Source organism: Actinocorallia populi (assembly GCF_002995495.1).
Lineage (GTDB): Bacteria > Actinomycetota > Actinomycetes > Streptosporangiales > Streptosporangiaceae > Actinocorallia > Actinocorallia populi.
Map to the genome: position 1 here is coordinate 340,977 of NZ_PVZV01000003.1, position 229,954 is coordinate 570,930.

The window sequence follows — 229,954 nt, forward strand, 5'->3', positions numbered from 1 at the left end:
CCCGCGCACGGGAGCCGGCGACCGCCGACGACCGCCCCGACCTCGTCCTCGTCGTGGCCGACGACCTGGGGTACGGCGCGCTCGGCCCCTACGGCCAGGAGAAGATCAAGACGCCCGTCCTGGACCGCATGGCCCGCCAGGGGCTGCGCTTCACCCAGGCGTACGCCGCCGCGCCGGTCTGCGCCCCCTCCCGCTGCTCCCTGTACACCGGCCTGCACGCCGGGCACGCCCGGGTCCGCCAGAACCCCCGCCCGGGACTGCCCAACGGGCTGCGCGAGCAGGACACCACCTTCGCCGAGGCGCTGCGCGCCGCCGGCTACCGCACCGGTCTGTTCGGCAAGTGGGGGCTCGGGCCCGAACGGGCCGGGCAGCCCAGCCATCCCAACGCCCGGGGGTTCGGGGAGTTCTTCGGCTACATCGGCCACCGCCACGCCCACGACTACTACCCCGGCCACCTCTGGCACGACGGGAAACGGGTGCGCCTGAAGGACGGCCGGCACGGCGGCTACGCCCCCGACCTGCTGCGCGACCGCGCCGTCTCCTTCATCAAGGAGTCCGGGGAAAGGCCGTTCCTGCTCGTCTACACGCCCAACCTTCCGCACTCCCCCAGCGATGTGCCGAGCCTCGGGCGGTACAGGAGCAGGTCCTGGCCGCGCGCCGACCGGGGGCACGCCGCGCAGATCACCCGGCTGGACTCCCACCTGGGCGACCTGCTGGACGCGCTGCCCCGCAAACGCAAGACGATCGTGCTGGTGACCGGCGACAACGGACCGCACGAGGAGGGCGGCGTCGACCCCGACCGGTTCGACGCCAACGGCAGGCTGCGCGGTTACAAGCGCAATCTCTACGAAGGCGGTATCCGGGTGCCTCTGATCGCCTGGGGACCCGGTCTGGTGAAGCGGGGACGCAGTTCGCGGGTCACCCAGCACACCGACCTGTTCCCCACCCTCGCGGAGTTCGCCGGGGCGCCCGTCCCGCCGTACCTGGACGGCACCTCGCTGCGCGGAACGCTCACCGGCGAACGAGGCCAGGGCCCCGCCCGGCACCTGTACTGGTACCGGAGCGAGACCCACTCCACCCCGAAGGCGAACGCGGCCGAGAACGGCAGCGTCACCCGGATGGCCGAGGCGGTGCGGCAGGACGGCTGGAAACTGGTGCGCTTCGCCCCCGGCCCAGACCGTCCCCGTTCGGACTCCGGCTGGCGGACCGAGTTGTACGACCTGGACAAGGACCCCGGGGAGCGCCGGAACCTGGCCTCCCGCCATCCGGAGGTCGTCATCCGGCTCTCCCGGCTGGCCTCCGCCTCCTGGGCGGGCTGATCCGGTCGTCCGCGCCCATCCTGGGTAGGGCCCGAGCATGGGGGTTTCTCAGGACGCCGGGCCGTTCGTACCCGGGAAAGCGGATCTGTCGGAGCTGCGGGAGGCCGCGGCCGGCTGCCGGGGATGCCCGCTCTACGAGCGGGCCACCCGGACGGTGTTCGGGGAGGGGCCCGCGGCTGCCCGGCTCATGCTGGTCGGGGAGCAGCCCGGCGACCAGGAGGACCGGCAGGGGAGACCGTTCGTCGGCCCCGCCGGGCGGCTGCTGGGCCGGGCGCTGGCGGAGGCGGGGATCGAGCGGGACGCCGTCTACCTCACCAACGCCGTCAAGCACTTCAAGTTCACCTGCAAGGAGGGCTCGAAGCGGCGGTTCCACCAGAGCCCGGGGGCTACCGAGATCAACGCGTGCCGGCCGTGGCTGGTGGCCGAACTCGAGACGGTCTCCCCCGAGGTGGTCGTCGCGCTGGGGGCCGTGGCGGGCAGGGCGCTGCTGGGCCCGTCGTTCCGCGTGACCAGGCAGCGCGGCGTGCCGCTGGACTGCCCGCCCTTCGAGGCCATCGGCGCCCCGGCGAACGCGCAGGGACCGCCGGCCGGACGGATCGTCGCCACGATCCACCCGTCGGCGGTCCTGCGCGCTCCCGACCGGGACTCCGTCTACGCCGGGTTCGTCGGCGACCTGGCGGTCGCGGCCCGGCTGCTGGGCTGAGCCCTCAGACCCTCGTCTGCGGCTCGTACCCCTCGTCCTCGCCGCCCGGCCCGTCCGCGGGCGCGATGGGCGGGTCGGTGGGGCCGGGCGTGTGCTCCTCGGCGAGGTCGGGGACCTCGTCCTCGAGCGGGGCCCCTTCCTCGGCCCTGCGGTCGGCGAAGCTCCTCTTCTCCTGTTTCATGGCCCTCCTTCGGGTCAGCCCGGGTGGATCTCGCCGCCGGCCGGGACCAGGGTCTGGCCCGTGTAGTACGAGGAGGTGCGGTCCGCGGCGAAGAACACGTACGACGGGGCGATCTCGTCGGGCTGTCCCGCCCGCCCCATCGGCGCCTGCTTACCGAAGTCCGCGACCTTCTCGGCCTCGAAGGTCGCCGGGATGAGCGGCGTCCACACCGGTCCCGGCGCCACGCAGTTCACCCGGATCCCCCGGTCCATCAGCGACGTGGCCAGCGACTGGGCGAGGTTCATCGCCCCGGCCTTGGTGGCCGCGTAGTCGATGAGGCTCGGGTTGCCGCGCAGCCCGTTGATCGAGCCGGTGATGACGATCGACGAGCCCTCCGAGAGGAACTCCAGCGCCTCCTGCACGCACCAGAACAGGCTGAGCAGGTTGACCTCGACGGTGCGGCGCAGCTGCGCCGAGTCGATCTTCTGGACGTCGTCGGCCGGGGTCTGGGTGCCGTGGTGCAGGACCAGGACGTCCAGCCCGCCCAGTGCGTCGGCCGCGTCCCGGACGACCTGTCGGCAGTGCCGCTCGTCCGCCATGTCGCCGCCGAAGGTGTGGCAGGCCCGGCCTTCGGCCTCCACCAGCCGTGCGGTGTGCCGGGCGTCGGCGTCCTCCTCCAGGTAGGACAGCGCCACGTCCGCGCCCTCCTTGGCGAAGGCCGCGCACACCGCCCGTCCGATGCCGGAGTCGCCTCCGGTCACCAGGGCGCGGGCGCCTTCCAGCAGTCCGCTGCCGCGGTAGCCGCGCATCTCGTCCCGCGGCTCGGGCTCCATCTTCTCGGTCAGACCGGGGTATTCCTGGCTCTGTGCCGGTCTCTCGCTCAACGGCGTCTCCCTCCTCGGCTCAGGTGCGGCGCTCTTCGTGGCCGATGCCCAGGTCCCGGACGATGTCCGGAAGCCCGTCGTAGGACTTGCCGGGCAGGCGGGACAGCCGGGACACCACCACGTCCGTCGCCCCGGACTGCGCGGCGTGGTCGGCCAGTTCGTCGGGCCCCGCCGGGTACTGCACCCCGGCCAGGACCGAGGCGACGGCGCTGCGCTCCTCCACGTCCTGCGGGGTCATCCCCGGAGGCGCGCCCCTGCGGTCGAGGCGGGTGGACGTCGGGTCGAGTCCGGTGTCGGTGTCCACGGGTTCGGGATCGTTCCACGGCTGGGGATGGGTGGGACCGCCGCTGCGCGTCAGCCCTTCGCTCTCCCTGCTCATCTCGTCGTCGAGTTTCGGACCGTGCTTGTCGCTCTTATCGCTCATAAGACCACCTTTCACATCTTTGTGTTCGTGCGGCTCATGTCCCGGCGCGGGCCCGGCCCGCCGGAGCGGGCGTCAGCGGCGCGGATGGTCCCGCGTGGCGTCCTGCTCCTCCGCCTCCCGCACTCCCTCTTCGTCGGGAGGCAGGGAGTACTGCTGCTCGGCGCTCTCACCGGGGACCCCGGTGCCGCTGCGCGGAACGGCGCCCTCGTTCTGGGTGACGGGCGGAACGGTGCGCCCCCGGGCGTCCGAGCCGCGGTTGACCGGTGCGAACTCCCTGTCGTGCGTCTCCTCGGGTTCATGACCGAGATCGTCATATTTGGTCATGTTTTATCCACTACCCCTCGGAGGCGATATGCACCCCCTATCCATAAGAAAATAGAAAAATCTACTCAAATCACACTGAAACGGAGACGGAACGGCCCGAAAGTGCGCGGCAGCGGGCGGTCGGCCCGCAACCGCACCCCGGCCCGCTGCCGGAAGTCGTGCTCCCGCAGCAGCGCCGCCAGGAACCGGCTCGCCGTCAGCAGCACCAGCTGCCGGCCGGGGCACTCACCGGGCCCGGCGCTGAACGGGACGATCGACCAGTCCTCCCGCGCCCTGCCGTCCAGCCAGATGTCCGGCACGAAGGAGTCGGCGAACGGCAGGAGCTCGTCGTCCCGCTGCAGGAACGGGGTGAAGATGAGCATTCCCGTCCCCGCGGGCATCGTCCTGCCCGCCCAGACCGTGTCCTCGGTGCTCTCCCTCAGGATCGCCATGGTGGTCGGCCACAGCCGCAACGACTCCTGCACGCAGGCACGAAGAAACGGCAGCTCCGCCGTCTCGCCCTCGGCCTCGCGGCGGGCCCTGCGCATCTGCTCGGGGTGGGCCGCCAGCAGCGCCAGCGTGCGGAACGCGGCCATGCCCGCGGGCTCGTAGGCGAACAGCCACTGCGGCACCTGCTGCGCCGGTTCGGTGCGCGCCGTCTTGGGCGCCGTGGCGACCAGGCCCGCCAGGCTGTCCGGCTCCGCCCGCCGCAGGTGGGCGTCCAGGCGGCGCTGGAAACGGGCGCGCAGGACGCGGCGGCGGGGATGGGCGAACGCCCAGTCGGCGTTCATGCGCAGCTTGGTCAGCAGGTCGCTGACGCGGTGGTCGTCACGGGCGGCGTCTCCCAGCACGATCCGCCGGATGACCCGCCACCAGGCGACGCGGAACCTCCCCCAGTCCAGTTCGCCCGAGTCCGCGACGGACCGGAGCAGCACCGCCGCCTCCTCCTCGATCTTTCGGGAGAACGCGTCGGCCAGGCAGTGCAGGGGGTGGGCGGTGTCCAGCACGTCCTCGTTGAAGGCCCTCCGGTCCGCCCGGTCCGCTCCCCGTGAGATGAGAACGCCGTGCGGCTGGAAGTGCGCGAGGGAGGCGTGCTTCTCCCAGGTGTCGAGCGAGAAGGGCTCGGGCGACTGCGTCAGCGCCCGCCGCGTGTCCTCGGGCGTCAGCAGCAGCGCGAACGACCTTCCGGGAATCCGCAGATGCAGCGGCCCCTTGCCGTAACGGTGGCGCAGCCGCTTCAGCAGGCGCCCCGCCCTGAGGTCCGCCTGCATCTCCTCGGCCAGCGCAACGATCCTGGGACGGCGCGCGATGACACCGCGCGCGATCGCCGGTGCCATCACCACCGCGCCGACGCGCAGCGTGTCGGCGATCGACGCCCTGTTCAGCGGCACAGTGCCGGAGGCGTTCCGGCGGACGTGGTCCTTCGTCCCCTCTTTCACCGGGACGGCCATGGGAACTCCTTTCGAAGAGGCATGCGGGGCGGTGTCACGGGTCACGGGGTGCGGCCGACGCCCGAGAGGAACTCACGAACGCGCAGCGGACCGCTGGACGCCTTCGACAGGGCGGGCGTGTCCTCGTCCGCACCCGTCCTGAGCCCCGCGAGGAACTCCGACAGCGCGTAGATGGAGGTGTGCTCGGGCACCCAGCGCAGCTCGTCCCGGGCCCGGCCGGTGTCCATCAGCGGCAGCCGCATCACCAGGTCGAACAGGTGCGGGGAGGCCGGAACCAGATGCAGGCCCCACGCGGCCGCCAGGACCGCCCGGACCGCCCGTGCCGGCACCTTCACCTTGCGGGCCCCGAACAGCGCGGCCAGCTCGTCGCCGCCGACGACCGGCGAGGCGGCGAGGTTGAAGGCGCCGCGTACGGGACGCGTGACGGCCTGGTGGAAGGCCTTTCCCACGTCGGACGAGTGCAGCATCTGCAGCTTCAGATCGGGGATGTCCGGGACGACCGGCACGGTCTCGGGCCGGACGAGCCTGCCGGGGACCAGCGGACCCGCGAAGATCCTGCGCTGCTCCGTCGCGGCGCGGCGCTCGAAGACGAACCCGGGACGCATCCTCACCACGCGGCATTGCGGGTACTTCGCCTCGAAGTTGTCCAGGAGCCGCTCGACATAGGCTTTCTCCCGGCTGTAGGCGGCCTCCGGCCAGCCGTGGGTGGGCCAGTCCTCCCCCACGAAGCGGTCCTTGGGACCGGGCGAGTAGGCGCCTACCGAGGAGGAGTAGACGAGTGCGGGCACACCGGCCTCCGCGACGGCGTGAAGCACCCGGGCGGTGCCGAGGACGTTCGTGCGCCAGGTCGTGTAGGGGTCGTGGGTCGGCTGGAAGATCCAGGCCAGGTGCACCACGGCGTCGGCGCCGCGCAGCAGCGGCACCAGGTCGCTCCTGGCGATGTCGGCGGTCATCCACTGGGTGCGGCCGATCTCCAGGCGCGGCCTGCGGCGGGCGACGCCGATGAGCTGCGTGATCTCCGGGTCCGTGGAGAGCGACCGCAGCGTGTTCGTTCCCAGGTTCCCCGTTCCCCCGATGACCACTACCCGCATCGTCCCCGCCCTTCCGGCCCCCGCCGGGTCGTTTCGCGTTCCCACCCCGTGACCGGTGCATCAAAAGCACAAATGCACCGTGTTCATCTCCTCTCTCCCCGGGAAGGCATGAAAGAAACGGGAGGAACAACCGGGATCGGGGGATTCGACCCGTGAGTCATATGAGTTCGGCAACACACACGAAAGGTGCGGGCACCCGCGAGACAACGTCCCGGCGGTCCCTGTGGGCCGGGGTCCTGTTCGGGGTGGGGGTGGCCGCGTTCGTCGACGAGGCCGTCTTCCACCAGCTGCTGCACTGGCACCACTTCTACGACAGGTCGACCTCGAGCATAGGTCTGGTCTCCGACGGGCTGTTCCACGCCTTCAGCTGGTTCGCCACGGTCCTCGGGCTCGTGATGGCGGCGGACGCCGTGCGACGGGGGGAGTTGGACAAGCGCGTCATGGGCGGGGGCGTGCTGCTGGGCGCGGGAGCCTTCCAGCTCTACGACGGCATCGTCAACCACAAGCTGCTGCAGCTGCACCAGATCCGCTACAACGTCGACATCGCGCCCTATGACTGGGCCTGGAACATCGTCGCGGTGCTCCTTCTCGCCGCGGGATGCTGGCTGCTCCTTGCAGCGCCGCGGCGGCGAGGCGGGGCCGACTGATGGGAGACGGTCACCATCTTCCCTCCCCGCTCTGGGCGCTGCAGTGGGCCGCCGCGCTCGCCATGGTGGGCGTCGTGGTCGCCTACCTCGCCGCGGCGAGCCGGCTGAGGCACCGGGGGGACGCCTGGCCGTGGCCGCGCGACCTGTCCTTCGCGGTGGGAGGCGCGGCCGTCGCGACGGTCTCCGTGGCTCCGCTGCCCGGCGGGGAGTTCACCGCGCACATGCTCCAGCACCTGGTCATCGGAATGGCCGGGCCGCTGCTGCTCATCCTGGCCCGGCCCGTCACCCTGCTGCTGCGGATGCTGCCGCCCGGCCGCACGCGGCGGACGCTGCTGGCCGTGGTGCAGTCGAGGGTCGCGGCGGTGCTGGTGTTCCCCCCGGTCGCCGCGCTCATCGACGTCGGCGGGTTGTGGGTGATGTACCGGACGCCGCTGCTGGCGGCCGTGCACGACCAGCCCTGGGCGCACGCGCTGCTGCATCTGCGGGTGTTCGCGGCGGGGATGCTGTTCACCACCGCCCTGTGCCGGCTCGACCCGATGCGCCACCGCTACTCCCTGACGCTGCGGGCGGGGACCCTGGTCGTCGCGAGCGCCGCCCACGCCGTCCTGGCCAAGTCCCTGTGGGCGGCGCCGCCGCCCGGACTCGCCTTCGCCGCGGACGACCTGCACGCGGGGGCACGGCTGATGTACTACGGCGGCGACCTGGTCGAGGTGGGCCTGGCGCTGGTCATCGTGCTGGGCTGGTACGCCGACACCGGGCGCGCCCTCCAGCGCAGGCGGCGGCGTCTGGGAGCGGTTCCGAGCGGAGTGTGATCTGTGGCAAATCACCTAATTGTCGAGAATTGTCGCGGTTAATGGCGAACCCCTCGGGCAAGGAGGTCATAACGGGGCAAACCATAACAAGGGGGAATGATGAAGGCAGTGACCTGGCATGGCCGTCGCGACGTCCGCGTGGACCAGGTGCCGGACCCGATCATCAAGGAACCCAACGACGCGATCATCAAGGTCACGTCCACCGCCGTCTGCGGCTCGGACCTGCACCTGTACGAGGTGCTGGGGCCGTTCCTGCAGGAGGGCGACATCCTCGGACACGAGCCCATGGGCATCGTCGAGGAGGTCGGGCCCGAGGTCACGCACATCAGGCCGGGGGACAGGGTGGTGATCCCCTTCAACATCTCCTGCGGCCGGTGCCACATGTGCGACCGCCGGTACTACGCCCAGTGCGAGACCACCCAGGTCCGCGAGTACGACAGCGGGGGCGCGCTCTTCGGCTACACCAAGCTGTACGGGGAGGTCGCGGGCGGCCAGGCCGAGTACCTGCGGGTGCCGCAGGCGCACTTCGGGCCGATCCCGGTGCCGCACGGCACCCCCGACGAGCGGTTCCTCTTCCTGTCGGACGTGCTGCCCACCTCCTGGCAGGCCGTCGAGTACGCCGAGGTCCCGGACGGCGGCAGCGTCACCGTCCTCGGGCTCGGCCCCATCGGCCAGATGTCCGCGCGCATCGCCCGCCACCGCGGCTACCGCGTCATCGGCGTGGACCTCGTCCCCGAACGGCTGGAGATGGCCCGCCGGCACGGCGTGGAGACCATCGACCTCCGGCACACCGACGTCGTCTCCGCCGTCCGCGACCTCACCGGAGGCCGGGGCACCGACTCGGTGATCGACGCCGTGGGCATGGAGGCGCACGGCTCCCCCGTCGCCAAGGCGGCGCAGGCCTTCACCGCCTTCCTGCCGGACAAGGTCTCCGCACCGCTCATGACCCACGCGGGGGTGGACCGGCTGGCCGCCCTGCACCTGGCGATCGAGGTGGTGGCGCGGTGCGGCGTCATCTCGCTGTCCGGCGTCTACGGCGGCATGTCCGACCCGATGCCGATGCTGCGGCTCTTCGACAAGGGCGTCACCCTGCGCATGGGCCAGGCGCACGTCCGCCGCTGGCTGGAGCCGCTGATGCCCCTGGTCACCGACGAGTCCGACCCGCTGGGCGTGCTGGACCTGGCCACCCACCGCGTCCCGCTGGACCGCGCCCCCCAGGCCTACGAGGCCTTCCAGAAGAAGCGCGACGGCGCCATCAAGGTGGTCCTCGACCCGGCTCTGTGACGCTCGGGTGTTTGAAAGGCTCACCCTCGTGCCGATACCGAGGGTGAGCAGGAACACCGGACACGTGACGAGTCGGCGAGACATCCATGGAATCCACCACCGCTTTTTCGCGCCCGACCCGGCTGCCCTGGCGGGCCGATCTCCTCACCGCGCTCCTCGGCCTCGCCCTCGAGGCCGTCGCGGCCTTCTTCGTCGTCATCGCCTCGGGCCTGGCCAGCGGCGCCGATTCCCACCGGTCCGGCGGCGGAACCGGGCGCGCCGACCAGATCCTCGTCCTCGGGCTCGGCGCCCTGGCCTGCCTCGCCCTTCTGGTGGCCCTCCTCCTCCGTGCCAAGGCGCCCATCACCACCGCCCTCCACCTCCTGCTGTCCGCCGCGCTCCTGCTGGCCGTCCTGACCGCGCCGCCCGTGTCGCGGCCGCCCGCCCGCACACCGGTCCCCTCCTCCACCGGGAGCCGGTGACCGCGTCCCCGGTGAGCTGCACCTGTTTGAAATGAAAACTGTTTTCACTAAGATGGCCGGTCGTCGGCGTGAAGGGGGTCGGGGTGGCGACGGGGGTACGGCGGGACGCGGAGGTGCCGCCCGCTCAGTGGGGGGCGCGGCGGGCCGAACCGGGGGCCGACGCGGTCTGGTGGTTCATCTCGATCGTCTCGCTGCTGGCGATCGGCCGGATCTGGGTGGCTCCCTGGGTGACCTGGGCGGGGGTGCAGGCCTGGTCGACGATCTTCATCGCGATCTGCGTGCAGGCCCTGCCGTTCCTGGTCTTCGGGGTGGTGCTGTCGGCCGCGATCACCGCGTTCGTGCCGGCGGAGGTGTGGAGCAGGGTGCTGCCGCGGCGGGGGGTCGCGGCCGTGCCCGTCGCGGGGATGGCCGGAGCCGTCCTGCCGGGGTGCGAGTGCGCCTCGGTGCCGGTGGCCGGGAGCCTGATGGCCCGGGGCGTGGTGCCCGCGGCGGCGCTGACGTTCCTGCTGGCCGCGCCTGCGATCAACCCGATCGTCATGGTGGCCACGGCCGTGGCCTTCCCCGGGCAGCCGGAGATGGTGGCGGCCCGGTTCGGCGCCTCGCTGGTGGTGGCGGTCCTCGCCGGCTGGGTGTGGTTGCGCTTCGGCAAGGGCGAGTGGTTGCGGATCCCCGCCCGGCCCGAGCACTCCGGCGGGCGCTGGGAGGCGTTCCGGGTGGCGGTGCGGCACGACTTCATGCACGCCGGGGGCTTCCTGGTGGTGGGCGGGATGGCCGCGGCCGTCATCAACGTCGTGATCCCCGCCTCCTGGGTGAACGGGCTGGCCGGGGTGCCCTGGGCGGCGGTGCTGACCCTGGCGGTGCTGGCCGTGCTGATGTCGATCTGCTCGGAGGCCGACGCCTTCGTGGCGGCGAGCCTCACCGCGTTCTCCCCCACCGCGAAGCTGACGTTCCTGGTCGTGGGGCCGATGGTGGACCTCAAGCTCATCGCGCTGCAGACCGGCGTGTTCGGGAAGCGGTTCGCGATCCGCTTCATCCCGTTGACCTTCGTCCTGGCGGTCGGGGTCAGCGCCCTCGTGGGAGGTTTGTTCCTGTGAGCAGAGCCATGCAGAACCTGCTGATGGTGCTCGTCGGCGGCGCCGTCCTGTGGATCACCCTGGTCACCGGGGAGGTCGTCAACTTCGTCAAGGAGGGGCTGCGCTGGCCGCTGGTCGCCGCCGCCGCCGTCCTGGTCGTCCTCGGGCTGGCCGGGATGCGCCGCGACTGGCGGGACCGGCCGGACGAGCACGCGGACTCCGGGCACGACGGGCACGGGCACGGCGCGGGCGGGCCGCGCGTGGCCTGGCTGCTGTGCCTGCCCGTCCTGGCCATCTTCGCCATCGCCCCGCCGGAGCTGGGGGTGTTCACCGCCGCGCGCACCGGCGAGTCCCGCGCGGCCGCGCCCCCGAAGATCCAGGTCGCGGAGGACGACTACGCGCTGCCGCCCTCCCCCGACCCGTACCCGATGTCGGTCGGCGAGTTCATGGGCCGCTCCTTCGAGGCGCAGATCGGCGGGCAGGTCACCCTGGCCGACCGCAGGCTCGAGCTGAAGGGCTTCGCCACCCCCGGCGAGCGGGGCGCCTGGTACCTCACCCGCCTCCAGATGAGCTGCTGCGCCGCCGACGCCATGCCGCTGAAGGTCAAGATCCTGGACGCGCCCGCCCCCGAGAAGGGCTCCTGGGTGAAGGTCGTCGGGCTCTGGCACCCGGCGGGCGAGGCGGGCGGCCGGGGCGTCTACGAGTTCACCGCCCAGAGCGTCACCCGGACCGAAAAGCCGGACAACCCGTACGAGTAACCATCGACCATTCCTTGTCCAAAAAGATCAGGCGATCTCGTCGAGTCGGTACGGTGGTGACGTTCGCTCGACAAGGAGACGGAAGATGTTCCTCCAGATCATCCAGGCACCGGCCGGAGACGCCGGCGTCCTGCGTGCGGCGAGCTACCGGTGGGCGGACAGGCTCGGCTCCACCTCCGTCGGCTGGCTGGGCTGCACCGGCGGGGTGACGGAGGAGGGCGTCTTCTTCACCGCCGAGCGCTTCGAGTCCGAGCAGAAGATGTGGGTGGAGTCCGGCCGCCCCGGCCGCCGCCGCTGGTTCTCCGACCTGCGCGAGGGCATGACCGGCGAACCGGTCTTCACCAACTGCCGCGAGGTCGAGGTCTTCGCGCCCGACCCCGCCGCCGTCGACCGGGCGGGCTACGTCCAGATCGTCCAGGGCAGGGTGCGCAACGCCGCGCTCATGCGCACCCTGACGCGCAGCATGGAGAAGGAGATGTCCCTGCACCGCCGGGACCTGCTCGGCTCCACCCTGGCCTTCCACCCCGACGACGGCTACACCCACCTGCTCTACTTCACCTCCGCGGACGACGTCTTCGAGGCCGAGCTGCGCGAGACCCCGCCCCGCGTCAAGGCGATGATGGACGCCGTCTACGAGCTCAACACCGCCCTGCCCGTCCACCACGTCCTGGCGTCGCCCTGGACGCACTCCCGCCGCGAGACCGACCGTTAGGTCTGATCACCGGCGGCCGCGACGGGCATGCTGTGTCCCATGACAAAGTGGACCGTCAATGACATCCCTCAGCAGAACGACCGGACCTATGTGGTCACCGGCGCCAACAGCGGTCTCGGTCTGGAGACCGCCCGCGCCCTGGCCGCGAAGGGCGCCCATGTGATCATGGCGTGCCGCGACCTGGACCGGGGCCGCGCCGCGCAGGCCCGGATCCAGGGGGGCCGCACGGAGGTGCGGCGGCTGGACCTGGCCGACCTGGAGTCCGTCCGCGAGTTCGCCGCCGCCGTCGAGAGCGTCGACGTCCTGGTCAACAACGCCGGGATCATGATGCCGCCCCTGCGCCGCACCGCGCAGGGCTTCGAGCTGCAGTTCGGCACCAACCACCTGGGGCACTTCGCCCTCACCGGCCTGCTGCTGGACCGGCTCTCGGCGGGGGACGCGCCCCGCGTCGTGACGGTCACCTCCAGCCTGCACCGCACCGGCTCCATCCGCTTCGACGACCTGAACGCCGAGAAGTCCTACTCCCCCATCGGGCACTACGCCCAGTCCAAGTTCGCCAACGTCCTGTTCGGCCTGGAGCTGGACCGCAGGCTGCGCAAGGCGGGCAGCCCGGTCCTCAGCCTCCTGGCCCACCCCGGCTACGCGGCCACCAACCTGCAGTCCTCGGGCCCCGTCAAGCTCATAGCGCTGCTCGGCAAGCCCGCCAACCTGCTCCTGGCCCAGCCCGCCGCGCACGGGGCGGTCCCCCAGCTCTACGCCGCCGCCGGCTCCGGCGCCGAGTCGGGGAGGTTCTACGGGCCCTCGGGGTTCCAGGAGATGCGGGGCCGCCACCCGAAGGAGGTCCGGCCCGTGCGGGCCGCCACCGACCCGGACGTCGCGGGCAGGCTGTGGGCGGTCTCCGAGGAGCTCACCGGCGTCCGCTTCCCCTGAGTCACGCCTGGGACAGCCAGGTGCCGCACAGCCACCAGGCGTCCACCGCGCCGAAGGTGGTGGCCGGGTCCACCCCGGTGACGTCCGTGAACCGCTGGACGCGGTTGCGCACGGTGTTGGGGTGGACGAACAGCCTTTCCGCCGCCGCCCCGACGTCCCGGTCGGCCTCGAGCCAGGCCGAGACGGCCAGGGCGACGGGCACGGCGTTGGCGCCCAGGGCGTGCCAGGCCGGACGGTGCCGGTCCGCCAGCACGGCGGCGAGATCGGGCCGGCCGGCCAGCGCCACCAGCGCGGGCACCTCCGCCACGTGCACCACGCCGGTGCGGCCCGACGACTCGGCGGCGGCCAGCGCGTCCAGCGCCAGCCTCCACGCCGCGGGAAGCTCCTCCGGCTCGGCGGGACCGGCCAGCCCCGCCGTCGTGCCCGCCCGTCCCGCACGGGGCGCGGGCGGCCTGGCGAGCACCGCGGCGAGCAGCCCGTCGATTCCGGCGCACAGCGCCGGGGGCTGCTCGCGCAACGCCCGTTCCAGCGCCGCGGCGGCGTTCGGGTCGTCGGCGCGGGCGGCCAGCGCCCACAGCCCGCCCGCGGTCGGCAGACCGGCCTCGGCCGCGGCCAGCGCGGCGGCCGAGCCGCCCTCCAGGAGGCGGCGCAGGATCGCCGCGTCCCGCTCCCCGGCCCCGGGGTCCCGCCCGGCCCGCGCGGCGCGGTGCGCGGTGATCAGCCGCGAGCGCACGGCCTCGGCCCAGTCGTCGTACAGCTCGCGGGCGTCCAGCAGGAGGTCGGGGGCGACCCCGGCGGCCGGAGCCGTCTCGCGGGCCCGCGCCCAGATCGCGCGTTCGGCCACGTGGATCGCCCTCAGCACCGCCTCGATCGGCACGCCCTGGCGGGCGCGGGTGACGGCCAGGTCCTCCACGAAGGTCAGCTCCGCCTCGCTGGGGCCGCGCCGGTCGGCCAGCGCGCGGGTCGCGGCGAAGAGCAGGGCGCGGGTGTGGCCGGTCATGTCGGCCGTCGGCAGCGCGGCGACCTCCCGCACCATCGTGCGCACGCCGGCGACCACGGACGGCAGCAGGTCCTCCTCGCCGACGACCCGTTCGACGAGACCCGCGACGGACGTCCACTCTTCGGGGGAACGCATTCCGCCATGATGCCCCCGCGTTGTGGGCCACCACAACCAGCACGGCAAATCAGGTTACATATCCCATATTCCGCGCCGTTATCAGGCCATATATTGGATTGAATTACAAACATTAGTAGATCTACCTGATAAGTAGGCTTCGGCACGCCCCCGTCCGAGGAGAAGCGCCATGACCCCTCCCCGCCGCGTCGCCGTCATCGGCGCCGGAGCGGCAGGCCTCGCCGCCGCCAAGGCCCTGCTGGACGCGGGCGTCGAGGTCGCCGTCCACGAGAGGAGCGGCCGGCCCGGCGGGCTGTGGGCGCGGGACGACCCCGGCGGCCCCTCCCCCGCCTATGCCTCCCTGCACCTCAACACCAGCAAGGGGCGCACCGAGTTCGCCGACTTCCCGATGCCCCGGGACTGGCCCGACTACCCGTCGGCGGACCGCGTCGCCGGATACCTCGCCGACTACGCCGAGAAGTTCGCGCTCACCCCCTTCCTGCGCCTCCGCAGCACCGTCACCTCCGTCGAACGCGAGGAGGGAGGCGGCTGGACGGTCACGGCCGACCCGGGCGGCGCCGAGCGGTACGACGCCGTCGTCGTGGCCAACGGGCACAACTGGGACCCCCGCCTGCCGGAACCCGCCTACCCGGGCGCGTTCGCCGGAGAGCAGCTGCACGCCCACGCGTACCGCGACGCCGAAGCCTTCCGGGACAGGCGGGTCCTGGTCGTCGGCATGGGCAACTCCGCGATGGACATCGCCGTGGACGCCTCGTACGTCGCGCGCGGGCCCGTCCTGCTGTCGGCCCGCCAAGGCGTCCACATCGTGCCCAAGTACCTTTTCGGCCGCCCGTCGGACGCCACCGGCGGAGCCCTGTCCGTCCTGCCCTGGCGGCTGCGCCAGCGCCTCGCCCAGGCCATGCTCCGGCTCGCCGTGGGCGCCCCGCAGGACTACGGGCTGCCCGCGCCCCGGGGCGGGCTCTTCCAGAACCACCCGACGATCAGCGACACCATCCTGCACCGGCTCACCCACGGCGAGGTCGTCGTGCGGCCCGGCGTCGAACGCCTCGACGGCGACCGCGTCGTCTTCACCGACGGCTCCTCCGACCCCGTCGACGTGATCGTCTGGGCCACCGGCTACCGGGTGAGCATCCCCTTCCTGTCCGCGCGCTGGCTGGGCGCGGACCCGGAGGCGCTGCCGCTGTACAAGCGGGTCTTCCACCTGGAGGACCCGAGCCTGGTGTTCGTCGGCCTGATGCAGTCCACCGGCGCGGCGCTGCCCGTCGTGGAGGCGCAGGCGAAGCTCGCCGCCGCCTACCTCTCGGGCTCCTACGCGCTGCCCGAGCCCCCGGAGCAGCGCCGCGCGGTGGCCCGCGCCCTGCGCTACGCCACGGGCAGGTGGGGCCGGGACCGGCGCCCTCACATGCGCATCGACTTCGACGCCTACGTCGCTGACGTGCCCAAGGAGATCAGAGCCGGGCGGGACAGGTTCCTGCGCGGTCAGGGCCGCCCGTTCACCCCGACCCGCCGCAAGGAGACCTCCCCGTGATCCTCCCCCGCTCCCTCCTCGACGGCGGCCGCCGCGACGCGCGCGGCCTGCGGGTCATCGTCACCGGCGCCTCCGGCACGTTCGGACGGGCGATCTGCGCCCGGCTGAGCGGGCTCGGCGCCCACGTCGTAGGCCTGGACGCCGCCCCCCGCGAGGACGACCCCGTCGAGGTCCTCGCCTGCGACCTCACCGACGACGAGCGGGTGCCCGAAGCGGTGGCCGAGGCCGTCGGCCGGCTCGGCGGACTCGACCTGCTCGTCAACAACGCCGGCATCGGGGGGCCCGCCCCGGCCGAGATCCCGCCCGGAGCCGAGGTGCGCCGCCAGCTCGACGTCAACCTGCTCGGCGTCTGGCGGGTCACGGCCGCTTGCGTGGAGGCGCTCGTGGCGTCGCGCGGACGGGTCGTCATGCTGTCCTCGCGGATGGCCGTCATGCAGTTGCCCCTGGCCGCGGCGTACGGGGCCTCCAAGCGTGCCCTCGTGGCGTACGCGGACGCGCTGCGCATGGAGATCGGCACGCACGTCGGCGTCACGTGCGTCTACCCCTCGATGGTGCGCAGCCCGATCCACGACTCCACCGCCGCGGCGGGCCTCTCGCTGGAGGGCATGAGCCGCTACGAGCCGCTGGAGGGCGTCGTGGACGCGGTGCTGCGGGCGGCCCTCAGCCGCCGGGTCCACCGCGACCTCCCGACCACGGCCCGCGGGGCCGTGGAGTTCTTCCTCGCCCGCCACCTGCCCGCGGTGACCGACCGGATCATCTCCCGGACCCTCGCCGCACGCGCCCGCTCCGGGGCGTTCGAGGGCGCCGGGCCGGCCGCGGGGGTCGTCCGGCGCCTGGGGACCGGGGCGTGAGCGCCGGGCCGCGCACCGGGGCACGGCCCCGGAGCGGCGACCTCGTCACGTACGCCACCGGCTCCCTGGGCATGGGCGTGTGGGTCACCGTGCCCGGCCTGCTGCTGCTGTACTTCCTCACCCACACGCTCGGCGTCTCCCCCTTCCTCGCCGGCCTGACGCTGCTGCTGCCGAAGATCATCGACGCCGTCGTGCACCCGCTGTTCGGCACGTTGTCGGACCGGTGGGCGCGGCGGTCCGGGCACCGGCGCGGCATGCTCCGCTGGGGCCTGCTGCTGGCGGTGGCGATGGCGGCGATGTTCACCGTCCCGCCGGGGTTGTCCGGCCCGGCGGCCGCGTTGTGGGTCGGCGCCTGGTACATCGCCGGGAACGTGCTCTTCGCGTGCTTCCAGGTGCCCTACCTGACCACCCCGTCCGATCTGCGGATCGGTTACCACGAGCGCACCCGGGTCTTCATGTTCCGGATGCTCTTCCTCACCCTGGGCCTGCTCGCGGCGGGCGTGGCGGCCCCCGCCATGGTCGCGGCGGGCGGGCGCGGCGACTACACGCGGATGGCGCTGGTGCTGGGGGCAGGCATGGCGGTCACGGGGCTCGTCGCGCTGGGCGGGGTGCGCGGGCTCACCGCCCGGTGCGGGTTCCGCGAACCCGACGCGCACGGCCGCTCCTTCCTCGAGGACGTCAAGGTCGCCTGGCGGGACCGCGACTTCCGGATGCTGGTGCTGTCGTACCTGTTCACCAGCACCACCACGCACCTCTTCCTGGCCGCAGTGCCCTTCTACACCGAGTACGTCTTCGCGGACGACGGCCTCACCGCGGTGTTCATGGGCGCGTTCCTCGGCCCCGCCCTGATCGCCGGACCCGTCTGGCAGCGGATCTCCCGCCGCATCGGCAAACAGCGCGGCATCCTGATCTCCCAGTGCGCCTTCATCGCCGGCTCGGCGGCACTGTCGGCGGGCGAGCGGCTCGGGGTGGCCGCGACCGTCGCGGTCATCGTCGTCCTGGGCTCGGCGTTCGCCGGGCTGCAGCTCTTCGCCTTCTCGATGGTGCCCGACGCGGTGGCCGCCGCCGAGGCGCGGGGCTCCTCCCGCGCGGGCGCCTACACCGGGGTGTGGACGGCGACCGACGCCACGGGCACGGCCATCGGCCCCTACGTCTACTCGGCCGTCCTGGCGGTCGGCGGTTTCGTCTCCACCACCGAGGGGCGGCACGTGGCGCAGCCGGACTCCGCGCTCACGGCGCTGATCGTCGGCTTCACCCTGGTCCCCGCCGCCATCATGGTCGCCGCCGTCGCCTTCCAGCGCCGCTACTCTTTGGACGGTCCGGCTCCCGGATGACGGGGTCCGCCCTCCGGAACGGACCGCGCCGGCCGCCACCCTGCCGGGGGTGGAGGGCCGGCGCCATGGACACGTCGCTGGAGGGAACGCCGTGGAGGCACCGGGGCTGAGCGTGGGCGCGGTCGCGCGGCGGCTGGGGGTGTCCCCGTCGACCCTGCGGACCTGGGACCGGCGGTACGGGATCGGGCCGAGCCGGCGCAGCCAGGGGTCGCACCGGCGGTACGACCCGGCCGACGTGGCGCGGCTCGAGGTGATGAACCGGCTGATCCTGCAGGGGGCGCCGCCCGGGGAGGCCGCGCGGGTGGCGCTCGGCGGGACCGGCGTGCGGGAGCGCGCCCCGCGGGCGCACGGGGCCGGGGGCAACCGGCTGGCGCTGAGCGCGGTCCCGGACCGGACGCGCGGGCTGGCACGGGCCGCGATGGCGCTGAACGGCCCGGCCGTCACGGAGACGGTGCGCGAGGCCCTCGCCCGGGACGGGGCGGTGCGCGCCTGGGAGGAGCTGATCGCCCCGGTGCTGCGCGGGGTCGGCGAGCGGTACGCCGCGACGGGCGAGGCGGTGGAGATCGAGCACTTCCTCTCGGGGGCGGCGCTGGCCGCGCTGGCGGAGGCGGCCTCGCCCGTGCCGGAGACCGGGGTCCGGCCGGTACTGCTGGCCTGCGCGCCGGAGGAGCAGCACAGCCTGCCCGTCTACGCGCTGGGCGCGGCCCTGGCCGAGCGGGGGATACCCGGCCTCATGCTGGGTGCCCGCGTCCCGGAGCGGGCCCTGGGCGACGCGATGAAGAGGATCGGCCCCGGAGCGGTGTTCGTGTGGTCGCAGATGGACCGCACGGGGGACGCCGGGGTGCTGGAGCGCCTTCCCGGCGGGCGGTCCGCGTCGCGCGTGCTGGCCGGAGGGCCGGGCTGGCCCCGCCCGCTCCCCGAGGGGGTGCGGTTCGTGGCGTCCCTGCCGGAGGCGGTGGCGGCCGTGGCCGAGGTTCTGGGACTGCCCGGCTGATCCCCGTCGAGCTCGTGAGGTTTGCCCGGTCTTTGCGCCTCTGCCTTGCGTTTCCCGCGCGCGAGCAACTATGAATAGATTTTGAAGAGGTTTCTGGAGGGAGGAACCATGACGCCGTCTCCGCAGACCCGTCCCCGGCTCGGCGCCTCCGCCTGCCTGCTCGGCGAGCCCGTCCGCTACAACGGCGGGCACAGCCGCTGCAGGTTCCTCACTCTCGGCCCTCTGGCCGGGATGGTCGAGTGGGTGGCCGTCTGCCCCGAGATGGAGCTCGGGCTCGGCGCGCCGCGCCGCCCCGTCCGTCTCCTGAGCGACGGGCGGCTGGTCGACCGCGACGGCGACACCGACCACTCGGCCGCCCTCGCCGAGACGGCCCGCCGCGTCCTGCCCTCCTTCGAGGACCTCGACGGCTTCGTCCTGAAGTCGCGCTCCCCCTCGTGCGGGCTGTTCGGCGTCCCCCGCTACAGCGCGGGGCTGCCCGGGGAGCGCACCGACGGGCAGCCCGTCGACCGCCGCGGCCGGGGCGCCTTCGCCGAGGCGCTCACCGCCGCCCACCCCCACCTCCCGGTGGAGGAGGAGGGGCGCCTGAACGACCCCGTGCTGCGCGAGCACTTCGTGGAACGGGTGTTCGCGCACGCCAGGCTGCGGGAACTGCTGTCCGGGCCGTGGCGCCCCCGCGACCTGGTGGACTTCCACAGCCGCCACAAGCTGCAGGTCCTGGCGCACGACCCGCGCCTCTACCGGGAGCTCGGCCGCGTCGTGGCCCGCGCCGGCACCGCGGACCGCCGGGCCCTCGCCGAGGAGTACCGGCGGCTGTTCACCGAGGCGCTGGCCGTCCGGCCGACGCGGGGCCGCCAGGTCAACGCGCTGCAGCACGTCCTGGGCCCGTTCGGGCACCGGCTGAGCCCGGAGCGCAGGCACGGCCTGGCCGGCGCCATCGAGGACTTCCAGGCCGGACGCGCCCCGATGAGCGTGCCGGTCGCGCTGCTGCTGCACGACGCCCGCGCCGAGAACGTGCACTACCTCGCGGACCAGACGCTCCTGGAGCCCTTCCCCGCCGCGCTGCCCCTGCGTCACCACCTGTGAACGCCGGCCGCGTCCATGCGCGGACGCGCCGGGCCGCGAAGCGGGCGCCCCGCGGGAGGAGAGACGGCGGCGGCAGCGGGCATAGGCGAAACATGGGGAATGATCCGATCGATCAGTTCACGTCCGGTTTCGATGGGCCGGTCCTGCTGGTGACCACGTCGGCGGACGGGGAACGGGCCGGCTGCCTGGTGGGGTTCGCGACCCAGTGCAGCATCGACCCGGTGCGGTTCCTGGTGTGCCTGTCCCGAACCAATCGGACGTTCCGGGTGGCGGCGAAGGCGGAGCTGCTGGGCGTGCACGTCCTGGAGCGGGACGACCCCGGACAGCTCGCCCTGGCGCGGCTGTTCGGCGAGAACACCGGCGACGAGATGGACAAGTTCGCGCGGTGCGCGTGGGAGGAGGACACCGGCGGGGTGCCGCTGCTGCTGGACGCGCCGCGCCGGATGGTGGGACGCGTCCTGGACCGGATGGAACTGGGCGACCACACCGGCTACCTGGTGGAGCCACTCCACGTCCAGGCGAAGGGGCGGAACGCGCCCCTGGGGCTGACGCGGGTGCTGCACCTGGAGGCCGGGCACCCGGCCTGACGGGCCGCCCCGCCCGAAGGCGGAGGCGGCCCGCACCTCACGGCTTGACCTCCAGCGCGACCACGCAGGTGTCGTCGTCGGTGTCGGACGCCCCGTGGCGCAGCAGGTTGTCCAGGTGGGGCTCGAGCTCGGCGTCACCGGCGGCGGCGATCGCCAGGAGGTGGCTCAGCGCCTCCTCGACGCTGCTGTCACGGCGTTCGATGAGACCGTCGGTGTACAGCAGGATGCGGTCCCCCTGCATCAGCTCCACCGAGCCCTCCTCGAACTCCAGGTCCTCCAGGACGCCCAGCACCACGCCGTCGATCGGCGGGAGCGGCGCGGCCTTCCCGTCCCGCAGCAGGATCGGCTGGGGATGGCCCGCCCGCGCCCAGCGCAGCACCCCGTCCTTCGGGTCGAAGACCCCGCAGACCGCGGTGGCGGTGACGTTGTCGGTCAGGTGGACGGTGACGTTGTTCAGCCAGTACAACATCTGCGCCGGGCCCGCGCCGGTCGCCGACAGGCCGCGCAGCGCGTTGCGCAGCACCACCATGTCGGTGGCCGACTGGATGCCGTGCCCCGCCACGTCGCCGACGGAGATCAGGACCTTGCCCGTCGGCAGCGACAGCACGTCGTACCAGTCGCCGCCGACCAGCAGCTCGTTGCCCGCGGGCCGGTAGCGCACGCCGACCCGCAACCGCGGGGTGTCCAGCGGGCCCTGGCGCGGCGGCATGATCGCGTGCTGGAGGCGGAGCGTGAGCTTGGCCTGCTCGGCCGCCTGCTGCTGGGTGTGGTTGAGCTCGTCGCGCGTGGCCTCCAGCGCGATCTCCGTCCAGTGCTGGGAGGAGATGTCCTGGTAGGCGCCGCGGATCACGATCGGCCTGACCCCGCCGTCCAGGACGGGTTCGGCCGCGATCCGCATGTGCCGGTAGGAGCCGTCCTGACGCTGGAGCCGGAACGCCGCGGTCGCCGCGTGCCCCTGGTCCAGCAGCACGCGCAGGAACGTGCTGACCGCGGCGGCGTCGTCCGGGTGGACGCGGGCGGGCAGCTCGGCCAGCGCCAGCGGCCCCGACTCCACCGGCAGGCCGTGCAGCTCGAACAGGTGGTCGTTCCAGATGATCTCGCCGGTGAGGAGGTTCTCCTCGAAGCCGCCGATCCGGCCCAGCCGCTGGGCGTGCTGGAGCAGCTCGGCCAGCCGGGTGGACTCGTCGTGCAGCCGCCACATCACCAGCAGGTCCTCGCCTTGGCGCAGGATGCTGTAGGTGGCCGGTCCCGACACCGTCAGGTCGTCCACGCGCGTGATCACCGGGGCGCTGACCTGGCGCAGCGCATCACCCGTGGCGTGCACGTAGACGACCTGGTCGAACAGCCCGCCCTCTCTGGCCGACATCGGATACGACTCCAGGAAACGGGTGCCCATGACCGCCGAGCGCGGCCGCCCGGCCAGATCGGCGAACTTGTCGTTCGCGTGGTGGATGACGAAGTCGACGATCCGGTCGTCCTCCAGCACGGGCCGCAGCACTATGGCCGAGTCCAGCACCGCGTCCGCGATGTCGGCGAGCGGGGAGACCCCCTGCTGCTCGCCGGCGGGCAGGTGGTCGAGGGTGTAGGCGCACAGCTCCGCCAGGGACTCCAGCTGCCGGTGCACCGCCGGAGGCTGCTCCTCCAGCGGTCCGGGCCAGCAGACCTCCAGGACGCCCAGCAGCCTGCCGCCCGTGCCCGCCGGCACCGCGACCCGCGCGCCCGGCGCGAGCTCGGTACGGCCGATCGAGGGCGGATACTGCTGCCCGGCCGCCAACCACACCGGCTGCCGCTCGACGAGCGCCTGGCGGGCCAGGGTCGTGACGGCCGGCGGGACGTGCCGCCAGCGCCGCGCCTCCGGCGGCGTGAACCCGGCGGCCCCGGCCAGCCGCAGCGAGCCGTCCGCGTCCGCGGCCCACACCGCCACGGCCTCGGCCTCCAGCGGCGCCAGAGCGTACTCCAGCAGCGAGGCCGCCATCGCCTGGGTGTCGTCGGCGGCCAGCGCCGCGCTCTCGGCCGCCCGCATCCGGTCCCCGGCCTCGGCCTGGTCTTCGGGGTCCTCCTTCGTCCCGGCCAGGAAGGAGCGGGCGACGGCGGCGAGCTCGCTCTTGGCCGCCTGCGCCACGATGTCCGCGGCGATCTCCAGCTGCGGGACCTCCGCGCGTTCGGCCAGGACGTCCAGCTGCTGGTGCGCCGCGGCGAGACCGGAGCCCAGCCGTTCGGCGAGCACTCCCGCCGCCAGTTCGATGATGGCCCTGCCGCCGGTGGAGTGCTGCGCCTCCCGCACCTCCCGGCGCAGTCGCTCGACGGTCGTGGCCAGCCTGCCGAGCCCCTCGTCGAGGGTCCGGCGCCCGGGCGGGCGGGCGGGCGACGTATTCGTGGTCATGCCGCTCACCGGTCCAGCAGGCGTTGGATGGAGGCGATGAGCAGCTCGGCGTCCACCGGCTTGGTCACGTAGTCGCTGGCCCCGGCCGCGAGGCTCTTCTCGCGGTCGCCCTGCATCGCCTTGGCGGTGACCGTGATGATCGGCAGGTCGGCGTACCGGGGCATCTCCCGGATCGCGGTGGTCGCCGTGTAGCCGTCCATCTCCGGCATCATCACGTCCATCAGGACGAGTTCGATCTCGTCGTGCGCCTGGAGGGTCTCGATGCCCGCGCGGCCGTTGTCGGCGTGCAGGACCCGCATGCCGTGCAGCTCCAGCATCCCGGTCAGCGCGAAGACGTTGCGGGTGTCGTCGTCGACGACCAGGACCGTCCGCCCCGCCAGGCCCCCCTCGCCCGCCGGCGGCTCGGGCTGCTCGCCCTCGCTCTCGGCGGGCAGCAGCGGCAGGACGTCGCCGGGAGCGGCCGCGGTGAGGTGCAGCGCGATGCGCTCGCGCAGCTCGTCCAGGCTCGGCAGCACCTCGATCGGGCGGTTGCGGGACCGTTCGTGCAGCGTCCGCCGGACCTCCGGGTCCAGTCCCCGGTTGTTGTGCACCAGCACCGGGACCCCGGACAGCGCGCTGTCGCCGTCGAAGGCCTCGAGCAGGCGCAGCGCCTCCCCTCCCGGCATGTCGAGGCCGAGCACCACGCAGTGGCAGGGCTCGGCCGCCAGCAGCGACGCCGCCTGGGTGGAGTTGACCGCGGTGAGCACCCGGACCCCGCCGAAGTCGCGCCCCGCCAGCTCGGCGACCGCGCTCTCCGCGACGAGGGTCAGCAGGCCGCGCGGCTGCTCCTCGATCACCAGCAGCCGGCGGACCGGCTGCTCGGGCTCCTCCGCCTCCGCCTCGACCGCCGCCGGGGCGGTGGCGGCGGAGAGCCTCGGCGCGGCGGGCCACGCCGCCTTCTCCTCGTCGGCGGCCGAGAGCTCGAGGCCGGTGGCCGCCACCGGCAGGTACAGCGTGAAGGTGCTGCCCTTGCCGGGCACGCTCTGCGCGGTGATCGCGCCGCGCAGCAGGTAGGCGATCTCCCTGCTGATGGACAGGCCGAGGCCGGTGCCGCCGTACTTGCGGCTGGTCGTGCCGTCCGCCTGCTGGAACGCGCCGAAGACCGTCTCCAGCTGGTGCTCGGGGATGCCGATGCCGGTGTCGGTGACCCGGAAGGCCACGGCGGCGCCGTCCCGCGCCATGTCCGGCGGCAGCTCCTTCTCCGAGGCCGGTTCGATCCGCAGCTCGACGCTGCCGCTCTCGGTGAACTTCACCGCGTTCGACAGCAGGTTGCCCAGGACCTGCCGCAGGCGGGCGTCGTCGGTGACGATCTCCTCCGGCACGCCCGGGGCGCTGGTGACCCCGAAGTCGAGGTTCTTCTGCACCACCAGCGGGCGGAACGTCGCCTCCACGTAGTCGGCGACCCGGCTCAGCGAGACCTGCTCGATGTTGACGTCCATCTTGCCGGCCTCGACCTTCGACAGGTCCAGGATGTCGTTGATCAGCTGGAGCAGGTCCGAGCCGGCCGAGTGGATGACGCCCGCGTACTCCACCTGCTTGGGGGTGAGGTTGCGGGTGGGGTTCTGGGCCAGCAGCTGGGCGAGGATGAGCAGGCTGTTGAGCGGGGTGCGCAGCTCGTGGCTCATGTTCGCCAGGAACTCGGACTTGTACTTGGAGGCCAGCGCCAGCTGCTGGGCGCGCGCCTCCAGCTCCTGGCGGGCCTGCTCGATCTCCAGGTTCTTGGTCTCGATGTCGCGGTTCTGGCTGGCCAGCAGCGCCGCCTTCTCCTCCAGCTCCGCGTTGGCCAGCAGCAGCTCCTCCTGGCGGACCTGCAGCTCCTGGGAGCGTGCCTGCAGCTCGGCGGTGAGCCGCTGGGACTCGTCCAGCAGCTCGTCGGTGCGGACGTTGGCCAGGATGCTGTTGACGTTGACGCCGATCGTGCCCATCAGCTGGTCGAGGAAGGCCCGCTGCACGTCGGTGAACCGGTGCAGCGCCGCCACCTCGATGACGCCGAGCACCTGGTCCTCCACGAGGATCGGCAGCACGATGAGGCTGGCCGGGACGGCGCCGCCCGCGGCCGAGGAGACGAGGTACCCGGCGGGCACGTCGTCCACGGCGATGGTGCGCCTGCTCCGCGCGGCCTGCCCCACCAGGGACTGGCCGAGCCCGACCCGCTCGGGCGCGCCGTGGTCGCCGGGCAGCCCGTAGGAGGCGATGAGCCGCAGGCCCGGCCCGTCCTCGGACTCCTCGGCGAGGTAGAAGGCGCCGTACTGGGCGGAGACGAGCGGCACCAGCTCGTCCATGATCAGGTCGGCGACGGCGGACAGGTCGCGGCGGCCCTGCATCAGGTCGGTGATCGACGCCAGGCTGGACTTCAGCCAGTCCTGCTCCTGGTTGGCGCGGGTGCTCTCGCGCAGCGAGAGCACCATCGAGTTGATGTTGTCCTTCAGCTCGGCGACCTCGCCGGACGCCTCCACGGTGATGGAGCGGGTGAGGTCGCCCTGGGTCACGGCGCTGGTGACCTCGGCGATCGCGCGGACCTGGCGGGTGAGGTTGCCGGCCAGCTCGTTGACGTTCTCCGTCAGCCGCTTCCAGGTGCCCGAGACTCCCTCGACCTCGGCCTGGCCGCCCAGGCGGCCCTCGCTGCCCACCTCGCGCGCCACGCGGGTCACCTCCGCGGCGAACGAGGACAGCTGGTCGACCATCGTGTTGATGGTCGTCTTCAGCTCCAGGATCTCGCCCCGCGCGTCGACGTCGATCTTGCGGGTCAGGTCGCCCTGGGCGACGGCGGTGGTGACCTGGGCGATGTTGCGGACCTGGTTGGTCAGGTTCGTCGCCATCGAGTTGACGTTGTCGGTGAGGTCCTTCCACGTGCCGGCGACGTTCGGCACCCGCGCCTGGCCGCCGAGGTCGCCCTCGGTGCCCACCTCGCGCGCCACGCGGGTCACCTCCGCGGCGAAGACCGAGAGGGTGTCGACCATGGTGTTGATGGCGCCGGCGAGCGCGGCGATCTCGCCCTCGGCCTCGACGGTGATCTTCTGGGAGAGGTCGCCCTTGGCCACGCCCGTCGCGACCTGGGCGATGGAGCGCACCTGCGTGGTCAGGTTCGAGGCCATCACGTTGACGTTGTCGGTGAGGTCCTTCCACGTGCCGGACACGCCGCGGACCCGCGCCTGGCCGCCGAGTTTGCCCTCGGTGCCCACCTCGCGGGCCACCCGGGTGACCTCGTCGGCGAACGCGCCGAGCTGGTCGACCATCGTGTTGATGGTCTCCTTCAGCTCCAGGATCTCGCCCCGGGCGTCCACCGTGATCTTCTGCGTCAGGTCGCCGCGCGCGACCGCGGTCGTCACCTGGGCGATGTTGCGGACCTGGTCGGTGAGGTTGCCCGCCATGAAGTTCACGGAGTCGGTCAGGTCGCGCCAGGTGCCGCCCACGCCCGGTACCTGCGCCTGGCCGCCCAGGCGGCCCTCGCTGCCCACCTCGCGCGCCACCCGGGTGACCTCGTCGGCGAACGAGGACAGCTGGTCGACCATCGTGTTGACGGTGTTCTTCAGCTCCAGGATCTCGCCCCGGGCGTCCACCGTGATCTTCTGCGTCAGGTCGCCCTCGGCGACGGCGGTCGTGACCTGGGCGATGGAGCGCACCTGGGTGGTCAGGTTGCCCGCCATGGCGTTGACGGAGTCGGTGAGGTCGGCCCACGTGCCGGACACGCCCGGGACCTCGGCCTGACCGCCGAGCCTCCCCTCGGTGCCGACCTCGCGGGAGACGCGCGTCACCTCGGAGGTGAACAGCGACAACTGGTCGACCATGCCGTTGAAGACGAGCGCGATCTCCCCCAGCAGCCCGTCCCCGTCACTCGGCAGCCGGGTCCCGAAGTCCCCGTCCCGCACCGCCGTCAGCCCCGCGAGCAACTGCCGCAGCTCCGGTTCCGCGACGCCTTCCACGCTGGTAGTACTCATGAGACACCTGCCGTCATCGCCGAATCCCGTCTCCGCCCGGTCCGAGCACGCCCTCGGCGGCATCGTCTTGAGCGCATCCAGCTTAGAACCCGTCGCCCCTCTGATCGACCAAACGTTCCAAAGCCTCACAAACCACACCAGCACTCTCCCGTCCCACCGCATGCGAAAAGAGGCCGGATCCTTGATCGGATCCGGCCTCTGGGCTGGTGGGCGATACTGGGTTCGAACCAGTGACCTCTTCGGTGTGAACGAAGCGCTCTCCCACTGAGCTAATCGCCCGCCCGTTCGCTTCGCGGTTCCCCGCGCTGCGACCTCGAATAGATTAGCGCGAAACGGGGGTGGTTCGCACATCGATTGCCCCCGCGCGGGTCAGCGCGTGTTGATGCGGGTCCAGTCGACGTTCCAGGGCAGCTCGGTGCCCACGACGTAGAGGTAGGCGATGACGGCCGCGGCGCAGACCAGACCGGCCAGGACGGCCAGGATGATGTTGCGGCGGCGGGTGCGCGGGTCGAGCGCCTTCTCCTTGGCGCGCTCGGCGGCGGCCTTGGCCTTGCCGAGGGCGCGCTGGGCCCAGACGAACTCGGTGGCCAGGATCGCCAGGCCGACGACGATGGCGAGCATGCCCGGGCCGGGCATCACCATCATGACCACGCCGGCCAGCAGGACCACCGCCCCGACGGTGAAGACGCCGATCCGCCAGGTCGTGTAGAGCAGGGGATTCTGGCGCATGACCTCGCGGAAGCGGTGGTAGCGACCGCCCTCCCGAAGTTCTTTTTCCTGGTTCATCGACACGGTTTTACTCTAAGGGACGAGGTGGGGCACAAAGGGCCGCGCCACGGGAGCGGCGAGGTCAAACCCTACCCGGCTCCCGAAGATCGTGATTCCTTTTCATCCGCGTTTGCCCTGGTCATCGGCGTGTCGTTCACCGCTGATCGCGAGTTCACGCAAACGGGTGCTGGGAATGTTCTGACGACTTCCAGCAGTTACGCGTCATAGATCGGGGGGACATCGGTTGAAGAGCCGAAGTCCTCGAAGTCTTCATCGAGATCGCTCGCCACGGGCCCGACGCTGAAGGAATGGCGATGAACAGCAGCACCACCATCTCCGCCGAGCTTGGCCTTCGTCTCGTCGTGCCCGACCGCTCGACGGTGCCGCTGATGGCCACGCTCGAATACGCGGCCGACGATCCGTACGCCATCAGGATGGCCTTCCACGTCGGCAACGAGGACCCCGTGGAGTGGATCTTCGCCCGAGAGCTGCTGACGGTCGGCATCGAACGCCGGGCCGGGTTCGGCGACGTCAGGGTCTGGCCCGCGGGCAGGGAGAACGACAGGACGCTGCAGCTGGCGCTGTCCTCGCCGTTCGGGGACGCGCTGTTCGACGTCCCGCTGATCCCGATGGCCGACTTCCTGCACAAGACGTACGACATCGTGGCGGCCGGGCGGGAGTCGGAGTTCGTGGACATGGACGCCGAGCTCGAGCACCTGCTCTGGTCGTCCTGAGGGGCGCCGCGGGTCAGGCCTCCCCGGTGAGCCTGGAGATCGCCCGCATCTTGTTCATCGCGTCCAGCGCCGCCACCTTGTAGGACTCCGCCAGCGTCGGGTAGTTGAAGACGGCGTTGACCAGGTAGTCGATCGTCCCGCCGCATCCCATGACGGTCTGCCCGATGTGCACCAGCTCGGTGGCGCCCGTCCCGAACACGTGCACGCCCAGGAGCCTGCGGTCCTGCGGGGAGACCAGCAGCTTGAGCATGCCGTACGAGTCGCCGATGATCTGGCCGCGGGCCAGTTCCCGGTAGCGGGAGACGCCCACCTCGAACGGCACCCGCCCGCGCGTCAGATCGTCCTCGGTGCGGCCCACGAAGCTGATCTCCGGAACGGTGTAGATCCCGATCGGCTGGAGCTCGTGCAGGCTCGCCACCGGCTCGCCGCAGGCGTGCTGGGCGGCGACCCTCCCCTGCTCCATGGAGGTCGCCGCCAGCGCCGGGAAGCCGATCACGTCACCGACCGCGTAGATGTGCGGGACCCCCGTCCGGTAGTCCTCGTCCACCGCGATCCGGCCCCGGGCGTCCGCGGTCAGCCCGGCGGCCTCCAGGTGCAGCTCGGCCGTCCTGCCCTGCCGCCCCGCCGAGTACATGACGCAGTCGGCGGGGATGCGCTTGCCGCTCTCCAGGACCGTCAGCGCGCCGCCCGCGCGCCGCTCCACCGCCGCGACGCTCTCGCCGAACCGGAACGTCACCGCGAGGTCGCGCAGGTGGTACTTGAGGGCCTCGACGATCTCCAGATCGCAGAACTCCAGCATGCGCTCGCGCCGCTCGACCACGGTGACCCTGGTGCCCAGGGCCGCGAACATCGAGGCGTACTCGATGCCGATGACGCCCGCGCCGACCACCACCATGGTGTCGGGGACGCGGTCCAGGTGCAGGATCGCGTCGGAGTCGATGACCGTGCGCTCGTCGAACTCCACGCTGCCCGGCCGGGCCGGGGTCGTGCCGGTGGCGATCACGATCTTCGCGGCGGTCACCTTCCGCTCCTCCTCGCCCCCGTCGAGGATCCCGACCGTGTGCTCGTCCAGGAAGCGGCCGGTGCCCTGCAGCAGGGTCACCCGGTTGCGGGTGAGCTGGCTGCGGATCACCTGGATCTCGCGGCCGACCACGTGCCGGGTGCGCAGGCCCAGGTCGGCGACGGTGATCTCGTCCTTGACGCGGTAGCTCTGGCCGTACAGCTCGCGCTGGTTGAGGCCGGTGAGATAGAGGACCGCCTCGCGCAGGGTCTTGGAGGGGATGGTCCCGGTATTGATGCAGACGCCGCCGAGCATGTGCGGTTTTTCGATGACCGCCGTTTTCCTGCCGAGTTTGGCCGCGGCTATGGCGGCCTTCTGGCCGCCCGGCCCCGAACCGATGACGAGGAGATCGAAGTCGTACACGTTCCCCAGTCTGAACCCGGAGCCATCGCAAAATAAGGCCTTTGACGTAACAAGACCCGCACTTCGTCTTAAGGATCGACCTTTTCCGCGGCACGAAGGGCGAAGGTCTCCCGCGCCTTGCGGGTGACGGGACCGACCGGCAGCTCTCTGCCGTCGATCAGGCCGATCGGCTGGATGTCGCGCGTCGTGGACGTGAGGAAGGCCTCCTCGGCGCCGGTGAGCGCCGCCAGGGGGACGTCAACCTCCTCGGCGCCGATCCACTCCAGGACCAGCGCCCGGGTGACACCGGCCAGGCAGCCGCTCGCCAGCGTCGGGGTGACCAGCCGGCCGTCCAGGACGAGGAAGATGTTCGAGCCCGTGCCCTCGCACAGGTTCCCGGCGAGGTTGCCGAAGACCGCCTCGCCCGACCCGCGCTCCTTTGCGTAGGCCAGAGCCAGCACGTTGTCGGCGTAGGACGTCGTCTTGAGGCCGGTGAGCGGGCCGCGCTCGTTGCGCGGCCAGGGCACCACGGCGACCGCGGCGGTCGCCGGGAAAGGCTTCTGCTCCCCCGCGATGATGATCATCGTGGGGCCGTCGGGGCCCCGGTCGGAGCCGAGCGGGCCCGGACCGCCGGTGTAGCTGATCCGCAGCCGGCCCAGCTCCCACGGCTCGGCGGCGGCCAGCACCTCGGCGACGCCCGCGCGCACGAAGTCCTCGTCCGGCTCGGGCAGCCCCAGGCCGCGCGCCGAGAACGCCAGGCGCCGCAGGTGGCGGGTCAGCGCGAAGGGCTCGCCCCGCACCAGCTTGACCGTCTCGAACACGCCGTCGCCCACGGTGAGGCCGTGGTCGAAGACGCTGACGGTGTCCCTGCCGAGCTCACCGTTGATCCAGACCTGCACCCGCCACCTCCAGGAGATTCTTCGCCTTCAGTTCCGTCTCCCGCCATTCTCTCGCGGGATCGGAACCCCAGGTGATGCCCGCCCCCGTGCCGAACCGCAGCAGGCCGTCCTCGATCCAGAAGGTGCGGATCCCGACGGCCAGCGCCGCCGTGCCGCGGTCGGCGTCCACCCAGCCGACCGCCCCGCAGTACGGGCCGCGCGGCACCGGCTCCAGGCGTTCGATCAGCTCCAGCGCCGACGACTTGGGCGCGCCCGTCACCGACCCCGGCGGGAACGTCGCGGCGATCAGCTCCGGCCAGCCGGCGGACGTGCGGGCCCGCACCGTCGAGACCAGGTGCACCAGGCCCGGATGGGACTCCACGGCGCACAGCTCGGGCACCTCGACCGTGCCGGCCCGCGCCACCCGGCCCAGGTCGTTGCGGACGAGATCGACGATCATGACGTTCTCCGCCTCGTCCTTGGGCAGCAGGTCGGCCTCGGTGCGCCCCGTGCCCTTGATCGGCCGGGACGTCACCAGCTCGCCGTCCCTGGCCAGGTACAGCTCCGGGCTCGCGCAGGCCACCTGCAGGTCCGGCAGCCGCAGCGTCATCGCGTGCGGCGCCGGATTGCCCGCGGCCAGCCGCCGCCCCAGCCCCGCGATCTCACCGCGGACCGGCGCCGACAGCACCCGGCACAGGTTGGCCTGGTAGACCGAGCCCTCGGCGATCGCGGCCCGGATCTCCGCCACGCCGCGCTCGTAGGAGTCCCGGTCCAGTGAACTCGTCCACTCCCCCGGCGCCGCCCACCGCCCGTCGGGATGCGGCGCCGGACGCACGCGCTCGAACCTGGCGCAGGTCGCCTTCCCCTCGTAGGTGACCACCACCGCCCACCAGCCGCGCGTCCCGAGCACCGATAGATCATCGGAGACCTCGGCCAGCCCGGTCGCCAGCAGCCCGTCCACATGGGCGAACGCTTCCATACCGCCCAGTCTCCCGCCCCTCCCGTCCCCCGCGCATCCCGCCCCTCCCGCTATTCGGTTTGGCACCGGGCCCGGAGTTTGGCTATGGTTTTCCTCGTCGCCAACGGGGGCCAGCCCCCGGAAAGCACACGCGGAAGTGGCTCAGTGGTAGAGCATCACCTTGCCAAGGTGAGGGTCGCGGGTTCGAATCCCGTCTTCCGCTCGGAGCGGTCGCGAGACCGAACCACGGTGGAGTGGCCGAGAGGCGAGGCAACGGCCTGCAAAGCCGTGTACACGGGTTCAAATCCCGTCTCCACCTCGCAGCATCCCGGACGATTAGCTCAGCGGGAGAGCGCTTCCCTGACACGGAAGAGGTCACTGGTTCAATCCCAGTATCGTCCACGAGCCGGCCCCGCCTGGTCATCGAACTCCGTTCGATCTCCCGCGGGGCCGCTGTGTTTTTCGGGGGGACGACCCCCCGGGCCCCCCGACGTGGGGGCTCCGCCCCCACGCCCCCTGCCGTCAGGTGCGCTGCCTCCTCGGTATCGAAACGGGTGCGAACTTCCCGGACGGAGCGTTCTGCGAAGTTCCCGGACGGTGATCGTGTCCCGTACGGCGTTCATACGGTTTCGTGCACACGGTTCACCGCTCGTGAGCTGATCGTGTGTCACCCGCTTTCCGTGGACCGCTCACCGGCGGCGGCGCTGTCGCGCGTTTCACACCTTCTGCAAGGCGCTTCCGCCGGTGGGCTTCTCGCGCGTTCCCTCCTCTACGCGCCGGACCTGCACTGGTCGCCATGTGCCGCCCACCACCCGGAGACCGGTGGTGTCCGGCCATCGCCCGGCGAGTGGTCATGCGCCGTCCGCCCTCCGGGGCCGGTCGTGCGCCGCCCATCGCCCGGGGATCGGTGGTGCGCTGGTCTTGCGCCGCCCACCATCCGGAGACCGGTGGTGCACTGATCACCGCTCGGGAAGTGGTCGTGCGTCGCGCGCCGTCCGGGGCCCGTGGTGCGCGGCGCGCCTTCCCGCAGGCCGGTCGTGCTCTGGTCACCGTCCGCGAGCCGATCGTGCGCTGACCGCCGTGCATGGACCGGCTGTTTGACGGTCATGCGTCGCCCATCGTCCGTGGCCGGGTCACACGCTGGTCACCGGTCGGCGGGTGGTCGTGGGGGGTTCGTTCTTTTTCTTTCGGTGGTGGGGGTGGGCGGGTCTTCTCAGTGAGATGGGGCGAAGGCGAGCGGCCCCTGGGAGCGGGGTGATCCGCTTCCAGGGGCCGTTGGGTGGGAGTGGGACGGGAGGGTGGTCCGTCCGTCCGCCGGGTCAGGACACGGGCTGGAGGTCCTCGCTGGGCTCGGAGTCCTCGTCGCCTGTGGCCTTCTGGTCGGCCTGGGCCGCCTTGCGGGCCTGGCGGGCCTCGCGGCGGGTCTCGACCATGGTGTAGAGGACCGGGATGAGGACGAGGGTGAGGGCGGTGGAGCTGATCAGGCCGCCGATGACCACCACGGCCAGGGGCTGGGAGATGAAACCGCCGGAGGCGGTCAGGCCCAGGGCCATGGGGATCAGGGCGAAGATGGTGGCCAGCGCCGTCATCAGGATGGGGCGCAGGCGGCGGCGGCCGCCCTCGATGACGGCGTCCTGGACGCTCATGCCCTGCTCGCGGTACTGGTTGACCAGGTCGACCAGGACGATCGCGTTGGTGACCACGATGCCCACGAGCATCAGCATGCCGATCATCGCGGCGACGCCCATCGGGACCCCGGTGATCAGCAGCAGGATGATCGCGCCGGTGGCGGCGAACGGCACCGACACCAGCAGGACCAGCGTCTGGCGGATGCTGCCGAAGGCCGCGACCAGCAGCAGGAAGACGATCAGGATGGCGGCCGCGATGGCCAGCCCCAGCTGGGCGAAGGCCTCCTCCTGGTCGGCGGTGACGCCGCCCAGGGTGTAGGTGACGCCGTCCGCGGGCTTCAGGGAGTCCAGCTTCTTCTGGATCGCCTGCGACGCCTTGGCCAGGTCGTCGCCGACCGGGACCGCGGTGACGGTGCTGGTGCTCTCGCCGTCCTGGCGGGTGCGCTCGACCGGGCCGTCCACCTGGGCGACGGTCGCGACCTGGGAGAGCCGGACCGCGCCGCCGGGCACGCCCGGGACGCGCAGCGCCTTCAGCTCCTCGACCGAGGCCGGAGCCCCCGCGGAGGCCCGGACGACGACGTCGGTCTCGCCGCGCTCGAGGTTGACGGTCGTGACGGTGCTCCCCTGCACGGCCTGCGCCACCACCTGGGCCAGGACGGTGTCGCTCAGCCCCATCCGGGCCGCGGAGTCCTTGGCGCGGACGCTGAGCATCGGGACGCTCTCGGCCAGGTCGCTGCTGACGTCCTTGACCTCCGGCACCGTGGACAGGGCGTCCTGCAGCTGCTTGACGGCGGCGGCGCGCGAGACGTCGTCGGGGGCGTCCACCCGCACCTCGACCAGACCGCTGGCCCCCATGCCGGTGTTGGCGGCGACCTTGATCTCACCGGCGCCCGTGAGCGCCTTCAGGTCGTCCTCCAGCGCGGCCTGGACCCGCTCGGAGTCGGCGTCCTCGGCGAGCGCCACGTTGTACGTCGCCTCGCTCGAGCCGCCGCTCATCAGCGCGCCCATGATGCCGCCCGGGGAGCCGACGACCACCTGGTAGGACTCCACGCCCTCGGTGCGCTCCAGGACCAGCTCGACCTTGCGGGACGCCGCGTCGGTGGTGTTCAGCGCGGTGCCCGCCGGCATGGTCTGGGTGACGCTCAGCGCCTGGGTGCCCGAGTCGCCGAGGAAGTCGGTCTTCAGGCCGGCCGCGAGCACGCCGGTGAGGACGAGGACGAGCACGGCCCCGGCCAGCACGGTCTTGCGGAACCGGACGGCCCAGCCGATCAGCGGCACGTACACCAGCTGCAGCAGGCCGGTGCGCTCGGCCTCCTCGGCGCGGCGGCGGAACACCTCGGGGTCGGCGCCGACGTCCGGGGTCTTCAGGAACCAGTACGCCAGCACCGGGATGATCGTCAGGGAGACGACCAGGGAGGCGATCATCGCCACGGTGACGGCGATGGAGAACGAGCCGAACAGCTCGCCGACCATGCCGCCCACCAGCGCGATCGGCAGGAACACCGCGACGGTCGTCAGCGTGGAGGAGGTGACCGCGCCGGCGACCTCGCGGACCGCGCCGATGATCGCCTGGCGCTTCTCCTCGCCGTAGCCCAGGTGGCGCTTGATGTTCTCCAGCACCACGATCGAGTCGTCGACGACCCGGCCGACGGCGATGGTGAGGCCGCCCAGGGTGAGCATGTTGAGCGAGTAGCCGTTGAACTTCAGCACGATCAGCGCGACCACCAGCGACAGCGGGATCGAGATCGCGGTCACCAGGGTGGAGCGGGCCGACCGGAGGAAGAGCACGATCACCAGGACCGCCATGACCAGGCCGAGCAGCCCCTCCTCCAGCAGGCCGAGGACGGCGTCGCTGACTGCGGGCCCGGTGTCGGAGACGATGGTGATCTCGGCTCCGGCGCCGAGCGACTTCTCCAGGCCGGGCAGGAGGTCGCGCACGTCCCCGGAGACCGACGAGGAGCTGCCGTCGCGCTCGAGCATGAGGGAGAGGCCGAGGCTCTCCTTGCCGTTGGTGCGGGTCAACGAGGTGGACTCGGCGTCGGCGAGGGCGACCGCCGCGACCGAGCCGAGCTTCACCGGGGTCTTGGAACCGGTCAGCCACAGGTCCTTGATCTGCTGGACCGACGTGATCGGCCCGCCGATCTGGACGCTCAGGCTCTGCTCCCCCGAGGTGATGGAACCGCCCGGAACGGTCCGGCCCGCGGTGCCCAGCGCGGTGCCGATCGCGGAGGCGTCCAGACCGCTCGCGGCGAGCTTGGCCGGGTTCGGCACGATCTGCACGATCTGCTCGCGCTCGCCGGAGACGGTGACCTCGTTGACGCCGTCCACGGACCGCAGCTCCGGCGCCACCTTCGCCTCGACCGCGGCGGCGAGCCCGTCGAGCCCGCCCTGCCCGCTGGAGGTGACGGCGAGCGTCATGGTCGGCAGGTCGTCGGTGGAGAACGTCATCACCTCGGGCGTGACGCCGGCGGGCAGCCTGCCCGAGACCCGGTTGACGGCCTGGCGGACCTCCGTGAGGAGCGTGTCCGTCCCGGTGCCGAACTCGAACGTCAGCGCCACGGTCGCCATGCCCTGCCGCGACGTCGCCGTCATCGACTCCAGGCCGTCGATGTTCTTGACCGCGCTCTCGATCGGCTCGACGACCTGTTCCTCCACCACCTCGGGCGAGGCGCCCGGGTAGGGGGCCATCACGAGGGTCGCGGGGACGGAGATGTTCGGCAGCAGCTGCTGTTGCAGCGTGGGGATCGCGTACGCGCCGAGCGCGAGCAATCCGAGGGTGATCAGCATCACCAGCTTGCGGTGCGCGAGACTGATCTTGGACAGCCAGGACACGGTGGGACTCGTTTCACGCAGGGGACGGACGGGGTTTCACGGTAAGGCAAGGTCAAGGGCCGATCGGCCGCCCTGTGGACGGCCTCCGGTCACTGCGGCGGGCCGGTGATCCCGGTGATCCGCTCGAGCTCGGCATGGGTGAGGGCGGGTTCGGCCAGGGGGGTGAGGCCGGGGCGGGAACGCAGGCCGTCCAGGACGAGGGCCAGGCCGCGCCGCCACACCTCGGGCCGGACCCGCTGGGCCAGGAGGCCGATGGAGCCGATCATCTCCTGGACGAGGGGGATGTCGGTGGAGCTGAAGTCGGCGCGCAGCACCCCGGCGTCCTGGGCGCGGCGGACGAGCGCCTCGGCCAGGGGGACGAGCCGGTCGCGGATCCGGACGAGCCGGCCGCAGGCATAGGCGTCGGAGAGCATCACCTCGCGCAGCCCGTGGTCGCGGGCCATGTTCTCGGTGCAGTGGACCAGGAAGCCGGTGAAGGCCTCCCAGGGGTCGGTCTCCTCCAGCGCCTGCTCCGCCCTGGCCACCAGGTGGTCGATCTCCTCGGTGAACAGCGCCTCGACGAGGTCCTCCTTGCCGGGGAAACGCCGGTAGACGGTGCCGACGCCCACCCCGGCGCGCCGGGCGACGTCGTCGAGGGTCACGTCCAGGCCGTGTTCGGCGAACAGCTCCCGGGCGGCTTCCAGGACACGCCGGCGGTTGCGTTCGGCATCCTTCCGCAGGGGGCGGACCTCTCCGTCGGGGGCGCGGGAGGCCACGGGCGTTTCCATGCCGCCCATCCTACAGAAACGGAGGAACTATCTCCGCTTCTGCGGTGCCCGGCGGACCGGAAGAGGGTTACCCCCCCATTCTCGCCGCCTCGCCTCCCCGCAAGACCGCCGGTGCCGGCCCGCTCATGCGGACTCCGACCCCGACGCCTTCCCGGGCTCGGCATCACGTCCTCGCAGACGTGAAGGAACCCGCTCCGGCATCCCGGCCTTCACCTCCAGACCGGGGAAACACCTGCCGCAAGACGGATGCCCCGGGCCTTCGCCTTCCCCGGAAATGCCGATATGTAGGATGCACATCTAGTGCACCATGCACATGAAGGGCCTGCGCCACGCAACGCGCGCACGCGCTTCCTCCCCCCGTTGGAGCACCTTTGTCCTCGCCCTCCCCCCGTACCGCGCGCAGCGGCCCGATCGTCGCCGTCCTGGCCGGCGCCGGCATCACGGTCTCCCTGATGCAGACCCTGATCGTCCCGCTGATCGGCGAACTGCCCGTCCTCCTGGACACCAACGCCACCGACGCCTCCTGGACGCTCACCTCGACCCTGCTGGCCGGCGCGGTCGCCACCCCCGTCTTCGGACGGCTCGGCGACCTCTACGGCAAACGGCGGCTCATGCTGGCGTGCACCGCGCTGCTCACCCTCGGCTCCCTCATCTGCGCGCTGAGCAGCACGCTCATCCCGGTCGTGGCCGGCCGCACCCTCCAGGGTTTCGGCCTGCCCCTCGTCTCGCTGGGCATCAGCGTGATGCGCGACGTCCTGCCGCCCGAGCGGCTCGGCTCGGCGATGGCGCTGATGAGCTCCTCGCTGGGCGTCGGCGGCGCGATGGGGCTCCCCCTGGCCGCGGCCATCGCCCAGAAGACCGACTGGCACGCCCTGTTCTGGTTGTCGTCGGCGGGGGGCGTGGTGATCGGCGTGCTGCTGCTGGCGGTCGTGCCCGAGTCCTCCGTCCGCGCCCGCAGCAGGTTCGACCTGCCCGGCACGGTCGGGCTCACCATCGGCCTGGTGTGCCTGCTGCTCGCCGTCACCAAGGGCCAGGACTGGGGCTGGAGCAGCGGCACCGTCCTCGGGCTGCTCGTCGCCGCCCTGATCGTGTTCCTGGTGTGGGGGCGCTGGGAGCTGCGGACGCCCGCGCCGCTGGTCGACCTGCGGGTCAGCGCCGGACGCCAGATCCTGGTCACCAACCTGGCCTCCGTCCTGATCGGGTTCTCCATGTACGCGATGTCGCTGGTCGTCATCCAGGTGCTGCAACTGCCCGAGAGCACCGGCTACGGCATGGGGCAGTCGATGATCCAGGCCGGCCTGTGGATGGCTCCCGGCGGTCTGGTGATGATGGCGGTGTCACCGTTCGCGGCCAGGCTCGTCGCCGCCCGCGGCGCGAAGACCGCGCTGACGCTCGGCGCGCTGGTCATCTCCCTCGGCTACACCCTGGCCGCGTTCCTGATGGAGGCGCCCTGGCAGATGTTGCTCTTCACGATGCTGATCAGCGCGGGTATCGGCCTGTCCTACGCCTCCATGCCCGCCCTGATCATGAGCGCGGTGCCGCTGACGGAGACCGCCGCGGCCAACGGCCTGAACTCGCTGGCCCGCTCGATCGGCACCTCGGCCTCCGCCGCGGTGGTCGGCGTCGTCCTCGCGCACATGACGGTGCCCTTCGGCCCCGTCCCCATCCCCTCCGAAGCCGGCTTCCGCACCGGCCTCGCGATCGGCGCCGGCTCCGCACTGCTGGCGGCCCTGGTCGCCCTGGCCCTCCCCCGACACCGCCCTCCGCTCCCCACCCCGGCCGAACCCCCCGTGAAAGCCGCCGCATGACCGCCCTTCCCCGAACCCCCGCCTCCCCGGGACATCACCCCACAACTCACCGCGCCACAGAACAACACGCCGCAGCCCACCACCCCGCAAACCACCGCGCCGCAGAACAACAGGCCGCAGGATGCCAAGCCACAACCCACCACCCCACAGGACAACGCGCCGCAGAACACCGACCCGAGCAGCCGGCAGGGCACCGGTTCACCGGACGTCGGTCCGACCGGCCGGTAGAGCGCCGGGCCGCAGAACACCGATCCAACCGGACCGCAGCTCATCGGATCGCAAGGCACCGGACCGCAAGACCCCGACCCGGCCGGGCCGTGAAGCACCGGACCGCAGCGCATCGGGCCGAGGGGCTCCCGGGCCTCCGGGCCACAGAACGCCGATCCGCAGAACGCCGGTCCACAGGACGCCGGACCGAGGGGCACCGGGGCCTCCGGGCCGCAGGACGCCGATCCGCGGGATGCCGGGCCGACCGGAACGCGGGCTGTCGGGCCGCGGCCCGGCGGGTTGCGGGGATCGGGTTGTGAGGGGTCGGGGCTCGGGAGGAAGCGCATGTCCTTCGAGAGAGGCAAGAGGAGGAACGTGGTGAGGGCTGAGGAGGAGATCGGCCGGATCGAGCGGGAGCTGATGGCGCTCGGGCGGCATGTCTCCGTGGGGGGTATCGGTGACTGCACGCGGCCGCCGGGCGACGGGCGGCTGGAGCGCAGCGCCTACCTTCTGCTGAGCCGGATCGAGGTGGCCGGGCCGCTGTCCATCGGGGAGCTCTCCGACGCGTTCGGGCTCGACGCCTCCACCGTCAACCGGCAGACGGCGGCGATGTCGCGGTCCGGTCTCGTCGAGCGCATCGCCGACCCGGCGGGCGGCCTCGCCCGCAAGTTCCGCGCCACGCCGGAGGGCCTGGCGCGGCTGCACCGCCACCGGGCCTGGCTCACCCGGGGGCTCGAACGGATCCTCACCGGCTGGAACGACGACGACGTGCGCGTGCTCGCCGACTCCCTCGCACGGCTCAACGAGGGCATCGAACTGGCGCAGCGCCGGGCCCGGCCGGCGGGCGAGCCGCCCGCCGACCTCGCCGCCGAAGGGTGAAACCTGCCGTAACTAGGCCTTTGAACCGGCCAGAGCCGGTGTTAGCGTCACCCGCATGTTGCGAATGCGGACCCCCTCCCTGCGCGGACGCCGAGTGCTCATCACCGGCGCGGCCCGCGGTATCGGCGCTGCCCTCGCCCGCCGCCTGCACCAGCGCGGAGCCCGCGTCCTGCTCACCGGCCTGGAACCGGAGCTGCTGGCCAAGGTCGCGGCCGAGTGCGGCGACGCCCCCTGGCTGCCCGCCGACGTCGCCGACCGCGCGGGGCTGGCCTCCGCCGTCGACGACCTCGTCGAGACCGCCGGAGGCCTGGACGTCGTCGTCGCCAACGCCGGCATCGCCTGCCAGTGGCCCGTCCTCACCGGCGACCCGGCCGTGCTGGAGAAGACGTTCCAGGTCAACGTCCTCGGCACCTACAACACCCTGCGCGCCGCCGGACCGCACATCTCCCACCCGCGGGGCTACGCCCTGGCCGTCGCCTCCCTCGCCGCGGCCGTCCGCGCCCCGCTGCTGGGCGCCTACAGCTCCTCCAAGGCGGCCGTCGAGGCCCTGGGCGACACGCTGCGCGTCGAACTCCGCCCCACCGGCGCCAAGGTGGGCGTCGCCTACTTCGCCGAACTCGACACCGACATGACCCACCGCGGCTTCGACACCCGGGCCGTCTCCGCCATGCGCACCGCGGGCTCCACCTTCACCGGCGTCACCCCTCTCAAGGCCGGGATCGACGCCCTGGAGACCGGCATCGCCTGGCGTTCCCGCCGCGTCTACGCCCCCCTCTGGGTCGGGCCCCTCCTTCCCGCCCGCGCCGTCGCCCAACGCGTCTTCGAACTCCTCATCGCCCCCTCCGTCCCCGAGGCCGTCCGTCTCGCCGCCGAAGAGCACCCTCCTTTCACCACTCCGCAGCCCTGACTCCTCCACCGGACCGCACGAAAGGCACCGCCGCCCCGGCCCACCGGGGCCGAACGGGAAGCCGTGACACGGAAGCAGATGGAACCGCACGCGAACCGACGGTTCGTACCGGTTTCCTCAGGCCGAACTCCACGATGACCCCGGATACGGGCCGGACGTGGGGCGGCGGTGCCGGGCCTGCAATAACATGAACGGCGGAATCGGGTCTCTGCGGAGGGAACGGAATGTCGGGGAACGTGCGGCCGATCACGCTTATCGGGGAACCGGTCCTGCACCGGCCGCTCAAGGAGGTCACCGAGTTCGACCAGGCGCTGCGCGACCTGGCCGACGACATGTTCGCCAGCATGTACGAGGCGAACGGGGTGGGCCTGGCCGCCAACCAGATCGGCGTCGACCTGCGGATCTTCGTCTACGACTGCCAGGACGACGAGGGCCGGCAGCACAAGGGCGTGGTGGTCAACCCGACCATCGAGTTCCCCGACCGCGACCGCGTCCTGGACCACGACTCCGAGGGCTGCCTGTCCGTCCCCGGCCCCTACGCCGACGTCGCCCGGGTCGCCCATGTGCACTGCCACGGCTTCGACCTCGACGGCAACCCCGTCAGCCTGCACGGCACCGGTCAGCTCGCCCGCTGCTTCCAGCACGAGACCGACCACCTGAACGGCAAGCTCTACGTCGACCGCCTCCCCGCCAAGGCCCGCAAGCAGGTCCTCAAGGAGTACGAGGCCCGCCGCGCCCAGTCCGCCCAGCCTTCCTGACCCCCCGGCAGAACCCTCCCCGCCCGGATGAGACCGGGATCGGAAGCGAGCCGATCCATACAGATCAGTGAGCGACCCGCCCTCACCGAAAACATCTGGACCCGCCTCGAAAGCGGCCGATCCATCACAGACCGGTGAGCGAACCGCCCCCGCCAGAGGCATTCGGACTCGCCCCAAGAGCAGCCGGTCCATCACAGACCAGTGAGCGAACCGCCCCCACCGGAAGCATTCGGGCTCACCTCGAGCACAGCCGGTCCGTCACAGACCGGTGAGCGACCTGTCCTCGCCCGGGGGTGTCCAGCGGCCGGTCCATCGCAGGCGGTGAGGGGTCGGCGGGTGGTGGGGGCGGCTGCGGGTCAACCCGGGGAGAGGGAGTCGCGGAGCATTCCGGTGAGCCCGTCCAGCTGGGTGACGGTCTGCCCGAAGAGGGCGCGGGCCTCCTCGAGCTGCTCCAGGGCCGAACCGAGTTCGGTGCGGTCGTCGGCCATGAGGATCTCGGCGAAGAGGACCGAGGTGCTGGCCAGCAGGCCGGTGGCCGCGCCCCGGGCGGCGACGCCGGGGAGGCCGGTCAGCTCGCGGACGGTGCGCATGAGGCGTTTGAGCGCCACGGTCGAGCGCTGGCCCTCGGGCAGGACGGAGCGGTACCCCTCGTCGAAGCGGGACCAGTCCCGGCAGCGTCCCCCCGATCCGGCGGCCAGCTCCACCGCCGCCACCAGGCGGCCCGCCAGGTGGGCCGGGTCCTCCGGCGGTCCGGAGGGGGCGGGGTCCTCCGTCTCCTCGGGACGCAGGAGAGCCAGCGCCTGCCGGGCCGCTCCGGGGTCGAACGCGAAACCGTGATCCGTCATCGGTGCCTCTTCTCCAGGTTCTCTGCGTGCGCCGGGGCCCGGCGCGGTCTCCTGGATCCCATGGTGCAGCCGTTCCCGCCCCGCCAACGAACCGAATCAAATTCTGTGGATGACGGGAACACCGGCGCCCGGGAAGGCGGCCGGCAAGAGCCGGTTCGGCCGCCGCCCTCCCGTTCGCCGGCAGTGGCCGGATGCACCCGGTCGCACGCGGTCGTGGTCCCATCCGACCCACATCAAGATCACGGACAGGCACCTCCGCCGAGCGGCAGCCGCGCTACGGTTACGAGAGCATGCACATGGTGGAACCTGCGGAAAACGCGCAGGGCGGCTGATCGGACATGCCGAGAGTGACCTGATCCACATGCCGGACATGCCGGGAGTGGCCTGACCCCCATGAGCGAGCGGAGACGCGAAGCGTCTTCAAGACGGTAGCGGTGATGTCTGTTCTGGTAGGGGAGGAACAATGGATCCGGTTGGAGGATTGGCGGCCGGTGCAGGGCTGATCGCACTGGGCGTGATGATCCACCATGTGAAGAGCCAGGTCACCAGCGGAAACGTTCAGCGCAACTCCGTGATGGGAATCCGGACCAAGGCCACGATGTCTTCGGACAGCGCATGGGAGGCAGGTCATGCCGCGGCGACTCCGCTACTGACGGCGACCTACCTGACCGCTTACATCACGAGCGCCATCACATTCGCCCTCGGCCTGGCGTTGACGCTGGGCGACGTCGAGAATCCAGCTGCCCTCATCATCCCGCTGTGCGGAATCGGCGTGGTTCTCGCGCTCCTTTCGGTGGCGACGGTCAAGGCGAATTCGGCCGCCCGCGCGGCCGGGCGCGCTGATACGTAGTTCGGCCCCGCACAGGATCCACCTCCTGCTGTCCGATCAAGATGCGGTCTCCGAAGCCGCCTGCGGGATGATTGTTCTTCTGGGACGACCCGCTCTCGCGGCGGCGGAACATGGAGGAGAAAACAGTGCTGGAGATCGGTACGGAGATGCTCGCCTTCTGGCGGGAGCGGCACCTGTGCACCCTGACCACGATCCGGCCCGACGGCACCCCGCACGTGGTGCCGGTCGGGGTGACGCTCGACCCCGGGTCCGGGATCGCCCGCGTCATCTGCGACGGCGCCTCGCGCAAGGCCCGCAACGCCGCGCGCGAGGGGGCGCTCGCCGCGGTGTGCCAGGTCGACCGCTCCCGCTGGGCCACGCTGGAGGGGACCGCGCGGGTCCTGCGCGACGCGGATTCCGTCGCCGAGGCCGTCCGCCGCTACGCCGAGCGCTACCACCCGCCCCGCGAGAACCCGAACCGCGTGGTGATCGAGATCAAGATCACCCGCATCCTCGGCAACACCCGCGTCCTCTCCCCGTCCACCGACTGACCGCCACCACCCGAAGCCGAACCACCCACCGCCCGAGAGCCGAACGGCCACCGCCCGGTTGACCCACCGACTGCAAGCCGAACGGCCCACGTCCAAGGGATGCCACCGCCCAGAAGCGAACAGCCGCCGTCAGGTGAATGCCACCGCCCAAAAGCCGATTGGCCTCCTCCTAGGAGCCGGAAGGCCCACCGCCGGGGGTGCCGATGCCCGGAAACCGCACGGTGCCACCGCCCGGAAGTCAAAACACTCGCCGCCCGGGGCACCGTCGTGATCAGCCGGGGCCTCCGGGTGATCGGCACTGCTTCGAAGCGCGACGTGAGAACGGTCTCGGGGTCCAAGGGCCCTGTCCACCTCTGGAAGGCCGGGGCCGTCTCGAGGAGTGCCGTGGGGCGGCTCTGCGGTGCGCGGGTGTTCCGTGGTCTTTCGGGTGGAGGTGGCGGGTGGGGCAAAGGGGGTCGTGGCTCACGCATGGAGTGGGGGGAATCCGGTTAGGGTTCTCGGTGTGACCACCGGTTCAGGACTCCGAGGAGACCGCGCGTGAAGATCCGATTCGGCGTGGTGGCCGCCGCCGCGGTCACCTGGGCCTTCCGCGATGTCCCGCTCGCTTTGGGGGCGCTGGATCCGGGGGCCCGGGTGCGCCGGTCGCCGCACTACCGGGACGGTTCCTTCCACAATCTCTCCGACGGCGGGACGCTTCAGCCGGACACCCGGCAGGCCGCCCGGGAGATGTTGCGCCGGGAGCGGCGCAGGCCGCTGCTGCCCGTCCCGGTGGTGACCCCGCGTTTCGGGCCGCCCGGCGACCTGGAGGTCTGCTGGCTGGGCCACGGCACCTCACTGGTGGACATCGAGGGCAAAAGGGTGCTGTTCGACCCGGTCTTCTCCGAGCGCTGCTCCCCCAGCCGGCTGCTGGGCCCGCAGCGGGTGCACGAGGTGCCGGTGCCGGTGGAGGGCCTGCCGCGGATCGACGTGATCGCGATCTCGCACGACCACTACGACCATCTGGACCTGCCCTCGGTGCGGGCGCTGCTGCGCACCCAGACCGCCCCGTTCGTGGTGCCGCTGGGCGTCGGCGCCCATCTGGAGCGCTGGGGCGTGCCGGCCGCGCGGATCGTCGAGCTCGACTGGGACGAGTCCGCGGTCGTGGCGGGGCTGAAGGTCACCGCCACCCCCGCCCACCACTTCTCCGGCCGCGCCTTCGCCCGCAACCCGACGTTGTGGTGCTCCTTCGTGGTCGCGGGCGGCCGGCGCCGCCTCTACTACAGCGGCGACTCCGGCTATTTCTCCGGGTACGCCCAGATCGGCGCCGCGCACGGCCCGTTCGACGTCACCCTCATGCAGGTGGGCGCCTACAGCCCCGCCTGGCCCGACATCCACATGACCCCGGAGGAGGGCCTGGCCGCCCACCGCGACCTGCGGGGCGAACTGTTCGTCCCGGTGCACTGGGGGACGTTCGTGCTGGCCCCCCACGCCTGGAACGACCCGCCGAACCGGGTCCGCGCCGAGGCCAAGGCGCTCGACCTGCGCGTCGCCATCCCCCGCCCCGGCGAGCGGATCACCGTCGACGGCCCGCCCGACCCCGACGGCTGGTGGGAGCCCCTCGGCTGAGGTCCGGGCAGACCCGGCCGCGCACCAGACGCGAGGTCAGCCGACCCCGCATGATCACCCGAGCCGTCCCCGCCCGCGCGCCATGGGGAAGCGGCCAGGCCACTTCGGTGCGAGGCCAGCCCGACCCGCGTCAGACGCGGGACGATCCGGCCCGTATCAGACGCGAGGTCGACCCGACCCACGCCGGACGCGGGGTCAGCCCGGTCCGCCCGAGGCGGTCTCGCGGGGCGGCGCCCCATTGCGCGGGGGGCGGACCAGGAGGCAGGCGGCGGCGCCCAGGAGGACCGACACGACGGCGAAGGCCTGGGTCGGGCGGACGGCGTCGATGAGGGCCGTTCCGAAGACCTCCTCGGCCAGCAGTCCCACCTGGGGCGGAACGCCCTCGGCGGCGGTCGCGTCCTGCGCGCCCGGTGCCAGACCGCCTTCCGCGGCGCGGGCGAGCCGCGCGACGAAGTCCTCGCGCAGCGGTCCGGGGAGTTCTCCGGAACGTTCCACCGCCCCGGCGCGCAGTTCGGAGGCCATCCGGTTCTGCAGGATCGCCCCCGCCACGGTGCCGCCCAGCACCGAGCCGATCTGGCGGACGGTGTTGTTCACCCCGGAGGCCGACCCCGCAAGGGCGGGCGGGATCTCGCGCATCGCCTCGGTGGCCATCGGGGCGAACACGCAGCCGGTCCCCAGGCCCGCGACGGTCATCGGGGCCAGGAAGACCGTCCAGTGGGCGTCCAGGCTCAGCACCAGCGACAACCAGGTCAGGCCCAGCGCGTACAGCAGCATCCCGAACATCAGGATGCGCTTGCCCCCGATCCGGTCGGAGAGCCGTCCCGCGGCCGGCGCCACCACCATCCCCATCACCGAGCAGGGCGCCAGCAGCAGGCCCGTCTTCAGCGCCGGGTAGCCCAGCACGGCCTGCAGGTAGAGCGAGATCGGCAGGAACATCCCGACCATGCCGATGGACACCGTCAGGCCGACCAGGCTGAGGACGGTGAAGTTCCGCCGCAGGAACAACGCGAACGGCACGAGGGGCTCGGCGCCCTGGCGCCGCGCCTGCTGGAGGGCGAACAGGCACAGGATCGCGGCCGAGGCGGCGAACGATCCCAGGATCACGCCGTTCCAGCCGTACCGCTCGCCCTCGGTGAGGGCGAAGGCCAGGAAGAACAGCCCGAGGGTGGCCAGGAGGACGCCGGGCAGGTCCAGCCGGTGCTCCCGCGAGTACCGCACGTCCGGGATGACCGCTGGGGCCAGCACCAGGACCAGGATCCCGATCGGCACGTTGACGAAGAAGATCCACCGCCAGTCCAGCAGGCTGACCAGCACCCCGCCGACGGTCGGCCCCGCGATGGTGGCCAGCCCGGCGACACCGCCCCAGATCCCCATCGCCGCGCCCCGCCGGTCCGCCGGGAAGGTCGCGATGATCAGGGCCATGGTCTGCGGCACGAGCAGCGCGGCGCCCAGCCCCTGCAGCAGCCGGGCGGCGATCAGCTGCCAGGGTTCCTGCGCCAGGCCGCACAGCAGCGAGGCGCCGGTGAAGACCGCCACGCCCAGCATGAACATCCGCCGCTGGCCGCGCAGGTCGCCCAGCCGGCCCGCGGTGATCAGCAGGACCGCCAGGACGAGGGTGTAGCCGTTGACGACCCACAACACCTCGTCGAGGGAGGCGCCCAGCCTGTCGATCATGTTGGGGAGGGCGATGTTGACGATCGTCAGGTCCAGCAGGGTCATGAAGAAGCCCAGGGACAACGTCAGCAGGATCGCCCACGGGTCGCCGCGCCAGCGGCGCGGGGACGGGGTCACGGCCGGCGACGGCGCGGCGTCCACACCGTCAGTGGTCTCTGATGCGCAGCCCCAGGGCTCCGACGAGCTCCATGGCCTGGCGGGGGTCGATGACGGCGCCGTTGAGGCGGGTGCTGCGGGGGTCCATGGCCGACAGGTCGCTGCCGCGCAGGTCGCAGTTGTCGAAGACGGCGCGGTCCATGCGGGCGCCGGACAGGTCGCAGTCGCGCACGGCGCCGTCGACGAAGCGGGCACCGCCCAGTTCGGCCTCGCGCAGGCGGACGCCGCGCAGGGAGCAGCCGCTGAGGTCGGCCTTGGCCAGGTCCACCGACGACCAGTCGCCGCCTTCGGCCCGCAGCAGCCCGTAGCGGCACGCCTCGAACCTGCTGCCGGTGAACCGGCACCGTTCGAACGTGGCGTCGAAGAAGTCGCAGTTGACGAAGGTGCAGCCCGCGAACTCCGCGTCCCCGTGCGCCGAGGCGTTGAACCGCACGTCACGGAAGGTGCAGCCGATGAAGGAGGCGCCCTTGTTGGCCACCTCGGTCATGTCGTCCGCCACGAAGACCCGGCCCGTGAAGGCCTCCCCGGCGCCGATCTCCCTGCCGTTCCAGTCCATGGCTTCAGAGTACGTTCCGGATGCCGGGCGCCCCGGGGCCAGGCCTACGATCGAGGTATGGAAGCCGGGGACTGGGACCGCAAGTACGCCGGGAAAGAGCTGCTCTGGTCGGTCGAGCCGAACCGTTTCGTGGCCGAGGGGCTGGCGGGGCTGCCGCCGGGCCGGGCGCTGGACCTGGCCTGCGGCGAGGGCCGCAACGCGCTCTGGCTGGCGTCGCGCGGCTGGCGGGTCAGGGCGGTCGACTTCTCGTCCGTGGCGGTCTCCCGGGCGCGGGAGCTCGACCGGGAGGGCGCCGTCGAGTGGGAGGTCGCCGATCTGACCCGCTACCCCTTCCCCGTGGCCGAGGAGGACCTGGTGCTCGTCTCCTACCTGCACCTGCCGCCCGAGCCGATGCGCCCTCTGCTGGCGGACGCGGCCCGTGCCCTCGCCCCCGGCGGGACGCTGTTCTTCGTCGGGCACGACCTGGAGAACCTCGAGCACGGCACCGGCGGCCCCCAGGATCCCGACGTCCTGCACACCCCCGAGGCCGTCGCCGGAGCCCTGGAGGGACTCGAGATCGTCCGGGCCGAGAGGGTCACCCGCCAGGTGGGCGAGCGCGCCGCGATCGACACCCTCGTGGTGGCCAGGGCGCCCGGAGCCTGACGCCTACAGCGTGCGCAGCCGTTCCCGGTCGGCGTCGGTGAGCGGCCGGTAGCGCCCGCCGGAGTCGCGGAAGTAGGCGGTCCCCGTGTCGGGGATCCCCTCCTCGCGCAGCGTCCCGGTGAGCAGGCGCGCGTACGCGCTGGTCTCGATCTCCTCGACGACGCGGATGAGGTCGGGTCCTTCGTCGGGGAAGGCCGTGGTGAAGTCCTCCGAGGAGACCGGCGCGCGCAGCGTCACCGCGGCGGCCAGCAGCTCGAACCGGCCTGCGGGGATGCCGTAGGCCACGGCCAGGTCGACGCCGGGCACGTCGCCGATGCGGTCGCGGACGGATGCCGTCGGCACCGTGCCCCGCGGTGTGCGGACGAGTTCCGAGGTCCGTCCGGCCATCCAGTAGTCGCCGTCCTCGTCGCGCTGGAAGAGGTCGCCCGTCGCCACCCAGGAGTCGCCCGGCTCGAAGACGCCGCGCAGCGGGTCGGGGGTGCCGCCGCCGCGGGCCAGCAGCAGGCCCGTCTCCCCGGGTTCGCAGCGGACGGCGAACCCGTCCTTGCCCGGCACGATCAGCCCGCGGTCGAGGTCGTACCGCACGATGCGCACGCGGGCGCTGCCCGGCAGCGGACGGCCGGGCGAGCCCCGCTTCTTGCCGGTCAGGTTCACCAGCACCGCCCCGCCGGAGCTGGAGGCGTAGAACTCCAGGACGCGGGCGGGCGCGAACCGCGTCTCCAGCCGCCGCCACAGCCCGCGCGGCATGCCGGAGCCGATGAACAGCCGGACCGAGTGGTGGCGCTCCCCCGGGTGCGGCGGCGCCTCGACCAGCCCGTGCAGCAGCGTCCAGGTGTAGGAGACGACGGTGACGCCGTACCTGCGCGCCTCCTCCCAGAACGTCGCCGGTTCGTAGGAGGTGGCCAGCGCCAGCCGGGCGCCGCCCGCGATCGCCCCGCCGAGGCTCATCAGCAGCGTGGACGGGTGCGAGAGCGGGGCGAGGCTGTAGACGGTGTCGGCCGGGGAAAGCGCGGCCGAGGAGGCGGTGCCGAAGGCCGACAGCGCCCAGCGCCGGTTGGTGATCCGGCTGACCCGGATGCCGTCTCCGGAGCCGGTGAACAGGATGAACGCCAGGTCGCCGGCGTGCCCGGGGTTGGGCTCGTACCAGCCGGGCAGCTCGACCCCGCGCGGGTCGACGCGCTCCAGGTCGGCCTGGCCGGCCTCCCGCTCGCCGCCGCCCAGCAGGTGCACCTCGACGCCCTCGACGAGCCTGGCGTGCTCGGGGTCGGCCACGACGCGGGTGACCTGGCCCAGCGCCAGCTCCTGCGCCAGGTCGCCGTCCGGGCGCAGCAGCACCGCGACCGCGCCGAGCCGGTTCAGCGCCGCGACCAGCGCCAGCGCGCTGGGCCTGGTGCCCATGAGCACCCCGATGTGCTCGCCCTGGCGGACCCCGATGGAGACGAGGCCGCGCACGACGCCGTCGATGCGGCGTTTGGCGGCGGCGTGGGTGTGCGCCCTGTCCTCGAACAGGAAGAAGATGTCGCCGGGCGCGCGGCGGGCGTTCTCGTCCAGCAGCAGCCCCAGCGACACGCGGGTGTCGCCGGCGATGCGCTCCAGGCGGGCCAGGCGGGGCAGCAGCTCGGCGGCGGCCTCCCCGAACTCCACGACGCCCCGGACCGCGGCGGCGGTGGTGCCGGCGGCCGAGCGCAGCGCGCCCGCCCCGACCTGGACGGCGAGCTCCATGCCGTAGGCGATCCGGCCCTTGCCGGACTCGTCCTCCCGCACCGGGCCGACCTCCGGCGGCACCATGCCCTGCCCGGCCCGCCAGTGCACCCAGCCCGCGACGACCGGCCAGGTGGACGCCGCCGCGTGCGCGCCGGCGACCAGGCCGAAGTGGCCGGTGCGCTGGCACACCTCGTACACCTCGGCGCGCGGCGCGGCCCGGACGATGCCCCGCACCATGGGCGGCGGGGCGATCTCGTCGACCTCGCCGACGAAGGCGAGCACCGGGCAGTCGATGTCGGCGAGGGTCACCAGCCGGTCGCCGATGACGAAGCCGCCGCGCAGCATGCGGTTGTGCGCGACGAACTGGCGCAGGAAGTCGGCGAGGGCGGGTCCCGGCCAGGCCGCCCAGCCCTCGCTCTGCATGAAGCGCCGCTGCCGCTCGCGCGGGGCCAGCACCTCGCGGTCGTGCAGCTGCAGCAGGAACTCCAGCCGGTTGCGGACGGACTTGGTGGGGCTGAGCACCTGGAACGCCGAGCGGGTCACCCAGCCGGGGATGGACAGGCCGGGAAGGCCGGGCAGGTCGCCGAGCAGGTCGACGAACGGCCGCCGGGGCACCCAGCCGGGCACGCCGAAGGGGTTGGCCGCGTCCAGGTCGGCCGGGCTGCCGAAGGTGACGAGCGACTCGACGCCCTCGCTGCGCCGGTAGGCGGCCGTCTGGTAGGCGAACATGCCGCCCTGGGAGTAGCCGCCCAGGTGCACGTCCCGGCCGGTGATCTCCTTGATGCGGTCGATGGCGTCGCTGACGGCCAGCACGTGGTCGGCGATCGAGCGGCGCAGGCCGCCCGGCTCCCGCTCGGGCCGGCCGAAGTCGACGACCCAGGCGTCGAGCCCGAGGTCGTGCAGGACGGCCACCGCGCTGGCCGCGGGGGAGATGTCGTAGATCTCGGCGGTGAGCATCAGGGGCGGCACCAGCAGCACCGCGGGCCGTTCGCCGAGGGTGTCGGGGAAGTAGCGGCGCAGCCGGTAGACGGGCTGTTCGGCCACCACCTGGTAGGGCGACGCCTCCTCGTCCGTGCGCAGCCCGCCGAAGCGGGCCACCTCCAGCACGTTCTGCGCGGTCGCGCTCGCTCCGCGCGCCAGCCGGTCTCCCAGGCGGACGAGGTTCTTGGGCAACGGTGCCGTCAGACGCTCCCTCACACCGGCCATCGTCGTCGTTCCCCGGGCCGTGGTCAACGGGCGACGTGCCGGTGAAGGTCCGGTGACGAACCCCACACACCGCTCCCGACCGTTGTTGATTCCCTGTCGAATAACGCCCCCTAGGCTCGGTGGCATGGCCTCCCCCACCGCCTGGACCCCGCCCCACCCCGCCCTGCTGGCGGCACTGGACGTCGCGCTGGCCCCCGTGCGGGCGCTGAACGCCCCCGTCTTCCACGGCATCGAGAACGTGCCGTCGCAGGGGCCCGCCCTGCTGGTGGGCAACCACACCGTGATGCCGCTGCTGGACGTCCCGGTGATGATGGCCGAGATCCGGGCGAGGCGCGGGGTGTGGATCCGGTCGGTGGCCGACCACGTCCACTGGCGGGTGCCGCTCTGGCGGGACGTCCTGCGCGTCGGCGGCTGCGTCGACGGCACCCGCGAGAACTGCCGGCGGATGCTGGCCGACGGCCAGACCGTGCTGGTCTTCCCCGGCGGCGCCTACGAGGTGACCCGGTTCCACGGCCAGAAGTACCAGCTGGCCTGGCGGGAGCGGCTCGGCTTCGTGCGGATGGCGATCGAGGCGGGCTGCCCGATCATCCCGTTCGGCGCGGTCGGGGCGGAGGACCAGTTCCCCCTCCTGGTCGGCGCCGAGCACCTCCTGCAGGCGCCGATGCGCGCCCTCAGCCGCCGCGTCCTGCGCCGCCGCGACGAGCTGGTCGTGCCCGTCATCGGCCTGGACCCGCGCCCCGAGCGCCTCTACTTCTCCTTCGGTGAGCCGATCGAGACGGCGCAGTGGGCCGGGTGCGAGGACGACGTCGTCGCGCTCACCGAGGCGCGCGACCTGGTCCGCAAGACGGTCGCGGGCCTGGTGGACGATTTGCTGGCCGAGCAGTCGGCCGATCCGGGCCGCCGCCCCTGGGGAAGGCTTTCGTGCAGGCGGTGATGCACCGCACAATCGGGTGAGCGTTCCAACCCCCAGCCCGCAGGAGGCCTCCCATGGACCCCGTCCCCCTGGTCATCGAACGGCACCCCCATGTCAGCTGGCGGGCCAGGGCGCTCGCCGCGGGGGTGCGGGCCGTCCTGACGCCCGCGATCCGGCGGGTGCCCCAGGGGCCGATCGACTTCCACCGCGCCGCCTCCCTGGACCGGATGGCCCGGCGCGCCCGCCCGCCCAGGGGCAGCCGTGTCGAGCGCGTCCGGCTCGACGGCTTCCACGCCGAGTGGGTGCACGGGCCGGGGGTCGGCCGCGACCGCTCCCGGATCATCCTCTATTTCCACGGCGGCGGCTGGATCTCCTGCGGCCTCAACACCCACCGGCGCATGATCGCCCACCTGTCGGCCGCCGCGGGGATCCCCGCGCTGTCCGTCGCCTACCGGATGCTGCCCGAGGTCACCTTCGCCGAGGAGGCGCTGGACTGCCTGGCCGCCTACAGGTGGCTGCTGGAGCAGGGCGTGGAGCCGCAGGACGTCGTGATGTCCGGCGACTCCGCCGGCGGCTACCTCACGTTCGCCACCGCGCTGCTGGCCCGCAAGGACGGGCTGCCGCAGCCGGCCGGGCTGATCGCCCTGTCCCCCATGCTCGACATGGACCTGACCGCGAAGTCCGCGCACCCGAACGCCGAGCTCGACCGGGTCAGCCTCATGCCGCTGCTGGACGCCTTCATCGCCGAGATCCTCGGCGACCTCGACCCGCTGGACCCCGAGGTCTCCCCCATCCAGGCCGACCTGCGCGGGCTCCCGCCGTCCTACCTGTGCTGCAGCTCCAGCGAGGTGCTGGCCTGCGACTCCGAGACGATGGCCGAGCGGCTCGCCGCCGCGGGGGTCCCCACGCGGCTGCAGACCTGGGCCGGGCAGCTGCACGTCTTCCAGATGTTCGGTTCCGCGCTGCCGGAGTCCAAAGCCGCCATCGACACCTACGGGGAGTGGGTCCGCGACGCCCTGGGCAGGGCCCGCAAGAAGGAGGAGGCCGCCTGATGGACATCTTCGCCGACCTCGCCGCCGAGGGCGAGGAGCTGGACGCGCTCGTCGCCGGCCTGCCGCCGGAGCGGTGGGCGCTGCCCACCCCCGCCGAGGGCTGGACCATCGCCCACCAGATCGCCCACCTGATGTGGACGGACAGGCAGGCCGCGCTGGCGGCCGCCGACCCCGGGGCCTTCGTGGAGTCGCTGCGGCACTCCGCGCCCGACCTGGTGGAGCGGGGCGCCGACCCCTCGGCGTACCCGCCGGGCGGGCTGCTGGCGGCCTGGCGCAGGAGCCGGGCCGAGGTCGCCGAGGCGCTGCGCGCCGTCCCGCCCGGCCGCAGGGTGCCCTGGTTCGGGCCGCCGATGGCCGCGCCCAGCATGGCCACCGCCCGGCTCATGGAGACCTGGGCGCACGGCCAGGACGTCGCCGACGCCCTGGGGGTGGTGCGCCGGCCCACCCACCGGCTGCGGCACGTGGCGCACATCGCCGTGCGGGCCAGGGACTACGCCTTCTCCGTGAACGGGCTGCCCGCCCCGAAGGAGCCGTTCCACGTCGTCCTGGACTCCCCCTCCGGTGACCAGTGGCGCTGGGGGCCCGCCACCGCCTCCCAGACGGTCGCCGGCCCCGCGCTGGACTTCTGCCTGCTGGCGGTGCGCCGCCGCCACCGGGACGACGTGTCCATGACCGCGCGGGGGGCGGACGCCTCCCGCTGGCTCGGCCTCGTCCAGGCCTTCGCCGGCCCGCCCGGCCCCGGGAGGCCGCCCGCCCAGGGGGCTCCCGCGTCGCCGAGTACGCACTGAGTCCCGAATTCCTGTAGGGTTAACAACGTCGCCACGGGGAAGCCCGGAGGCCGACAAGCGGAAGTGGCTCAGTGGTAGAGCATCACCTTGCCAAGGTGAGGGTCGCGGGTTCGAATCCCGTCTTCCGCTCGGAGAGGCCATCGCCTCGCGGTGGAGTGGCCGAGAGGCGAGGCAACGGCCTGCAAAGCCGTGTACACGGGTTCAAATCCCGTCTCCACCTCCACGGACGATTAGCTCAGCGGGAGAGCGCTTCCCTGACACGGAAGAGGTCACTGGTTCAATCCCAGTATCGTCCACTGCCCGGTCCGACCGGTCGGCGAGCATCGCTCGTCGGCCGTTCGGCCGAGGACACCGCGGGGAGTCCCTCCCCGCAAGCGGAAGTGGCTCAGTGGTAGAGCATCACCTTGCCAAGGTGAGGGTCGCGGGTTCGAATCCCGTCTTCCGCTCCAGGTGACACCCCATCCGCCCGGGAGATTTTGCCCCGGGCGGATTCTTTTCGTCCCCGCTCCGGGGAACGGAACCGGCATGCCAGTCGCCTCCCCGCCCCACCGGTACGCCCCGGGTTACATCCTGCTGATGGGCTCCGCAGCCGCGGTGGTCGTCCTGGCGGGGCTGCGGGCGGTCTCCTCGGTCGCGGGCCCGTTCTTCCTCGCGCTCGTCCTCACCATCGCGGTCAGCCCGCTGCGCACCCGGCTGACGCGCCGGGGCCTGCCCTATCTGGTGGCCGCGCTGCTCCCCCTGGCCGTGGTGCTGGCGGGACTCCTGGCGATGGCGGTGGCGCTCGCCCTGTCCGGAGCGCGGCTGGCGGCGCTGATCCCCGGTTACACCGAGGAGCTCACCCGCAACGCCAACGAGGCCATCACGCTGCTGACCCGGTTCGGGGTCACCCCGAACGAGGCGCAGAAGTTCGTGTCGGGCCTCGACCTCAACCGGCTGCTGCCCCTCATCCAGTCGTTCATGAACGGGCTGGTGGGCGCCCTGTCGTCGGTGGTCCTGGTGATCATCCTGCTCTACGGGATGAGCCTGGACGCGGTGGGTTTCAGCCGGACGCTGGAACGCCTGTCCGCCGACCGGCCCGAGCTGGTGGGGGCGCTGCGCGAGTACGCCCACGGCACCTACCGCTACCTGCTGGTCACCACGGTGTTCGGGGTGATCGTCGCGGTCCTGGACGTCGGCGTGCTGATGTGGCTGGGGGTGCCCGCTCCGCTGGTGTGGGGCCTGCTGTCGTTCATCACCAACTACATCCCCAACGTCGGCTTCGTCATCGGGCTGGTGCCCCCGGCGCTGCTGGCGTGGCTGGAGTCCGGCTGGGGCAGCGCGCTGTGGGTGATCGCGCTCTACTCGGTGATCAATTTCGTGCTGCAGTCGCTGGTCCAGCCGAAGTACGCCGGCGACACCGTGGGCCTCTCCCTCACCGCGACCCTGGTCTCCCTGGTGGTGTGGAGCCTGGTCATCGGCCCGCTCGGGGCGATCCTGGCGGTCCCGCTCAGCGCGCTGGCCCTGGCGCTCTTCGTCGACCCCGACCCGGGCAAGCACTGGCTCCGGCCCCTGCTGTCGGGGCACTGAGGCGGCGCCGCGGCACGGTTGCCGGACACCGGCCCGGGTAGGAGACGATCACCGGCCGCAGGGGGGCGGCCGCGGGGACGTTCGGGGGATGACATGGGCAGTCTCATCGCGATCGCCTACCCGGAGGCGGCGACCGCGCTGAAGGTGCGCGACCGGCTCATCGGCATGCGCCGTGAGCACCTGCTCCAGGTGGCCGACGCCGCGGTGGTGGAGAAGCGGCGCGACGGGACGGTGCGGCTCCACCAGGTGCACGGCGCCGACATCGGCGCCTCCTGGGGCCTGCTGTGGGGCAGCCTGGTCGGGCTGCTGTTCTTCGTCCCGCTGATGGGAGCCGTGCTCGAGGCGGGGGCGAGTCCGGCCGCGGGCGCGCTGAACGAGCACGGCATCGACGAGCGGTTCGTCAAGGAACTGGGGGCCTCGCTGCGGCCCGGGGGCGCGCTGCTGTTCCTGCTGCTGGTCCAGCAGACCCCGGAGCGGGTGCTGCCGGAGATCTCCGAGTACGGCGGCGAGGTCGTCCGCACCTCGCTGAGCCCGCTGCAGGAGACGCACCTGCGCGAGGCGTTCCAGGCCGCCCGCAGCGCCTGAGGCCCGCGGGCCCGGGTCCTCACCCGCTCTGCGGCCGGGCGTTGACGATGAGCGAGATCGCCGTCGTGACGATGACCAGATCGAAGATCATCTGGATGGTCGCCACGGCCCGCACGCCCGGCCCGAGCGGGACGATGTCGCCGTACCCGACGGTGCACAGCGTGGTCACCGTGAAGTACAGGGCGTCCAGCCGGGTCTCCAGCCCGGCGAAGTCCTCGGCGTTGCCGTAGTAGATCAGGGCGAAGAACACCACCACCAGGTTCACCGCGCCCAGCAGCGGGGAGAGCCTTTCGAGCGGCAGCCGGTCGGGGCGCAGGCTCCGGCGCACCTGGGCGGCCAGCAGCAAAGTGACCAGGAGCAGGGATGCCAGCAGGAGCACGGCCCGCAGCAGCGGGGGCCCCTGCGACAGCTCGTGCCGGTTCATCGGCACCAGGAAGTAGAAGGACCCGAACGCCGCGGTCCCCAGCAGCATCTCGGCCCAGCACCGCAGGCGCCGCGCCGCCGACGTGCTCAACTCCCGGAGTCGGGACCGGCCAGGGCGTCCACCGCCACGGCCGCCGCCAGGACCAGCGGGACGTCGAACCCGTCGGAGACGTCCACGGTGTAGGTGTCGCGCAGGCGCAGCCACCTGCGGGAGACCCGGGCGACGCGGGCGCCGTCGGAGTCGCGGTCGATCTCGTACTCCTTGTCGAGGAAGTCCCCGGTGACGGTCCATTCCCCGCCGTCCTCCAGGTCGACGCGGAACCGGTCGCGGACGAGCTTGACCTTGCGGTGGATCCGGGCGACGGCGGCGCCGTCCCGTTCGACGACCATGGTCTCGCGCAGCGCGATGATCTTCTTCCTGATCACGAGCAGCACCTCGCCGGTGCCGTCCTTCAGCTCGTAGGTACGGCGCACGCGCAGCGTCCTGCCGTCGAGCAGGAACGCCCTCCTGCCCTGCTCGTCCTCGATCCAGGAGTCGTCCCCGATCGAGAAGACCCTGTCCTGTACGCGGTACCGCATGGCCGGGCTCCGTTCCTCGCTGTCCGGAGCCCTACCCGTCCCGCCCGCCGGAGGCGGCCAAACGATGCCGAACTGTCGGCGACCATCCGGCAAAAGCCGGTGCTCAGCCCGCCCGGACGGCGTCCAGGGCCAGGGCGAGCAGCACCACGTCGCGCGGCTCGTCCAGTTTGCGGGAGGTGACCTGCTCCAGCCGGCGCAGGCGGTTGAGGACGGTGTTGCGGTGGCAGTACAGCCGGCGTGCCGCCTCGGTGGTGGAACCCACCTCCAGCCAGCAGGCGAGCGTGTCCAGCAGCGCGGACGCCTCGTGCGCGGGCAGCGCCAGCACGCCCGACATGATCTGGCGGCGCAGCAGTTCGGCCAGGTCGGGCGCGGCCAGCACGAAGGAGCGCACCAGGTGGTCGTCCAGGGCGATGACGCCGCGGTCCTCGGGGCGGCGGCCGGCCAGCGCGGTCTCGGCCAGCCGGCGGGCGAAGCCGAGCGAGGCCAGGCCGCGCACCCGCGGGCTGAGCCCGATCGGCCCCTCCAGCTCTGCCTCCAGCGCGCGGGAGAGCCGGCCGGTGTCCGCGCCGCGCAGGACGACCACCGCGAGGTCGCCGTCGGCGCCGGGCGACCAGACCACGCGCGAGCCGTCCAGGACCTCCGGGTGGCGGAACATCCCGCCGCGCGCGGGACGGGCGTAGCGGGTGACCGCGACGGCGTAGCCGCCGTCCTCCTCCAGGCCCAGGGCGTCGCGGACGGCGTCGACCAGCACCGGGTCGGGTTCGTCCGCCTCCAGGAGGCGGCCCAGCAGCAGCCGGGCCCGCTCGTCCTGGAAGCGGCGCTGCTCGGCCTGGGCCTGCCGGTAGGCCTCGGCGGCGGCGTCGGCCTGCCGCTCGATGCCCGCCCAGACGTGCATGCTGCTGCGCATGAGGAGGTCGAGCCGGCCGGGCGAGTCCTCGCGCACGGTCTGCACCAGTTCGTCCCACACCAGCTGGACCGACAGGTGGTAGGCCTTCACCAGCTCGTCCAGCGGGACGCCCTGCGCGGCGCGGCGGCGGCCGGTGCGCGCGGCCTGGGCCAGCTCGCGCCGCTCCGGGCCCGGTTCGGGGATGGTGGCCAGCCCGTAGGTCAGCCCGAGCCGTACCGACTCCAGCTGCTCGGCCTCGGGCACCAGCCTGGCACTGGAGGGGCAGGCCGTGCGGATCCGGGCCAGGAGCCGGTCGGCGAGCGTGGGGATGTCCGAGGCCAGCTGCCTGGCGGCCGAACCCACGACCTCCCGATGGGTGTCGTCCCGCTCGATGAGACCGAGTGCGCCCAACGTGTCCTCCCTGAAACGGTCATCCAGCTTGCCCAGATGGGAGACCGTCGCGCAAGGCCTCCCCAAGAGTAATCGAGATGTCACGTTAAGTATCATCGGAGGGGATCCGCAGAGGAGGGCCGGACGCTGAAGTCGATTCGGGGGCGCTACACCCTGCTGGTCACCGTGCTGGCCGGGCTGCTCCTGCTGTTCGCGGCCACGTTCGCCGACCAGTTCATCCGCTATTCCCTGCAGCGGGACCACTACGGGGAACTCCAGCGGACCTCCCTGAACTGGGCGGCCCGCTACCGGACGGGGACGGTTCCCTCCCGCATCCCCACCGAGGAGGGCGACGCGAGCATCATCCAGGTGGTGAGCGCCTCGGGCGAGGTGGTGGGAACGAGTGAGGCGACCGCCGGTCGCCCGCTGAGCGACAGGCGCCCCTCACCCGAGAACCGCATCGCCAACTTCATCCGGTGCAGCGGGAACGACGACTGCCTGATGATCTCGGCCGTCCGGGCCGACGCCAGCCCGGACTCCGCGGTCGTCTACACCGCGACCACGGCCCCGCCCCTCCTGACCGGCCACACCCTGGAGTTCACCCTCCTGCTGCTCTGCCTCCCCCTGCTGGTGCTCACCTCCTGGATCGCCTGGCTGCTGACGGGCAGGACGCTGCGCCCGGTCGAGGAGATCAGGTCCCGCATCGCCGAGATCACCGCTTCCGACCTGGGCCTGCGGGTGCCCGTCCCCTCCTCCTCCAAGGAGCTCGCCGCGCTGGCCAACACCTCCAACGACACGCTCTCCCGGCTGGAGAAGTCGGTGAACGAGCAGCGGCGGTTCGCCTCCGACGTCGCCCACGAGCTGCGCAACCCGATCGCGGGGCTCAGCCTCCGGCTCGAGGAGGCCTTGATGGACCGCGAGGAGGCCGACCCCTGGGAGGTGATCGAGTCCTCCCTGGCCTCCACCGAACGGCTTTCGGCGATCGTCGACGACCTGTTGACCATCGCGCGGCTGCAGGCCAGCACCCCGAAGATGGAGCCGATCAACCTGGGCGACTTCGTGACCGCACGGGCCTTGGTCCACCCGCAGATCAGGGTGGAGGCCGCGCCCGGACTGCTGGTGGAGGGCAACCGGATCCGGCTGACCCGCCTGCTGGCCAACCTGTTGAACAACGCCGTCCGCCATGCCGAGACCAAGGTCGAGGTCAAGGTGGAGCGGGAGGGGGACTCCGCGCTGCTGTCCGTCACCGACGACGGCGCCGGGGTGCCCGAGGCCGACCGGGAGAAGATCTTCGAACGGTTCGTCCGGCTGGAGGAGAGCAAGGAGCGCGACCCCGGCGGGACGGGACTGGGCCTCTCCATCTCCCGGGAGATCGCCGAGGAGCACGACGGCAGCCTCGTCCTGGCCGACAGCCCCCGGGGCGCCTGCTTCGAACTGCGCCTGCCGCTGATCGGTTCCGCCGAGGAGGGGCCTGAGGGTGGCGCACATCACCCTCCACACGAGTGACGGATCCCTTCCGCCGGACGCTTGATGACCCGTGGAACCGGAGGACCTCGATCTCGGCGCACTCGTCCTGCGCGCCCAGAGAGGTGATGTCGACGCCTTCGACCGGATCTATCTGGACGTGCAGCCGCGGCTGCTGCGCTACCTGAGGACCCTGGTCGGGGACGAGGCCGAGGACGTGGCGTCCGAGGCCTGGCTGCAGATCGCTCGTGATCTTGGGAAGTTCTCCGGAGATTCCGCGGGATTTCGTGGTTGGACCGCGCGTATCGCCCGCAACCGTGCGATGGATCTGCTGCGCCGCAGGCAGCGGCGGCCGGTCGAGCCGGTGCCGCTGGACCGGCTGGTGGAGTTCGCCGGATACGCCGACGGAGCCGAGCAGCTCGTCCTGGACGAGCTGTCGACCGACGCGGCCGTGCGGCTCATCGCCTCGCTGCCCCGCGACCAGGCCGAGGCGGTGGTGCTGCGCGTGCTCTTCGAGCTCGACGCGGCGGGCGCCGGACGGGTGCTGGGCAAGCGGGCCGGGGCCGTCCGGACCGCCGCGTACCGGGGGCTGCGCAACCTGGCGAAGAGACTGGAGCTGATTTCCGGGGAGCCCGTGACGCGGCGGGTCACGGCGGCGCTGGAGGACACGGCATGAGCAGGGAAGAGACGAAGGCGCTGGACCGGATGCTGGCCGCCCTCACCGCTCCGGCGCACCCGGGCGAACTGGAAGGCAGGGACCGGGCGCTGGCCGCGTTCCGGGAGGCGGCGGCCGGCCCGTCCCCTGTGGCCCCCGAGAGCCTCGCGAGGAAGGGCCTTCGGGCCGGGAGGCTCCCCCTCCGGCTCGGCGTCGCGGCGCTCTGCGCGACCCTGCTGGGCGGCGGCGTGGCCGTGGCCACCGGTGCCGGGCTCCCCCTGCCCGGCCGCCAGGACGCGCCCAGGCCCGCGCCCGCCGAGAAGGGCCCCGGACTCACGCCCAAGAAGGCGCCTTCCGCGGCGCCCGCGACCGGTGGCCCTGCGGCGCGTCCCGCCCCTTCCGGTCCTCCCGCCTCCTCCTTCGCCGCGCTGTGCCGGTGGATCCTGCGGGAGGACGAGGGCCGGCACCGGCGTCCGGATCCGGCCGGCGGCCGAGGCGAGGCCTATGCCGCGCTGGTCAGGGCGGCGGGCGGACCGGACGAGGTGTACGGCTACTGCCTCGCCATGGCGGCCCGGGATCCCGGGCCTCCCGGCAGGCCGGACGGCGGCCGCGACCGCGGCGACAGGCGCGACGGGGGCCACCGGGACGACCGGAGCGACCGGGACGACCACGACCACCGGGACGACCGGGACCACCGGGACGGCGGTCCGGACCGTCCCGGACGGCCGGGACGGCGTTAGACGGTCCCCAGCCCGGCCGCCTCCGGGATGACGTGCGCGCCGTAGGCGGCCAGGGTCTGCTCCCTGCCGTCGTGCTGGAGGTAGACGGCGAACTGGTCGACGCCCGCCTCGCTCAGCTCCTTCAGCCGGGTGAGGTGGTCCTCCACCGGGCCCAGGAGGCAGAACCGGTCGACGATCTCGTCGGGCACGTAGCCGGTGTGGGCGTTCCCGGCCCGGCCGTGCTCGGCGTAGTCGTAGCCCCTGCGGCCCTCGACGTAGTCGGTGAGCGCCCGGGGGACGGCCGAGCCGTCGACGCCGTAGCGGGCCACGAGGTCGGCGGCGTGGTTGCCGACCATGCCGCCGAACCAGCGGGTCTGCTCGCGCTGGTGCGCCAGGTCGTCGCCCACGTAGGCGGGGGCCGCGGCGCAGAAGGTGAGGGCGTCGGGGTCGCGCCCGGCCCGCTCCGCGGCGGCCTTGACCACGCCGATCGTCCAGGCGGCGATGTCGGGGTCGGCGAGCTGCAGGATGAAGCCGTCGCCGACCTCGCCCGCCAGGGCCAGGACGCGCGGCCCGTAGGCGGCGACCCAGACCGGCAGCGAGCCGTCCTTCACCCACGGGAAGTGCACCTTCCTTCCCCGGACGTCGGCGACGCGGCCCTCGGCCAGGTCGCGGATGGCCAGGACCGAGGCGCGCAGCTCGGCGACGGTCGCGGGCGCGAGGCCGAGGGTGCGCAGCGCCGAGTCGCCCCGTCCGATGCCGCAGACGGTGCGGTTGCCGAACATCTCGTTGAGCGTGGCGAAGTGCGAGGCGGTCACCGACCAGTCCCGGGTACCGGGGTTGGTGACCATCGTCCCGACCTTGATGCGCTCGGTCCCGGCCAGGATCCGGCTGTAGACCACGAAGGGCTCCTGCCACAGGAGGTGGGAGTCGAAGCTCCACACGTGGCTGAACCCCGCCCGCTCGGCCCTGACCGCCAGGTCCACGACGGACGAGGCGGGCGGGTCGAGCTGGAAGACGGCTCCGATGTCCATCCGCTTCCCTTCAGATCAGGTACCGGGACAGGCCGCGGGGCAGGTAGCGCCCGTGCCCCTTGCGGCCGTGGAAAGCGCCGTCCCGCACCAGCACGGAGCCCCGGCTGACGACCGTGTCGACCCGGCCGGCGATCTCGAAGCCCTCCCACGCGGAGTGGTCGAGGTTCATGTGGTGGGTCCCGGCGCTGATGCGGGTGCGTCCCGCGGGGTCGTAGACGACGATGTCGGCGTCCGAGCCGGGGGCTATGACGCCCTTGCGCGGGTAGAGGCCGAACATGCGGGCGGGTGTGGCGGCGATGGTCTCCACCCAGCGTTCGAGCGAGATCCTGCCGTCCACGACGCCCTGGTAGAGCAGGTCGACGCGGTGCTCGACGCCGCCGATCCCGTTGGGGATCTTCGAGAAGTCGCCCCGGCCGAGCTCCTTCTGGTCTTTGAAGCAGAACGGGCAGTGGTCGGTGGACACGACCGCCAGGTCGTTGGTGCGCAGGCCCTTCCACAGGTCGCGGGCGTGCGGCTCGTGCCGCGAGCGCAGCGGTGTGGAGCACACCCACTTGGCGCCCTCGAAGCCCGGCGCCCCCAGCTGGTCCTCCAGCGTCAGGTAGAGGTACTGCGGGCAGGTCTCGGCGAAGACGTTGCGGCCGGCGTCGCGGGCCTCGGCGACCTTCTCCAGCGCGCCGCTCGCCGACAGGTGCACGATGTACAGCGGGACATCCCGGGCGACCTCGGCCAGGTGGACGGCCCGGCCGGTGGCCTCGGCCTCCAGCGCCGCCGGGCGGGTGAGGCCGTGGTGGACCGGGGTGGTCTCGCCGCGCGCCAGCGCCTGGGCGACCAGGACGTCGATCGCGATGCCGTTCTCCGCGTGCATCATGATCACGGCGCCGTTCTCGCGGGCCTGCTGCATCGCCCGCAGGATCTGGCCGTCGTCGCTGTAGAAGACGCCCGGGTAGGCCATGAACAGCTTGAAGCTGGTGATCCCCTCGTCGGCGACGAGGGAGTCCATCGCCTTCAGGGACGCCTCGTCCACGCCGCCGATGATCTGGTGGAAGGCGTAGTCGACGTGGCACTGCCCCTCGGCCTTGGCGTGCCAGGCCGCCAGCCCGTCCTGGACGGACTCGCCGGCGCGCTGCACGGCGAAGTCGATGATGGTGGTGGTGCCTCCCCACGCGGCGGCCGCCGTGCCGGTGGCGAAGGTGTCGCTGGCGGACGTGCCGCCGAACGGCAGCTCCATGTGGGTGTGGGCGTCCACCCCGCCGGGGATCACGTACCTGCCGGTGGCGTCGATGGTCCTCGCGACGTCCGGCGCGGTGCCAGGGAGCGTCAGTGCCGCGATCTTCTCGCCGTCGACCAGCACGTCGGCGGCGAAGGCCCCGCCGGGGCCCACGACCGTGCCGCCCTTGATGAGCATCGCCGTCATGCGTCCGCCTCCTTCGCCGTCACGGGGCGGTCAGGTCGCCGTAGGCGTCGGGGCGGCGGTCGCGGTAGAAGGCCCAGCGGTCGCGGACCTCGGCCAGCAGCCCCAGGTCGAGGTCGCGGACGACCAGTTCGGGTTCGTTCGCGTCACCGGGCTCGCCGACGAACGCTCCCCGGGGGTCGGCGAAGTAGGAGGTGCCGTAGAAGTCGTCGTCGCCCAGTTCCTCGACGCCGACGCGGTTGACGGTGCCGACGAAGTACTCGTTGGCCACGGCGGCGGCGGGCTGCTCCAGCTTCCACAGGTAGGAGCTGAGGCCGCGGCTGGTCGCCGACGGGTTGAAGACGAGCTGCGCGCCGTTCAGGCCCAGGGCCCGCCAGCCTTCGGGGAAGTGGCGGTCGTAGCAGATGTAGACGCCGACCCTCCCTACGGCCGTGTCGAACACCGGGTAGCCGAGATTGCCGGGGCGGAAGTAGAACTTCTCGTAGAAGCCCTTCACCTGCGGGATGTGCGTCTTGCGGTACTTGCCGAGATAGGAGCCGTCGGCGTCCACCACCGCGGCGGTGTTGTAGAGCATCCCGGGCTGCTCCTGCTCGTACATGGGCAGGACCATCACCAGGCCGAGCTCCGCGGCGAGCGCCTGGAAGCGTTCGGTCGTCGGGCCCGGTACCGGTTCGGCGTACTCGTGGTACCGCGGGTCCTGGACCTGGCAGAAGTACGGGCCGTAGAACAGCTCCTGGAAGCAGACGGCCTTCGCGCCCTCCTCGGCCGCCTGGCGCGCGTACTCCTCGTGCGCCTTGATCATCGACTCCTTGTCGCCCGTCCAGTTCGTCTGGACCAGGGCGGCGCGGATGACCTCGGACATGCCCTCCCCCTCTCCTCACCGGGATGGCGGCATACCCGCGGTCAGGTGTGGGGGATCACATGATCGTCCAAGGACAGCGCAATCACCGGCCGGCGGCCGCGTCCTGCCCGACGCGGCCGGCCCGCGCCAGCAGGGAGTCGCACGCGGCCAGGAGCCGGGCGCGCAGCGGGGCGGCGTCCTCGGTGAAGCCGCGCTGGTGCGCGGCGTACTCGGCACGGCCCTCGGGCGTCTCGACGCGGATCGGCTCGTAGCCCAGCGCGCTCAGGTCGTACGGGCTGGCCCGCATGTCGACGGCGCGGATCCGCCGGGCCAGCGCGAAGCAGTCGGCGACCAGCTCGCCGGGGACGAGCGGGGAGAGCTTGCAGGCCCACTTGTAGAGGTCCATGTTGGCGTGCAGGCAGCCGGGCTGCTCCAGCTCGCCGCGGTTCTCCCGGGAGGGGCTCAGCACGTTGAGCGGGCGGGCGGGCTCGGTGAAGAAGCGGAAGGCGTCGAAGTGGCTGCACCGCACCCCGCGCTGCTCCAGCAGCGCCGCGACGTCCTCGGGGGGCAGCCGCAGCGGCCAGGACGCGTGGCGGACCTCCGCCGGGTCGAGCCGGTAGACCATGGCCCACTCGTGGAGGCCGAAGCAGCCCAGGTGCGCGGGGCGGGCGGAGATCGCCGCGAGCAGGTCGCGGATCCAGCGCACGGCGGCCAGGCGGCGGGGCAGCAGCTCCGCCGCGTCGAGCACCGCGCCCTCGGGCGTGTCGGCGTACCCGGGCCCGAGCTCCCCGGCGCGGGCTCCGGCCAGCACGACGCCCGCGCCGGGGTGCCAGGTCAGCAGCCGGCTCGGACGGTGCCCGTAGTAGGTGAACAGGAAGTCCTCGACGGGATGGGCGCGCCCCTCGCGCCGCAGCGCGAGATAGCCGCCGATCAGCGCCTCCAGGCGCGCCCGGTGCGCGGCGGCCCTTGACCGCCATTCCTGCTCGTCGAGAACGTCCACCACCCCTGCATGGTAGGAACCGCGGGCCGCCGGGGCGAACCGGCGGAGGTCAGCCCCCCTGCCTGAAGGAGGCGAGCATGGCGTGCGCCACATGGGAGTTCATCTTGATGAGGACGGCGGGCTGGCCGCCGGAGTCCACATAGGGCGAGACGCTGCAGGTGTTGTGCACCCCCCTGCTGTGCAGCCACTCCTGCATGGAGCGCTGCAGCTCGCTGGCGAGCATCACGGCCTGCTGGTCGCTTTCGCTGAGGTATCCCATCCCTGGCCTTCCGAAGGGGGAGAAGAGCAGTCGCCGAAACGGGCGGAAGCGCGCCGCGATCAAGCCTGACTCCAACGGTTTCCTGTGATTATCTTCCGAGCTGTCCGGCCTTCGTGCAAGCGCAACTGATAAAACAGATACAAGTACAGATGCACGTGCAGTCACTGCGGGTGACGACCCGCCGAGAACGCGAAGGGGGACCTCCCTGCTTTTCAACGGCATGCCCGCCCCGGACATCGACGCCGCCAACTGGCGCAAGAGCCGGCACAGCAATCCCCAGGGCAGCTGCGTCGAGGTGGCCGCCCTGCCCGGCCCCCGGATAGCGCTGCGTAATTCCCGCCACCCCTCCGGTCCCGCCCTGATCTTCACCGTCGCGGAGCTGTCGGCGTTCGTCCGCGGCGCCAAGGACGGCGAGTTCGACGACCTGATCGTCATGAATTAACGAAAGATGCGAGACTGGCGCGGACCGCCTGCACTCTCCCCCGGGAGGGACCATGTCGCCCGCACCGCCGTCCCCCGCCCGTCCGGGACCCGCCGGCCCGCCGCCTCCCGGAACCGCCCGCACCGGGCCGACCGCACTGCGCATGATGGTCGGCACCCGGCTGCGGCGGCTGCGGGAGGGCAGCGGCGTCAGCCGGGAGGCCGCCGCCGACGCGATCCGCGCCACCCATTCCAAGATCAGCAGGCTGGAGCTGGGCCGCAGCGGCTTCAAGCGGCGGGACCTGGTCGACCTGCTCGACCTCTACGGCGTCGCCGATCCCGCCGAGCGCCAGTCCCTGCTGGAGCTGGCCCGGCAGGCGGGCGAGCCGGGCTGGTGGCACCGGTACCAGGACGTCATGCCCGGCTGGCTGGAGCCCTACATCGGGCTGGAGCAGGCGGCGTCCGTCATCCGCAGCTACGAGGTCCAGTTCGTGCACGGGCTCCTGCAGACCGAGGGCTACGCCCGCGCGGTGGTCTCCATCGGCGCGGACCTGCCCGCCGACGAGATCGAACGCCGGGTGGGGCTGCGCCTGGAGCGCCAGCGGCTGCTGGCCGCCCCGGACCGGCCCCGGCTGCGCGCGGTGCTGGACGAGGCGGCGCTGCGCCGCCCGCTCGGCGGGCGCGCGGTCATGCGGGGCCAGCTGGAGCACCTGCTGGAACTGACCGCGGAACCCGGGATCGCCCTGCACGTGGTGCCGTTCCACGTGGGGGCGCACCCCGCCGCCGGCGGGCCCTTCACGATCCTCAGCCTCCCCCAGCCCGGCCTGCCCGACGTGGTGTACCTCGAGCAGCTCAACAGCGCCCTGTACCTGGACAAGCCGGAAGAGGTCCGGGGGTACCTGACCACGATGGAGCGGCTGTGCCTGGTCGCCGAGGGCCCCGAGCGCACCCGGGAGACGCTGCACGGGCTGCTGCGCGAGCTGTGAGCCCGCGGGAGCGGGACGGCCGGGACATCGCTCCCTGTCGGCCGGGACAGCGCTCCTCCTAAGTTCGGCAGGTCGTCCGAACGGGGAGAGAGAAGTGAACACTCGGCACCTGCAGACCCTCGCCTGGCTCATCATGGGCTCGACCGGCAGCGCGGCCGGCGTGCTCGGCATGGAAGGCGGCCGGCTGCGCTTCGAGGCACACGGGCGGGGCGCGCTCACCATGGGGCAGCTGCGCACCCTGGAGCAGCGCACCGGCCGTCCGGGACTGGCCGACATGCTCACCGAGGGCCACACCCTGGTCCTCTTCGACGTCCCCCTGTCACAGGTGGGGCGGGTCCGCTTCCCCTGGTACTACTTCGGCGGCGGCATGAAGCTGGAGGTCTCCGGCGTCCCGTACCGGTTCTCCTTCCTGCAGCCGCAGAACACCCAGGCCGCTCCGGCGCACGTGGCGGGAATCGGCGCGGGAAGGGCCGGAGGGCGTGCCTGGAAGTCCGCGCTGACCTCGGGCTGAACCGTTTTACCGGGAAGTGCGGCCGTCGGTGCGGGCTCGGAGTTAGGATCGGCACGGTGCCCCCCAGGGAGGTCGCATGACCCACACCGCCGAGCGGAGTTCCGGCAATCTGCCCGCCGAGATCTCCAGCTTCGTCGGCCGCCCCGGGGAACTGGACCGCCTCACCGCCCTGCTCCACCGCTCCCGGCTGGTCACCGTCACCGGGATCGGCGGCGTCGGCAAGACCAGGACCGCGCTGCGCGCCGCCGAACTGGCCGGCTCCCGCTTCCCCGACGGGGTGTGGCTGGTCGACCTGTCCGGCCTGCAGGACCCCGACCTGCTGCCGCACACCGTCGCCCACGCCCTGGGCGTGCGCGACCAGGGCCCGCGCCGCCAGCTGGAGGTGCTCGCCGACTTCCTGGCGGAGCGCTCGCTGCTGCTCGTCCTGGACACCTGCGAGCACCTGACCGACGCCTGCGCGGCACTGGCCGAGACGCTGCTGTCCGCCGCGCCGGACCTGCACGTCCTGACCACCGGCCGGCGCCCGCTCGGCGCGGCCGGCGAGCAGATCGTGGTGGTCGAGCCGCTGCCCGTCCCGCCCGAGGCCGAGACCGCCCACGACGGCGTCATGCTCCGGCGGGACGCCGACGCCCTGCTGGACCACGCCTCCGTCGCCCTGTTCGTCGACCGGGCCAGGGCGATCGACCCGGCGTTCTCCTTCACCGGCACCACCCCCGCCGCCGTCGCCCGGCTGTGCCGGCGGCTCGACGGCATCCCGCTCGCCATCGAGCTGGCCGCGGTCTGGTTGCGCACCCTCACCGCCGAGGAGCTCGCCGACCGGCTCGCCCGCCGCTTCTCCCTGCTGACCGGCGGCGAGCGCGGCATGGCCCGGCACGAGACCCTGCACGCGGCGATCGGCTGGAGCCATGAGCTGCTCAGCCCGCCCGAACGCCTGTTGTGGGCGCGCCTGTCCGTCTTCCCGCGCTGCTTCGACACCGCCTCCGCCGTCCGGGTGTGCGCCGACGAGCGGCTGCCCGCCTCCTGGATCCCCCGGCTCCTCAAGAACCTGGTGGAGGCCTCGATCCTGCTGCGCGAGGAGTACGGCGGCCCGTTCGGCGACGGCGCCCGCTACCGGCTGCCGTCGCCGGTCCGCGGGTACGGCGCCGGCTGGCTCGCCGAGCTCGGCGAGCGCGAACACGTGCAGCGGCTGCACCGCGACCACTTCCTGGAGCTGGCCCGGCGCTACGACGCCGAGTGGCACGGACCCCTGGAGATCATGTGGTGCGAGCGGATGCAGCGCGAGCTGCCCAGCATCCGCGCCGCGCTGGAGTTCTGCCTGGAACGCCCCGCCGAGCACACCGCCGGGCTGGAGATCTTCGGCGGCCTCTTCCTGTTCTGGCTGCCGTGCGGGCACATCAGGGAGGGGCGCCTGTACGCCGAGCGGCTGCTGGCCCTCGACCCGGCCCCCGGGCCCGGCCTCACCAGGGTGCTGTGGGTCGTGGCCCGGCTCGCCACCGCGCAGGGGGACATCGAGGCGGGCATGCGCTACCACGACCGGTGCCTGCGGCACGCCCGGCGGCAGGGCGACCCCTCGGCCATGGCCATGGCCGACTACGTCGCCGCCACCACCGCCATGATCCGCGGCGAGTTCGCCGCCTCGGTGCGGCTGCTGGAGAGCGCCGCGGCGCAGTACGAGCGCAACGGCGAGCAGGGCGACCTGACCATGACCTACTTCCTGCACGCCCTGGTGCTGGTGCTGCGCGGGGACACCGGCGCGGCGGTCGCGATGTCCGACCGGTGCCGCTCGTCGGCCCTGCGGCACCTGGACGGCTGGGGGTTGTCGTTCGCCGACTACGTCCGGGCGCTGGCCGAGGTGCGCCGCGGCGACACCGCCGCCGCCGTGGAGTACGGGCGCGCCGCGCTGCGGTTCAAGGCCAAGCTGAGCGACACCGTCGGCTGCGCCATGGTGGTGGACGTGCTGTCGCTGGCCGCGGCGCTCGGCGGCGACGCCGAACGGGGGGCGCGGCTGCTGGGCCTCGGCCAGAAGATCTGGCGCACCTTCGGAACGCCCTCGATCGGTTCGGCCGACCTGCGGCGCATCCGCGACCTGTGCGAGGAACTGGCCCGCGGGCGGCTCGGGGCGCACGCCTACGAGCAGGAGTTCGCCGCGGGCCGGGCACTGAATCCGGAAAGGGGTTTCGCCTACGCGATGGGTGAGGACTTCTGATGACACGATCTGGACTCGACGACCTGATGCGCAGGCGGACGACGGGGGCGCGCAGCTCCGACCCCACCCGGTGGCTGGCCGAGCTGGCCGCCCCCGCGATGGTCGACTTCGCCCTGATGTACGTCACCGACCAGGTGCTCACCGGCGTCCCGCGCGACGGCGAGGAGGCGCTGCGGCTGCGGCGCACCGCCTGCGTCGGCGGCGACCCGGCCCTGGTCTCCCTCTTCCCCGAGAAGGAGCCCGTCGTCTGGGCCCGCGGCGCCCCCACCCTGCGCGCGCTGGTCCGGGGCGAGGCGGTGCGCCTGGAGGCTGCCGGCGACGGGGACGCCGCGCGGCTCGCCGCGGACCTGGGCGAGCCGCGGCTGGCCCAGGTCCTGTGCTCCCGCATGGTGCTCCTGCTGCCGCTGCTGGACGGCGAGCTGCTGGTGGGCGCGATCCTGCTCCTGTCGGCCGCGCCGCTGCCGGAGCACCGGCTCGAGGAGCTGGCCGAGACGGCCCGCTGGACCGGCCAGGCCCTGGGCGCCGGACGCGAGCTGCGCGACAGGCTGGCGGTCGTCGCCGAGCTGGAGCGCGCGGCCCTGCCGCCGGAGGAGGTGCACCGGCCCGGGCTCGAGGTGGCGGCGCGGCTGAAGGAGCCGCTCGACGGCCACTGGTGCGACGTGCTGACCCTGCCCGCCGGGCGCACCGGCCTGGTCATCGGGGACGCGGGCGGCCCCGGGCCGCGGGCCGCCGCCCGGCTGGTCCGGCTGCGCGCCCAGCTCCAGGCGCTGGTCCTGGCCGAGCCGGTGCCCGGCCGGGTGCTCGACCTGCTGGACGCGGCGGTGCGCCAGGAGGGGATCACTCCCGAGAACCCCGCCGTCGGCTGCCTGTACGCGGTGTACGACCCGGCGTCCGGCGAGATGCAGCTCTCCTCGGCCGGCCGGATCACCTCGGTCCTGGTCCGTCCGGACGGCCACGCCGAGCTGCTCGATCCCGCGCCCGCCCCGCCCCTGGGCACCGGGCACCCCGCCTACCCGACCCGCTTCCTCAGCCCCGGTCCCGGTTCCCTGATGCTGCTGGGCACCCGGGGCCTGACCCTGGTCGGCCACGACCTCATGGGGGTCGGCCTGCCGCCCGTCGTGCCGCCCAAGCTCACCGAGACCGGGGGGTTCGCCGGGGTCGGCGGGCTGTCGGGCCTGTGCGAGCGGCTGCTGAGGGACGCCGGGCGGGGCGCGGTGGCGCTGCTGGCCGTCCGGCTGCCCGCGCCCGCCCGCGAGGCCGCGCGCGAGGCGGCGCCCCGGGCCCCGGGCCGGCGGCCGGGACGCGACGGCGAGTTCGTCGGGCGCACCACGGAGCTGCACGAGGTGCGGCGCCTGCTGGAGGACGCCCGCCTGGTGACGATCACCGGCGGTCCCGGTATCGGCAAGTCCCGGCTGGCCGCCGAGAGCGCGGCCTCGCTCGTCCACGACTTCCCCGACGGTGTCGTCGGCGTCGACCTGACCGCGGTGCGCTCGGCCTCCGAAGTGCCCCGCGCGGTGGAGGGCGCGCTGCGCGAGACCGTCGGCTTCTCGCTGGTGGAGCTCACCGACCGGCGGCTGCTGCTGGTGCTCGACGGCTGCGACGGGCTGCTGGAGCACTGCGCCCTGTTCGTGCGCTCCCTGCTGCGCGCGGCGCCGCGCCTGAGGGTGCTGGGCACCGGCAGGCAGCCGTTCGGCCTCACCGGCGAGCACGTCCTGCCGCTGTCCCCGCTGGGCCTGGACTCCGCGGCCCGGTTGTTCACCTCCCTGGCGGGCCCGCGTCCCGCCGGAGAGGACCCGGTGGACGTGCGGCGGTTGTGCGCGCGGCTCGACGCGGTCCCTCTCATGGTGGAGCTCGCCGCCTGCAGCGCGCCCCCGGGGACCGACGCCGCGGCGCTGGCCGAGCGGTTCGACGCCCTGGGGGACTTCGCCGGGTTCGGCGACCAGGCGGCGGCGGACGCCGCCCGCGCCGCCGTCGAGCGCAGCCACGAGTCCTGCACCGAGCGGGAGCGGCTGCTGTGGGCGCGCCTGTCGGTGTTCCGAGGCCGGTTCGACCTGTACGCGGTGGAACAGGTGTGCGTCGACGAGCGGCTCCCCGTCGAGGAGACGCTGCGGGCGTTGTCGGCGCTGGTCGGCAAGTCCGTCGTCTCCAGCGAGCTGGGGCGGCGCGGGCGCGGTTACCGGCTGCTGCACGGGGTGCGCGGCTACGGCGAGGAGCGGCTGGCCGAGCTGCCGGAGCGCGCGTCCCTGCTGGCACGGCGTGACGCCTGGCTCGCGGGCGGTGAGGGGCGCGACCTGTAGGCTCGGCCGTATGGATCTGCTGAATCCCCAGGTCGGCGAGTACGTGCTGGCCCACTGCACCCCCGCCGACGACGTGCTGCGCGAGCTGGCGGTGGAGACCGCCGCGGCGGTGCCGGCCAGGGCGGGCATGCAGGTCTCCCACGACCAGGGGACGCTGCTGACCCTGCTGGTGCGGCTCAGCGGGGCGCGGCGCGCCGTCGAGGTGGGTGTCTTCACGGGGTACTCCTCGATCTGCATCGCGCGCGGCCTGCCCGCGGACGGCGAGCTGCTCGCCCTGGACGTCAGCGAGGAGTGGACGGCGGTGGCGCGCCGCTACTGGGAGCGCGCGGGCGTCGCCGACCGCATCGCCCTGCGGCTGGGCCCGGCCGCCGAGACCCTGCGGGCCCTGCCGGAGGAGCCGCTGTTCGACTTCGGGTTCATCGACGCCGACAAGGGCGGCTACCCGGTCTACTACGAGGAGCTGCTGGCGCGGTTGCGGCCGGGCGGCCTGCTGGTGCTGGACAACGTGCTGCGCGGCGGCCGGGTGCTCGACCCCGCGGCGCGGAGCCCGGAGGACGTGGTCATCAAGGAGCTCAACGACCGGATCGCCGCCGACCCGCGGGTCACCTCGGTGATGCTCCCGGTGCGCGACGGCATCACCCTCGCGCGCCGGAACTGACGGCGTTCAGGCCGCCCGCACCTCCTTCACCACGACCGGGACCCCGTCGCGGGGCCGCATCGCGGTGATGCTCCGGGGAGTCACGGGCGCGCCGGTGTGCTCGAGCCCGGTCCGCGCCAGCAGCCTGGCCAGGGACACCTTGATGCCGGTGACGGCCATGGCCGAGCCGATGCAGCGGTGCTGCCCCCCGCCGAACGGCAGGTACGTGGCGGGCGTGGCCGGGCGGTGCAGGGGCGATGCGGGGTCCCAGCGGTCGGGGCGGAACGCCTCGGCCTCGGGCCAGACCGATTCCATCCGGTGCGTGACGTAGGGGCTGTAGAGGAGCATGCTCCCGGCGGGCACCCGGTGGCCCTCGAACACGAAGTCCTCGGCGACCTTGCGGGCGCTCATCACGGCCGGCGGGAAGAGCCTGAGCACCTCGTCGACCACGCGGCCGAGGTAGGTGAAGGACTGCAGGGCCTCCGCCGTCAGCGGTACGTCGCCCACCTCCTCCCGTGCCCGCTCCCACACGCCCTCGGTGGTGAGCATGAGGTGGACGGCCCAGCCGAGCGCGGCGCTGGTGGTCTCGTACCCGGCGGCCATGAGGCTGATCGCCTGGTCCTGCAGTTCGACGTCGGTGAGCCCGCCGCCGTCGGCGTCGCGGGAGTCCAGGAGCAGGCCCAGCACGTCCTGGCGGGGGGTGGGGTCCATGCGGCGGTCGGCGATCTCCCGCATGAGCCGCTCGAGCACGCTCGCGCGGGCCTGGATGACCCTGCGCCAGAACGGGTTGGGCACCGAGCGCAGCGCGACGAGCTGGCTGTAGGGGCGGTCGATGCCGTCCAGGAGGGTCTGCAGCTCGCCGCCGAGGAGTTCCTCGTCGGCGGCGAGCCGGTCGCCGAACAGCAGCTGGACGGTGGTGCGGCGGGTGACCTCGCGCAGGGCGGCGTAGGCGTCGACGGTCTCCCCCGGACGCCAGGTGTCGAGGAGGGCGTCGGCGTTCTCCGCCATCCGCGCGATGTAGCCGTCGACCCTGCGGCGGTGGAAGGCCGGCTGCACCAGCCGCCTGCGGTGCTTGTGCGCCTCGCCGTCGGAGGCGATGAGCGCGGTCTCCCCGTTGACGGGGACGAGCACGTCGAAGGCCTCGCGGACGGTGAACAGGCCCGAGTTCGCGAAGAGGAAGGCGTTCGCCTCGGGGCCGAACATCAGTACGTATTTCACCGGTCCCCAACCGAAACCGGCAATATTCCCATACTCGGACTGAACCCTACACAGACCCTCATAAGGGTCGCGCGCCAGCATCAGCCCGAGCCGCGCCAATGCCGGAAAGGATGAAAGTCCGGGAAGTTCACCTACACGAAGAACGTCTGATTCGTCGCCCACCGCGCCACTATCGCATGGTTAATTGAATTCTAGAGTACTTTCCTGATCACGACCATGTCTCGAGCGTTCCGCCAGCCCGGCCCGCCTCTCCTCCAGCAGCCACGGCCCCAGCAGCGCGTCCGGATCGATCCCCGCCGCGCGCAGCCGGCCGACCGCTGCGGGGACGCCCATCGGGCGCCGCTCCTGCGGCTCGCGCGCAGGCCGCCTGCGGACGGCCAGCCTGCGCCACACCGCGCACACCGCGCTGACCGCCAGGAACGCCACCACGAAGAGCAGCGGCAGGATCACCAGGTCCGCCGGGGAGGACGAGCCGTCCGCGATCATTCGCCCCTCCCCTGCCGCGGCACCAGGGTGTGCGCGCTGACCGGGCCCCGCCCGGCGTCCTTGGCCAGCACCTCCTCCAGCGCGTCGCGCACCCCGGCCAGCCCGGTGACCAGCCGCTCGTGCGCCTGCGCCAGCTCGCCGACCCGGGAGGCGACCTCCCGCTCCAGGGTCTCGGCCACCTGGTCCTCCAGCTCCCGCGCCCGCCTGCGCGCCTCGACGACCAGCCGGTCCGCCTCCATCGCCGCCTCCCGCACCTTCTCCCGCGCCTCCTCGTCCATGCGGTCCGCCAGTTCCCTGGCACTGAGCAGGGTCAGCTCCGCCTGCTCGACCGACTCCTCCCTGCGCTGCTCGGCCGCCTCGCCCGCCAGCCGCAGCAACCGGGCCACCGCGCTCTCCCCCACCGGGGAGGAGCCGATCACGGTGACGTCGCCGGTGCCGCCGGAGCGCGTCCGCAACTCCCTGCGCACCTCGGCGACGAACGCGTCCACCTCGCGGCGGGAGTATCCGAACAACCGGATCCCGAACTCGGGTTCTCGTACCTCGGCCATGGGGCGCAGATTATTGAGCGCGGCGGCTCCGCGGGCCGTGACTCGGACCCGGAGGGCGCAATCTTTGCCCAAGAGGGGCGTCGGGGGGAGAAAGCACATAGGATTTTGGAGCCATCCGCTCCCCGACCCGTCACTGGAATGATGCCGACCATCAGGCTTTACCAGGCAGTTCTGCGTGATCCGGGACCGACCTTGGGCAAACGGCTGCGCCGGGCCTTCAGCACCTGGCTGGCCGGCCAGGGTTTCCCGGAGATCCCGATCAGCCCGCACGTGGAGTACACCCACCAGGACCGGCGCGCCTGCCTCGAGGCGCGTCCCGGTTGCGGTCGCTTCGTGCTGCTGGACGCCCGGCTGCGCACCAGGGTGACGTACGCGCAGAGCTCCGGGCGGATGACGGGCTGGGCGGTGGTGACCGTCGAGCAGCACGCCGGCGCGCCGGTGGAGGCCTACGCGCCGGGCTTCGTGCCGGTCTACCTGGCCACCGAGCGCATCACCGACGGGGCGGTCCAGCTCTTCGCCGCCGCCGAGGAGTCCGACGAGGACGGGGTGGTGCACCTGCTGGCGGAGCTGGCCAGGCCGCGCCGCCGGGTGCCGGTCGTGGTGGTGTCGGCGGACGCCAGGCACCCGCAGGCGGCACGGGCCAACGCCGCCTACCTGGCGGCGCGGGTGGCCGGAACGGCCCAGGTGGTGTGGCTGGCCGACCTGCGCGCCCAGGACAGGTTCAACGACGGCGTCGGCGCCGAGTGCGCGGTCTACGGCGGCGGGGTGCGCACCTACCTGGCGGGCTGGCGCCCCGGCGAGGAGACCTACCCCGACCGGCACCGCGTGATGGGCGGCCGGATGTTGCGGGACCGGGGCGAGGCCGCGCTGGACCTGGCCGCCGGGTACATCATCGGCGAGACCGCGCCGCAGAAGCTCCCCGACGAGCTGCGCGAGCCGTACCGGCTGGTCGGCCGGATCCTGCAGGGCGAGATCCCGCCGGAGGCGCTGCACGCCGGGGCGGCCGTCCGGCCGCGGCCCGCGCCGCCGCCCTTCGCCGACTCCGAGCTCTACCGCAAGATGATGGCGCTGGCCACGGCCAAGTCCGCCGAGGCGGGCCAGGCCGCCGAGGCGGTGCCCCGGCCGCGGCCCGCCGAGCCCGGCCCGCCGCCGGAGCGGCCGCCCGCGCCGCCGCCCGCCGCCCAGCCCGCGCTGGACCTGGACCTCCTGGCGCAGACCGTCGCCGACCGGGTGGCCGAGCGGCTGGCGGGGCTGGCCGACACCGTCGCCGGGACGGTCGGCGCGGGACTGCACGACGAGCTGGAGAGCATGCTCGAGCTCATCACCGCCGACCCCCAGGAGCTGGTGCGCCAGATGCGCACCATGAGCAGCCATGTGGCGACCCTGACCCACGAGCTGAAAGAGGCGAGGGAGGGCCGCCGCCACGCCGACTCCCGCCGGGACGAGGCCGAGAGCGAGACGGCCCGCCTCGAGGACGAGGTGGAGCGGCTGCGCCGCCACCAGGCGGGGCTGGAGCGCGACCTGTCGGAGGCCACCGCGCGGGAGCGGCGGCTGGCCGAACGGGTACGGCGGCTGGAGGCCGACCTGCACGCCCGCGACCGGCGGACCGGTGATGCGGGCAGGGCCGCGGCCGCCGACCCCGTGCCGGAGACGCCCGCCTCGCTGGTGGACGCGCTGTACGCGGCCGAGACGCTCACCCACGTGGTGATCGGCGAGACCACGCACGAGGCGGGCCTGCTCGACCTGGCCTACCCGGGGCTGCGCCGGGTCTGGGCGGGCAAGGCCTGGGACGCGCTGTGCGCGCTCGACGACTACGCCAAGGCGCGCTCGGGCGGCGAGTTCCAGGGCGGCTTCCGCGACTGGTGCCTGGTCGGCGCCGCGGGCCGCCGGGTCATCTCCGCGGCGCTGCTGGCGATGAAGGAGTCCGACTCGGTGTCCGGGCGGGAGAAGTTCGCCGCGCCCCGCACCTTCCCGGTGCCGCCCGAGGTCGACCCGTCGGGCAAGGTGTTCATGCCCGCCCACATCAAGCTGCGCAAGACCGGCACCCCCGCGCCGCGCATCCATTTCCACGACGACGCCGGCGGCGCCACCGGGAAGGTGTGGGTCGGCTACGTGGGCGACCATCTCCCCAACACCCGGACGAACTGATCGGTTAGGCTGCCCCGGTGGCGGGCAACCAGGAACGCGTCGGGCGCGGGCTCGAACTGGTCGGCCGCGGTCTGCGTCCGTACGTGGACCGCCAGATGACCAACCGGTACGGCCCCGGCTGGCTGGCCGAACGCGCGGAGCGGGACGCCGAACGGCTCGGCAGGCCGGTGCGCCACGACCTCCAGGACACCCGGCTGCTGCTGTCCCTCCTCACCGAGGAGGAGTTCTTCGCCGAGATCATCCCGCCGCCGGGCACCGCGCTGGCCGCGGACGTCATCGCGGTCGGCGACCGGCTGGGGTTCCGCCCCTTCCAGGACGCCGAGGCCGCGCAGGCGCTGCGGCTCATGGCCCAGTTGCTGCGCCTCGTCGGCGCCCGCGACCTCTCCGCCGAGGTCCAGGGGCTGCTCCTCGCACCCCGGCCCGCCCAGGCCGAGGACGCGCCGGTCTCGTTCGAGAAGAAGGACCAGCGCGGGTCGGCGCGGCCGCGGGTGGCCTTCGGCCGCAAGCCCAAGGCGCCCGCCAAGGCCCCCGCCGGAACGGCGGCCGAACCCGCCGCCGGGAGATGGAGTCTCGAGCGGCTGCGCCTGGTCGCGATGGTCGCGGCAGGGCTGGCCCTGCTCGTCATCATCCGCGTGTACGGGTCGGACGCGTCGCCCGACCCCCACGAGGGCGCCTACGCCTCCCTCGACGAGGGCGCGGAGATCGCCTCGTACGAAGGCATCGAGCTCCCCGACGGCTTCCGTCTCGTGATGCTCGACGATCCGGAGCACCCGAAGGAGGGCGCCTACCGGGACGGCGGCGGCGACCTCTACCACCAGGCGAACATCCTCACCGCCCCCGACCGCAGGCTGGCGGTGCTGCCCCGCGGCGCCGAGAGCTCCTACCGGGCGTGCCGTGCCGCCGTGCCCGGCGAGGCCGTCGAGCCCGGCGGCACCGACGAGCCCAGCAAGGCCGACCTCACCGCCGACCAGGCCAGGCGGGGAGTCCGCTTCTGCGTCACCACCGACGAGGGCGCGGTCGGCCTGTTCACCGTCACCGGCCGCGGCGCCGAGCCCGAGCGCGCGGTGCGGCTCGACCTGACGGTCTGGAAGGGCCCGAAGCCGGAGTGACGCTCAGGCGTCGGGCCAGAAGGCCGCGAAGAGCGCGTCGTCACGCGCCGCCGTCCAGTCGTGGTCGCGCAGGTACGCCAGGACGTCGTTGACGTGCTCGGCGGGGATGCGCTCCCTGCCGGTCTCCCAGTCCCGCTCCAGCGGGCCGAACAGCTCGCGGAACGCCGCGTCGGCCCACGGCCCCCGGACGGTGGGCATGGAGCGCCAGTCGCCGTCGCCGAAGCAGGGGTGCTCGGTCACGTCGAACGGCTGGTCGTCGGCGGGGCGCACCGCGTTCCACAGGTCCTGGGTGGAGCGGGTGCGCAGGAACTCCTCGTCCACGTCCTCGTGCGCGCGGCAGACGAGCTCGACGTAGTAGTCCAGGCAGCGGCGGCGGTCGTCGACCTCAAGGCCCCGCTCGCGCGCCTCGCCGTAGGTGCGGGCGCTGAACGCCGCCCCGACGTGGGCGGTCGCGGCGCTCGCCTCGTCGCGGTACATCACGTACAGGTCCTCGCCGTGGACGCCGAGGACGAGCTCGGACGCGTCCGCGCCCCGTACGGGCGGCTCCGCCGCGCCGGGTTCGCGGTAGTCGCCCTTGTCCCCCGGAAAGAGGGGCGCGCCGGTGTAGACGCCCGCGAGCCGCCCGATGCCCCTGGGGAGGTTCATCCGGCGCGGCGGCGGGGAGGACGGCAGCCACGCGCCGGGAGCGCCGCAGCTGTAGAGCATGACGCGGGAGCCGGTGCCGTAGTAGGCGACGCTCCAGCCGCGTTCCAGCCAGGAGTCGACGGTGGACAGGAAGTGCTCCCTGCCGGACGGGCTGTTCAGCCGCGCCTCGCGCCATGCCTCCAGCGCCAGCCGCCGGGCCTGCACCGCCGGGAGTTCGCGCACGGGCCCCGACGGCCGTTCGGGGACGGCCGCCATGGGATTGCTGAGCTCCGGGACGCCCGGCAAAAACCGCTCCTGATCGGTCGACGGCACTCGACATTCTGTTCTATCCCATGAACGCGCGTCCCGCCAGGGTCCGTCCTCAGCCGCCCCGTGCGTCCCGCCACATCCCCAGGCCGACGTCCACCAGGGCGACGTGCTCCAGCGCGGGGACGTCCGACAGCCGGAACCACTCGGCCCGGTCGGTGGAGTTGTCCACCTCGTGCCGCAGTTCGCCGCCGGTGCGCTGCACCTCGTAGACGATGCGCAGGCTCTGGTGGTCGACGATCTCGCCGTCCCAGTCGCGGTCGGGGATGTGCAGGGAGTGCACGCCCAGCAGCCTGACGACGCGGCCGGTGTAGCCGGTCTCCTCCGTCAGCTCGCGCAGCGCGCCGTCCACCGGGTCCTCGCCGTGCTCCAGGCCGCCGCCGGGCAGCGTCCACCGGGGGATGTCGCCTCCGATGAACCGGGCGAGCAGGATCCGGTCCTCCTCCACGCAGATCCCGTAGGCGGCCACCCGGAGATTCTTCCTGATCTGCTGCGTCACGCCCCGAGTCTCTCACCCGGGGCGTGACCGTGTCCGGCCGGTCCCGCTCAGCCCCAGACGCGTTTGATCTTCTGCGTCCCCGAGACGCCGGTGAAGGACACCGCCTTGCGCGCGGAGGTGTCGGCCTTCTTGCGGTCCGCCAGGAAGTACCAGTCCATCCGCACCTGTTCGCGGCGGACCTCCAGGACGCAGTACCCGTGGGAGTCCAGGTTCGTCCAGCGGACGTGGCGGTTGGTGTTGGCGATGGCGGTCTCGGCCGCCAGGGAGACGGTGCGCGGCCTGACGCCGAGCATGTCGTCGATGTTGTCGCTGGCCACCGACGGCACCACGAACTCGGTGGCCACGGACGGGCTCCGCGGGTAGGTCGCGGCCTTCAGCGGGACCTCGCTGGCCCAGCTCGTGTGGATGTCGCCGGTCAGGAAGACGGTGTTGGTGATGCCGTTCTCCCTCAGGTGCCCCAGCAGTTCGGCCCGGTCGGCGGCGTACCCGTCCCACTGGTCGGAGTTGAGCACGAGGCCGCCCTGGGGGATGCCCAGCAGCCGGGTGAGCGGGCCGAGGACCTCCGCGGTGACCGCGCCGAGTTTCAGCGGGCTGACCATGACCGAGTTGCCCAGCAGCCGCCAGCGGGTCCGGCTCTCGGTGAGGGTCTGCTTGAGCCAGTCCATCTGGGCGCGGCCGGTGAGGGTGCGGGCGGGGTCGTCCACGGCCAGGCCGTTCGCCTGTTCGGAGCGGTGGCTGCGCAGGTCGAGCAGGGTGAGTTCGGCGAGCTTCCCGAACCGCAGGGAGCGCTGCAGCACGCCGCCCTGGCCCCAGCGGACCGGCATCCACTCGTCGTAGGCCTGCCGTGACGCGGCCTTGCGCGCCTCCCACGGGCCTTCGGTGTCGGGCGTGTGGTTCTGCGCACCGCCCTCCCAGGCGTTGTTGGCCGACTCGTGGTCGTCCCACACCACCATCCACGGGTAGCGCGCGTGCAGTGCCTGCAGGTCCGGATCCGTCTTGTACTGGGCGTGCCGCTGCCGGTAGTCGGCGAGGGTGATGATCTCGTGCGCGGGCTGGTGCAGCCGGACGTTCTTGGCGTCGACGGCGGGAGCCGCGGCGTACTCGTAGATGTAGTCGCCGAGATGGATGACCCCGGTCAGGTCGTCGCGGGCGGCGAGGTGCCGGTAGGCGCCGAAGTAGCCGACCTCCCAGTCCGAGCAGGAGACGACGCCGAACTTCAGCGACTCGACGTCCGCGCCGGAGGCGGGTGCGGTGGAGGTGCGCCCGGCGGGCGAGTGGGCGTCCAGGTAGGAGAAGCGGTAGTGGTAGCCGGTGCCGGGGCGCAGTCCCTGCACGTCCACCTTGACGGTGTGGTCGCGCTCGGGGCCGGTCGTGAGGGTGCCGCTCGCCACCACGGCGGTGAAGTCCGCGTCCTCGGCGACCTGCCAGCCGACCTCGGCGGAGGGTCCGGTTCCGCTTCCGGGCAGGGATTCGGGGGTGGGCGTCACCCTCGTCCACAGGACGACGGCCTGGGGCAGCGGGTCGCCGGAGGCGACACCGTGCTGGAAGTAGGGGGTGGGGGCGGCGTGCGCGGCGGCCGGGGCGAGAGCGGCCACCGCGACGCCCGCGCCGCCGAGTTTCAGCGCTTCACGGCGATTCAGCTGGGTCACGAAGTGAAACTATTTCGACTTAAAGGTGCCGAACAGACCAATGAGGCGACCGTCATCGGCCGTTCACACGGTCTTCCGGAAAAACGCGCGACACGCCTGGGATTGCTGGAAAACCCTGGAACTCCAGGGAAGATCCGCTACTGTCTGCGCCATGTCCGACTCCCCCGATCAGCTGGAACGGCGCATCGGCGAACTGCGCTCACGGGTGAGGCGGGCGGTGGCCGACGGGGACCGGTCGCTCGCCCGGGAGCTGCGCGCCGAACTGCGCCGCACCGAGCGGCTCTGGGACACCGCCGTGATGGCGCCGTCCGCGCCCGAGCAGTCCCGGGTGATCCCGGTGCGCGAGCAGGTGCACCACGCGCTGAACCTGCTGGAGGTGCCCGCCGCGCCCAAGCTCATCCTCGGCGTCCACGAGGCGTTCTTCTCCGGTGAGCTGGCCTCGGGCCAGCTCACCAGCCTGCGGCGGGACGAGGAGCGGTCCTTCCGGTCGGGCCCGCACGCCCGCCCGTACTACCTGTGCGCCGCGCTCACCGCCGACCTGCTGGCCCCCGCGCGGGGCCTGCTGGCGCTCAGCACCTGGCCCGCGGCACGGCGCATGATCGGCCCGCTCAGTCCCCGGGTGGACTTCCTCACCGCCGCGCTGCGCGTCACCGAGCACCTGGAGCGGCTGGACGCCGAGCCGGGCCCGGCCGCGCGCCGGCTGCTGTGGCGGTTCGCCGCCGGGATCCCCCGGGCCACCGGTCCGCGCGGATCCGTCGAGCCCGCCGGGGTGCGCGCCGCCGCGCACGCCGAGCTCGACGTCCATCTGGCCGCCGACACCGCCTCCCGCCAGGAGGCCGCCGAGCGCGCGGCCGAGCTCGACCCCGCCACCCAGCTCTTCGGCGCCCGCCTGCAGGGCGCACGTGCCCAAGGAAACCGTCCATGACTCCGATTTCAGCGCTCGACACCAGGCTCGACCGCATGCGCGGCGAGGCCCCCCCGCGCAACCACGACGCCCGCAGCATCGCGGCGCTCACCACCAACCCGGGCTGCGCGCGCCGCGCGGTGCTGGACGCCGCCGGCGCCGACAAGGGGGAGATCGCCCGGTACCTGGGCCACGGGATGCCGTTCGGGCAGTCCCAGTTCGCCATCACCCGCGGCAACGCCTTCGAGGCCCTGGTGAAGAACGACGGCTGCGCCCAGCTGTACGGGCTGCTGCGCGACAAGCTGGAGCTGCCCGTCCCCGAGTCGTCCTACGCCGACCTGGAGGAGGTCGGCGGCAACGCCAGCCGCGAGGTGCGCTACACCCGCACCAAGCAGCTGCTCAAGCGGGCGGTCGAGGGCGAGGGCACCCTGTTCGACCACCCGCTGCTGCGGCTGGAGGTCGGCGGGCACCTGGTCTACCTGGAGCCCGACGTCATCGCCTTCCGGCTGCAGGACCGCTTCCACGTGGTGGAGATCAAGTCGTTCCCGGTCATCGACGGGCGCGCCGACCCCGAGCAGGTGGCCGCGGCCGCCCGCCAGTCCGCCGTCTACGTCCTGGCGCTCCAGCGGATGATGGCCGAGCTGGGGCAGCCCGAGAGCCTGGTGGCCGAGGAGGTCGTGCTGGTCTGCCCGGAGAACTTCTCCAACCGGCCGACCGCCACCCTGGTGGACGTGCGGCCGCAGCTGAGCGTGATCCGGCGGCAGCTGCGGCGGATGACCCGCATCGAGGAGCTGCTGGACGCGCTGCCCGAGGACCTGTCCTTCGAGCTCGACGAGGGCCTGGAGTCCTCGCTCACCCGCGTCCAGGCCCGGTACGCGCCCGCCTGCATGTCCACCTGCGACCTGGCCTTCTTCTGCCGGTCCGAGGCCCGCGCCTGCGGCGCCACCGAGGTGCTGGGGCGCCAGCTCGGCGACCAGCTCGGCGGGATCACCCGGATCGAGGACGCGCTCGCCCTGGCGGACGGCACGCTCACCCCGCCGGAGGACCTGGAGGAGATCGCCGCGGAGCTGCGCGAGGCCCGCAGGCTCCTGGCGGAGCTGCGCGCATGAGCCTGCTCAGCGCGCTGGCCCGGATGGAGGCGCTGCGGAGCGGGCGGGCGGTGCCGCTGGCCACCGTCCGGCACGTCCGGCTGGCCGAGCACCCGGTGGTGCTGGTCCCGCTGCGGCTGGCCGGTGAGGCCGCCGCGCCGCTGGCCGTGATGGCGGGCACCCGCAGGCACGATCCGCGGCTGTTCGTGGTGCCGCAGCCGCGCAACCGCGACCTGCGGTTCGCCTTCTTCGCCGACCTGGCCGGGGTGGTCATGGGGGCCGTCGCCGCCGCCCAGGCCTCGGCCGAGACGCTGGAGATCAAACGCGGCGAGCGCAAGGGCGAGACCTACCAGCGGTTCCTGGACGCGCCGCAGCTGCTGGTGCCCAACCGGGGCGGCATCGAGTTTTTGCGGCTGACCGGCCGCTCCACCCGCTTCCGCCAGGTCGACGGCGAGTGGCCGGTGCCCGAGGAGGTGCCGCTGCTGGGCCGCTGGCTGACCTGGTTCGCCGACCGGTCGGACTACCCGGGCTCCAGCGTCCTGTGCGCGATGACCGACCTGCTGTCCCTGCACTGGGCGACAGGGCAGAGCCCGCTGGAGGACGGCAACCTCGCCGCGCAGCTCGGCTGGATCGAGCCGCCGGACGGGCTCACCGGCCTGGACGCGGCGCGAGAGGCCGAGGACCCGCTGCTGCAGCCGCCCGCCGGGCCCGCCACCGACCCGTCGTTCGACAACGAGGTGCTGGCGCCCCTCATCGCCGCCTACGACCTGGCCGAGGAGGACGGGCCCGCCCGCGAGTTCGCCGCCGAGCGCATCGCCAAGGCGCTGTCCACCCAGCTCGAGCCGACCTGGGAGCTGATGTGGCGCGGGGTGGAGCTGCTGCGCTCCCTCCCGGAGGCCGCCGGCGTCCCGCAGCGCTTCGAGGGCGACCGCCAGTCCTTCACCACCTTCGAGGAGTCCCTGGCCGAGGGCGCCCCGCAGGCCCGCAGGGACGGGGCGGTCGCCGCCGCGCGGCGGCTGGCCTCGCTGGAGGGGGCGGCCTCCCGGTACGCCGTCCAGCGCGCCCTGGACGACCCGCTGGTGCTGGCCGAGCGCCGGCTGGCGGGCGAGGCGTTCCACGGCGAGGTCGTGTGGACCGATCCGGACAACGTCAACGAGAAGGGGCTGCGCCGCCCGCTGGTGCAGATCGCCACCGACGACAGGCTGCGCGTGGAGCCCGGCAAGATCGTGTACAACGCCGCCCGCACCCAGAAGGCCGAGGTGCTGGAGGTGGCCGACGGCGAGATCCTGCTGCGCATCGAGAACGGCATGGGCAACTCCCGCAAGCCCAACCCGGGCTCGATCCCCGAGCCCGGCGACCGGATGTGCTTCACCACCTTCACCGACGAGTTCCGGCCTTCGGCCAACCTGCCCGATCCGGAGGAGACGCCCTGGACGCACGGCGGGCCGCCCGAGGCCTACGAGCCGCCGAACGAGACGACCGCCGAGGAGATGAGCCATGAGTCAGCCTGAGCCGCCCGGCGCGCGGGCCGACGCGGTCGTCTCGGACGTGCTGGCGCTCCTGACCGGCGGCGAGCACCGCGGTGTCGTCGTGGACTCCCCGCCGGGCGCGGGCAAGTCCACCCTGGTGGTGCGGGCCACGCTGCACCTGACGGACGCCGGTGAGCGGCTGATGATCGTGGCGCAGACCAACGAGCAGGTCGACGACCTCATCGAGCGGTTGTGCGCCAAGGCCCCCGAGCTGGTGATCGGCCGCCTGTCGGCCGGGGACTACCAGCCCAGCGACCGGGTGAAGCGGCCGAACGTGCTGGTCAGCCCGAAGTCCGACGCGCTGGCCGGGGTGCCGGTCGTCATCGCGACCGCGGCCAAGTGGGCCACCCTCGCCGAGGGCACCTGGCCGTGGGCGATCATCGACGAGGCGTACCAGATGCGCTCGGACGCGCTGCTGCGCATCGCCTGCCGGTTCGAGCGGGCGCTGTTCGTGGGCGACCCGGGGCAGCTCGACCCGTTCTCGACCGTGGACGCCGAGCGCTGGGCGGGCCAGTCCTGGGACCCGACCCAGTCGGCGGTGTCGGTGCTGCTGGCGCACAATCCCGAGCTCCCCGTCCGCCGGCTGCCGGTGTCGTGGCGGCTGCCGGCGTCGGCGGCACCGGTCGTGTCGGACGCCTTCTACCCCTACACCCCCTTCGAGGCCGGCACCGGGCCCGGCGACAGGCTGCTGCGCTTCGGCGCCACGGGCATGGGCGCCCACGACGACGTGCTGGACATCGCGGCGGCGTCCGGCTGGGGGCTGTACGAGCTGCCCGCGCGGCACACCATCAGGACCGACTCCGAGGCCGTTGCGGCGACGGCGGCGCTGGCCGTCCGGGTGCTGCAGCGCGGCGCGGTCGCCGTCTCCGGCGGGGAGGAGTCGCCGGTGACGGCCGAGCGGGTCGCGGTCGGCGCGGCCCACCGCGACCAGGTCGCCGCCATCAAGCAGCTGCTGCAGGGCACCGGCATCACGGTGGACACCGCCAACCGGCTGCAGGGCCGCGAGTACGACGTGACGGTCGTGCTGCACCCGCTGTCGGGGCGGCGCGACGCGACCGAGTTCCACCTCCAGGCCGGGCGGTTGTGCGTGCTGGCCTCGCGGCACCGGCACGCCTGCCTCGTGGTGGCGCGGGCGGGCATCCCGGAGCTGCTGGACGCCCACCCCTCGACCGGGCCGGTCCACCTGGGGGTGCCGATCAAGTTCCCGGACGGCTGGGAGGCCAACCAGTCGGTGCTCGCCCATCTGGAGTCCTACAAGGTCGCCGTCTGACGGCTTTCCGCAGGCTGGTACGGTTCATCCGCGCGCGTGAGCGAAGTCCGGTGAGATTCCGGCGCTGTCCCGCAACTGTGGTGGCCCCGCGAGGGGCCGAGCCAGGCCGCCTTCCGCGCGTGACGAACCTGCCCTCGGAAGAAGGGTGAGCCGTTCCCTTCCGGGCCTGCTCGCCCGCTCCGGCGGGCGACCCCCTACGGAAGGTTGTGAAGATGCGGCGCATCATCGGCGCGCTCCTGCTTCTCGTCCCGCTGGCCGCGGGATGCGGAGGCTCCGCCGAGAACGCGGACGGCGCGGACCGTCCGGCCACCGGCTCCCGCACCATCGAGGCCGCCAACGGCACCGTCACCCTGCCCGCCGCCGCCGGGCGCATCGTCTCGCTGTCCCCCACCGGGACCGAGATGCTGTTCGCGATCGGCGCGGGTGAGCGGGTCGTGGCGGCCGACGACTACTCCACCTACCCCGAAGAGGCGCCGCGCACCGAGCTGTCGAGCTACCAGCCGAACGCCGAGGCCGTCGCCGGGTACAAGCCGGACCTCGTGGTCCTGTCCAACGACCAGAACGGCATCCTGGCCGCCCTGGAGAAGCTGAAGATCCCGGTCCTGCTCGAACCGGCCGCCGCGAGGCTCGACGACTCCTACGACCAGATCACCGACCTGGGCGCGGCGACCGGGCACGAGAAGCAGGCCGCCGACCTCGTCGCGGACATGAAGAAGCGCATCGACGCCGCGGTGAAGGCAGCGCCGGACGGCACGGGCCTGACCTATTACCACGAGCTGGACACGAGCCTGTACACGGTGACGTCCAAGACGTTCGTCGGGCAGGTCTACTCCCTGTTCGGGCTGGAGAACATCGCCGACGCGGCCGACAAGCAGGGCGGCGGCTACCCGCAGCTGTCCGCGGAGGCCCTGCTGGAGGCCGACCCGGGGCTGATCTTCCTGTCGCACCCCAAGGGCACCGGCGAGTCGGCGGACAGCGCCGCGAAGCGGCCCGGCTGGTCGGGCCTGTCCGCGGTGAAGGACGGCAACGTGTTCACGCTGGACGACGACGTCGCCTCCCGGTGGGGCCCGCGCCTGCCCGACCTGATCGAGGACATCTCCGCGGCCGTCGAGCAGGCGGCCTGAGCACGATGCGGGACCGGCCGGCCGTGGAGGCCGCGGTGAAGGCCCGGCCCCGGCGGCTGCGCCCGGTCCCGCTGGCCGCCGCGGTGGCGGTGCTGCTCGCCGCCATGACGGCCGGCCTCCTGGAGGGCGCGGCCTCCCTGCCGCCCGGCGAGGTCCTGCGCGCGGTGTTCGGCCTGGACAGCACGCTGTCCCCGATGGAGCACGCGCTGCTGACCGAGCTGCGGCTGCCGCGCGTGCTGCTGGGCGCCCTCGTCGGCGGGCTGCTGGCGCTCGCGGGCGCCGGCTACCAGGGGGTGCTGCGCAACCCGCTGGCCGACCCGTACCTGCTGGGCGCCTCGACCGGGGCGGGGCTCGGCGCAACCCTGGTGATCGTCCATCTGCCGGTGGCCGCCTCCTACGGGGTGCCGGTGGCGGCGTTCACCGGAGCGCTGGGGGGCGTGGCCCTGGCCTACGCGCTGGGCCGGGCCGCCGGGCCCGGCACGGGCACCCTGATCCTGGCCGGGGTCGCGGTCTCCTCTTTCCTGGCGGCGGTGCAGACCTTCGTCCAGCAGGCCGGGGTGGACCGGCTGGAGCAGGTCTACTCCTGGCTGCTGGGCGGGCTGGCCGGGGCGTCCTGGCAGTCCCTGGGCATGATCCTGCCCTATGCGCTGGTCTCCACGGCGGTGCTGCTGGTGCACGGCAGGCTGCTGGACGTGCTGGCCGTCGGCGACGACGAGGCCGCCTCGCTGGGCGTGGACGCCGCCCGGATCCGGCTGGTGGTGCTGGCCGCCGCGTCGCTGGCGACCGCCTCCGCGGTGGCGGTCAGCGGGCTCATCGGGTTCGTGGGCATCGTGGTGCCGCACGCGGTCCGGCGGCTGGCGGGCGGCTCCTACCGGATCCTGCTGCCGTTGTCGCTGCTGGCGGGCGGCGCCTTCCTGGTGGTGGCCGACCTGCTGGCCCGCACCCTGCTGGCGCCGGGCGAGCTGCCGCTGGGCGTGCTCACCGCGTTCATCGGCGCCCCCTTCTTCCTGGCGATCCTGCGTTCCACCCGGGGCAGGGCGTCGTGATCGCCGTGTCGGGTCTGGACGTGGTGCGGGACGGCCGTCCCGTGCTGCGGGAGGTCGGGCTGGACGTCGCGGAGGGCTCCTGGACCGCGGTGATCGGACCGAACGGGGCGGGCAAGTCGACGCTGCTCCAGGCGGTCGCCGGGCTGCTGCCCCACACCGGGCGGATCCGGCTCGACGGGCGCGAGGGCCTGCGCGGGCGGGAGCGGGCGCGCACCGTCGCCTACGCCCCGCAGAACCCGCTGCTGCCCGAGGACCTGACCGTGCTGGACTACACGCTGCTGGGCCGCTCCCCCTACATCCCCTACCTGGGACGCGAGCGCGCCGAGGACAGGGAGATCGCCGAACGGGCGCTCCTGCGGCTCGACCTCGCGGACTTCGCCGGGCGGCGCCTGGGCCGCATGTCCGGCGGGGAGCGCCAGCGGGTGGTGCTGGCCCGCGCGCTGGCCCAGCAGGCGCCGATCCTGATGCTGGACGAGCCGACCACCGCGCTGGACCTGGGCCACCAGCAGCAGGTGCTGGAACTCCTGGACGAGCTGCGCCTCACCGAGGGCCTGACCGTCCTGACCACCCTGCACGACCTGGGCACCGCCGCCCAGTACGCCGACACGCTCGTGCTCGTCTCCGGCGGCCGGGTCGCGGCCTGCGGGACGCCCGCCGAGGTGCTCACCGCCGATCTGGTCGGTGCTCACTTCGGCGCGAAGGTGAGCGTGACGCGCGGCCCGGACGGACGTCCCCGTCTCGCCTTGGAGCGGCCTTGAGAATCCAGACGGTGTGGCGCCCGGAGGGCGGCGGCGAGCTCCCCGCGCTGGTGTGGCGGCCCGGACCGCGCCGGATGATCTCCTCGGGGCTGCTCGGCGGCGGGATCGGCCCGGCCGGCTGGGTGCTCAACGCCCAGGTGCCCGGCGCCTACGCGCGGATGGACCCGCTGGCCCACCTGCGGGAGCTGGCCGCACGGTTCGGTCTGGACGGGCCGGGCGTCGGGCTGCTGACCGCCGCCGAGGTGCGCGCCTTCCGCCAAGGGCACGACGGGGGCGTGTCGGCCACGGCGACCGTGGGGCTGCGGGTGCCGACCTGGGCGGCCGCCCCCGAGGGCAGGCCCGACCCCGTCCTGGCCCCTGCCGTGCCCGAGCAGTTCCGGCCGGGCACCATCAACATCGTCGTGTCCGTCCCCGTCGCGCTGGAGGACGCCGCCCTGGTCAACGCGGTGCTGACCGCGACCGAGGCCAAGACCCAGGCGCTGCTGGAGGCCGGGTACGACTGCTCGGGCACCGCCAGCGACGCCGTCTGCGTCGCCGCCCCCGACGGCGGGGATCCCGAGCCGTTCGCCGGCCCCCGGTCGGTGTGGGGGGCGCGGATCGCGCGGGCCGTGCACGCGGCCGTCCTGGCGGGCGCGCACGACTACACCCGGCGGTTGAACGCGGGACCTTCTTCCCCAGGAAATCTTCCCGAATTGGGTTAGAGTCGGGGCCGAGAGGATCAAGAAGGTCTCAAGAGTGCCTACAGGTCGAGGAGCGCCATGACCATCGCCCTGGTCCTGCTCTGCGTGGTGGTCGGGGCCCTGGAGCTTTACGCCGCCCGTCAGGCCAAGTACCAGACCGAGGCGTTCCTCAGCCGGGTGAAGGAGCTGCACTCGCTGGTCCGCCGGCAGAACCAGACGCTGGAGAGCACGGGCAGGCAGCTGAACGACGAGCTCGGCGAGGTCAGGCAGCGGCTGCCCGGCCTGGACCTGCGGGTGAACCAGCACGGCGGGCGCATCGACGAGCTCGCCGCCCTGCTGCACCGCACCGAGGAGTACATCCGCGCCCAGGCCATCCGGCTGCACGAGCTGGAGAAGCAGCGCGACGCGCTGGCCGAGCTGCGCGGCAGGCTCGCCGACATGGAGAACGCCTCCTTCCCCGTCGCGGTGCCGGCGATCGCGGGCCAGGTCGCGCCCGACGCCCGGGTGGAGGCCGCGCTCACCCGGATCTCCGACCTGGAGCACAACCGCGCCCAGATGCTCGGCCTGCAACGCGACCTGTCCCGGGCGCTGGAGGACGTCGAGGACGTCGTCACCGACCTGATGCGGCACACCTCCGGCGAGCTCGACCGTGCCATCACCGCCACCCTGGAGCCGGGCACGGAGCCGGTCACCACGGTGGGCGGCTCGCTCATGTGCGCCGACCCCGCGCTGCGCGACGTGCTCGCCGACGTCTACGAGCGGTGCGTGGAGGGCAGCGGCCTGAGCGTGCGGTTCAAGACCGCCGAGGAGCACCTCACCCGCTACTACCTGACCGGGCGGGTCCTGGAGGAGCTGGGCGGCGGCTACACCGCGCTGCTCATCTCGCTGACCATGGACGTGGGCTCGCCGTCGCTGCGCCGCAGGCTGCCCAGCGACGAGGCGTCGGTGAAGGCGCTGCTGCGCGCCCTGCACGAGTCGGCGGGCGCGGTGGCGCGGATCGGCCCCCTGGTGGCCGCCGGGACCCCCGACTCCCTGGTGGCCGCGGTGCTCACCCACGCGCAGAGCCTGGAGTTCGACCGGCAGGACTTCCCTGCCGACCCGGCGGGCACCGCCGCCCGGCTACGGAGCCTGCCGGTGCATCAGCTGTGGGACCTGACGGCCTGGGCGGGCAGGCCCGCCGCCGGGTAGGCCTGGACGCGCACCGAGCCGCCCTTCTCGGCCGCCCCGCCGTTGCCCGCGCGGGGCTCCAGCCCGACCAGCAGCCGCGCCACCGGGACGCGGGTGGCGGGGTCGAGTTCGACGCCCAGCCCGAAGCCGTTCTCGGGGTCGAGGAACACCACGTCCTGCAGCGACCGGGCCGCCCGCACGGCGGGTCCCGCGGAGTCGGCCTCCTCGGGGTCGTAGAGGGTCTCGTAGGTCAGCCTGCGGGCGTAGCGAACGAGCGAGCCGGCGTCCACGACCCGGCTGCCCACGGCGGCGACCGGCCCGGCGATGGCGATGCCGATGACGCCGCCGCCCTCGCCGCGCACGAAGATCTCGCGGTCGGGCTCCCGCCGCGGCCGCTCCCTGCGCACCTGCAGCCCGAAACCCGTGCCGTCGACGTGGACGGGCACCGGGAACGGCGCGGGGCGGGCGGAGACCCGCACCTCGCCCGGGGTCACGGTGTAACCCGGGAGATACAGTTGCAGCCCTTTGACCAGCAGCTTCCACACCGCGCGGCCCGTCAGTTCGGTACGGAACCACTGCTCTTCCGAGACATGACCCATGGTGACCATCGTGGGTCTCCTACCCGTTTCCGCACAAGACTTTCAAGAACGTCCAGAGAAACGGAGATTCCTGCCCCGCGCGCTACGCCCGGCCGCGCACCTTCAGCTCCGCCAGCAGCTTCGCGGTGGCCAGGGCCACCTCCTCGACCGCCGTCTCGAAGGCCTCGGCGTTGTGCGCGGCGGGGGCGCGGAACCCCGAGATCTTCCTCACATACTGCAGTGCCGCCGCCCGCACGTCCTGCTCGGTGACCTCTTCGGTGTACGGCGGCCGCAGCGTCTTGATGCTTCTGCACATCTCCCCATCATCGGTTATTCCGGCGCGTCGCGGGGGATCGGCGTCTACGGTGTGACCGTGATCGAGCTTTCGGAGACCGAGCAGGTCCGCGACTGGTTCCGCCCGGAGGTGCCCGGACCGCTGATCGGCCCGCACGTGCTGCGGACGGGACACGGCCGGATCCTGGTGGACGACCCGGTCGAGCCGGGGACGGTGCTGGCCGAGACCGGGGGCGGCAACTACGACCTGAGCGGCGACCCGGCCGGGCTCGGCCGGGCCGTGCTGCCGCACGGCTTCTACCGGACCGACGAGGACTTCGCGCCGCTGCTCGCCGAACGGTCCGGCCCGCTGTACCGCTGGCCCCGCGTCATCTACGAGCTGGACCGCGCGCCCCGTCCGGTGCCGACGGTCGCCGCCGAGCTGCGCGTCCTGACGCTCGGCGACGTGCCCGCGCTGGCGGGTCTCTCCCCGGAGCTGCAGTGGATCACCGAGACGTGGGGCGGGCACGCGGGCGCCGCCGCCTCCGGGCTGGCCGTGGGCGCCTTCGTCGGCGGCAGGCTGGTCTCGGTCGCCGTCCCCTTCTACCTCGGCGACCGGTACGAGGACCTCGGCGTCGTCACCGAGGACGGCCACCGGGGGCGCGGCCTGTCGGCCGCCTGCGCCGCCCGGGTCGCCGAGGGCGTCCTGAGCCGGGGTCGGCGGCCGTCCTGGTCGACCTCCCCCGACAACCAGGGCAGCCGCAGGGTCGCCGCCAAGCTCGGCTTCCGCTTCGTCCGCGAGGACCAGCTGTACGTGACGGGCTACCCGCCGCCGCCCGGCGCCTAGCGGCCTCCTCCAGGGCAGGCCGCGGGTGCGGGCCTCAGAAGACGCACAGAGCCGCGGTGGCGTCGTCGTGGCGCTTGTGGCGCGGCCAGCGCCGGCAGTGCGGATCGGCGTCCTCGGTCTCGCGGGTGCGGCGGATGAGCGCTCCGGGGCCCTCGCCGCCGAGCACGCCCATGAGGTCCTGCCAGCCCAGCAGCCGGAACCGCTCGGCCAGCCGGGCCGCGCCGTCGGTGAGCAGCGCCGCCCGGTGCAGCGCCCCCGCCGGACGCGCCCCGGTGAGGGCGTGGGACGCGGCCCTGAGGTCGGCCGCGGCGTACGTCCGCGCGTTGGGCACCGAGACGACCTCCAGGCTGTCCCCGGAGTCCAGCAGCAGCGTCGAGTCCGCCAGCACCAGGTGCTCCACCGTGCCGCCTCCCTCGCGCAGCGCCACCACCGTCGCCGCGGGGGTGGCCGGATGGCCCAGGTCGCAGGTGCGGACGTGCCGCGCGGCCACCGAGTCGATCGCCCGCGCCAGCAGCGGGCGCAGCCCCTCTCCCCGGTCCTCCGGCCTGCCCGGCGGGCTCTCCAGGAGCCGGGTGAGCAGTTCCAGGCCGAGGGTGCGCGCGTACCAGGCGGTACCGTGTCGGCAGCCCAGGTCCGTGCCCGGCGGCAGGCTGCAGCCGTCGAGCACCACCACCGCGCCCGCCGCGGCGGCCACGAAATCCTCGTTCGGCCAGTCCCGCCCCGGGACCGCCTCCGTCGCCCAGCTCACCCGCATGCCCCTCGCCTCCTGCTGGAAGAGACGCTGTTTCCAGTGCCGGAGTTCGACTACCGTTTTCCTCTCAGCTTCATGGAAAGGTCCGACCGTGCCGATTCTCTTCGGAGGCTTCAGCCTGCTCCTGGTAGCACTGTGGATCTACTGCATCTTCGATGTGGTGACCACCGACGCCCAGGACTGCCGGAACCTCCCGAAACCGCTCTGGCTGCTCATCGTCCTGGTGCTGCCCGACCTCGGCTCGATCGTCTGGCTCATCGCGGGGCGCCCGCGCGTCGTCGCGCTCCGGGACCGGCCCCGGCCGGCCGCTCCGACGCCGCCCGACGACGACGAGGACTTCCTGCGCGGCCTGCGCGAGAAGGTCGAGGAGCAGCGGCGCAAGGCGCGCGAGCAGCAGGACCGCGCCGACGAGCAGGAGTGACCTTCGCGGCAGATGTTCCTCCATCACACCCTTTGTCCGGAAGTCACTGACTTATTCGACGAGAGGTGTGATGTTTCCTGTGAAGTCGGTGGTTCACGGGATGCCGACTGCGTAAGGTGGGACGTCCACAGGATCTTCCCCTCCGCACCAGCGAGGAATCCGCCATGGCCGACGAGCACGCCCCGCCCGGCATCGACGTCAACACGCCGAGCTTCGCCAGGGTCTACGACTACTTCCTCGGGGGCAAGGACAACTTCGCCTCCGACCGCGAGGTCGCCGACCTGGTGATGCAGTTCGTGCCCGAGGCGCCCGTCGTGGCGCAGGGCAACCGGGTCGCCATCGAAAGGGCCGTGCGCCACCTGGCGGGCCTGGGCGTCACCCAGTTCGTCGACATCGGCTCCGGGCTCCCGACCTCCAGCAACGTGCACCAGTACGCCACGGAGGCCCACCCCGACGCGAAGGTCGTCTACGTCGACAACGACCCCATCGTGCTGGCGCACGGGCGGGCGCTGCTCACCGAGGACGGGGTCGCCTCGTTCATCCAGGGCGACCTGTACGAGCCGGAGAAGATCTTCACCGACCCGCGCCTCACCTCGCTCATCGACCTGAGCCGCCCGGTCGGGCTGATCCTCGCCGCGATCATCCACCACGTGCCCGACGATCAGGACCCGCGCGGCACCGTCATGCGCCTGCACGAGTTCCTGGCGCCCGGCAGCCACATCATGCTGACGCACCTGCACGACTCGGGCGACGACCCGCGCGTGGAGGAGGCCAAGAAGGTGCTCCAGACCGGCCTCGGCGGCTCCTACTTCCGCGGCGCGGAGCAGATCCTGTCCTTCATGGACGGGCTGACCGTCCTGGAGCCCGGCGTCACCCACTGCACCGCCTGGCGCCCCGACGGCCCGGCGGGCGACCTGGAGCACCCCCTGCACACCCAGATGGCCGCGGTCCTCGGCCGCAAGGACGCCTAACGCGCGGGCGTCACGGTGATCTGGTCGCCCCGCACGGTCACCGCGGCACCCGGCTCGATGTCCTTGACCGTGCCCTCCCGGGTGGTGGTCACCCGTGTCCCGTCGCCGACCTTCACCTCGACGGTCCGCCCGTCGGAGGTCTTCACCTCGATGGTCGCACCGGCGACCTTGCTGACGGTGCCCGTCGTCGCCTCTCCGCCACCGGGGAAACGGCCGCCCGGAGCTCCGGGGAAACCGCCGCCCTGGTCCTGGAGAACCGGGGTGCCGGGGAAGCCGCCGCGGGTGGAAGGGCCAGGCCGGCCCGGGGCCGCGGCGGAGGCGTCCCCGCCGCCCCACTGCCGGTCGGCATGGACGCCACCGATGAAGCCCGCGACCGCCACCACCCCCGCGCCCAGGCAGAGGGTGACCAGGGGGATCTTCGCCCGGGGCGGGTGGACGGCGAGCGCCTCCTCCAGGGTGTCCTCGAAGGGGGGTTCGTCCAGCACTTCCCGCGGACTCATCTGCTCCGGCATGGCAGGCAGCATCCGGCCGCCGTCTGGGGGAATCCTGATCGCCCGATGAGAGGACGATGAGAGATCAGCCGGCCTTCACCTCGACGGTGACCGGGGACCCGACCCGCGTTCCGGAGGGGATCTCGCTCAGGGAGACCAGCACCTCGTAGCGCACCACGCTGGTGGAGGAGGCCTGGAAGCCGCCGCCCGGACCCGCGGAGGACTCCGTTGAGCCGACCGGCACCGGCGAGACGGAGAGGACCCGGCCGCTGATCGTCTTGCCCAGCGAATCGAAGGTGACCGAAGCTTTCTGGCCCTTCTTCAGGCGAGCGGTGTCGGCCTCGCTGAACTCGGCGCCGACCCGCAGGCTCGCGGTGTCCGTCAGGGTGAGGGCGGTGCCGCCGGAACGGACCTCCTGGTCCACGGTCACCGACAGCGCGGTGACCATCCCGGCGAACGGGGCGTGGATCTTGGTGCCGGCGACCTCCCGCTGCGCCTTGGTGTAGGCGTTCCTCGCCTCCACCATCAAGGCGTAGGCCCGGGCCACGGTCCGGACGGCGCCGCCCTGACCGTTCTGGCCCGTGCCCTTGGTGTCCTCGGTGCCGGACTGCGCCGTGCTCGCCGTCGTGGAACCGCCCTCCTTGACCTCTTTGTAGCTCTTCTGCGCCGCGACGTAGGCACTGTAGGCGGCGTCGAGGTTCTCCTCGGCGGTGGTGGGGTCGACGGTCCCCAGCAGGTCGCCCTTGGCGACCTTGCTCCCCACCTTCACCTTCAGCGCGGTGACGACGCCGCCCGTGGTGAAACCGAGGTCGCGCACCCGGGAGCTCCGCACCGTCCCCGACGCCGACACGCCGTCGCCGGAGGAGGCCGGCGCGGCCGGGGCCGGGGCGCTCGGAGCGGCCGCCGCCGGGGCGGGATCCGAGCCGCCGCCGGAGAAGACCGCAAGACCCCCTCCGACGAGCATCACGCTCAGCACCCCGCCCGCGATGGCGGTCTTCTTCTCGATGGACTTCATCGTTCCTCAGCCGCCGCTCTGCTGCTGTCCGCCGTCGTCGCCCGGCGCTCCCGGGCCGCCCCTGGTCACCCTCGGGGCCTCAGGCCGCAGCGAGGCGCAGGCCTGCATGGCGGCCTGCATCTCCGTGGACATGCTGGGGCCGCCGGACGGGCGGCCCGTGGGAGCACCCGAGGGGCGGTCCGTGCGGGCCCCGGACGAACGGACGGTGGGCCCGCCGGACGGGCGGCCGCCGCCCCTGCCGCCCTCGGGCATCGACACGCCGTGCTTCTTCAGGCAGTCCCGGAAGGCCGACATATCGGTGCCGGTGGTGCCGCCGTCGCCGGACCCGGAGTCCCCGCCGCAGGCGGAGGCGAGCAGCAGGGTTCCGGCCATGACGAGGCCGGCGGACAGACGCATGATCTTGCTCATGTGGGGGTCTCCTCAGTTTCCGTTCCGGGGGCGCATACCACCGAAGCCTCCTGTGTCGCTGCCTTCGGTCACACTGGAGGCGGTGACCGTGCCGTCCTCGGCGGTCTCGCCCCGCACCATGACGCTCGTTCCGGGCTTCAGGTCCTTGAGCGAGCCCTTCTCGCTCACCGTGATCTCGGTGTCGCCGCCGGTCTTGACCTGCACCGTCCTGCCGTCCGAGGTCTTCAGATGGACGACCCCGGCCGAGACCTCGGTGACCGTTCCGGAGGTGAGCCCGCCGAACGAGCCGTTCCCAGGGCCGCTCCTTTGCGGGAAGCCGCCCTGGCTCCGGCCGTTCTGGTCCGGTCCGGGGAATGCGGCGCCCGCGGAGGCGGACTCCTGGCCGCCCCAGGTCTTGTGCGCCTGGACACCGCTGATGAATCCCGCGACGGCGAGCAGGCCGGCGACGAGGATTACCGTCGGGCCGGGCAGCCTGCCGTGCTTGGGCGCGTCCGCCAGCCGGGCGGACAGATCGCCCTCGAAGGGGTCGCCGTCGAGCACGGTCTCCGCCGGGTCGTTGCGGTGCCGTGCCTTCTTCGTCGTGTTCATGAGGTGTCTCTCACTGGTGTCGCAGGGCTTCGATGGGCCGCAGGTTGGCAGCCCGGTTCGCGGGGTAGCTGCCGAAGAACAGGCCGATGGCCACCGACACGCCGAGGGCCAGGAAGACCGACGACGGCACGACCACCGGTTTCACCCCGACGATCTCGAACCGGCTGCCCACCAGCCCGACGGCGACGCCGAGGACCCCGCCGAGCAGCGACAGGATCGTCGCCTCGACGACGAACTGGCCGAGGATCGCGCCCTTGGGCGCGCCGATCGCCTTGCGGATGCCGATCTCCCGGGTCCGCTCGGTCACCGTGACGAGCATGATGTTGGTGACGCCGATCCCGCCGACCAGCAGGCTGATCGCGGCGACGGCGCCCAGCAGCACGGTGAAGGTCTGGTTGGAATCGGCCACCGCGGACTGGACCGTCGCCTGGTTGTAGACGGTGAAGTCCGTGGTCGAGCCGGTGATCCCGTGCCGCTGGTTCAAGATTGCGGTGATCTCCGCCTGGGCGGCGTCGACGGCGTCGGCGCTCCTGGCCTGCACGACGATCTGGCTGAGCGAACCGTAGCTGGTCAGCGTGCCCTGCACGGCCGTGATCGGCGCGATCGCGATGTCGTCGGCGTCCTGGAAACCGCTGGCGGACGAACCGGACGCCGCCAGCACCCCCACGACGGTGAAGTAGGTGCCGTCCACGTTGATCTTCTGGTTCAGCGGGTCGACCCGGCCGAAGAGCCCCTCGGCGACGGTCTGGCCGATGACCACGACCTTGGCCGCGGCGTCGACGTCCGCCTTGTCGAACAGGGCGCCGGCGGCCACCGATTTGCTGGAGGCCTTGAAGTAGCCGGGATAGGTGCCGACGAACTGGCTGATGTCGTGGCTGGCGCCCTCGTAGGTGGTCGTCGCCGAGTTGGTGTTCACCACCGGGGAGGCGCTCTCGACGTTCGGCGCGTTCTGCGGGTCGACCAGCGCCTCGGCGTCCTGGAGGGTCAGCTGCCTGGCCTGGGTGCGCGGCCCGGTGCCGGTCGACTGGCCGCCGACCCGGCCCGGCATGCCGCCGCGTCCGGTGGTGGACGAGGAGACCGTCAGGGTGCCGGCGCCGAGCGAGGAGATGCTGTTCGCGATCTGCAGGGAAGAGCCGTTGCCGACCGCGACCAGCAGGATCACCGCGGCCACGCCGATGAGGATGCCCAGGGTGGTCAGCGCGCTGCGCGGCTTGTCGGCGCCCAGCCCGCGCAGGGCGAAGCGGAAGACCTCGTAGAACCTCACCGGACGCCTCCGGTCTCCAGGACCCGCGGCGGCGGGCCCGCGACGGGCGCCTGCCTGCGGTCCTCGACGATGTCGCCGTCGACCAGCTTGAGCACCCGCTTGGCCCGGGCGGCGACCTCGTCCTCGTGTGTGATCAGCACGATGGTGCGGCCCGACGTCGACAACCCGTCCAGGATGTCGAGCACGTCGCGGGTGGACCCGGTGTCGAGGTTGCCGGTCGGCTCGTCGGCCAGCAGCAGCGACGGGGAGGTGGCCAGCGCCCGGGCCACCGCGACCCGCTGCTGCTGGCCGCCGGAGAGCTCGTTGGGCTCGTGGCCGACCCGGTCGGACAGGCCCACCAGTTCCAGCGCCGCCAGCGCGCGCCGCCGCCGCTCGGCGGGCTTGACGCCGCCGTAGGCGAGCGGGAGCTCGACGTTGGCCAGCGCGCTCATCCGGGGGATGAGGTTGAAGGACTGGAAGATGAAGCCGATCCTGCGGTTGCGCAGGATCGACAGCTGGTGCTCGGAGAGCACGCCCACGTCGGTGCCGTCCAGCAGGTAGCGGCCGGCGGTCGGGACGTCCAGGCAGCCCAGGATGTTCATCAGGGTGGACTTGCCGGAGCCCGACTGGCCCATGATCGCGACGTAGTCGCCGCGGTCGACCCGCAGGGTGACACCGCTCAGCGCGTGGACGGTCGCCCCGCCGTCGCCGTAGACCTTCGTGACGGCGCGCACGTCCAGGACGGGGGCGTTCATCGCCCACCGCCCCGGAAGCCGCCGCCCATGTTGCCGCCGCCGGGAGGACCGTCTCCCCTGCCGCTGCGGGGGAAACCGCCGTTGCCGGAGGTGGTGTCGGCGGAAGTGGTGGTCAGCTGGACCTGGTCGCCCTCTTCGAGGCCGGACTTGATCTCGACACCGGAGTCGCCGGTGACCCCCGTGGTGACCGTCTTGACGACCGGCTCGCCGTCCTCCAGGACGGTGACGGTGCTCTGGCCGCCCGCGGTGCTCACCGCGGCCGACGGCACGTACAGGACGTCCTCGGCCCGGGAGACCTCGACGGTGACCGTGGAGGTCTGGCCGATGCGCACCTTGGCGGGCCTGTCGGTCAGCGTGATGACGACGCCGAAGGAGACCACGTTGTCGGTGGTGGTCGGCTCGGTGGAGATCTGGGTGACCTTGCCGTTCGCGGTGACCCCGCTGAGCGCGTTGAAGGTGATCGTGGCGCTCTGGCCGACCTTCAGCTTGGTGGTGTCGGACTCGGTGAAGGTGCCCTCGATCTTCAGCTTGGACGGGTTGGCGATCTCGATGAAGCCGCTGACGCCGGAGGAGTCCCCCGCGGTGGACGACTCCGTGCCGGAGGAGACCGCGGGCCCACCTACGGAGCCGTTGACCGCGGTGATCGTCCCGGCGAAGGGCGCGTGGATGACGGTGCCGTCCAAGGCGCGCTGCGCGCTCTTCACGGCGTTCTGCGCCTGCACGTAACCGGCGTAGCCCTGTGCGCTGTCGGTGTCCTCGTCCGCGGCGGCCGCCAGGTTCGCCTGTGCCGCCTCGAGGTCCTCCTGTGCCTCGGTCTGGTCGAGGACGGCCAGCTTGGCGCCCTTCTTGACCTTGTCCCCGACTGCGACATAGATCTTCTTCACGGTGCCCGAGCCGCCGAAGCTCAGCGCGCTGCTCTTGGCGCTCTCCACGGAGCCCGAGGCCGAGACCGACTCGACGAGGCTCCCCCGGGACACGGTGGTCGTCCGGGCGGACGTCGCGGGTTCTTCCCCATCTCCACCGAGCGAGAGACAGGCGACGCCGACGCCCCCGGCCAACAACACGCTCAGCGTGCCGTTGAGCACGAGGCCCCGGCGTTTGAGGAGGGGTTTCATGACGCGGAAGCCTGCTGCGCTCTTCTGAGGCGAGGGTGATGCGAATGTGAGAGCCGGATAAGAGAGGCGGGCCTTGCGCGTCAGGCGGGGCGGGGTGCGGGTGCGGAGCGGGCCGCGAGGGCCGCGGGCAGGGCGGGGAGCCAGCCGAGGAGCAGGCCCCAGAGCAGGCCGAAGAATGCGCCGAACAGGGCGTAGGTGAAGTAGGCGGAGGCGTCGCCGTAGGCGGTGTGCGCGGTGGCGGCCCCGCGGAGCAGCCCGGCGGCGGCCGAACCCAGGGCGAAGGCCCACCAGGTGGCCGCGAGCGTGCGGCCGGGAGTGTGCGGGCGCCGGTGGATCCGCAGCAGGACCGCGGCGATGAGGACGAGGGCGGCCAGGCCCTCGGTGAGCGTGTAGGCCGTGCCCAGTTCGCCGAAGGACGTCAGGTGCAGGGCCGGCGGGCCGAAGGGGACGCCCACCGCCGACGGGACGACCAGGGGGCCGGCGGCCGCGGTGGCCTGGAGCACCAGGGGGTCGAGGCCGAGCAGGAGCGCCAGGAGGGCGGTGGCCCCGGTCGCCGTCCAGGTGACCCGACCAATGCGAGGAAGGCTCATGTTCATGTAAGGTATCTCACATTCGCCTAACATGAATAGACCTCATATTAGGAGGCGGCATGCGCCGCAGCGGCCGACTCGTCCTCGCCGGAACCCTCGCCCTGTCCCTCCTCCTCGGCGCGTACACCGTCGACGGCTGGGGCCGCGACGCCGGGCGCGGCGCCTCCCCGCGCTTCATCACCGACGCGCAGGGCCGCTCCCTGATCCTGCACGGGCTCAACACCCAGAGCAGCGCCAAATCCGCGCCCGACGGCATGCCCACCGACTACGACGAGAAGTTCATCGACGCCGAACGCGAACTGCTCGGCTCCAACCTCGTCCGCTTCCTCCTGCAGTGGCGCAGCCTGGAGCCCGCCCCCGGCCGGTACGACGAGGCCTACCTCGACCGGGTGGAGACCTGGGTCCGCTGGTACGCCGAACGCGGCATCCTCGTCATGCTCGACATGCACCAGGACATCTACGGACCCGCCGTCAACGGCAACGGCGCGCCCGCCTGGGCGACGAAGCACGACGGGCTGCCCGCCCCCGCCCAGGACCCGTGGGAGCTCGGCTACGTCCAGCCCGGCACGATGCGGGCGTTCGACCACTTCTGGAACACCACCGGCGAGCACCCCGGACTCCGCGACCACTACGCCAGGGCCTGGGCCCACGTCGCGCGGCGCTTCGCCGAGGACCCCGCCGTCCTGGGCTACGACCTGATGAACGAGCCGTGGGGCGGCAGCCTCCCCGGCCTCCCGTTCGAGCGCGGCCCCCTCTCCGACCTCTACCAGCGGACCACCGACGAGATCCGCAGGGTCGACCGCAACAAGTGGATCTTCGTCGAGCCGCGCGCGGTCGGCGTCAACTGGGGCCTGGCCTCGGGACTGCGGCCCATCGAGGACCCGGTCGACAGGATCGGCTACGCCCCGCACCTCTACCCGCTCCCCCTGGACCTCGGCAACGGCTACACCGGGAGCAACCGCACTCTGATCGACCGCACCCTCAACGCCTGGCGCGACGCCGTCACCGCCACCGCCCGCCGCCAGAACGCCCCGATCGTCCTCGGCGAGTACGGCCTGGACGCCACCAAGCCCGGCGCCCTGGACTTCGTCGACGCCGTCTCCCGCGTCACCGACGAGATGCACGCCGGACGCGTCTACTGGTCCTCCGACCCCGGCAACGGCTGGAGCCCCTGGACCGCGGACCGCGAGCCGACCGAGCTCGCCCGGCGGCTGGCCGTCCCCTACCCGCGCGCCGTGGCGGGCACCCCCGTCACCAACGCCTGGGACCCGAAGACCAGGACGCTGAAGCTCGTCTACACCGCCGACCCGAAGGTCACCGCGCCCACCGAGTTCTGGCTCCCGTCCGAGGGGACGGTCACCGGCGGCACCGGCACCTGGGACGAGGAGACCGGCCTGCTGACCGTCAAGGCCCCCGCCACCGGAACGCGGACCCTCACCGTCACCCTGAAATGAGCAAGGCCCGGCGGACGCCCGCCGGGCCCCTCTGGCACGTTCCCGATCAACCCTGCGGCGCGTCCCGCAGCATGCAGGTCAGCCGGGCCGTGCAGACCCGCCGGTCCTGCTCGTCGGAGATGACGATCTCGTACGTCGCCAGCGTGCGCCCGCCGTGGATACGCGTGGCCACCCCGGTCACGAACCCCTCGGTCGCCGACCGGTGGTGCGTGGCGTTGATCTCCACGCCGACCGCGATCCGCCCCTCCCCCGCGTGCAGCGCCGACCCGACGGAGCCGAGCGTCTCGGCCAGCACGCAGGAGGCCCCGCCGTGCAGCAGCCCGTAGGGCTGGGTGTTGCCCTTCACCGGCATCCGCCCCACGACCCGCTCCGCCGAGGCCTCGAGGAACTCCAACCCCATGTTCGTCGCGAGATCGCCCATCGGGTTCCCATTGGCGACCTGCTTCAAGGCCGCCTGCTGCTCGTTGTTCACGCCGCGCAACTCCTGGCAATAGGTCCGGCCACTCGCCGGAAACTGTCCGACGTCGAGACTAAGGCCTGTTCCTTCGCGCCTGATGCGCAGGTCGGAACAGTCCGGGGCCCGATGACGTCTGTCCGGTGAGGTCCCTGGCGGGTCCCTGTCCGGGGTCGGCTCCACTGGCGTTCCGGATGCGACCGAGCAGAGGCCGTCCGCTTCCGGGTACGGCTGCCGTTCTTCCCCCGCGTCCGTCGAGCGGGGCGGGAGCGGGTGACGGTTGACTCGGTCAGGGCTCCTTGCAGCCCGAGCCCGAACACGTCCAGAGCGTGCCGGGAAGTCGAGAAGTCGACCGACGCCGTCCTGGGGTCGGCCTGATCGGTCCAGGTGACGAAGGCTCCGAGTGCGGCCGAGACCAGGTCACGGTCCCCGGTCAGTCCGCAGGCGGGACAACGATGGATGCGGTCGGCGAGTGCTTTGTTCACTTTCTGCCCGCATAGGCAGTGCTGGGAGAGCGCGGTGGTGAACGTCGAAGCGCGCCCCAGCCGCCCTCCCGCCGCAGCGCACTCGACCGCCAGGGCAGAAGTGAGCATCCCGGGCGTGAAGGCCGCGCATGCCCTGCCCCATCGCCGGAACCAGGAGGAGAGGATGCAGGCTTCCACCGTCAGGTGTACTCCATGGACGGCGACCAGGTGGGAGGCCATCTGCCGAGCACGGGCCCGCTGGGCTTCGGTGCGTCCCGCCCGCTCGGCACGGATAAGGGTACGCAGCTTGCGGTAGCCGACGGTGAGCCGGTCTTTTCGATACGCGTTGCGCGGACGGCCCGCCCGGTCCGCCAGACGGGAGCCCTTGGGCAGGTCGACATGACGGGTGGGCAGTCCAGCGGCCCGTCTGCGTTGTTCGCGTTTGCGCTGACGGCGAGACAGCTCGTACTGCGCCTTGTTCGAAGCCCTCCGAGAGCGCTCGAGGGCTCGTGCCCGCCTACGGACGGTGCGCCGGTCCCGCTCTATCGCGGCCTTCTCCACCTCGGTGAGAACGATCTGGTCGGCCAGCACCGGCCCATCGGCTGGATCCAGGGTGACCGGCAGAGAGACGATCGACAGGTTGGAGACGTTCACGTCCACTCCGCCGACCCGCTCGAGTGCGGCGACACATCGTCTGCGCTCGCGGGTGGCCGGGGAGATGTAGCCGCCATCCAAGATCATCAGGTGTGCTTCGTAGGTCCACCCGCCAGGAGCCGACAGACAGGGCCTGCGCACCAAGTCGATCTTGTGCCATAGCTGCGGACGCCCCAAGAAGTGGCGCAGCCATCGCCAGCGGCCCGCACCCGATGGCAAGCGGACCGGCAACGCCAGCTCTCCGCGCTCGCTGTCGGGGCCACCGGCGAACACCACGGTCAGTGGCCCGTCGTGGTCCCACCATGAGCACTTGCCCGGCCGGTCGGCGACAGGCCGGGGTGGGCGCAGCCGCCTGGGCTGGGCCAGCACCGGCGTTCCTGGTGCCAGAGACACCACTTGCGCCGGAGTGGCCGTCTCTGCCGGCAGCGCGGGGTGGCGGTAGGCGTCCAGATGACCTTGCAGGCTACCGTGCAGCCGGAATGTCTCCCATTTGCGGGCCCGTGTGTGCGAACGGGCCCGACCTGCGATCCGTCGGTACTCCCACCAGGATCCGACTCTGGGACGCCCTGCCCGACGGCCCGAGGCGTCGGGGAACAAGTGGCGTTCCACTCCCGTCCACACCTCGTCGGCCTGGTGCATGACCAACGCCTTGGACACGTGGTGCTTCAGCCAGCCCGCTCCGTCCACATGCGCGTAGGCGATCCGCTCCAGGTCCCGGCGCGACAGGCCCAGCTCACGTCGCCACCTCGCCGCGTCGTCCTGCCGGCGACGACCGCCCGCCCAGAACTCCGCCAGCCGGGAACGGGTGCTCCTCTGCAACGCACGCTTGACACAGAACATCGACCAGAACAGTGATTCCAACCGGGCCGCAGCCTGATCGTCGACCGCCAGCGGCAGGCGGATCACCGACACCGGGCCCTCATACCGCCATGCCGGGGCCTTGTTGGCCCCTCGAGTCCGGCGCGCTCCGCTGCCGGGATCATCGGGCGTGCCCGAAGACCCCGCACTGGCAGCGGTCGTTTTCATGGCCACAGATCTTGCCATGAGCAACAGTCCAAACACAGGGAGTCATCAAAACCTCTCTCATACTTCGCCAAATTCACGGCTGTCGCTCGAGTGGCACTCCGGAAGCATTCCTCTCCTGCACGGCCGGAGCGGAACAGGACGGGCGGTCAGGTCAAAGGGACGTCCCGGCTCTGGGCCCGCGCCCTTGAAGTCGTGGAGCCCGCTGCGTTCGGGCCTGCCGAACACGCCGGAAACTGTCCGTGCACCGCATTAGGCTCTGGGGGTGGCTACTTCGGAACCGACCCCTGAGACCCTGCTGCTGCTGGATGGGCACTCGCTGGCCTATCGGGCGTTCTACGCCCTGCCGGTGGAGAACTTCTCCACGACCACGGGGCAGCACACCAACGCCGTGTTCGGGTTCACCTCGATGCTGGTGAACGTGCTGCGGGACGAGAAGCCGAGCCATGTGGCGGTCTGCTTCGACCGGTCGGAGCCGACGTTCCGGCACACCGCCTACGACGAGTACAAGGCGGGGCGTGCCAAGACGCCGGACGAGTTCCGCAGCCAGGTGCAGCTGATCTGCGAGATGCTCGACACACTGAAGATCACCCACCTGTCGCTGGCGGGGTACGAGGCCGACGACCTCATCGCCACGCTGGCCACGCGGGCCACGGCGCGGGGCATGCGCACGCTGATCGTCACCGGGGACCGTGACGCCTTCCAGCTCGTCGACGACCGTGTCACCGTGCTGTACCCGGTCAAGGGGGTGTCGGTGCTGGCGCGGATGGACCCCGAGGCCGTCACCGCCAAGTACGGGGTGCCGCCGCAGCGGTACCGGGAGCTGGCCGCCCTCGTCGGCGAGACCAGCGACAACCTGCCCGGGGTGCCGGGGGTGGGGCCCAAGACCGCCGCCAAGTGGCTGCTGGCCCACGACGGCCTGGACAACCTCGTCGCCCAGGTCGACAAGATCAAGGGCAAGGCCGGGGAGAGCCTGCGCGAGCACCTGGGCCAGGTGCTGCGCAACCAGCAGCTCAACAAGCTCGACTGCGACGCGCCGGTGGAGGCCGACCCGGCGGCGCTGAACATCGGCGAGTGGGACCGGCAGGAGATCCAGGCGCTGCTGGACACCCTGGAGTTCCGGGGCGAGCTGCGCGACCGCCTGTTCACCACGCTCACCGCGCACGCCGGCGGCGAGGAGCCCGCCGAGACCGGGGAGGGCTTCTCCGTCGAGCTGACCCGCCCGGAGGCGGGCGGGCTCGCCGCGTGGCTGGCCGAGCACGCCCGCAAGGGCCGCACGGGCATCGCGGTCTCGGGGCGCTGGGCCCGCGGCACCGGCGAGCTGACCGCGGTGGCGCTGGCCGCCGCCGACGGCGCGGCCGTGCACTTCGACCCGGCGCTGCTGGACCCCGCCGACGAGCAGGCCTTCGCCGCCTGGCTGGCCGACGAGGCGGCTCCCAAGGCGGTGCACGACGCCAAGGGCCCCCTCCAGGCGTTCGCCGCCCGCGGCCTGACCCTGGCCGGGGTCACCAGCGACACCGCCCTGTCCTGCTACCTGGTGGCGCCCGACCAGCGCTCCTACGAGCTGGGCGAGCAGGTGCTGCGCTTCCTGCACAAGGAGCTGCGCGAGGGCGCCGAGCAGTCCGGCCAGCTCACCCTGGACGGCTCCGACGAGGACACCGCCGCCCAGGACCTGGCGGTGCGCGCCCTGGCCGTGCTGGAGCTGGCCGACGCGCTCGACGCCGAGCTGGCCGAGCGCGGCGCGGACCGGCTGCTGCACGAGCTGGAGCTGCCGCTGGTGGACATCCTGGCCCGGATGGAGCGGGCCGGCATCGCCATCGACCACGACCACCTGGCGGGCCTGTCGGCGTCCATGGGCGGCCAGGCCAAGCAGGTCGAGCAGGGCGCGTTCGACGCGGTCGGCCACGAGTTCAACCTGGGCTCGCCCAAGCAGGTGCAGCAGGTGCTCTTCGACGAGCTGGGCCTGCCCAAGACCAAGCGCACCAAGACCGGCTACACCACCGACTCCGAGGCGCTCACGGGCCTGCTGGAGAAGAACGGCCATCCGGTGCTGGAGAACATCCTGCGCTGGCGGGAGGTGGCCAAGCTCAAGTCGATGGTGGACTCGCTGATCCCGCTGGCCGACGAGACCGGCCGGATCCACACCACCTTCAACCAGACGGTCGCCGCGACCGGCCGCCTGTCGTCCACCGACCCGAACGTGCAGAACATCCCGGCCCGCACCGAGGAGGGCCGCCAGATCCGCGCGGCGTTCACCGTCGGGGAGGGCTACGACTGCCTGCTGACCGCCGACTACAGCCAGATCGAGCTGCGGATCATGGCGCACCTGTCGGGGGACACCGAGCTGATCGAGGCGTTCGTGTCCGGCGCGGACTTCCACACCATCACCGCCGCCAAGGTCTTCGCCCTGGAGCCCGGCCAGATCGGCACCGAGCTGCGCAGCAAGATCAAGGCGATGAACTACGGCCTGGCCTACGGCCTGTCGGAGTACGGCCTGTCCCAGCAGCTGCGCATCACCCCGGGTGAGGCGCGGGAGTTGAAGGAGGGCTACTTCGAGGTCTTCGGCGGGGTGCGCGACTACCTGGCCTCGGTGGTGGCCGACGCGCGCCGCGACGGCTACACCTCCACGATCCTGGGCCGCCGCCGCTACCTGCCGGACCTCAACTCCGACAATCGGCAGCGCCGCGAGATGGCCGAGCGCATGGCGCTGAACGCGCCCATCCAGGGTTCGGCCGCCGACATCATCAAGGTCGCCATGATCCGGATCGACGCCGCGCTGCGCGAGGCGGGGCTGCGGTCGCGGATGCTGCTCCAGGTGCACGACGAACTGATCTTCGAGGTCTGCTCCGAGGAGCTGGAGGCCCTCCAGGAGCTGGTCCGCCGGGAGATGGACGGCGCCTACACGCTGCGCGCCCCGCTGGCCGTGGCGATGGGCACGGGCCGCACCTGGTACGACGCCGCGCACTGACCGCAAGACCACCCGATACCCACCCGTCTCCCCACGGATTCCGGGGACCGCGGCAGCGATTCCCCGGTCGGCTGTTTCAGGTCCCCGCCCGCTGGAGAGATCTTGGTGCAGCACGAAGTCTCCGGGGTTTCGGTCAGGCATCGGGTGGTCCGGAGACTTTGCGCGAGACGGCCGCGGGTCGCTACCGTGGACCGTACGGGGGTCTGGAAGCGCTGAGTAGATAACGCGCACCTTCGGGGAAGAGGTGTGCGGCCCCAAAGGCGCTTCCAGACCCTTTTTCGCTCCTGTCCCCCGCCCCGCTCCAGATCGGCCGCCGATGAGCCGTATCCCGGATTCCCCGCTCCGCCTGCTCGCCGCTCTCGCCCTGTGCTGCGGCGGGCTCGCCGGGTGCTCCGGACAGGAGGAGGAGGCGCGGGGGCCGGAGCGCTACCGGCAGGAGCCGCGTCCGGTCCGCGACGGAGAGCGGGCGGTCGGCTCCCCCGCCCGTCCCAGCGGGGAGCTGCTCTTCCAGGTCCTGGGGGTGACCCACGGGATCGCCCGGACGACCGGGAGCCACGCCGAGGTGGACGCGAGGCGGGGCCAGTACGTCCGGGTCAGGCTGCTCGTGGAGAACAAGGGCCGCACCACCGCCGGGCTGGACCTCGGCGAGCAGCGGCTGGAGACCTCCGGCGGCCGCTCCTTCTCCCCCGACGGGCCGACCATGACGCTCAAGCGCCAGCCCCTCTCCCCCGAGCTGGGCGGGGGCGTCCGGCTGGAGTTCGACCTGTGGTACGACATCCCGGCCGGGCTCCGGCCGAGCGGGATGGTGCTGCTGGGCGGCACGCCCTACACCACGGCCCCGCCTCCGGCCGCCGAGATCCCGTTGCCGTGAACGGGAGCCTGCGGCCGGGAACGGGGCCGTGGAGGGTCACAGGACCTTGGAGAAGAACTCCCGGGTGCGGGGGTGGCTCGGGTCGGCCAGGACCTCGCGCGGGTCGCCCTGCTCGACGATGACGCCGCCGTCCATGAAGACGAGGGAGTCGCCGACCTCGCGGGCGAAGCCCATCTCGTGGGTGACGACCATCATCGTCATCCCGTCGGCGGCGAGCTGCTGCATGACGGTCAGGACCTCGCCGACCAGCTCCGGGTCGAGGGCCGAGGTCGGCTCGTCGAAGAGCATCAGGGCCGGGTCCATGGCCAGGGCGCGGGCGATGGCGACGCGCTGCTGTTGGCCGCCGGACAGCTGGGAGGGGTAGTTGCCCATCCTGTCGGCCAGGCCGACCCGCTCGAGGAGCTCCTCGGCACGGGTCCGGACCTCGGCCTTGGGCCGCCGCTTGACCCGCAGCGGCGCCTCCATGACGTTCTCCAGCGCGGTCATGTGCGGGAAGAGGTTGAACCGCTGGAACACCATGCCGATGTCCCTGCGCTGCGCGGCGACCTCGCGGTCGCGCAGCTCGTAGAGCCTGCCGTTCTTCTCCCGGTAGCCCATGAGCCTGCCGTTGACCCACAGCCGGCCGCTGTTGATCTTCTCCAGGTGGTTGACGCAGCGCAGGAAGGTGGACTTGCCCGAGCCGGACGGCCCGACGACGCACATCACCTCGCCGGGCTTGACCTGGAGGTCGATGCCCTTGAGGACCTCGACCCTGCCGAAGCTCTTGTGGACGTCCTCGGCCTCGACCATGAACTCGGCGGGCGCCCCGGCATCGGCGTTCTTCGTGAGATCGGTCATCACTGGGCGCCCTTCATGATCCGCAGCCGCGTCTTCGCCCTGTTCGCCCCGCTCTGCTCGCCGGTACCGCGGGAGAAGCGCTTCTCCAGGAAGTACTGCCCGACCAGCAGCACGCTGGTGAGCGCCAGGTACCACAGGCAGGCGGCGACGAGCATGGGGAAGGGCTGGAACTCCCGGTTGCCGATCGCCTGGAGCTGGAAGAACAGCTCGTTGGTGACCGGCACGTAGGCCACCAGCGAGGTGTCCTTGAGCATCACGATCGTCTCGCTGCCGGTGGGCGGCAGGATGACCCGCATCGCCTGCGGCAGCACGATCCGCCGGGTGATCTGGAGCTTCGACATGCCCAGGGCGGCGGCCGCCTCGGTCTGGCCGGGGTCGACCGACAGCAGGCCCGCCCGGACGATCTCGGCCATGTAGGCGGCCTCGGACAGCGCCAGCGCCAGCAGGCCCGCCATGAAGCCGGTGAGCAGCGTCGTGGCGTCCACCGAGAACAGGGTGCCGTTGATGTCGACGCCCAGGAGGTCGGCGAACTGCTCGGTGAAGGGCAGCCCGAAGGAGAACTCCGCGTACAGGACGCCCATGTTGCCGAACAGGATGGCCAGCACCAGCCGGGGCAGCGCCCGGAACACCCAGATGTAGAGCCAGGACACGCCGCGCAGGATGGGGTTGTCCGACAACCGCATGACGGCCAGGACGATGCCCAGCACCACGCCGATGATCATGGCCAGGACCATCAGGATCAGCGAGGTGCGCACGCCTTCGATGACCGGGGGCCGGAAGGCGTTGTCCACGACGTAGGCCCACTGGAAGGCCGGGTTCGTGACGAGCATGTGCACGAACTGGGCGGCCAGCACCAGCAGGACCGCCGCGGTGACCCAGCGGCCGGGGTGCCGAACGGGCACGGCCTTGATGGTCTCAGGCCGCACCCGTTCCGCGGGTTCTTGCTGCGGGGCCATCAGGAGGCCGGGTCGACTGTCGGGTCGGTGATCCCGCCTGCCTGCACGCCCCAGTTCTCCAGGATCTTCGTGTAGGTGCCGTCGGCGATGACCGCCTTGAGGGCGTCGGCGTACACCTGGCCCAGCGGCGAGTCCTTCTTCACCACGTAGCCGTAGGGGGCGGCGTCGTAGATGTCGCCGAGGAGCGCCAGGCCGCTGGCCTTCTTCACCGCGTAGGCGGCGATCGGGGAGTCGGCCAGGCTGGCGTCCTCCTTGCCGGAGACCACCGCGGAGGTGGCCTGGTCCTGGCCCTGGTACTGGTTGATCTGGATCGCCGGCTTGCCGGCGTCCGTGCAGGCCTTGGAGCGCGCCTCGATGTCGGGGACCTGGACGGTCGCCTTCTGGACGGCGATCTTCTTGCCGCAGGCGTCGTCCGGGTCGATCGTGGAGCCGGCCTTGGCGAACCACTGGGTGCCGGCGTTGAAGTAGCTCACCATCGTCGCCTGCTTGAGGCGCTCGGGGTTGATGGTGAAGGAGGAGACGCCGGTCTCGTACTTGCCGGAGGTGGTGACGCCGGGGACGATGTCGTCGAAGTTGCTGGTCACCCACTCGGTCTTCAGGCCGAGCTTGGCGGCCACGGCGTCGAACAGCTCCACGTCCCAGCCGACGACGGTCTTGCCGTCGGTGTCGAGGTACTCGTTGGGGGCGTAGCTGGAGTCGACGCCGATCTTGATGACGCCGTCGGCCTTGATGTCCTCGGGAACCTGGGCGGCCAGCGCGGTGTCGGCGGAGACCTCGGGGGCGGTCTTCGCGGGGCCCTCGGCACTGTCCTCGGTCTTCTCGCCGCAGGCGGTGAGACCGAGCGCGCCGATCAGCAGCGCGGCGCCCACGGCCAGGCCGCGCCGGCGGGCATCAGCGGAAATCACGATGTTTCCTCCATATTTGTTGGATCTCCTCAGATCCAAACCTCGAACACGATATATCTGCACTTGGAACGGTCGAAACCGCAGCTGTTACGACTGCGTCTCCTCCCCCTCCGGGGCCGCCCTCTGCTCCGGCACCGCCGGGGGCGCGGCCTTCTCGTCTGCCACGCCCAGATCCCCGCCCAGGTAGGCGGCCCGCACCTGGGGGTCGTCCAGCAGGTCGGCGGCCGGGGCGGTCTTCACCACCTCGCCGGTCTCCAGGACGTAGGCGCGGTGGGCGAGCTTCAGCGCCTGCTGGGCGTTCTGCTCCACCAGCAGCACCGTGGTGCCCCGCCGGTTGATCTCCTCGATGATCGAGAAGATCTGCTGCACCAGCTTGGGCGCCAGGCCCATGGACGGCTCGTCCAGCAGCAGCACCTTCGGCCTGGCCATCAGCGCGCGGCCGATCGCCACCATCTGCTGCTCGCCGCCGGACATGGTGCCGCCCATCTGGCCCTTGCGCTCGGCCAGCCGCTCGAACAGCGTGTACACCTCGGCCAGGTCCTTGGCGATCTCCGGGCCCTTGCGCCCGTAGGCGCCCATGAGGAGGTTGTCCTCGACCGTCATGCCGGGGAAGACCCCGCGCCCCTCGGGCGACTGGCCGATTCCGATGCGCACCCGCTTGTGGCCCGGGACCTTGGAGATGTCCCTGCCGTCGAAGCGGATCCGGCCCGAGCTGAGCCGGCGCAGGCCGGAGACCGTCTTGAGCGTGGTGGTCTTGCCCGCGCCGTTGCCGCCGATGAGAGTGACGATCTCGCCCTCGTCGACCTGGAGCGAGACGCCCTTGAGCGCCTCGACCTTTCCGTAGTGGACGCGGATGTCCTCGATTTCAAGAAGCATCGGCCGGAGCCCCCAAATACGCCTCGATGACCCGCGGGTTGTTCTGCACCTCGCGCGGCTGCCCTTCGGCGATCTTCTGGCCGAAGTCCAGTACCGCCACCCGGTCGCTGATGCCCATGACCAGACGCATGTCGTGCTCGATGAGCAGGACCGTCACACCCGTGTCGCGGATCCTGCGGATGAGCCCCTGCAGCGCCTCCTTCTCCGCCGGGTTCATGCCCGCGGCGGGTTCGTCGAGCAGCAGCAGCTTCGGCCTGGTCGCCAGCGCCCGTGCGATCTCCAGCCTGCGCTGGTCGCCGTACGGGAGGTTCTTGGCGGCCTCGTCTCCGCGGTGGGCGACGCCGACGAAGTCCAGGAGCCGCCGGGCGGTCTCCCGGCCCTCCCGCTCCTCCTTGCGGTGCCGGGGGAAGCCCAGGCCCGCGCTGACGAAACCGGTCCTGTGGTGGGCGTCCGCGCCCACCATGACGTTCTCGACCGCCGACATGTTGTGGAACAGGCGGATGTTCTGGAACGTCCGCGCGATCCCGGCCTTGGTGACCTGGTACCGCTTGCTGCCGTCGATGCGCCTGCCGTCGAAGAGCACTCCGCCCTCCGTCGGCTGGTAGACCCCGGTGACCACGTTGAACACCGTGGTCTTCCCGGCGCCGTTCGGACCGATGACGGCGAAGATCTCACCCGCGTTGATCGTCAGGTCCAGCCCGTTGATCGCGGTCACGCCGCCGAACCGCATGACGACGTGGTGCAGTTCCAGCAGGCCGCCGCGAGGAGCGAAGGAGCGCTCCCCGGCCTTGCCGGACTTGCCGGACTTGCTGGCCCCGCCGGGCTTGACCACCCCGCCGATCTTGTTCAGGCCCTTCACTTGGACACCTCGCCTTCCACCTGGGCGCCGCCCGGACCGCCGACCTCGGCGCCCAGTGAGCCCATGCCGCCCGTGCCCTCCTTGAGCTCGGCCTTGCGCTGCCGGGACGGCAGCAGGCCCTCCGGCCGCAGCGCCATCATGATCACCAGGGCCGCGCCGAACACCAGGATGCGGTACTCCCCGACGCCGCGGACCCGCTCGGGGATCCAGGCGATGAGGAACGCGCCGACCATGACGCCCGGGATGTTGCCCGACCCGCCCAGCACCACCGCGGCCAGGATGGTGGCCGAGAGGATGAACGGGAAGTCCTCCGGGATGATCGAGGTCGCCTGGGAGCCGTAGAGCACGCCCGCCAGGCCGCCGAACGCCGCGCCGATCGCGAACGCCGCCAGCTTGAACTTGAAGGTCGGGACGCCCATCAGCTCGGCGGCGTCCTCGTCCTCGCGGATCGCGGCCCAGGACCGGCCGACCCGGCTGTGCTCCAGCCGCTTGGCGAAGATGATCGTGCCGATGATGGCGATGACCATCAGGTAGTAGTACGGACGGGTGTCGAGCGCGCCGTACGTGAACGGTTTGAGGCCCTCCAGGTCCAGCGCCTGGAAGAAGGCCGTGTCGGGGATCTCCCAGTCGGTCAGGTTCGGCGGGTGCGGGATGCCCGCGATGCCGTTCGGACCGCCGATGGAGTCGGTGTTGGTGGCGGCGATGCGGATGATCTCACCGAAGCCGAGTGTCACGATCGCCAGGTAGTCGCCGCGCAGCCGCAGGGTCGGGGCGCCCAGCAGGACGCCCGACAGCGCGGCCAGCAGCACGCCGACCGCGATGATCTCCCAGAAGCCCCAGCCGTACTGCTTGCCCAGGATCGCCATCGTGTAGCCGCCGACGGCGAAGAACGCGACGTAGCCCAGGTCCAGCAGGCCCGCCTGGCCGACCACCACGTTCAGGCCGATGGCCAGCAGGATGTAGCCGCCGATCGGGTAGAACAGGATGGCCTGCCAGTCGGAGTGCGGCGACATGAAGGAGCCGATGTCCTCGTGCGGCAGCAGGAACGCCACCACGGTGAGGAGCAGGTAGACGCTCCAGCGGACGGGACCGCGCTGGACGGCCCACCAGTGGCGCAGGGCGTCCAGCCTGGAGCCGACGGGTTCGCTGATCTTTCGTACGGGCTTCTTGGCCCACTCAATGCTGCTCATACTCGCGCCTGCTGAAGGGATTCACCGAGGATGCCGGTGGGTCGGAACATGAGGACCAGGACCAGGACCGTGAAGGCCACCACGTGCTGCCATTCGGTGCCGAACATTACCGATCCGTACATCTCGATGAGGCCGAGCACCATACCGCCGACCAGCGCGCCGCGCAGGTTGCCGATGCCGCCCAGCACCGCGGCGGTGAACGCCTTGATGCCCAGCAGGAAGCCGACGAAGAAGTCGGTCTCCTCGAACCGCATCATGTACAGGGCCGCCGCCACACCGGCCATCGCGCCGCCGATGGCGAAGGTCGCGGTGACGATCCGGTCGATGTTGACGCCCATGAGGACCGAGGTCTCGGGGTCCTGCGCGGTGGCCCGGATGCCGCGGCCCAGTTTGGTGCGGCTCACGAACTGGTCGAGGGCGACCATCATGATGATGGCGCCGACGAAGACGATGAACTTGTCGTTGCGGACGACGAAGTCGCCGATGGCGAAGAGGTCCTCGCGCTCGACGAAGTGGCCCTGCAGCGGGAGCGCGCCCTTCTCCTTGGGCACGTCGAACCACCAGGGGATGAGGACGCGCGCGAAGAGCTGCTGCAGGAAGAGCGAGGCGCCGATCGCGGAGATCAGCGCGGCCAGCCGGGAGGCGCCCTTGCGGCGCAGAGGCCGGTAGGCGAGGTACTCCAGTGCGACGGCGCTGGCCCCCGAGGCCAGCGCGCCGGCCACCGCCAGCACGAGCACCACGCCCACCAGCGCGAACCCGCCGACTCCGGAGAAGCCGAAGAGGTTCACCACGGCGAGCGAGGCGAAGGTGCCGATCATGAAGATCTCGGAGTGCGCGAAGTTGATCAGGCGCAACACCCCGTAGACCATCGTGTAACCGAGCGCCAGAAGCGCGTAGATCGCGCCGAGCGATAGCCCGTCCACCGTGGCGGGCCAGAACTGGTTCATGAGGTCGTTGAACAAGGCGTGTCACTTTCACGAAGAAGGGCGGGAACCCGGGTGATCACATGCCTGCACGTGGTGCCCGTGTTCCCGCCCCGACCCTGAATGCGGCTGGACGTTACGGCTTGGCCGTCTTGGCGTTGCCCAGCAGCGGGAGGGACTCGCCCGTGACCTTGTAGATGTAGACGTCGCCGCCCGCCACCTCGCCGTTGGCCTCGAACTTGATCTGCTTGCTCACTCCCGTGAAGTCGACCGTGCCGATGAACTTCTGGATGTCCTCCGGCGTGGTCGCGCCGGACTGGACCGCCTTGATGAACACGGTGGCCGCGTCGTAGGCCTCGGCGGCGTAGATCGCGGTCGGCGCGTTGAACTTGGCCTTGTAGGCGTCGGCGAACTTCTTGCTCGCCTCGCCGGCCGTGCCCTCGGGGTCGATCAGGCAGGGGCAGCCGATGAGCGAGCCCTCGGCGTTGTCGCCGCCGGCGCCCTTGGCCAGGCCCGGGTCGAGCGAACCGTCCGCGGACAGGAAGGTCGCGTCGACGCCGCCCTCGCGCAGCTGCTTGATCAGCTTGCCGCCCTCGGCGTAGTAACCGCCGAAGAAGATGGCGTCGGGGGCGAAGGCCTTGGCCTTGTTGACGGTCGAGGAGAAGTCCGCGCCGTCCGTGTCGATCGAGTCGCCCTCGGTGGTGGCGCCGCCCTCTTCGACGGCCTTCTTCACCGTGGCGGCCAGCGGCTGGCCGTAGGTGGACTTGTCGTCGATGATGAAGACCTTCTTGGCCCCCACGCCGGTGGTGATGAACTGGCCGATGCCGGCGCCCTGGACGTCGTCGTCGGAGATGACGCGGTGCCAGTACTTCCAGCCGTTCTCGGCCAGGGGGGCGTTGGTCGCCGAGGCCGAGACGCTCGGGATCTGCGCCTCCTCCAGCACCGGGCCGACCTGGGCGGACTCGCCCGAGAACGCCGGGCCGATCAGACCGGCGATCTTGTCCTGCTTGATCGCGTTCTTCGCCAGCGCGACGGCCTGCTCGGGCTTGGCCTGGCTGTCGTAGGGGATCAGCTTGATCTTGGTCTCGGGGTTGGTCGCGTTGTACTCGTCGACCGCGAGCTGCGCCGCGTTCCTGATCGGAATGACGATGCCGGCGTTCTCGCCGGTGAAGTCACCCATGATGCCGATACTGACCTCGGAGACGTCGCCTCCGGAACCGGAGTCCGAGCTGTCGCCACAGGCGGCCAACGCGAGGCTGGCTGCTCCGAGCACTGCGAGCAGCCGCATCCTGGGGGGTACACGTTTCATGCCGGGTCTCCTTCTCGGACCGCAGCCTGAATGCTGGCGGTCACATGGGAACGATTGGCCGAAACGTACTCAACGGTTCCCTGGAACACCAGGCCAGAGGGGATCACCCGACATCGTGATGCACAGTCGTGACCTTGCCGCAATCAAAGAAAAACCTCTGAAATCAGCATTTAACCCAGGAAATCCTGCACACTATTCAGGTTTGCTGTCCGCATTAACCTCCGATGTGGTGGTTTCCAGAACCGCCTCGGCGACCTTCCGCATCGTCAGCCGGCGGTCCATGGACGTCTTCTGGATCCAGCGGAACGCCTCCGGCTCGGTCCAGCCGTGCCGCGCCTGCAGGTGGCCCTTGGCCCGGTCGACCACCTTGCGGGTGTCCAGCCGGTCCTTCAGCGAGGTGACCTCCGACTCCAGCTGCCGGATCTCGTCGTAGCGCGAGACCGCCATCTCGATGGCCGGCACCAGGTCGGCCTTGGTGAACGGCTTGACCAGGTAGGACATGGCGCCCGCGGCGCGGGCCCGCTCCACCAGCTCCCGCTGGGAGAAGGCGGTGAGCATGATCACAGGGGCGATGCGCTCCCCGGCGATGCGCTCGGCCGCCGAGATCCCGTCCAGGATCGGCATCTTCACGTCCAGGATGACCAGATCGGGGCGCAGCTCCGTGGCGAGCTTGACCGCGGTCTCCCCGTCACCCGCCTCGCCGACGACCAGATAACCGTCCTCCTCCAGCATCTCCTTGAGATCGAGTCGGATCAAAGCCTCGTCTTCCGCGATGACAACTCGCTTGGCGCTCTCACTCACGCACACGAGACTACAAGGAACCGGTACTCTGGTGCCTGCCCGTGACCCGCCCCGTGCATCGCGGGCGGCCGCGGCGGCGGCCGGACGCCCGCCGCGGAGCCCCAATACTCCAACCGGCAGAGAGGGCGGTCTCAAACACCGCACAGTGTGGGTTCGAATCCCACTTGGGGCACCGACACGAAGAGCCGCCCACCCCCGCGGGTGAGCGGCTCTCGCGCGTACGGGCGCTCAGGCGCCGATCGTGTCCCCCAGCCGGTGCACGCGCAGCGAGTTGGTGGAGCCGACCGTCCCCGGCGGCATGCCGGCCACGATCACGATGAGGTCGCCCTTGCTGAAGCGGCCGAGCTCCAGCAGGGACTGCTCGACCTGGGCGACCATCTCGTCGGTGTGGTCCACGTGCGGCACCAGGAAGGACTCCACGCCCCAGGTCAGCGAGAGCTGGCTGCGGGTGCGCTCGACCTCGGTGAAGGCCAGCAGCGGGATGGGGCTGCGGTAGCGGGCCAGCCGGCGGGCGGTCTCCCCGGACATGGTGAAGGCGATGAGCGCCGTGGCCCCGATGATCGCGCCGACCTCGGCCGCGGCCCTGGCGATCGCGCCGCCGACCGTCTCGGGCACCCGCTCGAGGGTCGGGTCGGCCTCCAGGGTGGCCTCCTCGGCCGCCGCCGCGATCCGCGACATCGTCTGGACGGCCTCGATCGGGTACTGGCCGACGGCGGTCTCGCCCGAGAGCATCACCGCGTCCGCGCCGTCGAAGATCGCGTTGGCCACGTCGCTGGCCTCGGCCCGGGTGGGCCGGGCGGCGCTGATCATCGACTCCAGCATCTGGGTGGCCACGATCACCGGGTGCGCCTTCTCGCGGCACAGCTCGATGGCGCGCTTCTGCACGATCGGCACCCGCTCCAGCGGCAGCTCCACGCCCAGGTCGCCGCGGGCGACCATGATGCTGTCGAAGGCGTCGACGATCTCGGGGAGCGCCTCCACCGCCTGCGGCTTCTCGATCTTGGCGATCAGGGGGACGCGGACGCCCTCCTCCTCCATGATCCGGAAGCACTCCTGGGCGTCGGCGGCGTCGCGCACGAACGACAGCGCCACCATGTCCACGCCGATGCGCAGCGCCCAGCGCAGGTCGGCCTCGTCCTTCTCGGTGAGGGCGGGGACGCTGACGGCCACGCCGGGCAGGTTCAGGCCCTTGTTGTCGGAGACCATGCCGCCGACGACCACCCGGGTGAGCACCCGCGGCCCGTCGACCGAGACGACCTCCAGGGAGACCTTCCCGTCGTCGATGAGCACGGTGTCGCCGGAGGAGACGTCGCCGGGCAGGCCCTTGTAGGTGGTGGAGACCTCCTTGCGGCTGCCGGGGACGTCCTGGGTGGTGATGGTGAACTCATCGCCCACGTTGAGCCGCACCGGCCCGTCGGGGAAGCGGCCCAGCCGGATCTTGGGGCCCTGCAGGTCGGCCAGCACGCCGACGGCGCGGCCGGTGGCCTCGCCCGCCTCGCGCAGGTGGTGGTAGACCTGCGCGTGCTGCTCGTGCGACCCGTGGCTCATGTTCAGCCGGGCCACGTCGATCCCGGCCTCCACGAGGGCCTTGATCTGCTCGCGGCTGGAACACGCCGGTCCGATGGTGCTGACGATCTTCGCTCGACGACTCACGTGTTCCACCCTAGGTAGTTACCCGCCGGTACGCGCACCTTCCCGGCCGGGCATCACCGTCTGTTCACCGAGAACTTCCCTCAGTGGTCTAGACCATGACTTCCGGGGCGCGCGCCGGGGCGGCGTCCGGGCGCAGGCTCGCGCCGCGCAGCCCCACGAGCAGGGCCGCCAGCGCGACGACGGCCGGCGGGACGAGGAAGGCCGGGGCGGCGCCCAGCCGGTCGACGAGCTGGCCCGACAGGGCGGCGCCCAGGGCGATGCCCAGCGCCACCGCCCCGTTCAGCCAGGCGTAGGCCTCGGTCTTCACCTCGGCCGGCACCAGCGCGTCCAGCAGGGTGTACCCGGTGATGATGCAGGGGGCGATGACCAGGCCGGTCAGTGCCGCCGCCCCGTACATCAGGCCCAGGGACTGCACCAGGACGGGTCCGGCGAGCGCGGCGGCCAGCAGGGTCAGCAGCAGGGTCAGCCGGGACGGCAGCCGGGTCCCGGACTTCAGCCCCCCGTAGACGAGCCCGCCGACGAGGCTGCCGGCCGAGAACGTGCCGTAGATGGTGCCGGCCGAGCCGGGGCTGCCCAGCTCGGCGGTCAGCGCGGTGAGGCCCACCTGGAGGCTGCCGAAGACCGAGCCGACGGCCAGGAAGGCGACCGCCAGCAGCGGCACGCCCCGCCTGCCCAGCACCGCTCCGGCCGCGCCCGCCGCCGCGGGGCCGGGTTCGGGGGCGCCGTGCCGGACGCCGGCGAACATCAGGGTGCCCGCCAGCACCAGGACGAGCGCCAGCGCCAGGGCCCAGACGGGGCTGTGGGCGGTGGCGACCGTCAGCAGCACGATGGGGGCCAGGGTGAAGGTCAGCTCGTCGGTGACCGACTCCAGCGCGAAGGCCGTGCCCACCCGCCGGGGCGGCAGGAGGTGCGCCCAGCGGGCCCGGACCATCGAGCCGACCTGCGGCACCGTCGCGCCCGCCAGGCAGCCCACGGCCACCAGCAGCAGCGGTTCGGCCCGCCGCTGGGCCAGTACCAGCAGCACGGCCAGCAGGACGGCGTGCGCCAGCACCTGGGGCACCAGCACCCTGGCCTGGCCGTGCCGGTCGGCCAGCCGCCCGGTCCACGGGCCGAGCAGCGCCTGGGCCACGGCCGAGGCGGCCGAGGCGATGCCGCCCCAGCCGTAGGAGCCGGTGGCCCACTGGACGAGCAGCAGGATGCCCAGCTGCAGCATCGCGAAGGGCAGCCGGGCACAGAGCGCGGGCAGCAGGAAGCGCCAGGCACCGGGGGTGCGCAGCAGCGCGAGGTAGGACTTCAAGATCCGGGTTCTCCGTCGTCGAGTCGTGACGGATCCCGGCCACCCCGGTCCGCCAACAGTTTCAGCGTCGGACCGGGGTAGATACCGCCCTTTATCAGGACAGCCGCCATGCGGTCAGAAGTGCGAGTTTATACCCGGCCTGAACAGGACCGATAATGGGAGCGTGGCCGCCACTCCCCTCACTCTCACCACGTCCGACGGCGTCCGGGTCGCCGCCCGCCACCACGCGGCGGGCCCCTCCGCCGACGCGGAGCTGTGCCTGGTGGTCGGGCACGGCTTCACCTGCCACCAGGAGATGCCCGGCCTGCGGCCGATCGTCGCGGCGCTGGGCCGCACCGCCGCGGTCTGCACGCTCGACTACCGGGGGCACGGGCGCTCGGGCGGGCGCTCGACCGTCGGCGACCGGGAGATCCACGACCTCGAGGCGGCCGTCCGCCACGCCAGGGACCACCACGCCAGGGTGGTCACCGTCGGGTTCTCCATGGGCGCCTCGATCGCGCTGCGGCACGCCGCCCTGATAGGCGGCGTCGACGCGGTGGTGTCGGTCAGCTCGCCGGCCCGCTGGTACTACCGGGACACCGTGCCCATGCGGCGGGTGCACTGGGCCATCGAGCGCAGGCTGGGCCGCGCCGCCGTGCGGCTGGCCAAGCGCACCCGCGTCTCCCCCCGGGGCTGGGACCCGGTGCCCGCCGCGCCCTTCGAGGTGGTCGGGGACATCGCCTGCCCGGTGCTGATCGTCCACGGCGGCCGCGACGCGTTCTTCCCGCCCGACCACGGCGAACTGCTCTACGAGCGGGCCACCCGGCCCAAGGAGCTGTGGATGGAGCCCGAGATGGGCCACGCCGAGGTCGCCACCACCGAGGCGCTGAGCCTGCGCATCGCCGAGTGGGCCGCCCGCGCGTCGGCCGGGTCCCTGCCCTTCTCCGACGCGGGTTGAGGCGGGCGGTCTCCGGTCCGCCTCAACCGCGCCGCCCCTCCCCCGCCGGGGCCGGATCGGCGGTCCGCACGCCCCAGTAGACGCTGCCGCGGGTGAGGAACCTCGGCGGCGGCGCGGGCATGAGCCGCTGTTTGGCCTGCTGGGTCTTGCGCAGCTCGGCCAGCGGGCGCAGCTCGCGGTGGTTCATGGTCCCGGCGTAGGCGGCTCGGATCTCCTCGAGCTTGAGCTGGAAGACGTCGCGGCGGTCGCCCAGCGCGCCGACCGACGCCAGGTCCCTGCCGATGGCCCTGAACATGCGGCGGGCCATGCCGAACGCGCGGGAGCGGGCGAAGCGGACGCGCTCGCGTTCGCGCAGCGCCTCGCGCACCCTGCCGCGCACCAGGTCGTAGACGAACCGCCGGGGGCCGTCCAGGTGCTCGCGCAGGTAGCCCTCGACGTCGTGCTCCTCCCCGGAGGCCGGGGCGAGGCCGCTCAGCAGCAGGGCGTCCTTGAGCATGGACATCAGCAGCGACGGGTCGTCGTGCAGGTCCGGCTCCTCCAGCCTGAGTCCGCCGGCGCTGCGGTGGCCGAACGCGGCGAGGAAGCCGTCGAGTTCGGCGCGCAGCCACCCGGCGTCCTCGCCCTCGGCCTCGCGCAGCCACTCCCACAGCTCGCCCGGCGGACGCTCGCGCACCTCATCGGCCAGGCCGGGGCGCTCGGCCAGGTGCCCGGCCAGCTCGCCGAGCCGCCGCGCGGGCGCCGCGGACTCGACGTCGTCGCCGACCTTCACCGCCTCCCGCGCCAGCCATTCGGGGGCGTCGGGCAGCCACCTGGCGTTCAGCCCGTGGAGCACGCCGTACGAGAGCATGATCATGTTCTCGAGCACGGCGGTGCCGCCCCACTCCGACAGGAGGTCCTCCTCCAGGCGGTGCAAGGCGCGGCCGACCTCGTGGCCGGGCAGCTCCTCGTAGTCGACCGCGTCGAGCTCCTCGTACGCCCGCTGGAAGCGGTCGGTGAAGGACGCGACCGACCGGCGGACGGTGAAGAGCATGCACAGGAACCGCAGGGCGACGCGCAGCCGCACCAGGCGCTCCCGCAGCGGGGAGTCGATCGGGTGCTGGGCCTCGGCGAGCTCCTCGGCCGCCTCCCTGACGCCCGTCGCCTCGGCGAGCATGCGCCGGTTGAGCGCGTACCCCGGCAGCAGCCGGATGATCTTGTACCCGTTGAGGACGTTGTGGTAGACGCGGCCGTCGAAGTAGCCCAGCAGCTCGCCGAACACCCCGTCCAGCTTCTCCAGGTCGCGGCGCGGCACACCCAGCAGGCGCGCGTAGTCGCGGTAGACGCGGCCGTAGGCGTGACGCGCGAAGCTGAAGGTCAGCGGGGCGGTGATCTCGCCGAACGCCTCGGCGACGGCGGAGTTGTCCCACACCCGCACCTCGCCCTCGGCCTCGCGCAGGCCGGTGATCGGGCGGCTCTGCAGCACGTGGAAGACGCCGTCGCTCAGCGCCCACTCGACGTCCTGCGGCGCGCCGAAGACCTCCTCGACGGCGTCCGCGAGGTCGCCCAGCTCGCCGACCTGGTCGTTGGTCAGCGCGAACCGCTCGCGGGCGAACGGGGAGACCGGGCTGAGCCCCGTGCCGCCGGGCCCGGCGTCGAGCCGCTCGGCCTTCTCCCCGATGACGGCGTCGCCGACGACCCGGCTCGGCCGGTCCAGGGTGAGGACGTCGGCGTCGACCCGGCCGGACGCCAGCGTCTCCCCCAGCCCGTAGACGCAGCTGATGAGGGCCTTGGAGCGGTCGCCGGAGACCGGGTCGGCGGTGTGCATCACCCCGCTCACCTCGGCGGGGACCAGCTCCTGCAGCACGACCGCCAGGTCGATCCGGTCGGTGGGCAGGTCGTGCAGCCAGCGGTAGACCAGGGACCGCTCCGAGTACGCCGAGGCCCAGCAGTCCCTGACCCGCTCGGCCACCGCGTCGAACCCGGCCGCGCCCAGGAACGAGGAGTACTGCCCGGCGAAGGAGAAGTTCGGCAGGCCCTCGTCGGCGCCCGAGGAGCGCACCGCGACGGTGCCCTGGCCGACGGCGTCGTAGGCGCGCCAGATCGCCGTCAGCGCGGGGCCGTCCAGCGGTGTCACCGAGAAGGCCTTGGCGACGCGTGCCGAGACCTCCCGGGCGTTGTCGGGGTCGAGGCCGGCCAGCAGGCCCGCCAGCTCCTGATCCAGGCCCGAACGCTCCCGGAACCCGCTCAGGACCTCCACCCCGACCGCCGACCACGCCGGGACCCTGAGCCCCGCCCCGGCCAGCCGCCGCAGGTTCTCTCCCTTGCCGCCGAGCGCGCTCATGCCCGTACCACCTCCACCATCACCTCCGCCGGTTCCACCCCATCCTGGACGAACCTCACGGCCACCGCGCCCTTTCCACCGCGATCGGCGGAGACCGTCGCGGTGCAGGCGAGCCGGACGTCCAGCTCCGCCATGGCCGCGAAGCGGGTGGTGAAGCCGGTCACGGCCAGCCGGCCGGCGGGCACGCCGAAGTGGCGGGACATGGTCCACAGCGCGGCCTGGCGGGCGGCCTCCAGCAGCACCATGTCCGGGACATGGTCCTGCGGGCGCTCGAACATCGCCGGGTTCGCCGGGTCCGCCGCGACCCGCGCGGTGCTCTCGCCGCGCCGCCACGCCAGGTCGGCCAGCACGACGTTGCCGTCATGGGTGCGCCCGACGTTGCGGGCGGAGGGGAACAGGCCGGTCCGGTCGGGGGCGCCGGTCTCCCCGCCGAGCCCGTGCCGGGCGCGGCCCGCGGCGCGCAGCCCGCGCCAGCCCGCCTCGTCCCGCCAGGAGAAGGACGCGCGGGCGGTGGCCAGCCCGGTCCCGTCGGGGGCGGTGACCCGGTAGTCCAGGGCCATCGCGGAGGCGGACCGCCGGACGACGTCCGCCTCGACCCGCACCCGCCGGTCGCGGACGGCCTCGGGGTCCGCGGTGAGCCGCCCGCTCAGCTCCTCCAGCACGAAGCGGGCGTCCTGCGGCACGCCGTGGTGGCCGTGGGCGACGACGTAGCAGCCCTGGCGGCACAGCTCCAGGACGGGCAGGAGGTCGAGCCTGGCCGAGGGCAGGTCGTTGTAGAAGCGGTGGGCGGCGGGGAGCTCTCCGGCCATCAGGAAGCCTCCGGAGCCGGTGGCCACGTGGTCGGTGAGGAAGACCTCCCCGAGGCCGTCCTTGTGCACCAGGGGGCCGGGGAGGGCGCGTTCGCGGCGCAGCGGGCGCGGACCGCGGGCGGCGGCGTGCTCCCACTGGGCGGCGGTGACGCCGGGGAGCAGCGCGGTCCCGCCGGGCGCCGCCGGGTCCGCGGCGGCGGCGCCGAGCACCACCGAGTCCCAGGGTTCGTCCGGCTCGCCGAGCGCCCTGCGCCTTCGGGCGCGGTCGCGGGACAGGTCGTGCCCGGGGCTGCGCCGGTACAGCTCCTCGATCAGCGCGCGCGTCCCTGCCTCCCGGTCGGCCCCCGCGACCAGGTCGGCGTAGACGCGGCGCCGGTCGCGGCGGTCCAGCAGGATGCCGAACTCGCGGACCAGGTCGGCGGGCTCGTCGGCGGTGTGCACGAGATCGACCGGGGAGCCGCCGTCGTCCAGCCGGTGCCGCAGCTGCCACGGTTCGCGGCGGGCCGGGTCGGCCGGGCCCTTGAGATCGTTCAGCCGCAGCGTCGCCGGGACCGGCGCCTCGGGCAACCGCACCGCCAGCAGCAGGCTGTCGCCCGCGCGGGCCAGCGCCTCGGTCAGCTCCCGCCGCCGCCTGGTGGCGGCGTTCCACCGGTACCACCACATCGCGCGGGTGCTGTGCCGGTCGAGCGTGACGGGCTCGGCCGCGACGACCACCGCGTCCTGCTCCAGCAGCCACTCCAAAGCCGCCTCCAGCCGCCGCCCGGCCACCGCGGCGGGGGTGAGCAGCAGCATGGCGTGGCGGTCCAGCAGCGTCCACGGGTCGGACGCGACCGCGAGCAGGTCGTCCCAGCCGTCGCGGAAGTAGCCGTCGACCGAGAACAGCGCACGTTTTCGCGGCAGCGCGGAGAGCGCCTCGGGAACCGGTTCGGCGTGTTCGCCGCCGATCGTCGCCTCCGGGACCTCCGCCTGCGCCTCGCCGAGCCTGGCGACCGCCGTCATGCCACCTCTCCCTGCCGCGCGATGATCTTCAGTTCTCCGGCCGGCGGCCGCCGGTTCTCGCCGCCGGCCGTCTCCGATGGCCCGGGAGCGTCGCCGCGCAGGAGCCGGCGGGTCCGCGGCCGCCGGAGGGCCGCGCGGGGGCGCCGCCGCTCCCCGCCGGCCGCCCCCCGTGCTTTACCGACAGTTCATGTGAAAAACCATCGAAGACGAGTGGATCTTTGGTTGTCAAACCAGAACGAGAAGGGCACCCGGTGTTCACCTGACTTTAACAGGGGTTCCGAGATAGGAGTGTCCCAGGTCACAGCGGCTGCCAGAGCCCTTGCCCCACGGGCGGAGGAGGAGGGTCAATACGGCCCGGCTTTGTCAGATGGGTCACAATCAGAGCCCGCGGCGAGAGAATTCGCACCGCGAATTAAAGGTTCGCCGCCCGCCCGCGTCCGCCGCCGGAGGAAACAAAGAACGCCCGGCCCCAGGCGGAACCTGGAGACCGGACGTTCCGGCGGGCTCCGACTTCACATCGTGTCGTGGATGCGCTTGAGGAGGTCCGGGGTGGCGGTGACCGGCTCGGCCTCCACGCACAGCTGCTCCATGACCGCGAGGTAGCGTTCGATGTCCTCGCGCTTGTCGAGGTACAGGGCGCTGGTGAGCTGCTCGAGGTAGACGATGTCCGGCAGGTCGGGCTCGGCGAAGCGCAGGATGCTGAAGGGCCCGCCGGCCGCCGCGTGCCCGCCCCGGGCGAACGGCACGACCTGGACGGTGACGTTGGGCAGCTCGCACAGCTCGATGAGATGCCGCAGCTGCTCGCGCATCACCCCCGTGCCGCCCAGCGGGCGCCGGACGACCGCCTCGTCGACCACGGCCCACAGGTGGGGCGCGTGGTCGGAGTGCAGCAGTTCCTGGCGCTTCATACGCATCTCGACCCGGCGCTCGACGTCCTCCACGGCCGCGCCGCCGTGACCCAGCAGCGTGACCGCCCTGGCATAGCTCTCGCTCTGCAGCAGGCCGGGGACGAACTGCACCTCGTAGGCGCGGATGCGGCTGGCCGCCTCCTCCAGGCCGATGTAGTTCTCGAACCAGCGGGGGAGCAGGTCGTTGTAGTCGTGCCACCACCCGTTGGCGCTGGCCCTGCGGGCCAGCGCGAGCGCCTTCTCCCGCTCGGCGGGGTCGTGGACGCCGTAGAGGGTGAGCAGGTCGGCCACGTCGCGCTCGCGGAAGGAGACCCGTCCGAGCTCCAACCGGCTGATCTTGGAGTCCGAGGCGCGGATCGCGTAGCCCGCCTGCTCGCGGGTGATGCCCTGGTCCTCCCTCAGACGCCGCAGCTGCGCACCCAGCAGGATGCGCAGCACGGTGGGGCCGCCGCCGGCCGCGGCGGAGATGTTCAACACGGTCGCGTCTGCCGCTCGGGCCATTCGGGGCTCCCTGCGGACCTGCCTTCCCGGCTCGGCCCTATGAGACTTCCTATAACGGGCGAATCAGTATCCCATGCGGCACCTCTCTTGGCCATGCGCTCCCCGAGACCCGCCCTCCGTAACCCCAGGTGACCGCGGGTCAGCCCCCTGGTCAGGCGCCCCGGGACGGCACGGCCGCCGGTTGAGCGATCGCTCAGGCGACGAGGTGATCGAACTCACCGTCCTTGGCGCCGCCGAGGAACGCCTCGATCTCCGCGCGGGTGTAGATGAGCACCGGACCGTCGGGGTGCCGGGAGTTGCGCATGGCGATCTCCCCGCTCGGCAGCGCAGTGAGCTCGACGCAGTTACCGCTGGGGTTGCTGTGCCTGCTCTTGAACCAGAGCGGTTCTGCTGCGTGTGCGAACGCTCCCTGTGCGTGATCCCCCATGGTTTGCTCCGTTCCAAGCATGATTTTTTCCGCTGCAAGGACCGATGCACGTGCAGAAGCCCTTGCACCTGCACGGCTCGGAAGGGAAAGATAGCGGACACCCACGCAGCGCATCACCGGACCGCGTCAGGACATTTCATGACCGTTAAGCGGGCTCCTCGCATGATCAACAGCCGCCGGCTCTTCTGCACCGACGAAGGCAGATGGCCCGAGATGCTGCCGACCCTGCATGCGAGCAACTGGCCTACCCCGCCGGTCTCCGGCACCAGCCGGCTCGCCCGGCACCCGTTGAACAGCAACCTGGACTCGCCCAGGATCGCCCGGGACTTCGCCCGCAAGACCCTGGCCGAGTGGGAGCTGGAGGACCTCCTGTGCGAGGCGGGAGTGGTGATCTCCGAGCTGGTCACCAACGCCCTGCGCTACGGCCTGCCCGGCCGGCACCGCATCGCCCGCGCCCCGATCCAGCTCATCCTCATGCGCCAGGAGCGCCGCGTCCTGGTGATCGTCACCGACCCCAGCGGGGAGCCCCCGGTGCTCGGCGAGCCCGACGAGTTCGCCGAGAGCGGCCGGGGCCTGCAGGTGGTCGCCGCGGTCTCCGAGGCGTGGAGCTGGGCGCCGCTGTCCACCGGGGGCAAGGCCGTCTGGGCGTCGTTCGCGCTCTGAGCCCCCCGCCCTTCCGCGGCCGACCCGGCACCCCTACTATCTAGAAAGTTTCTTTACAGGTAGCAGGGGTGCCGGTGCGGGCCGAGGGTCGGACGAGCGCGAGCGGGCTGCCCGCCGTGTACTGGTATCTCTGGCTGGGCATGCTGATCAACCGCGTCGGCGGTTTCGGGGTGCTCTTCCTGTCGCTCTACCTCGTGCAGCGGCGGGGCCTGGACGCCTCCGCCGCGGGACTGGTCGTCGGGCTGAGCGGAGCGGGCGGCGCCGTCGGGGTGCTGGCGGGCGGGGTGCTCGCCGACCGGTGGGGACGGCGCCGCACCCTGCTGGCCTGCCACCTGCTCGCCGCCGGGCTCATGCTCGCCCTCGCCTTCGCCACCCGGCTTCCGGTGATCGCCGCGGTGACGTTCCTGCTCGGGGCCTTCCAGAGCATGGCGGGGCCGCCCCTGGTCGCCGCGATCACGGACGTCGTGCCGCCCCCCGACCGGCAGCGCGCGTTCAACCTCCAGTTCTGGGCGCACAACCTGGGCGTGGCCGCCGCCGCGCTCCTGGCCGGGCTGCTGGCCGAGGCGAGCTTCACCCTCCTCTTCGTGGTCGAGGCCGCCGCCACCTTCGCCACCTTCCTCCTCCTGGCGGTGAAGGTCCCCGAAACGCTGCCGGCCGCCCGCGGGGGCCGCTCCCCCGCCGAACGCGGCTCCGGCCTGGGCGCGGTCCTCACGGACCGGGTCTACCTCGTCTTCGTCGGGCTGACACTGCTGCTGGCGTACGTGAGCACGCAGAGCTCCACGATCCTCCCGCTGGCGATGAGCGCGGACGGCCTCGGCCCCGCGGCCTACGGGCTGGTCACCGGGTGCGCGGGAGCGCTGATCGTGGCCGGGCAGCTGCTCGTGCCCCGGTTCATCGCGGGACGGCCCAAGGCGCGGGTGCTGGCGCTGGCCAACCTGCTGCTGGGCGGCGGGTTCGCGCTGGTGGCCCTGGCCGACCGGGTGCCCCTGCACCTGGCGGCGGCGCTGGTCTGGACGCTCGGGTCGATGCTCGCCGCCCCGCCCAACGCCGAGGTCATCGCCGAGCTGGCACCAGAACGGCTGCGCGGACGTTATCAGGGTGTGTTCTACCTGGTGTTCCCGATCGCCTCTTTCGCGGCGCCCGCCCTGGGCGGGGTGTCCCTGGAGCGGCTCGGCGACCTGCACTGGGTATTGTGCGGGGCGGTCGGGGCGCTGGCGGCGCTGGGACACCTGCTGGCGGGCCCGGCCAGGGAGCGGCGGGCCGCCCTCGGACCGAAACAATCCGTCTCGGAGTGGTACATGAATGATCGGGGTAGAAGCTCAGAAAGGTCATCGTTTCACGGCTGTGAGGGGACATGACCCTTTCGTCTTCCTATGGTTTCGCGGCATGAACGTCGGGGGACCGGTCCGCGCGGCGGAGGCCAGGGCGGTCAAGGGCGCGGCGGCACGCCGCGACACCCGGGACTTCCAGCGCACCCCGCTGCCCGACCCGGGAGGGGCCTTCCTGCTCCGGGCGGTATGCGATCCGTACGCCGTGGGAGCCACCGGCACAGGACCGCTCATCCTCCACTGGAACGGGACGCTCTGGGAGAAGGAGCCCCTGCCCGCCTTCGACCCGGCCCTGAGCGGCGCGATGCTCACCGGCGTGGCGGGACGCGTCGCCGTCGGCGGGGCCCTCGACCGGCTCACCGGCGCCGAGACACCGCTGCTGCTGTGCCGCGACGACACCGGATGGGTCGAGGAGAAGGCGCCGGGAACCGGATTCCCCTACGTGCTGACCGGCGTGCACGGCGACTGGGCCGCGGGGCACGGGTTCCCGGGCACCGTCCTCCTGCACCGCGGACTGGGCGGCTGGACGCACCTGCAGACCCCCGGCCGCCCCGCGCGGCTGCTGGCCGTCGCGTCACTCGGCCGGCACGTCTGGGCCGGCGGGGAACGCGACCGTGAAGGGCTGCTGCTCTCCTTCGACGGGCGGTCCTGGAAGGAGCACCGGACCAGGACGGGGCCCGTCACCGCCCTCGCGATCCGCAACGGACGGCCCTGGGCCGCGGCGGGCCGGACGCTCCTGGAGTGGACGGGACGCCGCTGGGCCCGCCACACCGCCCCCCTGGACGTCAACGCGCTGTCCACCACCGCCTCCGGCGCGCTGTGCGCGGCCGGCGCGGGAGCGCTGGGCGTCCACGACGGGCGGCGCTGGGACCTGCGCGCCCTGCCGGGGACCTGGCTGGGCGCCGACCCCGTCTGGCTCGTGGGCTCCGCCTGAGGGCGTGTGATCCCCGCCTCCCGGGGTTTTCCCCACCTCGTTCCGGCGGGTAGGGCTGACGGAACTACGATCGTTTCCGATGACCCCTCCGGACAGGAGACCCATGACCCGCGCCGTCTACCTCGCCGCCACCGGGGCCGCCACCCGCAAGGCGTCCGTCACCCTCGGGCTGGCCGAGCTCCTGTCCGGGAAGGTCCGCAGGCTGGGCGTGTACCGGCCGGTCGTGGAGTCCGGGCGCGTCGACTCCATCATCGAGACCGTCGTGAACCGCTTCAACGCGCGCGGCGCCACCGGTGTCACCTACGACGAGGTGCACCGCGACCCGACGCGGGCGACGGCCGACATCGTCGCCGGATACCGCGCGCTGGCCGCCTCCTGCGACGCGGTCATCGTCGTCGGCACCGACTTCACCGACGTGGGCGCGCCCACGGAGTTCGAGTTCAACGCGGTGCTCGCCTCGCACCTGGGCGCGCCGGTGCTGCTGCTGGCCACCGGGCTCGGGCTGCGGCCCGACGAGGTGGCCGCCGGGGTCGCCCTGGCCGCCAAGGAGCTCGCCGCCGAGCACGCCGCGCTGCTGGGCGTGGTGGTCAGCCGGGTCGACCCCGGGAACCTCGCGGCGGTGCGTGCCGCGGTGGGCGTCGAACCGACCTTCGTCGTCCCCGAGGAGCCCCGGCTGTCCGCGCCGACCGTCGGGGACCTCATGGCCGCCTGCTCCGGCCGCCTCTTCCGGGGCGACCCCCAGCAGCTCGGGCGCGAGGTGTCGGGGCTGGCGGTCGGCGCCATGTCCCTGCCCCACATCCTGGAGCGCCTCACCGAGGGCCAGACGGTGATCATCCCGTCCGACCGGGCGGCGGCGCTGCTGCCGGGGCTGCTGGCCGCGCACTCGGCCGCCACCTTCCCCGCCCTGTCGGGGATCGTCATGACCGGCGGGCTCGACCTGCCCGAGCCGGTGCTCAGACTGGTCGACGGCATGGCGCCGAAACTGCCGGTGATCGCCACCGACCTGGACACCTTCGAGTGCGCCACCCGGCTGGGCCGGGCCGAGGGCCGGCTCGGCACCGCCGGCACCCACAAGATCGACCTGGCGCTGCGGATGTTCACCGAGTACGTCGACGGCGAGCGGCTGCTCGAGCGCCTGCACGTCACCCGCTCCCCCGCCGTGACCCCGCTGATGTTCGAGTACGACGTGCTGGAACGGGCGCGCGGCGACCGGCGCACCATCGTCCTGCCCGAAGGCGGGGACGAGCGCATCCTGCGCGCCTCGGACATCCTGCTGCGGCGCGGGGTGGCCGACCTCGTCCTGCTCGGCGAGCAGGACGAGATCCGGATGCGCGCCGCCGAACTCGGCCTCGACCTCGAGGCCGCCCGGGTCGTCAGCCCCTACGACCGGGAGCTGCGCGAACGGTTCGCCGCCGAGTACGCGCGCGTCCGGTCGCACCGGGGCGTCTCGCTGGAGCTCGCGCGGGACACCGTGACCGACGTGTCGTACTTCGGCACGCTGATGGTGCAGCTGGGCCTGGCCGACGGCATGGTCTCCGGGGCGGCGCACACCACCGCGCACACCATCCGGCCCGCGTTCGAGATCATCCGCACCGCGCCGGGCGCGACGCTCGTCTCCAGCGTGTTCTTCATGTGTTTGGAGGACAGGGTCCTGGTCTACGGGGACTGCGCGATCAACCCCGACCCGACCGCCGAGCAGCTCGCCGACATCGCCGTCCAGTCGGCCGCGACCGCCGCGGTGTTCGGCGTCGAGCCGCGGGTGGCGATGCTGTCCTACTCCACCGGCACGTCGGGCAGCGGGACCGAGGTGGACAAGGTGCGGCGGGCCACCGGGATCGTCCGCGAACTGCGGCCCGACCTGCTCGTCGAGGGCCCCATCCAGTACGACGCGGCGGCCGACGAGACCGTCGCGCGGGCCAAGATGCCCGACAGCGCCGTCGCGGGCCGCGCCACCGTGTTCATCGTGCCCAACCTCGACACCGGCAACAACCTCTACAAGGCGGTGCAGCGCAGCGCGGGCGCGGTCGCCGTCGGCCCCGTCCTGCAGGGCCTGCGCAAACCGGTCAACGACCTGTCGCGCGGGGCGACCGTGCAGGACATCGTCAACACCGTCGCCATCACCGCGATCCAGGCCCAGGGGGTTTGATGCGCTACGTCCTGGTCCTCAACTGCGGTTCGTCCTCCATCAAGTACCGGCTGGTCGACGCCGCCTCCGGGGAGGCCGCGGCGGGCGGCATCGTCGAGCGGGTCGCCGACCACACCGAGGGCATGCGGCAGGTCATCGCCGAACTCGAGGCCGCCGGGCCCGAACTGGGCCAGGTCGTGGCCGTCGGGCACCGGGTGGTGCACGGCGGCGACGCGTACGCCGAACCCGTGGTCATCGACGACGCGGTGGAGCGGACCATCGAGGAGCTGAGCCCGATGGCGCCGCTGCACAACCCGGTGAACCTCATCGGCGTCCGCGCCGCCCGCGCCGTCTTCCCCGGCGTGCCGCACGTCGCGGTCTTCGACACCGCCTTCCACCAGACGATGCCGCCCGAGGCCTACACCTATGCGATCCCCCGGGCGTGGACCGAGGGCGGCGTCCGGCGCTACGGCTTCCACGGCACCTCGCACGCCTACGTCTCCCGCCGTGCCGCCGCGTTCCTCGGCCGCCCCTACGGCGAGCTCAACACCATCGTCCTGCACCTGGGCAACGGCGCCAGCGCCTCCGCCGTCGAGGGCGGCCGCTGCGTCGACACCTCCATGGGCCTCACCCCGCTGGAGGGCCTGGTCATGGGCACCCGCTCCGGCGACGTCGACCCGGCGCTGGCGGCCTTCCTCGCCCGCACCCGCGGCCTGTCCGTCGCCGAGATCGACCACGCCCTCAACCACGAGAGCGGCCTGCGCGCCCTGGCCGGGCACAACGACCTCCGCGAGATCTGGCCCCTGGTCGACTCCGGCGACCCGGCGGCCGCCCTGGCCATGCGGGTCTACACCCGCCGCATCCGCAAGTACATCGGCGCCTACCACGCCGTCCTGGGCCGCCTCGACGCCCTCGTCTTCACCGCCGGCGTGGGCGAGAACGACGCCCGCACCCGCGCCATGGTCCTCGCCGGCCTCGAGCCCCTCGGCATCCTCGCCGACCCCGGGGCCAACGCCTCCCCCGCCCGCGACACCCGCGTGATCTCCGCCCCCGCCTCCCCCGTCACCGTCCTCGTCGTCCCCACCGACGAGGAACGCGAGATCGCCACCCAGACCCTCACCGTCACCGGCCTGGCCTGAGGAGCGCCCCCGGCGGGACTTCCGCCGGCCGGGGAGCCCGCGCGACCGAACGTCCGCCGTGGCCGGGTTCCGTCCGGCGATGCCCTGGCGGCACCGACCGGCGGGACACCGGCCCGTCGGACCCCGGCCGATGCCCGCCGAGAACGCCCGTGGCCTTTACGCAGTAAGCCCTGGACGGGAGACGGAGGCGGGAAGCCGAGGCGAGGGGACCAGGGGGAAGCCGAGGCAGGAAGCCGGGGCGAGAGACCGAGGCGAAGGGACCAGGTGGAAAGCCGAGGCGGGAAGCCGGAGCGGGAGACCGATGCGGAAGACCGAGGCGGGAGGCCGAGGCGGAAGACCGAGGCGAGGGGACCAAGGGGAAGCCGGGGCGAGGGGTCAGGGCTGGAGGTCGGCGTTGACGCGGATGCCCGCTTCGGCGAGGGCGCGCAGGAGGTCGGGGGCGGGTTGCTCGACGCCGCGGAACTCCACCCGGGTGAGCTGGCCGGCGTGGCGGACCAGGTGGGAGACGAGCCGGAGGGTGGGGACGGTGTCGGCGAACGTCAGGGTGCTCAGGTAGGGCATCCGGGACAGGACGTCCAGGGCGTCGGGGGCCAGGCGGGGCAGCCTCAGGTAGAGCATGCGCAGGCCGGGCGGCAGCCAGCCCAGACCGGTGCCGACGGCCTCGCCCGCGGTCAGGCGGACGACCTTGAGCTCGGGGTGCAGGCCCAGCATCCGGAACGACCTGTCCCCCAGCCGGTCGCCGGCCAGCGAGACGACCCGCAGGTCGGCCTCGGGGAGGGCGAACTCGCCTCGGAGGAGGGGGGACTCCAGGGTGAGGTCGATCAGCCCGGACAGGTCGCGCAGCGCCTCCACGCCGGTGTCGGTGAACTCGCCGCGGCATTTGAGCACCGTGAGCCAGGGCATCTCGCCCACCTCGTGCAGGATCTCGTCGGTGACCTCGGTGAGATCCAGCTCCTTGAAGAACGGCTGACCCCGCAGGGACGGCACCCAGCGCCCCGTATAGGCGAGCTCCACGTCCCCCGGGAGATCCACGCTCCGCATCTCCCCCATGGAATCCAGCGTATCCAGCAAGGGCGCGCGCAGGACGCTCCCCGCGTTACGCAAAGGCATCCTTTTCCCCTTTACCCCATTACCCGAATCTCCGGGCATCGGCTCGGGAAGATTCTTTCCACGACCGGCTCCGCACAAGCGCGATCGTTTTCGGAACCGGAGTCGTTGAAAAGGGCAGGACCGGGCTTTCCCTTCTCCGCCCGGACCCGGCGTCTTCACGGAGTGATGTCACCGGGGCGGGGCCTCCGCATGGGCGCGGCGGCGTTGACCTTGATACCGGCTTCGGCGAGCGGGCGGAGGACCTCCAGCGGAGGCTGCTCGACGCCGAGGAAACCCACCTTGGAGAGCCGGCCGCCGTACCGAACCAGCTGGGAGACGAGCCGGAGCGTCGGCACGACGCCCGAGAACGTCAGGGTGTTCAGGTGGGGCAGCTGGACGAGCGCTTCGAGGTGCTCGGGCACCAGGTGCGGCAACCGCAGGTAGAGCGTGCGCAGCTTCGGCGGGAGCCACCACAGCCCGGTGCCGACGGCCTCCTCCGCCGCCAGGCGTACCGTCTCGATCCCCGGGTGCAGACCCAGCATCCGAAACGACCCGTCGCCCAGCCGTTCACCGGCCAGCGAGACCGTCCGCAGGTCCGCCTCCGGCAGCGCGAACCTGCCCTCCAGCCACGGGGACTCGAGCGCGAGCCCGGTCAGCCCCGTCAGGCCGCGCAGCTCACGCGCCCCCGCGTCGGTGAACTCCCCGCACGCCCTGAACTCCGCGAGCCAGGACATGCCGCCCGCTTCCCGGAGCACCTCGTCGGTCGCCCCGGCCAGCTCCAGTTCCCTGAGGAAATGCCGCCCGCGAAGCGACGGCTCCCAGGATCCCGTGTGCACGGGCCGCTCTTCCCCGGGAAGATCCACAATACGCACCGCCCCCATGGACCGAGAGTAACCGGGGAAGGTGCACAACCGCTGATGCCGACGTTACGCGGAGGCGTCCTTTCACCTCGCGCTCCGTTACCGGTCGGCCCCGGAACCCCCGTCCGGATCACCGTCCACCCGCCCTCCCGCCGGACGCCCCGCTCCCCCGTCGGCCTGCCGGTGATCCGCAGTCCCCTGCCGTCGCTTCCCGTGGCGCTTCCCGCAGCACCGGCCCCTCCCGGCCGTGCCGTCATCGACGACCTCAACGAGCAGCCCGCCGTGCTTCGTGAACCCCGCGTCGTTCTGTCGGTACTCCCTCCCGGCAGCGACGTCCATCCCGGCATGGGCGCGCCCTGCACCCTTTTAAATCGGCTTCCACGTGTTCTCGGCCTTGTCCTCATCGACCCCTTGGCGAGACGGTTCGATCGGAAATATCGCGTTCCCTGAGCGAAGACGTCATTGTCCGAACCATGAAATCCCGAGGTCTCACCGTCCCTTTCCGGTGAAAGAGCAGCGGGGCCGCCGAGTGCGTGGAAGCAGGGCTTCTCTGGCGCAAGAGCACCTGGAGCGACCGCGAACCGGGGGGAACGCGTCAAGGCCGGTCCTCTTCGACGCGGAGGCCCTCCCGGCGGGCGTCCCGAGGCACCGCGGAGTCCTGCCGTGGCCGTCCGGGATTCCAAGGACCCCGAGGGGCCGAAGCTTCCGCTCGATCGGGCCCAGTGGCACAACCTATGCGGCGGGTTGAAAACCCGACGTTCGGGGCGCGAACGCGGGTCGCCGGTGGTTAGCATGCGCGAATGTCCACATTGCGGTTGCGGCACTCGGTCCGGGCGATCCTCCTCGACGAGGACGAACGCGTCCTGTTGTGCCGCTTCGCGATCACGGACCCGGTCGAGACGTTCGTGTGGACGACGCCCGGCGGCGGCGTCGAGCCCGGCGAGACGCCCCTCGCCGCGCTCCGGCGGGAACTGCGGGAAGAGGTCGGGCTGGCCCTCGAGACGGACCCGCCGCACGTGTGGCACCAGCGGATCGTCTCGGCCGAGCACACGGCGGGCTACGACGGCGTGATCAACGACTGCTTCTTCGTTCCCACCCCGTCGTTCCAGCCCCGCGGCACGATGTCCGCCGACCAGCTCGCCGCCGAGGGCATCAGCGACTTCCGCTGGTGGCCGCTGCGGGACATCGCCGCCTATCGGGGCCCCGAGCTGTTCTCGCCCCGCGACTTCGCCGCACGGCTGACGACGCTGCTCACCGACGGCCTCCCCGCCGAGCCGATCCCTCTCGGTCTGTGATCCACGTTCCCGGGTCTGCGATCCCCCGCGTCCGCGCCGCGTGACACGTACAGCCGTGCCCGTGGCGTTCCAGGCCTGCGACCGTGGGGTTCGCCAGGCCCGCGACGAAGTTCACCGGCCATGGCCGACCGCCGTGGGTGTGGCCGGGCAGCTGGAGGTCCACCCCGTGGCGCGCGGCTTCGTCGATGAACACCGGCTGGTGGGCCGGCAGTACCGAGGCCCGCGCCGGGTCCCGGTCGACCAGGTCTCCGACCACCGCGATCAGGTCCGGCCGCGTCGTGTTCACCGTCGCCGCGACCCGTTCGGCGAACCCGCGTTTCAGGGTCGGGCCCAGGTGGACGTCGCCGACGACCGCGCTGCGGAAGCCGTGTGCCGATCGCGGCGGCTTCCCCAGTGGCACTGTCACGCCCTTCGCCTTCGGTCCGCGCAGCACTCCGTACGTCCCGTATCCGGCGGTGCCGACTGCCGCCGAGGCCGCCGTCGCGGCCCTTCCGGTCGGGATGGGCGCGGCTTCCCGGCTGGTTCGGCGAATGCCTTCCGCATCGGTCGTCTCCTGATCGCCGTCTTCTGGGACCACCGATCTCTCGCCCTGTGATCCACGTCACCTTGGCGAGTGATATGTCGAGTAATAATCTGAACATAGCTTCCGATATATCGATAGGGGACCATGGTGAGACGCGGTGACTGGATGCTGGAGCGGCTGCTGGAGCGGGGAACCGCCACCGCGGTCGAGAGCGTCGGCGGCCGGTGGCGGCGCGTTCGGCTGGAAGGGGTCGGCGGGCTCGACTGGAAGCCGGGCCGTCATGTACGGGTGCAGGTCGGGGAGCTGTCGTTGCGGGGTGCCCGGGATCTGCTGCGCACCTATTCGGTGTGGGACTACGACGGCGACGCGCTGGAACTGCGGGTGTTCGGGCACGGCGAAGGCCCCGGGGCGCGGTGGGCCGGTGAGCTGGAAAAGGGCGCCGAGGTGATGTTCAAGGCGCCTGAAGGCGGGTTCACCGTGCGGGAGGGCGCGGCAGGCCACCTGTTCGTCGGCGAGGAGACCGCGTCGGTGGCGTTCGGCGCGATGACGCGGTCGCTCGACGGGCGGGCACGGGCCGTCGTCGAGGTGGGCGACCCCGCCGACCGCCTCCCGATCGAGGGCGACGTGGCGTGGCTCGAACGCGGCGCGGCTTCCGCCTTCGACTCGAAACGGCTGGTGGAGGCCGTCGCCTCGCTGGAGGGGCTCGCACCGGGAACCGTCGCCTACCTCGCCGGTGAGGCGAAGACCTGCCAAGCCGTCAAACGCCACCTGCTGCACGACCGCGGCTGGCCGCGCCGCGACATCGTGGTCAAACCCTTCTGGACCCCGGGCCGCCGCGGAATGGACTGACCCGCCGACGTCCCCGGCCGCAGGCGTCGTCATTCAAGGTCGCCCGGGGTGGTGAAGCGGATCTCGTGGGCGGCCCCGGGGGCGAGGAAGGCCAGCAGGGCCGTGCCCTCGGTGGTCAGGGCCTCGCGGTCGGACGGCGGGAGCGGGGCGAAGGGGCGCACGGTCAGTACGGCGGCCTCCCGGGTCTCGGTGAACGTCCAGGTCGCGGCGGTGAAACCGTCGAGGAGCACCAGGCGGGGGACCGGGCCGTGCGGGGGGAAGTTCTGCTGCCGGAGGCCGTCGGTGACCACGCGGGAGCGGTCGTGGTGGGACACCAGCAGGTTGTCGAAGTCGTACAGGTAGCGGGCGGGGGCGGGGGTCTCCGGGTCGGGGCGGGGGGCGTCGGGAAGGTCGAACAGCTCCGCTCCGTTCTCGTCGCGGAACGTCACCAGGCGGGGGCGGAGCCTGTCGAGGACTTCTGCCAGGCGGGTGAGGCCGCACCAGCGCTGCACGTCGCGTACGGTCGCCGGGCCGAACGCGGCGAGATGGCGCAGGACCATCTCGTCGAGCGTGCCGTCGGTGCACGGCGGCGCGCCGACCCACGATTCGAGCGGTGCGTGGGCGGTCCGGCCGCCGGTGCCCCAGACACCGCGCGGCGGGGTCTGGACGACCGGCAGCAGGTTGCGCACCGCGTAGGCGAGGCTCGCCGGGGCGCGGTCGGGCCACCGTTCGGCCAGCAGCCGGCCGAGCTCGGCCGGGGTGCGGGGCCGCTCGTCGAGCAGCCTCCGTCCCTCGGCCACCACCTCGCCGGTGTCCAGCCCGCGCATCGCCCGGCCGTGCGTGTGGTTGGCGAACAGGTCGCGGTCCAGTACCGGCTGCACGAGCGGGCGCAGCGCCAGCGCGTCGGCCGCCCCGACGAGGTGGATCGTCGAGCGCATGAGGGCGATCCGCACCGCCTTGCGCCCGGTGAGCAGCGCCGAGACGTCCTCGGGCCGGAACCCGGCGAGCCGGGACCACAGTCCCACGTACCAGGTGTGGGGGGTCTGCGCCTGCAGGCCCACGAGGTGCTCCAGAGCCTGCAGCGGGGTGAGGTCGGCGCGGCGCAGGAGCAGTTGCCGGTCGAGGGTGGCGCGGTTGAGGGCGCGGCGGGTCAGTGTCTGCATGAGTGCGCTCCGGGAGGCCGGGGTGCGGACGGCGAGCGCCGCCCGCACCCGGTCGGGCAGGGTCAGCCGAGCAGGCGGAAGAAGCCGCGGATGTCATCGACCAGCAGGTCGGGCGCGTCGTGCGCGGCGAAGTGGCTGCCCCGGTCGTAGACGTTCCAGGACACGATGTTCTTGTGGTCGCGGTCGGCGAACGGGCGGATCGACTGGAAGTCCCAGGCGAAGTTCGCCAGCCCGAGCGGCACCGTGGTGGGTCCGGTCGGTTTGTCCGCGGCATGGGCGTCCTCGTAGTACAGACGGGCGGCCGAGGCGGCGGTGTTGGTCAGCCAGTAGATCATCGTGTTGGTCAGCACATAGTCGGGGTCGAGGTTCGGGCCGAGCAGCTGCGCGTTCCAGCCGAGCAGCCCCACCGGCGAATCGGCCAGCGCATGCGCCAGGGTCTGCGGCGAGGTGGACTGCAGCTTGTCGTACACGCCGCCGTTCTCCATCCACCACTGGAGGAACTCGACCTTCTTCCGGTCCTCCTCGGACATGCCGATCAGTTCGGCCGGGTCGCCGGACGGGAAGGAGAAGACCTGGGTGACGTGCACGCCGAGCACGTGCTCAGGGTCGAAGCGGCCCACTTCGGGCGAGATGAGCGAGCCGCCGTCGTTGCCGTGCGCGCCGTACCGCCCGTATCCGAGGCGGCGCATCAGCTCGACCCACGCCCTGGCGATCCGGTACCGGTTCCAGCCCCGCTCCGTGGTGGGTCCGGAGAAGCCGAAACCCGGCACCGACGGGATCACGAGGTGGAAGGCGTCGGCCGGGTCGCCGCCGTGGGACCGCGGGTCGCTCAGCGGGCCGATCACGTCCAGGTACTCCACGACCGTGGTCGGCCAGCCGTGGGTGAGCAGCAGAGGGGTGGCGTCCGGCTCGGGCGAGCGGACGTGCAGGAAGTGCACGTTCTGCCCGTCGATGGTCGTGGTGAACTGCGGGTGCTCGTTGAGTTTCGCCTCCCACGCACGCCAGTCGTAGCCGTCCCGCCACCGCTGGACGAGGCTGCGCAGGTACTCCAGGGAGACGCCGTAGTCGTCGCCGGCGCCGGGCAGCTCGTCGGTCCAGCGGACGCGGGCCAGGCGACCGGCCAACTCGTCCAGGTCGGCCTGCGGGACGTCGATGCGGAAGGTGCTGATCTCGTTCATGTCGTCGACCCTGTCAGGCAATTAGGCTGGTTTCCCTCCTAATTAACCGGGAGACTTGAGGAATGCTGGAAACCTCTGCACGCCTCCTGCGGCTGCTCTCCCTCCTGCAGTCCCCCCGCGACTGGACCGGTGCCGAACTCGCCGAACGCCTCGGGGTCAGCGGGCGGACCGTGCGCGCCGACGTGGAGCGCCTGCGCGCCCTCGGCTACCCGGTGCAGGCCACCCGCGGCGCCATCGGCGGCTACCGCCTCGGCGCGGGCGCCGCCCTGCCGCCGCTGCTGCTCGACGACGAGGAGGCGGTCGCCGTCACGGTCGGCCTCCGGACCGCGACGGGCGGCGCCATCGCGGGGATCGAGGAGGCGTCCCTGCGGGCGCTGGCGAAGCTGGAGCAGGTGCTGCCGTCCCGGCTGCGGCGCCGGGTCAACGCCCTGCAGGCCTACACGGTGCCGGTCCCCCGCGACGGCACCGGCCCCAGCGTGGACCCCTCGGTCCTGACCGACCTGGCCGCGGTCTGCCGCGACCGCGAACGGCTCCGGTTCGACTACCGGGACCACGCGGGAGCGACCGCCCTGCGCGCCGTCGAGCCGTACCGGCTGGTCAACTGGGGGCGCCGCTGGTACCTGCTGGCGTGGGACGTCGACCGTGCCGACTGGCGCACCTTCCGCGTCGACCGCATGCGGCTCCGGACCCCGACCGGGCCGCGCTTCACCCCGCGCGACCTGCCCGACGAGGACGTCGCCGCGTACCTGTCGAGCCGGGTGTCCGCCGCCGCCTGGCGCTACCGGGCACAGGTCACCGTGCACGCGCCCGCCGACGCCGTCGCCGAGCGGATCGGCCCGGCGGCCGGGACCGTCGAGCGCGTCGACGAACGCACCTGCGTCCTGCACACGGGCGCGGACACGGTCGAGGCCCTCGGCGTGCACCTGGGCCTGCTCGACGCGGACTTCACCGTCACCGGGCCGCCCGAACTCCTGGAACACCTGCGCCGCCTCGCCGGCCGGTACACGCGGGCGACCGCGCGGGCGGCGGAGTGAGACCTCGCAATTCGCCCCAGACCCGAAAGGGGACTTGAATACCTGGATGAGAAGAAGAGTGCTGATCTTTGTGGCGGTGGGACTGGCCGCCGTCCTCGTCGCCGCCTTCCTCCTCCTTCGCGACGACCCGTCCGAGGAGAACACGTCGCTGGTCCGCGCGTGCGACGTGCTGACCGAGCAGACCGCCGGATCCCTGCTCGGCGAGGTCTCGCGCGGCACCGACGCCGGCGACGGGTCCAACACCCGGTGCCAGTACCTGTCCGAGTCGACGGGCGGCTCGATCGACCTCGCGGCGCAGCTCTACCGGGCCTCGGCGGACGGGAGCGCCGTCCAGCAGGCCCAGCAGGACATGCTCCAGCTGCACGAGGGGCGCAGCACCTCCTACCCGGGGCTCGGCGACGAGGCCTACCTCCTGTCCGTCGAGGGCCCGAAGGACCCCTCCGGCCGGCCGAGCGCGGGGGCGACGACCCTGTCGGCCCGGGCGAAGGACCTGCGGGTCACGGTCTTCCTCAACGGCGGGACCGACCCCGAGCAGTCGCGGACGGCCGCCGAGAAGCTGATCCGCGACTACCTGGCCCGAAGCGGCCGGGGCTGAGCGCACGACGGCGAAGAGCGCGGCCCCGGCCAGGGCGCGAGTGGAAGAGGCCGGGGCCGCGCTTCCCCCGATTCTCCGGCGGGGCCGGAGGGGTCAGCGGGTGGCGGAGGTCAGTGGGGCGTCGCCTTCTCCGCGCCGATGCCCGTCAGGGAGCGGACCTCCATCTCGGTGTACTTGTCGGCGCGGTACTCCTTGCTGAGGACCGTGCCCAGGTAGCCGAAGAGGAAGCCGAGGGGGATCGACACGAGGCCGGGGTTCTCCAGCGGGAACCAGTGGAAGTCCACGCCCTCGGGGAAGAGGGACAGGCTCTTGCCGTCGGGGCCGACCTTGCCGGAGACCACCGGGGAGAAGACCACCAGCAGGACCGCGGAGCCGAGGCCGCCGTAGATCGCGGAGACGGCGCCCGCGGTGTTGAACTTCTTCCAGAACAGGCTGTAGAGGATCGCCGGGAGGTTGCCCGAGGCCGCGACGGCGAAGGCCAGCGCTACCAGGAAGGCGACGTTGAGCTTCTGCGCGAAGATGCCGAGGACGATCGAGACGGCGCCGATGACGAACGCCGAGATCTTGGCGACGCGCACCTCCTCCTTCTCGGTGGCCTGGCCCTTGCGGATGACGTGGGCGTACAGGTCGTGCGCGACCGACGAGGAGGACGCCAGGGTCAGCCCGGCCACGACCGCCAGGATCGTGGCGAAGGCGACCGCGGCGATGAACGCCAGCAGGATCGTGCCGCCGACGTCGCCGAAGATCAGTTCGCCGATCTTCTCGGCCAGCAGCGGCGCCGCGGTGTTGCCCGCGGCGTTGGACTCGGCGATCTCCTTGGAGCCGACCAGCGCGGCGGCGCCGAAGCCCAGCACCAGGGTGAGCAGGTAGAAGACGCCGATGATCCCGATGCCCCACAGCACCGACTTGCGGGCGTCGCGGGCGGTCGGCACGGTGTAGAAGCGGATGAGAATGTGCGGCAGGCCCGCGGTGCCCAGCACCAGCGCCAGGCCGAGGCTGATCAGGTCGAGCTTGCCGGCCAGGCCCTGGGCCTCGGTGCCGTACTTCAGGCCGGGCTCCAGGAAGGCGTCGCCCTTGCCGCTCTGCTGGGCCGCCTCGCTGAGCAGGCTGGAGAGGTTGAAGCCGTACTTGCCCAGCACCAGCAGGGTGATCAGCGCGGCGCCGCCCATGAGCAGGACGGCCTTGACGATCTGCACCCAGGTGGTGCCCTTCATGCCGCCCACGACCACGTAGACGATCATGAGGATGCCGACGCCGACGATGGTCAGCGCCTTGGCCGCCTCGCCGGTCAGGCCGAACAGCAGCGCCACCAGCGCGCCCGCGCCGACCATCTGGGCCAGCAGGTAGAAGATCGACACCGTGATGGTGGAGATCCCGGCCGCGGTGCGCACCGGCTGCGGGCTCATCCGGAAGGCCAGCACGTCGGCCATGGTGAACTTGCCGGAGTTGCGCATCAGCTCGGCGACCAGCAGCAGCGCCACCAGCCAGGCGACCAGGAAGCCGATCGAGTACAGGAATCCGTCGTAGCCGCTGAGCGCGATGATCCCGGCGATGCCCAGGAACGAGGCGGCCGACATGTAGTCGCCGCCGATCGCCAGGCCGTTCTGGGCGGCGGAGAAGGAGCGCCCTCCGGCGTAGAAGTCGGTGGCGTCCTTGGTCTGCCGGGAGGCGCGGACCGTCAGGATCAGGGTCAGCCCGACGAAGAGCAGGAACAGGGAGATCGCCAGTGTCTCGTGGCTCATCGGCCCGCCTCCTCGCGCAGCCGTTCGGCCAGCGGGTCGAGTTTGGAGCCGGCGTACCGGGCGTACCAGTAGGCGAGGCCGAACGTCGAGACGAACTGCAGCAGCCCGAAGATCAGCGCGACGTTGATCGAGCCGACCACCTGCTGCCCCATGAAGCCGCGCGCCCACCCCGAGAGCACGACGTACAGCAGGTACCAGACGAGAAAGGCGACGGTGACGGGGAAGACGAAGGAGCGGAACCGGCGCCGCAGTTCGGCGAACTCAGGCCGCGCCCTGACCTCCTCATAGACGGTGATCTCCTCTGGAGAGGTACTCACCAGGGCCTCCTTACGGTGACGGGGGTCACAACAGATGGCGTGCGCCCACAACGTAAAGCCCCGACCACGCCCAGAGGAGACATGTATCGTCGAGGTGCCGCCGAGTTGCGTTCATCCCCCACCGCGTGCGACGAACGGTCGATCTGGCGCGTTGAACGGCACCGGCCGCTGTACTTGCGAACACCCGGTGGTTCCTCACACCCGGCGGGGCCGCCAGTCCCCCCGGTCCAGCCGCAGCCCCTCGGGCGTGTGCAGCCGCACCATCGTGCGCGCCACCCCGGCCGGACGGGCGGTGCGCCGGGAGACACCGACCATGACGAGGAAGGTCAGCGGCACCGTCCAGGCGCCCGGCTGGGCCAGCAGCGCCGCCGCCCAGCCCTCCCCCTGCCCGGCGGCGACCGTCCACACCACCGCCGCGCCGGTCAGCGCCCCGCCGGTGAGCAGGCCCGCCAGCGCCCCGGCCGCGGTCAGCCCCCGCCACCAGATGCCCAGCACCAGCAGCGGGCAGAAGGTGGAGGCCGACAACGCGAACGCCATCCCGACCATGGTCGCCACCGGCAGCGACGCGGGCAGCAGCAGCGCCAGCACCAGCGGCACGCCCAGTGCCGGGACGGTCGCCGCGCGGAACGAGCGCACCCCGCCGCGCAGCAGGTCCTGGCCGATCACCCCGGCCACCGAAACGGTCAGGCCCGAGGAGGTCGACAGGAACGCCGCGAACGCCCCGGCCGTCAGCAGTGCCGTCAGCGCCTCCCCGAGGAGGCCGCCGAGCAGCCGCCGCGGCAGCTCCAGCACCACCCCGTCGGTGTCGGCGAGGTCGGCGGCGTACAGCTTGCCGAGCGCCCCGTAGACGGCCGGGAGCAGGTAGAACATGCCGAGCAGTACGAGCACGAAGGCGGTGGTGCGGCGGGCGGCCCGCCCGTCGGGGTTGGTGTAGAAGCGCACCAGGACGTGCGGCAGCCCCATGGTTCCCAGGAACGTGGCGAGGATCAGCGAGTACGTCGAGTAGAGCTGCTGGTCGCCGGTCACCGGCAGCAGCCACGCCTGGTCGTCGATCCCCGGGGCGCCGTCGCGCCGCCAGGCCGCCAGCAGGAACACCAGCGGGACGGCCAGCGCGGTCAGCTTCAGCCAGTACTGGAACGCCTGGACGAGGGTGATGCTGCGCATTCCGCCGCCGAGCACCCCGATGACGACGACCGCGGCCACCAGCGGGCCGCCCGCCCAGGGCGGCGCGCCGGTCATCCCGGCCAGCACCCGTCCGGCCGTCTGGAGCTGCGGCAGCAGGTAGAGCCAGCCGATGAGCACCACCAGCAGGCTCGCCGTCCGCCGCACGGCCATCGACTCCAGCCGCGCCTCGGCGAAGTCCGGCAGCGTGTAGGCGCCGGACCTGCGCAGCGGCGCCGAGACCAGGACGAGCAGCACCAGGTAGCCGCCGGTCCAGCCGACCGGCAGCCACAACAGGTCCGCCCCGCCCGCCAGCACCAGCCCGGCGACGCCCAGGAACGAGGCCGCCGACAGGTACTCGCCGCCGATCGCCGAGGCGTTGGCCAGCGGCGAGACCGTCCGGGACGCCACGTAGAAGTCCGACGTCGTCCGCGACAGGCGCAGCCCGTAGAACCCCGCGAGAAGCGTCGCCACCGCGACCAGCGTCACGGCCGCCAGGTTCACCGGCGCTCCACCAGGTCCTCGAAGTCCTTCTCGTTGCGCTCGGCCTGGCGCACGTACCACCAGCCGAGCCCGGCGAACACCGGGTAGACCGCCCCCGCCAGCAGCAGCCACGGCAGCGGAAGCCCCAGCAGCCGCGCCTCCCGCAGCGGCGGGACCAGCAGCAGCAACAACGGCAGCCCACCCACGAGCAGCGCGAGCAGCGTGCACACGAACAGCGACAACCGCAGCTGCGACCGCACCAGCGCGCTCATGTAGACCTCCCCCAGGCGCGTCTGCTCGTCGATCTCCCGCGTCCCCGGGCTGGGCCTGCGCCGCGCGGCCCCCGTCCGCGGGCTCGTCACCGTCACCCGCCGTTCGCTCACCGCGTCCACCCGCCCAGCATGCAGGCACGCGCCCCGGGACACGCCGTATCCCGAACCTCCCGCCGGGCGGTCACGGGCGGTCCCGCCGGAGGAGGAGGTCACGCAGCTCGCGGGTGTGGCGGCGGCTGACGGGGAGTTCGGCGCCGGCGACGACGACGGTGCAGCGGCCGCTGTCGAGGCGGAGTTCGGTGATGTGCCGGACGGCGACGAGGTGGCTGCGGTGGATGCGCACCAGGCCCGCCTGGCGCCAGCGGTCCTCCAGGGCGGCGAGGGGGATGCGGACGAGGTGGCTGCCGGAGGCGGTGTGCAGGCGGGCGTAGTCGCCCTGCGCCTCGATGTAGTGGACCTCGCCCGGCTGGACGAAGCGGGTGACTCCGGACAGCTCGACGGCCAGCGGCTCGGGGTCGGGCGGCGGGGCGGTGTCGTCGGTGATGCGCCGGACGGTCTCGGCGAGGCGTTCGGGGCGGACGGGTTTGAGGAGGTAGTCGGCGGCCTGGACCTCGAAGGCGTGGACGGCGTGCTCCTCGTGCGCGGTCACGTAGACCAGGCGGGGCGGGGCGGCGAACTGGGCCAGGAGCCGGCCGAGCACGATGCCGTCCAGGCCCGGCATCCGCACGTCGAGGAAGACCGCGGCGAAGGGCCGGTCCGCGGCCAGGGCGCGGTCCAGCGCGCGCAGCGCCGCCGCGCCGTCGCGGACGCCGCTGACCTCGCTGATCCGGGGATCGGAGCGCAGCAGGTACACCAGGTCGTCCAGGGCGGGGGCCTCGTCGTCGACTGCCAGCACACGCATCCCCAAAGCGTGATGACCCTCACATTGGTTGTCAACCGGCCGAAACCCCCGGATGGTACTTGGGCACCCGGAGGCCGACCTTCGTCCCCGCGCCGACCGCGGTCTCGACCACCAGCCCGTAGTCGTCCCCGTAGACCTGGCGCAGCCGGGAGTCCACGTTGGCCAGGCCGATCCCCACCTCGCCCGACCGCTCCCCCGCCAGGACCCGGCGCATCTCCTCCGGGTCCATGCCGACGCCGTCGTCCTCCACGCTGATCCGGCACTCGGCACCGGCGTCCTCGGCCAGCAGGATGATCCTCCCCGGCCCGGGACGCCCCTCCAGGCCGTGCCGGACGGCGTTCTCCACCAGCGGCTGCAGGCACAGGAACGGGACGGCCACCGGCAGCACCTCCGGCGCGATCCGCAACGTCACCCGCAGCCGGTCCTCGCCGAACCGGGCGCGCGCCAGCAGGAGGAAGCGGTCGATGTTGTGCAGCTCCTCGGCCAGGGTCGTGAAGTCGCCGTGCCGCCGGAAGGAGTAGCGGGTGAAGTCGGCGAACTCCAGCAGCAGCTCCCGCGCCCGCTCCGGGTCCGTCCGGACGAACGAGGCGATCGTGGTGAGCGCGTTGTAGACGAAGTGCGGCGAGATCTGCGCGCGCAGCGCCCGCACCTCGGCCTCGGCCAGCAGGGTGCGGGAGCGGTCGAGCTCGGCCAGCTCCAGCTGGGTGCCGATCCAGCGGGCCACCTCCTCGGTCGCCCGCACCAGCCCGGCCGAGGCCTGCTCCCCGTAGGCGACCAGCGACCCCACCACCCCGCCGTCGGTGGTCAGCGGCACCACCACGGCGGCGCGGCCGTCGGCCAGCTCCACCACCCGGGGGCGGCCCGAGACCAGGGTCTCGGCGGCGAGGTCCAGCGCGTCCTCCGGCCCGGTGAGCACCTCGTCCCGGTCGGTGATCGCCAGCCCGTCCGCGCCCAGCAGCTCCCGCAGGTGCCGCCCGGCCTTCTCCGCGCCCTGCCGGGTCAGCCCGCCGCGCAGCGCGGGCGCGGCCAGGGAGGCCTTGTGCAGGGTCTCGAACGCGGCGCGCTCCACCGGCCCGCCGAGATCGCGCCGCCGCAGCCGCACCAGCAGGAGCACCGCCCCCGCCACCAGAAGCACCGCCAGCACGGCGGGCAAGACGAAGTCCACCTGGCAAAAGTTAGCCCCGGACGGGCATCTCCGGACGGGAGATAGCCTGAGATCATGGCTTCCGAGTCCTCCGTCCCCCCGTGCTGCGCCGCCTCCCGCCCGGCCTCCGAGCCCCGGCCCGTCGCGCTGAGCGCCCCTCCGGCCCGCGGCGACCGGCCGTTGAAGGGCATGATCCTGCTGGAGGGCGGGGTCTTCCGGATGGGCAACGAGGACGAGCTGGCCAACCCGTTCGACGGCGAGGGGCCCGTCCGCGAGGTGAAGGTCGCGCCCTTCCGGATCGATCCCACCACGGTCACCAACGCCCAGTTCGCCCGCTTCGTCAAGGAGACGGGCTACGTCACCGAGGCCGAGCGGTTCGGCTGGTCCTACGTCTTCCACCTGCGGCTGCCGCCGGAGGTCGCCGCGAACACCCCCGCCCCCGACGGCACCCCGTGGTGGCGCGCGGTCGAAGGCGCCTGCTGGCGGGCCCCCGAGGGCCCCGGCTCGGACGTCCGGCGCAGCCAGAAGCACCCCGTCGTCCACGTCTCCTGGAACGACGCCGCGGCCTACGCCGCCTGGGCCGGCAAGCGGCTGCCCACCGAGACCGAGTGGGAGTTCGCCGCCCGGGGCGGTCTCGACCAGGCCGTCTACCCCTGGGGCGACGAGCTGTTCCCCCGCGGCCAGCGCCGCTGCAACATCTGGCAGGGCCAGGGCGTCTTCCCCGACCACCACGACGGCGTCCCCGGCCCCGTCGCCGCCGACTCCTACCGCCCCAACGCCTACGGCCTGTACAACACCGTCGGCAACGTCTGGGAGTGGTGCGACGGCTGGTTCGACGAGGCCCGCGACCGCCGCTCCATGCGCGGCGGCTCCTTCCTGTGCGACGACTCCTACTGCAACCGCTACCGCGTCGCCGCCCGCACCGCCAACACCCCGGACTCCAGCAGCGGCAACACCGGCTTCCGCTGCGCCGCCGACGCCTGACCTCCCCGTTCGCGCCAGCGCCATCCACCGATCGGTTGATGCACGGGTCAGCCGGTTCCAGCGCGGATCATGGCCGGCGGGTCGATGTCCGGAACGGGCTGGGAAAACATGATTGAGGCATGGCAGTCATCGAGGTCGCGAACCTCAGCAAGCGGTACGGGGACCGGACGGTCCTGGACGGCGTCTCGTTCACCGTCGAGGAGGGCGAGATCTTCGGCATCCTCGGCCCCAACGGGACGGGCAAGACCACCACGGTCGAGTGCATGGAGGGGCTGCGCAAGCCCGACGGAGGCTCGATCCGGGTGCTCGGCCTCGACCCCGCCAAGGACGGGCGCGTGCTGCACGAGCGCATCGGGGTGCAGCTCCAGCACACGCAGCTTCCGGAGAACATCAAGGTCTGGGAGGCGCTCGACCTGTACGCCTCCTTCTACGCCGCGCCGAGGGACTGGCGGGCGCTGCTGGACGACTGGGGCCTGACGGACCTGCGCAACGCCCGTTTCGGCAAGCTGTCGGGCGGCCAGAAGCAGCGGCTGTTCATCGCCCTCGCGCTGGTGGGCGGCCCGGAGGTCGCGTTCCTCGACGAGCTCACCACCGGACTCGACCCGCAGGCCCGCCGCGCCACCTGGGAGCTGGTCAAGCGGGTGCGGGAGTCCGGCGTCACCGTGGTCCTCGTCAGCCACTTCATGGACGAGGTGGAGGAGCTGTGCGACCGCGTGGCCGTCCTCGACCGGGGCGGCGTCGTCGCGCTCGACACCCCCGCCGGGCTGATCGACGGGATCGACGCCGAGCACCAGATGCGGTTCACGCTGATGGACGGCGCCGCCTGCGACCCCGCCGCCCTGCTCGGCGGCCTGCCCGGAGTGGCGGGCGTCATCCGCGACGGCAGGCGGGTGACCGTCACCGGTCGGGGCGACTTCGCCACCGCCGTCACCTCGGCCCTGGCCCGCGAGCTCGTCCCCGTCGCCGACCTGCGCATCGACAAGCGCACGCTCGACGACGCCTTCGTCGCACTGACCGGCCGCTCCCTCCACCTCTGAGGAGACCCCCCATGACCGCACTCGCCAAGCTCACCAACGTCGAGTTCAAGCTCCTGGTACGCGAGCCCGGCTCGATGTTCGCCTTCCTCATCCCGCTCTTCATCCTGATCGTCTTCGGCGGCTCGATCGAGCCGGGCGACACGCTGCTCCTGCCGATGACGCTGGCGATCGCGGTGGGGCTGGTGGGCCTGTACCTGCTGCCCACCACGCTGGCCTCCTACCGGGAGCGCGGCATCCTGCGCAGGCTGTCCCTCACCCCGGTGCGGCCGGGGAGCCTGCTGGCCGTGCAGCTCATCCTGCAGCTCGTCCTCGCGCTGGCGGCCGCCGGGCTGCTGCTCGCCGTCGCGGGCACCGTCCTGGACGCGCACCTGCCGACCGGGGTGGCCGCGCTCGCCGCGGCCTTCCTGCTGGGCACGGCCGCGATGTTCTCCATCGGCCTGCTCATCGCGGCCCTGGCGCCGAACGGGCGCGCGGCCAACGGGATCGGCGTGCTGCTGTACTTCCCGATGGCCTTTCTCGCGGGACTCATCCAGCCCGTGGGGCAGATGCCCGATATTGTGGCCGAGATCGGGAAATACACCCCGCTGGGGGCTTTCCGACAGGCCCTGCAGGACGTCTGGGCCGGGACGTCTCCGGCGCCCCTGCTCCTGGGCGTCATGGCGGCCTACGCGGTGGTCGTCAGCCTCGCCGCGGCCAGGTTCTTCCGGTGGGAGTGACACGATGACGACGGCGGCGGGCGCGCGCCTGGACCGGTGGGAGAACCTCCTGGCGCGCCTCATGGCCGCCGTCCCGTTCCTCCTGCTGGCGATCTCCCTGGTGCTGGCCCTGCTCACCGACGAGCGGCCGGGGGCCTACCACCTCGGCACGTCGGGCCTCGCCGTCCTCGCCGCGGCCTGGACCGCGGTGACCGCCCCCCGGAACGCGGCGGTCCACGTCACCGGCCTGGTGATCCTGATCGCCGTGCTCTGCACCCGCTCCATGTGGTTCGCGGGCTTCTTCGCCTTCGCCGGCTACATCTCCTCCTGGCAGACGCTGAACGGGAAGTGGCGGTACGCCGGGATCACCGCGACGGCGGCGATCAGCATCACCGCCTACACCGGCGGGCTCCCCGACCCCACCCCGTCCGCGATCCTCACCCACCTGTTCTTCATCGCCGCGATCGTCGCCGTCGTCAGCCTGTTCAGCTTCTCCGGCGACGTCACCGCCGAGCGCAGCGCCGAACGCAAGCGGATGGTCGCGCGGCTGGAGGAGACGATGCGGGAGAACGCCGGACTGCAGGCGCAGCTCCTCGTCCAGGCCAGGGAGGCGGGCGTGCTCGACGAGCGCCAGCGCATGGCCGCCGAGATCCACGACACCCTCGCCCAGGGCCTGACCGGCATCATCACCCAGCTCCAGGCGGCCGCCCGCGCCGAGACGGACCCGGCGGCCCGGCGGCGGCACCTCGACACCGCGACCCGGCTGGCCCGCGAGAGCCTCGCCGAGGCCCGCAGGTCCGTCCACGCCGTCGTCCCCGGCGAGCTCGAGACGGCCTCGCTGCCCGAGGCGCTCGCCGAACTCACCGACGGCTGGTCGGAGCAGAACTCCGTGCGCGCCGAGTTCACCGCGACGGGCCCGGAGCGCCCCCTGCACCCGGAGATCGAGGCCACCCTCCTGCGCATCGCCCAGGAGGCCCTCACCAACATCGCCAAGCACGCCGGAGCCTCCCGCGTGGGCATCACCCTGTCCTACATCGACGACGTGGTGAGCCTGGACGTGCGCGACGACGGCACGGGCTTCGACCCGTCGCGCTCCCCTGACGGCGGCGGCTTCGGCCTGACATCGATGCGCAGCCGGGTGGCCCGCCTCGCTGGCACGTTCGAGCTCGAATCCGAACCCGGCTCCGGCACCGCGGTCTCCGCCATCGTCCCCGCCGTCCCCGCCCGCCCCGAGGAAACCCCCCGTGCCTGACGCCCCCATCCGGCTGCTCATCGCCGACGACCACCCCATCTTCCGCGACGGCCTCCGCGGCATGTTCGCCGACGACCCTGCCTTCGAGGTCCTCGCCGAGGCCGAGAACGGCGCCCGCGCCGTGGAACTCGCCCGCACCCTCCAGCCCGACGTGATCCTCATGGACCTGCGCATGCCCGTCATGAACGGCGTCGCCGCCATCAAGGAACTCACCCGCCTCGGCATCCCCTCCCGCGTCCTCGTCCTCACCACCTACGACACCGACCGCGACGTCCTCCCCGCCATCGAGGCCGGAGCCACCGGCTACCTCCTCAAGGACGCCCAACGCGACGAACTCGCCCGCGCCATCACCGCCGCCGCCCGAGGCGAGACAGCCCTCTCCCCCTCCGTCGCCACCCGCCTCCTCGGCCGCGTCCGCACCCCCGACACCCCCCTGAGCGCCCGCGAACTGGAGATCCTCCACCTCATCTCCCAGGGCAACAACAACCGCGAAACCGCCGCCCGCCTGTTCATCAGCGAGGCGACCGTGAAGACCCACATCCTCCACCTCTACGCCAAACTCGGCGTCAACGACCGCGCCGCCGCAGTCGCCGCCGCCTTCCAACGCGGCCTCCTCCCCCTGGAGTGACCCTCCCTGCGTTCATTCACCTTCACTCGCAGCCGATGCCGTTAAGGTCGATCCGAACAGCTCAGAGGGGCTTCGACAGGAACGGACTCGGTTGAGGCAGAGGGAGCTACCGCCCGAACCGGCACAAGTAAGAGGTCGGGACCGGGAGTGGAAGCTGCTGCGGGAATTCGTGCAGGACCCGCCACCGCAGTTGCGGCTGGCGATCGTCTCGGGACGCCGCCGCCACGGAAAGTCGTTCCTGCTGGAGACGCTCACCGAAGCGGCGGGAGGCCTGTACCTCACCGCGATCCGGGAGGAAGGCCGCGTCCCGACGTTGCGGCGTTTCAACGAAGCGATCGCCCGCCACGTCGGTGTGCCCGCGCATGCGCTGCGCCTGGAGGGCTGGGAGGAGGTGCTGACCACCGCCCTGAACGTGGTCGACCGCGCCGCCGGCGCACCGCTCGTGATCATCGACGAGCTCCCCCACCTCCTCCGGCACTCCCCGGAGATACCCGGGCTGCTGCAACTGCTCTACGACCGTTCGCAGTCCGGGAAGGCCCCCGGCGGGCGGATCGTTCTGTGCGGCTCCGCGATGAGCGTGATGAACGAACTGCTGTCAGGCACCAGACCGCTACGTGGCCGAGCCGTCCTGGACCTGCGGCTGCCCGCGTTCGACCACCGCACCGCCCGCGACCACTGGCAGATCGCCGACCCTGAGACGGCTCTGCTCGTCGACGCCTGCCTGGGCGGCGCTCCCGGGTACCGGCCGCTCGCCCCCGGTGCGGCCCCACAGACCACGGAGGAATTCGACGACTGGGTCCAACGCACGCTCCTGGACCCCGGTCGCGCCCTGTACTCACGCGTCGAGGCGGAGTTCCTGCTGCGCGAGGACCCGCGCATCACCCACCGCACCCTCTACTACGACCTGCTCGCCGCCGTGGCCCAAGGCACCTCCACCCCGACTCGGATCGGCGCCCTGCTGGAACGCCAACGCTCAGCCGTGGCCGCCCCGCTGGAAGTCCTGGAATCCACCGGTTACCTGCGCAAGGAGCAGGACCTCCTCAAAACCCGCAACCCCGTGATCACCGTCGCCGACCCGGTGATCCGCTTCAACCAGCTGATCACCCTCCCTCTCGTGGACATGATCGAACACGACCGCGCCCGGCAGGCCTGGCAGGAATCCCGCCCCACCTTCCACTCCAAGATCCTCGGCTCCCACTTCGAAGAACTGGCCCGCCGCTGGACCCGCGCCTTCGCCCCCGACGAGACCACCCTCCGCACCGGCGTGGTCGGCTCCACCGACGTCCCCGACCCGGCCGCCAAGACCAAACACGAGGTCGACGTCCTGGCCCTGGCCCCCGGTGAACGCCCCCGAACGGCCCACGCCCGTATCGCCCTCATCGGCGAGGCCAAGGCCACGATCCAGCCCCGAGGCCCCCACGACGTCGCCCGCCTCGAACACATCCGGGGCCTACTGGCAGCCCAAGGCCATCACACCGCCGACGCCACCCTGGCCCTGTATTCCCTCCACGGCTTCCACCCCGGCCTCCAACGCGCCGCAGCTCACCGCACCGACCTGCTCCTGATCGACCTGGCGGCCCTCTACGGATGCGGCCCGGTCCTCGGCGGCCGATAGCGCGTCGGCCGGATCGCCGCGCCGTCGGCCCCCGGCGTGAATCTGAGCCGGAGGCTGCTCGACTAGAAGGTTAGTAGACCAGTCTCTATATTCTTTGCCATGAAGGTTCATCACCTGAACTGCGGAACGCTGCGGCGGCCCGTGGGCTGACGCCTGGTCACCGGACGCGGCAGTCCTTTCGCGCTCGCGCGGCAGGTCTGCCACTGCCTGCTCATCGAGACCGGTGACGGACTCGTGCTGGTGGACACCGGCTACGGGCTGGGGGACGTCGACCGGCCCGAGCGCCTGCCCCGGTTCGCGCGCTGGACGATCCGGCCTCGGCTGGACGCCGCCGAGACCGCGGTCCGGCAGATCACCCGGCTCGGCCACGCGGCCGAGGACGTGCGGCACATCGTCCTCACCCACCTGGACTACGACCATGCGGGCGGCCTCGCGGAGTTCCCGCACGCGAAGGTCCACGTCTACGCCGCCGAACTCGACGCCGCACTGCGCCCGGCCACGTCCAAGGAACGCCTCCGCTACCTTCCCGACCAGTGGGCGCACGGCCCCGACTGGGTGGAGCACACCACCCGCGGGGAGACCTGGAACGGCTTCTCGGCGGTTCGCGACCTGCCCGGGCTGCCGCCTGAAGTCCTGCTGGGCCCGCTGGCCGGGCACACCCGCGGCCACGCGGGCGTCGCCGTGAACACCGGCGAGCGGTGGCTCCTGCACGCGGGCGACGCCTACTTCAGCCCCCTCCAGATGGCCGAACGCCCGTCGTGCCCGCCCGCCACCAGGGCCTTCCAGACGATGTTCCAAGCCGACCGCGCCGCCCGGGTGCACAATCTGAACCGGCTGAACGAGCTCGCCCGGTCCGGTGCCGTCGAGGTCTTCAGCGCCCACGACAGCACCGAGTTCGACCGCGCCCGCACGGAGTGATGAACGATGGCACCTCACGGCGAGACCCGAAAGCGCATCCTGGCCGCGGCCGCCGCGCTGTTCCGGAGGCAGGACTACCACGCCACCGGCCTCAATCAGATCCTCGCCGAGGCCAAGGCCCCAAGGGCTCCCTGTACTTCCACTTCCCCGGCGGCAAGGAGCAGCTCGCCGTCGAAGCCACCGCCCAGGCCGCCGACGAGTGGGGGCACGCCATCGACGCCGTCCTGGCCGAGGCCGGCGACACGCGCTCGATCACATCGGACATCGCCGACCTCCTCGGCGCGGTCCTGCTGGAGTCGGACTTCCGCGACAGCTGCCCGCTGGCCACCCTCGCCCTGGAGGTCGCCGCCGACAGCGACCAGATCCGCACGGTCTGCGCCGGCGGCTACCAGCGCTGGATCGACCTGATCACCGTGAGCCTGCGCGACCGGGGCGTCCCCGAGGACCAGACCGAGGAACTCGCCACGTTCGTCCTCGCCTCGGTCGAAGGAGCGCTCCTCCTCGCCAAGGTCCGCCGCGACACCGCGCCCCTCCAGCAGGTCGCCGCCCAGCTCGCCGCCCTCATCGCCGCCCGGATCCCCTCCGAGGCCCCCTGACCGCGCCCCGGCGTCCTGGACGGCTTGGGATCTGCTGTTGTGGCCAAAGATGCGGCAGACGCTCCTGAGTTGCGGCACTCTATAGGGCGGCTGTTCGAACCTCTGGATGGAGGCCGGCACATGACCCTTCGGTGGCGTGGACGCGTGATGGGTGCCTGCCTGGTCGCGATCGCGGCGGCGCTGCTCGTCTGGGCGGCGGCGGTGGTGATGCCGGACGGCACCCAGGTGCGACCCGCCGCCGCGAAAGCGGCAGCCGCGGGAAAGATCAAGCCTGGTGTCACCTACCGGGGCGTGGCCACGTTCTACGACGCCGGCGACGGCGACGGCGCGTGCATGTTCGGCCCCGCGAGCAACCTGATGATCGCGGCCATGAACACCACCGACTACGAGAAGGCCCGAGCCTGCGGCGCCTACGTCCGGGTCCGCGCCAACGGACGGGCCATCACCGTCAAGGTCACCAACGAGTGCCCCACCTGCGGCCGCGGCCAACTCGACCTCAGCCGGCCCGCTTTCGCCAAGCTCGCCGCCCCTGTCAAGGGCCGCATCCCCATCACCTGGCGCCTGCTCAGCCCGAAGGCCTCCCGCAAGATCGCCGTCCGCTACAAGACCGGCTCGACCCGCTGGTGGTGCGGCATCCAGGCCATCGACCACCGCAACCCCGTCGCACGCCTGGAAGCCCGCACCGCCAAGGGCTGGAAGAAGCTGCCCCGCACGGAATACAACTACTTCCTGTCCGCCAAGGGCGCCGGCTGCGGCAAGGCCGTCCGCATCACCGACATCTACGGCCAGCGCCTGACCATCAAGGGCGCCAAAATCCGCCCGGACGCCGTCCAGCGCTCCCGCGTCCAGTTCGCCAAGCACTGACGCGGAGATCCCGGCCCCGCACCAGCGGCGAGCGCAGCCAGGAGCGGGTGGGTTCCCGCAACGGCTACCGGGTCCGAGAATAGGACACGTGGGCGGGGACGGTGGAGCCGACGATCCCGAAACCGCGGTCGGGTTCCTACTTTCCCGAGTGGCTGCTGGACCGCCGCCGACGGGCTGAGCAGGCCCTAGTCTCGGTGGTCGCGACCGCCTACCTGCTCAGGGTGAGCACGCGACGGGACGACAAGCCGGTCGAGCAGCCGGGCATCAAGAGCATCTCCAAGTCTCAGATCAGCGAGCCGGCCAATTCCCTGAACGGCCAGGTGGAAGCCTTCCGCAACCGGCCCCTGGACTCAGGTCCTTACACGAACGCGCGAGCTCCTTACCGGGGTGCCGGTCGGGTGTCTCACCGAGCATGTACGCGATCTCCGGGCGCAGGCCGGGCGGATGGCCTGGGCCGACCACTGACCGACGGCCGGGGAAATGACACCCTCCTGTCCATCATCCGAATTTCAAGCGGTGACCGCGATCGCCGTGAGTCTGATGTCGTTCTTCGGGGACTGGTCGGTCCAGCGCCCGCCGGCGTAGTGCAGCACCTTGTCCTCGGTGACCGCCCAGAGACCGTGTGCGGCGTGAGCGTCGATGTCGAGCAGCTTCTCGTCGGCCGCGACCTCGCTCCATTCACCCTCCGACCAATGGCGCACGACGGCCTTGATGTTCTTCCTCGGCCCGGTCGGCGCATCCGACAGTGTCCAGACGTCGTCCGGAGAAGCGGCGGATTATGGCAGCCTTCCAGAGAGCATGCTGGAAACCGTTCTGTACGGTTCCGTCATCGCTGCGCATCAGCCGGGGGATGTACAGCCTGGACTCCGCATCCGGCACACCCAAGGCCACACTCGCCGACCACACCGACAAGGCCGTCTCCTCTGGGTTCAGCATAGTACCAGTCACCCGATAGCGATCCCTTTGCCCATCTCCATCATCCGCAAGCCCGTTTCTCGACACCATCGGTTTCCAGCAGGCGTCATTTAGGGCCAGAGTAGAGGAACCCGCCTACTCCCGAATAATTAGTGTAGAGCGACCACTGATCGTCAAGCCAAAACCCCCGGAACTCCCCGCCGGACTCGTACCACCGGAAAGTCCAGATATTCGGATCCCCGTAGGCGAGAACATAAAGATCCATAAAACCCTCTCCACGCTCGATGCACCGCACCTCGAAGAAACCCGCCTTCACCACCGGCGCGTTCGGCACCTTGTCGAGGTCGACGGCCATGCAGTCCGGCGAAACGGCGACCACTGAATCAGCTGCCCTCTCCAGCTCCCCCCTGGAGAGAATAAACCTCAATTCGAACAAAACCCCCGTTCGGGCCACCGCGAAAACAGACAGCACCGCCAGCAAGCAGGCCGACGACCGGACTACGAATCTCCTATCCAAGCTCCGACCCACCCACTTTCGCAGTACGAAGAAAAGCCAACCTAGAAAGATCAGTATCAAGGTAATGACCACCGGCAACTCTATCCAGCCAGGAAACCCGGCAATGGTACCGGCACCCAGCAAGACCACCAAGAGGCAGCACGACAGGAGAACGATGGATCTCACTTCCACCTCCAAAGCCCAGAGGTGGTGCCGCAGCACCACCTCTGGGTCGACAACCGGCTATAAGCTACACGTACTTACACTTGACTCCGCAGTTCATACCCCTAGGGAGGCACTCGAGCTTCGTCTTCGGCTTGAGCTTCATCATGCGATCGTAATAGCGTTCGATCTCGCCCGATGAAATGAACTTTTCGGTGCCATATTTCTTACGCATATAGTTACCCATTTTAACGCCTTGATTATTATTCATCCTGTCGATTTGGACCAGGGCCATTCCTCTGCAATCCCCGTACTGGACATCTTCCATGTCATTGGACTCTTTCAACTCACCGATCTTCGACGCAATCTTGCCGGAATACTGGACCGTCATCACCATCATCCAGAGTGCGTGCTGAACGGCGTTCCCGAAAGTTCCGTCACCGCTTTTCTTAAACTTCTTTTCCACGAATTTTTCAACGGCCTTGGCAAGGCGGACGGATTCTATGCAGTACCGGTGCAGTGAGTCAGACAGAGTGGTCAGGCAGTCGGCCGCATCAGCGGAGATGTCCCGCCTTGCCCTCAACGCTTTCTTGGGACGTGAAATCGATGCCTTCTTATAAGCCGTCTTGACGACAACGGCTGAGGCCTTGTCGACCTTCTTCGCGACCCCCGTGGAAATGATGTTCTTGCGCTTGGCCTTGGCTGCGGAGTCGGCAGGGAGGTCGAGAATGCGACGGCCGGCGGCGACGCGGACTCGGAGCTCTTGCTGGATCTTAGCTCTGGCCGCAGTCCGGCGGACGGCTTCGCGGGCGGCCGCGGCGGCGGCCGCGGCGCGCTGGCGACGCTCCTTCTCGGCTCGGGCTCGCGCCTCCTGGGCCGCCTTGGCCTTGCGCTTGGCATCTTCTGCCCGCTGCCTGCCCGCGCAGGCCGGGTTCCACTTGCTGCAGTGACCGTCCTCGTCGGTACCGATCATGGGGTTGCCAGCGACGTAGGAGAACGGGTTGGCGGCGGCCGACTCTGGGACGGGGTCGATCTCGACGGTGTCCTTGTTCTGGAACTGGCCGGTTTCGGGGTTATACCAGCGGGACCACATGTTGACCTGGTCCGTGGTGGGGTCGGTCCAGCCCGACTGGTAGCCCAGGTTGAGCGGGGCGCTGCCGGCGATGACGTTACCCAACGGGTCATAAGTGACCGAACCGGTCAAGGCCGTGCCGGTCCCGGTGAAGGAGGCGATCACGTCGTCGTGCTGGTCGGTGAAGGCCAGGACTCCGGCGCCCGCCGTTCCGTTCACCGCGTTGGAGCCGATCAGGGAGCCGTCAGGAGTACGGGTGTAGGCGGTGGTGCCGTCTGAGGCCAGGTTGTTCTCCACACCGATGTAGGTGAAGACCGCCCCGCTCGGGCCGGTCGCCTCGAGGGTGCGACCGAAGGCATCAAGGTGGTAGGTCTGCGTTCCGCCGTTCAGGGAGGATGCGGTGATCTGTTGGCCGAAGGCATCCGAAGTGAAGTTCGCCGTTCCAGAATCTCCGCTCTTGCTCTGGAGGGTACCTCTGACCGTGTAGGTGTATGAGTTGGTGCCGTCAGAGGTCAGCTGGTCCCGGGCGTCGTAGGTAAAGGTCTTCGAGCCCACCTTGGTGCGGTTGCCGGAGGCATCGTACTCATAGGCCGTGGTAGCGGTGTCGTTGTTCCACGACGTGAGCCTGTCGGACCAGTCATAGGTGTAGGTGTTATTCGAGGCGCCGGTGACTCCGGTGGTGTTCTTGGAGGTCAGGTTGCCGTTGGCGTCATACCCGTAGCTGACCGAGGCGAGGGTGCTGCCTCCGTTGATCTTCAGGGTGTCGCTGGTGAGGCGGTGCAGGCGGTCGTAGGCGAACGTACGTGTCTTGGACGTACCATATTCGATCGACGTGACCTGCGACTGGACGTCGTAGCCGTAGGTGAGGGTGGTGCCGCTGGCCGGGTCGCTCAGGGTCGAGAGACGGCCGGCGTTGTCATAGGTGTAGCCGACTGTGCCCGCAGCACTGGTGGCGGAGGTCATCCGCCCGCCCGTGTCGTAGACGAAGGATCCGTTCCCGGCTGAGCCCGTAGCGGTCAGCAACTGGCCCCGGTCGTTATAGGTGAAGTTCGTCTCTGTGGCCGGAACGGACGTCCCGATGTTGTCGGTGGACGCTCGCAGCATGCGGCTGTCACCGTCGTAAGCGAACGATCGTTCCGCGGTGTCGGCCTCCGAACCGTTTCCTGTCTGACCGATCACTCGGCCCAGGCCGTCGTAGCCGGTGGTCGTGGAAACTCCGCCAGGTAGGGTCTGCGTGACCGGACGCTTGGCCGCGTCGTATACAACAGTGGTGCGCCGGGCCGCAGTCGTGCTGAACGTGGTGGTGGCGGGTTCCAGCGCAGACTCCCGCAGGTTCCACACGTTGTATGAGGTTCCCCCCGTTGGGTGGAACCTCAGTCGTAGAAACCGGCTTTGGCGGATGCGAGGAGAGGTCAGTCAGTTTCGGTGGGGGCGAAGGTGGTGAAGTGGCAGTCGTCAATGTAGGCAAAGGTAGCGGGCCAGTTACCGTCGTCGCGTTGGACGAGGAAGCCCACGCGGTCGCCGGTGAAGAGGGCGGAAACAGCCGTCCCCCTCGGTCGCCACCCGCCTCCTCGGCCGTGTCCGCACCTCCGACACCCCCTGAGCACCCGCGAACTGGAAATCCTCCGCCTCTACGCCACACTCAGCGTCAACGACCGCCGTCGCACCCGCCTTCCAACGCGGCCTTCTTCCCCTGAAGTAACCTCCCTTCGACTTCACCGAGCGATCCCTCGAAGCCGATGCCGTTAAGGTCTGCCTGGACAGCTAAGGAACTCGGCTTCGCTCTGTTCAAGGGCCGATGGCGTGCTTGCAGTGCATCGCCACTGGCAGAACCGGCGGCGGGGCAGCGCGGTCGTCGGCCTCATCCTTTGAGGGCGTTTTGGGTCTGGGGGCTGAGACGGGTGAGGTAGGCGGTGGTCTCGGCTTCGTCGGGGGAGTCGGTGACGAGGCCGAGGTAGCCGTCGGGGCGGATGATGAAGAGGGCGTTCTCACCGGGGGTGACGCCGTAGGCCGCGTGGGCTGTTCCCTCCTCGTCCGCGAAGGCGGGTGAGCCGATCACGACGGAGGAGGCGGGGGCGACGGACTGCGCCACTCGGGCGGCGGCCGGGCCGAAGGCCAGGAGCATCGGGGTACCGGTGTGGATCAGCGGGAACAGGCGTTCACGGGAGGGCCCTGTGACGGCGTCGGGGGCGCGGTCCCCGGCGTACGGCTCGGTCGGTGCCGTGCGGCGCTCCACGCTGAGCGGGCCCGCCGGGTAGCCCAGGGTGAGCTGGCGCAGCCGCGGGTCGTCGCGGCGGTGGGCGTCGGGGGCCTTGTCGCGCAGCTTCTGGTGCAGGGCGCTGCTGATGCCCAGGACGTCGGCCGCGACGGGGAGCCGCTCCGCCTCGTAGGAGTCCAGGAGTTCTCCGTCGGCTCCCCGCAGCACGGCGGCGAGTTTCCAGCCCAGGTTGTAGGCGTCCTGGACGCCGGTGTTGAGGCCCTGCCCGCCCGCAGGGGAATGGACGTGTGCGGCGTCCCCGGCCAGGAACACGCGGCCGACGCGGAAACGTTCGGCCATCCGGATGTTCGGGCGGAACACCGAGGACCACACCAGTTCGGTGAGCTTGATCCGGCCGGGGCCCGCGGCGCGGTCCACGGCCTCCTGGAAGACCTCCAGCGTCGGCTCGGCCGCCGTGCCCGGCGGAGAGGGGAGCACGAGCTGGAAGGTGTCGGTGCCGGCGAGCGGGCACAGGGTCACCGGGAAGGGGTTCTCGCCGCCTCCGCCCTGCGGCCACATGTGCCAGAACGCCGGGTCGAGGCCCTCGGCGCGCACGTCCCCGAGCAGCGCCCGTTCCTCCTCGTGCGTCTCACCGACGAAGGCGACGTCCAGAGCACGGCGCACGGTGCTGCGTCCGCCGTCGGCGCCGACCAGGTACTTCGCCCGGACCTCCCGTTCGGTGCCGTCCACGCGCAGGACGGCCGTCACCCCGTCGCCGTCCTGGGTGAAGGAGACGAGTTCGGCGTTCGGTGTCACGGAACCGCCCAGCTCGGCGAGGCGCTCGCGCAGGATGAGGCCGGTCCGCCACTGCGGCAGCATCCAGCCGTTCGGGTACGGCACGTCGGCGGTGGCCTCCTTCGGCTCGTCCATGTGGCCGGTGAAGACGGTCTCGCCGTCGATCTCGGCGCGGATCGGCGGGTAGGCGCCGCCGAGCTCCAGCACCCGCTCCAGGACGCCGAGGTCCTCGAAGACCTCCAGCGTGCGGGGTTGGAGGCCCTTGCCGCGCGCCCCGGCGAACGGCTCGGCGTCGCGTTCGGCGACCAGGCAGACGACGCCCCTGCGGGCCAGTTCGCAGGCGAGGACCAGCCCCGTGGGCCCGGCCCCGGCGATCAGCACTTCGGTCTTCATGCACACCCCTTCAGTGAATCTCAATTCATTGAATCAGGATTCACCATAGACGGATGCTAGTTTTTCTGGCAAGCGAGGAGGTACGCGGTGGCCGTCAGAGGACCGGAGGGCGGGGTGCGCAGGGCGCGCGCCGCGCAGACCGAGGCCGCGCTCAAGGAGGCGGCCGTGCGGGTCTTCGCGCGCGTCGGCTACCTGAACGCCAAGATCACCGACATCACCGCGGAGGCGGGCCGCTCGGCGGGCTCGTTCTACAGCCACTTCGCCGACAAGGAGGAGCTCCTGGAGGCCCTCCTCCAGGACATCCTCGACGCGGGCGACCGCAGCGTCGTCGAGGACCCCGCGCACGACCCCGACTTCACCTCACGTGCCGCCGTCCGCTGGCACGTCGCCTCCTCCTGGTCCTTCACCACCGCGCACGGCCCCGTGATGACGGCCCTGCGCCAGGCCGCCATGGTCGACCCCCGCTTCGCCCGCCGCATGTGGGAGCTCATGGACCCCGTCGCCGCGGACCTGGCCGGCCACCTCGACCATGTCACCGCCGCCGGCCACACCCTCCCCGGCCCCCCGCAGGAGGTCGCCCGCGCCATGATGGCCCTCGTCTCCGAATACGCCGCCCTCTGGCTGGACCAGCCCCCCGAAGCCCGCCTCACCCCCGACGCCGCCGTCGACCTCCTCACCGACCTCATCCACACCGGCATCACCGGCCCCCGCCCCTGACCCCCGTGCCCATACCGCCCGCTCGCAGCCGTCCGCCATCACCACGTGGACCGGCGACGGCCGCCGCCTTCCCACGGGCAGGGACCGATGAGGCAGAAGCGAGTCGAGCTGTCGACCAGGGTCACAGCGGCCGACCTGCCCCTCCCCGAGGGTGCCGTCCCCTTCCGATGACCGGGGGCCTGACCGCCGAGGGCTTCGGCGGACGGTCGTGGATCGAGCACATCCCGACGATCCGGCCATCCTTGGAGGCATCGGATCTGCGCCGTGGGCCGCGCGGTACGGCGTCCGGACGACATCACTCCGAGCGGGCGAGCCCGTCCTTGGGCAGTGCGTAGACACAGGTGTGGACGGCTTCGTGCGAGACCGTGGCCCCGCCGGTCAGGGCCCGGCCTGCGAGGTCACCTCAAGAAGGTGGTGGAGACGGTCAGGACCAGGGTGAGGCAGACCGACAGGAGAAGGAGGGACTTCACTTTCGCAGGGGTCAGTCGGTCTCGGTGGAGGGCTGGGTGGGGGCGAAGGTGGTGAGGTGGTAGTCGTCGAAGTAGGCGACGGTGGCGGGCCAGTTGCCGTCGTCGCGTTGGACGACGAAGCCGACGCGGCCGCCTGTGTAGGGGGAGGTGGTGTCGGTGTGGTCGAAGGCGGGCTCGCCGTCGACCCAGAGGGCGAGGCGGGTCGACTGGCCCTCCACGGAGCAGACGGCCTGGATGTGGTGTTCGCCCTCGCCCAGGGGCGGAACGGTGCCCCGGGTCAGGAAGGTGCGGGTGCCGGTGGTGGTCTTGGCGAGGCGGGCGCGGCCGTCCCGGTCGACCAGCAGTTCGTAGTTGCTGTTCTTGTCGCCTTCGGTGTCGTCGCCGAAGCAGAGGAAGCCGGCGCTGGCGGCCTTGTTGCCCTCGGTGATCTGCATCTTCGCCGACAGGAGGAGGTCCTGGTCGGGGTCGTTGAGGGTGTTGCGCCAGACCCAGTAGGTGGTGGAGGTCTCGGGGGTGTTCTGGCGCCATCTGCCGTTGTCGTAGGCGGCGGCTTCCAGGTCGGTGGGGAAGCCCGACGACTGGTCGCTGAAGTCCTCGGGGCCGACGATGGTGTGGAGGGCCGCGGGCGGGACGGACTTGGCGGGCTCCTCGCGCTTCTCCTCGCCGCCCAGCACGTACAGGGGGCTGCCGGGGACCACCAGGAGCGCCACGAGCAGGACGCCCACCATGCCCAGCGCGATGAAGGCGCCGTACAGGAGGGCCTTGCCGCCGCTCCCCGCCGGCGGGGCGCCGCCGGGGGCGGTCGGCGGTGACTGCCAGGACGGGCCGGGGGTGTGGGGGCCGGGCCACTGGGCCTGCTGGGGGATCTGGGGCTGCGCAGGAGGGGGCTGCTGGAAGGGCTGCGCGGGTTGCTGCTGCGGCATCCAGGGCAGCGGTGTCTGCTGCGGCGGGGGCGCCTGGTGCTGGCCGTGCTGCGACGCGGCGGGCTGCTGCAGCGGCTGGGGCCGCATCGTCGGGTCCGTCAGCGGGGGGTGCGTGGCGCCTTGGAACGTGGCGGACGGCGCGTGCTGCCGCCAGACGGTCTCGACCCGCTGGGCCGCCTGTTCGGGCGCCACGGCGGGCTGGCCCATGAGGTAGGCCAGCAGCTGCGGGACGGTCGGGCGCAGCTGGGGGTTCTTGCTGAGGGACTGCTCGACGATGGTGCGCAGCCGTCCCTCGAGGCCGTCCAGGACGGGGTCGCCGTGGCTGAGCCGGTAGATGATCTCCGGGAGGGTCGGCGCCTCGAAGGGCGAGCGGCCGTTGGCGGCGAAGGCCACCACGCAGCCCCAGGAGAAGACGTCCACGGCCGGGGTGAGGGGTTCCTGGTGCAGCAGTTCGGGGGCGAGGAACGCCGGGGTGCCGATCATCGCGCCGGTCCGGGTGATCTGCCCCTCGCCGTCCACGGTGCGGGCGATGCCGAAGTCGATCACGCGGGGGCCGAGCGGCGACAGCAGCACGTTGGACGGCTTGAGGTCGCGGTGCACCAGGCCGGCGGCGTGGATGGCCGACAGCGCGGTCGCCATGCCGACGGCCAGGCCCTCCAGGTCGGCGTCGCGCAGCGGGCCGTTGTCGCGGACGGCCTGGTCCAGGGTGGGGCCCGGCACGTACTGGGTGACGACGTACAGGGGCGGGCTCTCCAGCTCCGCGTCGAGCACCGCGGCGGTGCAGAAGCGCTGCACCCGCCGGGCCGCGTCGACCTCGCGCCGGAAGCGGTCACGAAAGCGCGCGTCGTCGGCGAGGTCCGGGGTGATCACCTTGACCGCCACCCGGCCGCCGTCCGGGGCCTGGCCGAGGTAGACGATGCCCATGCCGCCCCGGCCCAGCCGCCCGAGCAACCGGTAGTCGCCCAGCCGTTCGGGGTCGCCGCTCCCCAGCGGCTCCGTGGAGGGTTCGCTCATGGACCAACCGTACGCTACCCGCCCTGCCCCACGTGGCGATCAACGTGCCTATCGGACTATTCGAACAATAAGGATGTCCCACTTAATGATGGGTGAGACGGTCCCAGTCGACCAGCCAGTCCCTTCCCTGGTCGTCGATGAACGAACCGGGCGGCGCCTGCAGCCCGTGCGCCTGCAGCCACTGGCCGGGGCGCCGCTGGAACGGCCGGGGCCGGCCGCTGCTCGGCATGATCTGCGGCGGGATCGGCGCGGGCTTGGCGTTCGGGCGCCAGGTGGAGTCCTCCAGGCTGAGCGCGGCGGCGTCCTTCTCCTCGGCCATGCCGATCGGGCCCTCCCGGCGGGCGTTGAAGAACTGGGTGACCGCGGGGTCCCGGCTGGTGAGCATCATCTCCCGCGGCCCGAACGCCACGAGACCGCGCCGGAAAAGCAGCCCGAGGTTGTCGGGCAGCACCCGGGCGGTGCCGATGTCGTGGGTGACGATGAGGATGGTCGCGCCGGTCTCGGCGTTGATGTCGGCGAAGAGCTGGTTGAGATAGGAGGTGCGCACCGGGTCGAGCCCGGAGTCCGGCTCGTCGACCAGGAGGACCTCCGGTTCGAGCACCAGCGCGCGGGCCAGCCCTGCGCGTTTGCGCATGCCGCCGGAGATCTCGCCGGGCAGCTTGTTCTCCGCGCCGAGCAGGCCGACCAGCTCCATCTTGGACATGGCGATCTCGCGGATGCGCCGCTCCTTGAGCTTGGTGTGCTCGCGCAGCGGGAAGGCGACGTTCTCGTACACGCTCATCGAGCCGAACAGCGCGCCGTCCTGGAACAGCACGCCGAACCGCCGCCGCAGGTCGTGGAGGCGGCGCTCGTGCAGTTCGGGGACGTCCACGCCGTCCACCCACACATGGCCCCGGTCGGGCCGCAGCAACCCGATGAGGTTCTTGAGGAAGACGGACTTGCCCGTTCCCGACGGCCCGAGCAGCGCAGAGATCTGCCCCGCCGGGATCGTGAAGGTCACGTCCTCCCAGATGACCTGGCGCCCGAAGGACTTCTTCAGCCCCTCCACCCTGATCTCGACTCCCATGACCGGAACGTACGCCGGGATCGAGAGGTTGAGAGGGCCCAAATCAGGCGGCGGGGATGCCCAGCGCGCCGTGGATCTCGGCCAGCAGTTCCTCCTGCCGGTCGTTGAGGTAGAAGTGGTCGCCGGAGAAGGCCTTCAGCTCGAACGGCCCGTCGGTGAGCTCGGCCCAGCGCGCCACCTTCTCGACCGTGCCGTGCGGGTCGGCGTCCCCGGCCAGCCCGGTGACGGGGGACGTCAGCCGCGCGCCCGGCCTGTAGGCGTAGGCGCCGATGAGCCGGTAGTCGGCCCGCACGTAGGGCAGGACGAGTTCGCGCAGTTCCGGGTCGGCCAGCGCCGCGGCGTCGGTGCCGCCCAGTTTCACCAGTTCGGCGACGAGCCCGTCGTCGTCCTTGTCGGCCGGGTTGCCTTTCTCGTCGCGCAGGTGGACGGCGGGCGCGCCGGACACGAACAGGTGCGCCGGCGGCATCCCGCGGGCCTGCAGCGCCAGCGCCGTCTCGTAGGCGAGGATGGTGCCCATGCTGTGGCCGAACAGGGCCAGCGGCCGGTCGGTGAGCGGGGCGAGCGCGGCGGCGATCAGCCGGGCGGCCTGCCGGGCGTCGGTCATCACCGGCTCGCGGATCCGGTCGGCGCGCCCGGGGTACTGCACGGCGTGCACCTCCAGCGCCGGGCTGGCGGCCTTGCCCCAGGTGCGGTAGGCGACGGCCGAGCCGCCCGCGTGCGGGAAGCAGACCAGCCGGGTGGTCGCCCAGGGTCGCGGGTCGGGGCAGCGGAGCCAGCTCACGGTGTTCCTCTCAGATCTCTTGTGCGACGGGTTCCTCCGGCGGCACCTGCCGGCAGACGCGGGGGTCGCCGGGCAGCGGCCAGGGCGCCAGCCGCGGGTCGGGCACCCGTTTGACGCCGGAGTCCTCGGCCGCGACGGTGAACCCGCGCCGCAGGTAGTTGGCCTTGGCGTTGGGGTGGTCGAGCGTACTGGTGCGCAGCCAGACGCGCTCGGTCGGTCCCAGCCCCGGGCCCCACAGCCTGCCGCGCTGCCAGGCGCGGCGCACGCACTGCTCCACCAGGTAGCCGCCGAAGCCCCTGCCGACGAACGCCGGCACCAGCCCGACGAGGTGGATCTCGGTGTCGCCGTCCGGCTGCGCCTCCAGCTCGAAGTAGCCGGCGACGGTGCCCTCGGCCAGCGCGAGCCAGGTCGCCAGCTCGGGGCGGTCCACCCACTTGACCCAGTCCTCGAACGTCCAGGAGAACCGGTCGGTCCAGCAGACCGGGGCGCCGACCGCCGCGTACATGGCGCGGTTGAGGTCCGCAGAGGGCACTCCGGCCAGGCTGAAGGCCAGCTCGCCCGAGGGCAGGGGGCCAGGCCGGAGCGCGCCGGGGTCGCGCATCTCCAGGGTCCACTCGGTGACGCGCAGTTCCGTCTCCAGGGGCGCCAAGGTCAGGAGTCCATGGCCTCGGCGAGGCTCCTGGGCCGCATGTCCGTCCAGTGCTCGTTGATGTGGTCCAGGCAGGCCTGGCGGGTGTCGGCGGTCTTCTCGACGGTCCAGCCCGCCGGCACCTCGGCGAAGGTGGGCCACAGCGAGTACTGTCCCTCGCCGTTGATCAGCACGACATAGGTGGCTTCATCGTTCTCGAACGGGTTGGTGGCCATCGGGGGGTCCTTCCGTACCGGGGATGGGTGGGTTCAGTCTGCCAAATGTCCTGATATGACCTGCGCGATCCGCTCGACCGCCGCGGGCTCCATCAGGAAGTGGTGTTCGACGTCCAGGTCGTGCAGTTCGACGCCGCGCACGTAGGGGGCCCAGATCCCGGGCTCCGGCGAGTCGGGCCGCAGCCCCCGTGTCGCCCGGAAGAAGACCAGGTCCGCCGGGACCGGGCCGTCGGGGACGTAGCCGTCCACGATCCGCAGCCCGTTCTCGTAGGCGCCGTAGACCGCGAGCAGCTGGTCCTCCTCCAAGGTCGCGAAGGCGTCGCCGCGCGCCCGGAGCTCGGCCATGATCGCCGGAACGTCCGGGTTCTGCGGATCGCCCGCGATGCTCTCGTCGATGCCGATCGACTGGAGCAGCTCGGGGACGACCTCGCGCTCGCCGGCGGCCAGGTCCTGGGAGTGGAAGGAGTCGAGCAGGCACAGCAGGCCCACCTCCTCCCCCGCCTCGGCCAGGACGCGGGCGGCCTCGAAGGCGACCAGCCCGCCGAGCGACCAGCCCAGCAGGTGGTAGGGGCCGAAGGGCCGCACCCGGCGCATCTCGGCGACGTAGTCCTCGGCCATCGCCCGGATCGACTCCGCCCGGTGCCCGGCCTCGCCGAGCGCCCGCGCCTGCAGCCCGTAGAGCGGCCGTCCCGGCAGGTGCGGCAGCAGCGCGAAGTACGGCCAGGACAGGCCCGACGCCGGGTGCACGCAGAACAGCGGGGCGCCCTCGCCCTTCGTCCGGATCGGCAGCAGCACGTCCAGGCCGAGTTCGGGTTCGTCCTCCCCCGACAGCAGCCCTTCGACGGTCTGGCGGGTGAAGACCATGCGGGGGGTGAGCTCGAACCCCTCCTGCCCGGCGCGCGCGGCCAGGCGGAGCGCGGCGATGCTGTCGCCGCCGAGGTCGAAGAAGCTCACGTCCGCGGACACCTGCGGCAGGCCCAGCACCTCGGCGAACAGGCCGCAGAGCGCCTCCTCCTGCGGGGTGCGCGGCGGGCGCCCGCTGACCACCAGGTCGGGGGCGGGCAGCGCGGCGCGGTCGAGCTTGCCGCTGCCGTTGAGGGGGAAGGCCTCCAGCACCACGGCGGCGGCCGGGACCATGTACGACGGCAGGCTCTCGCCGAGGAAGCGCCGCAGGTCGTCCGGTTCCAGCGCGCAGCCCTCGTGCGGCACCGCGTAGGCGACCAGCCGCTTCTCGCCCGGCCGGTCCCGGCGGGCCAGCACCGCCGCCTGCGCGACGTAGGGGTGCGCGCCCAGCGCGGCCTCGATCTCGCCCAGCTCGATCCGGAAGCCGCGGATCTTCACCTGCTGGTCGGCCCGGTCCAGGTACTCCAGCAGGTCGCCCCGCCGGCGCACCAGGTCGCCGGTGCGGTACATGCGCTCGCCCGGCACGCCGAACGGGCAGGCGACGAACCGCTCGGCGGTCAGGCCCGGCCGGTTCAGGTAGCCGCGGGCCAGGCCCGCGCCCGCGAGGTACAGCTCGCCGGGGGTCCCGTCGGGCACCGGGCGCAGCGCCTCGTCCAGCACGTACAGGCGGGTGTCGTCCAGCGGCCCGCCCAGCGGCGGCGCGCCGTGCCCGGTCAGGACGGGGCGCACCGGCTGCAGGGCGACGTAGGTGGTCGCCTCGGTCGGCCCGTAGGCGTTGAAGAGCTCGAGCCCCGGGCAGGCGTCCAGGACGGCGCGCATGGCGCGGGCGTTGCCCGCCTCGCCGCCGGTGTGCAGGCGGGTGAGCCCGGCGAAGGCGTCCGGCCGCTCGGCCGCCATGAGGTTGAACAGGCTCGTGGTGACGAACGCGCCCGTGAGGCGCTCCTCCTCGGCCAGCCGGGCGAACCCGGCGGTGTCGAGGTCGCCGGGCGGGGCGATGACGGCGGTGCCGCCGCCCAGCAGGGGCGTCCACATCTCGTAGGTGGAGGCGTCGAAGGCGTGCGCGGAGAACACCAGCACCCGCTCGCCGCCGACCGCGACCACGCTGTCGGTGGCGAAGTCGACGACCTCGCGGTGGGCGACGCCGACGCTCTTGGGCAGGCCGGTCGAGCCGGACGTGAAGATGGCGTAGGCGAGCGCGCCGGGCGCGACCGGGACGGGCGGCGCGACCGGCCCGTCCACCGGCAGGTCGACCCGGACGGTCCGGACCCCGGGCGTGAAGCCGGGGTCGGCGAACGCCTCGTCGAGCAGCAGCACGGGCGCGCCGGCCTCGCGCAGCGCCCACGCCCGGCGCTCGGCCGGGTAGCTGTGGTGGATCGGCACGTAGTAGCCGCCGGCCTTGAGCACGGCCAGGGTGGCGACCAGGACCTGCGGGCCGCGTTCCAGCAGCATCGCGACCGGCGTCCCGGGCCCGACGCCCTGGGCGGCCAGGTGCCCGGCGAGCCGCCCGGACCGCTCGTCCAGCTCCGCGTAGGTGATCGACCCGCCGCCGTGGCGGATCGCGACGGCGTCCGGGCGCCGCGCGGCGACCTCGGCGAACCGGGCGGTGACGGTCCCGGCCTCGCGGCCGCTGCTCCTGCCGCCCAGTGCCAGCGCCCGCGCCCGCTCGTCGCCGGTGAGCAGGTCGAGCCGCGCCACCGGCAGGTCGGGCCGCTCCGCGATCGCCGTCAGGGCGCCGCGCAGCCGCCCGGCGAGCCGCTCGGCCTCCGCCAGGGTGAACAGGTCGGGCCGGTAGTCCAGCCGCACCGACAGCTCCTCGCCCGGCACCGCGGCCAGCGCGACCGAGTAGTGGGTGGCGTCGTGCATGCTCACCCCGCTGACCCGCACCCCGTTCAGGTCGGTGGCCTGGGCGTCGGGGTCGAAGGGGTAGTTCTCCAGCACCGTGACGGTGTCGAACAGCGCGCCCAGGCGGGTGAGGCCCTGGATCTCGGCGAGCCCCAGGTGGTGGTGGGCCATGAGGTCGGCCTGCTCGCCCTGCACCCGGCGCAGCGCCCCGGCGAGGGTGTCTCCGGGCGCGACCCGGACGCGGACCGGCAGGGTGTTGATGAACAGCCCGACCATCTGCTCGACCCCGGCCAGCTCCGGCGGCCGTCCGGACACGACGCCGCCGAACACCACGTCGGTCCGGCCGGTCTCCACGCCCAGCGTCAGGCCCCAGGCGAGCTGGAGCACGGTGTTGAGGGTGACGCCCTCGGCGCGGGCGCGGGCGGTCAGCGCGGCGGTGAGCCCCGCGTCCAGGGTCAGGGTGAGCTTCTCGGGGTCCGTCGCCCCGGCGGGGGGCTGCGGGCGGATCAGGGTGGGTTCCTCCACCCCGTCCAGCGCGCGCCGCCAGGCCGTCTCGGCGGCGGCCCGGTCCTGGCGCGCGACCCAGGCCAGGTGGTTCTTGTACGGGGTGACGCGCGGCAGCACCGACGCGTCGCCCCTGGTGAGGTAGAGGGCGAACAGCTCGGTCTGCAGGATGGGGGTGGACCAGCCGTCCAGCAGGATGTGGTGGTTGGTGAACACCAGGTGGTGCAGGTCGGGGGCCGAGCACACCAGCGTGAACCGCAGCAGCGGGGGGCGGCCCAGGTCCCAGCGGTGCGCCCGCTCCCGCGCGGCGATCTTCTCGACCTCGCCCGCGGGCGCCTCGACCTCCTCGAACGGGACCCGGACGGTCCTGGCGACGAGCTGCACCGGGTCGCCCTGCTTGCGCTGGCGGAACGCCGCCCGCAGGTTGGCGTGGCGGGCGACGAGCGCCTCGGCCGCCGCCCTGAGCGCCGGGACGTCCAGCGGCCCGTCCAGGCGCAGCACGACCTGCGCGGAGTAGACGTCGGCGTCCGCGTCGAACAGGGCGTGGAAGTACAGGCCCTGCTGCAGCGGCGACAGCGGCAGGACGTCCTCGAGGTTGCCGCTCAAAGGTCCCAGTCCTCCAGTTCCGATGCGAACTCGTCCAGCTCGTCCTGGCTGACCGACACCAGATCGATGTCGGACGGGGTGAAGCCGCCCGCGCCGTCCTGGGCGGCGTGCTCGACCAGGCCGCCGAGCGCGGCGAACCACAGGTCGGCCAGCTCGCGCACCTCGGCCTCGGACAGCAGGCCGCCCGCCCACGACCAGGTGGCGCTCAGGCGCGGCCCGGCGGGGGTGTCGTCGGTGTGGCAGTTGACCTCCAGCGCGTGCGGGAGGGACAACCCGCCGTCGTGGCCGCCGCCGAGCGCGCGGTTCAGCTCCGCCGGGGCCGGCGACCACTCGCCGTCCTGCTCGGACGCGACACGGCCGAGGTAGTTGAACGCCAGCTGGGGGGTGCCCGCGCCCGCCAGCTCGGCGGCGGTCGCGGTGTTGACGTACCGCAGCAGGCCGTAGCCGATGCCGTTGTCGGGGGCCTCGCGCAGCTGCTCCTTGACGAGCTTGAGCGCGGTGCCGACGGCGGGCCCGCCCGCGCCGACCTCGCCCCAGGCCAGCTGCCCGGGGTCGAGCCGGACGGGGTGGATGGCGGTGAACCAGCCGGCCGTGCGGGACAGGTCCACGCCGGGGACGACCTCCTCGCGGCCGTGGCCCTCCAGGTCCACCAGGATCGCGGAGCCGTCCGCCCTGCCGCGCCGCGCCCGCCACTCGGCGACCGCGAGGGCGAGGGCGGTCAGCAGCACGTCGTTGACCCTGCCGTGGAAGGCGGCCGGGACGCTGGACAGCAGCGGCTCGGTGACGTCCGCGCCGAGCGTGGCGGTCAGCTCTCCGGCGGTGGCGAACGTGTCGCGGGCCGGGTCGAGCGGGCGGGAGCCCAGCACCGGGTCGGGGGTGGCGGTGACCTCGGTCCAGAAGGGCAGTTCGGCGACCCGCGCGGGCTCGGACGCCTCGGCCGTCAGGCGCTGCGCCCAGCGGCGGAAGGAGGTGTTGACCGGCTGGAGCTCCACGCCGCCGAGCGCGGTCACCAGGTCCGGCAGCAGGATCCGCCAGGACACGCCGTCCACGACCAGGTGGTGCGCGGTGAGCAGCAGCAGGCCCGGCTCGTCGCCCGCGTCCAGCCAGTGCAGCCGCGTCATCTCCCCCGCGGCGGGGTCGAGGGCGGCGCGCGCCTCGGCCCCGGTCCTGGCCAGGACGCCCTTCAGCGCCTCGCCGGACAGCCCGGTGATGTCCACGACGTCGACGGACGCCGTGCGGGAGCCCTTCTCGCGGATCTCGTAGCCGCCGCCGGACGCCTTCAGCCGGAGCACGTCGTGGTGGTCGAGCAGCGTCTGGTAGGCGGCGGTGAGCGCGGCGGCGTCCAGGCGCGGCGGGACGCGCAGCAGCATCCGCTGGCTGTAGGAGGAGGTCGGCCCCTCCAGTTCCTCGAACCAGCGCAGGATCGGGGTGGCGGGGACCTGCCCGACGCCCGCGCCCTCGGGTTCGGCCTCCACGGTGTCCTCGCTCGCCGGGCGGGCGATCGCCGCCAGGTCCGCGACGGTCTGGTGCTGGAAGACCTCGCGCGGGGTGACGACCAGGCCCGACTGGCGGGCGCGCGACACCAGCTGGATCGCGATGATCGAGTCGCCGCCCAGGTCGAAGAACCCGTCGTCGATGCCGACCCGCTCCAGGCCGAGCACCTCGGCGAACAGCACGGCGAACGCCTCCTCCTGCGGCGTGCGCGGGGCGCGGCCGGTGACGCCGGCGGAGAAGTCCGGCGCGGGCAGCGCCCTGCGGTCGAGCTTGCCGTTGGCGGTCAGCGGCAGCGCGTCCATGGCGACGACGGCCGCGGGGACCATGTAGTCGGGCAGGTCGCGGTTGACGAACCTGCGCAGCTCCGCCGGGTCGACGGGTTCGCCCGCCGCGCCGACGGTGTAGGCGACCAGGCGCCTGTCCCCCGGGCGGTCCTCGCGGACGATCACCGCCGCGTCCGTCACGGCCGGGTGGCGGGCGAGCGCCGCCTCGATCTCGCCGAGCTCGATGCGGAAGCCGCGCAGCTGCACCTGGTCGTCGGCGCGGCCGAGGTACTCCAGGCCGCCGCCGCGCCGCCAGCGCCCCAGGTCGCCGGTGCGGTACATGCGGGTTCCCGGCGCGCCGAACGGGTCGGCGACGAACCGGGAGGCCGACAGGCCGGGACGGCCCAGGTACCCGCGCGCCAGGCCCGCGCCCGCGACGTACAGCTCGCCGACGGTCCCGGCGGGCACCGGCTGGAGCCGGTCGTCCAGCACGTAGATCCGCAGGTCGGGGATGCCCGTTCCGATGACCGAGCCGGGCGCCTCCTGGCAGTGGGCGCGGTCGAGCGCGATGTGGGAGACGTGCACGGTCGTCTCGGTGATGCCGTACATGTTGACGAGCACGGGCGCGTCGTCGGCGTGGCGGGAGTACCAGTCCTCCAGCCTGCCGGGCTCCAGCGCCTCACCGCCGAAGATCACGTACCGCAGGCTCAGGCCGCTGCCCGGGTTCGCGGCGTCGGCCGCCATGAGCTGGTAGAACGCCGACGGCGTCTGGTTGAGGACGGTGACCTTCTCCCTCGCCAGGAGTTCCAGGACGTCCTCCGGCGACCGGGACACCAGGTACGGCACGACGACCAGGCGCCCGCCGTTCATCAGCGGGCCCCACAGCTCCCACACGGAGAAGTCGAACGCGTAGGAGTGGAACAGCGTCCACACGTCGTCCGGTCCGAAGCCGAACCAGGGGTCGGTGGAGGCCATCAGCCGGATGACGTTCTGGTGCGGGATCACCACGCCCTTGGGGCGGCCCGTGGAGCCGGACGTGTAGATGACGTACGCCGGGTTGTCCGGCGACATCGCCACGTCCGGGTTCGCCGGGTCGTAGGCGTCCAGGTCCACCGACTCCAGCAGCGCGGAGTCGACGGTGAGGACGGGCTCGGAGTCCGCCAGCATGTAGGCGATGCGGTCGGCCGGGTAGTCCGGGTCGACCGGCACGTAGGCCGCGCCGGTCTTGAGGACGGCCAGGACTCCGGCGACGAGGTCGAGCGAGCGGGGCAGCGCCAGCGCCACGAACCGCTCGGGCGCGGCTCCGGCCGCGATCAGGTGCCGGGCCAGCCGGTTGGCGCGCTCGTTGAGCTCCCGGTAGGTGAGGGAGTCGCCTTCGCAGGTGACGGCCACCGCGTCGGGCGTCCGCGCGGCCTGCGCCTCGACGGTCGCGTGGATGGTCGTGCGGGGCGCGTCGGGGGCGGTGCCGCCCGCGGCCCATTCCTCCAGGATCGTGCGGCGCTCCTCCTCGTCGAGGAGGTCCGCGGCGCTGATCGGCGCGTCCGGGTCCGCGACGGCGGCGGCGAGGAACCGCCGCAGCCTCTCGGCCAGCTCCGCGGCCGTCGCCGGGTCGAACAGGTCGAGCGCGTACTCCAGGCCCGCGTCGATGCCCGCCGGAGAGCCGTCGGCGGCGTGCCGCTCCTGGAGGTACAGCGACAGGTCGTACTTGGCGGCGCCGCCCGGGAGGTCGAGCGCCTCGACGGTGAGCCCGTCGAGCTCGGCCTTGGCCTCGGGGTTGTTCTGGAAGGACAGCGCCACCTGGAACAGCGGGTGCCGCCCCATGTGCCGTGCCGGGTTCAGGACGTCGACGAGCCGCTCGAACGGCAGGTCCTGGTGGGCGTAGGCGGCCAGGTCGGTCTCGCGGACCCGGGCGACGAGGTCGCGGAAGGACGGGTCGCCGGAGGTGTCGGTGCGCAGGACGAGCATGTTCACGAACATGCCGACCAGGTCGTCCAGCGCCTCGTCGGTGCGTCCGGCGATCGGCGAGCCGACGGGGACGTCGGTGCCGGCGCCCAGCCGGGTGAGCAGCGCCGCGTAGGCGGCCTGCATGACCATGAACAGGCTCGCGCCGCTCTCGCGGGCCAGCTCCACCAGTCCCTGGTGCAGGGAGGCGTCCAGCTCGAAGGACAGGGTGGAGCCGCGGAAGGACGACTGCGCCGGGCGCGGCCGGTCGGCGGGCAGCTCGATCTGGTCGGGCAGGTCCGCGAGGGCCTGCCGCCAGAACCCGGTCTGCCGGGACAGCAGGCTCTCGGGGTCGTCCTCGGAACCGAACAGCTCGCGCTGCCAGAGCGCGTAGTCGGCGTACTGGACCGGCAGCGGCCCCCACTCGGGCGACTCGCCCCTGCGGCGGCTGTCGTAGGCCAGGACGACGTCGCGGGCCAGCGGCGCCATCGACCACCCGTCACTGGCGATGTGGTGCAGGACCAGCACCAGCACGTGGTCGTCCTCGGCGAGCCGGAGCAGCCCGACCCGGAACGGCGGTTCGACCGACAGGTCGAAGCCGCGGCCCGCCAGCGCGGCGAGCTCGGCGGGCAGCGCCGCCTCGGTCGTGTCCACGACCTCCAGCCGCGGCACCGCGACGGCGGCGTCCAGGACGAGCTGGCGGGGCGTGCCCGAGGCGTCGGGGAAGACCGTCCGCAGCGGTTCGTGCCGGGCGACGAGGTCGGCGAGCGCGGCGCGGATCGCGTCCACGTCCAGTTCGCCGCGCAGCCGCAGCGGCGCCGGCATGTTGAAGGTGGCCGAGGGGCCCTCGAAGCGGTTGAGGAACCACAACCGCTGCTGGGCGTAGGACAGCGGCACGCTCGCGGGGCGCTCCGCGCGGGTGAGCGCGGGGCGCGCCGAGCCCTGCGCCTCGTCGAGCCGCGCGGCCAGGCCCGCGACGGTCGGCGACTCGAACAGCGCGCGGATCGGCAGTTCGACGCCCAGCAGCGAGCGCACCTTGCTGATCAGCCGCGTCGCGGTGAGGGAGTCGCCGCCCAGGTCGAAGAAGGAGTCGTCGACGCCCACCTTCCCGGCGCCGAGGATCTCGGCGAAGACGCCGGCGAGGATCTCCTCCTGCGGGGTGCGGGGGCCGCGTCCGCCGCCCATGGCGAGGTCGGGGGCGGGCAGCGCCCTGCGGTCGAGCTTGCCGTTGGGGGTCAGCGGCAGCTCGGGCAGCAGCATGACGGCCGGGACCATGTAGTCCGGCAGGGACTCGGCGGCGAACGCGCGCAGCTCCCTGGGGGCGACCTCGGAGCGGGTGACGACGTAGCCGACGAGCCGCCTGTCGCCGGGCCGGTCCTCACGGACGACGACCGCGGCCTGCACGACGGCCGGGTGCCGCTCCAGCGCCGTCTCGACCTCGCCGAGCTCCACCCGGAAACCGCGGATCTTGACCTGGTCGTCGGCGCGGCCGAGGTACTCCAGGGTGCCGTCGGGCAGCCACCGCACCAGGTCCCCGGTGCGGTACATGCGTTCGCCGGGCCCGGCGAACGGGCAGGCGACGAACCGGTCGGCGGTCAGGTCGGGGCGGCCGAGGTAGCCGCGGGCCAGGATCGGCCCCGCGACGTACAGCTCGCCCGGCACGCCCACCGGGACGCGGCGCAGCGCGCCGTCCAGCACGTACGGGCGGCTGTTGCGGAACGCCGTGCCGATGTTGGGCCTGGCTCCGGGGACGAGCGGGCCGTTGAAGAAGTCGATGGAGGCCTCGGTGGGCCCGTAGAAGTTGCGGGCGTCCAGGCCGGGCAGCGCCGCCAGCTCGTCCCACAGCGCCTCGCCGACGGCCTCGCCGCCCAGCAGCACCGTGGAGACGCCCGCTTCGAGCACGCCCAGGTCGCGCAGCGTCTGGAAGTGCGACGGGGTGGTGTTGACCAGGTCGATGCGGTGCTCGGCCACGTAGCGGACGAACGCCTCGGAGTCGCGGCGGGTCGCGTCGTCGACGATGTGGACCTGCTGGCCGTGGAGCATCGCGAGCAGGCCGTGCCAGGAGGTGTCGAAGGAGAACGACGCGGTGTGGGCGAACCGCACCCGCCGCCCGGCCTTGGCCGCCACCGGGTTCCAGAAGGTCTCGGCGTGGCCGTCGTGGTAGTTCACCAGGCCGCGGTGCGGCACGACGACGCCCTTGGGCCGGCCGGTGGAGCCGGAGGTGTAGATGACGTAGGCGGCGCCGTCGGGGCGGATCGCCGTGCCGGGGTCGGTGGCGGGGGCGCCGCTCATGTCGTTCTCCGCGAGCCACTCCGGAGTGATCTCCAGGACGGGCGCGGAGTCGGACAGCATGTAGGCGATGCGGTCCTCGGGGTACTCGGGGTCGACCGGCACGTAGGCGGCGCCGGTCTTCAGCACGCCGAAGACCGCCGCGACCAGGTCGGCGCCGCGCGGCAGGCGCAGCGCGACCCGCTGCTCGGCGCCGACCCCCCGCGCGATCAGCGTGTGGGCGAGGCGGTTGGCGCGCTCGTTCAGCCCGGCGTAGGTGAGCGTCGCGTCGGCGGCGACCAGCGCGGTCTCGTCCGGGGCCAGCGCGGCGCGCGCCTGGAGCAGATCGACGACCGAGGCCGCGGACGGCTCCACGGCGGGCCCGGACCAGGAGTCGAGGCGGGAGCGCTCGCCGTCGGAGAGCAGGTCGAGCGCGGACAGCGGCTGGTCGGCGTCCTCGATCACGGCGTCCAGGAACCGGCGGACGCGCTCCAGCAGCAGCTCGGCGTCCTGCCGGGTGAAGACGTCGGGCCGGTGGTTCACCCGCAGCGACAGCCGGTCGCCCGGGATGATCACGAACGTCAGCGGGAAGTGCGTGGCGTCGTACGTCTCGAAACCGGTCAGGCGCAGGCCGTTCAGGGCGCCGTCCATCGTGGACGGGTCGAACGGGTAGTTCTCCAGCACCGTCATGGTGTCGAACAGCACGCCGTGCCCGGTGGCCCGCTGGATCTCGGTGAGGCCCAGGTGGTGGTGGGCCAGCAGGTCGGCCTGCTCCTCCTGGAGCCGTTCCAGCACCTCGGCGAGGCTGTCGGAGGGGTTCAGGCGCACCCGGACAGGCAGGGTGTTGATGAACAGGCCGATCATCTGCTCGACGCCCGGCAGGTCGGCGGGCCGGCCGGAGACCACGGCGCCGAACACCACGTCGTCGCGGCCGGTCAGGGAGCCGATGACGACGCCCCAGGCGGCCTGCAGCAGGGTGTTGACGGTGACGCCGTTGCGGCGGGCGATGCGGGTCAGCTTCCTGCTCGCGGCGTCGTCCAGTTCGAGCAGGACGCGGTGCGGGACGGTGGCGGGCAGGTCGGCGGCCTGCGGTGCGACGAGCGTGGGCTCGTCCACCCCGGCCAGCGCCTCCTGCCAGGCGGCCTCGGCGGCCTTGCGGTCCTGGGCCGCCAGCCACTTGAGGTGGTTCTTGTACGGCGTCGGGCGGGGCAGCCCGGTGTCGGTGCCGCCGGCCAGGTACAGCGCGAACAGCTCGGTCGCCAGGACCGGGGTGGACCAGCCGTCCAGCAGGATGTGGTGGTTGACGAAGATCAGCTTGTGCCGCTCCTCGCCCAGCTTGACCAGGACGAAGCGCAGCAGCGGCGGCTCCATCAGGTCGAACCGGTGCGAACGCTCCCGCAGGATGAGCTCGCGCGCCTCCTCCTCGGTCGCCGTCACCTCCGACCACGGCAGGTCCACCACGCGCGGCACGACCTGCACGGGGCGGCTCACGTCCTGGTCGGTGAAGGCAGCCCGCAGGTTGCCGTGGCGGCGCAGCAGCGTCTCGGCCGCGCGGCGCAGGGCCGCCGCGTCCAGCGGCCCCTCCATGTCCAGCACCAGCTGCGCGGTGTAGACGTCCTGGTCGTCATATTTGGCGTGGAAGAAGAACCCCTGCTGCAACGGGGACAGGGGAAGGATGTCCTCCAGATCGCGACCCGCCGTCACTTCGCCCTCCATGCCGCCTGCAGTGTGTCGATCTCTGACTGGTCCAGCCCGACCAGGAGGTCGGAGCTGGTGAATCCGCCCGCGCCCTCGGCCGAGGCGTGGGCGACCAGGCCGCGCAGCGCCTCGAACCAGGCCTCGCCCAGCGCGCGGACCTCCGCCTCGGCCAGGAGCGCCGAGGGCCACGACCAGGTGACGGTCAGCTCGGGACCGCCGGGGCGGTCGCGGGTGACGGCGTTGACCTCCAGGACGTGCGCGGCCGGGAGGCGCGGGTCCTCGCCCGAGGGGAGCCGCTCGGGGGCCGGGCTCCAGTCGCCCTCGTCCTGGCCGACGCGGCCCAGGTAGTTGAACGCCACCTGCGCCCGCGGCAGGTCGGCCAGCTCCTCCGCGGTCTCCTCGTTGAGGTGGCGCAGCAGGCCGTAGCCGATGCCGTTGTCCGGGACCTGCCGCAGCTGCTCCTTGACCCGCTTGATGGCCTGGCCCGCGGCGGCGCCGCCGGAGGTGACCTCCGTCCACTCCGCCTGGCCCGGGTCGAGGCGGACCGGGTGGATGGTGGTGAACCAGCCGACGGTGCGGGACAGGTCGACGCCCTGGACGACCTCCTCGCGGCCGTGGCCCTCGAGGTCGACCAGCAGCCCGGTGCCGCGCCCGCCGCGCTGCCTGCGCCAGTGCGCGGCGGCCAGGGACAGGCCGGTGAGCAGCACGTCGTTGACCCGCCCGTGGAAGGCGGCGGGAACGGTGGTGAGCACGGCCTCGGTGGTCTCGGCCTCCAGGGTGAGGTCGAGGTGGCGGACCGTCGCGGCGGTGTCCACGGCCGGGTCGAGCGCGCGGGAGGCGAGCTTGGGGTTGGTGCCCTCGACGAGGTCGATCCAGGTGTCGAGCTCCCCGGCGCGCGCGGGGTCGGCGGCCTCGGCGGTGAGGCGCTGCGCCCAGCGGCGGAAGGACGTCGGGACGGGGTCGAGCGCGGGCTCCCGCCCCATGACGGCCGCGCCCCACGCCGCGACGAGGTCCGGCAGCAGGATGCGCCAGGACACGCCGTCCACGACGAGGTGGTGCAGCACCACCAGCAGCCGGCCCTGGACGCCCGGCCCGGCGTCGAGCCAGACGAGCCGTGCCATGGCGCCTTCCGCCGGGTTCAGCCCGGCGGCCGCCAGCGCGACCTGCTCGTCCACGGCCGCCTGGAAGTCTCCGTCGCGGACCTCCACGCGCTCGACGAGGCCGTCCGCGCGCACCGCTCCGACGGGCTGGACGACCGGCTGCCAGTCCTCCAGGCGCAGCCGCAGCATGTCGTGGTGGTCGAGCACGGCCTGCAGCGCGGCGGTCAGGTGGCCGACGCCCAGCTCGCCGGGGACGCGCAGCAGCATCGACTGGTGGAAGCCGTCCATGACGCCGCCGCGCTCGCGCAGCCACGCCACGATCGGGGTGACGGGGACGGGCCCGATGCCGGCGCCCTCGGGCTCGGCCTCGACGGCGTCGTCCTCGCCGGCCTCGCGGGCCAGTTCCGCCAGGGCCGCCACGGTCTGGTGCTGGAAGACCTCGCGCGGGGTGACGACCAGGCCCGACTGGCGGGCGCGCGACACCAACTGGATCGCGATGATCGAGTCGCCGCCCAGGTCGAAGAAGCCGTCCTCGGTGCCGGGCCGCTCGGCCAGGCCGAGGACCTCGGCGAAGAGGTCGGCGAAGACCTCCTCGCGCTCGGACGCCGGGGCGCGGCCCTCGCCGACCTGCACGACCGGGGCGGGCAGGGCGCGGCGGTCGAGCTTGCCGTTGCCGGTGAGCGGCAGCGCCTCCAGGGCGACGAACGCGGCGGGGACCATGTGGTCGGGCAGGCCGCGGTGGGCGAACGCGCGCAGCTCGGACGTCTCGACCGGTTCGCCGTCCGCGCTCACGACGTAGGCGACGAGCCGCTTGTCGCCGGGCCGGTCCTCGCGGACGGTCACGGCGGCGTCGGTGATCCGCTCGTGCCGGACGAGCACCGCCTCGATCTCGCCGAGCTCGATGCGGAAACCGCGGATCTTGACCTGGTCGTCGGCGCGGCCCAGGTACTCCAGGTTCCCGTCCGGCCGCCAGCGGGCCAGGTCGCCCGAGCGGTACATGCGGGAGCCCGGCTCCCCGAACGGGTCGGCGACGAACCGGGACGCCGACAGGCCGGGCCGCCCGTGGTAGCCGCGCGCCAGGCCCTCGCCCGCCACGTACAGCTCGCCGGCCACGCCGGGCGGGACGGGCTGGAGCCGCCCGTCCAGCACGTACACCTTCAGGTCGGGGATGGCGGCGCCGATGACCGAGCCGGGCGCGGTCTGGCAGTACACCTCGTCGAGGGCGATGTGGGAGACGTGCACGGTCGTCTCGGTGATGCCGTACATGTTCACCAGGACGGTGTCCCGGCCGTGCGCGTACCAGTCGGCGAGCCGCTTGAGCTCGAGCGCCTCGCCGCCGAAGACCACGTAGCGCAGCGCCAGGTCGCGCCCGTCGTCGGCGGCCATGAGCTGGTAGAACGCCGACGGCGTCTGGTTGAGCACGGTGACGCGCTCGCGGGCCAGCAGGTCGAGGAACTCCTCGGGGGAGCGGCTGACCGCGAACGGCACGACGACGAGCCTGCCGCCGTACAGCAGCGGGCCCCACAGCTCCCAGACGGAGAAGTCGAACGCGTACGAGTGGAAGAGCGTCCACACGTCGTCCGGTCCGAAGCCGAACCACCGGTCGGTGGAGGTCATCAGCCGGACGGCGTTGTGGTGCGGGACCACGACGCCCTTGGGGCGGCCCGTGGAGCCGGACGTGTAGATGACGTACGCCGGGTTCTGCGGCGACATCTCCACGTCCAGGTTCCCGGCCGGGTACGCCGCCGGGTCGAGCGAGCCGAGCAGCCCGGCGTCGACGGTGAAGACGGGCGCGGAGTCCTCGAGCGTGTAGGCGATGCGCTCTTCCGGGTAGTCCGGGTCGATCGGCACGTACGCCGCACCGGTCTTGAGGACGGCCAGGACCGCGACGACCAGCTCCGCCGAACGCGGCAGCTTCAGCGCCACGAACCGCTCCGGTCCGGCGCCCAGCTCGGCGAGCCTGCGGGCGAGCCGGTTGGCGCGCTCGTTGAGCTCCCGGTAGGTGAGGGAGTCGCCTTCGCAGGTGACGGCCACCGCGTCGGGCGTCCGCGCGGCCTGCTCCTCGAACACCGCGTGGATCGTGCGCCGCTCCTCGGGCGCGGCCGGGGCGACGGTGCCGCCCGACCACTCCTGAAGGACGGTGGCGCGCTCGTCCTCCGCCAGCAGCGGGGCGGTGCCGACGGGGGCGTCCGGTTCGGCCAGCAGCGCGGTGAACAGCCGCTCGAACCGGGTGACCAGGGCGCGGGCCGTGGGCGGGTCGTACAGGTCGAGCGCGTACTCCAGCTCGCCGTCCAGCCCGGCGGGCTCCCCGCCGGGGCCGAACCGCTCGGTCAGCATGATCAGCGTGTCGAACCGGGACACGGCGGCGTGCAGCGGCTCCGGCTCGGCGGTGAAGCCGTCGAGCTCCAGGCGGGCCTCGGGGTTGTTCTGGAAGGTGAGGCCGTGCTGGAACAGCGGGTGGCGGCCCATGTGCCGGACCGGGTTGAGCACCTCCACCAGGCGCTCGAACGGCAGGTCCTGGTGGGCGTAGGCGGCCAGGTCCGTCTCGCGGACGCGGCCGACGAGCTCCCGGAACGTGGGGTCGCCGGAGACGTCCGTGCGCAGGACCAGCATGTTCACGAACATGCCGACCATGTCGTCCAGTGCCTCGTCGGTGCGCCCGGCGATCGGCGAGCCGAGCGGGATGTCCTCGCCGCCGCCCAGCCGCGACAGCAGGGCGGCGTAGGCGGCCTGCGCGACCATGAACGGCGAGCTCTGGGTCTGCGAGGCCAGCTCGTTGACGCGGCGCTGGACGTCGGCGGACAGCTGGAACCGGACGGTCGCGCCCCGGTGGGTGGCCTCGTCCGGGCGCGGCCGGTCCGCGGGCAGCTCCAGCTCCTCGGGCAGCCCGGCGAGCGTCTGCCTCCAGTAGGCGATCTGCTGGGACAGCAGGCTGGACGGGTCGTCCTCGGACCCGAACAGCTCCTGCTGCCACAGCGTGTAGTCGGCGTACTGGACGGGCAGCGGCTCCCACCGCGGCGCGCCGCCGGAGACGCGGGAGGCGTAGGCGGTGATGACGTCGCGCGCCAGCGGCGCCAGCGACCATCCGTCGGTGGCGACGTGGTGCATGAGCAGCACCGCGATGTGCAGGTCGTCGGACAGGCGCAGCAGGTGGGCGCGCAGCGGCGGCTCCACCGAGATGTCGAAGGGGTAGCCGGCGACCCGGGCGAGCGCCGCGGGCAGCCCGGCCTCGGTGACGTCGGTGGTCTCGACCCGCGGGCAGGCCGCGGCCGGGGCGAGGATCTGCTGGCGCGGGGTGCCGCCGGAGTCCGGGAAGATCGTCCGCAGCGACTCGTGGCGGGCCACGACGTCGGCGAGCGCGTCCTGGAGTGCCGCGTGGTCCAGCGGACCGGTCAGGCGCAGTGCCAGCGGCATGTTGTAGGTGGCCGAGGGCCCCTCGAACCTGTTGAGGAACCACAACCGCTGCTGGGCGTACGACAGCGGGATCTGCGCCGGGCGCTCCGCGGGGACGAGCGCGGGACGGGCCGGGGCGGCGTCCGCCAGGTGGGCGGCCAGGCCGGCGACGGTCGGGTCCTCGAACAGCACCCGGACGGGCAGCTCCACGTCGAAGGCCGCGCGGGCCTTGGCGACGACCCGCATGGCCAGCAGCGAGTTGCCGCCCAGCGCGAAGAAGTCGTCGTCCACGCCGACCTCCTCCACGCCCAGCAGCTCCCCGACGATCCGGCAGAGCACGCGCTCCTGCCCGGTGGAGGGGGCCCGGTAGGGGGTGCTCTGGGGGGTCAGCTCCGGCCTGGGCAGCGCCTTGGTGTCGACCTTGCCGTTGGGCGTCAGCGGCAGCTCGTTCATCACCATGATCGCCGAGGGGACCATGGCGGCGGGCAGGTGCTCCTGCACGAACGCGCGCAGCTCCTCGGAGCTGATCGTCCTGCCGGGCGCGGGCACCACGTAGGCGACGAGCCGCTTGTCCGACGGCGTACCCGCGCGGGGCGCGGGGGCCGGGGCGGGCGTCCGCAGCAGCCGCTCGTCCACCTCCGGCAGCGCCATCGCGCCGACCCGCACGCCGGGGTCGGCGACGGCCGCCTCCAGCACCTGGCCGAGCCAGCGGGCCAGGTCCGCCGCGCTCGGCTCGTCGAACAGGTCGCGGGCGTACTCCAGGGTGCCGGCCAGGCCGCCCTCGGGGCGCTCCTCCAGCAGGAACTCCAGGTCGAACTTGGCGACGCCGGGGTCGACGGGCTCGACCGAGACCGTCAGGCCGTCCAGCTCCACCTTGGCGGGCGGGTTGTTCTGGAGGGTGAGCATCACCTGGAACAGCGGGTGCCGGGCCAGGGATCGCGCCGGGTTGAGGATCTCCACCAGCCGCTCGAACGGCAGCTCCTGGTGGGCGTAGGCGGCCAGGTCCGTCTCGCGGACGCGGCCGACGAGCTCGCGGAACGTGGGGTCGCCGGAGGTGTCGGTGCGCAGGACGAGGGTGTTGACGAAGACGCCGACCAGGCCGTCCAGTGCGCTCTCGGTGCGCCCGGCGATGGGCGAGCCGAGCGGGATGTCGGTGCCCGCCCCCAGGCGGGTCAGCAGCGCGGCCAGGCCGGCCTGCAGCACCATGAAGAGGCTGCCCTGGCTGGAGTGGGCCAGCTCCCGCAGGCCCGCCAGGGTGCGCTCGGAGATCTCGAAGGAGACCTGGCCGCCCCGGTAGGAGGCGCGGTCGGGGCGGGGCCGGTCGGCCGGCAGGGCGAGCTGGTCGGGCAGCCCGGCCAGCTCCCGGCTCCAGTGGCGGATCTGGGTCGACACCAGGCTCTGCGGGTCGTCCTCGGAGCCGAACAGCTCCCGCTGCCAGAGCGCGTAGTCGCCGTACTGGACGGGCAGCGGCTCCCAGGCGGGGGCCAGGCCCGCCGAACGGGAGGCGTAGGCGGTGATGACGTCACGCGCCAGCGGCGCCAGCGACCAGCCGTCGGCGGCGATGTGGTGCACGACCAGCAGGAGCAGGTGCTCGTCGGGGCCGAGGCGGTGCACGTGGGCGCGCACCGGGATCTCCGAGGCCAGGTCGAAGCCCCGGGTGGCGTCCATGTAGAGGGCGCCGTGCAGGTCCTCGGGGTCGGTGTCGACGATGCCGAAAGGGACCTCGGCGTGCGGCAGGACCCGCTGGAACGGCTCGCCGTCGACGGTGGTGAAGACCGTCCGCAGCGACTCGTGGCGGGCTGCGACGTCGTTCAGCGCGGCCTGGACGGCCGGAAGGTCGAGCCTGCCCGACAACCGCAGCGGGATCGGCATGTTGTAGGTCGCCGACGGGCCCTCCAGCTCGTGGAGGAACCACAGGCGCTGCTGGGCGTAGGAGACCGGCACCAGCTCGGGCCGGTCCACCGCGGCCAGCCGCGGGCGCTCCCCCGCCGTCCCCTCCTCGCGGGAGACCAGCGCGGCCAGCTCCGCGACGGTCGGCGCCTCGAACATGGCGCGGATCGACACGTCCGCGCGGGTCGCCGCGCGGATCCGGGCGACCGCCCGCGTGGCCAGCAGCGAGTCGCCGCCGAGGTCGAAGAAGCCGTCGTCGATGCCGACCCGCCGGACGCCGAGGACCTCGGCGAAGATCCCGCACAGCAGTTCCTCGGTGCGGTCGCGCGGCGGGCGGCTCTCCGCCGTCCCGGCGGTGAAGTCGGGGACGGGCAGCGCCCCGCGCTCGAGCTTGCCGTTGGGGTTGAGCGGGAAGGCCGCCAGCGCCAGGACCGCCGCGGGGACCATGTACTCCGGCAGGCGCCCGGCGACGAACCTGCGCAGCCGGGCGGTGTCCAGGGCGGCGCCGGGCACCGGCACGACGTAGCCGACGAGGCGGGTGCGGCCGGGTTCGTCCTCGCGGGCCAGCACGGCGGCCTGGGCGACCTCCGGGTGGGCGGTCAGCGCCGCCTCGATCTCGCCCGGCTCGATGCGGAAACCGCGGACCTTGACCTGGTGGTCGAGCCTGCCGAGGTACTCGATGTCCCCGGCGGCGTTCCAGCGCGCCAGGTCGCCGGTGCGGTACATGCGCTCGCCGTCGCCGAACGGGCAGGCCACGAAGCGCTCGGCCGTCAGGCCCGGCCGGCCCAGGTAGCCGCGGGCCAGGCCGTCGCCCGCCAGGTACAGCTCGCCGGGCACGCCGGCCGGGACGGGCCGCAGCCCGGCGTCCAGGATGTAGGCGCGGGTGTTGGCCAGCGGCCGGCCGATCGGGGCGTGCCCCTCGGGGTTGCCGTCGTCGTACCAGCCGACGGTGTAGACGGTGGCCTCGGTCGGGCCGTAGATGTTGGAGATCCGGGCGCCGGGCACCAGCTCGCGCAGCCTGCGCACGAGCTGCGGCGGCAGCGCCTCCCCGGCCAGCACGATGTCGCCGGCCTTCAGCTCCAGCTCGCCCTGGGAGAGCACCGCGGCCATCGCCGAGGGCACGCCGCTGACGAGGGAGCCCGTCCAGCCGCCGCGCTCGGCCAGCTCCAGCAGGTCGCGCACGACCTCGACGTGCCCGCCGACGGTGAGCGGGGCGAGCCATTCGAAGACCGAGACGTCGAAGTTCAGGGAGGTCGACCACAGGACGTGGCGCAGCCGCTCGGGCCCGAAGTCCCTGGCCGCCCAGGCGCAGAAGTCCACGACGTTGGCGTGGGAGACCACCACGCCCTTGGGGCGTCCGGTGGAGCCGGAGGTGTAGATGACGTACGCCGCGTCCAGGCGGTGCGGGACGGCCGCGACCGGGCCGGCCTCCCCCTCGGGCAGGTCGCGCGGGTCCAGGACGGTCACGCCGTCCGGGAGGTGGGCGCTCTCGGCGGCCAGGACGACCGCGGGGGCGGCGTCCTGGATCATGTAGGAGATGCGGTCGGCCGGGTAGGCCGGGTCGATCGGCAGGTAGGCGGCGCCCGCCTTGAGGGCGGCCAGGGCCGCGACGGCCAGGTGGACGCCGCGCGGCAGGGAGATCCCCACGACGCCCGAGGGCCGCACGCCGTGCCCGGCCAGCAGGCCCGCCAGCCGGTCGGAGCGCTCGTCGAGCTCGCGGTAGGTGTAGGAGGTCTCGGCGTCGCTGACGGCGACGGCGTCGGGGGTGCGCCGCGCCTGGGCGCGGAACAGCCCGGGGACGGTGGTCCGCGCGACCTCCATGCCGGTGTCGTTGCGGGCGCGCAGCAGCAGGTCGCGCTCGCCGTCGTCCAGCAGGTCCAGGTCGCACAGCCGGGTGGCCGGGTCGACCTCGGCCATCTCCTTGAGCAGCCGCAGGTAGCGCGCCTGGTGCGCCTCGACCTCCGCCTCGGTGTAGAGCTCGGGGTGGGCGTCGAAGTCGATGCGCGCGCCACGCCCGTCGGCGGCGTCGAAGATGGCGATCGCCAGGTCCTCGATCGGGCCGTTGCTCAGCGGGTGCTGGGTGGCCTTCAGCCCGCCCCAGTCGGCGGTGTAGTCGTAGGCCATGATGTTGATGACCGGGCCGTGGATGCGCCGGCCGACCAGCTTGAGGTCGCGGATGAGGTCCTCGCGCCGGTAGCGCTGGTGGCGCAGCAGCCGGGCGGTGGCGCGGGACGCCTGCCGGGTCAGCTCCTCGATCGTCATCTCCGGCCGCACGTGCACCCGCAGCGGCAGGATCGAGGACATGTGGGTGGGCGTCTCCCGGGCCAGCCGGGTGACCCGGCCGGTGACCGCGATGCCGAGGACGACGTCGTCGGCGCCGGTGGTCTTGGCGACCAGCGCGGCGGACGCGGCGATGGCCAGGCCCGGGGTGGCGGTGCGCAGCGCGCGGGCCCCCGCGGCGAGCCGCCGGGTCTCCTCCTGGCCGAGCATGACGGTGCGGCGCAGGTACCGGTCGGTGGGGGCGGCGGTCCGCTCGGTCAGGGAGACGACGTCGGGCCGGTCGGCGAAGCGCTCCGTCCAGTACGCCCGGTCGGCCTCGTACCGCTCGGACTCGCGGTAGGCGGCCTCCTCCTCCAGCAGCGCGCGGTAGTCGCCGTGCCGCTGGGGGACGTACTCCTCGCCGGCCGCCAGCGCCGCGTAGACCTCCGAACCCCGCCGGTTGAGGAACGCGCCCGAGTAGCCGTCGATCATGATGTGGTGGCCGCGCATGAACCACCAGTGCAGGTCGGGGGAGAGCCGCAGGAGGCGGCTGACGTACAGCTCGTCGCCCATCAGGTCGACGGGGCCGTGCACCTCCGCCTCGATCCAGGCGGTGGCCGCCGCGCGCGGGTCGTCCGCCCCGCTGAAATCGATGAGGGGCAGCGCCGCGGGCGGCGCGTGGTCGATCGTCTGGTACGGGATTCCGTCTTTCTCCACCAGGCGGAACCACAATGCCTCGCCCTCGTGGGCGCCGATCCGGACCGTCTCCGCGAACACCTCGGGATCGAAGGCCCCCTCGATCTCGATGTACTGCGCGATGCAGATCGGAGTTTCCGGGTTCAGTTGTTGGGCATACCAAACCGACTGCTGCGCGGCCGACAACGGAAGAAGCTCTGAAGACGACATGAAGAATGGCTTTCGCGATGGCGGGGTGATTTCAGTTGTGTGTGACGGGTTACCAATCAAGAAAGCGGATGCCCGGCCCCTTTCAACACACCGTTCACAAACGCCGGTACGGTCGCCGCCATTGCCCGAATACGGTCGCCGTCCGTGCCGTGAAGCCCCCTGATCCGCTACTTATGCGCAGCGAGGTCACAGTCAACCAGCCTGCAACATGCTTCGCAATCCTCCCATAAGCGGAACTTAACGGGCGGGATTGCTCACCGAGGTGACAAGAAACGAGCTGTGTAACCGTCCCGTCACCGGCCGATCCGGCATCCGGTGACAACGGTCCCCCGATGGCGACCGGCCCGTTACCGGCCCGTGGCGAAGTCGTGCACCACCACTGCTACGGCGCCGACGCTCGGGTGCCGCTGGAGCACGGCCTCGATCTCGCCCAGCTCCATCCGGACGCCGGCGATCTTCACCTGCCGGTCGACCCGCCCCAGGTACTGCAGCGCGCCGCTCGGGAGCACCTTCACCGCGTCGCCCGTCCGGTAGAGGCGGCTGGTCAGGGAGGGTCCGAAGGGCGAGCGGAAGAACGCGTCGCGGGTGCGCTCGTGGTCGCCCAGGTAGCCGCGGCCCACGCCGTGGCCGCCCACGAACAGCTCCCCCGTCTCCCCCGGCTCGCAGGCGTACCACCGGTCGTCGTCCTCCTTGCGCAGGACGTAGAGGTCGGTGTTGATCACGGGGGTGCCGATGGGCAGCCGCAGCAGCTCCAGGTCACCCAGAGTGACGATGTGGTGGGTCACGTCGTCGGAGCACTCGGTGGGCCCGTAGGCGTTCACCAGCCCCGCCTGCGGCATCTCCAGCAGCCAGCGGCGCGCCACCTCGGTGGGCAGCTCCTCGCCGGTGGCCAGCATCCAGCGCAGGCCCGACAGGCGCGTCCCGCCCTGGGCGGCCAGGTCGTCCAGCAGCAGCCTGACCATGGTGGGCACCAGCTCCACGATGGTGATCCGCTGCCCGTCGACCACATCGGCGAAGGCCACCGGGTCGTAGGAGACCTCGTCGCCGACGACGTGCACCTGGCCGCCGTTGACCAGCGGGCAGAGCATCTGCCAGATGGAGATGTCGAAGCCCAGCGGCGCGGTCTGGGCGACCACGTCCCGGTCGGTCATCCCCAGGTCGACGATCTTGGCGTAGATGTGGTTGATCATGCCCTGGTGCTCGACCACCGCGCCCTTGGGCTTGCCGGTGGAACCCGAGGTGAAGAGCATGTAGCGGGGCTGGTCGATGCCCTCCAGGCGGGCCTCGCCCTCCCACGGCGGGCAGGCCGCCGCCTCGTGCGCCCGCACGATCCGCACGCCGGCCTCGGCCGCGCCCTCCGCCAGGGCGGGGGTGACCTCGCCGGGGTCGGTGTTGAACAGCAGCACCGCGCCGGCCTGCTCCAGCACGCCGGCGACGCGCCTGGCGGGCCAGTTGGCGTCCGCGGGGACGTAGACGGCGCCGAGCAGCTCCAGCGCCAGGAAGGCGGCGATGACGGTGACGCTCCGTACACCGCCGACCGCCACGACCGCGCCGGGGAGCACCCCCTCGCGCTCCAGCAGCGCGGCGATCCGGCGCGCCTCGACCGCCAGTTCGGCGTAGGACAGCGCGCGGGTCTCGTCGCGCACGGCGGGGCGGTCCCCGCCTGCGGCGATGCCCTCCACCCGGGTGATCACCGGGGCGGACAGGTCGACCTCGTGCGCACGGCTCATGGCGAACTTCCGCGCGCGCTCGACCTCCCCTTCGGAGAGGGCGAGCTCTGGCAGAGCGGTTTGCTCGAGCAGTCCATCCAAGATCGTCACGAATCCGCTCCTCCGGCGATTAGCCGATTATGTGTGCTTTAGATGATAGACGGGGCTTGCAGGGCAAGATGCCCTACTGTACGGTAATCAGCGCTACGGTGATAGGGGTCACTTCATCACCCGGGAAGAGGGAGCACGCCACAGGTTTCTTCGGAGGGCCAGCGGGGTTTCCGGGACGGCCTCAGCTTTCAGCCGACGGGGTGCGGGAAATTCGGAGAATTTCAGGCTGAAGGTGCGCGCGGCCGGGATTTCGATAAAGATGGCGGAGTATTCTGGCGACCCGGGCGGATTCCAGGTTCTCTGACCTTTTAATTGTCAGTCGGTTGTTGTCATACAGAGGGTGCCGGGCAACGTGCCTATTATCAGCTCTCCGCAAGAGTTCAACGTCGAGGACCTGTACGTCGACCTGCGGTCCGTACTCGATTCCCCGCTGTACTTGAAGTGCGAGGGGTTCAACTTCGCCGGCTCGGTGAAGCTCAAGGCGGCCGCCGAGATGATCGCCGCGGCCGAGCGCAGCGGCGTGCTCACTCCGGGATCCGTGCTGGTGGAGTCCTCGTCGGGCAACCTGGGCATCGCCCTGGCCACGATCTCCGCCAGCAAGGGCTACCGCTTCGTCTGCGTCACCGACCCTCGCTGCAACACCGCCTCCCAGCGCGTCATGCGCGCCCTGGGCGCCGAGGTCCGGGTCATCACCCGCAAGGACGCCAACGGCGGTTATCTGGAGAGCCGCATCAACCATGTGCGGGAACTGTGCGCGTCCAGCGACCGCTATGTCTGGCTGAACCAGTACGCCAATCCGAACAACTGGCGGGCCCACCACCGCCACACCGCGCCGGCCATCGACCGCGCCTTTCCCGAGCTCGACGTGCTGTTCGTCGGGGCCGGCACCACGGGCACGCTCATGGGCTGCGCCCGCTATTTCAAGGAGAACCGCAGGCCCGTCACGATCGTGGCGATCGACGCGGTCGGCTCGGTCACCTTCGGCGGCGTCCCCGAGCGGCGCATGGTCCCCGGCCTGGGCACCAGCACCCGGCCCGAGCTGGTCGACGAGTCCTACATCGACGACGTGGTGCACGTCGCCGAGCCCGACACCATCCGCACCTGCCACCGCCTGGCGGCCCGCGGCTTCCTCTTCGGCGGCTCCACCGGCACCGTGATCAGCGGCGCCCTGCACTGGCTGAACGAGAAGTACCCCGGCGAGGAGCCGGTGGCCGTGGCGATCTCCCCCGACCTGGGCGAGCGTTACCTAGACTCCCTGTACCAGGAAGACTGGCTCACCGAGCACTTCGGGGCGCTCGACCTCGAGTGACCCGCCCCCCGTCTTCGGCGGGCCCCCTCGCGGGGGTCCGCCCGCCCCTGTTGCGTCGTCCCCTCGTTTGGAGCAGTCACATGACCCAGGCCCCCTCGTTCTCCGTCATCTCCGGAGAACAGGTGCACAACGCCCTCCACGGCCGCGAGAAGCAGCTGACGGACATGGTCGAGGCGGCGTACCGCCTGCACGGCGAGGCCCAGACGGTCAACCCCGACAGCTACTTCCTGCGCTTCCCCGACCGCCCCAACAGCCGGATCATCGCGCTGCCCGCCAGTGTCAAGGGCGACGTGAACGTGCACGGCATCAAGTGGATCTCCTCCTTCCCCGACAACGTCGCGGCCGGCATCCCCCGCGCCAGCGCCGTGCTGATCCTCAACGACACCGAGACCGGCTACCCGTTCGCCTGCCTGGAGAGCTCGATCATCAGCGCCGCCCGCACCGCGGCGTCCGCGGCCCTGGCCGCGGTCACCCTGGCGGACAAGCGCGGCGTCACCCCGCGCAGGGTCGGCTTCGTCGGCGTCGGCCTCATCGCCCGCTACCTGCACACCTACCTGGCGGGCAACGGGCTGGAGTTCGACGAGCTGGGCATCTTCGACCTGTCCCGCGAGCACGCCGAGGGCTTCAAGGGCTACCTCGAGCGCACCGAGAAGGGCCGGGTCGCCATCCACGACACCGTGGAGTCCCTGCTCACCTCCTCCGACCTCGTCGTCCTGGCGACCGTCGCGGGCGAGCCGCACATCCTCGACCCCGAGCTGCTCGCGCACAACCCGCTCGTCCTGCACGTCTCGCTGCGCGACTTCTCCCCCGAGATCATCCTGTCGGCCTACAACGTCGTCGACGACGTCGACCACTGCCTGAAGGCCAACACCTCCCCGCACCTGGCCGAGCAGAAGACCGGCAACCGCGACTTCGTCGACGGCACCCTCTACGACGTGCTGACCGGCAGGACCACCCCGCCGGCCGACAGGCCCGTCATCTTCTCCCCCTTCGGCCTCGGCGTCCTCGACCTCGCCGTCGCCCGCTACGTCTACGACCAGGTCACCGCCTCCGGCGACCTGCACACCGTCCCGGGCTTCTTCCACGAGATGAAGCGCTACGGCTGATTCCGACTTAACAGACAGTTCACAGCCGGGCCATCTTTCCGGGCGCCCGGCCGCACTAGCGTCTGTCTTCGACGGTCGTCCGGCACCGCGGCGCGGTGGTGCCGGAGGCCGTGATCCTTTCCGGCGGACCCGGACGCGGGGCGCCGCGGGAGGGCGGGCATGATGGCCCCGTGCCCCCGTTCTTCACACGTTCCGGCTCCGCTCTCCTGCCCGCCCCGCACGCCCGCGGCCCCTGGGCGCCCGACATGCTGCACGGGCGGCTGCTGGGCGGGCTGCTGGCGCGGTCCGTCGAGGCCGAGCACGGCACGGCGGAGCTGCGGCCGGCGCGGCTGACCGTCGACCTGTACCGCAACAGCAGGCTGGTGCCGCTGACCGTGCGCACCGAGGTCGTGCGGGACGGGCGGCGGATCCGGGTGGTGGACGCCTTCGTCGACGGGCCCGACGGGACGGTCGCGCGGGCGAGCTGCGTCATGCTCAGGCCCGGCGGGCAGCCGCCGGGGACCGCCTGGACGGCCGAGCCGTGGGACGTGCCGACGCCCGACGAGCTGGGCGAGCCCAACCCGCGCCGCGGCGGGAGCACGCCGACCTTCGCGATGTGGCGGATCGGCGAGAACGACGGCGACTGGTCGGCGGATCAGCGCCGGCGGGTCTGGATGCGCGAGACGCACCCGCTGGTGGAGGGCGAGGAGCTCTCGCCGTTCACGCGGGCCGCGCTCGCCGCCGACCTGGCCAGCCCGCTGGCGCACTGGAGCACCCGCGGGCTGAACTACATCAACGCCGACTACACCCTGAGCCTCGGCCGGCTGCCCGAGGGGGAGGTACTGGGCCTGGAGGCGGGCGGCCACCTGTCGGCGGACGGCATCGCCTCCGGCCACTGCGTCCTGTACGACCTGTCCGGTCCCCTCGGGCACGTCGACACCATCGCGCTGGCTAATCGCCGGCGCGCATCGCCTCCTTCAGGCTGACCCGGCCGCCGGTGCGCAGCACCGAGTTGGCGTAGATCCGCCCGGCGAGCCAGACCAGCGCCGCGATCACCACCAGGGTCACGCCGATGGAGGCCAGCTGCTCCCACAGCGGCGCCCCGTAGACGGCGCGGATCGGCATGAGCAGCGGCGCGAAGACCGGAACGAACGACAGGATGCGGACGAGGGTGCCGTCCGGGTCGGCCGGCACCAGCGTGAAGCACAGGAAGTAGCCGCCCATCAGCAGGATCTGGATGGGCGCGCTCACCCCGCCGATGTCCTCCTGGCGGGAGACCGTGGCCGCGACCGCCGCGTAGAGCAGCGCGTACAGCGTGTACCCGGCGACGAACCAGACCAGCGACCACACGACGGTCCCCGTGAGGTCGCCGCCCGGCAGGTCGAGCGCCCCGGTGGCGAGCTGCGCCCCGACGCCCGCCGCCACGACCAGGCCCATCTGGAGGAAGCCGAGGAGGCCGAGTCCCAGCACCTTGCCCGCCATGAGCTGCCAGGGGCGGACCGAGCTGAGCAGCAGTTCCACCACCCGGCTGGACTTCTCCTCGACCACGCCCTGCGCGACCAGGATCCCCGACGTCTGCAGCATGATGAACAGCAGGACGGCCAGGGCCATCGCCAGGCCCAGCCGGGTCTCGCGCTGCTCGTCGCTGCCCTCCAGGGAGACCACCTCGACGGAGGCGCCGGCGACGGCCTGGTTCACCTGCGCCGGGTCGGCTCCCGCCTTGACCAGCTCGGCGTTCAGCGCGGACTGCTGGCCCAGCGCGGACAGGGCGGCTTCCAGCTGCTCGTCGGGCTCGCCCTTGACGACCATGCGCAGCGGGCCGTCGAGCACCAGCGCGTCGAGTTCGCCCTCCAGGACCAGCCGCTCGCCCTCCTTCTGCGAGGGGACGGTCTGCTTCTCCACGTCGAGCTTCATCGCCGTGGCCACGGCGGTGACCTGGCCGGCGAAGCCCTCCTCGACGAATCCGATCTTCGTCGCCGAGCCGCCCAGGAGCTTCAGCCCGATCAGGAGGCCTGCCACGAGGACCATCATCACCGCGGTGCTGATGACGAACATCTTCGACCGCAGGCGGTCGAGCTCCCGTACGGCGATCAGCCGCACCTCTGTCAGCGAGTTCACGCCTTCTCCCCCGTCACGACGTCGCGGAACAGCTCGGTGAGCGTCGGGCGCCGCAAGCTGAACTCGCGGACGCGCCCGGCCGCCAGCGCGGCGCGCAGCAGGACCTGCTCGTCGGCGTCGGGGGCGAGGGTGAACAGGTCTCCCTCGCGGGCCAGGACGCCCGGCACGGCGTCGGCCCAGCCGTCCGCCGCTCCCTCCACCCGGCAGAGCAGTTGCGCCTGGCCCTGCTCCTGCAGTTCGGCGGTGGTGCCGAGGGCGACCATCCGGCCGCCGCGGATGATGCCGACGCGGTCGCAGAGCCGTTCGACGAGGTCGAGCTGGTGGCTGGAGAAGACCACGGGGACGCCTTCGGCGCTCTTGTCGCGCAGCACCTGGCTCATCACGTCGACGGCCACCGGGTCCAGGCCGGAGAAGGGCTCGTCCAGCACGAGGATCTTGGGGTCGTGGACGAGCGCCGCCGCGAGCTGGACGCGCTGCTGGTTGCCGAGGCTGAGCTTCTGCACCTCGTCGCCGCCGCGTTCGGCGACGCCGAGCCGCTCCAGCCACTCGTCGGTCGCCCGGTCGGCGTCCTGCGCCGACCTGCCGCGCAGCCGCGCCAGGTAGACGAGCTGCTCGCGCACCTTCATCTTCGGGTAGAGGCCGCGCTCTTCGGGCATGTAGCCGATCTCGCGGCGGGCGTCCTCGTCCAGCGGGGTGCCGCCCCAGCGGACCGTTCCCGAGTCCGCGGCCAGCACTCCCAGCACGATCCGCATCGTGGTGGTCTTGCCGGCTCCGTTGCTGCCGACGAACCCGAAGAGCTCGCCTTCCCCCACCTCGAAGCCGAGTTCGTCGAGGACCCTCCGCTCTCCGTAGCTCTTGGATATTCGTTCTAGTGTCAGATTCCCCATAGTGGGACAAGCTTGCCGCAAGTCCACAAGAACGTCTAAGTCACGCCTTACACAAGATCTCCCCGTGCAGCAGGGCGAACCAGCCGTCCGGGTGGTCGGCGAACGCCTGCCAGCCGCGCGAGATGCGCTCCAGGTCCTCGCGGACCGCGTAGCCCGAGGACAGCGCCTGCTCGGCCATCTTCGAGTCCAGGATGCGGTCGCGCCACATCTCCCCCCACCAGCGGCGCTCCTCCTCCGTCGCGTGGCACCAGTTCGAGGCCGACGGCCGCACGTCCTCGAACCCCGCCTCGTGCGCCCACGCCAGCAGGTGCCGACCGGCGTTCGGCTCGCCGCCGTTGGCCCGCGCGCACCGGTCGTACAGCGCCAGCCACTCGGCCAGCTCGGGCAGCGCCGGGTACCAGACCTTGCCGCCGTAGTCGGAGTCGCGCGCGGCGACGATCCCGCCCGGCCTGCACACCCGGCGCATCTCCCTCAGCGCCCGGACGGGGTCGGCCACGTGCTGCAGCGTCTGGTGGGCGTGCACGACGTCGAACGTGTCGTCCTCGAACGGCAGCTCGTAGACGTCGGCGGCATGGAAGGAGACGTCGGCGACGCCCTCCGCCCGCCTGCGCGCCTCCTCCAGCACCTCCTCGACCAGGTCGACGCCGACGACCTTCGCCACCCGCGAGGCCAGGTCGACCGTGATGCTGCCGGGACCGCAGCCGACGTCCAGCAGGAAGTCGCCGGGCCCCAGGTGCGGGGCCAGGTAGGCGGCGGAGTTCTCCACGGTGCGCCAGCGGTGGGAGCGCAGCACGGAGTCGTGGTGGCCGTGGGTGTACTTCTCTTGGTCCGTCATGGCCCGACTCTAACCCGACGTCTCAAGTCTTGAGAAATGTGTATCACTATGTGGACAACGCGGGCGCGCGGCGGCCCGGGGAGGGCACGCGGAGGACATCGTCAGGAGAAGCCGAGAGCGCCTTCCAGGCCGCGGCGGACGAGCTCGGGGTCCACGTCGCCCAGGACCAGGCGCTGGACGACGAAGCCCGGGATGAGGCAGGTCAGGACGGTGCCGACCGCCGCGGGGTCGGCGCCCTGGGGAAGGCGCCCCTCCTGCTGGTAGCGGACGGCGAACTGCGTCCAGATCCCGCGGACGCCCGTGAGGATCTCGTTGACGACCGCGCCGATGGCCTCGTCGTGCACGGCCGTCGCCCAGACCTCGGGCAGCAGCTGGAGCTTGCCGCCCCCCTCCAGCTCCGCCAGGAAGATCTCGAGGAAGTCGTGGAACACCTCCGGCAGCGGGGGCAGCTCCTCCCGGCCCAGCATCTCGCGCAGCGCGGACTGCACCGCCGACCGCCTGTCCTCGGCGATCTCGGAGACGAGGTCGGCCTTGGCGGGGAAGTAGCGGTACACCGCCCCCGCGGACAACCCGGACTCCTTGAAGATGTCCTGCATGGAGGTGCCGTTGAAGCCCTTGATCGCGAAGCAGCGCACCGCCGCCTCGATGATCTGCTGACGGCGCTGCTCCAGGTGCTCAGGGCTGACTTTCGGCATGGGGCCAAAAATAAAACGGATGCTCGTTCTTGACAACCGGGCACACGGGCGTAGCATCGGACCCAGATAAGAGAACGAACGTCCGATTTATAGGAGCCCGGTCATGAGATCCCGGCCGCACCCCCTGATCCTCGCCCTGGCCGTGGCCGCCGTGCAGGCCCTGATGGTCCTCGCGTTCGCCTGGCCTTCGGCCAACACCGCCCCCCGTGACGTGCCGCTGGGCGTCGCCGGTCCCGCGGCCGCCGTCACCCAGCTGACCCAGCGCCTGGAGCAGGCGCAGCCCGGCGCCTTCGAGGTGCGTACCTACGCCGACGAGGCCGCCGCCCGCCAGGCGATCGAGGACCGGGAGGTCTACGGCGCGGTCGCCGTCACCCCGCAGGGCCCCAGGGTCCTCACCGCGTCCGCCGCCAGCCCGGCGGTCTCCCAGGCCCTCGTGCAGCTCGCCGCGGCCCAGGCCGGGACCCCAGCGCCCGCCGTCGAGGACGTCGTCTCCGCCGACCCCGACGACCCCCGCGGCACCGGCTTCGCCACGATGATCCTCCCGCTGGTCATGTCGGGCATCGCCGCCTCCGCCGCGCTGACCCTCCTGGTCCGCGCCGCCCGCGACCGGCTCCTGGGCGTCCTGGTCTTCGCCGCCGCCGGCGGCCTCCTCACCGCCCTCGTCGCCCAGACCTGGTTGTCCCTGACCCCCGGCTCCTACCTGGAGGTCGCCGCCGTCGCCGCCCTGGCGTCCCTGGCGACCGCGGCGCCCATCACCGGCCTGGCCAGCCTCATCGGCCCTCCCGGCATCGGCGCCGGCGCCCTCACCCTGCTCTTCCTGGGCAACCCCTTCTCCGGCGCCGCCACCGGCCCCGAACTCCTCCCCCAGCCCTGGGGCGCCCTCGGCCAGTTCCTCCAGCCCGGCGCCGCCGCCTCCCTCCTGCGCTCCGTCACCTTCTTCGACGGCGCCGCCGCCCGCACCCCCCTCCTCGTCCTCACCGCCTGGGCCCTCCTCGGCCTGGCCCTCCTGGCCGCCGCCCTGCGCAGGCCCCCGACGGCCGCCACCGCTCCCGACGAGGAACCCGTCGTCCTCACCGCCTGACCCACCGCACACGCCTGGCACCGCACACGTCAGACGCACCGCACATCGGGCACACCACACGCTCCGGGCGCGTCGGACACACCACACACGCCAGGCACGCCGGACGCACCGCACACATCGGGCGCGTCGAGCACACCGCACGCGCCGAAGGCCCGGGATCCCCGGGCCTTCGGCGTCTCCTGGCCACCGCCCGGACTCAGGGCGCCGACAGGGCGGAGACCGCCTTCTGCAGCCGGGCCGCACGCCCGGCGGGCGTCCTGGCCTTCAGCAGCGGCAGGATCAACCGGTAGCGCGCCGTCTTGTCGAGCGCCGCGAAGCGCGCCGCGGACTTGGGGCGGGCCGCCAGCTCCCCGGCCAGGTCGGGCGGGACGGCGACGTCGCGCTGGGCGGCGTAGGCGGTCTCCCAGCGGCCGTCGGCCTGCGCGGCGGCCACCTCCGCCAGGCCCGGCGGGCGCATCCGTCCCGCGGCGGTCAGCGCCTCCACCCGCTCGACGTTCACCCGCGACCAGGGGCTGCCCTTCCGGCGGCGCGAGTACCTCTGCAGGAAGAAACGGTCGTCGTAGGCCTTGCGGTGGCTGTCGATCCAGCCGTGGCACAGCGCCACCTCCAGCGCCTCCACGATCGTGAGCGAGGCCGCGCCCGAGCCCTTCTTGGCGATCTTCAGCCAGGCTCCGCCCTCGTCCTCGTGATGCGCCGCCAGCCACGACTCCCACTCGGCGGCGTCCGCGAAGTGCATCACCGGCCCAGGACCTCCAGGTAGTGGCGGTTGTACATGAAGCCCAGCACGTTGCCGAACGGGTCGACCACCGCGGCGGTGACGAACCCCTCGCCGCGTTCGGTGACCGGCATGTACGGCTCGGCGCCCAGGGACAGCAGCCGGTCCAGGGTCGCCTGCACGTCGTCGACGTGCCAGTGGAGGACCGCGCCGCCGGGGGCGGTGGGCGCTCCCGGCGGCGCGTACCTCCGGTCGACGATGCCGAGCTCGGTCTGGTGGTCGCCGATCCTGAACTCGTAGTAGGCCACCGGCCCGCCGTCGTCCGGCCTCCTGAAGTACGGCTCGACGCCCAGCAGTTCGGCGTACCACCTCCCGGCCGCTTCCACGTCGTCGGCCCACAGGTTGACGGTGGAGACCCCTCGCAACATCGTGCTCCCTTCGCCGCCGCGAACCGGCGGCTCGTTTCCGTTCGACACCCCGAACACTAGGAAGCCAACAGGTCAGTGAATGTCCTCTTAGGACGGCAGGATGGAATTCATGCGAGATCCCTCCGACCGGCTGCTGCGCCTGCTGTCCCTGCTCCAGACCCCGCGGGAGTGGCCGGGCCCCGAACTGGCCGACCGCCTCGGCGTCACCCCCCGCACGATCCGCCGCGACGTCGAACGGCTGCGCCGGCTCGGCTACCCCGTCCACGCCGCCCAGGGCAACATCGGCGGCTACCGCCTGACCTCCGGAACGGCCATGCCGCCGCTCCTCCTGGACGACGACGAGGCGATCGCCGTCGCGGTCGGCCTCGGCACCGCCGCCACCGCCGCGATCGACGGCGTCGAGGAGGCCTCCCTGCGCGCCCTGGCCAAACTGGAGCAGGTCCTGCCCTCCCGGCTGCGCCACCGGGTCACCGCGCTGTCCGAGGCGGCCGTCGTCCTGCCGCGCCCGGACGGCCCCGCCGCCCAGGCCGCCGACCTCGCCTCCCTGGCCGCCGCCTGCGCCGCCCGCGAGAAGGTCCGCTTCGCCTACGCCAAACCGCACAGCGAGCCGACCCGCCGCCTGGTGGAACCGCACCGGCTGGTCGTGGTGGAACGCCTGTGGTACCTCGTGGCCTACGACGAGGACCGCGCCGCCTGGCGCTCCTTCCGCGCCGACCGCATCAGCGAGGTCCACCGCACCGGCGTCCGCGTCCCCGCCCGCGAGCTACCCGGAGGCGTCGACACCCGGACCTGGGTGACCCGCGCAATGCCGCCCCGCGACGTCCGCGCCCGCCTGCTGCTGCACGTGCCCTTCGACCGTGCCGCCTCTCAGGTCCCCGCCTGGCAGGGCACCCTGGAACCGGTCGACGACACCTCCTGCCTCCTGCACACCGCCCCCGACTCCCCCCGCTACCTGGCCCACCGCATCACCCTCCTCCCCGTCCCCTACACCCTCCTCGACCCGCCGGAACTCGCCGCCCACCTCCGCACGATCGCCGAACAGGCCGCCCACGCCGTCCGCCACCACTGACCCCGCGCCCTCCCGAAGGATTCGCCTCGACGTCCGGCTTCACGGTGCTCGCGAGATCGCGGTGGGTGCCGCTTCACCGCCTTCCCGAGAAGGCGGCCCAGACCCATTTGCCGCCGCGAGGGTCGCGAGTGCAACCGTTCCGGCTGGTGAGAGAGGCGACGATGAGGAGGCCGCGTCCGCCGTCGTCGTCGAAGGAGTCCGCCGAAAGGTCGAGGTCCTCCAGCCTGAGTTCGGCCGGAGGCCGCGGGCGGGGCAGCCGGGGGCTGGAGTCCCAGACGGCGACGATGGCGTCGCGAGCGTCGCGGACGAGTTCAAGGCGTATCTCCTCACCCGGTGTCTCTTTGGCCGCGTTGGACACCAGCTCGGCGACCACCAGCAGAGCGTCGTCCAGGATGTCGAGATCGCCCCATCGGCGGAGCCGTTGCTCCGCGAGGGTGCGCGCCAGGCCCGCGGAGGCGGGAGAGGCGAGCAGGGGCAGGAGCAGGTGGTCGATCGCAGGGGTGCACCGGTCGTCGGTCATGGGCGTGGCCTTCGTTCGAGCAGTCGATTCCTCGTTCCGCACACCAGTGAGCCACCGGGTCGGTACCGTGCGTCACAAAGCACGTGACAAAGCCTTACAACCGGACGGGGACGGCCGCTCCCGCTTTCATCGCGGTTTCCCCGCCCTCTGGCCGGTTTCACCGACGGGGAGGACGAGGGGATGGCCGCCCGGCGCAAGAGAGGCTCCGTCTCGCCGACGCTGCTGGCGTTCGGCCGCCAGCTCCGCCGCTACCGCGAGGCCGTCGGCCTCTCCCAGGAGAGCGCCGGACGCCGCGCCAACGGAGGACAGGGGGTGAGCAGCCAGTACGTCGGCCAGGTCGAAAGCGGCCGCACCCGCTGCACCCGCGAGTTCGCCGCCACCATGGACGCCGAGCTCAAAGCCGGCGGCAGGCTCCTGGAACTGTGGGACGACCTCGTCCTCGACTCAGCCTTCCCCACCTGGTTCGACTGGCCCAACATCGAAGCCGAAGCCGTGATGATCCAGTCCTACCAGCCCCTGCTCGTCCACGGCCTTCTCCAGACACCCGGTTACGCGAGCGCGATACTCCGCAGCACGGACGTGGTCGAGGCGCGTCTGAACCGGCAGAAGATCCTCACGAGACGGCAGCCGGCTCCCCCTGTCTTCTCGCTCCTCTTGGACGAGGTGGCGCTGCACCGGGCGACAGGGGACTCCACCGTCATGCGTGAACAACTGGAGCACCTGCTGACCGTGGGCGAGCTTCCCAACGTCGCCCTCCAGATAGTCCCGAGCAGGGGAGAACACCTGGGGAACAGCGGAGCCTTCAACCTCGCCACCCTGGAGGACAGAAGCGAGGTCGCCTATGTCGAGTCGGCGATCCGCGGCCTGACGATCAATGACCCCGACGAGCTAGCCTCCATAGCGCGAACCCTGATCGAGGTGCGGTCCCTCGCGCTTCCGGCGAGCCACTCCCGCGACATCATCCGAAGGACAATGGAAGAACGATGGAATCACTAGTTCTGAAGTGGCGTAAGTCCAGCTACACCACCGCCAATGGTGGTGACTGCGTGGAGCTCGCCACCCTCGCGGGAGCAGTCCTCGTCCGTGACAGCAAGAACCCGGCAGGAGCCCGCCTGCGGTTCACGCCTCGCGGCTTCCGGAGACTCGTCAAAGGCGTCAAAGGTTCCTGAGCCTTCGTGACGGGCGCCGGCGGCCAAGGCTGACCGGCAGAGGAGTGCGGCCTCGATATGCCCATCCGGTTCCTGGTGTTCTGTGACCTTTTAGCCGATCTCCTCTCTTCGGCAGCGCTTCCGGCCGGGGTGTCAGCGGGAGAAGGCGCCTGCTCGGGCGGCGGCGAGGGCGGCGGTCACGGCTCGGGCGGTGTCCTGCGGGGAGACGGGTTCCGTGGTGATGCAGAGGCGGTAGTACAGGGGGGCGACGGTGGCCCGGACGAGTTCCTCGGCGTCGGTGGCGGCGGGGAGTTCGCCTCTGGCGACGGCGCGGTGGACCACCGCGGCGGCCTGGCGGTGGCGGGTGGTCAGGTAGGAGCGCAGGGCGAGGGCGGCTTCGGGGGTCTGGGCGGCGGCCGCGACGAGGGCTCGGGTGACGGGGCCGGTCAGGGGGTCGGTGAAGCCTTCGACGACCTGGGCGGCCAGGGACTCCAGGTCCTCGGCCAGGGAACCGGTGTCGGGCAGGGGCCAGGGGTCGGCCTCGGCCAGGCCGAGGGCGTCGGCGGCCAGGGCGGCGGGGCTGCGCCAGCGGCGGTAGACCGTCGTCTTGTGGACGCCGGAACGGGTGGCGACGCCTTCCACGGTCAGGCCGGGGAAGCCCTTCTCGGCCAGTTCGGCCAGGGTGGCCTGACGGACGGCCTCGCGGGTGCGGGCGGTGCGGCCGCCGGGGCGGACGGTGCCCGCATCGGGCAAAGGCGACTCGGTTGCGTTAGCGGTCTTCTTCATGGCATGCTCAGACTAACGCAACATGGTTGCGTTAGGAAGGTGCCGGTGCGGAGCAGGCCGCCGTGCCGGGCCCTCCCCGTCCCGTCCCCGTCACGAGAGGTCTTTTTTGCCCGCTCAGCTCTCCCTCCGCGGAATCTCCAAGTCCTACGCCGGCCGGGTCGTCCTCGACCAGGTCTCGCTGTCCGTCAAGCCCGGGGAACGGGTGTGCGTGGTCGGCGAGAACGGCTCGGGCAAGTCGACCCTGCTCCGGCTCGCCGCCGGGTTCGAGACGCCGGACGACGGCGAGGTCGTCGTCTCGGCCTCCGGCGGGGTGGGGCATCTCGCCCAGACGCTGGAGCTGCCCTCCGCGTACACCGTGCGGCAGGCCGTGGACGTCGCGCTCGCCGACCTCAGGGCGATCGAGCGCCGCATGCGCGAACTGGAGGCGGACCTGACGGAGGAGCGGCTGGCCGAGTACGGCGAGCTGCTCGACGTCTACGACCTGCGCGGCGGCTACGAGGCCGAGGCGCGCACCGGGGCGGCGCTCCAGGCGCTCGGGCTCGGGCACGTGGCGCCGGACAGGACGCTCGGCTCCCTGTCCGGCGGCGAACGGTCCCGGCTGGGGCTGGCCTGCCTGATCGCGGCGTCCCCCGAACTGCTGCTGCTGGACGAGCCGACCAACCATCTCGACGCCGCCGCGCTGGCCTGGCTGGAGGACCGGCTGCGCGCCCACCGCGGCACCGTCGTGGCCGTCTCCCACGACCGGGTGTTCCTCGAGCGGGTCGCCACCGCGATCGTCGAGGTCGAGAACGGCGCGGTCACCCGCTACGGCAACGGCTACTCCGGCTACCTCGCCGAGCAGGCCGCGGCCCGGGAGCGCGCCCGCCAGGCCTGGCTCGACTGGCGCGAGGAGCTGCGCGAGGCGGAGCGCTTCGCCGCCACCACCGCGCATCGCGTCGCGCACGGCCGCGACATCAAGGACGGCAACAAGATGGCCTACGACCGTGCCGGCGGCCGCGTCCAGAGCTCGGTCTCCAGCCGCGTCCGCCAGGCGCGGGAGCGCATCCGCCGCCTCCAGGAGTCGCCCGTCCCCGAGCCTCCCGAGCCGCTGAGCCTCTCCGGCGCCTTCACCCGGGGCGCGACGGACGGCCCGCTCATCACCCTGCACGGCGTCCGCGTCGCCGGTCGGCTGTCCCTCGACGCCTTCACCGTCGCCCCGGGCGAGCGCATCCTGGTGACCGGCCCCAACGGTTCGGGGAAGAGCACCTTCCTGAAGCTCCTCGCCGGCGAGCTCGCCCCCGACTCCGGCACCGTCCACCGCAGGGGCCGCACCGCCTACCTCCCCCAGGACCCGCCCGACGCCCGCATCCACATCACGCAGGACGCGGCCGACACCGGCACCAGCGTCACGCAAGTCCCGGCCGACTCCGGCGGCCTCCGCGAAGGCCGCGCCGCCCGTCCCGTCCAGGGGCGGCCGCCCGCTCCCGACGCGTCCCGCAGCCTCCTGGCGGCCTTCGCCGCAGGGCGCCCCGGCCACCCCGAAGAGCACCGGGCGCACCTGCTGTCCCTCGGGCTCTTCCGCCCGGACGCCCTCGACGTTCCGGTCGGCGCGCTGTCCACCGGCCAGCTCCAGCGCCTGTCCCTGGCCCGCCTGCTGACCTCCCCGGCCGACCTCGTCCTCCTGGACGAGCCCACCAACCACCTCTCCCCCAAGCTCGTGGCCGAACTGGAGGCCGCGCTCGCCGCCTACCGGGGCGCGCTCGTCCTGGTCACCCACGACCGCGCCCTCCGGGCGGGCTTCACCGGCACCCGTCTGGATCTCCGTCCGGACCACGCCTTGACCGGCTGAAACAAGGAAAGGCAAAACGGAGCCGAAATCTCGGCCAACCGGGTCCGGCGCCGCCGGAGAGCCGTCACATCAGAGGAGAAAGCCGATCCCCGAGAACGGATTCGGCGGCCTGGACGAGTTGTTCCAGCCGGAGCATCTCCGAAAGGTGGAACTCCGGCGCGGCGGAGCGGGCCACCAGGACGGCGGTGTCGGCGGACGCGAAGGGCACCAGGCCGTACTGGGTGCCGTCGGGGGACCGGAAGGCGCGGCAGCGCAGCGGCTCCAGGTCGGCCGGAGGCTCGGCGGCCTCGCCGCCGGGGCTGGTGTGGACCAGCCTGCCGGGGCCGGTGCGCAGGACGCCCGCCCAGTCGGCGGAGAGGATCGCGGGGAGGGCGTCGGCGAAGATGCGCAGGCCCTCCCCCGGATGGGCCGCGAGCTGGCCGATGAGGGCGACGTCGGGGTGCAGGCCCGGGGGTTCGACGGTGGGCCACAGGCCCTCGACCCGCACGCCGGGGACGGCCTGGAGGCCGGCGGTGATGCGGTCGGCGGAGACGCCCGACGGCCAGGAGACGGTGATGTCGTCCAGGGCGCGGCCGGCCACGTTCTCCAGGACGGACAGCTGGACCACGTCGGCCCCGGCTGCTCCCAGGGTGCGGGCGACCCTGCCCAGCGACCCCGGACGGTCGGGGAGACGGACCCGGATCCGCAAAAGCATCGGCACCTCCAGTAAACGTTCCGTGCCTTTATGTTGCCATATGCGCGTTTCGGCGCTGTTACCCGATCGTGTCATTTCCTCAAGATGGCCTATCGCCAGGGTCAACCGACCTATAGGGTTTCTCCACGTGTCCAGTCAGCCCGGTCCTCCAGAAGAAGGCCGGCCGTCCGAGGTGACGCCGGCCGAACTGCGCGACGCCCTTCTCGGGCTGTCGGCGAGACTGGAGCGCGAGCACGAGCGGGCCAAGCACCGCGAAGAGATCATCGACCGGTTGCACCGGGAGAACCAGCACCTGCGCCGCGGTGAGCTGCAGCAGCTGCACGAGCCCGTACGGGGCGCGCTCTACCGGCTCTACGACCTGGTCCGCCGCGCTGAACTGGAACCGCCGCAAGGCGATCACGTCGCCCCTCTGCTGCAGATGATCGGCGACGAGCTCGCCGAGGCGCTCGGCCGCACCGGCGTCGAGCTCATCGAGGTCGAGTTCGGCGACCCCTACGACTCCGCACGGCACCGCCCCCTGGGCACCGAGCCCGTCGCCGACCGCTCGCTCGACGGCAGGGTCGTCGAAGTGTGCGCCGACGGGTTCGCCCGCGGGGAGCTCGTCGTGCGCAGAGCACAAGTCCGTGTCGGCAAGTATCAGGAAGACTGAGGGCACCGAGGGCATGGCGGTATACGGGATCGACCTGGGCACGACCTACTCCTGCATCGCGAGCATCGACGACGTCGGGCGGCCGACCGTGCTGCGCAACCTCGAGGGCACCGACACCACGCCCTCGGTCGTCTACTTCGAGTCCGGCGACAACGTCGTCGTGGGCGCCACGGCCAAGGACACCGCCGTCCTGGACCCCGACAACGTGGTCAGCCTCATCAAGCGGGACATGGGCCGCGACGTCCCCCGCGAGATCCACGGCTTCAACTACAACCCCGAGGAACTGTCGGCCTTCATCCTGCTGAAGCTGGCCACCGACGCCCAGACGGTGACGGGCGAGGTCGCCCGCGACGTCGTCGTCACGGTCCCGGCCTACTTCGGCGCCGCCGAGCGCGACGCCACCCGCAAGGCCGGGCGCATCGCGGGCCTGAACGTCATCGACGTCATCTCCGAGCCGATCGCCGCGGCCGTCACCTACGGCGTGCTCAACCCCGAGAGCGACCGCACGATCCTCGTCTACGACCTGGGCGGCGGCACGTTCGACACCACCGTCATCGCGCTGCGCGGCGGCCACATCGAGGTGGTCTGCACCGACGGCGACCACGAGCTGGGCGGCGCCGACTGGGACTCGCGCCTGGTGGAGCACCTGGCCGAGCAGTTCCGCGCCGAGCACCCCGACGCGGGCGACCCGCTGGACGACAAGCTCACCGAGCAGCAGCTGCGCCGGGACGCCGAGGAGGCCAAGAAGGCGCTGACCGCGCGCACCCAGCACACCGTCCGGGTGATGCACGGCGGCCGCGTGGCGACCCTGGAGATCACCCGCGAGGTCTTCGAGGAGATCACCAAGGACCTGCTCGACCGCACCGTGGAGATCACCGGCCGCACCATGGAGGTCGCCCGCGCCAAGGGCGTCACCGACTACGGCGACCTGGTGCTGGTCGGCGGCTCCACCAAGATGCCCGCGGTCTCCGCGCGGCTGGAGGCCGAGCTCGGCCTCACCCCCCGGCTGCAGGACCCCGACCTCGCCGTCGCCAAGGGCGCCGCCCTGTACGCCTTCGAGGAGACCTTCCGCCGCCTGCTGTCGGAGGGCGCGCGGGAGGAGGCCGAGGAGATGGCCAACCGCGCGGGCCTGTCGGCCGAGCAGCAGCGGCAGATCGCGGCGCGGCGCATCAAGACCGTCGCCTCGCGCGGTTTCGGGATCGTGGTGCTCAACCGCGAGACCCAGGCCGAGGAGGTCGTCCACCTGGTGCACGCCAACGACGAGCTGCCCGCCGGGCGCTCCTCGGACTTCTTCACCGTGCACGACGACCAGACCACCGCGGACGTGCGGGTGATGGAGCAGGCCGGCGCGGTCGAGTCGCCCGAGCCCGCCGACAACAACGAGATCGCCACCGGCTCGGTGCGCGTCCCGGCCGGCAAGAAGGCCGGCTGGCCGATCTCCGTCACGTTCTCCCTGGACGCCTCGGGGCTGCTGCACGTCACGGCCGAGGAGAAGGAGACCGGCGAGCGCCTGGACCTGGAGGTCGAGGTCGGCGGCATGACGGAGGACGACGTCGAGGCCTCGAGGGCGGCGCTCTCGCGCGTTCAGGTGAGCTGAGGGCGTGTCGTTCGACGACGACTACAAGCAGCGGGTGCTGGAACCCGCACGGGCGGCCGGGGACCAGCCGCCCGAGGACCTGCGGGCGCGCTACGCCCTGCCCGAGGAGCTCACGCCCGAGGCGGTCGGCGCGCGGGTCAAGCAGGTCCGCCAGTGCTGGCGGCGTTCGCGCGGCCAGCTGAAGTACCGCAAGCTCATCGACCGGCTGGAGGCCGAGCACCGCGCGCTCGGCCCGGTCTTCACCGCCGCGGAGCAGGGCGACCTCGGGCCGCTCAGGCAGCGGCTGCGCGGCGGTGACGAGCGCAACGCCCAGCGCAGGGCCGAGGTGCGCAACCGGCTGCTGGACGCCGCGGGACCGCTGCGGGTGCTCTCCCCCGCCGAGTGCGCGGCCATCGGCAAGGCCGGCGGGGTGTCGGGGGCGGAGCTGGCGCAGCTGCTGCGGATCGACGGCCTGGAGGTGCACGAGCCCGACGCGCTGCCGGCCGTCCCGCCCTATCCCGGTTACGGCAAGGCCCGCGAGTCGCTGGAGGTGCTGGGCGCCCGCCACATGCTGGCGTTCCTGCTGGGCAGCGACAGGATCGGCAACATCCGGTTGTTCGGCGGGGTGTCGGCGGGCGGCATGCCGATCGACCCGGCGGGCGCCGCACGCGCCCTGGAGCGGGTGACCGGCGAGTGGGCGCGGCGGCCCCGCGACACCAGCACCACCCACGCCGAGACGGTGCTCATCGCGCTGCGCACCGCGATGCGCGAGGACCTCCTGCACGACCTGCTGGGCTACGACTTCATCGCCCGGCTGCGTGAGCGGCGCGAGCAGCGCGCCTCCGACCAGGCGCTGATGGACTTCGCGGTGCGCGGCCTGGGCGTCGAGCCGAACGAGGCGCGGCGGCTGGTGTTCGCGATCAGCCGGGAGGGCGGCGTCCCGGCGGGTCCGGCGGGACGGATGCGCGAACTGCTGGAAGCGGGGAACGCGCACGCCGCCGCGCTGCTCGCCGAGGGCCTGGACGAGCACGAGGTCCCGCCGGAGGCCGTCGAGGCGCGGCAGCGGGTGGCGGCGGCGTCCCGGCTGCTGGACGAGGCGCTGGAGCTGACCGGCGCGGGGGACGCGGACGGGGCGTGGGACCGGCTGGAGGACGCGCTGCGGCTGGCCGCCGACCTTCCGGGGCTGCGCGAGCACCAGCGGCGGCTGCCCCCGCTGCCGCCCTCGGACGTGGCGGCCGAGGCGGACGGCACGTCGGTCCGCCTGTCGTGGCGGCCGTCGCCGTCCCGGGCGGGCCGGATCCTGCACGAGGTCGTCCGACGGCCCGGCCGCCCGCCGCGCGACTCCTCCGACGGCGAGCCCGTCGCGTCCGTGGACGGCGAGCCGCCGGTGAACGTGCCGCTCTTCTACGCGGTATACGCGCGCCGCGGCGAGGCGACGTCCGAGCCGGTGTGCGCGGGCCCGGTCGTGTTGCGCCCCGAGCCCGCGCGGGTGGAGCTCGCCGCCGGGGACGGGATGGTCACCGGCCGGTGGGAGTGCCCCCCGGAGGCCGTCCGCGTGGCCGTGCTGCGCGACGGCGAGCCCGTCCCGGCCGGACGCGAGGGCTTCACCGACCGCGGCGTCCGCAACGGCACGACGCACCGGTACCGGGTGTACGCCGTCTACGTCGACGGCGTGGCGGAGGTCGAGACACCCGGCGTGCTCGCCTCGGCCACCCCGCACGCGCTTCCCGACGCCGTCGCGGAGTTCGCCGTCGAGCCGTACGCGCAGGACAGGCTGCTGCTGCGCTTCCCCATCCCCGCGCACGGCCTGGTGGAGGCGCTGCTGCTCGACCGGGAGCCGCCGTGGCCGGTGGGCGCGCTGGTCCCGGTGGGCGAGCTGCCCGCGCAGCGCGTCGAGTCCACCCCGCACGCGCGCGGCCTGGTGGTGCGGCCGGGGTCCAGCGGAGTGCTGCTGGTGGTGACGGTCGCGGGGTCGAGTGCGGCGATCGGCGCGTTCCGCCGCCATGTGGACCTGCCCGCGCCGTCCGGTCTGACGGTGGTGCGCCGGGGCGACGAGGTCGATGTCGGTTTCGGCTGGCCCGGCGACGCCGCCGCCGTCGCCGTCACCTACGAGGTCGCCGAGGGGCCCGCCAGGCGCATCGGTGTCTCGCGCGCGGCGTACACCGCGGGCGGGGGCGTGCACCTGCCCGTTCCCGAGGGCGAGCCGGTGCGCGTCAGCGTCGCCGGAACGGCCGAGCAGGGCGGCACGGTGCTCACCGGCCCTGCCGTCACCGCCGCCGTCGCGGCGCCCACCGTCGTCCGGTACGACCTGGCCGTCACCGGGCCGCCGTGGAAACGGGTGCTGGCGGTCAGCCTCGCCTGCGACAGGCCGGTGCGGCTGGCACGGCTGGAGCTGGTCGTGCGCGACGGCCGCGTCATGCCGCGTGATCCCTCCGACGGCGAAACGCTGAAGGTCTGGGAGAATACGGACTTGCCGGACGAGGCCGTCCTGCGGGTGCCCCTGCCCAAGCGTCCCGGGCCGTTCTGGTTGCGGTGCTTCGCCGGGCCGGACGTCGAACTCGCCGACCCGCCCGTCCGCAGACTCCAGCAAGGCGCGTGATGTGAGAACCGAGAGACTCCACCGGGTACGGGCCCGCGGGCGCGACACCGTCACCTGCCCGTACTGCTTCGCGGTGTTCGGCCGCGCCCAGATCGCCTACCGCTGCCTGGGGCGGGCCGGGCGCGGCATCGGCTGCGACCCGCGCCTGGACGCCGAGCTCGCCGCCTACCTGGGCACCCAGGCGGGCGCGGTGCTGCCGCCGGTGTTCGCCGGGCGCGGCGCGCGGGCGTCCTGCCCCGACTGCGGGCGCGAGAGCGGCCGGCGGGTCTGCCCCGAGTGCCACCACGAACTGGCCCCCGCCTACTGCGACACGCCCGGCAGGATCGTCGCGCTGGTCGGCGCGAAGAACGCCGGCAAGAGCACCTACGTCGCGGTGCTGCTGCACGAGCTGCGCAACCGGGTCGGCACCGAGCTCGGCACCTCGCTCGTCGCCTGCGACGACCGCACCATCGAACGCTACAAGCGCGACTTCGCCCGCCCCCTGTTCGACCAGCAGCGGCTGCTGCCCATGACGCCGAGCGCGGTGACGGCGCCGCGCGAGCCGCTGGTGTTCTCCCTGTCCCGGCGGGTCCGCGGCAGGTTCACCAGCCGCACCGAGGCGCTGACGCTGGTGCTGTTCGACACCGCGGGCGAGGACCTGCGCAGCCGCGAGGTGCGCGACCTCCACCTGAAGTACCTGGAGGCCGCCGACGCGATCATCTTCCTGGCCGACCCGCTGGAGCTGACGGGCGGCGCCGCCGACAGCGAGCCGCTGGACGTGCTGGCGCGGGTGACCGAGCCGCTGCGCCAGCGGTACGGGCTGGCGCCCAAGGACAGGCTGAGGGTCCCGGCCGCGATGGTCCTCACCAAGATCGACGCGCTGGAGCTGCCCCGCCAGTCGGCGCTGCGCCGCGCCCGCCACCGCGCGGGCGCGCTGGACGCCGACGACAGGGCCGCCGCGGACGCCGAGGTCAGGGCGCTGCTGCACGGCTGGGGGTCGGGCGACCTCGACCGCTACCTGGACCAGAACTACGCCGAGTACCAGCTGTTCGGGGTGTCGGCGCTGGGCGGGGCCCCCAGCGCCGACAAGGTCGCGGCGGGCGGGGTGCGCCCGCACCGCGTGGAGGATCCGCTCCTGTGGCTCCTGCACCGGTTCGGAATGCTGGACGGCTGATGGCCTGGCAGCTGCACTACACCTCCGCGCGCACGGCGCGACGCTCGGGCTTCCAGTTCACCGCCGTCTCCCCCGGCCTGCCGCCGGGCGTCGAGGGCGCGGTCTCCCCCTACCTGGGCTACCGCCCCCCGCCCGACGCCCCGCCCTCGCCCGGCGAGGAGGAACTGGCCGGCTTCCCCGTCTCGTTCGGCTACGACGTCGTCGACGCCGCGGGGGAACGGCGGCTGCTCGTCCGGTCCCGCTACCTCGGCCGCGACTACTCGGGGCGGTTCGGCAACTTCCTGGCGCACGCCGTGGTCGCCGACCCGGCGGAGATGGAGGGGCTGCGCCCGATCGAGTTCTGGGGGGCGCCCTTCTGGGCGGACGCCCCGCTCGAAGAGCTGCCCGTCCTGGAGTACCCGCCGCCCGGTGACGCCTTCGACCCCGAGGCGCTCGGCCGCTGGCTCTCCGGTCTCGACCACGACCCGTACGCCAGGCTGGCCGCGCTCGTCGACGCCGTCTGCTCCTCCTCCGGGCGGATCTTCCTGGTCTCCCCGGACGTCGGGCAGATCGCCCGCTGGATCGCGGTCCTGTCGTACTCGCTGCCCGTCGCGCGGGCGGCGCTGCTGTCGTTCACCACCTACACCGCCGACCCCGCCGCCTGCCCGCACCGCCTCGCCGGGACGACCCCCGACGTGTGGGCGTCGCTGCGCGCCGACCAGGAGGCCCACCTGCTCGACGGCCCCGCCCCCCGGCACGAGCCGAGCCGCTACGCCGGCACCGTCGCAGGGCTGTGGCGCGCGTTGGACCTGGAGGGCCTGGACAGCCTGGCGGAGCTGGCCGAGGTGGTCGGCGACGGGCTGGAGGGCGCGGCGGCGCTCCTGGCGCTGTGCCGTGCGGAGGAGGCGGACGAGGAGGCGCAGGGACTCGCCCTGCCGCTCGTGCGGCATCCCGGCCTGCCGTCGTGGGTATGGCCGCGGCTGCCCGTGGACGGGTTGTCCTTCGAGCTCGCCGCGGCCGTCAACCGGCACTCCCCCGACGCCGGGCGCGCGCGTGCGGCCGGGGAGCGGTGCGCCCGCCTGGTGTTGTCGACGCCCTCGCTGCGGACCAGGCTGGACGACTTCGCCCTGGAGGACCCGGCGGAGCTCCTGCCGGAACTCGCCCGGCGGCTGCCCGTCGCCGAGAGCCTGCCGCTGCTGGCGGAGCTGACGGCCGTGGCCGAGCGGCTCGGCGTCCCGGTCACCCGGGAGACCACCGGGCGGGGCGCGTTCGCGCTCGTCAACCCCGACCACCTGCGGGACGGGCAGCGGCTCGCCTCCGCCGACGACGTCGTCGCGGCCGTCGTGACGCTCACCGGCGGCGCCCGCGGGACGCTGCTGACCGGGATCGTCCACGGGCTCGAGCGCGGTGGCGCGCTGCGCCGCCGGGACGTCCTGACGGGGCAGGTCTGCGACCTGCTCGCCGAGCACGCCGAAGGCTCCCTCCTGCGCCGGACGCCCGAGGTGGCGCTGCACATGCTGCGCTCCCTGGCGGCCCGCCACGGCGTCCTGGGCGGGCCGACGCTCCGCCTGGCCGAGGCTATCCCGGGGAACAGCGCGGCGGAAGGACTCCTCACCGCCCGGGACGTCCCCGGCGAGCGGGACCCACGGGCCGCGGCGGACGCCCTGGAGCGGGTCGGCGGCGCGCTCTCGGGCCCGGCGGTCCAGGCGGTGGCCGACGCGCTCACCGCGCGCTCCCCGGCCTTCCGGGCCGCGCTCGTCTCCGTTCTCGACGAGCGCGTCCGCGACCTGCTCGTCCACCGCTGGATGGAGACGGCGCGCCAGCGCTCCGAACGGTTCGACCTCGTCGGCGTGGCGCTGCGCGCCCCCGGCACGCCCCTTGACGGCTGGGTTCGCGAACAGTTGCGAAAACGGTTCACCCTGTTGCAGCTGGAGACCTACTTCCGGGACGATCAGAAACTCCGCGCGGCCCTGCGAGAGCTCCGGGAGTAGGCATGCAGCAGTTCCTGTGGGTGCTGGGCGTCGCCGCCTGGGCGCTCATCATGCTCGCGGGATTCGCCCTCCTGTTCCCGCCGCTGTTCGGGGCCACCCTCGTCGGCGTGACGGCCGTCGCGTTCATCCACTACTACGCCGTCGCCTGCCGGGCGCTGCTGCCGGCCAACGCCGACGGGGTGTCACCGGTGACGCCGACGGACGGGGTGTACCGGCACTACCTCGTCAGCCAGGTCTGGCGGGACTGGCAGGCGCTGGCCGGGACCGTCGGCCCGCGCGTCTACCAGAGCGCCGACCAGGCGGTGCGGCGGCTCACCTCCCTGATGGTGTCGGGCTGGTGGGGGTTCTTCCTCTTCCCGATCTGGGCGGCGCTGTGCGGCGGGATCGTGCTGGCGGCGGTGCCGCTGGCGCTGCTCGGCGTCGCGCTGACCCTGCTGTACGGGGTGGTCGCGCTGGTCGGGCTGACCGGCTGGCTGGTGTGCGTGGCGCTGCTGGCGGGCGTCGAGCGCCTGTTCATGGCCTCCGGGCGGATCCTGCAGACCTGCCCGCACCCCAGCTGCTACCGGCGCATCAGGCTGCCCGTCTACGCCTGCCCCCGGTGCGGGCGCAGGCACCATCGGCTCGTCCCGTCGACGGCCGGGGCGTTCCGGCACGTGTGCGAGTGCGGGACGCGCCTGCCCACGACGGTGCCGCTGGGCCGCTACCGGCTCACCGCCTACTGCCCGCACTGCTCGGGGCGGCTGCCCGACCGGATCGGCCGGGTGCGGGTGGAGCCGGTGCCGTTCATCGGCGGGCCCGCCGCGGGCAAGACGACCTTCATGTTCCTGGCGATCCGGGCGCTGCACGCCCGCACCCGGGAGATCGACGGCGCCCTGGCGTTCGTCGAGCAGCGCCACCAGCACGCGTACGCGAGCGCCGTCGCGGAGTTCGCGCGGGGCGGGCAGCTGGCCAAGACCGGCCCCGAGCTGCCGCTGGCGACCATGCTGGACGTGGAGCTGCCCGGCAGGCGCCCGCGCATCCTGTACCTGTTCGACCCGGCCGGGGAGCTGTTCACCGGCGCCGCGCAGGTCGAGTCGCTGCGCTACCTCGACCACAGCGAGGCGCTGGTCTTCGTGCTCGACCCGTTCGCGCTGCCGGAGGTCCGCCGGACGATGACCGACGGCGAGCGCGCCGTCCCCGTCGCGACGTCCGACGAGGACCCCTCCGACACCCTGCAGCGGGTGCTGAACGACCTGCGCTCGCGCCCCGACAAGGGCAGGCAGCGGCGCGTGGCCGTCGTGGTCACCAAGGCCGACCTGCTGGCGCGCACCTCGATCGGCCGCGACCTGTACACCGACCCGCGCGCCTGGCTGGACTCCCTCGGCCTGGGCAACACCCTGCGCACCCTGGACCAGCTCGCCGAGGAGGTGCGGGTCTTCCCCTCCGGTCTGAACACCCCGCCCTCCCACCTGGCCGCCCTCGTCGGCTGGGTGACCGGGCTGCCGCTGGCCGGGCGCGGCTCCCCTGCCCCCGCCCCGCCGCCCGACCTGGCCGCGGTGCCGCCGGTGCTGCCGATGCGCGATCCGTGGCGGCCCAAGGGTCGCGGCCCCGGCCTGGTGCCCGTCGGCCACCAGGCCGGACGCTGGGCGATCCTGGCCGGGCTGTCGCTGCTGACCCTCTCGGGAGTGCTGGCCGGACTGCGGTACCTGCCGATCTGAGGAATCCCGAACCACGGCGCGTGCCGGGGCGTCACACTGAGCGAAGGTGCAGGCGCCCGCCACGTCGACCGTCCCGGGGAGGACCGCGATGCCCGCCGAGATCGAACCGGACTCCCCCGCTCCGGAACCCGCCGTTCCCAGGCCCGCGGACGCGCCCGAGGACGCCGAGGCGCTCGAGGGCGTCGCGGCGCCCGAGCCCGCGACGCCGATGTCCCTGCGCTCGATGGTGCTGCTCGGCGGGGTGATGAGCCTGGGCGTGGCCCTGATCCTCGGGCTGACCCTGCTGGTCGGCGGCGCTCCCGACCGCGGCGCGACCGGCCGGGCCGACGCCGCGGGGACGGTGCCGTCCGTGGCCGGGCGGAGCCTGCCGGAGGCGACGGCGGCGCTGGCCGAGCGGCGGCTGGCGATCGACTCGGTCGTGCGCATCCCCTCGTCGCTGCCGCGCGGCGAGGTCGTGCGCACCACCCCCGGTGCGGGCTCCCCCGCGGCCGAGGGCATGCCCGTCACGGTCTACGTCTCGGGCGGCGCCGGCGACGAGCGGCCGCACGACAGGGTGACGGTCCCCTACCTCCTCGGCGTGGACGGGCGCCGCGCCCAGCAGGTCGCCCGCCAGCTCGGCCTGCGCCTGGAGCTGCCCGGCGGGAACGGCCGTGTCGTCACCCAGCGGCCGGACCCCGGCACCGAGGTCGCCAGCGGCAGCCCCGTCACGGTCACCCTCGGCTGAACCCGCGGATCAGCCGGCGACCCGCTCCCCCGAACGCGCCGCCACCTGCACCCGGTAACGCTCCATCACCCCGGCGGGCAGGTCGAGCAGATCGACCAGCTCCTCGACCAGCGCCGCGTCGATCACGGCCATCTGCACCTCGCTGAGCGGCTCCATACCGTCCTCCCCGTGTCCTCGCAGGTCACCGACGGAGTAAACCACCGCGGGCCGGGAGCGGCGACGGGACCCCTCGGGTTCACGCGAGTTCCCCGATCTCGGCCGCCAGCAGCGCCCCCAGCTCCCAGCACGCCTCCAGCGCGGGCTTGGTGAGCGGCCCCGTGACGGACACCGGCGGATGCACCGCCCGCCACCCCATCGCCCCCGCGATCGACTCCACGGCCCGCACCGCCCCCGCGGTGTCGTTGCTCCCGTGCACGTAGAGCCCGTACGGAAGCCGGGGCTTGGCCTCCAGACACGGGTAGTAGACGACGTCGAAGAAGTGTTTCAACGCCCCCGACATGTACCCGATGTTCGCAGGCGTCCCCAGCAGAATCGCGTCCGCCTCCAGCACATCCGTCACCGAAGCGCCCAGCGCCGGCCGGGTAACGACCTCCACGCCCTTCACCTCGTCGGTCGACGCCCCCGAGCGAGCCGCCTCCAGGAGCTCCTGCAGGGCGGGCGAGGGAGTGTGGTGGACGATCAGCAGCCTGCTCACAACCGACTCTCCGGATCGACGGACGCAACCATCTCCTCAGCCTTCCATACGGGCTGTTCACCACCCTGAGAGGACCGCGGCGCACGGGTGGAGGAGGCGCCTCCCAAGGCCCCACCTACTGCCAATTTCGCGAAATTTCCCCCAATCGGGTGGTGGCTGGCCTAGATTTGGCGGGCCCACGATATCTGTGAACAGGAGTAAACATGCGATCTCTTGTGACGTCCGTCGTCATGATCGCGGCGGTGCTGGGGAGCTCCGGGGCCGCGGCCGCCGCGGCCAAGCCGACGCTGAAGTTCACGAAGATCCAGTACGACGCCCCCGGGGCGGACACCCGGGCGAACTCCCAGCTCAACAAGGAGTACGTCGTCCTCAGGAACACCGGGCGCAAGGCCGTCCAGCTCAAGAACTGGACGCTGCGCGACGCGCAGCGGCACGTCTACCGCTTCCCGGCCTTCAAGCTGAGGCCCGGCAGGAGCGTCACGATCCACACGGGCAAGGGCAGGAACAACGCGACGCACCTGTACATGAACCGCGGCTGGTACATCTGGAACAACGACCAGGACACCGCGACCCTCCGCGACGCCAGGGGCGTCAAGGCGCTCGCCCGCTCCTGGAGCGAGTCCGCGCCGCCGAAGCCCTCCCCCTCGACCGACCCGCGCTACGGCACCTGCACCGAGGCCAAGGCCAACGGCTACGGCCCCTACTACGAGGGCCGGGACCCCGAGTACCACTGGTACTCCGACCGTGACGGCGACGGGGTCGTCTGCGAGTAGACCCGGTCCCGCCCGGGACCTGCCCCGCCCTTCGGGCCGGGTCAGGAGGTGCGGCAGGCGGTGTCCCGGGCGGGTAGCACGCCCTTGAGCAGGTATCGGTTCACCGTGCGGTCGATGCAGGCGTTCTGCGGGGCGAAGAGTCCGGCGTAGACGGTGTGGCGGAACGCGCCGCGGAGGGTGACGAGGCGGGAGCCCGCCAGGGCGCGGTGCGCGGCGAGCTGGCCCTTGTAGGTGGCGGCGGGGTCGCCGGCGGCGCCGACCATCAGGAGGGGGACGCCGCCGCGGACCCGGGTGGGGCGTTCGGCGGGGCGGGCGGGCCAGAACGAGCAGGGGGTGATCGCGCGGGTCAGCGGGCCGAAGACGGGCTCCTTCGCGCGGTGCTTCTGGAGGTCTCGGTAGTAGACCTCGGGGTCGCGTGGCACCGCGCGGTCCGCGCACAGGATCGCCGTCTGGACGCTGAACGTCCCGTCCGTGTCGGCGGCGGCCAGGCCGGACAGCGTCTGCTCCAGGACGGGTGTCGGGCCCACCCGGGCGCCGCGGGAGGCCCGCCACAGGACGCGGACGTCCGCGGCGAAGCTCGCGTACGTACCGGCGTCGTCCCCGGCGGTGACGTTCCACAGGAGCTGCGGCAGGATCCGGCCGTCGACCCTGTGGCGGCCGACCCGGACCGGCTCGCGGCCGACGGACGTGTTGAGGCGGTCCACGGTGCGCAGGACCCGTGCGGTGGTCGAGCCGAGGTGGAAGCGGCCGTCGCGCCGGGCCGTCCAGGACGCCCAGCGGCGGAGCGCCGCGGCGACGGCAGGGCCCTGCGTGCGGGTGAGGTCGGGGCCGTAGCGGCGCGGGTCCAGGGCGCTGTCCAGGACGACACGGTCGACGCGCCGGGGGAACATCCGGACGTACACCTGGCCCAGGTACGTACCGTACGAGGAGCCCAGGTAGGAGATCTTCCGGACGCCGAGCGCGGCTCGTACGGCGTCCATGTCGCGGGCGGTCTCGCGGGTCGAGGCATGCGGGAGGACGGCCCGGTGCGGGGCGCAGCGCGAGGCCAGCTCGCGGGCGGTCGCGACGGTCCGGTCGAAGGTGCGCCGGGACGGCCCCGCGGCGCCGATGCTCACGGTGGGCCAGCCGCAGTTCAGCGGGGTGCTGCGGCCCACGAAGCGGGGGTCCATGCCGACCAGGTCGTACCGCGCGGCGACGGCCGGCACGGCCTTGGCCAGATGAAGCATGAGCGGTATGACGGGTATGCCCGGCCCGCCAGGGTTGTAGAAGAGCGTGCCCCGGCGCTGCCCCGTCGCCTTCAACCTGGTCACCGCGATCTCGATCCGGCGGCCCGCCGGACGGCGGTGGTCGAGCGGGACCTCCAGCTCGGCGCAGGCGGCTCCGGCGGCGTCCAGCTCGCGTCCGGCCAGATCGTCCGGGCCCGTACGGCAGCGGTGCCAGTCGAGCCGCCTCGGGGCGAGCCGTGCCGCCGGGGTCTCTCCCGAGAGGTCGAACACGGACGTCGTCCGAGCCTCCGGTGCGGGCCTGGGCTCCGCCAGGAGACGAAGCCCCGGCGCGGAACGGGGTCCGCCGGGGTCGAGAGCCGGCGCGGAGAGGAGGGTGGCCGGTAGGGCCGCGATGCCCGTGAGTGCGGCGAAGGTGTGGTGGAGCAAGGCGCCTCCTGGTCTCGGTGGTGGGCTGGAACGCTACGGAGCCGCGCGGCTCCGGCACGTCCGGCGCCGGTCGGAAGGGGAAGGCTCCCGCCTCCCCCGCAGCGCCGACCTTCTCCTCCCTGAGGAGCAGACGGCCCGCGGGGATCTCACACGAGGGGCGCATGCGGGCCGTACGGGCGGGGCCGTAACGTCAGGACGCGTGAGACCGGCACTCGTGGAACGCGTACGGAGCCTGGACCCGCTGGTCCAGGACGGGCTGCTCGCGGCGCTGCTGTTCGCGGCGACCTTCAGCGCGGGCCGCGCGGAGGGACGCGTGGGACTGCTCCTCCAAACGGCGCTGGTGCTGCCCCTGGTATGGCGGCGGAAGGCGCCCCGGACCGTCTTCCTGCTGGTCAGCGGCGCCGCACTGGCGCAGTGGCTGCTCGGTCCGCAACTGCCCGCCGACGTGGCCCTGCTCATCGCGCTCTACACGGTGGCCGCGTGGTCCGAGCGCCGGTGGGCGGTCGCAGCCGGTGCCGTCCTGGAGGCCGGGATCCTGCTGGCCTCCTGGCGCTGGGCGGCGGACGGGCGTTTCCTGGCCTGCGTGGTCGTGCTGACGGCGATGGCCGCCGCGGCCGCCGTCCTCGGAAGCAACATCCGCGACAAGCGCGCCCACCTCGCCGAACTGGAGGACCGCGCGGTCCGCCTGGAACGGGAGCGAGACCAGCGGGCTCGGCTGGCCGCAGCCGAGGAGAGGACGCGCATCGCGCGGGAGATGCACGACATCGTCACGCACAACCTCTCCGTCATGGTCGCGCTCACCGACGCCGCCGTCTACGCCCAGCGGCACGCGCCCGGCAAGGCGACGGCCGTGATGCACCAGATCTCCGAGACCGGGCGGCAGGCCCTCACCGACATGCGGCGCTCCCTGGGCGTCCTGCGGGCCGGCGAGCCGGACGCCGAACGGCACCCGCCGCCCGGCATCGCCCAGCTGGAGGCGCTCGCCGCGCAGATGCGGGCCGCCGGCCTCGCCACCCGCCTCGAGATGCTCGGCGACCACCTCCCCGTCCCGGCCACCGCGCAGCTGACCGTCTACCGCCTGGTCCAGGAGGCCCTCACCAACACGTTGAAGCACGCCCCTTCCGGCACCCGCGCCGAGGTCGCGGTCCGCTGCTCCCCCGGCACCGTCGACGTCACCGTGACCGACGACGGCACCGCCCCGACCGGCCCCTCCTCCCCCGGCCAGGGCCTGACCGGCATGCGCGAGCGCATCGCCGCCTACGGAGGGGCCTTCACCGCCGGCCTCCTCCCCGGCGGGGGCTGGCGCGTCCAGGCCCGCCTGGACCTGACCCCCGAGGAGGCCGCCGCGTGACGGTCCGGGTGCTGCTGGCCGATGACGAGACGCTGCTGCGGATGGCCTTCTCGATGGTCCTGGAGACGCAGCCCGACCCGGAGGTGGTCGGGGAGGCCCGGGACGGGGCGGAGGCACTGCGGGCGGCGCGGCGGCTGCGGCCCGACGTCGTACTGATGGACGTGCGGATGCCCGGGACCGACGGGATCGAGGCGACGCGGCGGATCGTGCGGGACGTGCCTTCCGCGAGGATCCTGGTGCTGACCACCTTCGACCTGGACGAGTACGCCTTCGCCGCGCTCAAGGCCGGCGCGTCCGGCTTCCTGCTGAAGAACGCGCGGCCGGAGGAGCTGCTCACCGCGATCCGCGAGGTCGCGGCCGGGGAGGCGGTGCTCTCGCCGCGTGTCACCCGGCGGCTGCTGGACAGCCTCGCCTCCCAGATCCCCGACGGCTCGGCCGCCCGGCGCGACCCCGCCGAGCGGCTGAGCCCGCTCACCCCCCGCGAACGCGAGGTGCTGGTCCAGGTGGCCCTCGGCAGGTCCAACACCGAGATCGCCGCCGCGTTGTTCCTCGCCGAGGCCACCGTCAAATCCCATTTCGGGCGGATTCTCCAGAAAATGGGGCTCCGGGACCGGGCCCAGGCCGTCGCCCTCGCCTACGAGACCCGGCTGGTCAGCCCGCCCTGAACCGGAGGCCGGCCGGACCCCTCCCGCGTGCCTCGCGGGCGGTGGAGAGACGTGGTGTGATGGGGCCGTGAGCCAGTCTGTGGAGGAGAGCAACCGGCGGATGCTCCGGGCGCGGGACGCGATGGACCGGGCTTATGCGCAGCCGCTGGACGTTCCGGCACTGGCCCGGATCGCTCACGTGTCGGAGTCGCATTTCACGCGGACGTTCCGGGCCACGTTCGGCGAGACTCCGCACCGCTATCTGCAGCGTCGCCGGGTGGAGCGGGCGATGTTCCTGCTGCGGGAGACCGATCGCAGCGTGACGGACATCTGCTTCGAGGTCGGCTTCGGGAGCCTGGGGACCTTCAGCCGCACGTTCCGCGACATCGTCGGGCGGTCACCGCGGGCCTACCGGAAGGAAGCGGTGGCCGTGAACGTGCCGACGTGCTTCACGATGGCATGGTCGCGGCCGAGGTCCTGACCGCCGCACAGGCTGCCAGGTGAGCAGTTTCGGAGAAGTTTTCGCGGGGGCTCCCCCGCTAACGTGGTGGACATGTTCAACACCATCACGCACTCGCAGATCTACGTCCTCGACCAGGACGAGGCCCTCGACTTCTACGTCGGGAAGCTCGGGCTCGAAGTCAGCGCCGACGTCGACATGGGCTTCATGCGCTGGCTGACCGTCAACGTCCCCGGCGACGACCGCCACATCCTCCTGGAGAAGCCCGGCCCTCCGGCGATGTCCGAGGAGACGGCGCAGCAGGTCCGTGAACTGGTGAGCAAGGGCGCGATGGGCGGCCACCTCATCTTCAGCACGGACGACTGCCGCAAGACGTACGAGACGCTGCTGGCCCGGGGCGTGGAGTTCACCCAGGAACCCATCGAGCAGCCGTACGGGATCGACTGCGGCCTGCGCGACCCCTTCGGCAACAGCATCCGCTTCACCCAGCCGAAGGCCTGAGGGCCGCCGGCCGGACGTCAGGGGCGGGAGTCGAGCAGCTGGGTCTCGACCTGGTCCAGGATCTGCTGGATGCGCAGGCCGTGGGCGGCGTCCAGGGCGTGGGGTCCGCCGGTGCGGACGGCCTGGGCGAACTCGGTGATCATGCGGGCGAACGCGTCGTCGCCGAGCCGGGTCCAGTCGAGGAGCTCCGTTCCCCGGCGGCCGAAGACCTCGATCCGGGCGGGCGGGAGGTCGCCGTGGCCCGCCATGGAGACCGAGGCCTCGCTGACGGCGCCCGTCTCGTGCTCCAGGAGCATGCCGACCCAGCGCAGCGGGTCGCCGTGGGCCCTGACGGAGACGACGCGGCCGAGGGCCGCGTCCAGGAGGTCGACGATGTGGGGGCCCAGGTCGAGGACGGCGCCGCGCTCCAGGCGCCAGGGCGTGGCGAAGGGCCCGCCGTCGAGGTTGGCGGAGACGAACTGGCCGTAGCCGCCGAAGGGCTCCAGCGACGCGGCGCGGGCGAGGAAGTCCCGGGCGGCGGTGGAGTAGCGCAGCGTGAAGACCATCTGGGAGACGACTCCCGCTTCGCCCACCGCGTCCGCCAGGGCGCGGGCGCCGTCCAGGTCCATCGCCAGGGGCTTCTCCAGCAGCAGCGCCTTGCCCGCCTTGGCCGCCTGGATCGCCAGCTCCGCCTGGACGTCCGGGGGGACGGCGAAGGCGACGGCGTCGCAGTTGTCGAAGAGCTCCTCCAGGCTTTCGTAGGAGGAGGAGCCGTGCGCCGCGGCCAGTTCGGCGGACGCTTCGGGACGGCGGGCCCAGACGCCCGCCAGTCTGGTGTGCGCCCCGCCCGCGATGGCGGGGGCGTGCACCATGCCCGCCCACGGGCCGGCTCCGACGAGTCCGATGGAAACGGGTTCGCTCATGCCGCCCAGTTTTTCACAGACAAAAGCCTCATCACGCTTGTGGCGTGCGCGGAAGTGAACTGGATCACCCGGAACCCGGTTGTGACACATGCAACAAACCCGGCTCGTAGACCTTGGTGTGATCGTTCGCCGGGCGGAGAACGGGGTGCAGGTGAAAGAGCAGTTGCGTGCGGACGACCCGCAGAGCGCCGGTCCCTACCAGTTGTACGGACGTCTGGGAGAAGGGCGGACGGGCGTTCTGTTCAACGGGCGTTCCGAGGACGGACGGCAGGTGGCGCTGCGGGTGGTGCGCCCGCAGTTCGCCGCCGATCCCGCCTTCCGGCAGCGGCTCGCCCGGGAGGCCTCCGCACTCCGCCGGGTCGGCGGCCCCGCCCTCGCGCCGCTGGTGGACGCCTCGTTCGACGGCCCCCTCTGGCTCGCCTCCACCTACCTCCCCGGCCCTTCGCTGGCCGAGGCCGTCAACCGGCACGGGCCGTGGGAGGCGGAGACGGTGCGGAGCCTGGGCGTGAGCCTCCTCCAAGGACTGGCGGCACTGCACGAGCACGGCCTCGCGCACCGCGATCTCACCCCGCGGAACGTGATCCTCACCAAGGACGGCCCCTGCCTCGTCGACTTCGGGACCATGGGGGTCTTCGGCGCCGTCAGCCGGACGGCCATCGGCGCGCCCATGGGCACGCCCCCGTTCCTGCCTCCCGAGCTCTTCCGCCCCCCGCACGATCCCGGCCCCGCCGGCGACCTGTTCGCCCTGGGCCTCCTCCTGGCCTACGCAGCGGGCGGCAGCAGCCCGTTCGGCGGCGGCCCTCCTTCAGCGGTGCTGCACCGGGTCCTGCACGAGGCGCCCGACCTGTCCCTCGTCCCCCCTGCGCTGCGGGAGGCGGTCGCGGCGTGCCTGGCCAAGGACCCCGCGCGCCGGCCCTCTCTGCGCGACCTGCACGGCGTGTTGTCCTCCGCCGGTCCCCTGACCCGGCAGCGGCTGCCCGAGCAGGTGGCCGCACTGGTCGCCGCGCAGCAGCCCGAGGTCCGCCAGACCCGGCCGAAGCTCCTCCAGGACGGGCTCGCCCGGCTCCGGTCCGGCGACCTGGACGGGGCCCGCGCCCTGTTCCAGCACGCCCTGTCCGACGGGGACCAGGTCGTCGCCCCCGTCGCCATGAACGCACTGGGCCTGCTGGAGAAGCTGGCCGGGAACATCGACGCGGCCCGCCACTGGTACACCAGGGCCCTGCCTCTCAGCGGCCCCGACGAGGCGCGCTCGACGCTGTGGGACCTGGCCCTCCTGGAGCACGAAGAGGGCACCCCCGAGGCCGCCCGCCACTGGCTCCAGCAGGTGATCGGCACCCGCGACCCCGAGTACCTCGCCAAGGCGACACGCACCCTGGCCGACCTCGAGGCGGACCAGGGAGACCTCGACGCCGCACGCCACTGGTACCAGCAGGCCATCGCCACCCGCCACCCCGAAGAAGCCCCCCAGGCGATCGCCGCCCTCGGCGAACTGGAAAAAGAGCACGGGAATCTCGACGCCGCACGCCACTGGTACCAGCAGGCCATCGCCACCCGCCACCCCGAAGAAGCCCCCCGGGCGATGGTCGCCCTCGGCGAACTGGAAAAAGACTGCGGGAATCTCGACGCCGCACGCCACTGGTACCAGCAGGCCGTCGCGACCGGCCATCCCCGGCAGGGCGTCATCGCGATGTGCGGGCTGGGCCTGGTAGGGATGGAGCTGGACGACGACGACGCCGCTGCGCACTGGTGGGGGCGGGCGGCGGCGACCGGTCACTCCGCCTTCGCCCCTGTCGCCCTGATCCAGCTCGGCCTCCTGGAGTGGCGGCGCGGGGACGTCAACTCCGCCTACGCCCGCTTCCGCCAGGTCGTCGACCTGGACGACCCCGACTCCTCCCCCGAGGGGATGTTCCTTCTGGGGTCCCTGGCCGAGGAGCAGGGCGGCCCGGACGTCGCCCGCGAGTGGTACCTGCGCGCGATCGCCGGCGCCCATCCCGAGACCGCTCCCCAGGCCATGCTCGCCCTGGGGGTCATGCAGGCCGGCCGAGGGGAGCTCGAGGACGCCGCCGAATGGCTGGGAGCCGCGGCCGAGAGCGAGCATCCGGAGTACGCCCCCGAGGCTCTGGAGCTCCTGCGTTCTCTGGCGGGGAGGCAGAAGCGCCCCGGCTTCTGGCGGCAGGCGCTGGGCTCTGTCGAAATCTCCTTCGGCGGGGAGTGATCTTCTGCCTGCCCGACAGTGATTGTGTCCGTCCTGTACGGCACACTCCCATAGTGGATCTTTGCTGGACACGGGCATGGAGAACGGAACGCAGGTGAGAGAGCGGCTGCACGCGGACGATCCGCGGAAGGTCGGACCGTACGAACTGTACGGACGGCTGGGCGACGGCAGGATGGGCATCCTGTTCCAGGGGCGCTCCGCCGAGGGGCGGGAGGTGGCCTTGCGGCTCGTCCACCGGGTGTTCGCCGCCGACCCCTTCTTCAGGCAGAAACTCGCCCGGGAGGCCGCGGTGCTCCGCCGGGTCGCCGGGCCCCAGCTCGCCCCGCTGGTGGACGCCCGGCTCGACGGCGACCCGCTCTGGTTCGCCTCGGACCACCTGCGCGGCCCCTCCCTGACCGAGGCGCTCGGCCGGCACGGGCCCTGGCCGCAGGAGACGGTGCGCAGCCTGGGCGTCAGCCTGGCCCAGGGCCTGGTGACCCTGCACGACAGCGGGCTGGCCCACCGCGACCTCACCCCCAAGAACGTCATCCTCACCGAGGACGGCCCCCATCTGGTCGACTTCGGGCTCGCCGGGCTCTTCGACGCCGGGAGCCGGAGCGCCTTCGGCGTCCCCATGGGGACCCTGCCGTTCCTGCCCCCGGAGCTGCTGCGGGGCGAGAACGAGCCGGGCCCCGCCGGGGACATCTTCGCGCTGGGCGCCCTGCTGGTGCACGCCGCGGGCGGCAGCCCGTTCGGCGCCGACACCTCCGCCGCCGTACTGCACCGCGTCCTGCACGAGAAGCCCGCCCTGTCCCCGCTGGCCGACCCGGCCCTGCGGGAGGCCGTCGCCGCCTGCCTGGCCAAGGATCCCGGGCACCGCCCCACCCTGCGCGAGCTGCACACCGTGCTGGCCTCCGCCGGGCGGCTGACCCAGCGGCGGCTGCCCGAGAAGGTCGCCGAGCTGGTCCTGGCCCACCGCCCCAAGACCCCGCCGCCCCGCACGGTCCAGCTCTCCGCCGCGGAGCTGGAGCGCCTGGCCGCCTTCCGCCACCGCTACGAGCAGGTCATCGCCGCCGGCCATCCCGAGGAGGCGTCCAAGGCGATGGTCGAGCTGGGCGCCCTGGAGGCCGGGGCCGGCAACATCGGCGTCGCCGTGAGCTGGCTGGAGCGGGCCGTCGCCACCGGGCACCCCCTCCACGCGGCCCTGGCGCAGGAGCAGCTCCTGCGCCTCCCCGGCGGCCGCCACCGCCGCCGGTTAGCGCCGCGCGTCCAGGCGCCTCCGCGCCCTCTCGTAGGGGACGCGGAGGTCGTCGCCGTCGTAGTGCTCGGTGGTGAGGGCGCGCAGGGAGGGCGTCGCGTTGACCGCGACGGTGTGGGGAAGCGCCTGGAAGAGGGGGATGTCCGAGCCGGAGTCCCCGTAGGCGACGCAGTCGTGGCGGGACAGGGACAGGGAGGCCAGGACGCGGTCGACGGCGGTGACCTTGTCGGCCGGGGTGAGGATGCCGGAGGGGTCCGCGGCCTCGCGCAGCGGCAGGGACGGGAAGCGGGAGGCGACGACCTCGCGCAGGCCGTGCGCCAGGAGGCCGCGGGCGAAGAAGTCCGGCGACATCGTGATGACGATGGCGTGCTCGCCGCGCCGCGCGATGTCGGAGAAGACCTCCGCCATGCCGCCGATCCACGGGGCCGCCGCGAACGCCTCGGTCACGACGGCCTCCTGCAGGTCGTGCCACAGGCGGCACAGGCCGGCGGCGAACCCCCTCGTGTCGAGGAGCCCGCGGGCGAAGTCCTCCTCCAGCAGTTCGAGGTCGGCCAGGCAGCCGAGGCGGCGGGCGATCTCCAGTCCCGCCGTGGTGTCACGCAGAAGGGTGCCGTCCAGGTCGAACACGTGCAGGCGACTCATGCGCGGCATCCTGCCAGCTTCGAACCCCGGAAGGACAACGGTTTCCCTCTTGACGGGACCGGTGAAGTACGGGAAGGGGCCGCGTTTCTCGTTTCTGGCGGAACCACTTTTTTAGGGAAAGCCCTTTACTTATGAAGGCTGCCATTACAAAGTGGCGGCGCCTTCGCGGCCGAACGGCCGTCCACGCAGGTGGGGACAGGTCCGGCCGGTACCGGTCCGGACAATGAGATCTGCGCCACATTGGCGCAGGAGCATCTCAAGATGGGTATGTCCCTCTTCATCCTGCTACAACGCAGGATGACCGCTACCCTTCCGCGCCGTCGCGGATGCGGTACGAGAACTCTGGAGATTTTTCTGCGTGAGGTGATGTTTCCGCAAAGTAACGCATTGGTCTGGGCCAATTGGCCAAAACCTCTAGTTGTCGTTCACGATGCGTACATCCCCGAAGAGGTGTGAGGAGTAGGCGTGTCTGACCAGGTCCCCGGTCTCGTACCGGCACCTACCAGCAACCAGGAACTGATCGACTGGGTCGGCGAGATCGCCGCGTTGACCAAGCCAGACAAGGTCGTTTGGTGCGACGGCTCCGAGGAGGAGTGGGGGCGGCTGACCGACCTGCTCGTGGAGCAGGGAACCTTCAAGCGGCTCAACCCTGAGAAGCGCCCGAACAGCTTCTACGCCGCCTCCGACCCGCGCGACGTCGCCCGGGTGGAGGACCGCACCTACATCTGCTCCGAGAAGGAGGAGGACGCGGGGCCGACCAACAACTGGATCGCCCCCGCGGAGATGCGCGCCACCTTCGGCGAGATCTTCGACGGTTCCATGAAGGGCCGCACCCTGTACGTGGTGCCGTTCTGCATGGGCCCGCTGGGCGGCAACATCTCCCAGCTCGGCGTCGAGCTCACCGACTCGGCGTACGTGGTCGTCTCCATGAAGATCATGACCCGCATGGGCGCCGAGGCCCTGCGCCTGATCGAGGAGCGCGGCTCGTTCGTCAAGGCCGTCCACACCGTCGGCGCCCCGCTGGAGCCCGGCCAGCAGGACGTGCCGTGGCCGTGCAACACCGAGAAGTACATCTCGCACTTCCCCGAGACCCGTGAGATCTGGTCCTACGGCTCCGGCTACGGCGGCAACGCGCTGCTGGGCAAGAAGTGCTACGCGCTGCGCATCGCCTCGACGATGGCCCGCGACGAGGGCTGGTTCGCCGAGCACATGCTCATCCTCAAGCTCACCCCGCCGTCGGGCGAGGCCAAGTACATCACCGCCGCGTTCCCGAGCGCCTGCGGCAAGACCAACCTGGCCATGCTGCAGCCGACCATCCCCGGCTGGAAGGTCGAGACCGTCGGCGACGACATCGCCTGGATGCGCTTCGGCGAGGACGGCCGCCTGTACGCCATCAACCCGGAGGCCGGCTTCTTCGGCGTCGCGCCGGGCACCGGCGAGTCCACCAACGGCAACGCGATCAAGACCCTGTGGGGCAACTCGATCTTCACCAACGTCGCCCTCACCGACGACGGCGACGTGTGGTGGGAGGGCCTGACCGACGAGCCGCCCGCGCACCTGACCGACTGGAAGGGCAACGACTGGACCCCCGAGTCCGGCACGCCCGCCGCGCACCCGAACGCCCGTTTCACCACCCCGGCCGGGCAGTGCCCGACCATCGCGCCGGAGTGGGAGGACCCCAACGGCGTGCCGATCTCGGCCATCCTCTTCGGCGGCCGCCGCGCCACCGCGGTCCCGCTGGTCACCGAGTCCTTCGACTGGCAGCAGGGCGTCTTCCTCGGCGCGAACGT

197 protein-coding genes, 9 tRNA genes, 3 pseudogenes and 1 riboswitch (2 of these 210 only partly in view) are annotated in these 229,954 nt (G+C 72.5%); of the genes and pseudogenes, 109 read left to right on the plus strand and 100 right to left on the minus strand.

Going from position 1 to position 229,954, the window contains the following annotated elements:
* Both C2865_RS14670 and C2865_RS14675 read left to right on the plus strand, forming a co-directional pair.
* Positions 1–1,319 carry the 3' portion of an arylsulfatase gene (locus tag C2865_RS14670; protein ID WP_198653330.1) on the plus strand. It extends 91 nt beyond the left edge of the window, so 1,319 of the gene's 1,410 nt are visible here — the last part of the coding sequence; its start codon lies off the left edge, out of view; the stop codon is at positions 1,317–1,319.
* Positions 1,320–1,356: 37 nt separating this feature from the next.
* Positions 1,357–2,022: a UdgX family uracil-DNA binding protein gene (locus C2865_RS14675; protein WP_106399019.1), complete on the plus strand. Its 666-nt coding sequence runs from the start codon at positions 1,357–1,359 to the stop codon at positions 2,020–2,022.
* Between the two features lie 4 nt (positions 2,023–2,026).
* On the opposite strand, the gene C2865_RS39995 is transcribed toward C2865_RS14675, so the two are convergent.
* The 6 genes from C2865_RS39995 to C2865_RS14700 form a co-directional block, all read right to left on the minus strand.
* The gene (locus C2865_RS39995; protein ID WP_198653331.1) at positions 2,027–2,203 is read right to left on the minus strand and encodes a hypothetical protein; all 177 of its coding nucleotides are present in this window, start codon (positions 2,201–2,203) and stop codon (positions 2,027–2,029) included.
* 14 nt (positions 2,204–2,217) lie between these two features.
* Positions 2,218–3,015, minus strand: a complete 798-nt coding sequence (locus C2865_RS14680; protein WP_408608317.1) for an SDR family oxidoreductase — start codon at positions 3,013–3,015, stop codon at positions 2,218–2,220.
* A 70-nt stretch (positions 3,016–3,085) separates the two neighbouring features.
* A complete protein-coding gene (locus C2865_RS14685) occupies positions 3,086–3,490 on the minus strand; it encodes a DUF2795 domain-containing protein (RefSeq protein WP_106399021.1) in 405 nt (134 codons plus the stop codon).
* A gap of 72 nt (positions 3,491–3,562) precedes the next feature.
* Positions 3,563–3,814 (minus strand): hypothetical protein, encoded by a 252-nt coding sequence (locus C2865_RS14690; protein ID WP_106399022.1) that lies wholly within the window; start codon positions 3,812–3,814, stop codon positions 3,563–3,565.
* Positions 3,815–3,879: 65 nt separating this feature from the next.
* Positions 3,880–5,244, minus strand: a complete 1,365-nt coding sequence (locus C2865_RS14695; protein WP_106399023.1) for a cytochrome P450 — start codon at positions 5,242–5,244, stop codon at positions 3,880–3,882.
* A gap of 41 nt (positions 5,245–5,285) precedes the next feature.
* The gene (locus tag C2865_RS14700; RefSeq protein ID WP_106399024.1) at positions 5,286–6,335 is read right to left on the minus strand and encodes an NAD-dependent epimerase/dehydratase family protein; all 1,050 of its coding nucleotides are present in this window, start codon (positions 6,333–6,335) and stop codon (positions 5,286–5,288) included.
* A gap of 161 nt (positions 6,336–6,496) precedes the next feature.
* Between C2865_RS14700 and C2865_RS14705 the strand changes: the two genes are divergently transcribed.
* The 8 genes from C2865_RS14705 (at position 6,497) to C2865_RS14740 (ending at position 13,012) form a co-directional block, all read left to right on the plus strand.
* Positions 6,497–6,982, plus strand: coding sequence for a DUF2243 domain-containing protein (locus C2865_RS14705; protein ID WP_106399025.1), 486 nt, complete (start codon positions 6,497–6,499; stop codon positions 6,980–6,982).
* The gene (locus C2865_RS14710) at positions 6,982–7,794 is read left to right on the plus strand and encodes a cytochrome c oxidase assembly protein (protein ID WP_106399026.1); all 813 of its coding nucleotides are present in this window, start codon (positions 6,982–6,984) and stop codon (positions 7,792–7,794) included. Before C2865_RS14705 ends, C2865_RS14710 begins: the two co-directional genes overlap by 1 nt.
* Positions 7,795–7,893: 99 nt before the next feature.
* Positions 7,894–9,078, plus strand: a complete 1,185-nt coding sequence (locus C2865_RS14715) for a zinc-dependent alcohol dehydrogenase (protein WP_106399360.1) — start codon at positions 7,894–7,896, stop codon at positions 9,076–9,078.
* Positions 9,079–9,164: 86 nt separating this feature from the next.
* The gene (locus C2865_RS14720; RefSeq protein ID WP_106399027.1) at positions 9,165–9,539 is read left to right on the plus strand and encodes a hypothetical protein; all 375 of its coding nucleotides are present in this window, start codon (positions 9,165–9,167) and stop codon (positions 9,537–9,539) included.
* 83 nt (positions 9,540–9,622) lie between these two features.
* Positions 9,623–10,633 carry a permease gene (locus C2865_RS14725; RefSeq protein WP_408608314.1) on the plus strand — a complete coding sequence of 337 codons (1,011 nt, stop codon included), beginning with the start codon at positions 9,623–9,625 and terminating at the stop codon, positions 10,631–10,633.
* Positions 10,630–11,370, plus strand: coding sequence for a TIGR03943 family putative permease subunit (locus C2865_RS14730; RefSeq protein ID WP_157963724.1), 741 nt, complete (start codon positions 10,630–10,632; stop codon positions 11,368–11,370). The genes C2865_RS14725 and C2865_RS14730 overlap by 4 nt, the downstream gene beginning before the upstream one ends.
* A gap of 85 nt (positions 11,371–11,455) precedes the next feature.
* A complete protein-coding gene (locus C2865_RS14735) occupies positions 11,456–12,082 on the plus strand; it encodes a hypothetical protein (RefSeq protein ID WP_106399030.1) in 627 nt (208 codons plus the stop codon).
* 39 nt (positions 12,083–12,121) lie between these two features.
* Positions 12,122–13,012: an oxidoreductase gene (locus C2865_RS14740; RefSeq protein ID WP_198653332.1), complete on the plus strand. Its 891-nt coding sequence runs from the start codon at positions 12,122–12,124 to the stop codon at positions 13,010–13,012.
* 1 nt (position 13,013) lies between these two features.
* On the opposite strand, the gene C2865_RS14745 is transcribed toward C2865_RS14740, so the two are convergent.
* Positions 13,014–14,147, minus strand: coding sequence for a helix-turn-helix domain-containing protein (locus C2865_RS14745; protein ID WP_106399032.1), 1,134 nt, complete (start codon positions 14,145–14,147; stop codon positions 13,014–13,016).
* A gap of 169 nt (positions 14,148–14,316) precedes the next feature.
* Between C2865_RS14745 and C2865_RS14750 the strand changes: the two genes are divergently transcribed.
* The 6 genes from C2865_RS14750 to C2865_RS14775 all read left to right on the plus strand — a co-directional run bounded on the left by C2865_RS14750 (position 14,317) and on the right by C2865_RS14775 (position 20,524).
* Complete coding sequence (locus C2865_RS14750; RefSeq protein WP_106399033.1) at positions 14,317–15,675, plus strand: flavin-containing monooxygenase; 1,359 nt, start codon at positions 14,317–14,319, stop codon at positions 15,673–15,675.
* Positions 15,672–16,526, plus strand: a complete 855-nt coding sequence (locus C2865_RS14755; RefSeq protein ID WP_198653333.1) for an SDR family NAD(P)-dependent oxidoreductase — start codon at positions 15,672–15,674, stop codon at positions 16,524–16,526. Before C2865_RS14750 ends, C2865_RS14755 begins: the two co-directional genes overlap by 4 nt.
* Positions 16,523–17,860 (plus strand): MFS transporter, encoded by a 1,338-nt coding sequence (locus C2865_RS14760; RefSeq protein WP_232835601.1) that lies wholly within the window; start codon positions 16,523–16,525, stop codon positions 17,858–17,860. Before C2865_RS14755 ends, C2865_RS14760 begins: the two co-directional genes overlap by 4 nt.
* A gap of 91 nt (positions 17,861–17,951) precedes the next feature.
* A complete protein-coding gene (locus tag C2865_RS14765; protein WP_198653334.1) occupies positions 17,952–18,854 on the plus strand; it encodes a MerR family transcriptional regulator in 903 nt (300 codons plus the stop codon).
* A gap of 108 nt (positions 18,855–18,962) precedes the next feature.
* Positions 18,963–19,937, plus strand: a complete 975-nt coding sequence (locus C2865_RS14770) for a YbgA family protein (protein ID WP_106399035.1) — start codon at positions 18,963–18,965, stop codon at positions 19,935–19,937.
* 92 nt (positions 19,938–20,029) lie between these two features.
* A complete protein-coding gene (locus tag C2865_RS14775) occupies positions 20,030–20,524 on the plus strand; it encodes a flavin reductase family protein (RefSeq protein WP_106399036.1) in 495 nt (164 codons plus the stop codon).
* A gap of 37 nt (positions 20,525–20,561) precedes the next feature.
* On the opposite strand, the gene C2865_RS14780 is transcribed toward C2865_RS14775, so the two are convergent.
* From C2865_RS14780 to C2865_RS14795, 4 genes are all read right to left on the minus strand, one after another.
* Positions 20,562–22,907 carry a GAF domain-containing SpoIIE family protein phosphatase gene (locus C2865_RS14780; protein ID WP_106399037.1) on the minus strand — a complete coding sequence of 782 codons (2,346 nt, stop codon included), beginning with the start codon at positions 22,905–22,907 and terminating at the stop codon, positions 20,562–20,564.
* A gap of 5 nt (positions 22,908–22,912) precedes the next feature.
* Positions 22,913–26,884 (minus strand): HAMP domain-containing protein, encoded by a 3,972-nt coding sequence (locus tag C2865_RS14785; protein WP_106399038.1) that lies wholly within the window; start codon positions 26,882–26,884, stop codon positions 22,913–22,915.
* 204 nt (positions 26,885–27,088) lie between these two features.
* Positions 27,089–27,163 (minus strand) — tRNA-Val (locus C2865_RS14790).
* Positions 27,164–27,253: 90 nt separating this feature from the next.
* A complete protein-coding gene (locus C2865_RS14795) occupies positions 27,254–27,670 on the minus strand; it encodes a TIGR02611 family protein (protein WP_106399039.1) in 417 nt (138 codons plus the stop codon).
* A 296-nt stretch (positions 27,671–27,966) separates the two neighbouring features.
* On the opposite strand from C2865_RS14795, the gene C2865_RS14800 reads away from it, so the two are divergent.
* Positions 27,967–28,386, plus strand: a complete 420-nt coding sequence (locus C2865_RS14800) for an SsgA family sporulation/cell division regulator (RefSeq protein ID WP_106399040.1) — start codon at positions 27,967–27,969, stop codon at positions 28,384–28,386.
* Between the two features lie 13 nt (positions 28,387–28,399).
* Here the strand turns inward: C2865_RS14800 and sthA are convergent, their stop codons facing one another.
* The 3 genes from sthA to C2865_RS14815 form a co-directional block, all read right to left on the minus strand.
* Positions 28,400–29,809, minus strand: coding sequence for a Si-specific NAD(P)(+) transhydrogenase (gene sthA, locus C2865_RS14805; protein WP_106399041.1), 1,410 nt, complete (start codon positions 29,807–29,809; stop codon positions 28,400–28,402).
* A 68-nt stretch (positions 29,810–29,877) separates the two neighbouring features.
* Positions 29,878–30,687, minus strand: coding sequence for an aminotransferase class IV (locus C2865_RS14810; protein ID WP_106399042.1), 810 nt, complete (start codon positions 30,685–30,687; stop codon positions 29,878–29,880).
* Positions 30,665–31,645, minus strand: a complete 981-nt coding sequence (locus tag C2865_RS14815; protein ID WP_106399043.1) for an anthranilate synthase component I family protein — start codon at positions 31,643–31,645, stop codon at positions 30,665–30,667. The genes C2865_RS14810 and C2865_RS14815 overlap by 23 nt, the downstream gene beginning before the upstream one ends.
* 130 nt (positions 31,646–31,775) lie before the next feature.
* Here C2865_RS14815 and C2865_RS14820 point away from each other — a divergent pair.
* The 3 genes from C2865_RS14820 to C2865_RS14830 all read left to right on the plus strand — a co-directional run bounded on the left by C2865_RS14820 (position 31,776) and on the right by C2865_RS14830 (position 32,026).
* A tRNA-Gly gene (locus C2865_RS14820) sits at positions 31,776–31,847 on the plus strand.
* Between the two features lie 25 nt (positions 31,848–31,872).
* Positions 31,873–31,943, plus strand: a tRNA-Cys gene (locus C2865_RS14825).
* An 11-nt stretch (positions 31,944–31,954) separates the two neighbouring features.
* Positions 31,955–32,026, plus strand: a tRNA-Val gene (locus C2865_RS14830).
* 917 nt (positions 32,027–32,943) lie between these two features.
* Here C2865_RS14830 and C2865_RS14835 read toward each other — a convergent pair.
* Positions 32,944–36,084, minus strand: coding sequence for an efflux RND transporter permease subunit (locus C2865_RS14835; RefSeq protein WP_106399044.1), 3,141 nt, complete (start codon positions 36,082–36,084; stop codon positions 32,944–32,946).
* 89 nt (positions 36,085–36,173) lie between these two features.
* Positions 36,174–36,851, minus strand: a complete 678-nt coding sequence (locus C2865_RS14840; RefSeq protein WP_198653335.1) for a TetR/AcrR family transcriptional regulator — start codon at positions 36,849–36,851, stop codon at positions 36,174–36,176.
* 371 nt (positions 36,852–37,222) lie between these two features.
* Here C2865_RS14840 and C2865_RS14845 point away from each other — a divergent pair, with 371 nt between their 5' ends.
* The 4 genes from C2865_RS14845 (at position 37,223) to def (ending at position 41,410) form a co-directional block, all read left to right on the plus strand.
* Positions 37,223–38,659 carry an MFS transporter gene (locus tag C2865_RS14845; protein WP_232835602.1) on the plus strand — a complete coding sequence of 479 codons (1,437 nt, stop codon included), beginning with the start codon at positions 37,223–37,225 and terminating at the stop codon, positions 38,657–38,659.
* Positions 38,660–39,244: 585 nt separating this feature from the next.
* Positions 39,245–39,745 carry a MarR family winged helix-turn-helix transcriptional regulator gene (locus C2865_RS14850; RefSeq protein WP_232835603.1) on the plus strand — a complete coding sequence of 167 codons (501 nt, stop codon included), beginning with the start codon at positions 39,245–39,247 and terminating at the stop codon, positions 39,743–39,745.
* 55 nt (positions 39,746–39,800) lie between these two features.
* Complete coding sequence (locus tag C2865_RS14855; protein WP_106399047.1) at positions 39,801–40,652, plus strand: SDR family NAD(P)-dependent oxidoreductase; 852 nt, start codon at positions 39,801–39,803, stop codon at positions 40,650–40,652.
* Positions 40,653–40,876: 224 nt separating this feature from the next.
* Positions 40,877–41,410 (plus strand): peptide deformylase, encoded by a 534-nt coding sequence (gene def / locus C2865_RS14860; protein WP_106399048.1) that lies wholly within the window; start codon positions 40,877–40,879, stop codon positions 41,408–41,410.
* Positions 41,411–41,766: 356 nt separating this feature from the next.
* Here the strand turns inward: def and C2865_RS14865 are convergent, their stop codons facing one another.
* Positions 41,767–42,255, minus strand: a complete 489-nt coding sequence (locus C2865_RS14865) for a hypothetical protein (protein ID WP_106399049.1) — start codon at positions 42,253–42,255, stop codon at positions 41,767–41,769.
* Positions 42,256–42,718: 463 nt separating this feature from the next.
* On the opposite strand from C2865_RS14865, the gene C2865_RS14870 reads away from it, so the two are divergent.
* From C2865_RS14870 to C2865_RS14880, 3 genes are all read left to right on the plus strand, one after another.
* Positions 42,719–43,105: an SdpI family protein gene (locus tag C2865_RS14870; RefSeq protein WP_106399050.1), complete on the plus strand. Its 387-nt coding sequence runs from the start codon at positions 42,719–42,721 to the stop codon at positions 43,103–43,105.
* A gap of 110 nt (positions 43,106–43,215) precedes the next feature.
* Entirely contained in the window at positions 43,216–43,635 is a 420-nt protein-coding gene (locus tag C2865_RS14875) for a pyridoxamine 5'-phosphate oxidase family protein (protein WP_106399364.1), read from the plus strand.
* Between the two features lie 537 nt (positions 43,636–44,172).
* The gene (locus C2865_RS14880) at positions 44,173–45,240 is read left to right on the plus strand and encodes an MBL fold metallo-hydrolase (protein ID WP_106399051.1); all 1,068 of its coding nucleotides are present in this window, start codon (positions 44,173–44,175) and stop codon (positions 45,238–45,240) included.
* A 195-nt stretch (positions 45,241–45,435) separates the two neighbouring features.
* Here the strand turns inward: C2865_RS14880 and C2865_RS14885 are convergent, their stop codons facing one another.
* Both C2865_RS14885 and C2865_RS14890 read right to left on the minus strand, forming a co-directional pair.
* A complete protein-coding gene (locus C2865_RS14885; protein ID WP_232835604.1) occupies positions 45,436–47,055 on the minus strand; it encodes a DHA2 family efflux MFS transporter permease subunit in 1,620 nt (539 codons plus the stop codon).
* 4 nt (positions 47,056–47,059) lie between these two features.
* A complete protein-coding gene (locus C2865_RS14890; RefSeq protein WP_106399052.1) occupies positions 47,060–47,626 on the minus strand; it encodes a pentapeptide repeat-containing protein in 567 nt (188 codons plus the stop codon).
* Positions 47,627–47,683: 57 nt separating this feature from the next.
* Here C2865_RS14890 and C2865_RS14895 point away from each other — a divergent pair, with 57 nt between their 5' ends.
* The gene (locus C2865_RS14895) at positions 47,684–48,268 is read left to right on the plus strand and encodes a class I SAM-dependent methyltransferase (RefSeq protein ID WP_106399053.1); all 585 of its coding nucleotides are present in this window, start codon (positions 47,684–47,686) and stop codon (positions 48,266–48,268) included.
* 3 nt (positions 48,269–48,271) lie between these two features.
* Here C2865_RS14895 and C2865_RS14900 read toward each other — a convergent pair whose 3' ends face one another.
* Positions 48,272–51,169, minus strand: a complete 2,898-nt coding sequence (locus C2865_RS14900) for an AMP-binding protein (protein WP_232835605.1) — start codon at positions 51,167–51,169, stop codon at positions 48,272–48,274.
* Between the two features lie 133 nt (positions 51,170–51,302).
* On the opposite strand from C2865_RS14900, the gene C2865_RS14905 reads away from it, so the two are divergent.
* From C2865_RS14905 to C2865_RS14945, 9 genes are all read left to right on the plus strand, one after another.
* The gene (locus tag C2865_RS14905; RefSeq protein WP_106399055.1) at positions 51,303–52,112 is read left to right on the plus strand and encodes a lysophospholipid acyltransferase family protein; all 810 of its coding nucleotides are present in this window, start codon (positions 51,303–51,305) and stop codon (positions 52,110–52,112) included.
* A gap of 53 nt (positions 52,113–52,165) precedes the next feature.
* Positions 52,166–53,143: an alpha/beta hydrolase gene (locus C2865_RS14910; protein ID WP_106399056.1), complete on the plus strand. Its 978-nt coding sequence runs from the start codon at positions 52,166–52,168 to the stop codon at positions 53,141–53,143.
* Positions 53,143–53,931: a TIGR03084 family metal-binding protein gene (locus tag C2865_RS14915; RefSeq protein ID WP_106399057.1), complete on the plus strand. Its 789-nt coding sequence runs from the start codon at positions 53,143–53,145 to the stop codon at positions 53,929–53,931. Before C2865_RS14910 ends, C2865_RS14915 begins: the two co-directional genes overlap by 1 nt.
* Positions 53,932–53,988: 57 nt before the next feature.
* Positions 53,989–54,060, plus strand: a tRNA-Gly gene (locus C2865_RS14920).
* A 20-nt stretch (positions 54,061–54,080) separates the two neighbouring features.
* A tRNA-Cys gene (locus C2865_RS14925) sits at positions 54,081–54,154 on the plus strand.
* 1 nt (position 54,155) lies between these two features.
* Positions 54,156–54,227 (plus strand) — tRNA-Val (locus tag C2865_RS14930).
* Positions 54,228–54,305: 78 nt separating this feature from the next.
* Positions 54,306–54,380 (plus strand) — tRNA-Gly (locus tag C2865_RS14935).
* A 76-nt stretch (positions 54,381–54,456) separates the two neighbouring features.
* Entirely contained in the window at positions 54,457–55,497 is a 1,041-nt protein-coding gene (locus tag C2865_RS14940) for an AI-2E family transporter (protein WP_106399058.1), read from the plus strand.
* Between the two features lie 93 nt (positions 55,498–55,590).
* A complete protein-coding gene (locus C2865_RS14945) occupies positions 55,591–56,082 on the plus strand; it encodes a DUF1269 domain-containing protein (RefSeq protein ID WP_106399059.1) in 492 nt (163 codons plus the stop codon).
* Between the two features lie 19 nt (positions 56,083–56,101).
* On the opposite strand, the gene C2865_RS14950 is transcribed toward C2865_RS14945, so the two are convergent.
* The 3 genes from C2865_RS14950 to C2865_RS41415 form a co-directional block, all read right to left on the minus strand.
* The gene (locus C2865_RS14950; RefSeq protein WP_106399060.1) at positions 56,102–56,596 is read right to left on the minus strand and encodes a potassium channel family protein; all 495 of its coding nucleotides are present in this window, start codon (positions 56,594–56,596) and stop codon (positions 56,102–56,104) included.
* Positions 56,593–57,084 (minus strand): LURP-one-related/scramblase family protein, encoded by a 492-nt coding sequence (locus tag C2865_RS14955; RefSeq protein WP_106399061.1) that lies wholly within the window; start codon positions 57,082–57,084, stop codon positions 56,593–56,595. The genes C2865_RS14950 and C2865_RS14955 overlap by 4 nt, the downstream gene beginning before the upstream one ends.
* A 103-nt stretch (positions 57,085–57,187) precedes the next feature.
* Entirely contained in the window at positions 57,188–58,381 is a 1,194-nt protein-coding gene (locus C2865_RS41415) for a PucR family transcriptional regulator (RefSeq protein ID WP_157963725.1), read from the minus strand.
* Positions 58,382–58,546: 165 nt separating this feature from the next.
* Between C2865_RS41415 and C2865_RS14970 the strand changes: the two genes are divergently transcribed.
* Genes C2865_RS14970 through C2865_RS14980 form a run of 3 tightly spaced genes read left to right on the plus strand, consistent with a single transcriptional unit; the run spans position 58,547 to position 61,219 of the window.
* On the plus strand, positions 58,547–59,866 hold the full coding sequence (locus tag C2865_RS14970) for a sensor histidine kinase (protein WP_106399064.1): 1,320 nt from the start codon (positions 58,547–58,549) through the stop codon (positions 59,864–59,866).
* A 31-nt stretch (positions 59,867–59,897) separates the two neighbouring features.
* Positions 59,898–60,500, plus strand: a complete 603-nt coding sequence (locus C2865_RS14975) for an RNA polymerase sigma factor (RefSeq protein ID WP_106399065.1) — start codon at positions 59,898–59,900, stop codon at positions 60,498–60,500.
* Positions 60,497–61,219, plus strand: a complete 723-nt coding sequence (locus C2865_RS14980; protein WP_106399066.1) for a hypothetical protein — start codon at positions 60,497–60,499, stop codon at positions 61,217–61,219. The genes C2865_RS14975 and C2865_RS14980 overlap by 4 nt, the downstream gene beginning before the upstream one ends.
* Here the strand turns inward: C2865_RS14980 and C2865_RS14985 are convergent.
* The 5 genes from C2865_RS14985 to C2865_RS15005 form a co-directional block, all read right to left on the minus strand.
* A complete protein-coding gene (locus tag C2865_RS14985) occupies positions 61,216–62,229 on the minus strand; it encodes a TIGR03842 family LLM class F420-dependent oxidoreductase (RefSeq protein ID WP_106399067.1) in 1,014 nt (337 codons plus the stop codon). The two genes, C2865_RS14980 and C2865_RS14985, sit on opposite strands and share 4 nt — an antisense overlap.
* 10 nt (positions 62,230–62,239) lie before the next feature.
* Complete coding sequence (gene hydA, locus C2865_RS14990; protein WP_106399068.1) at positions 62,240–63,643, minus strand: dihydropyrimidinase; 1,404 nt, start codon at positions 63,641–63,643, stop codon at positions 62,240–62,242.
* A gap of 19 nt (positions 63,644–63,662) precedes the next feature.
* On the minus strand, positions 63,663–64,502 hold the full coding sequence (locus tag C2865_RS14995; RefSeq protein WP_106399069.1) for a nitrilase-related carbon-nitrogen hydrolase: 840 nt from the start codon (positions 64,500–64,502) through the stop codon (positions 63,663–63,665).
* A gap of 82 nt (positions 64,503–64,584) precedes the next feature.
* Positions 64,585–65,481 carry a 3-methyladenine DNA glycosylase gene (locus tag C2865_RS15000; protein WP_106399366.1) on the minus strand — a complete coding sequence of 299 codons (897 nt, stop codon included), beginning with the start codon at positions 65,479–65,481 and terminating at the stop codon, positions 64,585–64,587.
* Positions 65,482–65,530: 49 nt separating this feature from the next.
* On the minus strand, positions 65,531–65,740 hold the full coding sequence (locus tag C2865_RS15005; RefSeq protein ID WP_157963726.1) for a hypothetical protein: 210 nt from the start codon (positions 65,738–65,740) through the stop codon (positions 65,531–65,533).
* Between the two features lie 220 nt (positions 65,741–65,960).
* Between C2865_RS15005 and C2865_RS15010 the strand changes: the two genes are divergently transcribed.
* The 6 genes from C2865_RS15010 to C2865_RS15035 all read left to right on the plus strand — a co-directional run bounded on the left by C2865_RS15010 (position 65,961) and on the right by C2865_RS15035 (position 72,818).
* Positions 65,961–66,182, plus strand: coding sequence for a DUF397 domain-containing protein (locus C2865_RS15010; RefSeq protein ID WP_106399071.1), 222 nt, complete (start codon positions 65,961–65,963; stop codon positions 66,180–66,182).
* 52 nt (positions 66,183–66,234) lie between these two features.
* A complete protein-coding gene (locus C2865_RS15015; protein ID WP_106399072.1) occupies positions 66,235–67,146 on the plus strand; it encodes a helix-turn-helix domain-containing protein in 912 nt (303 codons plus the stop codon).
* Between the two features lie 94 nt (positions 67,147–67,240).
* A complete protein-coding gene (locus C2865_RS15020; RefSeq protein ID WP_106399073.1) occupies positions 67,241–67,657 on the plus strand; it encodes a hypothetical protein in 417 nt (138 codons plus the stop codon).
* A gap of 76 nt (positions 67,658–67,733) precedes the next feature.
* Complete coding sequence (locus tag C2865_RS15025) at positions 67,734–69,863, plus strand: ATP-binding protein (RefSeq protein ID WP_106399074.1); 2,130 nt, start codon at positions 67,734–67,736, stop codon at positions 69,861–69,863.
* Positions 69,863–72,160: a SpoIIE family protein phosphatase gene (locus C2865_RS15030; RefSeq protein WP_157963727.1), complete on the plus strand. Its 2,298-nt coding sequence runs from the start codon at positions 69,863–69,865 to the stop codon at positions 72,158–72,160. Before C2865_RS15025 ends, C2865_RS15030 begins: the two co-directional genes overlap by 1 nt.
* A 10-nt stretch (positions 72,161–72,170) precedes the next feature.
* A complete protein-coding gene (locus C2865_RS15035) occupies positions 72,171–72,818 on the plus strand; it encodes an O-methyltransferase (protein ID WP_106399076.1) in 648 nt (215 codons plus the stop codon).
* A 6-nt stretch (positions 72,819–72,824) separates the two neighbouring features.
* Here the strand turns inward: C2865_RS15035 and C2865_RS15040 are convergent, their stop codons facing one another.
* From C2865_RS15040 to C2865_RS15050, 3 genes are all read right to left on the minus strand, one after another.
* On the minus strand, positions 72,825–74,096 hold the full coding sequence (locus C2865_RS15040; protein ID WP_232835645.1) for a cytochrome P450: 1,272 nt from the start codon (positions 74,094–74,096) through the stop codon (positions 72,825–72,827).
* A gap of 99 nt (positions 74,097–74,195) precedes the next feature.
* Positions 74,196–74,501, minus strand: coding sequence for a hypothetical protein (locus tag C2865_RS15045; protein WP_106399078.1), 306 nt, complete (start codon positions 74,499–74,501; stop codon positions 74,196–74,198).
* Positions 74,498–75,049, minus strand: a complete 552-nt coding sequence (locus C2865_RS15050; protein WP_106399079.1) for a DivIVA domain-containing protein — start codon at positions 75,047–75,049, stop codon at positions 74,498–74,500. The genes C2865_RS15045 and C2865_RS15050 overlap by 4 nt, the downstream gene beginning before the upstream one ends.
* 192 nt (positions 75,050–75,241) lie before the next feature.
* On the opposite strand from C2865_RS15050, the gene C2865_RS15055 reads away from it, so the two are divergent.
* Both C2865_RS15055 and C2865_RS41420 read left to right on the plus strand, forming a co-directional pair.
* Positions 75,242–77,197 (plus strand): hypothetical protein, encoded by a 1,956-nt coding sequence (locus tag C2865_RS15055; protein ID WP_106399080.1) that lies wholly within the window; start codon positions 75,242–75,244, stop codon positions 77,195–77,197.
* A 17-nt stretch (positions 77,198–77,214) separates the two neighbouring features.
* The gene (locus C2865_RS41420) at positions 77,215–78,306 is read left to right on the plus strand and encodes a Swt1 family HEPN domain-containing protein (RefSeq protein WP_106399081.1); all 1,092 of its coding nucleotides are present in this window, start codon (positions 77,215–77,217) and stop codon (positions 78,304–78,306) included.
* A gap of 3 nt (positions 78,307–78,309) precedes the next feature.
* Here the strand turns inward: C2865_RS41420 and C2865_RS15065 are convergent, their stop codons facing one another.
* The 3 genes from C2865_RS15065 to C2865_RS15075 form a co-directional block, all read right to left on the minus strand.
* Positions 78,310–79,236, minus strand: a complete 927-nt coding sequence (locus C2865_RS15065; protein ID WP_106399082.1) for a hypothetical protein — start codon at positions 79,234–79,236, stop codon at positions 78,310–78,312.
* A gap of 76 nt (positions 79,237–79,312) precedes the next feature.
* Entirely contained in the window at positions 79,313–79,756 is a 444-nt protein-coding gene (locus C2865_RS15070) for an NUDIX hydrolase (protein WP_198653336.1), read from the minus strand.
* Positions 79,757–79,803: 47 nt separating this feature from the next.
* Positions 79,804–81,405, minus strand: coding sequence for an alkaline phosphatase D family protein (locus C2865_RS15075; RefSeq protein ID WP_106399083.1), 1,602 nt, complete (start codon positions 81,403–81,405; stop codon positions 79,804–79,806).
* Between the two features lie 151 nt (positions 81,406–81,556).
* Here C2865_RS15075 and C2865_RS15080 point away from each other — a divergent pair, with 151 nt between their 5' ends.
* The 9 genes from C2865_RS15080 to C2865_RS15120 all read left to right on the plus strand — a co-directional run bounded on the left by C2865_RS15080 (position 81,557) and on the right by C2865_RS15120 (position 90,992).
* Positions 81,557–82,330 carry a hypothetical protein gene (locus C2865_RS15080; protein WP_106399084.1) on the plus strand — a complete coding sequence of 258 codons (774 nt, stop codon included), beginning with the start codon at positions 81,557–81,559 and terminating at the stop codon, positions 82,328–82,330.
* Entirely contained in the window at positions 82,327–83,418 is a 1,092-nt protein-coding gene (locus tag C2865_RS15085; protein ID WP_106399085.1) for a hypothetical protein, read from the plus strand. Before C2865_RS15080 ends, C2865_RS15085 begins: the two co-directional genes overlap by 4 nt.
* On the plus strand, positions 83,415–84,908 hold the full coding sequence (locus C2865_RS15090) for a hypothetical protein (RefSeq protein WP_106399086.1): 1,494 nt from the start codon (positions 83,415–83,417) through the stop codon (positions 84,906–84,908). The genes C2865_RS15085 and C2865_RS15090 overlap by 4 nt, the downstream gene beginning before the upstream one ends.
* Positions 84,895–86,196, plus strand: a complete 1,302-nt coding sequence (locus C2865_RS15095; RefSeq protein ID WP_106399087.1) for an AAA family ATPase — start codon at positions 84,895–84,897, stop codon at positions 86,194–86,196. The genes C2865_RS15090 and C2865_RS15095 overlap by 14 nt, the downstream gene beginning before the upstream one ends.
* A gap of 3 nt (positions 86,197–86,199) precedes the next feature.
* A riboswitch (cobalamin riboswitch) is annotated at positions 86,200–86,324 on the plus strand.
* An 84-nt stretch (positions 86,325–86,408) separates the two neighbouring features.
* Positions 86,409–87,320 carry an ABC transporter substrate-binding protein gene (locus C2865_RS15100; protein ID WP_106399368.1) on the plus strand — a complete coding sequence of 304 codons (912 nt, stop codon included), beginning with the start codon at positions 86,409–86,411 and terminating at the stop codon, positions 87,318–87,320.
* Between the two features lie 5 nt (positions 87,321–87,325).
* Positions 87,326–88,366 (plus strand): FecCD family ABC transporter permease, encoded by a 1,041-nt coding sequence (locus tag C2865_RS15105; protein WP_106399088.1) that lies wholly within the window; start codon positions 87,326–87,328, stop codon positions 88,364–88,366.
* The gene (locus tag C2865_RS15110; RefSeq protein WP_106399089.1) at positions 88,363–89,124 is read left to right on the plus strand and encodes an ABC transporter ATP-binding protein; all 762 of its coding nucleotides are present in this window, start codon (positions 88,363–88,365) and stop codon (positions 89,122–89,124) included. Before C2865_RS15105 ends, C2865_RS15110 begins: the two co-directional genes overlap by 4 nt.
* Complete coding sequence (locus C2865_RS15115; protein ID WP_232835606.1) at positions 89,121–89,825, plus strand: adenosylcobinamide amidohydrolase; 705 nt, start codon at positions 89,121–89,123, stop codon at positions 89,823–89,825. The genes C2865_RS15110 and C2865_RS15115 overlap by 4 nt, the downstream gene beginning before the upstream one ends.
* Before the next feature lie 57 nt (positions 89,826–89,882).
* Positions 89,883–90,992: a hypothetical protein gene (locus C2865_RS15120; RefSeq protein ID WP_106399090.1), complete on the plus strand. Its 1,110-nt coding sequence runs from the start codon at positions 89,883–89,885 to the stop codon at positions 90,990–90,992.
* Here the strand turns inward: C2865_RS15120 and C2865_RS15125 are convergent.
* Together C2865_RS15125 and C2865_RS15130 are read right to left on the minus strand one after the other, a co-directional pair.
* Positions 90,944–91,570: a hypothetical protein gene (locus tag C2865_RS15125; protein WP_157963729.1), complete on the minus strand. Its 627-nt coding sequence runs from the start codon at positions 91,568–91,570 to the stop codon at positions 90,944–90,946. The genes C2865_RS15120 and C2865_RS15125 overlap by 49 nt on opposite strands.
* 82 nt (positions 91,571–91,652) lie before the next feature.
* Positions 91,653–91,865: a DUF2277 domain-containing protein gene (locus C2865_RS15130; RefSeq protein WP_106399370.1), complete on the minus strand. Its 213-nt coding sequence runs from the start codon at positions 91,863–91,865 to the stop codon at positions 91,653–91,655.
* A 57-nt stretch (positions 91,866–91,922) separates the two neighbouring features.
* Between C2865_RS15130 and C2865_RS15135 the strand changes: the two genes are divergently transcribed.
* Positions 91,923–92,669, plus strand: coding sequence for a GNAT family N-acetyltransferase (locus C2865_RS15135; protein WP_157963730.1), 747 nt, complete (start codon positions 91,923–91,925; stop codon positions 92,667–92,669).
* Between the two features lie 34 nt (positions 92,670–92,703).
* On the opposite strand, the gene C2865_RS15140 is transcribed toward C2865_RS15135, so the two are convergent.
* On the minus strand, positions 92,704–93,423 hold the full coding sequence (locus C2865_RS15140; RefSeq protein ID WP_106399093.1) for a protein phosphatase 2C domain-containing protein: 720 nt from the start codon (positions 93,421–93,423) through the stop codon (positions 92,704–92,706).
* Positions 93,424–93,511: 88 nt separating this feature from the next.
* On the opposite strand from C2865_RS15140, the gene C2865_RS15145 reads away from it, so the two are divergent.
* On the plus strand, positions 93,512–93,841 hold the full coding sequence (locus C2865_RS15145; protein WP_232835607.1) for a PLD nuclease N-terminal domain-containing protein: 330 nt from the start codon (positions 93,512–93,514) through the stop codon (positions 93,839–93,841).
* Between the two features lie 164 nt (positions 93,842–94,005).
* Positions 94,006–94,812 (plus strand): SAM-dependent methyltransferase, encoded by an 807-nt coding sequence (locus C2865_RS15150; protein WP_106399095.1) that lies wholly within the window; start codon positions 94,006–94,008, stop codon positions 94,810–94,812.
* Here C2865_RS15150 and C2865_RS15155 read toward each other — a convergent pair.
* From C2865_RS15155 to C2865_RS15190, 8 genes are all read right to left on the minus strand, one after another.
* Positions 94,809–95,324, minus strand: a complete 516-nt coding sequence (locus C2865_RS15155) for a hypothetical protein (RefSeq protein WP_106399096.1) — start codon at positions 95,322–95,324, stop codon at positions 94,809–94,811. The genes C2865_RS15150 and C2865_RS15155 overlap by 4 nt on opposite strands.
* Positions 95,325–95,388: 64 nt before the next feature.
* Positions 95,389–96,318: an HlyD family secretion protein gene (locus tag C2865_RS15160; protein ID WP_106399097.1), complete on the minus strand. Its 930-nt coding sequence runs from the start codon at positions 96,316–96,318 to the stop codon at positions 95,389–95,391.
* Positions 96,319–96,324: 6 nt separating this feature from the next.
* Positions 96,325–96,726: a hypothetical protein gene (locus C2865_RS15165; RefSeq protein WP_106399098.1), complete on the minus strand. Its 402-nt coding sequence runs from the start codon at positions 96,724–96,726 to the stop codon at positions 96,325–96,327.
* Between the two features lie 12 nt (positions 96,727–96,738).
* Positions 96,739–97,314, minus strand: coding sequence for a DUF5666 domain-containing protein (locus tag C2865_RS15170; RefSeq protein WP_106399099.1), 576 nt, complete (start codon positions 97,312–97,314; stop codon positions 96,739–96,741).
* A 10-nt stretch (positions 97,315–97,324) separates the two neighbouring features.
* Positions 97,325–98,578 (minus strand): ABC transporter permease, encoded by a 1,254-nt coding sequence (locus C2865_RS15175; protein WP_106399100.1) that lies wholly within the window; start codon positions 98,576–98,578, stop codon positions 97,325–97,327.
* Positions 98,575–99,312, minus strand: coding sequence for an ABC transporter ATP-binding protein (locus C2865_RS15180; protein ID WP_106399101.1), 738 nt, complete (start codon positions 99,310–99,312; stop codon positions 98,575–98,577). The genes C2865_RS15175 and C2865_RS15180 overlap by 4 nt, the downstream gene beginning before the upstream one ends.
* Positions 99,309–100,427 (minus strand): efflux RND transporter periplasmic adaptor subunit, encoded by a 1,119-nt coding sequence (locus C2865_RS15185; RefSeq protein WP_106399102.1) that lies wholly within the window; start codon positions 100,425–100,427, stop codon positions 99,309–99,311. The genes C2865_RS15180 and C2865_RS15185 overlap by 4 nt, the downstream gene beginning before the upstream one ends.
* Positions 100,428–100,507: 80 nt before the next feature.
* Complete coding sequence (locus C2865_RS15190) at positions 100,508–101,017, minus strand: hypothetical protein (RefSeq protein ID WP_106399103.1); 510 nt, start codon at positions 101,015–101,017, stop codon at positions 100,508–100,510.
* A 59-nt stretch (positions 101,018–101,076) separates the two neighbouring features.
* Between C2865_RS15190 and C2865_RS15195 the strand changes: the two genes are divergently transcribed.
* Positions 101,077–102,471: a cellulase family glycosylhydrolase gene (locus tag C2865_RS15195; RefSeq protein WP_106399104.1), complete on the plus strand. Its 1,395-nt coding sequence runs from the start codon at positions 101,077–101,079 to the stop codon at positions 102,469–102,471.
* Between the two features lie 46 nt (positions 102,472–102,517).
* On the opposite strand, the gene C2865_RS15200 is transcribed toward C2865_RS15195, so the two are convergent.
* Positions 102,518–102,892 carry a PaaI family thioesterase gene (locus C2865_RS15200; protein ID WP_106399371.1) on the minus strand — a complete coding sequence of 125 codons (375 nt, stop codon included), beginning with the start codon at positions 102,890–102,892 and terminating at the stop codon, positions 102,518–102,520.
* Positions 102,893–102,939: 47 nt separating this feature from the next.
* Positions 102,940–104,955 (minus strand): zinc ribbon domain-containing protein, encoded by a 2,016-nt coding sequence (locus C2865_RS39405; RefSeq protein ID WP_157963731.1) that lies wholly within the window; start codon positions 104,953–104,955, stop codon positions 102,940–102,942.
* Between the two features lie 376 nt (positions 104,956–105,331).
* On the opposite strand from C2865_RS39405, the gene polA reads away from it, so the two are divergent.
* Positions 105,332–108,034, plus strand: coding sequence for a DNA polymerase I (gene polA, locus C2865_RS15205; RefSeq protein WP_106399105.1), 2,703 nt, complete (start codon positions 105,332–105,334; stop codon positions 108,032–108,034).
* Positions 108,035–108,350: 316 nt separating this feature from the next.
* Entirely contained in the window at positions 108,351–108,905 is a 555-nt protein-coding gene (locus tag C2865_RS15210) for a DUF4352 domain-containing protein (protein ID WP_106399106.1), read from the plus strand.
* Between the two features lie 36 nt (positions 108,906–108,941).
* Here C2865_RS15210 and C2865_RS15215 read toward each other — a convergent pair whose 3' ends face one another.
* The 9 genes from C2865_RS15215 to C2865_RS15255 all read right to left on the minus strand — a co-directional run bounded on the left by C2865_RS15215 (position 108,942) and on the right by C2865_RS15255 (position 117,567).
* The gene (locus C2865_RS15215) at positions 108,942–109,742 is read right to left on the minus strand and encodes an amino acid ABC transporter ATP-binding protein (protein ID WP_106399107.1); all 801 of its coding nucleotides are present in this window, start codon (positions 109,740–109,742) and stop codon (positions 108,942–108,944) included.
* Positions 109,742–110,698: an amino acid ABC transporter permease gene (locus C2865_RS15220; RefSeq protein ID WP_106399108.1), complete on the minus strand. Its 957-nt coding sequence runs from the start codon at positions 110,696–110,698 to the stop codon at positions 109,742–109,744. The genes C2865_RS15215 and C2865_RS15220 overlap by 1 nt, the downstream gene beginning before the upstream one ends.
* A complete protein-coding gene (locus C2865_RS15225; RefSeq protein ID WP_106399109.1) occupies positions 110,698–111,603 on the minus strand; it encodes an ABC transporter substrate-binding protein in 906 nt (301 codons plus the stop codon). The genes C2865_RS15220 and C2865_RS15225 overlap by 1 nt, the downstream gene beginning before the upstream one ends.
* 87 nt (positions 111,604–111,690) lie before the next feature.
* The gene (locus C2865_RS15230) at positions 111,691–112,479 is read right to left on the minus strand and encodes an ABC transporter ATP-binding protein (protein WP_106399110.1); all 789 of its coding nucleotides are present in this window, start codon (positions 112,477–112,479) and stop codon (positions 111,691–111,693) included.
* Positions 112,469–113,209 (minus strand): ABC transporter ATP-binding protein, encoded by a 741-nt coding sequence (locus C2865_RS15235; protein WP_106399372.1) that lies wholly within the window; start codon positions 113,207–113,209, stop codon positions 112,469–112,471. Before C2865_RS15235 ends, C2865_RS15230 begins: the two co-directional genes overlap by 11 nt.
* Positions 113,210–113,334: 125 nt before the next feature.
* Entirely contained in the window at positions 113,335–114,528 is a 1,194-nt protein-coding gene (locus tag C2865_RS15240) for a branched-chain amino acid ABC transporter permease (protein WP_106399111.1), read from the minus strand.
* Positions 114,525–115,490: a branched-chain amino acid ABC transporter permease gene (locus C2865_RS15245; protein WP_106399112.1), complete on the minus strand. Its 966-nt coding sequence runs from the start codon at positions 115,488–115,490 to the stop codon at positions 114,525–114,527. Before C2865_RS15245 ends, C2865_RS15240 begins: the two co-directional genes overlap by 4 nt.
* Positions 115,491–115,587: 97 nt before the next feature.
* Positions 115,588–116,760: a branched-chain amino acid ABC transporter substrate-binding protein gene (locus tag C2865_RS15250; protein WP_232835608.1), complete on the minus strand. Its 1,173-nt coding sequence runs from the start codon at positions 116,758–116,760 to the stop codon at positions 115,588–115,590.
* Between the two features lie 192 nt (positions 116,761–116,952).
* Positions 116,953–117,567 carry an ANTAR domain-containing response regulator gene (locus C2865_RS15255; protein WP_106399114.1) on the minus strand — a complete coding sequence of 205 codons (615 nt, stop codon included), beginning with the start codon at positions 117,565–117,567 and terminating at the stop codon, positions 116,953–116,955.
* A gap of 92 nt (positions 117,568–117,659) precedes the next feature.
* Here C2865_RS15255 and C2865_RS15260 point away from each other — a divergent pair.
* Positions 117,660–117,733 (plus strand) — tRNA-Leu (locus C2865_RS15260).
* Positions 117,734–117,789: 56 nt separating this feature from the next.
* Here C2865_RS15260 and pyk read toward each other — a convergent pair.
* Positions 117,790–119,214, minus strand: a complete 1,425-nt coding sequence (gene pyk / locus C2865_RS15265) for a pyruvate kinase (RefSeq protein WP_106399373.1) — start codon at positions 119,212–119,214, stop codon at positions 117,790–117,792.
* 88 nt (positions 119,215–119,302) lie between these two features.
* The gene (locus C2865_RS15270; RefSeq protein ID WP_106399115.1) at positions 119,303–120,511 is read right to left on the minus strand and encodes an MFS transporter; all 1,209 of its coding nucleotides are present in this window, start codon (positions 120,509–120,511) and stop codon (positions 119,303–119,305) included.
* A gap of 163 nt (positions 120,512–120,674) precedes the next feature.
* Here C2865_RS15270 and C2865_RS15275 point away from each other — a divergent pair, with 163 nt between their 5' ends.
* Positions 120,675–121,448 carry an alpha/beta hydrolase gene (locus tag C2865_RS15275; RefSeq protein ID WP_106399116.1) on the plus strand — a complete coding sequence of 258 codons (774 nt, stop codon included), beginning with the start codon at positions 120,675–120,677 and terminating at the stop codon, positions 121,446–121,448.
* Between the two features lie 22 nt (positions 121,449–121,470).
* Here the strand turns inward: C2865_RS15275 and C2865_RS15280 are convergent, their stop codons facing one another.
* From C2865_RS15280 to C2865_RS15295, 4 genes are all read right to left on the minus strand, one after another.
* Positions 121,471–123,768 (minus strand): PEP/pyruvate-binding domain-containing protein, encoded by a 2,298-nt coding sequence (locus C2865_RS15280; protein ID WP_106399117.1) that lies wholly within the window; start codon positions 123,766–123,768, stop codon positions 121,471–121,473.
* A complete protein-coding gene (locus C2865_RS15285; RefSeq protein ID WP_106399118.1) occupies positions 123,765–125,576 on the minus strand; it encodes an AfsA-related hotdog domain-containing protein in 1,812 nt (603 codons plus the stop codon). Before C2865_RS15285 ends, C2865_RS15280 begins: the two co-directional genes overlap by 4 nt.
* A 512-nt stretch (positions 125,577–126,088) precedes the next feature.
* The gene (locus tag C2865_RS15290; protein ID WP_106399119.1) at positions 126,089–126,985 is read right to left on the minus strand and encodes a helix-turn-helix domain-containing protein; all 897 of its coding nucleotides are present in this window, start codon (positions 126,983–126,985) and stop codon (positions 126,089–126,091) included.
* 193 nt (positions 126,986–127,178) lie between these two features.
* Positions 127,179–127,412 (minus strand): DUF397 domain-containing protein, encoded by a 234-nt coding sequence (locus C2865_RS15295; protein WP_198653337.1) that lies wholly within the window; start codon positions 127,410–127,412, stop codon positions 127,179–127,181.
* Positions 127,413–127,550: 138 nt separating this feature from the next.
* Here C2865_RS15295 and C2865_RS15300 point away from each other — a divergent pair, with 138 nt between their 5' ends.
* From C2865_RS15300 to C2865_RS15320, 5 genes are all read left to right on the plus strand, one after another.
* On the plus strand, positions 127,551–128,075 hold the full coding sequence (locus tag C2865_RS15300; RefSeq protein WP_110554877.1) for an ATP-binding protein: 525 nt from the start codon (positions 127,551–127,553) through the stop codon (positions 128,073–128,075).
* 74 nt (positions 128,076–128,149) lie between these two features.
* Positions 128,150–129,433 (plus strand): MFS transporter, encoded by a 1,284-nt coding sequence (locus C2865_RS15305; protein ID WP_198653338.1) that lies wholly within the window; start codon positions 128,150–128,152, stop codon positions 129,431–129,433.
* Positions 129,434–129,461: 28 nt separating this feature from the next.
* Positions 129,462–130,337, plus strand: a complete 876-nt coding sequence (locus C2865_RS15310) for a hypothetical protein (RefSeq protein ID WP_106399122.1) — start codon at positions 129,462–129,464, stop codon at positions 130,335–130,337.
* Between the two features lie 103 nt (positions 130,338–130,440).
* The gene (gene pta / locus C2865_RS15315) at positions 130,441–132,483 is read left to right on the plus strand and encodes a phosphate acetyltransferase (protein ID WP_106399123.1); all 2,043 of its coding nucleotides are present in this window, start codon (positions 130,441–130,443) and stop codon (positions 132,481–132,483) included.
* Positions 132,483–133,601, plus strand: coding sequence for an acetate/propionate family kinase (locus C2865_RS15320; protein ID WP_106399124.1), 1,119 nt, complete (start codon positions 132,483–132,485; stop codon positions 133,599–133,601). The genes pta and C2865_RS15320 overlap by 1 nt, the downstream gene beginning before the upstream one ends.
* Before the next feature lie 375 nt (positions 133,602–133,976).
* On the opposite strand, the gene C2865_RS15325 is transcribed toward C2865_RS15320, so the two are convergent.
* A complete protein-coding gene (locus C2865_RS15325) occupies positions 133,977–134,651 on the minus strand; it encodes a hypothetical protein (RefSeq protein WP_106399125.1) in 675 nt (224 codons plus the stop codon).
* A 215-nt stretch (positions 134,652–134,866) separates the two neighbouring features.
* Positions 134,867–135,526: a hypothetical protein gene (locus tag C2865_RS15330; RefSeq protein ID WP_106399126.1), complete on the minus strand. Its 660-nt coding sequence runs from the start codon at positions 135,524–135,526 to the stop codon at positions 134,867–134,869.
* Between the two features lie 687 nt (positions 135,527–136,213).
* On the opposite strand from C2865_RS15330, the pseudogene C2865_RS41815 reads away from it, so the two are divergent.
* Positions 136,214–136,288: pseudogene (locus tag C2865_RS41815) on the plus strand (DUF397 domain-containing protein); the annotation flags it as partial.
* A 62-nt stretch (positions 136,289–136,350) separates the two neighbouring features.
* Positions 136,351–136,845, plus strand: a complete 495-nt coding sequence (locus C2865_RS15345; protein ID WP_106399128.1) for an NUDIX domain-containing protein — start codon at positions 136,351–136,353, stop codon at positions 136,843–136,845.
* Here C2865_RS15345 and C2865_RS15350 read toward each other — a convergent pair.
* Positions 136,802–137,251, minus strand: coding sequence for a metallophosphoesterase family protein (locus C2865_RS15350; RefSeq protein ID WP_198653339.1), 450 nt, complete (start codon positions 137,249–137,251; stop codon positions 136,802–136,804). The two genes, C2865_RS15345 and C2865_RS15350, sit on opposite strands and share 44 nt — an antisense overlap.
* Before the next feature lie 261 nt (positions 137,252–137,512).
* On the opposite strand from C2865_RS15350, the gene C2865_RS15355 reads away from it, so the two are divergent.
* The gene (locus C2865_RS15355) at positions 137,513–138,217 is read left to right on the plus strand and encodes a siderophore-interacting protein (protein ID WP_106399129.1); all 705 of its coding nucleotides are present in this window, start codon (positions 137,513–137,515) and stop codon (positions 138,215–138,217) included.
* 29 nt (positions 138,218–138,246) lie between these two features.
* Here the strand turns inward: C2865_RS15355 and C2865_RS15360 are convergent, their stop codons facing one another.
* Together C2865_RS15360 and C2865_RS15365 are read right to left on the minus strand one after the other, a co-directional pair.
* On the minus strand, positions 138,247–139,359 hold the full coding sequence (locus C2865_RS15360) for a winged helix DNA-binding domain-containing protein (protein WP_106399130.1): 1,113 nt from the start codon (positions 139,357–139,359) through the stop codon (positions 138,247–138,249).
* Positions 139,360–139,421: 62 nt separating this feature from the next.
* The gene (locus C2865_RS15365) at positions 139,422–140,537 is read right to left on the minus strand and encodes an epoxide hydrolase family protein (protein ID WP_106399131.1); all 1,116 of its coding nucleotides are present in this window, start codon (positions 140,535–140,537) and stop codon (positions 139,422–139,424) included.
* A gap of 62 nt (positions 140,538–140,599) precedes the next feature.
* Between C2865_RS15365 and C2865_RS15375 the strand changes: the two genes are divergently transcribed.
* Both C2865_RS15375 and C2865_RS15380 read left to right on the plus strand, forming a co-directional pair.
* A complete protein-coding gene (locus C2865_RS15375) occupies positions 140,600–141,571 on the plus strand; it encodes a helix-turn-helix transcriptional regulator (RefSeq protein WP_198653340.1) in 972 nt (323 codons plus the stop codon).
* A gap of 58 nt (positions 141,572–141,629) precedes the next feature.
* Positions 141,630–142,166 (plus strand): hypothetical protein, encoded by a 537-nt coding sequence (locus C2865_RS15380; RefSeq protein ID WP_106399132.1) that lies wholly within the window; start codon positions 141,630–141,632, stop codon positions 142,164–142,166.
* A 110-nt stretch (positions 142,167–142,276) separates the two neighbouring features.
* Here the strand turns inward: C2865_RS15380 and C2865_RS15385 are convergent, their stop codons facing one another.
* The 6 genes from C2865_RS15385 to C2865_RS15410 form a co-directional block, all read right to left on the minus strand.
* Complete coding sequence (locus C2865_RS15385; protein ID WP_106399133.1) at positions 142,277–143,908, minus strand: solute symporter family protein; 1,632 nt, start codon at positions 143,906–143,908, stop codon at positions 142,277–142,279.
* Positions 143,905–144,225: a DUF485 domain-containing protein gene (locus C2865_RS15390; RefSeq protein WP_232835609.1), complete on the minus strand. Its 321-nt coding sequence runs from the start codon at positions 144,223–144,225 to the stop codon at positions 143,905–143,907. The genes C2865_RS15385 and C2865_RS15390 overlap by 4 nt, the downstream gene beginning before the upstream one ends.
* A gap of 195 nt (positions 144,226–144,420) precedes the next feature.
* Positions 144,421–145,890 (minus strand): sodium/solute symporter, encoded by a 1,470-nt coding sequence (locus C2865_RS15395; RefSeq protein WP_106399134.1) that lies wholly within the window; start codon positions 145,888–145,890, stop codon positions 144,421–144,423.
* The gene (locus tag C2865_RS15400; RefSeq protein WP_198653341.1) at positions 145,887–146,261 is read right to left on the minus strand and encodes a hypothetical protein; all 375 of its coding nucleotides are present in this window, start codon (positions 146,259–146,261) and stop codon (positions 145,887–145,889) included. Before C2865_RS15400 ends, C2865_RS15395 begins: the two co-directional genes overlap by 4 nt.
* 61 nt (positions 146,262–146,322) lie before the next feature.
* Positions 146,323–147,042 carry a LytR/AlgR family response regulator transcription factor gene (locus C2865_RS15405; RefSeq protein WP_106399136.1) on the minus strand — a complete coding sequence of 240 codons (720 nt, stop codon included), beginning with the start codon at positions 147,040–147,042 and terminating at the stop codon, positions 146,323–146,325.
* A 31-nt stretch (positions 147,043–147,073) separates the two neighbouring features.
* Positions 147,074–148,207, minus strand: a complete 1,134-nt coding sequence (locus tag C2865_RS15410; protein WP_106399137.1) for a sensor histidine kinase — start codon at positions 148,205–148,207, stop codon at positions 147,074–147,076.
* Positions 148,208–148,261: 54 nt separating this feature from the next.
* On the opposite strand from C2865_RS15410, the gene C2865_RS15415 reads away from it, so the two are divergent.
* The 10 genes and pseudogenes from C2865_RS15415 to C2865_RS40720 form a co-directional block, all read left to right on the plus strand.
* Positions 148,262–149,170 carry a formylglycine-generating enzyme family protein gene (locus tag C2865_RS15415; RefSeq protein WP_106399138.1) on the plus strand — a complete coding sequence of 303 codons (909 nt, stop codon included), beginning with the start codon at positions 148,262–148,264 and terminating at the stop codon, positions 149,168–149,170.
* A 119-nt stretch (positions 149,171–149,289) separates the two neighbouring features.
* The gene (locus tag C2865_RS15420) at positions 149,290–150,207 is read left to right on the plus strand and encodes an ABC transporter ATP-binding protein (RefSeq protein ID WP_106399139.1); all 918 of its coding nucleotides are present in this window, start codon (positions 149,290–149,292) and stop codon (positions 150,205–150,207) included.
* A gap of 11 nt (positions 150,208–150,218) precedes the next feature.
* Complete coding sequence (locus C2865_RS15425) at positions 150,219–150,923, plus strand: ABC transporter permease (RefSeq protein ID WP_106399140.1); 705 nt, start codon at positions 150,219–150,221, stop codon at positions 150,921–150,923.
* 4 nt (positions 150,924–150,927) lie between these two features.
* Positions 150,928–152,154: a sensor histidine kinase gene (locus tag C2865_RS15430; RefSeq protein ID WP_106399141.1), complete on the plus strand. Its 1,227-nt coding sequence runs from the start codon at positions 150,928–150,930 to the stop codon at positions 152,152–152,154.
* Complete coding sequence (locus C2865_RS15435) at positions 152,147–152,782, plus strand: response regulator (RefSeq protein ID WP_106399142.1); 636 nt, start codon at positions 152,147–152,149, stop codon at positions 152,780–152,782. The genes C2865_RS15430 and C2865_RS15435 overlap by 8 nt, the downstream gene beginning before the upstream one ends.
* A gap of 169 nt (positions 152,783–152,951) precedes the next feature.
* On the plus strand, positions 152,952–154,397 hold the full coding sequence (locus tag C2865_RS15440; protein WP_232835610.1) for an AAA family ATPase: 1,446 nt from the start codon (positions 152,952–152,954) through the stop codon (positions 154,395–154,397).
* Positions 154,398–154,604: 207 nt separating this feature from the next.
* The gene (locus C2865_RS15445) at positions 154,605–155,315 is read left to right on the plus strand and encodes an MBL fold metallo-hydrolase (RefSeq protein ID WP_269802720.1); all 711 of its coding nucleotides are present in this window, start codon (positions 154,605–154,607) and stop codon (positions 155,313–155,315) included.
* Positions 155,315–155,911, plus strand: a complete 597-nt coding sequence (locus C2865_RS15450; RefSeq protein ID WP_232835612.1) for a TetR/AcrR family transcriptional regulator — start codon at positions 155,315–155,317, stop codon at positions 155,909–155,911. The genes C2865_RS15445 and C2865_RS15450 overlap by 1 nt, the downstream gene beginning before the upstream one ends.
* A gap of 120 nt (positions 155,912–156,031) precedes the next feature.
* On the plus strand, positions 156,032–156,775 hold the full coding sequence (locus C2865_RS15455) for an expansin EXLX1 family cellulose-binding protein (RefSeq protein WP_106399144.1): 744 nt from the start codon (positions 156,032–156,034) through the stop codon (positions 156,773–156,775).
* Positions 156,776–156,801: 26 nt separating this feature from the next.
* Positions 156,802–157,140: pseudogene (locus C2865_RS40720) on the plus strand (transposase); the annotation flags it as partial.
* A gap of 144 nt (positions 157,141–157,284) precedes the next feature.
* Here C2865_RS40720 and C2865_RS40725 read toward each other — a convergent pair.
* The 4 genes from C2865_RS40725 to C2865_RS15480 all read right to left on the minus strand — a co-directional run bounded on the left by C2865_RS40725 (position 157,285) and on the right by C2865_RS15480 (position 162,805).
* A complete protein-coding gene (locus C2865_RS40725; protein WP_106399145.1) occupies positions 157,285–157,476 on the minus strand; it encodes a hypothetical protein in 192 nt (63 codons plus the stop codon).
* 320 nt (positions 157,477–157,796) lie between these two features.
* A complete protein-coding gene (locus C2865_RS15470; protein ID WP_157963734.1) occupies positions 157,797–158,372 on the minus strand; it encodes a hypothetical protein in 576 nt (191 codons plus the stop codon).
* 64 nt (positions 158,373–158,436) lie between these two features.
* The gene (locus C2865_RS15475) at positions 158,437–160,761 is read right to left on the minus strand and encodes an RHS repeat domain-containing protein (protein WP_106399147.1); all 2,325 of its coding nucleotides are present in this window, start codon (positions 160,759–160,761) and stop codon (positions 158,437–158,439) included.
* Positions 160,762–161,281: 520 nt separating this feature from the next.
* Positions 161,282–162,805, minus strand: coding sequence for an FAD-dependent monooxygenase (locus C2865_RS15480; protein WP_106399148.1), 1,524 nt, complete (start codon positions 162,803–162,805; stop codon positions 161,282–161,284).
* Between the two features lie 87 nt (positions 162,806–162,892).
* Here C2865_RS15480 and C2865_RS15485 point away from each other — a divergent pair, with 87 nt between their 5' ends.
* Positions 162,893–163,522: a TetR/AcrR family transcriptional regulator gene (locus C2865_RS15485; RefSeq protein ID WP_232835613.1), complete on the plus strand. Its 630-nt coding sequence runs from the start codon at positions 162,893–162,895 to the stop codon at positions 163,520–163,522.
* Between the two features lie 481 nt (positions 163,523–164,003).
* Here C2865_RS15485 and C2865_RS39410 read toward each other — a convergent pair whose 3' ends face one another.
* From C2865_RS39410 to C2865_RS15530, 9 genes are all read right to left on the minus strand, one after another.
* Positions 164,004–165,929, minus strand: coding sequence for a serine/threonine-protein kinase (locus C2865_RS39410; protein ID WP_157963735.1), 1,926 nt, complete (start codon positions 165,927–165,929; stop codon positions 164,004–164,006).
* Between the two features lie 82 nt (positions 165,930–166,011).
* Entirely contained in the window at positions 166,012–166,995 is a 984-nt protein-coding gene (locus tag C2865_RS15495) for an ABC transporter ATP-binding protein (RefSeq protein WP_106399378.1), read from the minus strand.
* 43 nt (positions 166,996–167,038) lie between these two features.
* On the minus strand, positions 167,039–167,776 hold the full coding sequence (locus tag C2865_RS15500) for a thioesterase II family protein (RefSeq protein WP_106399149.1): 738 nt from the start codon (positions 167,774–167,776) through the stop codon (positions 167,039–167,041).
* Between the two features lie 10 nt (positions 167,777–167,786).
* The gene (locus tag C2865_RS15505; RefSeq protein WP_232835614.1) at positions 167,787–168,425 is read right to left on the minus strand and encodes a GNAT family N-acetyltransferase; all 639 of its coding nucleotides are present in this window, start codon (positions 168,423–168,425) and stop codon (positions 167,787–167,789) included.
* Between the two features lie 2 nt (positions 168,426–168,427).
* Positions 168,428–168,640, minus strand: coding sequence for an MbtH family protein (locus tag C2865_RS15510; protein ID WP_106399150.1), 213 nt, complete (start codon positions 168,638–168,640; stop codon positions 168,428–168,430).
* Between the two features lie 33 nt (positions 168,641–168,673).
* Entirely contained in the window at positions 168,674–172,495 is a 3,822-nt protein-coding gene (locus C2865_RS15515; RefSeq protein ID WP_106399151.1) for a non-ribosomal peptide synthetase, read from the minus strand.
* A complete protein-coding gene (locus C2865_RS15520; RefSeq protein WP_232835615.1) occupies positions 172,492–180,165 on the minus strand; it encodes a non-ribosomal peptide synthetase in 7,674 nt (2,557 codons plus the stop codon). Before C2865_RS15520 ends, C2865_RS15515 begins: the two co-directional genes overlap by 4 nt.
* The gene (locus C2865_RS15525) at positions 180,162–189,707 is read right to left on the minus strand and encodes a non-ribosomal peptide synthetase (RefSeq protein ID WP_106399153.1); all 9,546 of its coding nucleotides are present in this window, start codon (positions 189,705–189,707) and stop codon (positions 180,162–180,164) included. The genes C2865_RS15520 and C2865_RS15525 overlap by 4 nt, the downstream gene beginning before the upstream one ends.
* Before the next feature lie 347 nt (positions 189,708–190,054).
* A complete protein-coding gene (locus C2865_RS15530) occupies positions 190,055–191,527 on the minus strand; it encodes an amino acid adenylation domain-containing protein (protein WP_232835616.1) in 1,473 nt (490 codons plus the stop codon).
* Positions 191,528–191,867: 340 nt separating this feature from the next.
* Here C2865_RS15530 and sbnA point away from each other — a divergent pair, with 340 nt between their 5' ends.
* The 3 genes from sbnA (at position 191,868) to C2865_RS15545 (ending at position 194,907) form a co-directional block, all read left to right on the plus strand.
* The gene (gene sbnA, locus C2865_RS15535) at positions 191,868–192,836 is read left to right on the plus strand and encodes a 2,3-diaminopropionate biosynthesis protein SbnA (RefSeq protein ID WP_232835617.1); all 969 of its coding nucleotides are present in this window, start codon (positions 191,868–191,870) and stop codon (positions 192,834–192,836) included.
* Between the two features lie 80 nt (positions 192,837–192,916).
* Positions 192,917–193,942, plus strand: a complete 1,026-nt coding sequence (gene sbnB, locus C2865_RS15540; RefSeq protein WP_106399154.1) for a 2,3-diaminopropionate biosynthesis protein SbnB — start codon at positions 192,917–192,919, stop codon at positions 193,940–193,942.
* 170 nt (positions 193,943–194,112) lie between these two features.
* On the plus strand, positions 194,113–194,907 hold the full coding sequence (locus C2865_RS15545) for an acyl-CoA thioesterase domain-containing protein (protein ID WP_232835618.1): 795 nt from the start codon (positions 194,113–194,115) through the stop codon (positions 194,905–194,907).
* Here C2865_RS15545 and C2865_RS15550 read toward each other — a convergent pair.
* The 4 genes from C2865_RS15550 to C2865_RS15565 all read right to left on the minus strand — a co-directional run bounded on the left by C2865_RS15550 (position 194,873) and on the right by C2865_RS15565 (position 198,456).
* Positions 194,873–196,039 (minus strand): ABC transporter permease, encoded by a 1,167-nt coding sequence (locus C2865_RS15550; protein ID WP_106399155.1) that lies wholly within the window; start codon positions 196,037–196,039, stop codon positions 194,873–194,875. The two genes, C2865_RS15545 and C2865_RS15550, sit on opposite strands and share 35 nt — an antisense overlap.
* On the minus strand, positions 196,036–196,926 hold the full coding sequence (locus C2865_RS15555) for an ABC transporter ATP-binding protein (RefSeq protein WP_106399156.1): 891 nt from the start codon (positions 196,924–196,926) through the stop codon (positions 196,036–196,038). The genes C2865_RS15550 and C2865_RS15555 overlap by 4 nt, the downstream gene beginning before the upstream one ends.
* A gap of 40 nt (positions 196,927–196,966) precedes the next feature.
* Positions 196,967–197,761, minus strand: coding sequence for a methyltransferase domain-containing protein (locus C2865_RS15560; protein ID WP_106399157.1), 795 nt, complete (start codon positions 197,759–197,761; stop codon positions 196,967–196,969).
* Between the two features lie 101 nt (positions 197,762–197,862).
* On the minus strand, positions 197,863–198,456 hold the full coding sequence (locus C2865_RS15565; RefSeq protein ID WP_198653343.1) for a TetR/AcrR family transcriptional regulator: 594 nt from the start codon (positions 198,454–198,456) through the stop codon (positions 197,863–197,865).
* A 103-nt stretch (positions 198,457–198,559) separates the two neighbouring features.
* Here C2865_RS15565 and C2865_RS15570 point away from each other — a divergent pair, with 103 nt between their 5' ends.
* Positions 198,560–199,537, plus strand: a complete 978-nt coding sequence (locus C2865_RS15570) for a hypothetical protein (protein ID WP_106399159.1) — start codon at positions 198,560–198,562, stop codon at positions 199,535–199,537.
* Between the two features lie 196 nt (positions 199,538–199,733).
* Here the strand turns inward: C2865_RS15570 and C2865_RS15575 are convergent, their stop codons facing one another.
* Complete coding sequence (locus tag C2865_RS15575) at positions 199,734–200,273, minus strand: YdeI/OmpD-associated family protein (protein ID WP_106399160.1); 540 nt, start codon at positions 200,271–200,273, stop codon at positions 199,734–199,736.
* Positions 200,273–200,680 carry a VOC family protein gene (locus C2865_RS15580; protein WP_106399161.1) on the minus strand — a complete coding sequence of 136 codons (408 nt, stop codon included), beginning with the start codon at positions 200,678–200,680 and terminating at the stop codon, positions 200,273–200,275. Before C2865_RS15580 ends, C2865_RS15575 begins: the two co-directional genes overlap by 1 nt.
* Positions 200,681–200,789: 109 nt before the next feature.
* Between C2865_RS15580 and C2865_RS15585 the strand changes: the two genes are divergently transcribed.
* Complete coding sequence (locus C2865_RS15585) at positions 200,790–201,749, plus strand: helix-turn-helix transcriptional regulator (protein ID WP_106399162.1); 960 nt, start codon at positions 200,790–200,792, stop codon at positions 201,747–201,749.
* 73 nt (positions 201,750–201,822) lie between these two features.
* Here C2865_RS15585 and C2865_RS15590 read toward each other — a convergent pair whose 3' ends face one another.
* On the minus strand, positions 201,823–202,269 hold the full coding sequence (locus tag C2865_RS15590; protein WP_106399163.1) for an ATP-binding protein: 447 nt from the start codon (positions 202,267–202,269) through the stop codon (positions 201,823–201,825).
* A 180-nt stretch (positions 202,270–202,449) separates the two neighbouring features.
* Here C2865_RS15590 and C2865_RS15595 point away from each other — a divergent pair, with 180 nt between their 5' ends.
* Complete coding sequence (locus C2865_RS15595; RefSeq protein WP_106399164.1) at positions 202,450–203,265, plus strand: helix-turn-helix domain-containing protein; 816 nt, start codon at positions 202,450–202,452, stop codon at positions 203,263–203,265.
* Positions 203,253–203,438, plus strand: a complete 186-nt coding sequence (locus C2865_RS15600; protein WP_106399165.1) for a DUF397 domain-containing protein — start codon at positions 203,253–203,255, stop codon at positions 203,436–203,438. Before C2865_RS15595 ends, C2865_RS15600 begins: the two co-directional genes overlap by 13 nt.
* Before the next feature lie 132 nt (positions 203,439–203,570).
* Here the strand turns inward: C2865_RS15600 and C2865_RS15605 are convergent, their stop codons facing one another.
* Complete coding sequence (locus C2865_RS15605) at positions 203,571–204,203, minus strand: TetR/AcrR family transcriptional regulator (protein WP_106399166.1); 633 nt, start codon at positions 204,201–204,203, stop codon at positions 203,571–203,573.
* A 106-nt stretch (positions 204,204–204,309) separates the two neighbouring features.
* Here C2865_RS15605 and C2865_RS15610 point away from each other — a divergent pair, with 106 nt between their 5' ends.
* Complete coding sequence (locus tag C2865_RS15610; protein WP_232835619.1) at positions 204,310–206,031, plus strand: ABC-F family ATP-binding cassette domain-containing protein; 1,722 nt, start codon at positions 204,310–204,312, stop codon at positions 206,029–206,031.
* A gap of 64 nt (positions 206,032–206,095) precedes the next feature.
* On the opposite strand, the gene C2865_RS15615 is transcribed toward C2865_RS15610, so the two are convergent.
* Positions 206,096–206,725: an ACT domain-containing protein gene (locus C2865_RS15615; RefSeq protein WP_106399168.1), complete on the minus strand. Its 630-nt coding sequence runs from the start codon at positions 206,723–206,725 to the stop codon at positions 206,096–206,098.
* A 127-nt stretch (positions 206,726–206,852) separates the two neighbouring features.
* Here C2865_RS15615 and C2865_RS15620 point away from each other — a divergent pair, with 127 nt between their 5' ends.
* The 7 genes from C2865_RS15620 (at position 206,853) to C2865_RS15650 (ending at position 217,093) form a co-directional block, all read left to right on the plus strand.
* Positions 206,853–207,374, plus strand: a complete 522-nt coding sequence (locus tag C2865_RS15620) for a nucleotide exchange factor GrpE (protein WP_198653345.1) — start codon at positions 206,853–206,855, stop codon at positions 207,372–207,374.
* Between the two features lie 13 nt (positions 207,375–207,387).
* Entirely contained in the window at positions 207,388–208,971 is a 1,584-nt protein-coding gene (locus C2865_RS15625; protein ID WP_106399170.1) for an Hsp70 family protein, read from the plus strand.
* Between the two features lie 4 nt (positions 208,972–208,975).
* Positions 208,976–211,549 carry a SaeA-related protein gene (locus C2865_RS15630; protein WP_106399171.1) on the plus strand — a complete coding sequence of 858 codons (2,574 nt, stop codon included), beginning with the start codon at positions 208,976–208,978 and terminating at the stop codon, positions 211,547–211,549.
* A 1-nt stretch (position 211,550) separates the two neighbouring features.
* A complete protein-coding gene (locus C2865_RS15635; protein ID WP_106399172.1) occupies positions 211,551–212,702 on the plus strand; it encodes a TRAFAC clade GTPase domain-containing protein in 1,152 nt (383 codons plus the stop codon).
* Positions 212,702–214,672 carry a GAP1-N2 domain-containing protein gene (locus tag C2865_RS15640; RefSeq protein WP_106399173.1) on the plus strand — a complete coding sequence of 657 codons (1,971 nt, stop codon included), beginning with the start codon at positions 212,702–212,704 and terminating at the stop codon, positions 214,670–214,672. The genes C2865_RS15635 and C2865_RS15640 overlap by 1 nt, the downstream gene beginning before the upstream one ends.
* Positions 214,673–214,674: 2 nt before the next feature.
* Positions 214,675–216,369 (plus strand): TRAFAC clade GTPase domain-containing protein, encoded by a 1,695-nt coding sequence (locus C2865_RS15645; RefSeq protein ID WP_106399174.1) that lies wholly within the window; start codon positions 214,675–214,677, stop codon positions 216,367–216,369.
* 88 nt (positions 216,370–216,457) lie between these two features.
* Positions 216,458–217,093 (plus strand): PASTA domain-containing protein, encoded by a 636-nt coding sequence (locus C2865_RS15650; protein ID WP_106399175.1) that lies wholly within the window; start codon positions 216,458–216,460, stop codon positions 217,091–217,093.
* A gap of 9 nt (positions 217,094–217,102) precedes the next feature.
* Here the strand turns inward: C2865_RS15650 and C2865_RS39415 are convergent, their stop codons facing one another.
* Together C2865_RS39415 and C2865_RS15655 are read right to left on the minus strand one after the other, a co-directional pair.
* Positions 217,103–217,249, minus strand: a complete 147-nt coding sequence (locus C2865_RS39415) for a hypothetical protein (protein ID WP_157963737.1) — start codon at positions 217,247–217,249, stop codon at positions 217,103–217,105.
* A 79-nt stretch (positions 217,250–217,328) separates the two neighbouring features.
* Positions 217,329–217,787: a flavodoxin family protein gene (locus C2865_RS15655; RefSeq protein ID WP_106399176.1), complete on the minus strand. Its 459-nt coding sequence runs from the start codon at positions 217,785–217,787 to the stop codon at positions 217,329–217,331.
* A 203-nt stretch (positions 217,788–217,990) separates the two neighbouring features.
* On the opposite strand from C2865_RS15655, the gene C2865_RS15660 reads away from it, so the two are divergent.
* Complete coding sequence (locus tag C2865_RS15660; protein ID WP_157963738.1) at positions 217,991–218,560, plus strand: lamin tail domain-containing protein; 570 nt, start codon at positions 217,991–217,993, stop codon at positions 218,558–218,560.
* Between the two features lie 41 nt (positions 218,561–218,601).
* Here the strand turns inward: C2865_RS15660 and C2865_RS15665 are convergent, their stop codons facing one another.
* Entirely contained in the window at positions 218,602–220,056 is a 1,455-nt protein-coding gene (locus C2865_RS15665) for an alpha/beta hydrolase (protein WP_232835620.1), read from the minus strand.
* Between the two features lie 355 nt (positions 220,057–220,411).
* Between C2865_RS15665 and C2865_RS15670 the strand changes: the two genes are divergently transcribed.
* The 4 genes from C2865_RS15670 to C2865_RS15685 all read left to right on the plus strand — a co-directional run bounded on the left by C2865_RS15670 (position 220,412) and on the right by C2865_RS15685 (position 223,168).
* Entirely contained in the window at positions 220,412–221,563 is a 1,152-nt protein-coding gene (locus C2865_RS15670) for a sensor histidine kinase (protein ID WP_232835621.1), read from the plus strand.
* Positions 221,560–222,228, plus strand: coding sequence for a response regulator (locus C2865_RS15675; RefSeq protein WP_106399177.1), 669 nt, complete (start codon positions 221,560–221,562; stop codon positions 222,226–222,228). Before C2865_RS15670 ends, C2865_RS15675 begins: the two co-directional genes overlap by 4 nt.
* A 121-nt stretch (positions 222,229–222,349) precedes the next feature.
* Entirely contained in the window at positions 222,350–222,688 is a 339-nt protein-coding gene (locus tag C2865_RS15680; RefSeq protein WP_456297946.1) for a helix-turn-helix domain-containing protein, read from the plus strand.
* Positions 222,689–222,760: 72 nt separating this feature from the next.
* Positions 222,761–223,168, plus strand: a complete 408-nt coding sequence (locus tag C2865_RS15685) for a VOC family protein (RefSeq protein WP_106399386.1) — start codon at positions 222,761–222,763, stop codon at positions 223,166–223,168.
* A 17-nt stretch (positions 223,169–223,185) separates the two neighbouring features.
* On the opposite strand, the gene C2865_RS15690 is transcribed toward C2865_RS15685, so the two are convergent.
* The gene (locus C2865_RS15690; RefSeq protein WP_106399178.1) at positions 223,186–224,070 is read right to left on the minus strand and encodes a Gfo/Idh/MocA family protein; all 885 of its coding nucleotides are present in this window, start codon (positions 224,068–224,070) and stop codon (positions 223,186–223,188) included.
* Between the two features lie 145 nt (positions 224,071–224,215).
* On the opposite strand from C2865_RS15690, the gene C2865_RS15695 reads away from it, so the two are divergent.
* A complete protein-coding gene (locus C2865_RS15695; protein WP_198653346.1) occupies positions 224,216–226,285 on the plus strand; it encodes a protein kinase domain-containing protein in 2,070 nt (689 codons plus the stop codon).
* A gap of 76 nt (positions 226,286–226,361) precedes the next feature.
* Positions 226,362–227,159, plus strand: a pseudogene (locus tag C2865_RS41820) (serine/threonine-protein kinase); the annotation flags it as partial.
* 360 nt (positions 227,160–227,519) lie between these two features.
* Here the strand turns inward: C2865_RS41820 and C2865_RS41825 are convergent.
* A complete protein-coding gene (locus C2865_RS41825; RefSeq protein ID WP_408608318.1) occupies positions 227,520–228,173 on the minus strand; it encodes an HAD family hydrolase in 654 nt (217 codons plus the stop codon).
* Between the two features lie 456 nt (positions 228,174–228,629).
* On the opposite strand from C2865_RS41825, the gene C2865_RS15705 reads away from it, so the two are divergent.
* On the plus strand, positions 228,630–229,954 hold the 5' portion of the coding sequence (locus C2865_RS15705; protein WP_106399181.1) for a phosphoenolpyruvate carboxykinase (GTP). It continues 511 nt past the right edge of the window; the window shows 1,325 of its 1,836 coding nt (coding positions 1–1,325); the start codon lies at positions 228,630–228,632; its stop codon lies off the right edge, out of view.

Bases quoted from the DNA above. Each gene is read 5' to 3' on its own strand.
- C2865_RS14870 (WP_106399050.1), top strand. From the start codon at position 42,719: ATGGATCCGGTTGGAGGATTGGCGGCCGGTGCAGGGCTGATCGCACTG.
- C2865_RS15570 (WP_106399159.1), top strand. From the start codon at position 198,560: ATGAGATCCCGGCCGCACCCCCTGATCCTCGCCCTGGCCGTGGCCGCC.
- C2865_RS14720 (WP_106399027.1), top strand. From the start codon at position 9,165: ATGGAATCCACCACCGCTTTTTCGCGCCCGACCCGGCTGCCCTGGCGG.
- C2865_RS15080 (WP_106399084.1), top strand. From the start codon at position 81,557: ATGTCCGACTCCCCCGATCAGCTGGAACGGCGCATCGGCGAACTGCGC.
- C2865_RS14940 (WP_106399058.1), top strand. From the start codon at position 54,457: ATGCCAGTCGCCTCCCCGCCCCACCGGTACGCCCCGGGTTACATCCTG.
- C2865_RS15345 (WP_106399128.1), top strand. From the start codon at position 136,351: ATGTCCACATTGCGGTTGCGGCACTCGGTCCGGGCGATCCTCCTCGAC.
- C2865_RS15360 (WP_106399130.1), bottom strand. From the start codon at position 139,359: ATGCAGACACTGACCCGCCGCGCCCTCAACCGCGCCACCCTCGACCGG.
- C2865_RS15190 (WP_106399103.1), bottom strand. From the start codon at position 101,017: ATGAGCCTTCCTCGCATTGGTCGGGTCACCTGGACGGCGACCGGGGCC.
- C2865_RS14750 (WP_106399033.1), top strand. From the start codon at position 14,317: ATGACCCCTCCCCGCCGCGTCGCCGTCATCGGCGCCGGAGCGGCAGGC.
- C2865_RS15510 (WP_106399150.1), bottom strand. From the start codon at position 168,640: ATGGCCACCAACCCGTTCGAGAACGATGAAGCCACCTATGTCGTGCTG.
- C2865_RS15495 (WP_106399378.1), bottom strand. From the start codon at position 166,995: ATGGGAGTCGAGATCAGGGTGGAGGGGCTGAAGAAGTCCTTCGGGCGC.
- C2865_RS15480 (WP_106399148.1), bottom strand. From the start codon at position 162,805: ATGAAGACCGAAGTGCTGATCGCCGGGGCCGGGCCCACGGGGCTGGTC.
- C2865_RS15595 (WP_106399164.1), top strand. From the start codon at position 202,450: ATGGCCGCCCGGCGCAAGAGAGGCTCCGTCTCGCCGACGCTGCTGGCG.
- C2865_RS15385 (WP_106399133.1), bottom strand. From the start codon at position 143,908: ATGAGCCACGAGACACTGGCGATCTCCCTGTTCCTGCTCTTCGTCGGG.
- C2865_RS15590 (WP_106399163.1), bottom strand. From the start codon at position 202,269: ATGACCGACGACCGGTGCACCCCTGCGATCGACCACCTGCTCCTGCCC.
- C2865_RS14785 (WP_106399038.1), bottom strand. From the start codon at position 26,884: ATGAGTACTACCAGCGTGGAAGGCGTCGCGGAACCGGAGCTGCGGCAG.
- sbnB (WP_106399154.1), top strand. From the start codon at position 192,917: ATGACCCAGGCCCCCTCGTTCTCCGTCATCTCCGGAGAACAGGTGCAC.
- C2865_RS14775 (WP_106399036.1), top strand. From the start codon at position 20,030: ATGGGGAATGATCCGATCGATCAGTTCACGTCCGGTTTCGATGGGCCG.
- C2865_RS14915 (WP_106399057.1), top strand. From the start codon at position 53,143: ATGGACATCTTCGCCGACCTCGCCGCCGAGGGCGAGGAGCTGGACGCG.
- C2865_RS15215 (WP_106399107.1), bottom strand. From the start codon at position 109,742: ATGACCGATCTCACGAAGAACGCCGATGCCGGGGCGCCCGCCGAGTTC.
- C2865_RS15235 (WP_106399372.1), bottom strand. From the start codon at position 113,209: ATGCGGTTCGGCGGCGTGACCGCGATCAACGGGCTGGACCTGACGATC.
- C2865_RS15300 (WP_110554877.1), top strand. From the start codon at position 127,551: ATGACCGTTAAGCGGGCTCCTCGCATGATCAACAGCCGCCGGCTCTTC.
- C2865_RS14800 (WP_106399040.1), top strand. From the start codon at position 27,967: ATGAACAGCAGCACCACCATCTCCGCCGAGCTTGGCCTTCGTCTCGTC.
- C2865_RS14770 (WP_106399035.1), top strand. From the start codon at position 18,963: ATGACGCCGTCTCCGCAGACCCGTCCCCGGCTCGGCGCCTCCGCCTGC.
- C2865_RS15565 (WP_198653343.1), bottom strand. From the start codon at position 198,456: ATGCCGAAAGTCAGCCCTGAGCACCTGGAGCAGCGCCGTCAGCAGATC.
- C2865_RS15355 (WP_106399129.1), top strand. From the start codon at position 137,513: ATGGTGAGACGCGGTGACTGGATGCTGGAGCGGCTGCTGGAGCGGGGA.
- C2865_RS14815 (WP_106399043.1), bottom strand. From the start codon at position 31,645: ATGGAAGCGTTCGCCCATGTGGACGGGCTGCTGGCGACCGGGCTGGCC.
- C2865_RS14855 (WP_106399047.1), top strand. From the start codon at position 39,801: ATGTTGCGAATGCGGACCCCCTCCCTGCGCGGACGCCGAGTGCTCATC.
- C2865_RS15105 (WP_106399088.1), top strand. From the start codon at position 87,326: ATGCGGGACCGGCCGGCCGTGGAGGCCGCGGTGAAGGCCCGGCCCCGG.
- C2865_RS14840 (WP_198653335.1), bottom strand. From the start codon at position 36,851: ATGGAAACGCCCGTGGCCTCCCGCGCCCCCGACGGAGAGGTCCGCCCC.
- C2865_RS15230 (WP_106399110.1), bottom strand. From the start codon at position 112,479: ATGCTTCTTGAAATCGAGGACATCCGCGTCCACTACGGAAAGGTCGAG.
- C2865_RS14705 (WP_106399025.1), top strand. From the start codon at position 6,497: ATGAGTTCGGCAACACACACGAAAGGTGCGGGCACCCGCGAGACAACG.
- C2865_RS14740 (WP_198653332.1), top strand. From the start codon at position 12,122: ATGACAAAGTGGACCGTCAATGACATCCCTCAGCAGAACGACCGGACC.
- C2865_RS15685 (WP_106399386.1), top strand. From the start codon at position 222,761: ATGTTCAACACCATCACGCACTCGCAGATCTACGTCCTCGACCAGGAC.
- C2865_RS14980 (WP_106399066.1), top strand. From the start codon at position 60,497: ATGAGCAGGGAAGAGACGAAGGCGCTGGACCGGATGCTGGCCGCCCTC.
- C2865_RS39995 (WP_198653331.1), bottom strand. From the start codon at position 2,203: ATGAAACAGGAGAAGAGGAGCTTCGCCGACCGCAGGGCCGAGGAAGGG.
- C2865_RS14890 (WP_106399052.1), bottom strand. From the start codon at position 47,626: ATGGACTGGAACGGCAGGGAGATCGGCGCCGGGGAGGCCTTCACGGGC.
- C2865_RS14995 (WP_106399069.1), bottom strand. From the start codon at position 64,502: ATGTCCGAGGTCATCCGCGCCGCCCTGGTCCAGACGAACTGGACGGGC.
- C2865_RS15035 (WP_106399076.1), top strand. From the start codon at position 72,171: ATGGATCTGCTGAATCCCCAGGTCGGCGAGTACGTGCTGGCCCACTGC.
- C2865_RS15450 (WP_232835612.1), top strand. From the start codon at position 155,315: ATGAACGATGGCACCTCACGGCGAGACCCGAAAGCGCATCCTGGCCGC.
- C2865_RS15310 (WP_106399122.1), top strand. From the start codon at position 129,462: ATGAACGTCGGGGGACCGGTCCGCGCGGCGGAGGCCAGGGCGGTCAAG.
- C2865_RS15625 (WP_106399170.1), top strand. From the start codon at position 207,388: ATGGCGGTATACGGGATCGACCTGGGCACGACCTACTCCTGCATCGCG.
- C2865_RS15280 (WP_106399117.1), bottom strand. From the start codon at position 123,768: ATGAGCGCGCTCGGCGGCAAGGGAGAGAACCTGCGGCGGCTGGCCGGG.
- C2865_RS15010 (WP_106399071.1), top strand. From the start codon at position 65,961: ATGCCCGCCCCGGACATCGACGCCGCCAACTGGCGCAAGAGCCGGCAC.
- C2865_RS15040 (WP_232835645.1), bottom strand. From the start codon at position 74,096: ATGCTGGCGCGCGACCCTTATGAGGGTCTGTGTAGGGTTCAGTCCGAG.
- C2865_RS14745 (WP_106399032.1), bottom strand. From the start codon at position 14,147: ATGCGTTCCCCCGAAGAGTGGACGTCCGTCGCGGGTCTCGTCGAACGG.
- C2865_RS15240 (WP_106399111.1), bottom strand. From the start codon at position 114,528: ATGAGCAGCATTGAGTGGGCCAAGAAGCCCGTACGAAAGATCAGCGAA.
- C2865_RS15150 (WP_106399095.1), top strand. From the start codon at position 94,006: ATGGCCGACGAGCACGCCCCGCCCGGCATCGACGTCAACACGCCGAGC.
- C2865_RS15045 (WP_106399078.1), bottom strand. From the start codon at position 74,501: ATGATCGCGGACGGCTCGTCCTCCCCGGCGGACCTGGTGATCCTGCCG.
- C2865_RS15375 (WP_198653340.1), top strand. From the start codon at position 140,600: ATGCTGGAAACCTCTGCACGCCTCCTGCGGCTGCTCTCCCTCCTGCAG.
- C2865_RS15605 (WP_106399166.1), bottom strand. From the start codon at position 204,203: ATGAAGAAGACCGCTAACGCAACCGAGTCGCCTTTGCCCGATGCGGGC.
- C2865_RS14865 (WP_106399049.1), bottom strand. From the start codon at position 42,255: ATGACGGATCACGGTTTCGCGTTCGACCCCGGAGCGGCCCGGCAGGCG.
- C2865_RS15640 (WP_106399173.1), top strand. From the start codon at position 212,702: ATGGCCTGGCAGCTGCACTACACCTCCGCGCGCACGGCGCGACGCTCG.
- C2865_RS15600 (WP_106399165.1), top strand. From the start codon at position 203,253: ATGGAATCACTAGTTCTGAAGTGGCGTAAGTCCAGCTACACCACCGCC.
- C2865_RS15090 (WP_106399086.1), top strand. From the start codon at position 83,415: ATGAGCCTGCTCAGCGCGCTGGCCCGGATGGAGGCGCTGCGGAGCGGG.
- C2865_RS15645 (WP_106399174.1), top strand. From the start codon at position 214,675: ATGCAGCAGTTCCTGTGGGTGCTGGGCGTCGCCGCCTGGGCGCTCATC.
- C2865_RS15455 (WP_106399144.1), top strand. From the start codon at position 156,032: ATGACCCTTCGGTGGCGTGGACGCGTGATGGGTGCCTGCCTGGTCGCG.
- C2865_RS15415 (WP_106399138.1), top strand. From the start codon at position 148,262: ATGGCTTCCGAGTCCTCCGTCCCCCCGTGCTGCGCCGCCTCCCGCCCG.
- C2865_RS14955 (WP_106399061.1), bottom strand. From the start codon at position 57,084: ATGCGGTACCGCGTACAGGACAGGGTCTTCTCGATCGGGGACGACTCC.
- C2865_RS15325 (WP_106399125.1), bottom strand. From the start codon at position 134,651: ATGGGGGAGATGCGGAGCGTGGATCTCCCGGGGGACGTGGAGCTCGCC.
- C2865_RS15050 (WP_106399079.1), bottom strand. From the start codon at position 75,049: ATGGCCGAGGTACGAGAACCCGAGTTCGGGATCCGGTTGTTCGGATAC.
- C2865_RS14685 (WP_106399021.1), bottom strand. From the start codon at position 3,490: ATGAGCGATAAGAGCGACAAGCACGGTCCGAAACTCGACGACGAGATG.
- C2865_RS14780 (WP_106399037.1), bottom strand. From the start codon at position 22,907: ATGACCACGAATACGTCGCCCGCCCGCCCGCCCGGGCGCCGGACCCTC.
- C2865_RS15125 (WP_157963729.1), bottom strand. From the start codon at position 91,570: ATGGGTCATGTCTCGGAAGAGCAGTGGTTCCGTACCGAACTGACGGGC.
- C2865_RS14910 (WP_106399056.1), top strand. From the start codon at position 52,166: ATGGACCCCGTCCCCCTGGTCATCGAACGGCACCCCCATGTCAGCTGG.
- C2865_RS15285 (WP_106399118.1), bottom strand. From the start codon at position 125,576: ATGACGGCGGTCGCCAGGCTCGGCGAGGCGCAGGCGGAGGTCCCGGAG.
- C2865_RS15120 (WP_106399090.1), top strand. From the start codon at position 89,883: ATGACCATCGCCCTGGTCCTGCTCTGCGTGGTGGTCGGGGCCCTGGAG.
- C2865_RS15690 (WP_106399178.1), bottom strand. From the start codon at position 224,070: ATGAGCGAACCCGTTTCCATCGGACTCGTCGGAGCCGGCCCGTGGGCG.
- C2865_RS15425 (WP_106399140.1), top strand. From the start codon at position 150,219: ATGACCGCACTCGCCAAGCTCACCAACGTCGAGTTCAAGCTCCTGGTA.
- C2865_RS14795 (WP_106399039.1), bottom strand. From the start codon at position 27,670: ATGAACCAGGAAAAAGAACTTCGGGAGGGCGGTCGCTACCACCGCTTC.
- C2865_RS14895 (WP_106399053.1), top strand. From the start codon at position 47,684: ATGGAAGCCGGGGACTGGGACCGCAAGTACGCCGGGAAAGAGCTGCTC.
- C2865_RS15165 (WP_106399098.1), bottom strand. From the start codon at position 96,726: ATGAGCAAGATCATGCGTCTGTCCGCCGGCCTCGTCATGGCCGGAACC.
- C2865_RS15295 (WP_198653337.1), bottom strand. From the start codon at position 127,412: ATGGGGGATCACGCACAGGGAGCGTTCGCACACGCAGCAGAACCGCTC.
- C2865_RS15250 (WP_232835608.1), bottom strand. From the start codon at position 116,760: ATGAAACGTGTACCCCCCAGGATGCGGCTGCTCGCAGTGCTCGGAGCA.
- C2865_RS15420 (WP_106399139.1), top strand. From the start codon at position 149,290: ATGGCAGTCATCGAGGTCGCGAACCTCAGCAAGCGGTACGGGGACCGG.
- C2865_RS14945 (WP_106399059.1), top strand. From the start codon at position 55,591: ATGGGCAGTCTCATCGCGATCGCCTACCCGGAGGCGGCGACCGCGCTG.
- C2865_RS15195 (WP_106399104.1), top strand. From the start codon at position 101,077: ATGCGCCGCAGCGGCCGACTCGTCCTCGCCGGAACCCTCGCCCTGTCC.
- C2865_RS15580 (WP_106399161.1), bottom strand. From the start codon at position 200,680: ATGTTGCGAGGGGTCTCCACCGTCAACCTGTGGGCCGACGACGTGGAA.
- hydA (WP_106399068.1), bottom strand. From the start codon at position 63,643: ATGACGGCGATGCTCATCAAGGGCGGCACGGTCGTGGGCCCCGGCGGG.
- C2865_RS15140 (WP_106399093.1), bottom strand. From the start codon at position 93,423: ATGCGGGTGAGCTGGGCGACGGAGGCGGTCCCGGGGCGGGACTGGCCG.
- C2865_RS15585 (WP_106399162.1), top strand. From the start codon at position 200,790: ATGCGAGATCCCTCCGACCGGCTGCTGCGCCTGCTGTCCCTGCTCCAG.
- C2865_RS15405 (WP_106399136.1), bottom strand. From the start codon at position 147,042: ATGCGTGTGCTGGCAGTCGACGACGAGGCCCCCGCCCTGGACGACCTG.
- C2865_RS14715 (WP_106399360.1), top strand. From the start codon at position 7,894: ATGAAGGCAGTGACCTGGCATGGCCGTCGCGACGTCCGCGTGGACCAG.
- C2865_RS15290 (WP_106399119.1), bottom strand. From the start codon at position 126,985: ATGGCCCGAGCGGCAGACGCGACCGTGTTGAACATCTCCGCCGCGGCC.
- C2865_RS15005 (WP_157963726.1), bottom strand. From the start codon at position 65,740: ATGGGATACCTCAGCGAAAGCGACCAGCAGGCCGTGATGCTCGCCAGC.
- C2865_RS14905 (WP_106399055.1), top strand. From the start codon at position 51,303: ATGGCCTCCCCCACCGCCTGGACCCCGCCCCACCCCGCCCTGCTGGCG.
- C2865_RS41825 (WP_408608318.1), bottom strand. From the start codon at position 228,173: ATGCCGCGCATGAGTCGCCTGCACGTGTTCGACCTGGACGGCACCCTT.
- C2865_RS14675 (WP_106399019.1), top strand. From the start codon at position 1,357: ATGGGGGTTTCTCAGGACGCCGGGCCGTTCGTACCCGGGAAAGCGGAT.
- C2865_RS15180 (WP_106399101.1), bottom strand. From the start codon at position 99,312: ATGAACGCCCCCGTCCTGGACGTGCGCGCCGTCACGAAGGTCTACGGC.
- C2865_RS14700 (WP_106399024.1), bottom strand. From the start codon at position 6,335: ATGCGGGTAGTGGTCATCGGGGGAACGGGGAACCTGGGAACGAACACG.
- C2865_RS15160 (WP_106399097.1), bottom strand. From the start codon at position 96,318: ATGAAGTCCATCGAGAAGAAGACCGCCATCGCGGGCGGGGTGCTGAGC.
- C2865_RS14710 (WP_106399026.1), top strand. From the start codon at position 6,982: ATGGGAGACGGTCACCATCTTCCCTCCCCGCTCTGGGCGCTGCAGTGG.
- C2865_RS15095 (WP_106399087.1), top strand. From the start codon at position 84,895: ATGAGTCAGCCTGAGCCGCCCGGCGCGCGGGCCGACGCGGTCGTCTCG.
- C2865_RS15615 (WP_106399168.1), bottom strand. From the start codon at position 206,725: ATGCTTTTGCGGATCCGGGTCCGTCTCCCCGACCGTCCGGGGTCGCTG.
- C2865_RS39415 (WP_157963737.1), bottom strand. From the start codon at position 217,249: ATGGAGCCGCTCAGCGAGGTGCAGATGGCCGTGATCGACGCGGCGCTG.
- C2865_RS14985 (WP_106399067.1), bottom strand. From the start codon at position 62,229: ATGGACATCGGAGCCGTCTTCCAGCTCGACCCGCCCGCCTCGTCCGTC.
- C2865_RS15555 (WP_106399156.1), bottom strand. From the start codon at position 196,926: ATGGGGAATCTGACACTAGAACGAATATCCAAGAGCTACGGAGAGCGG.
- C2865_RS15185 (WP_106399102.1), bottom strand. From the start codon at position 100,427: ATGAAACCCCTCCTCAAACGCCGGGGCCTCGTGCTCAACGGCACGCTG.
- C2865_RS14695 (WP_106399023.1), bottom strand. From the start codon at position 5,244: ATGGCCGTCCCGGTGAAAGAGGGGACGAAGGACCACGTCCGCCGGAAC.
- C2865_RS15430 (WP_106399141.1), top strand. From the start codon at position 150,928: ATGACGACGGCGGCGGGCGCGCGCCTGGACCGGTGGGAGAACCTCCTG.
- C2865_RS15365 (WP_106399131.1), bottom strand. From the start codon at position 140,537: ATGAACGAGATCAGCACCTTCCGCATCGACGTCCCGCAGGCCGACCTG.
- C2865_RS15560 (WP_106399157.1), bottom strand. From the start codon at position 197,761: ATGACGGACCAAGAGAAGTACACCCACGGCCACCACGACTCCGTGCTG.
- C2865_RS14735 (WP_106399030.1), top strand. From the start codon at position 11,456: ATGTTCCTCCAGATCATCCAGGCACCGGCCGGAGACGCCGGCGTCCTG.
- C2865_RS15085 (WP_106399085.1), top strand. From the start codon at position 82,327: ATGACTCCGATTTCAGCGCTCGACACCAGGCTCGACCGCATGCGCGGC.
- C2865_RS39410 (WP_157963735.1), bottom strand. From the start codon at position 165,929: ATGAGCGAACCCTCCACGGAGCCGCTGGGGAGCGGCGACCCCGAACGG.
- C2865_RS14690 (WP_106399022.1), bottom strand. From the start codon at position 3,814: ATGACCAAATATGACGATCTCGGTCATGAACCCGAGGAGACGCACGAC.
- C2865_RS15155 (WP_106399096.1), bottom strand. From the start codon at position 95,324: ATGCCGGAGCAGATGAGTCCGCGGGAAGTGCTGGACGAACCCCCCTTC.
- C2865_RS15030 (WP_157963727.1), top strand. From the start codon at position 69,863: ATGACACGATCTGGACTCGACGACCTGATGCGCAGGCGGACGACGGGG.
- C2865_RS15025 (WP_106399074.1), top strand. From the start codon at position 67,734: ATGACCCACACCGCCGAGCGGAGTTCCGGCAATCTGCCCGCCGAGATC.
- C2865_RS15130 (WP_106399370.1), bottom strand. From the start codon at position 91,865: ATGTGCAGAAGCATCAAGACGCTGCGGCCGCCGTACACCGAAGAGGTC.
- C2865_RS15650 (WP_106399175.1), top strand. From the start codon at position 216,458: ATGCCCGCCGAGATCGAACCGGACTCCCCCGCTCCGGAACCCGCCGTT.
- C2865_RS15100 (WP_106399368.1), top strand. From the start codon at position 86,409: ATGCGGCGCATCATCGGCGCGCTCCTGCTTCTCGTCCCGCTGGCCGCG.
- C2865_RS14680 (WP_408608317.1), bottom strand. From the start codon at position 3,015: ATGGAGCCCGAGCCGCGGGACGAGATGCGCGGCTACCGCGGCAGCGGA.
- C2865_RS15660 (WP_157963738.1), top strand. From the start codon at position 217,991: ATGCGATCTCTTGTGACGTCCGTCGTCATGATCGCGGCGGTGCTGGGG.
- C2865_RS14875 (WP_106399364.1), top strand. From the start codon at position 43,216: ATGGAGGAGAAAACAGTGCTGGAGATCGGTACGGAGATGCTCGCCTTC.
- C2865_RS15170 (WP_106399099.1), bottom strand. From the start codon at position 97,314: ATGAACACGACGAAGAAGGCACGGCACCGCAACGACCCGGCGGAGACC.
- def (WP_106399048.1), top strand. From the start codon at position 40,877: ATGTCGGGGAACGTGCGGCCGATCACGCTTATCGGGGAACCGGTCCTG.
- C2865_RS15015 (WP_106399072.1), top strand. From the start codon at position 66,235: ATGTCGCCCGCACCGCCGTCCCCCGCCCGTCCGGGACCCGCCGGCCCG.
- C2865_RS15220 (WP_106399108.1), bottom strand. From the start codon at position 110,698: ATGGCCCCGCAGCAAGAACCCGCGGAACGGGTGCGGCCTGAGACCATC.
- C2865_RS15210 (WP_106399106.1), top strand. From the start codon at position 108,351: ATGAGCCGTATCCCGGATTCCCCGCTCCGCCTGCTCGCCGCTCTCGCC.
- C2865_RS15575 (WP_106399160.1), bottom strand. From the start codon at position 200,273: ATGCACTTCGCGGACGCCGCCGAGTGGGAGTCGTGGCTGGCGGCGCAT.
- pta (WP_106399123.1), top strand. From the start codon at position 130,441: ATGACCCGCGCCGTCTACCTCGCCGCCACCGGGGCCGCCACCCGCAAG.
- C2865_RS15320 (WP_106399124.1), top strand. From the start codon at position 132,483: ATGCGCTACGTCCTGGTCCTCAACTGCGGTTCGTCCTCCATCAAGTAC.
- C2865_RS15525 (WP_106399153.1), bottom strand. From the start codon at position 189,707: ATGTCGTCTTCAGAGCTTCTTCCGTTGTCGGCCGCGCAGCAGTCGGTT.
- C2865_RS15200 (WP_106399371.1), bottom strand. From the start codon at position 102,892: ATGGGCGATCTCGCGACGAACATGGGGTTGGAGTTCCTCGAGGCCTCG.
- C2865_RS15680 (WP_456297946.1), top strand. From the start codon at position 222,350: ATGGACCGGGCTTATGCGCAGCCGCTGGACGTTCCGGCACTGGCCCGG.